This window comes from Sorangium sp. So ce1335 (genome assembly GCF_051521615.1).
Lineage (GTDB): Bacteria > Myxococcota_A > Polyangia > Polyangiales > Polyangiaceae > Sorangium.
In genome coordinates this window covers 2360243-2590928 of record NZ_CP150363.1, presented here as the reverse complement: position 1 = coordinate 2590928, position 230686 = coordinate 2360243, and the positions used below count along the sequence as shown (strand labels likewise).

Below are 230686 nucleotides of genomic sequence, written 5' to 3'. Positions count from 1 at the left end.
GAGCGCACCGCGCTCAGCGGCTGACGGCCATGCGATCGCGCACGTCCCGCAGCGCGTGCAGTGATAACCGGATTCGACCCTCGCCCGAATTGTTCAGTCCGCCAACATGGGCGTGACGTCTCGCGTCGATGTATAGGCGAGTATGCCTATACCTCGGTCCAGCTGGCTCGGGTACGAAGCCGTGGCAGTCGCTCGCATTGGGCGATTCGCGTGAATTGGGCGATTCTCCCCCTGAAACCTCGGCACAAAGCGGATACTGGAGCAAATAAAATGCGGTCAATACGTCGCTGCGTCTCTACGAATTTGATCGTCCTCGGTCTCCTGAGCATCGGCATTTGGGCCTGTGGTGAGGCGAATGACGATGGTACGTCCTCGACCAGCGGAGGCCCCCCCGACGGGACCACCAGCGGCGCGGGTGCCGGGACCACGGTCGGCACGGGCCCCGGCGGTACCGGCGGCATGGGCCCTGGCGGTACCGGAGGATCAGCAGCCGAGAGCACCTCGGCGAGCGTCGGCGCGAGCACCGCGCAGTCCAGCAGCTCGGCCAGCGGCGGAGAGTCGGCCAGCACGGGCGGGAGCCCGGGCGAGTGCGTCACGGGCCAGACCAGGGGGAATCAGGTCGCGGTCATCGGCGAATCGTTCATCGCCGCGACCCACGGCATCACGCAGCAGATCGAGAAGCTGGCCAAGGAAAACGGCTCCCTCGCCCAGAACGAGCGCTATATCGACAACTCGGTCAGCGGCACGACGCTGGCCGGCGATCAAATTCCCAGCCAGTACCGCAAAGCCGCGGAGAACGGCATGATCAAGTACGTGCTGATGGATGGCGGCGGAAACGACTGCTTGTTGAGAGGGGACGGCGACGGAGCCCTCGCCGCGGCGGAGTCCTTGTTCGAGACCATGGCCGAGGACAACGTCGAAAAGGTGGTCTACTTCTTCTATCCAGATCCCATCGGGAACCAGTTCTCGTCGCTCAAATCCTGCCTCGACACGCTCCGACCGAAGATGAAGGAGCTGTGCGACGGGCTCACGTCGCCGAAGTGTTACTGGCTGGACCTTCGTCCGGTCTGGAACGGACACAACGAATATACGCAAGACGGAATCCACCCCACCTCTGCTGGCAGCATCGCCACCGGGGATGCAGTCTGGGAAGTGATGAAGGAGAACTGCGTCGCGCAGTGACGGGAGCGCGACGCGCACGCTGACGGACAGCGGTGGTCATGAATCCCTGCCTGGACCCCGCGCCTGTCTCCTTCATCTGCGCGGCGCGCAGCTCGCATCCAGCGCGCTGATCCGCGCGATCGCCTCGGCCAGCGCGCCGTCGTCCGCGCCCTCCGCCTCGCCCGCGAGCGCCGCCTCGGCGGCGGCGAGCGCCGCGTCGCGCAGGCGGTAGAGCTCCGGCTCGGGGATGCGCTCGCGCGCGGCGAGCACCCCCGGCGGGACGCCGCGCAGCATCTCCAGGATCAGCCCGAGGCGACGGCGCGCCTCGGGCGGCGCCGGCGCGCCGAGGCCGAGCCGCCGCCGCGTGGCCTCCGGCGCGGCGGCGAGGCGGCGCGAGGCTGCCTCGGCGACCTTTGCGGCCAGCGCGCGGTACGCGGGCGGCGACGGGAGCCCCGCCTCCGTCCAGACGAGCAGCCTCACGAACTCGCGCGCCCCGCCCTCGAACGCCCGCCGGCCGTGGAGCATGCGCCGGTTGTCGACGACGAGGATGTCCGCTGGGCCGAGCGAGAGCTCGATCACCTCGCGCCGCGACGCCTCGACGAAGCGCGCGAGGCGCGCGGCGATCGCGTCCCCCGGCGGCACGACCGGCGCGTGCGTCAGCGCGAGCGCGCCGTCGCGGAGCGACACGGTGGGCCCGAAGACGTCGCCGAAGACGAACGGGATGCGCCGGTACACCGTGAAGAGCGCGCGGAAGAGCTCCGGATCGGCGCGCTCGATCGTCGCGAGCAGCGCCCAGCCGTCGAGCAGCAGGCACTCTCCGCCGCGCTCCGCCGGCCGGACGCAGGCCATGATCTGCACGGCCGGCGACGCGCCCGCGAAGCGCTGGCTGTCCGTGTGGAGCGGCGCCGCCACCGAGCTCGCGGCGAACGACCTGCCCCCCGGCACCGCCTTGATCGGCTGCCGCTCGACCAGGCGCGGCCTCCCCCCGAGGAGCCGCTCGGCGAAGCTCCACGGCGCCCGCGCCGCCTCCTCGGGCGCCAGCGTGGCGTCCCCGCGGACGACCGCGAAGCCGCGCGCCGCGAGCTCATCGCGGAGCCTCACCGGCCCCTGCTCGGCCCCCGGCCAGATCCATCGGTCGCTCATCGACGTGCTCTGCCCGAGCTCTCGAGACGATCACGTCTCATCGTCACCCGACCGACTCGGGGCGCAAATCCTCTCATCCCCTCGATTCTCTCTTCCCTCTGTGCCCTCTGTGTCTCTGTGGTTCAAATTCTCTTCTTCCACTCTTCCTCTCTTCCCAGCCCCGCTCACCCATCGAGGAACCGCGCCTCCCGGAAGCCGGCGCGGAGCAGGTCGCGCGGGATGGGCACGATCCGGAGCAGCGGCGCGCCCTCGGGCACCTCGATCTCCGCGCCGATCCGGCGCACATGGAACACCGCCGGGGTCGCGAAGAAGACGTCTGTCGCCACCACCCCGCGCATCACGTCGTAGCCCTCGCCGTGGATGCCGTCGAGCAGGCTCGACCAGCCCGGCGGGGTCGTCGTGAAGGCCCACGGCTTCACGAAGAAGTGCGGCTCGCCGGGCGGGTGCGGCGTGAAGTACTTGGTCAGGTACCAGAGCGCCCCGCGGTTCGCGGCGAGGAAGTCCTCGCCGAACACGCGGGCGAAGGTGCGCTCCACGGCGGCCGCCCCCTCGGCGAGGCGCGGCGCCTCCGGCGCGACGGCGAGCGTGTGCCCGTCGAACGTCGCGCGGAACGGCACGGCGTTCCTCACCACGAGCGACGCGAGCCGCCGGGTTCCCCCGCGCCAGGGGACCGGATCCGGCCCCGCCGCGGTCGTGACCTCGGTGACCTCGGCGATCTCGGGCGCCCCCGGCCCGGCCACGACGAGCCGCGCGCGCGCCGGCCCCGCGTTGCCCGCCGCCACGCTCCCCTCCCCCGCCCTCGCCTTGCCCCCCACGAGGCGCCGGTACTTGCGCGTCACCTCGCCCTTCTTCACCGCGAAGTACCGCGCGTCGTAGAACGCCGCGTGCGCGCGCCCCACCTCGGGCGCGTCCGCGAGCGCGCACGCCTCGATCCGCACGTCGGGGCGCACCGGCGCGACGCAGCCGATCTCGCCCTCGAGCCGCAGCACCCGCGGCGCCTCGTCGCGGACGCGCAGCTCGACGACCAGCGGCACGAAGGCGCCGTCGTCGGCGACGTGCGCCTCGCTCACCTCGATCAGCACGTTCCGGCGGTTGGCCGCGCCCGCGACCCGCAACCAGACGCCCGGATCCGGCCGCACGAGGAGCCCGGTCCACAGCCGCAGGCGCGGCGGGCCGAGCCCCGTCCGGCACGTCCACGCGAGCCCGCCGCGCAGCGCCCGGTGCCACGCCCCCTCCGGCGCCAGGAACCCCTGCGAGACGAGCCGGGGCAGCGCGGCCCGGTGCGCGCGCAGCAGCGCCTCGCCGTGCTCCCCCGCCGGCTCGGCGCGGAGCGACCCGAGCCGCCGCTGCACCTCGATCGGCCGCGTCAGCGTGATCTGGAGCCCGAACGCGTTGCCCTCGAGGAGCGGCACGCACGCCCTGGCCACCCGCACGGGCACCGCGCCGTCGAGATCGCCGGTGCGCCGCGTGAGCCGGCAGAGGCCGAGGGCGTCGAGCACCTCGAAGCAGGCGTCACCCGCCGCAGCCACCACCACCGCCGCAGCCGCCGCCGCCGCCGCAGCCGCCGCCACCGCCGCAGCTCGACGCGCTGCAGCTCGACCCGCCCGACGAGCCGCCGCCCGTCGAGACGACGACGGGCGGGGTGATCGCGTACACCATCGGCCCGAAGTGCGGCGACATCGCGAGCATCGCCGTCCCGCTCGCGGCCACCGTCAGCCCGATGTCCACCGCCTCCCGGCGGCGGCCGCTGGCGACGTCGGAGCGCAGCGAGACGGTCGAGTCCTCGATCCACGCGAGGTAGGCCGCCCTCTGGCTGCTGTACTTGCTCGCGGTCATCGACACGATCCACGTGGCGAACACGAGCGCGATCATCTCGATCACGAGGAACGTGTGGGGCCGGTTGAGCTCCTCCGCGCGCAGGACGCGGATCAACCCGATCCCGAAGAGCCCGGCGCCGACAGCCCAGACGACGGCCGAGAGCGTCCTCAGGGTCCCCGGCGGGCGGAGCATCCCGGCGGCCGCGAGCTCGCCGCGGAGCTCCTGCTCGAACCGCTGCGCGATCTGGTCGGCGGAGGCGCGCACCTGCTCCACCGAGAGCGTCGCGCCCGCGCCGCCCCTCGAGGAGAGCGCGCTGTGGAACGCCGCGAGCACCCGGTCGCGCGGCGGCGCGCCGCCCGCGATCTGGAACGCGTCCGGCGCGCCCGTCGCGCCGCCCGCGGGCACGAGCCACCCCGCGGCCATCGCGACGGCGATCAGCGTCGCGGCGACGCCCTTCTTCTCGTCCCGGAGGTACGCGATCGCCCAGTACTCGTCCGGCTGCGGGATCCACCCCGCCGAGAGCCGCTGCCGCTGCGGCGGCTGCGCGTGGAACCGGTAGGGCGTGCCCGCCGCCACGGCGGCGGCGGCCGGCGCGCCGCCGGGCTGCGCCGCTCGGTCGAGCGAGGCGCCGATCGCGATGCGCAGCAGCACGGCGACGGCGAGGCCGAAGGACGAGATCGCGGCGTAGAAGAGCAGGAACGCCGGCCCCGACTGCATGTTGAACGGGAAGAAGTCGAAGATCTCGTGGATCACCGCGCCGCCTCCTCGCGCTCCAGCCGATCGACGTCCTCGACGGCGCGGGCGAGCAGCGCGACGAGCGCCTCGTAGGCCGCGACAGGCGCCTCGTGGACCCGCTGCAGCGGGGCCACGTCGACGCCGAGGTGCTCGCCCGCCCCCGCGAGCACGGCCGCGAGATCGTCGTCCCCGTCGTCTCCGTTGATGCCGCGCAGCCCGAGGAGCGCGTGCAGCGGGCCGCGGATCTGCTTCACCTTGCGGAGGACCGCGCCCCGCAGCGCCTCGTCCGAGCCCATCCCGTCGACCACCGCGCGCCGGAGCCGGATCTGCGCCTCGCGGAGCTCCTGCTCGACGCGCAGGCGGCGGTTCCTGCCGTCGATCACGAGCGCCGAGAACGGGTCGCGCCCGGCGAGGAGCGCGTGGCACCGGCGGATGTCGTCGTAGAGCAGCGGGAACACGTCCGCGGCCTGCGGGATCTCGGCGGCCGTGAGGATCATCGCCTCGATCCGGGCCGCGTAGCGCGCGAGCCGGAGCGCGTTGGCGATCGCGTCGAGGCGCTCGCGGGTGGCCTCCCGGAGCACCACCATCAGATCGACGTCGCTCTGCCCCTCGCGGTAGCCGCCGCGCGCCGCGCTCCCGTAGACGAGCAGGCACACGAGCTCGTCGCCGAGCGCCCGCTCGAGGCTCTCCTTGAGCTCGACGAGCCGCGCCTGCACGGGCGCCGGCAGCCTGGAGACGGCGCTCCCCCTGGCGATCGTTCCTTCGTTCATGCGTCACCCTCGCGGCTCGACGAGCCGGACCTCGGCGCTCGAGCCAATCCCCTTGATCGCCCAGACTACCCGACCTCCGGGGAGCCTCTCTCGGCGAATGAACGGCGAGAGCCTGGGCCGCACGCTCCCGTCGCCCGCGGGCCCGACGAAGCGGGCGCGGAGGAGCAGGCGATCCACGGCCGCCTCGGGCGCGAGCCGCGCGTCGGCCTCCGCCGCCTGGGCGATGCGGAGCGCGTCGGCCACCGCGGCGAGGCGCGGCGCCCGCGGCGACGCCTCGACGCACAGGGCCGCGATGCGCGCGGCCGCCTCCCGGTGCGCCGAGAGCCGCGGGAGCAGCGGGAGCGCGTCGTCCACGCGCTTGCGCTGGAGGATCGCGCGCGACCGGGCGATCTCCGCGGCGTCGAACGGCCGCGCGCCGTCCGGCGACGGTGGTTCGTTCGGCGCCGTGAGCAGCTCGGCGACGCGCGCCTGGACCGCAGCGAGCGCCGGGGCGTCGACCGGCAGCTCCGCAGCAGCGCTGGAAATTTGAAGCGACACAACACCCCCGGCGGGCGGCGCGGGGCGCGGCGGCGCGGACCGGGCGAGGTCGCGGGCTGTCGCGATCTCGGCCGCGAGCGCGGCGAAGGGCGGGAAATCGCCGTCGCGCTCGAGGAGGATCGGGACGGGCCCTGTGCGCTCGAGGACGGCGGCGAGCAGGGCGAAGACCGGCTCGGGGACGGGGTGGGCGTGCGTGTCGAAGTAGAAGCCGTGCTCGCGGGCGCCGCCGGCGATGTGGATCATCGCGACGCGATCGAGCGGGTACGATCGGACGATCGCGGCGGGATCGGCGCCGGCGTTGACGGCGTTCGCGTAGACGTTGCCGACGTCGAGGAGCAGGTCGCAGCCGGTGCGGGCGGCGACCTCGGCGTAGAAGCCCCCCTCGTCGAGGTCGTCGTCGGGGAAGCACAGCGTGCGCGCGGCGTTCTCCAGCAGCAGGGGGATGTCCGGGAGCGCCCGCCGGGCGGCGGCGACGTTCCGCGCGACGACGCGGGCCGCGTCGACGGTGTACGGCAGGGCGGTGAGGTGGCCGATCTCGCGGTCGCCGCCGCGCACGAAGGCGACGTGCTCGCTCACGACGGGGGCGGCGAGCTCGCGGCAGAGCGCGCCGAGGCGGCGGGCGCGATCGGGGTCGATGCCCGAGGCGCTGCCGAGCGAGAGCTTCACCCCGTGGGGCACCACCGGCCAGATGCGCGCGATCGCCGCGGCCTCGCGCCGCGCGGCCGGGCTCGCGAAGCACGCCTCGGCGACGACCTCGACGAAGTCGACGGTGCCTGGCGCGGACAGCAGATCGGCGGCGAGCTCGGGGCGGAACCCTACGCCAACACCGACGATGCGATCCGTCCACCTGTCTCGCGCGGCGCGGCTCAGAGGAACTGGCTGCTCCACTTGCGGAACGTCATGATGCTCTTCTCGCCGGCGCACAGCACGGGCTGAGGGCGGTAGATCTTGTGCTCCCAGATCGGGATATCCTCCTCGATCTGCCGGCAGACCTCCGCGGCCAGGGCCTGGGCCAGGCGCTCGGCGCCGTCGTTGCGCAGCCAGAAGGCGACGCGCACGTCGACGAGCTCGTCGTCCACCGGGGTGACCGTGTTCACGAAGAGGAGCTCGACGATGCCGGTGAAGCGGATCGTCCCGTACCCCATGCCGTGGCCTTCCCAGGTGATCGTGCCGTCCACCACCCGCCCCCCCGGGCCCTTCTGCTTCACCGCCGAGCGGGATCGGAGGATATGCCCCTCGATCTCGACCTCCGTGCGCGGCGGCTCCGGCATGCTGTGCACGGTGACGAAGTGGGCCGGATCCACGATGTTCTCGAGCGTCTCCTGGACGTGCGTCCGGATCGTCCAGCGCTTGCTCATGCCCCGCGACCACTCCGCCGAGCGCGCCTCGGCGAGCGGCGGGATCTCGAACGCGGGGGGCTCTCCGCCGGTCGCGTGGTGGACGAGGATCACGCCGTCGAGCTCCCGCGTCTCCCAGGCGCGGATTCGCGCCTTCGGAGGGATCGTGTCCGCGTACGGGATATGCACGCACGCGCCTTCGCCGGAGATCACCCACCCGTGGAACGGGCACCGGATGCCGCCCCGCTCGACGCGGCCTCCGATCCCGAGGTGGGCGCCCAGGTGAGGGCAGTGGGCGTCGAGGACGCGGGCCTCGCCGTCCTCGGTCCGGAACAGCACGAGATCCCGCCCGAAGCAGCGGAGCGGGACCGGGCCGCCCGTGGACAGCTCCTCCGAGGAGGCGACCTGGAACCAGCCTCTGGGGAACGGCGGGAGAGGGATTCGAGCGCTCACGTGGGTCTCCTCGGCTCAGCGCCTGTCGGGGTCGCCCGGGCGCGGGCAGCGCCGGGGAAGGGGCTCCGTCGTGCCGGCTGTCGCGGCACGAGGTCACCACCTTATCAGCCTGCTGGCGGACGTGGTCGCGCCGAGACACGGCGCCAGACGACCGAGCGTGCTCCCGCCCGCCAACGCCGCGCGCGGCGCCCGCCCCCAGCGGGCGGCCGTGCTCCGGCGGCCGCCGGGGCGGCTCGCCGCTCGGCTCCCGCGCCTGGACGGTCCCCTGTCGGCGCGGCTCAGCCGAGATGGCGTGCCTCAGCGGAGGAAGCCGAGGACATCGTCGTTGAACTTCTCGGGGTTCTCCAGCCACATGAAGTGGCTGCCCCCCTCGTCCGCGCTGAAGACGATGAGCTCCGCGCCGGGGATCTGGTCGGCGACCCACTCCTGGGAGATGGGGCTGAAGATGCTCGCCTCGCCCCCGACGACGAGCGTCGGCACGTCGATCCGCGGGATCACGTCCCTCCAGTCCTGCGAGGCCTGGTTCACGAGCAGCGTGGCGGCGTGCTCGCGCGGGAGCTTCAGGTTCTGCTCGATGACGGCGGCGAGCTTGTCCGCCGGGTAGCCGGGGCTGAACAGGCTCGCCACGAGGCCCTGGGTCGTGAGGAGCCCGTCGGGCCCGCGCAGCCCGGCGGCCGTGTCGTGGAGCGATTGCGGGGTGAATATCGCCCCCGCCTCGAGCCTCTCCTCGTCGGACCAGTCGGGCCACGCCGTCATCGCGGGCCCCACGTCGACGAGGACCAGGCGGTCGATGTAGCGTCCCCCGTAGTTGTCCCAGTAGCTGTAGAGCACGCCGCAGCCCATCGAGTGCCCGAGGGCGGTGACGTGCCTGAGCCTCATCCCCCGGAGGAACTCGTAGAGATCCCTGCTGAAGCGCGCGACGCGGTAGCCGTGGTCGACCTTCTCCGAGTCGCCGTGCCCGCGCCAGTCGAGCACGAAGACGTGGTAGTGCCGCGCGAACTCGAGGATCTGCGCCCGGTACATCGCCGCCGACTGAGACCAGCCCGGCAGGAGCAGCAGCGGCCTGCCCCTCCCCGCCTCCAGGTAGTTGAGCGCGACCCCATCCGTCGTCCTGAAGGTCCCTGAGCGGATGCGCGGCGCGGCGGACGCCTCTCCACCGAGCAAGTGCGTGGCGGCCAGCCCCGCGCCGAGGCCCACTGCCTGCTTCAACACCTGGCGACGGGTACGCTTCGAGCCGGACGTATTTGCACCTTGCTTCTTGTCGGTCATGACTCTCGATCTCCACTGCAGGCCGCGCGAGCGCGAGGCACCCCCTCGGGCGCAGCGCGTCCATTGCTGAAAAGGAAGCGCCTCGGCGCAACCGCACAAGTCGTCGGGATCGACGACCATTGCCGGCTCGCCACCGCGCACAATGCGCCTGAGCTGGCCACCGCGGCAAGAGAGTAAATGCCCATTACAAAAGAAACGTGAGCAGATCTCCGACACCAGCGCTCATTGCCATCGCGCCCTGTCCACATCTCGCCGCCTCGCCGTCTCGCCGCCTCGCCGTATTGCGTCGACACATCGCTCCATCACGCCGTCATCGCGTCACCTGCAGCGCTCGACATCTCGGCGCCTTGACATCCCGGCTTCACGCCCCACGCCGGCATTCGCACGTGATGGCACGCGCGCAGCGAGCCTGGGCGGCAGGCTCGTCTGGGCGGCAGCCTGGCCCCCGGGCCGGGCGGGCGTCGGGTGATTACGCGACAGAAGCCGTCCTGACCGCGGGCAGGTTCATGGAAAACAGAACGGTCCTGGCCGCGGACCGGTTCATGGCAAAGTACGACGACGCTGTGATGAGCCAGCTGCCGGGCGGCGTGCACGCGCCGCCAGCGTTGCGCGCAGGCCAGCGCCGCGCGCGGTCACGCCGTGTCAGGCCATGAAACGGACGCAGTAGATGGGCGGGAGATGGGCGGAGATCGCCTGCCACGAGTCGCCTTGATCCTCGGTGATCCAGAGCGATCCCGTCGTGGACCCGAAGGCGAGCCGATCGCCTGTGTCGTCGATGTCGAGGGCGTGGCGGAGCGTCAGGTCGTAGGCGTGACGCTGCGGGAGCCCGTTGCGGAGCACCTCCCATGTCGCGCCGCCGTCGCGGGTGCGGGACACGACGACCTTGCCGTCGACGGGGACGCGCGTCTCGTCCTTCTGCGCGGGGACGAGCCACGCGGTGTCGGGGTCGCGCGGGTGGACGGCGACGGCGAAGCCGAACTTCGAGGGGGCGGCGGTCGGGACGTCGCGCCACAGGGCGCCGCCGTTCGTGGAGCGGAACACGCCGTTGTGGTGCTGGCACCAGAGGTGGTCCGGCTGCGCGGGACAGGCGACGACCCGGTGCGGATCCTGGATCACGGGGTCTTCCCGGCGCTCGGGGGGCATGTACTCGGCGTACATGCCGGTGCTGCGCACGGTCCACGAGGCGCCGTCGTCCTCGGTCAGCCAGACGCCGCCGGAGGACACGGCGACCGCCACGCGGCCGGCGCGCCGCGGGTCGACGCATATCGAGTGGATCCCCGGCAGATCGGCGCCGCCCCCGAACCACTCCTTGCGCTGCGGGTGGTCCCAGAGCGAGCGCACGAGCGTCCACGAGGCGCCGCTGTCGTCGGAGCGGAACAGCCCTCCCGGGATGGTGCCGCAGAAGAGCGTGCGGGGCTGGCTCGGGTGGGCCGCCTCGAGCGCCCAGATCTGCTGGAGGCGCCAGGGCCACGGCTGCCCGTCCGGCAGCGCGTCGGCCGTGCCCTCGGGGTGCTGCGGGTAGGCCGGCGTCTCGAGCTCTTCCCAGGTCTCGCCGCGGTCGCGCGAGCGCCGCAGCTTCGCGCCGAAGTGCCCGAGCCCGAGCGCGGCGTAGACCGCGCCGTCGCGCGCGTCGGGCAGCACCATCGGCACCGCATCGCCGAGGAACGACACCTGGGCGATCTCCCAGCCAGCGCTGCCCCGGTCGATCCGGAACAGGCCTTTGCGGGTCGCGACGAGCAATGTGTTCATGGGTTGTCCTATCCTCCCGAGAGCGCCTGCATGACGTAAAGGCTCGTTCCCTCGCCCACCGGCTCGCTGAGGCCGGCGCGGTCCCTGAGCTGGTGGCCATCGACGAAGATCACGACGTGCTTGCGGAGCGCGCCCTGCTCGTCGAGCACATACCCCCGCACGCGCGGGTGGCGCTCGAAATAGCGCTCCAGCGCCTCGCGCACCGTGCCCCCCGCGACCTCGAGCGCGGGGCACTCCACGTGCCTTGCCAGGTTCTGTGTGAAGGTGATCTGCGCCATGTCGCGTGCTCGCGCGGCGGCTCCCGCGCCGCGCCCCCTGCTCCGGCCGCATGGTCGATCTGGACGGGGGGCGACGCAAGTCCGATGGCGCGGCTCGCCCGCCCGTAGGGCTGCCGATCGCCTCCGGCACCCGCAGCTTGACGGCGGGGCGTCAGGCAAGTCATCTAGCTTCCCGCGACGTGCTCGAAGGCAGGCCGAATGCCCCGTGATCTATCGCCCAGACTCGCAGCGATCGTGGAAGCGCTACCGTTGAGGCCAGGGCTTCGTGTCCTGGAAATCGGCTGCGGCCCTGGCGTCGCGGCGCGCGCCGTCGCCAGGCGAATCGGCGAGGGGCATGTCCTGGCGATCGACCGCTCGGCCAGGGCGGTCGCGCAGGCCATGGCGGGATCAGGAGCCGAGCTGGCCGCTGGCCGTTTGAGCTTTCGTCATGTAGCGATCGAGGACTTCGAGCTGGCGGAGGGGGAAAGGCCGTACGACATCGCCTTTGCCATCCGGGTCGGCGCGCTCGACGGCCGTCACCCGGAGGCCGGGCGCGTCGCCATGCAACGTATTCGGAGGGCCCTGGTCAAGGGGGGCCGCCTTTATATCGATGGAGGCGATCCGCTTCTTGAGATCTCTCAGTTCACGTCGACGTAGAAATCGAGGCTCTGCAGGTTCGTGATCGGCCCCTCCCAGATCTCGAACCCGACGGCGACCGCGTTCACCTGGTCGCCGGGCACGCTGAGGCCGCGCGTCTCCGCGTCGCGCACGAAGTCCATCACGTCGAACTCGATCTCGTAGCTGTCGTTCCCCTCGGCGCGCACCCAGTTCACGATCGGCAGGCCGTTCACCATGCCGTTCCAGATGTTCCACGTGCCGGGGACGTTCGCGACCGTCACGCCCTGGTGCGCGGGGTTCGGCTGCCCGGCGGGCTGATAGCTCGGCGGATCGCGCAGCCACACCATGAGGTAGCCCTGGAGCCGCGTGCCGTTGCCCATCCAGATGTCGTACGCGGCGTTGTACTCGCCCTCGTTGCCGTTCTTGGCCCAGCGCCAGCCGGTGCGCAGGCTGGTGATGGATCGGCTGGGCGCCGGCAAGCCGCAGTCCGGCACCTCCATCACCGAGTAGCGGCCGCAGAAGACGGTCGGGTACGAGGCGGGCTGCCCCATCGACCCGGCCGAGCCGCTCATGCTCTCGACCGTGAACGACGTGCCTTCCCACGAGACGGTGTGGCTGCCGAAGCCGGGGCCCCAGCCGTTGGTGATGAGCACGTACGGCGTGCCGTCGCGCGAGACGAGGCCCGTCTCGTACCGCTCGCTCGACGTGCCGGAGCCCTCCATGGCGCCGGAGCCGAGCCCGGACCCCGGGTTCGTCGTGCCGCCGGTGCCGCTGCTGCTGCTGCTCGCGCTGCCGCTGCCTCCCGCCCCGCCGCCGCCCGTTCCTGCCGCGGAGCTGGCGCTGGTGCTCGCGCCGCTGGTGCTGTCGCTGGTCCCGCCGGAGCCGCTGGTGCTCGAGCTGCTGCTGCCCGCGTCGCCGCCCGCCGAGCCGCTCGTGCTCGACGGCCCGCCCGAGCTCGTTGCACCGCCGGTGCCCCCGTCGTCAGAAGATCCAGAGCAACCGGCGGCAAGCGCCGCCGTCAGCGTGAGCAGTGCAAGAGATCCGCCCAAGGAATGCGCTTTCATGGCGCGCACCATATCACCTGGACGCCGGCGCACGGCGGTGCGCGGCGCCGCCGCGCGCAAGAAAGCGGCGCACGATATGAACAATTGCAGCAACAGCGATGGCGTCACCGCCCGTCTCCAGCCTGGCGGACCGTCCGGCGGCGCGAAGCAGTTCGTGCGCTCGAGGTGCGTGGAGCTAAATTCCCGATCCTGATTCGGGAACGCCAGCAATTCCAAGCGCTTGAACGGAAAGCTTGCAGGTCGGCCTCTCCGTGCCCTCGTGGCCGCTGTGAACGAACCCACCACGAGGAGGAGAGGCCGATGGGGAGAATGTTCTTCGGCTTCGTTGCCGTCACAAGCGGGTGCTTCAGCAGCGCGCCCGAAAAGCGCGGGATGGGGCTTACCGAATCCGCTGCCTGGTTCTGCTGAGATTGGACGCCGGAGCGACGCCGGCACGCATCGCAGAGGAGCTCCAGGTCGCTCGCTCGACGATCAGTCGGATCCGCTCGCGCTTCCTCGCCGAAGGGCTTGCGGGCCTACGCGACCATCGCGCGCACAACGGTCAGCGCAAGGTTTCTGCAGCGCACCGGCGGCGGCTTGAGCAATTGCTCGACGCGAGCCCGCAGGACTTCGGCTGGGCACGGCCGACGTGGACGCGCGAGCTGCTGGCGCTCCAGCTCGAACGCGACACCGGGCTGCGCCTGAGCGTCGGCCACATCGGTCGGCTGCTGCGAGCGATGGGGGCGCGCCGCAAGCGCCCTCGTCCCATCGTCCGCTGCCCGTGGCCGAAGGCGCGCGAGCGCCGCAGGATCGGAGCCATCCGCAAGCTGATCTGCAGCCTGCCCCGCGACGAGATCGCGTTCTACGTCGACGAGATGGATGTCGATCTCAACCCGCGGCTCGGGCTCGACTGGATGCGGCGCGGTCGGCAGAAGCGTGTGCTCACGCCCGGCAACAACCAGAAGCGCTACGTCGCTGGCGCGCTGACGATCGGCTCGGGCAAGCTGACGTGGGCGTTCGGCGCTCGCAAGAGCAGCGACTTGTTCATCGCGGCGCTGGCCACGCTGCTGCGCCGCTACCGGCGCTACCGGCGGCTGCACGTCATCGTCGACAACTTCGGCATCCACACGAGCAAGAAGACCCGAGCATTCGTCGAGGCCGCGGGAGGCAAGCTCGTGCTGCACTTCCTGCCGCCGTATGCGCCCCAGTACAACCGCATCGAACGTGTCTGGAAGCAGGTCCACGACAACGTCACCCGCAACCATCGGTGCGCGAGCATCGACCAACTCGTCGAGGAGGTGGATGATTGCCTGGAGGCCCTCTCCCCGTACCCGGGGTCGTCCGCGAGCCTGCGGCCTGTGGTCAGCTCGCCCGTTGCCGATTCGGGATCGGCTATTTAGAGCAACAAACGGGTTGAACCCGCCTGAAACGAGCAGAGCTTCGAACCGCCAAGGCGCCAAGGACGCCAAGGTATTGTCTCCTTCTTGGCGTCCTCGACGCCTTGGCGGTTCAGTTCTCGCTCGATCAAGGGGATCCTTGTTCTAGCACTCCGGCAGGTTGACCCCGACCTCCAGCGGCACCTCGACGACGTTCACCGCCAGCCCCCCGCGCGCCGTCTCCTTGTACTTCGACTCCATGTCCGCGCCCGTGTCGCGCATCGTCTTGATCACCTTGTCGAGGCTCACGAAGTGCGCGCCGTCGCCGTGCAGCGCCATGCGCGCCGCGCTGATCGCCTTGATCGCGGCCATCGCGTTGCGCTCGATGCACGGCACCTGGACGAGCCCGCCCACCGGGTCGCACGTGAGCCCGAGGTTGTGCTCCATCGCGATCTCCGCCGCGTTCTCCACCTGCGCCGGCGTGCCGCCCAGCCCCTCGGCGAGCGCCCCCGCGGCCATCGAGCACGCAGAGCCCACCTCGCCCTGACACCCCACCTCCGCGCCGCTGATCGACGCGTTCTCCTTGTAAAGAATGCCTATCGCGCCCGCCGTCAGCAGGAACCGGATCACCCCCTCGTCCGTCGACGTCGGCACGAAGCGACGGTAATAGTGCAGGACCGCCGGGATGATCCCCGCCGCGCCGTTGGTCGGCGCCGTCACGACGCGGCCCCCGGCGGCGTTCTCCTCGCTCACGGCGAGCGCGTAGAGGCTCACCCAGTCCATCGCCGTCAGCGGGTCGCGCAGGCCCGCCTCCGGGCTCTCGATGAGCTTTCGGTAGAGGGCCGGGGCGCGTCGCGTCACCTTGAGGCCGCCGGGCAACACGCCCTCTGTCCGGAAGCCGCGCCGCACGCACGCCTGCATCACCTCCCAGATCCGCAGGAGCCCCGCCCGGATCTCCGCCTCGGGGCGGAAGACCTTCTCGTTCTCGAGCATGACCTGGCTTATCGACAGGCCGCTCGCCGCGCAGACGGCGAGCAGCTCCGCCGCGCTGTGGAACGGATACGGCAGCGGCGTCCTGTCCTCCTCGATCGGACTCTCGCCCTTCGCCGCCGCCTCGTTCACGACGAAGCCGCCGCCCACCGAGTAATACACGCGCGCCCGCAGCGGCGCGCCTCCGTTGTCGAGCGCCGTGAAGCGCATGCCGTTCGGATGGAACGGGAGACTCCGGTGCAGGAACGCCAGGTGCCCTTTCACCTCGAACGCGATCTCGTGCCGGGAGAGCAGGGAAAGCCGGCCGCTCCGCCGCACGCCCGCGACGATCTCGCCCGCGCGCTCGACGTCCACGCCGTCCGGCGTCTCGCCCATGAGCCCGAGGATCACGGCCTTGTCGCTGCCGTGGCCGCGGCCCGTCGCGCCGAGCGAGCCGAACAGCTCCACGTTGACCGCCGCCGTGCGGCCGAGCAGCCCCGACGCGTCGAGATCCACAGCGAACATGCGCGCCGCGCGCATCGGACCGACGGTGTGCGAGCTGCTCGGCCCGATGCCGATCCTGAAGAGATCGAAAATGGTAACAGCCATGTACCCCGGAGCGCCGTGATCCTCGCCGGAGGGCCTCTCGACGCCCGCGGACACTACGGGATCCCGCACGCGCCCGCCACCGCCGCACGCGCCGCTGTGGCCGCGGCCGTCCGGTGGTATGCTCGCCGTGTCTTCCCTCACTTCCCTCACCCTCCCCGAGACGAGGCCCCCATGCGCCATCTCCCGGCCCTGCTCCTCGCCGCCTCCCTGCTCTCCCCCGCCGCCGCGCGGGGAGAAGGCCCTGCCGCGCCCGCGCCCGCGCAGGGCGCCCAGGCCAGGCCTGCGCTGGAGGTGACCATCGATCGCTCGAAGGTCGACATCAAGGGCCGCCAGATCGAGGTCAAGCTGTCGCGCGCCGCCAGCAAGGTGCGCATCAAGGTCCTCGGCCAGTCGGGCGCCGTCCTCGCCGAGGAGGAGAAGCCGTTCGGCGGGGCCGCCGCCGGCACGCCGCTCGTCGTGACCTGGTCGCCCGCGAGCGACGAGACCGTCGCGCGCATCGAGGTGTACGGCCACGACACCGAGGGCTACTGGGCAGGGATCGCGATCCTCCCGTGGAACGTGAGCATCCCCCACGAGGAGGTGCAGTTCGAGACGAACTCCGATGTCATCCGCGCGCCCGAGGTGCCCAAGCTGGAGGCGAGCCTGAAGCGCATCTCCGAGGTGGCCGAGAGGGCCCGCGAGCTCGGCAAGATCACCCTCTTCATCGTCGGCCACACGGACACCGTGGGCAGCGCGGAGCACAACCTCGCGCTCTCGCGGCGGCGCGCCCGCTCCATCGCCGCGTGGTTCAAGGGCCGCGGCCTGAAGCTGCCCGTCGCGTACGAGGGGCTCGGCGAGTCGTCGCCGATCGTGAAGACCGCCGACCAGGTCGACGAGCCGCGCAACCGCCGCGTCGACTACATCCTGTCGATCGAGCCGCCGAAGCTGCCGTCGGGCGAGGCGTCCTGGAAATCGCTCTGACCCCCGCGCCCACCGCATTCACGACCGCGAGAAATACCATGAAGATCACCGTCCTCGCCATCGGCAGCCGGGGAGACGTCCAGCCCGCGATCGCGCTCGGCAAGGGGCTCGCGGCGCGCGGCCACGCGGTCCGCGTCCTCGCCGGCAGGAATTTCCAGCGCTGGATCGAGCAGCACGGGCTCACGGCGATCGCGGCGAGCGTCGACTCTGTCGACATCATGGAGAGCGACCTCGGCAAGGAGTGGGTGTCGCGCGGCACGAACCCCATGGCCCAGTCGCGCGTCCTGCAGCGGCTCATCGACCGCTTCGGCGAGGCGATGATCGGCGACGCCCTGCGCGCGTGCGAGGGCGCCGAGCTGATCCTGAGCAGCTTCACCTCGGACACGTACGCGGCCTCCATCGCCGAGGCGTCCGGCGCCGTGCAGGTCAGCATGCCGCTCCAGCCCTCGATCGTGGCGACGCGGCACGGGCCCACGGCGCTCGCGGCGCCCGTCCCGCGCCGCGACAGCCTGCTCAACCTCCTCGCCGGCAAGCTCGTCGTCGAGCCGACCGTGTGGCGCTGGTACGGCGGCGTGACGAACCGCCTGCGGCGGCAGCTCGGCCTGCGGCCGCAGGACCGGCGGGCGTACCTGGAGACGCTGCGCCGCACGCTCGTCGTCCACGGCTACAGCGCCCACGTCGTCCCGCACCCGCCGGACTGGCCGCCGTGCTTCCACACGACGGGCTACTGGTTCCTCGACGAGGGCGAGGGGTACCGGCCGCCCGAGGCCCTCGAGCGGTTCCTCGCGGCGGGCGAGCCGCCGATCGCGCTCGGCTTCGGCAGCATGACGTCCCACGATCCCGGCGCCACGACCCGCATCCTCGTCGACGCTGTCGTGCGGAGCGGCCGGCGCGCTGTCCTGCTCTCGGGCTGGGCCGGGCTCGGCGACATGGCGCTGCCCGACGCGATCCTCCGCATCGACGCAGCGCCGCACGACTGGCTCTATCCGCGGGTCGCCGCGGCGGTGATCCACGGGGGCGCCGGCACCGTGGCGGCGTGCCTGCGCGCGGGCAAGCCCGCGGTCGTCGTCCCGCACCTCGCCGACCAGCTCTTCTGGGGGCGCCGCGTCGAGGAGCTCGGCGTCGGCCCGCGCGCCGTCCCGCGGCCGCGCCTCACCGCCGAGTCGCTCGCGGCCGCGATCCACGCCGCCGCGACCGACGCGGGCGTGCAGCAGCGCGCCGCGGAGCTCGGCCGCAAGATCCGCGGCGAGGACGGCGTGGCGACGGCGATAGGCCACATCGAGCGGCGCCTCGCGGCGCGCGCGTAGCGCTCGGAACGCCGTCGCGCGGCGGCCGCAGCGCACGACCCGTCCTGCGCCGCTTCATCGCGTTGACGCGGCGGCTTGCCAGCGGGGCCCGGCGGCGCGAGGGGAGGATGACGATGATGGCGCAGGAGACAGCGTTCGCGCTGTGGCTGATCCCCGGCGGGGCGCCGCGCGCGCGGCTGCAGGGGCTCATCGAGGCGCTCGCCCGCGAGACCGGCGGGCCGGCGTTCGCGCCGCACCTCACCTTGCTCGGCGGGCTGCGCGGGGACGGCGGCGATCTCGCCGCAGGGCTCCGCCGGCTCGGCGGCGCGCGCGCCCCCGTCACGCTCGAGGCGCGGGGCCCGGCCACGGGCAGCGCCTACCACCAGTGCGTGTTCCTCGACGTCGCGCCCGCCGAGCCGCTCCTCGCGCTGCGCCGCGCCGCCGCGGCCGCGCTCGGCGCGCCCGAGACGCCCTTTCGCCCGCACGTGAGCCTCGTGTACGGCGACCTGCCGGCCGAGCGCCGGGAGGCGCTCGCCGCCGACCCGCGCGTGCTGGCGCTCGCCCGCGAGGCGTGGTCCGCAGAACGGCTGGAGCTGTGGGCCGTGGAGGGCGAGACGGACCGCTGGCGCTGCGTCGACGGCATCGCGCTGGAGGACCCGTGAGCCCTCACCACACCGGCGCCAGCTGCGTCAACGGCGCGCTGGAGGACCCGTTGAGCCTCCGCCACACCGGCGCCAGGCGCGCCCCCCCTTGTGTCCAGCGACACAGTTCGATCCTGGTAGAAAAATCCTCGGCTACTTTTTCGTCCCGATCGCAGGGAGCGCTCTCCGAAGTAGGTGCGCCCCGGGATCTCGGCTAGCCTAGGGGCCATGGCGGCGGCTCCCGTTGCGGTGGGCGATGTGCTGGCGGGCAAGTACCGCGTGGAGCAGATCGTGGGCGCAGGTGCGATGGGCACGATCGTCGCCGCGTGGCACCTGGAGCTCGATCAGCGCGTCGCGATGAAGTTCCTGCACTCGCGGGGCGACGGCAGCGTGGAGGGCGACCCTGCGGAGCGGTTCCGGCGCGAGGCGCGGGCGCTGGCCCGGATCAAGAGCGAGCACGTGGCGCGCGTGCTCGACGTCGGCTCGCTGCAGGCCGGGATGCCCTACATGGTGATGGAGTTCCTGGACGGGAACAACCTCGCGGACGAGATCCGCGCGCGGGGCCCGATGCCCGTGGTGGAGTCCGTCGGGTACATGCTCCAGGCGATCGAGGCGATGGCCGAGGCGCACGCCGCCGGCATCGTCCACCGCGATCTCAAGCCGGCCAACCTGTTCCTGGCGCGGCGGCCCGACGGCGGGCGGATCATCAAGGTCCTCGATTTCGGCATCTCCAAATCGCTGCTCGGCATCTCGCGAGACGAGCTGTCCCTGACGAAGACAGCGGCCCTCCTCGGATCGCCGCTCTACATGTCTCCCGAGCAGGTGCGCTCGGCGAGGGACGTCGACGCCCGCACCGACATCTGGGCTCTCGGCGTCATCCTCTACGAGATGCTGACCGGGCGGACTCCGTACAACGGCGACTCCGTTCCTCAGCTCTTCTCCTCGCTGCTCTTCGAATCGCCCTTCACGGTCGCCCAGCTCCGCCCCGACGTCCCGCCCGACCTCGACGCGGTGGTGATGCACTGCCTCGCCAAGGAGCGCGAGCAGCGGTGGAAGAACGTCGGCGATCTGGCGTCCGCGCTGTTCGCGTTCGGGCCCCCCGCGGCCTATGTGCACGCCGAGCGGGCGCGCCGCGTGCTCGGGCTCCCGGACGCCTCCGGCGCGCCGCCGATCAGCCGGCCCAGCCTGCCGCCCGGGGGCGTCCATCCCACCGGGGCGCGCCTCTCCGCGCCGTACCTCCAGGCCCCCGGGGCCACCGCGCCGCCCGGAGCAAGCGTGTCGATGCCGCCCGGCGGGACGAACGGAGGCGCCCTGGCCGCCGGAGCGCGCCCGTCCGCGCCGCACGGCGGGCCCTACCCCGCGGCGGCCGCGGAGACGGGCCCCACGGTCAACTCGTGGAGCAACACGGGCCAGCCGCCGCGCGCCGGGCGCAAGGGCGCGATCGTCGGCGTGGCCGTCGTCGCCGGCGCCACCGTGGCCGCGCTCTCGCTCGGCGCCGTGCTCTTCCTGCGCTCCGGGCCCGAGGGCGGCGGCGAGCAGCCCACGACGTCCGCGGCGGCGGCGGCGCCCCCCGCGGCCGCGGAGCAGGACGCGAAGCCCGGAGCAGCGCCCGTCGCCCCGACGCCCGCGTCAGCCGCCTCGCCCGCGGCCCCGAGCGAGGCTGCGTCGCCCGCGGCCCCGAGTGAGGCCGCCTCGCCCGCGGCCCCGAGCGAGGCTGCGTCGCCCGCGGCCCCGAGCGCGAGCGCGCCGCCGCCGGCCGCGTCGGCGAGCCCGGCGGCGCAGCCCGCCACGCGCCCGCAGCCCGCCGCGCGCCCGCAGCCCGCCGCGCCCCCGCAGCCCGCCACGCCCCCGCGCCAGGAGCCGCGCCGGGACAACGAGATCAGCGACTTCGGCGGGCGGCGCTGAGCGAGGCGCGCGCCACGCCGCTCACTCGGGCCCTGTCGTGGCCTGCTTGGAGGAGAAGACGAGACGAATGAAACGTCATCAGGCATGCATCGCACGCCGCGTCGGCCTGGGGCTGTGCGCGGCGTTGATCTCCGGGGCGCTCCCCGCGTGGGCGCAGCCGAGCGCCGCCGACAAGGCCACGGCGGAGGCGCTCTTCGACGCGGCGCTCGATCTGATGAGGCAGGGCCGCAACGAGGAGGCGTGCCCGCGGCTCGAGCAGAGCCACCGCATCGATCCGGGCATAGGCACGCTCCTCTACCTGGCGGAGTGTTACGAGAAGACCGGCCGCACGGCGAGCGCGTGGGCGACGTTCCGGCAGGCCATGTCGGAGTCGCGGGCCGCAGGGCAGACCGAGCGCGCCCGCAAGGCGCAGGCGAGGGCCGACCGGCTCGAGCCGGGCCTGTCGAAGCTGACCATCGAGGTCGCGCCGGAGGCGGTGGCCGTCGAGGGGTTCTCGGTGAGCGTCGCCGGCAAGCCCCTCGATCGCCCGCTGTTCGGCATCGCCATCCCGAGGGACCCGGGCGAGATCGCGATCGAGGCGAGCGCCCCGGGCCACGAGACCTGGAAGAAGACCGTGAAGCTCGGGGCCGCGGGCACCGCGGCGAACGTGAAGGTGCCGCCGCTCAAGCCGCTCGAAGCGGCGTCGATCGCGCCGGCCGCCGACCCGCCGCCCACCACCACCGCCGCCGAGGAGCGCCCCGCGCCCGCGCGCGGCGCCGTGGCGCCGGCGGCCTCAGGGGGGGGCGACACCACACGGCTGATCGGCCTCGTCGTCGGCGGCGCCGGCGTCGTCGGGCTCGGCGTCGGGACGTTCTTCGGCGTGAGGGCCATCTCGAAGAACAGCGAGGCGGAGGGCTACTGCCAGGGCGGCGCCACGTGCGAGGACCCGCTCGGCGTCACGCTGACCGACGAGGCCAGCGGCGCCGCCACCGCCTCGAACATCGCGTTCGGGCTCGGGGCGGCCGCCGTGATCGGCGGCGCCGTCCTGTACTTCGTCGTCGCGCCGAGGCAGGAATCGAGCGTCCAGGTGGGGGCGATGCTGGACGGGCAGAGCGTCGGGCTGCGCGTGGGAGGTACGTTCCAATGAGGCGCATGACAGGGCTCCTGCCGCTGTTCCTCCTCGCCCCGCTGGCCGCCGCGCCGTGGATCGGGCGGGCATCGAGGACCGCACCTACGTCGATCCGGGGCAGCAGGAGCCGGACCCGGACCCGGAGCTTCCCGAGGTGAGCGAGCAGTGCGCGGCGTACTGCACCGCCGTGATGGAGAACTGCACCGGCGAGCACCAGGCCTACACCACGGAGGCGACGTGCCACGGCGTGTGCGCGCTGCTGGAGCCGGGCGATCCGCTGGAGCCGGTGGACAACACGGTGGCCTGCCGCGCCCACCAGGCGGAGCTCGCCGGGCGCACGGGCGAGGTCGCCGTGCACTGTCCGCCGGCGGGCCCTGGCGGCGCCGGCGTCTGCGGCAGCGACTGCGAGGCTTACTGCGCGCTGCGGGCCGGCGCGTGCTCGGCCGAGCTCGACACGCAGGAGGAGTGCGTCGCCATGTGCGCGGGGCTCACGGACGCCGGGAAATTCGACGTCATCGAGAACCACGAGGGCGACACGCTGCAGTGCCGCCTCGTGCACGTGAGCTCGGCGACCGTGGACCCGGACGAGCACTGCCGTCACTCGAGCCTGATGCCGGTGGAGCCGTGCGTGGAGCCGGAAGGGACGGCGCCGGACTGCGAGAGCTTCTGCCAGGCCGTGATGACGTCGTGCGCGGGCGAGCTCGCTGTCTACGAGTCCGAGGAGCAGTGCCTCGCCGTCTGCGCCGCGCTCCCGCCCGGGGCCGTGGAGGACCGGAGCGAGAACACCGTGGGTTGCCGCAAGTACCACGCGTACAGCGCGATGCTGGCGCCGAGCACCCACTGCCCGCACGCGGGGCCGGGCGGCGACGGCCATTGCGGGTCCGCCGACGAGCCGGAGACGGGCCTGACGGGCAACTGCGAGTCGTACTGCATGCTGCTCAGCGCGGCGTGCGAGGGGTTCCTCGGCGAGTCGTTCCCGGACCCGGCCTCGTGCGAGTCCGAGTGCACCTTGCTGCCGGGCGCGGCCCGCGACTCCGGCTACTCCGTCGCGAGCGCCGAGGAGGGGGGCGACACGCTCGCCTGCCGGCTGCTCCACGTCGGCCGCGCGCTCGAGCTCGGCGACCCGGACGCGTGCCTCGCGGCGATCGGCGAGAGCCCCTGCCAGTGACGATCGGTTCGTCCGCCTCCTGCCACCTGACCTGAGCTCGCAGCGCCGAGCTACCGCGCCCGCCCGGCGCAGCGCGCGACCACGAGAGCGCTGGCGGAAAGACACGCCGTTGGACGATGAGCAGGGATGCTCCATGAAGGACGCTGGAGGCAGCAAGGCTGACGCCCGAGCATCGGGCGGCCACGTCGTCGAGCTCTCCCGTCGGGCGTAAGGCGCGGCAGGCGCAGGGCGGGCTCGACCATCGGGGTCGCCGCATGGATCCTGAGATGCGGGCCGTCCGCCCGACGCTGCCGTGCGATGTGGCAGTGACGGGAACGGCTGCGATGGTTCGGGAGACGCTCATTCCAGGAACGGTGTTCCAGAGCCGCTACGAGATCGTCTCGTTGCTTCGGGAGGGCAGCATCGCCGACATCTACGAAGGGCGGCAGCTCGCGAGCGGGCAGCTGATCGTCCTCAAGGTGGTGCGCCTCGCCCCCGACGGAGGCCCGGAAGACCTGGTGCGGCGCCGCGGCATGGTTTTCTTGAGAGCGATGCGCGTCTGCGCGCATCTCCAGCATCCGAGCATCGTCCGGCTCATCGAGTTCGGGCGTGCGGATGACGAGCGCGTGTATGCTGTCTTCGATCTGGTGCCCGGGAGGAGCTTGGCCGAGCTGCTGGCCGAGCAGGGCGCGCTCGATCCACAGGAAGCGCGGCGCCTGATGCTGCAGGTCCTGGATGCGCTGGGCTGCGCGCACCGGCATGGCGTCGTCCATGGGGACCTCAGGCCGACCCACGTGATGGTGGCGCCCGCGGGGCCGCGGCGGAACGCGCTGGTGCTCGACTTCGGCTTTGGCGCGTTCGCCGCGAGCGCGCGCGCGGACCAGAACAGCGCGCTCGCGCGCGGCAGCGAGGTGCGCCCGGGCCCTCGAGCTTACGCAGCGCCGGAGCAGCTCCGGGGCTTCCCACCGACGGCGCCCTCGGACCTGTACGCCTGGGGCCGCATGTTTCTCGAGTGCCTCACGGGCAGGCGCGCGGGCTGCAGCACCCCGCTGGAGGCAGGGGGAGCTCAGCGGGAGAATCGCGGGTCGGCCCGGATCCCTGCCGCGCTGCTCGAGCATCCGCTCGGCGACATCTTGCGGCGCGCGACCAGCGAGGATGTCGCGGCACGGGCCGTCACGGCGGACGACCTCTTGCGCGAGCTCAACACCTGCCAGGTGGACGGGCTCCGCCGGGAGGACCTCATCAAGCCAGACGCGCCGAGCGAAACAGGCAAAACAGAGGAGAGCGGAGGTGATCGCCAGGACGCGCGGGAAGAGCGGAACCGGGACGCGGCGCCCCGGAGCTCGCGACAGCCCGAAACCATGGGCTTGTCCGGATCTTCTGCCGCTCCTATCGACGAGCTCGCGCGCACGCTCACGCTTGCCCCCGTCCCTCTCACCCAGGCCGCGGGCGAGCCGGCGCCCGGCGAACGAGGACATGGGCCCATGCCAGCGCCGCTGGCGGCGGCGGCGACGTCGGCGGAGCGCATGCTCGACGCCATCCCTCCGGGTGCCGGCAGCACGATCAAGCATTACGAGATCATCCGCAAGCTGGGCCAGGGCGGTATGGGGATCGTGTACCTGGCCCGCGACCCGCGGCTTGGCCGCCTGGTCGCGCTCAAGCTCCTCCTCAGATACAGCGGGCGCGGGATCGAGCGGTTTCTCGCCGAGGCGCGGGCCACGGCGCGCTGCCGGCACGAGAACATCGTGGTCATCTACGACGTGGACGAGATTCGCGGATACCCGTACCTCGTACTCGAGTACATCAAGGGTTCCACGCTGCGTAAATGGATGATTCAGCGCGAGCGCCAGAGCATGACCGAGTCGCCCGGCCCCCGCACGCCGCCGGGCCCGCCGGTGTCCGGCGTCGTGATCGAGCTCATGATTCCCGTCGTTCGCGCGCTGGCCTGCGCGCATGAGCTCGGAATCGTGCACCGCGATCTCAAGCCGGAGAACATCATGCTCGATGACGCCGGAGGCACCAAGGTGCTGGATTTCGGCATCGCCAAGCAGATGGAGGCCAGAAGGGTCGCGACGACCGCCGGCGCGCGGGCGGCCCTCGCCAGAGGCGCTGGCCAGCGTCGGAAAAGTGCGCTCCTCGGCACGCCCCGGTACATGTCGCCCGAGCAGCTGCTGGGCGGGGGCGTCGATCATCGCGCCGACCTCTGGGCCGTTGGCGTCATGCTGTACGAGCTACTCACAGGCAAGCACCCGCTGCACCCGTTCCGGCTCGCACGGCTCCCGGACATCGCTGACTTCGATGTTCCCATGCCCAGCCTGAGCGAGCGCCGCCCGGAGCTGGGCGCGCTTGGCGCGCTCGTAGACCGTTGCTTGAAGAAGAGCAAAGACGAGCGCATCGGCTCGGCCAGGGAGCTGCTCGCCGAGCTCGAGGCGCTCCTGCCCAGCCGAAAGCCGCTCGAGCTCGGCGACGACGAGAGCCCGTTCGCCGGCCTGTCCGCCTTCCAGGAGGCGGACGCCGCGCGCTTCTTCGGCCGCGATCGCGACGTCGCCGCCATCACGGCGCGGCTGCGCAACCAGCCGCTCCTGGCCATCGTCGGCCCCTCCGGGGCGGGCAAGTCGTCGTTCGTGCGGGCAGGCGTGATTCCGGCCTTGAGGCGCGCTGAGGACCGCTGGGAAGCGTTCATCCTGCGCCCGGGGCGCCGTCCGCTCTCCGCGCTCGCCGATGTGCTCGAGCAGGTCAGCGAGCCGGCGTCCATGACGGCTGTCGCGACGGCGAGCCCGCCCGAGCTCTCCGGTCACGACCGGCTCGTGGCCGCATTGCGCACTCAACCGGGCTGCCTGGGCGCGGCGCTGCGCGCGCGCTGTCGCCATGAGGGAACGCGGCATCGCGTCCTGCTCTTCATCGATCAGCTCGAGGAGCTTTATACGCTCGGCGCCGCGCCCAAGGAGCGAGCGGCGTTCCTCGCCTGTCTGGAAGGCGCGGCCGACGACGCCTCGTCGCCCCTGCGCGTCCTGCTCGCCATCCGCTCGGACTTCCTCGATCGCATGACCGAGGACCGCAGATTCATCAACGACGTGCCCCGCGGGCTTTGGCTCCTCCCGCCGATGGGGCGCGAAGGCCAGCGCGAGGCCTTGATGCGGCCGCTCGAGGCGGCCGGACATCGCTTCGAGACTGGAGAGATGGTCGAGGACATGCTCCGCATCCTGGAGAGCACGCGCAGCCCCTTGCCGCTCTTGCAATTCACGGCGACGAAGCTGTGGGAGGCGCGGGATCGCGAGCGCCGACTCCTGACACGACAGAGTTATGAACAGCTCGGCGGCGTGGCCGGTGCCCTGTCCGCCCATGCGGACGCGGTGATCTCGGCGCTGCCGACGCGGGAGCAGCGGCTGGCGCGCGCGGTGTTCTTGCGCCTGGTCACGCCCGAGCGTACGCGCGCGGTGGTAAGCCTGGACGAGCTCTGCGAGCTCGCACAGGACGGCGATGACCGCGCCGACGACGGGATCGCGCGCGTGGTCCAGCACCTGGCGAGCGCGCGGCTCGTGCTCATCGAGCCCGGTGATGAGCGCGAGGGCACGACCGTGGAGCTGGTCCACGAATCCTTGATCGACCGGTGGGCCAAGCTCAGGCAGTGGCTGGACGAGGGCCAGCAGGACGCACAGTTCCTGTCCCGACTGCACGCCGCGGCCCACCAGTGGGAGGCAAGCGGTCAGGCCGATGGGTTGCTCTGGCGCGATCGCACCGCGGAGGACGCCCGGGCCTGGCACGAGCGCCGCCGCGCTGTGCAGGGCGCCGAGTGGCGCATCGGGCTCGGCAAGCGCGAAGAGCGCTATCTGCTCGCCGTCGTGACGTTCGCCGAGCGCGCGCGCCGCCTTCGCAGGCGGCTAGTCACGGGCGCGATCGCGGCGCTCACGGCGATCGCCGTCATGGTGTCGTACCTGGCAGTTCGCGCCGACCAGCAGGCCACGCGCGCCGAGCAGCAGGCGACGCGCGCGGACCAGGAGGCGGCTCGCGCGCAGACCGGTGCCTCGAAAGCGCGCAACGCCACCCGTATGGCCACGGCGCGCGAGCATCAAGCCGATCCTACTACAGCGCTCGCGATCTTGCGCGAAGTCGAGCCGCCCGGCACGCCGCGAGGGTGGGCCAGCCTCGCCCGCTCGGCCTTGTACGGCGGTGTCGCTCGCGCGATGTTCAGCCATCCGGACTCCGTCTTGGATGCGAGTTATAGCCCTGATGGCAAGCGCATTGTCACTGCGTCCAAAGACAATACTGCACGGGTGTGGAATGCCGACGGCACAGGTGAGCCACTGGTTCTTCGGGGCCACAAGGAGATGGTCTACTCGGCGGCGTTCAGTCCCGACGGCAAGCGCATCCTCACCACATCGTTTGACAATACTGCACGGGTGTGGAATGCCGACGGCACAGGCGAGCCACTCGTACTTCGAGGCCACGGGGATAGATTCTTGTCGGCGGCGTTCAGCCCTGACGGCAAGCGCATCGTCACCACATCGTTTGACAATACTGCACAGGTGTGGAATGCCGACGGCGCAGGCGAGCCACTCGCACTTCGAGGCCATGAGGATAGATTCTTGTCGGCGGCGTTCAGCCCCGACGGCAAGCGCATCGTCACTGTGTCATGGGACAAGCCCGCGCGGGTATGGAATGCCGACGGCACCGGCAAGTCACTGGTACTTCGTGACCATGAGGGGGTTTTATCGGCGGCGTTCAGCCCTGACGGCAAGCGCATCCTCACCACATCGGGTGGCAATACTGCGCGGGTATGGCATGCCGACGGCAAGGGCAAGCCACTGATACTTCGAGGTCACGAGAAGTGGGTCCGTTCAGCGGCGTTCGGCCCTGACGGCAAGCGGATCGTCACCGCGTCCGATGACAACACAGTGCGGGTGTGGAACGCCGATGGCAAGGGCAAGCCACTGATACTTCGAGGTCACGAAAAATCGGTCCATTCAGCGACGTTCGGCCCTGACGGCAAACGGATCGTCACCGCGTCCGATGACAACACAGCGCGGGTATGGAATGCCAGCGGCAACGGCGAGCCACTGGTCCTTCGGGGTCACGAAGGTGCGGTCCGGTCGGCGGTGTTCAGCCCTGACGGCAAGCGCATTCTCATCGCGTCCGGTGACAAGGCGGCGCGGGTGTGGGATGCCGACGTCGACGGCGAGCCAGCGGCACTTCGGGGTCACACGGATGTAGTCTGGTCGGCGGCGTTCAGCCCTGACGGCGCGCGCATCGTCACCGCGTCCGCTGACAACACAGCGCGGGTCTGGAATGTCGACGGCAACGGCGAGCCGCTGGTACTTCGAGGGCACGAGGGTGCGGTCCGGTCGGCGGCGTTCAGCCCTGATGGCAAACGGATCGTCACTGCGTCCCATGACAATACAGCGCGGGTGTGGAATGCCGACGGCAACGGCGAGCCGCTGGTACTTCGGGGTCACACAAATTCGGTCTTGTCGGCGGCGTTCAGCCCTGATGGCAAGCGCGTTGTCACCGCGTCCGATGACAAGACGGTGCGGATATGGAAGATCTACGGCAATGGCGAGCCCCTCATCCTTCGGAGTCCTACTGACGCGTTCTTGTCGGAGGCGACGTTCAGCCCCGACGGTAAGCGCATCGCCATCCACTCCATCATCGAGTCCATGATTGCGGGCGACCTCGCCGTACAGGTGAGAAACGCGGATGCTACGGGAGAGCCCATGGTGCTTCGGGGTGAGAAGCATGCGTTCAGCCCCGACGGCAAGCGCATCGCCACCGTGTCCATTGACTGTACGGTGCGGATATGGGAGGCCGACGGCATGGGCGAGCCCATGGTCCTGCCCGGCTGCAGCTCCGCCATTGCGTTCAGCCCCGATGGCAGGCGCATCGCCACCGCGTCCGCTGACAGTACGGTGAGGGTGTGGGATACCGACAGCACGGGTGAACCCCGCGTCCTGCCCGGCTCCGATTCCTTGGTCATCGCCATGGCGTTCAGCCATGATGGCAAGCGCATCGCTACAGTGTCCGACGATAGCACGGTGCGGGTATGCAATGTTGACGGCACGGGCGAGCCCCTGGTCCTGCCCGGCTCCGAATCCACGGTCCTCGCCGTAGCCTTCAGCCCCGATGGCGAGCGCATCGCCACCGCGTCCGGCGGAACGGTCATCGAGTCCGGAAAGGTGGTGAGTGTGTGGACCGACCTCGAGCCGCTCCACGGCGTTGACGACCCGAGGCTGTGGACCGCGACCACCTACTGCATGCCAATCGATCGAAGGATAGAGATCCTTGGCGTGGATGAGTCCACGGCGCGAACCGACCGAGAAGCCTGCCTGCGCCACGTGGAAGGCGCACGCGCGAGCGCCCCGGGACAGCGGCCGGAATCGAATGGCTACCCGAGCGACTCCGCCGACCAATAGCTCAGACCCGCCACTTGACGCCAATCGCGTCCCTGGCGCTTCGGTCCGCGACACGTAACGTGGCGGTTCACCCCCGTACCGGGCACGGCAGGCCGGTGCACCGTCAGTTCATCAGAGCTCTCGCGTCGGCGCGTAGCACGACGCCATCGCGACAGCCAATAACGTGCACACGTCGTTCGCGTCCCGGTCACAGTCCGATGCATTTGTTCCCGCTCTGAAGGAGGACGGGCTGGAACGCGGCAATCGAGCCTTGTCACGTACGACACCGCTCGCCCCCCCGCCCGCCGCGCTCACGGCGGCGCGACGAACGACGCCGGCCCCGCAACGGCGGGCGACGGGTCCTTCTGGTAGCGCTCGACCAGCAGCGCGCGGCGCTCCGCCGTCCACCCGTTCTTCGGCGACGCCGCCTGCACGAGCGCCTCCAGCGCGAGCCGGCGCAGCCGCGGGTCGCGCTTCTCCCGCAGCTGCTCCTCGAGGAGCGACGGGTGCACGCAGGCCCGCACCGCGGACATCGCCGCGACCATCGCGTCGTGGTGCAGGAGGTCCCGGTCGCCGAGCTCGGCGAACGCCTGCGCGAGCTCGCGCCACGGGAGGAGGCGCTCCGCAAGCCCGAGGTACTGCGGCACGACGAGCGCGTCCGCCTTCAGCGCGGCGAGGAGCCCCTCGCCCACGGCCAGGTGGTGCCGCGCGGCGTAGGCGCCGAGCCGCGCGTGGAGCACGGGCAGGAACGCCACGAGGTGGCGGCGCTTCGGCGAGAGCTCCCCGAGGCGCCGGACGACGGCCGCGACCTCCCCCGGCTGCATCCTGGCGAGCACGGCCGCCAGCGCCTCGGCCGCCTCCTCCGGCGCTGGCGCGTCCATGTGCCCGAGCAGCCGCTGGAAGAGCGCGCGCTGCTCGTCGCGCAGCGGCAGGTGCGCGGCGCGCCGGAGCAGGTCCAGCCGCGCTTCCGGCTCCGGCCGCCCGAGGATGGCGGCGAGCAGGCCCACGACGCGCTGCTCGGCCTCGGTCGACAGCCTGCCGAGCGGGATGTCCGCGAGCTTCGAGGCGACGATCCAGTCGCGATCCTGCACGGCGCGGCCGAAGACGTCCCATGTCTCGGGCCGGTCGAGGTGGTCCCAGAGCGCCCGGAGCAGCGCGATCCGCACGTCGCGGTGGGTCTTCGGGGCGTCCAGCCGCAAGAGGTCCCGGTACGCCTCGTCGCCGCCAAGCTCGCCGAGCAGGCGCACGACCTCCTTGGCGACGGTCACCTTCGTGGTCGGCACCGCCCGGAGCTCCGCGAGCACCCGCTCCCGGGTCATCTCGGCGAACGCCTTCCGGAGCGCGTAGATCGCCCAGCGCGCGCGATCGTCGCCCAGGCACTCGATGAGGACCGGCACGCCCTGGCCGGCGTCGAGCCACGGCAGGCCCCGGACGGCCATCTCGCGCAGCGGCGGCCGCGGATCCGCGGCGAACGGGGTGATCGCCGACGCGTCGGCGTACGCGAGCCGGACCAGCGTGGCGATGGCGAACCGCAGCGTCGGGACGTCGCACGTCTCGTCCCCGAGCAGCGCGCGCAGGGCGGCCGCGTACCGCTCCTGCTGCCGCGCCGTCCAGCGGCCGTGGCCCGCGCCGAAGTCGATCACCCAGCGCGTCCGGCCCGTCGCGAACCTGCCGGTCATGGGCCGGCCCTCGAGCAGCGGCTCGAGCAGATCCTGGCGCTTGAGGCTCACGTGTCGGGCGACGGCGCCGAGGAGGACGAAGCTCGTGTCCTCGCGCAGGAGCGCGGGCACGAGCCGGGCGAACCGCGGCCGATCGTGGACGCGCAGCAGGCCCAGCGCCGCGGCCGCGACGCCGGCGAACGGGAGCTCGCGGGAGAGCCGCTCCAGCGCCTCCAGCAGCGCCGGCACCACCTTGAGGCGGACACCGAGGCTCTGCGCGAGCAGGAGCACCGCCCCGGCCCGCTCCTTCGTGGACCATGCGTCCGCGAGCTGCGCGAGCGCCGGGGTGAGCCGCTCGGCCTCGGCCCTCGTCAGCCCGTCCCCGAGCCCCGCGGTCGAGACCGAGCCGCGCACGGCGAGGATCTTCGCGAGCCAGCGGGCGCCCCACGCGCCGTCGACGCGGAACAGCCGGACCACGAGGCGCTCCATGGCCGAGGCCGTGGCCTGGGAGAGATCCGCGGCGTCGAGCGCGTCCTGCGCGACGGCGCTCACCGCCTCCAGGTGCTCCGGCCCGAACCGGGCGACCGGCAGCGCGGCGAGCGCCGCGAGCATCGCGCGCCGCACCGGATCCTGCTCGAACTTGCGGGCGCGCACGTGCGCGAGGGCGTCCGCGAGCGCCCCCCTGTCGTGCGTGACGGTCGCGAGGAGCAGCCCCTGCGCCTTCGCCCGCTCGTCGCCCTCCGGGTGCCCGAGGAGCGGCGCGAGCACGTCCCTGGCCTCGGCGAACGAGAGGAGGCGCGCGTAGCTCATCCGCCGATCGGGCTTGGAGACGAGCGAGGGGCAGCTGAACAGGTGCCGTCGCGCCTCGCGCTCGCGCAGGTCGCGGGGCAGGACCTCGAGCACATCGGGCGCGATCGTGCCGTCGGGGGCCTGGGCAGCGCAGGACCAGCGCTCGAAGGCCTGCGCCCGGATCGCCTGCTCCTCGGCCGAGTCGGCGCTCACGTAGCGGAACAGGAACGCGCCGAAGCCCCCGCGCCCGCCGAGGAGGAAGGCCCGCAGGACGGCCTTCTGGTCGTCGGAGCCGAGGCGCAGGAACCACCGCGGGCCCCGCTTGCCGTCGCCCAGCGCGCCCCAGGCGTGGCGGATGAGGAACTCGAGGCGCTCGGCGCCGAGGGCGGGCGCGCCCTTGTCGAAGCGCACGACAGCGAAGGCGCCGGGCGGCCGCGCGGGGCGGCCGCTCTCGTGGCGGGCCTTGAGGAGGTCGAACGTGGCGGCCGGGCGCGCCACGGCCAGCACGCGGAGGGAGCCCTGAACGAACGAGGGCTCCTCGCCGAGCTCGAAGAGGGCGCGGAGCAGCCGCAGCGCGGCGTCGGGGGCGCGCCGGGCGAGCGGGACGAGGAGCGGCGCGAGGCGGTAGCGGTGGCGGGCGTCGAGCGAGCGGGAGCGCGCTATCGCCTCCCCGAACCAGCGCGCCGCGACCTCGGGGTGCTTGTCGCCGAGCCGCGCGAGGCAGAGCGGGCCGCCTGCCTCGTCGATGTCGCGCCGGTGCGCCGACAGGAGCGGCTCGGAGCCGAACGGGAGCAGGTCCACGAACCTCGGGTCGCGCCCCTGCTTCATGCGCGCGCCGAGGAAGGCGTCCACGACGCCCTGCCGCCTCCGGTCGGCGAGGTCGCCCACCGCGCGCCGGAGGGAGCGCCGCTCGACGATGGCCCCGAGCGCCTCCTGCGCCTGCGCGTCGTCGCAGAAGCGGGCGACCATGCCGCACGCCCGCCGCCGCACGACGCGGGAGGGGTCCGAGAGGGCCTCCACGACGCGCGCGCCGTCTCCCGAGCCGTACACGCTCACGAGCGCGAGGAGGCGCTCGTACGGCTGCGCGCTGCCCGAGAGCGCGCCGAGGAGGGCCGCGGCGTCGGCGTCGCCGCCCGCGGCGGCGCGGCCCAGCTCCACGGCGCGGCGGACGCGGTCGTGGTGCGTCAGCGGCTCGATCGGGTCGAGGAAGGAAGCGGTGTCCATGGGGGGACGATCATAACGCCCCGGGGCGCGGGGCTCACAAGGCGCGAGCACCGCGCCAGCGGCGCGCGAGCCGCCCGCGCCGCCCGCGCCGCCCGCGCAGGATGGCTGGCCCAACCTGGGTCGGGCCCCGCTGCGCGCGCCCCTTCCGGCAGGGTGGCTTGAGCCAGCCGCCGCGGGGCTCTATCGTGGTTCCAGGCGATGCTGCTGGGACACGTGGCGCTGAGGAACCTCTGCCGGGCGCGGGATCTGCTCTCCGAGGTGCGCGAGTCGCGCCTGTCGATCGAGGACGTCGCGCGGCAGGTGGCGATCTCGCCCTATCACTTCATCCGGCAGTTCGAGGCGGTGTTCGGCGTGACCCCGCACCAGTACCGCATCCGGCGGCGCCTCGATCTGGCCAAGCAGCTCCTGGCGGCCGGGAACCACTCGGTGACCGACGTGTGCATGGAGGTCGGGTTCTCGAGCCTCGGCAGCTTCAGCGCGCAGTTCGCGCAGCGGATCGGCGTGCCGCCGTCGGCGTACCAGCGGCGCGTCCGCGCGCTGGTCCAGGTGCCGGGGAGGCTCCCGTGGGAGCTCGTCCCAGGGTGTCTCACCCTGATGGGGCGGTTGCCGCCGGGTGCGTTTCGCAGTTTTCGAGAAGCCTGACCGGGGCGTTCCTGGCAGAGTCGGCCTCGAACCATCCACCCGCGAGGCGATTGTCGATGAGGATCAAGCTCAACAGCATCATTGTCGAGGACCAGGAGCGAGCGCTCAAGTTCTACACGGAGGTGCTCGGCTTCAAGAAGAAGCACGACTTCCCTGTCGGGGAGTATCGATGGATCACCGTGGTCTCGCCGGAGGGCCCCGACGACATCGAGCTTGTTCTGGAGCCGAACGCCAACCCGGCGGCGAAGACGTACCAGCAGGCGCTGTTCGCGCAGGGGATCCCGCTCACCGCGTTCGAGGTGACGGACCTCAAGGCCGAGTTCGCGCGCCTCAAGGAGAAGCAGGTCGCGTTCACGCAGGAGCCGACGCCGATGGGCCCGGTGATGATCGCGGTGCTCTCGGACACCTGCGGGAACCTGATCCAGCTCTATCAGCCGATCTGATACAGACTCTGCCCTCTCTGGGTCTCACGGCTCACGTCTCTCGTCCACGTCGTCGAAGAGGCCAGACCGAGGGCGGGAGCTCCTTCAGATCGTCACCACCTCGAGCTGCTCCACGCCGATCCGGATCATCCCCGTCCCCGGCCGCCTCGCGATCACCCCCGCGGCGCCGAGGATCCCCAGCGCCGCGAGCTGCTTGCGCGCCCGGAAGATATCGACGTTGAGCTTCGGAGGATCGGTCGCCAGCATCCTGCAGAGCGCATCGCTCTCGATCCAGCCCTGCTCGGCCGCGGACGCGCCCCGGTCGGCGAGCCGCCGCCTCGCCAGCGTCAGCAAGAGGTAATGATACGTGCGCGGCGGCACCTTCGTGAGCTTGCCGCGGTGGACGACCGCCACCTCGACGTGCTCCTCGTCGCGCGTCACGCCGAAGCGCATCGCGATCGTCTCCAGCAGAGGACCGGCGCCCTCCGCGTCCACCGTCGCGGCCGCGGAGCTCGGCAGATCCAGCACCCAGCCCTCGCCGTCGACGACGACGACCTCCCGATCGAGCACGGGCCGCGCGCCCTCCTCGGTCTCGAGCTGCCAGCCGCCGCACTCGACGACGCTCGCCCGCGGGTGCTCCTCGTCGGGCAGGACCAGCAGCCCGCCCGAGGCGACGCGCACCCGGCCATCCCTGGCGCTGCGCGCGCTCGCCGCCGGCGGGGAGCCGTCGACGAGCGTGAAGGCGTGCTCCGGGCCGCCGACCGTGAACCCGTCCCCCTCGCCGAGGCGGACGCGCTCGCCCGGAGCGAGCCGCCGATCGCCGATGAACGTGCCGTTCTTGCTGCCGAGGTCGCGGAGCTCCCAGGCGCGGTCGACCCAGCGCAGGCCCGCGTGCTCGCCCGAGATCCGCGGATCGTCGAGGCGCAGGTCGCACCCGGCGTGCCGGCCGACCAGGCACCGGGAGCCCAGCGTGATCGTGCCGTCGGATCCGGCCCGCTTCAGTGCCCCCATGGCGCCTGCGTAATTTACCATCGGCCTCCGCCGCGCCACAACGACGCGAGGACGATGCGAGGACGACGTTGACCCCATCGAACGAGCCCACGGGCAAGGCCCCGAGCGACGAGCGCGAGCAACGCGAGGACGAGCTGCGCGAAGGGCGCGAGGGCGAGCTGCGCGGGGGGCGCGAGGACGAGGAGCGCCCGTCGCTCGCCGACGCGACGCGCACGTGCGCCAAGCTGCCCGCGACGGAGCTCATCGATCGCGCCCGCGCGCGCCAGGCGGGCCGCGCGGACGCGCGGGGCGGCGATGCCACGCCGCCGCGCGCCGCGGCGGGCCCGGCCGCCGCGCAGGAGCCGCCGCTTCCGGCGCGCTACCGCGACCTCGGGCTGATCGCGGGCGGCTCGTTCGGCGAGGTGCGGCGCGTGCACGACACGGTGCTCGATCGCGTCCTCGCGATGAAGGTCCTCCGGGCGCGCTTCACGCGGACGCCGGAGGGCCGGGCCCGCTTCCTGGCCGAGGCGAAGCTCACCGCCGACCTCCAGCACCCGGGCATCGTCGCGGTGCACGATCTGGGCGAGTTCGAGGACGGGCGGCTCTGGTTCACGATGCGCGAGGTGCGCGGCCGCACGCTCGGCGAGGTGCTCGGCGAGCTACACGCGTCCGCGGGGCCCGACGGCTTCCGGGAGACCCCCTCGGGCTGGACCTTCCGCCGCCTCATCGACGCCTTCGCGCGCCTCGGCCAGGCGGTCGCCTACGCGCACAGCCGCGGCGTCGTGCACCGCGACCTCAAGCCCGAGAACGTGATGGTCGGCGAGTTCGGCGAGGTGCTTGTGATGGACTGGGGCCTCGGACGCCGCGCCGGCGGCGCGCCCTCCAGCCGCGGCGCGCCCTCCAGCCGCAGCGCGCCCTCCGCCGGCGGCGCGCCCTCCAGCCGCGGCGCGCCCTCCAGCCGCGGCGCGCCCTCCGCCGGCGGCGCGCCCTCCGCCGGCGGCGCGCCCTCCGCCGGCGGCGCGCCCTCCAGCCGCGGCGCGCCCTCGCCTTCCAGCGGCGGCGCCCTCGAGGGCGCGTCCCCCCAGCTCACGCAGCACGGCGACGTGCTCGGCACGCCCTCGTTCATGCCGCCCGAGCAGGCCCGCGGGGAGCGCGACCTGCACGGCCCCGAGAGCGACGTCTACGCGCTCGGCGCGATCCTCTACGTGCTGCTCTCGGGCCGCGCGCCTTACGACGGCGACAGCGCCCTCGCCGTGCTGCGGCAGGTCCTCGCCGGGCCGCCGCCGCCCGTCCTCGAGGTCGCGCGCCTCCCCGTCCCCGCCGAGCTCGCCGCGATCTGCGAGCGCGCGATGCGCCGCGCGATCGCCGAGCGGTACCCGGACGCGGGCGCGCTCACCCGCGACGTCGTGACATGGCTCGACGGCGCCCGACGCCGCGAGCAGGCGCTCGCCGTGCTCGACCGGGCGCGCGCGATCGGCCCCGAGATCGAGGGGCTCCGCGCCGCCGCCGGGCGCATGCGCGCCGAGGCGCAGGCGCTCCTCTCCGGCGTCCGCCCCTTCGACCCCGAGGAGCGCAAGCAGCCGGCCTGGGAGCGCGAGGACGCGGCGGCGCACCTCGAGGTGGGCGCGGCGCTCCGCGAGGCCGAGTGGCTGGAGGCGGTCCACGGCGCCCTCACCGTGGATCCCGAGCTCTCCGAGGCCCACGCAGCGCTCGCCGACCACTACCGCGAGCGCCTCGTCGCCGCCGAGCTCGCGCACCGCGACGCCGACGCGGCGCGCTTCGAGGCGCAGCTCCGCGCCCACGACCGGGGCCGGTACGCGGCGCTGCTCCGCGGCGAGGGCGCGCTCACGCTCGTCACCGATCCGCCCGGCGCCGAGGTGCGGGTCGAGCGCTTCGCCGTGAAGAGCCGCCGCCTCGTGCCCGAGGACCAGGGCCCGCTCGGCGTGACGCCGATCCGCGCCGCGCCCCTCGCCCGGGGGCGCTACCGGCTGCGCATCCGGGCCCCGGGCCGGGCCGAGGTGCTCTACCCGCTGCTCATCGAGCGCGGCGCGCACTGGGACGGCTGCGCGCCGGGCGAGCGCGACCCGACCCCGATCGCGCTGCCGGCCGCGGGCGAGCTCGACCCCGGCGACGTCTACGTGCCCGCGGGCCTCGCCTGGATCGGCGGCGACCCGGGCGCGGCCGACGGCCTGCCGGCGCGGCGGGTCTGGGTCGATGCGTTCGTGATCCGCCGGTTTCCGGTGACGAACACCGAGTACCTCGTCTTCCTGAACGAGCTCGTCGCCGCGGGCCGGGAGGCCGAGGCGATGGCGGCCTGCCCGGGGGCCCAGCTCGGGATGGCGGACCGGGCCGGCGATCGGCGCGCGTTCACCCGGACCGACGGCGGGCGCTTCGCGCTGGCGGTGGACGACTGGGGGTGCCCCTTCGAGCCGGACCAGCCGGTGGTGCTCGTCGACTGGGCCGCGGCCATGGCGTACGCGCGCTGGTACGCCGCGCGCCGGGGCCAGCCGTGGCGGCTGCCCGACGAGGTCGAGCGCGAGAAGGCGGCGCGCGGCGCGGACGGCCGGTTCTTCCCCTGGGGCGACCACGCCGACGCGACCTTCGCCTGCGCGCTCGAGAGCCACGCGGGGCAGCCGGCGCGCTTGCCCGTGGACAGCTACCCCGCCGACGAGAGCCCGTACGGGGTCCGCGGCCTGGCCGGCAACTCGCGGGACTGGTGCATCAACGTCTGGCGGAGCGAGGGCCCCGCCGTCGTCGACGGCCGCCTGCGCATCGAGCCGGCGGCCGCGGACGACCCCGAGTACCGGGCCGTCCGCGGCGGCGCCTGGAGCAGCCCGCTCGAGCTGAGCCGGTCGGCGGCGCGCTTCGGCAACCGGCCCGGCGTCCCGCGGCTCACCATGGGGATCCGGCTGGTGCGGTCGTTCGGGGGCGGATAGCGCCCTCACCCCCAGGATTTCTCGGCCTTGTAGGTGAGGCCCGCCGGCGGTTCCGTGTTGTTCGGCGCCGTGTAGTCGATGCTGCTCGCCGCGATGCCGCCGAACAGGTTCGAGCCGGTGGTGTTGTACCAGCCGAGGGATCCGTTCCACTTGCCCGTCGAGGCGTTGTACTCGAGGCCCCAGTTGAGCCCGAACGTGGGAGCGCCGCCGGTGCCAGCGTAGATGAAATACGTGGAGCCGTTCTTCGGCGGGCGATTCCCGGTCCAGGTCACGCTCTGTGCCCAGCGAAGGTTGTAGGTCCCTGCCGGCAGCGTTCCTCCGTCCACCGCCGTGATCTCGATGCTGTCCGCGTTGCTGGGGAGGCTGTTCGATATCCAGTAGTATTCCGTCTGTGCCTTGTAGCTGCCGGGCGGATAGTCCCCTGTCACGAGCACCTGGGCGAGGAGCGTGGGCACCTGGTTGCTGATCGCGGTCAGCGTGTAGATACGGTAGTTGTTCATGCCGCCGTCGAGCTGCCCGAGCTGGCGTCCGGCGTCCGGCGTGTGGCTTGTCTTCTCCGGCCGGCTCCCCGTCTGGAGCACGGCGAGGCGCCGGACGCCCGGCTCCCCGTAAATGTGCGGCGTGCCCTCGAACTCGAGCGCGCCGAGCAGGCGCCGCGTCCGTTCCACGAGGTCGCCGTAGCTCAGCGTGAGGTACACGCCGCCGTCGCCGTCTTCCTTCGCGGTCCACTGCTCGATGACCGTGGCGACGGCCCAGGTGAACGCGCCCTGGGGGCGGCCGTCGATCGTTGCCTGCTGGGTGACCTCGCCGGGCTTGCAGGCCGCGAGCACGCGCGCGCCGATGCGCAGGTCGTCGTCGCGGAGCCTTCCTGGCAGCGCCGCCTCGACGAGCGAGCGCGGGCGGCGGCCGCGGGCGTCCGGGGCCGCGCCGCTCCCGTGGCAGCAGTCGAGCACCACGGTGAGGTTCTCGGCGTCGTTCAGCAGCGCGCGGAGCTCGGTGAAGGCGATGGCGTGCTCGAAGCCCGCGCCGCGCACGTCGCTCGGGCAGAGGAGCAGCCCTTTTTCCGGGGTGTGCGCGCCGTGACCCGAGTAGGTGAGGAGCCCTGCGCGGCCGCCCGCGACCTTGTCGGCGAGCCAGCCGAGGGCGTCGCGCACGCCCTTCTCCGTCGCCTCGCCGAGGTTCGCCTCGGTCGCGCCGGGCAGGTGGGCGAGATCGGCGCGCGGGCTCGTGACGACCCGCAGGTTCTCGGGCCGCATGCCCATCCGGATGCACGCCTGCCAGAAGGTGGCGACGTCGTTGACGCTGCCCTCGAGATCGCTGGTCCCCGCGGCTTTGCCTGTCGATCGATCGAAGGCGCGGTAGTCGTTGACGCCGATGAAGAGAGCGTAGCCTTTGTTATGGAACATGATCTCCTCCGTCGCGCTCGGCCGGAGACGCCGGCCGGCCAGGACCTGGGGCAGGCCATCCCACGGCGCGCGGCCGGGGGCCATTTCTCCGGATAACACGGGAGACGAGGGCGCCGCGCGCCCCCGCCGCTCGCCGCGCGCAGGGCGCCGCGTCGGCTCACGATCGCCCGAAGCGCCGCCGGTACTCCTCCGGCGTGACCTGGAGCGTGCGCTGGAAGGCGCGCCGCATCCGCTCGTCCGTGCCGAAGCCGCAGTCGCGCGCGAGCTGCTTCATCGACGCGCGTCCGCCCTCCAGGCAGGAGCGCGCCTGCTCCAGCCGCGCCGCCTCGACGAACTTCGCCGGCGTCGTCTGGAGCGTCCGCGTGAACGTCCGCGCGAAGTTGCGGGGGCTCATCCCGGCCTTCTCGGCCAGCACCTCGACGCGCAGGTCGGCGTCGAGGTGCCGCAGGGCCCACTCGACCACGCGCCGCAGCGGCCCCGTGGCCGCCGTCTGCGCGAGCAGCGGGCGGCTGAACTGCGACTGTCCGCCCGGGCGCTTGAGGAACACCACCATGCCCCGCGCCACCTCGAGCGCCGCGTCGTACCCGAGATCGTCCTCCACGAGCGACAGCGCGAGATCGATGCTCGCGGTCGTGCCGGCCGACGTGTACATCTTCCCGGACCGCACGAAGATCGCGTCGGCGTCGACCTCGACGGCGGGGAACTGGCACGCGAGCTCGGCCGCCGCGCGCCAGTGGGTGGCTGCCCGGTGCCCCGCGAGCAGCCCCGCGGCGGCGAGGATGAAGGCGCCGGTGCAGACGGCGCCCATGCGCCGCACCTCGGGCGTCGCCGCGCGAAGCCAGCCGAGCAGCCGGTCGTCGCGCATCGCTTCACGGGTGTCGCCCCCCGCGACGAGCACCGTATCGGCGCCGGGGGCCACGTCCTCGAGCGCCTTGTGGGCGACGATCTGCGCCCCGGAGAGCGTCCGGATCACGCCGCCCGACGGCGAGGCGATCTCGACGGCGTACGCCGGGGGAGCGCCGGGGCGCGTCGGGACGGCGACGCCCGAGGCGAAGGCGAAGACGTCGACCGGCCCCACCACGTCGATGGCGCTCGCGCCGTCGTAGGCCACGACGACGATCCTTCGCGTCGGCGCGTGGCCGCTCGACGAGCCTCGCGGAGCGCTCTTCGAGGGGCGGGGCCGCTTCACGCGACGACGCTACCCGCTCCGCGCCTGACCGCAATGACAAAGCGCCCGCATTTCCTGCCAGCCTTCCCGCCGCGGCAGGGGCAGGAAATGCAGGTGCTTTGTCCCTCTCCCCTCCCGCGCGGGGCGCATGGTCACGAGCGCCGCTCGCGCGGCGCGCGCCACGTCGCGTCCTCGCGTGAGACGAGAAAGGACTCCACGATGAGCGTTCACGATGATCCCATGGTCACATCGCCCCTGAGCCCCCCCACGCAGCGCAAGCTCCAGGTGGCGCTCTTCGTCTGCCCCGGCTTCTTCTTGCCCGACAACATCGGCCTGCAGACGGTGTTCGGGTTCCTGCCCAACGTGGACCTGCACCTCGTGTGGAAGAACAGGGACGAGATCGCGGGCTTCCCGCGCTTCACGACGCGGGCCACCACCTCCTTCAGCGACTGTCCGAAGACGCTCGACATCCTCCACGTGCCGGCGATCCCGCCCGACATGATGGAGGACGAAGAGTCGCTCGCGTTCCTCGCGGACGTCGGCGGCCGCGCGGCGTGGCTGTCCGGCGTCTGCGGGGGCGCGCTGATGCTGGGCGCCGCGGGCCTGCTCAAGGGCTACCGGGCCACGACGAACTTTCACATGCACGACCAGCTGGCCTATTACGGCGCGATCCCCACCAGGGGGAACATCGTCGAGGACCGGAATCGGCTCACCTCGGGGCCTGTCTCCGGTGGCTTCGACATGGCGCTGCGCTTGGCCGGGCGCCTGTGCGGCGACGAGGTCGCGAGGGAGTGCGAGCTGGACATGGAGTACGCGCCGGAGCCGCCCTACGGCACGGGCAGCCCCGAGCTCGCCGGGCCCGAGATGACGGCGAGGTCGCTCCAGAGGATGGCGCCGATGATCGAGGCGACGCGCCAGGTGGGCATCCGCGCGTCCCGGCGGCTGGGCATCGGCTGAGCGCGGCAGAACCGCCCCGGGACACCGAGCTCGGGTCGTGAGGTACTGTGGCCGAACGTGCGGTACTTCGGGAACCGCCAAGGCGCCAAGGACGCCAAGAAATCTCAATTATTTTGCGTTCTTGGCGTCCTTGGCGGTCCGATCCTCTGCGGCGCTGTCCGCGCTGGAGTACCGCACCACCGTTCTCGCTCGTGGAAGGCCGGTTCGACCGCCTCCGGGGCATCGATCTCGGTCATGGAGGGGCGGTTCGACCGCCTCCGGGGCATCGATCTCGGTCATGGAGGGGCGGTTCGACCGCCTCCGGGGCATCGATCTCGGTCATGGAGGGGCGGTTCGACCGCCTCCGGGGCATCGATCTCGATCATGGCAGGGCGGTTCAACCGCCCCGGGACAGCGATCTCGGTCTTCGCAGGGCGGTTCGACTGCCCCGGGACATCGATCTCGATCATGGAAGGGCGGTTCAACCGCCCCAGGACAGCGATCTCGCTCGTCGTCCGGAGGAGCACAGGAGACGAGTACATCGACGGGCGCAGGATGCGCCGGGGCAGCCGACGTCGCAGGATCGCTTCTCGATGTCACGCTAGAAAGACAAACGGATTGAGAAGACGGAGAAGATACGAGAATTTAACGCAAAGGCGCAAAGACGCAAAGACGCAAGGAGGAAATCGCTTTTTTGCGCCTTTGCGCCTTTGCGCCTTGGCGTTGATCTCCGGGCTGCCTCATCGTCGGTGTTCCAGGTGTGCCTCGCGGTCGCGCCCCGAGCCCCCCTCAGGGCGCCTCGCAGGACACGCGGTGGATCGGCGCCTGCTCCCCTTCGCCGACCGTCACGTAGTCCCATCCTCCGGGCAGCCACGCGATCGCCTCCGCCTGCTCCTCGTCGGGCGACGGCAGCGAGCACGGCGCCTCCGCGAGCGCCTGCGCCACGGTCTGATCCGGCGCCATCGGGTAGTAGAACACCCGCGTCGAGGTCCGCAGCAGCACGCCCGTGCCGTCCGGGTGGACATCGCCGGCGGTGATGCGCTCGCTCCCGCTGGGCGGCTCGATCGAGCCCGCCGCGACGAGCGTCGCCGTCTCCCCCGGGGCGGGCAGCGCCGGCAGCTCGAAGATGCGCGAGCTGTTCTTGTTGACCTTCGTCACGATCGTGATCGCCCCGGTGACGGGGTGAATGAGCAGCGTCTCCGCGTCGTGGCTCCCGTCGGGGTACGTGAGCACGAACACCTCGGCCGTCGTCGAGCCCGGCGCGCCGAGCGTCTCCGGCTCCCGCACGCCGTAGATCGCATAGCGGTCGCGCTCGCCGTCGTTGTCGCCGATGTCCGCGATGAACAGGCAGCTCCCCCCGCCCGTGCGGCACGGGCCGCGCGCGATGTCCTCCCAGTCGACGGCGCCGGCGCCGGTGATCTCCACCTCGCTCTGCAGCGCGCCGCTCTGCCCGATCGCGAAGAACCGGGCGCCGTCGCCGCGGTCGTTGTGAACGTACAGCGCGTCCGGGTGCAGCGCGCCGGCGACGACGCCGGAGCACTCGTCCATCGGGCCCCCCGCGAGGGCGCCGATCCGCGTCGGCGCGGCGCAACGAGGGCAGCCCGAGGCGCGCACCGGCGGCGGCTCGGCGTCCTGCTGGCAGCCCGCAACGAGCAGCGAGAGCGCGAGCGCTGGTGGCGCCGCGCGCCGCGCCAGCGCGCTCGCAGAAGGACCGCCCCGCGGGCGGAGCGCCCGGGAGAGACGCGGCGGCGGCCTGAGATCGCGAAGGGGTCGATTCGTGGACATAGGACATGGATGCCACGAGCGCCGCTGCTCCGGGAGGGGTCCGCGCCCCGCAAGCCGCAGATCCTCGCCGCACGGCGTGGCCCGCCGCGCCCTCAGGGATGACGCTGCGCGACACGAGGCTCGCTCCACCCACGAGGAGCCCCGCCAGGGAGCCTGACGCGCGTGTGCCCCGGGCCGGCGAGCCGACGCCCACCGCCCTGAGTCTCCGGCTCATCGGTCGGATCGAGCGCACAGGATCTCCCCTGCGCGATCTCGCTCGCCGCTGCATTCTTCGCGTCCCTGGCGCCTCGACGTCTCGCTTCCCCGGTGAGGACGCCCCTGGAGATCGGCTATCGGGAAAGCGTTTGCTCGGGCTATCCACTCGTGTTTAATGGCCCGATGAAGCGCGCCCTCCGGATCGCCGCCGTGGCCGTGGCCCTGCTCGTCGTCCTCTATTGTGCCGGCCTCTATCTCTCCATCCGCTTCGGCCCCCAGCCCACGGTCGATCCGGCGCTCGTGGCTCGCTCGGTGCACCAGGAGCCGGCGCTCCTCGGCGAGGCGAAGGCGCTCCCGGTCGCGCGCACGTTCCCGCAGTCGCTCCATTTCCAGCAGAATGGGACGCTCTGCGGGCCGGCGAGCTTCGTGAACGTGCTCGCCTCGATGGGCTCCCCGGTGGCCGACGAGTCGGCGGCGCTCGAGGGCTCCGGCCTCTGCCTCACCGGCATCTGCATCGGCGGCCTCACCCTCGACGAGGTCGCCCAGGTGGGGCGCGCCCGCGGCCGCACCGTGACCGTGCTGCGCGACCTCACCCCCGAGCAGTTCCACGAGCACCTGCGCCGCTCGAACGATCCGGCGCGCCGTTACATCGTGAACTTCGCCCGCCAGCCCATCTTCACGATCGGCGGCGGGCACCACTCGCCCCTCGGCGGCTACCTGGAGGACAAGGACCTCGTCTACGTTCTCGACGTCTACGAGAGCTTCAAGCCCTGGCTGGTCGAGCGCGACAAGCTCTTCGCCGCCATCGACACCGTGGACCCCTCGAGCGGCAAGAAGCGCGGGCTGCTGCTCATCGAGTGACGGAACGCGCGAAGCACGGCGAGTGACGGAACGCGCGAAGCACGGCTCAGGCGGCCGGCTGCAGCGGCTCGTCGCCGGACGGCTGCAGCGGCTCGTCGCCGGACGGCTCGTCCTCGAGGCGGGCCAGCGCTGGAACGCGGCTGGCCATCAACGACAGGAAGAACATCGCCGCGCCCGCGAGCGCGACGATCAGCGCGATGCCGCGACCGCGCCCCGTCCCGACGACCTGGCCCAGGAGCGGGGCCAGCGCGCCGTCCGCGCGCATCAGCGGCTCGAAGACGTGCTCGGCGAGCGGCCCGGCGATCGCGGCGGCCACCGGCAAGGTCGAGATGGCGACCATCTGCCGCACGGCGAACACACGCCCCTGGAGCGCGGCGGGGACCTGGGTCTGCCATAGCGCCTGGCTCGATCCGCCGTAGAACGGCTGACACAGGTAAAACACGAACGCGCCGGCGGCGATGACCGGCAGCGCGCGGGACGTCGAGGCGACGGCGATGGCGGCGCCCCCCAGCGCGATGAACCCGAGGATCCCGTGGACCCGGCGCCGCGGCCCGCCCCAGGCGACCATCACGACGCTGCCGACGAGCAGGCCGAGGCCGCCGACCGTCACGACGACGGAGAGGGCGCGCACCGACGCGAGCTCCATGAGCATGGGCGCCGCGAGCGCGTTGACCATGCCGACAAGGAGGTTGATCGCCGCGAAATAACCGAGCAGCCAGCACAGACCGCGGCGCGTGCGGAGGTACGTCCAGCCGCGCGTGAGCCGGGCCCACGCGGACCCTTCGTCCCCGCGCGCGGCCGCGGGCAGCGCCGGGATGGGCACCGGCAAGAGCAGCAGGAGCCCGGCGACGAAGGTCGCGCAATCGATGAGGAGCACCCCGCCGAGCCCGGCGCGCTCCAGCAGCAGCGCCGACGCCATCGGCGCCGCGAGCTGCGCCACGCCGTTGCCCATCTGCGCGGCGCCCCCCGCGCGGCCGAGGTGCTCCCGGGGGACCATCTGGGTCGTCACCGCGGAGAAAGCCAGCCAGTCGAACGTCGAGAGGCACGAGCTCACGATCGCGAGCACGTACACGTGATGCACCTGCAGCGCCCCCGCGCGCTGCAGCAGCACGAGCGTCGCGGAGGTGGCGACCTCGCCGATCGCACAGCCAACGAGGACGCGGCGGCGATCCATGCCGTCCACGAGCGACCCCGCGAACGGCGCGAGCAGCACCGAGGGGACCCGCGAGAACATCATGAGCAGCGCGTACTGCGTGGCGGAGGCGCTCTGCTGGTAGACCCACACGCCGAGCGCGAAGGAGGTGAGCGCCGAGCCGAGCACCGAGAGCAAACGGCCGGCATAGAGGATCCAGAACGCTTTCAACCAGCAAACCTCCGCGCGACGGCGGAGGCGCCGCGCTGCTCCGCCGAGGACCGCGCGCTCACGAGCGTCTCGAGGCGCATCGCCGGAACATGAGGGAGGCCGGGGGCCGGCCCCTCCACGAACAGCGAACTACCTCACGTACCACCACCGCGGTGCCCGTCGCAACGCACCGGCAGCCGAGCCGCAACGCACCGGCAGCCGAGCCACCACGCTTCCATGCCGCGCGCCATCGTGGTAGGTTCGACTACCTATGTCCTCGTTCGTCCTTTTTCGGGGCGGGCGCGGTCATGGCCACATCGTGAAGGAGCCGCCTCGTGAAGCTCAGCGTCCTTGATCATTCGCTTCTCGTCAGTGGCGGCACGGCCGCCGATGCATTCCGGAACACGGTCGAGCTCGCGCGCGCCGCCGAATCGCTCGGGTATCACCGATTCTGGCTGGCCGAGCACCACGGCTCCGGACACTTCGCCGGGGTGGCTCCCGAGGTGATGATCGCCCGCGTGGCCTCGATGACGTCGCGCATCCGCGTCGGCTCCGGCGGGGTGCTGCTCACCCATTACAGCCCGTTCAAGGTGGCCGAGGTATTCCGGCTGCTCGCGGCGATGTTCCCCGGGCGTGTCGATCTCGGCATCGGGCGCTCCTCGGGGAGCTCGGACGCGATGTCGCGGGCCCTCGCGTACGGCGCGCCGGGCAAGGGCGACGTCTTCCCGCAGAAGCTCGCGGATCTCATCGCCTTCATGACCGGCGCGCCGCCGGCCTCCGAGGAGCTGCGCGACGTCCAGCAGGTGAGGCCGGCGATCGACGAGGTCCCCGAGATATGGTCGCTGGGGACCGGCGAGCAGAGCGCCGCCCTGGCTGCCCGCCACGGGCTCGCGTTCTGCTTTGCCCATTTCTTCAACCCGTTCAGCGGCGGGGTCTTCGCGCGCGGCTATCGGACGCAGTTCCAGCCCTCGGGCGCGCTGTCGGCGCCCCGCAGCGCGCTCGGCGTCTACGTGATCTGCGCGGACACGGCGGGCGAGGCGCGCCGGCTCGCCCGGACGAACGACCTCTTGGCGGTGCGGACCCGCCGGGTGATCGACGGCCCCGTGCCGTCCGTCGAGGAGGCCGAGGCCTACCCGTACAACCCCGAGGACCTGCAGACGATCGAGCTCGATCGGAAGCGCCTCGTCGTCGGGGAGCCGGCAGAGGTCAAGGAGCAGCTGCTCCGCATGGCCGCCGACTACCAGGCGGATGAGCTGATGATCACGACCGTCTGCCACGATCACCGCGTTCGCCTTCGCTCCTACGAGCTGCTCGCGGATGCCTTCGCGTCGCACGGCGCCGCGTGAGCGCCACAGAGGAAACCCACATGATGGATCACCAGGTGAATTCTCCCCGGGGCGGTGTCTCCGCGGAGGTGAGGCAGCTTCATCGGGAGCTGTCGCCGGCGAGCGCCGCGTGGCTCGACTTCGCCGACCGTGAGCCGGACGCCCGAAAGCGCCAGGGATTCGCGCCGTTCGAGCGCTCGCCGCTCATCCATTACCCGCTGCACGCATGGCCGACGCTGGTGGACGGGCGCCGGGTGGAGCGGATGGCGGAGGCGGCGCGCAGCATGGCCCGCGCCGTCAGGTCGCTGCCGCGGCGCGTGCTCGGGGGCGACCCCGCGCGGGTGGCCGCGTTCTACGATATCGACGTGGAGCGCGCCGCGGGGGCCATCGAGGCGATGTCGCTCTCCGGCGACGCGCGCGGCGCCATCTCGCGGGGCGATTTCATCGACACCGACGCTGGCCTGAAGTGCCTCGAGCTCAACGTCGTCGCCGCCGTCGGCGGCTGGGAGACGATGCTGCAGGCGATGGTGGTGCTCGGGGAGCCGGTGGTGCAGCGGTTCGTCGCGCAGTGTGGCGTGCGGGTGAAGCCCGCGAACAGCCTGCTGGCCTTCTTCCGCAACGTGGTCGACCAGGCCCGCGGCGTCGTGCCGTGGGAGGGCGAGTGCAACATCGGCATCCTGCTCTCCGACAGCGATCTACCGCCGCCGAGCGCGATGGAGATGGCGAGCGCGTTTTTGAACGGCCAGTACGCCGAATTCCTCGGCGCGCACGGGGCGCGCGGCGAGATCTTGCTCGCGTCCTATGGCCAGCTCGAGGAGGCCGAGGGGCGGCTCTCCCTCCGCGGCAAGCGGCTGCACGCCCTCCTCGAGTTCAACGCGCGCGATCGCCTCAAGATCGGCGGCCCGGCGTTCGTCGCGCGCACGTGGGCGGCGCTGCGCTCGCGCTCCGTTGCCCTGTTCAACGGCCCCGCGGCCGACATCCTCGACGACAAGCGCAACCTCGCGCTCCTCTCGGAGCACCAGGACGGCGACCTGCTCGCGCCCGAGGATCGGGACGCCGCCCGCAGGTTCGTCCCCTGGACGCGCGTCGTGGCGCCCGTGGAGGTCACCCGCGGGCAAGAGCGCGTCTATCTCCCGGAGCTGCTCGCAGGGCGGCGCGAGGATCTCGTGCTCAAGCTGGGGCGCGATTTCGGGGGAGACAGCGTCGTGATCGGGCGGAGCGCCACCACGGCGGCGTGGGACAAGGCGGTCACCCAGGCCCTGGAGCAGCCGCGCGCGTGGGTGGTGCAGGAGCACGTCGTGTCGCGGCCCTACCATTACCTGCGGAGCGACGGCGTCGTGGCCCCCCATACCGTCATCTGGGGGCTCTTCGTCATGGGAGATCTCTTCGCGGGGAGCATGGTCCGCGTCGGCCCTGACGCCGACAGCTCGGGCGTCGTCAACGTGCAGCAGGGCGCCGCCGCGGTGGGGGTCGTCATCGAGGTGGAGTGACGGCGCAGGGGAGCGCAGGAGCAGGCGCGATCGACAGCGCCGATCCGCCTGCTCGCGGGGGCCTCAGGCTTCTTCGTTCCGGTACTTCCTGCCGGCGGTGATGTGCTCGTAGCGCCGCAGCTTCGCGCGCACGGTGCCGGCGGCGATGTCGCGCACGAGACCCGGGCCGTGCTCGGCGAGCAGCTGCCAGCTCAACCACCACAGGTTCGTCGCGATCGACGGGGCGAGCGTCTCGACGCGGTGCCACCACCCGTAGGGAAGGTAAAGGACCTCCCCCTGCTCGAGGATGATGTCGTGATCGGGCTTGACGCCGCCGGGGAGCCGCTCCGGATCGCCGCCCCAGGGGGCGAGGTCGTTCTCGCTGATGACCGACCAGGGGAACTCGTAGCGGCCGGGGTGGAGCTCTGGCGTCCGGTCAGGCGCATAGAGCTGCCAGCGCTTACAGCCCACGAGCATCGCGTGCAGGTTGTGCGCGCGGTCGTAGTGGAGCTGGGTGAACGCGCCGCGCGGCCCCATGAAGATGAGGCGCTCCGTTAGGCGCTCGCTCACCTCGACGCGGGGGAAGTGCGCGTCGGCGAGCAGCCCCGGGAGGCGCTCGAACAGATCCCTGCCGATGAGATAGCCGCCGGCGAGCCGCCCGTCGTCCGCGACGAGCGCGTCGACGTAGTCGCGCACGCGCATCATCTCGACCTTGCCGACGCGCTCCACCGAGCCGTCGGCGGCGCGGTGGTACCTCAGCCACTCCACGGGGGCGGTGACGTCGCCGTGCGTCGCGCGGAACCAGTCGAAACACCACTTGGAGCGCGCGGGCCAGGCATCGAGGGCGCCCGTGAGCACGACAGGCTCTCCCCTCCGCTCTAGATCCCGGTAAAACTCCACGTCCGGCCGCGCGGCCCTCCGCGCGATGGTACAGCTCCCCGGCGAATTCGCTTGCATCTCTGTCCCTCTCCTTCCTGTCCCGTGTCGGCCGACAACCTGTGTCAGCCGTCGACCCGCGTCGGCCGCCAGCTGCCCCGGCCGTCGACCCGTATCGGCCGCCACCTGAGATGGCCGTCGACCCGTGATGGCCGTCGACCCGTGTCGGCCGTGAACCTGTGACGGCCCTCAACCTGTGAGGGTCCTCAACCTGTGTCGGCCGTCAACTCCAGAGCATGAAGCGCCGGCTGGTCGCGAGGTTTGCCTGGAACAGTGCGCTGGAGCCGCGAGGCCTCGACAACGAGGTCCCGAGCCGCGAGCGCCGGATCGCGGAGCAACATCCGTGGCGGCGCGCCGGGCGGCGCGCCGCATCACGAACGGGGCGAGTGACTCCCGGTCACATCGACACGAGGAGCTGGGGCGGATGGCGGCGAGGCGAGGCGAGATACCGCGACAGCCCGGGGCGCTGCTTCATCCGCTGCAGGAAGCCGGAGAGCCCGGGGTACGTCGCGATGGACTCGGAGAGCCCGTTGTCGCTGAGCATCTCGAGCAGGCTGAAGACGGTGGTGTCCGCCACGGTGACCGAGCTGCCCACGAAGAACCCGGAGGGGTTGTTCTTGACGATCCGGTCGAATTGCTCGAGCCACCGCGGCAGCTCCTCCCCGATGACCACGGGTAGGAGCTCGGCGAGCTTCGCGGGCTCGGCGTTCATGATGGCGCGGGCGCGGTCGACCACCTCTTCCACGGCGTCGACGATCTCGTCACATGCCGCGGCCTCGAGCGCGTCTCGGCCGTAGAGGCCCGTCTTGCGCGCGATGTGCCGCAGGATCGCGCCGCTCTGGACCACGTGCGCCCCACCAGGCTCCTCCCAGAGCGGGAGCTTTCCGAACGCCAGCTTGCCCGAGGCCTTGAGGTCCAGGAACGGCGGTGGCTTGTCCGTCGGGTGCCACGGGCCGACGTCGACCTCCTCGTAGTCGATACCCGCCTCGGCGAGGAGGAGCCTTATTTTCTCTGCACGACCACGACCGCTGAAATAGGTGAGGCGCGGAATCGATTCCATGAAGATGCTCGACGTGGAGTAAAGGAAGTAGCCCCGCCTGACGCGGCCAGGTGCCCGTGACCGAGCCCCGAGCCCACGTGATGACGTGCTTCCATGGGTTCGCGGGGAGCACACAGCGCATGCGTGTTCCCACCATGCACGGTGGTTACCTCGAACACGCGACCGAGTAAATGGAAATCGGACGATTGTGTATGCTCGGATCCATCGTGCTTCCACCTTTTCGTCCGCCTTCTTCCACCTTCTCGTCCACCTTTTTTACGGCAGGATTGCGGCAAGATTGCCGTAAGAGCACGCGCATGCAGGTATCCGGCCTTGACGCGTCTTGACGCGTCTTGACGCGTCTTGACGCGGCGCTCTGCCGCGCCGAGGCCCGCCGGAGGCGCTCGGCCTGACGCGGGGTAGCGCCTGCGGTCGAGCCAAGCTTGCTCGGAGACCCACATCGACGCTTGTGCGTCGGGGCGGGGCCGTGCCCCGTTGACGCGTGGAGCCGGAATGATAGCGGTACCCCCGGTGAGCACCGATGATCGAGCCCCTGCATTGATTCCGCCACCGGACACCCTGGTCTCCTCGGAGCCTCCTTTCCCCGCAGCGCGCAGCGCGCCGGCGCCTGCCCTCGACCACCTCGTCCCGCTGCCCGGCGGCGCATTCGGGGTCTGGCCGTGGGCCTGTCTGCGCGGGGCCGGGTTCGCGGCGGATGCGGTCCTGCCGCTCGCGGCGCCCGCGGCGGCGGCGCTCCTGGACGCCTCGCCGCCGGAGAAGGGGGAAGACCCGGCGCTGCGCGCCTGCTTCGACGGCGAGCTCCTGAAGATCCGGGGCTACCTGCGCGCCGTCGCGCAGGACGAGCGCTTCCGGGAGGCGGTGCTCTGGCAGAACCGCGGCGCGTTCAAGACGGGCGTCGAGGGCCTGGCGTCAAGGCCGCTCGAGGCGACTGCGAACAAGAAGGTGAGGCAGCGGGAGCGGCTGGTGACGCTGTACCTCCAGCGCTACTGCACGAAGAACGACACGATCGGCTTCTTCGGGCCCGTGGGCTGGGCGCGCATCGGGACGGGGACCGAGGCGCTGACGCTCGATCCGGGCGATGCGCTCATCGAGGAGCGCCGCGTACACTTCGAGACCTGGTGCATCGACGCGCTCGCGGAGACGCTCTGCGCCGATCCGGCGCTCCGGCGCTGGGCGCCGCCCCGGCTGCTGCCTTACCTGCGGCTCGACGGCGGCGCGCTCCACGCGCCGGGGATGCCGCCCTCGCCCCTGCCTCCGGCGCACGCCGCGCTCCTCTGCGCCTGCGACGGCGTGACCCCGGCGATGACGATCGCGACGCGCCTCTCCACGGGGCCGTCGCGCGCGTTCGCCAGCGAGGAGGAGGCGCTCGCCGCGCTGGAAGCGGCGCGCGCGATGGGCGCGGTCACCTGGGGCTGGGAGGTGGCGCTCGGGACGTGGCCGGAGCGCGAGCTGGCGCGCGCCTTCGAGCGGATCGGGGACCCCGCGCTGCGCGAGCGCGCCGAGGGCGCGCTGTCGCGCCTCGTCGAGGCGCGGGCCGAGGTGAGCCGCGCGGCGGGGGACGCGAGGGCCCTCGATCTCGCCCTCGGGCGCCTCGACGAGACGTTTCACGGGATGACGGGCGCGTCGCCGACCCGCGCCGCCGGGCGCGCCTATGCGGGCCGGACGCTCGTCTACGAGGACTGTCGGCGGTCCGCCCAGGTGACCCTCGGCGCGCCCCTGCTCGACCGGCTGGGGCCGCCGCTGTCGCTGGTCCTCTCGAGCGCGCGCTGGTTCGCCGCGGAGATCGTCCGCGGCTACCGCGAGGCGCTGGTGCGGCTGTTCGAGAGCGTCCGCCGTCCGGGTGAGGACGCGGTGGAGCTGTCGACCCTCCAGCGCGCGTTCCTCGACAGCGGTCCGGAGCTCGTCGCGAAGGGCGGGGAGGGACCGCTCGTCGTGCAGCGGGCGCGGCGTGAGCTCGATCGGCGCTGGGCCGAGATCTTCGACCTGCCGGCGGGCGCGGCGCGCGTCGAGCGCACGGTCGAGGCGCTGCGGCCGCGGGTGCGCGAGGCGTTCGGCGAGCCCGTGCCCGGCGCGTGGGCGGCGCGGTACCTCGCGCCGGACGTGATGATCGCGGGCGCTGGTGTCGACGCCATCCGGCGCGGCGAGGTGACGTTCATCCTCGGCGAGATCCACCTCTCCAACACGCTCTCCTCGCTGTTCGTGGACGCGCACCCGGCGCCGGAGCAGCTGATGGCCATGGTGGACCGAGAGCGGACGGGGAAGGTCGTCGTGCCCGTCTTCACGAAGGACAGCTGGCCCCAGCGCACGCGCCCCTGCCTGTTCCCGTCCGACGCCTACCATTACGCCTTCTCGTCCGAGCCCGCGCCGGCGCCCGCGGAGCGCACGGTGCGGGTGGCGGACTGCGTCGTGGTGCGCGCGGGCGACGGCCTCGAGGTGCGCCACCGGGCAGGCTCACCGCGGTTCGAGCTCATGGAGTTCATGGGCGTGCTCACGACCTCGATCGCCGCGAGCGCGTTCGATCTGGCCCCCGCGATGGATCACGGCCCCCGGATCACGGTGGGCGACGTGGTCGTCGCCAGGGAGAGCTGGCGTGTCGCGCCCGACGAGATCCCCTTCGTGGACATCGACGATCCGCTCGCGCGCTGGGTCGAGGCGCGGCGCTTCCAGCGGCGCCTTGGCTTGCCGCGGTTCGCCTTCCTCCGGACGCCCGCCGAGCGCAAGCCCTGCTATGTGGACTTCGACAGCCCGGTCCTCGTCGAGCTCATGGCCAAGCTGGTGAGGCAGAGCCTCGAGGCGGGGGCGTCAGGGCCGATCCGGCTCAGCGAGATGCTGCCGTCGTTCGACGCGCTGTGGCTCGCCGATCGGGAGGCCAAGGCGTACACGAGCGAGCTGCGCTGCGTCGTCTACGACCCCACGGGGCTCGCCGGCGACGGCGCGCCGCGAGGGGTAGCGCCGTAGGCGACCCGGGGTCGAATCGGAACAGGAAGGCGCGCGCCGTCAGGCGAGCGCCCGGACCTCGCGAAGCACCGCCTCGACGTCCGCTTCGGAGTTGATGATGCTCGGCGCGACGCGGACATACGAGGTCGCGTACGGCGACGTCGTGGCGATGACCTTCCGCTCGATGAGCTTCCACATGAGGGCCTCCGGGGTCATCCCCGCGACCTCGAAGCAGATGATCCCGGCGGAGATCGCGTCCTCGAGCGGCGTGTGCAGCGTGACGTGCTTCATCGCCCGGAGGCCCTCCTTGCACTGGCGGTTCAGGGCGTGGATACGGGCCGCGACCTTGGCCTTGCCGATGCTCTTGTGGAACGCGAACGCCGCGGGCAGCGCCCAGCGGTGCTCGAAGGAGTGGAATCCTCCGGGCGTCATCATGCTCGCGGTGGTGGGCGGGGCCGGCTGTCCCTGGATCCATGCCTTGTGCCCCTCCTGGCCGAAATGCGGGATGGTCGGGCGGAGCATCGGCCAGAGCTCGGCCTTGCCCCAGAGCACGCCCGTGCCCCGGGGCCCGAAGATCCATTTGTGACAGCCGGCAGCGAAGAAGTCGCAGCCGAGGTCGGCCATGGTGACGTCTTCGACCCCGAAGCCGTGCACGCCGTCGACGCAGAAGACGATGCGATCCTGCGGCGCCCGTCCCTGGTTCGCCCTGGCGATGACCTCGGCCATGGCGCGCACCGGCGTCTTCACCCCCGAGCTCGAGTGGACCCACGTGATCGCCACGACCCGAGTGGCCGGGGTGAGCGCCTTCGCGATCGCCTCCGTCATGCCCTCCGCCGTCGCGGCGCTGCTCTTCTCGTAGAGCGCGATCCTCCGCACCGTGGCGCCCGTCCGCTCCGCGGCGAACCGGAGCGACTCGTGGGTTACGTAATGATCATGCGTCGTCGTGAGGACCTCGTCGCCGGCCTTGAGCGGCAGGCCGAGGTACAGCGTGGCGAGCCCCATCGTCGTGCTGTCGGTGAGCGCGATCTCGTCGGCCCTGGCGCCCATGTAGGCCGCGGCCGCCTCCCGCACGGGCGTCGAATCCTCGTGCGTGTGGAGCGCGAGGGGCGGATTGTCGTCGAGCTGTTTCCGCAGCGCCTCGATCGCCTCCCGGACCGGCCGCGGATGGGAGGCGAGCAGGAAGCTCGACATGTGGTTCCACGCGGGCGACAGGTCGAACTCGCTCCGGATGCGCTGCCATTCGTCGACCGGCGGCTGCGGCCCTCTGCCCGCTGCTGTCGCGGCCGTCGCGGCCGTCCCGGCCTCCCGCGTCGCGCAGCCCACAGCGCCGATCGCCAGCAGGCCTTCGAGCACGCTTCGTCTGGGTATCCTCGTCGTCAACTGTTTCCTCCTTCATGCCTGGCGCAGCTCCCCGGATCCACAGGGCTGCACCGAGCCGTCGGCGTGGCAGCCTGTCTCTCTCGTGGAGCGCAGCTCGTGTGTGGGACAGGGTGCTGGCGACGAAGGCTCCGCCTCCTCGCGAGGAGCCCCCATGTCCACGGCGGGGTCTCTGGCGCGCGGGACTACGGCGCTGCGTTCGCCGCGCCCGGGGTCGGCGCGGTGACGGCGCCCTCGCCGGTCAGGTCGGGCAGCCTGCCCCACGTCTGCCCATCCGCCGCCGCCTCGATCGGATACGCGAGCTCGGCGAGCACCTGGTTGTCCGGGGAGACGAGGAAGACGGTCTCGCCCCTGGAGGCGCTCACCTTCCAGGTCGCGTAAAAGCAGGTGCTCGGGCCGTCGGCAAGGCACGTCGTGTGGGGCCCCGGGCCGGCCTCGACCGCCTGGTCGCCGAGGACGAGGAGGTACTCCCCCGGGGCGAGCTGCGTGCCCTCGGGGAACCGGAGCGCGTCGGCCGTGTTGCACTGGCCGATGTCGTCGGCGTCGCAGAGGCCGAACCCGCCGAGGTCGGCCGCCGCCTCGCCCGGGTTGCCCAGCTCGATCCAGTCGCCGCCCCTGGCCGAGATCTCGTTCACGACGACGGTCGTCGTCACGTTCCCGCCGGCGCCCGTTCCCCCCTGCCCGCCGCCGCCGGTGCCGCTCGCGCCCTGGGACGACGCGCTTGTCGCGCCCGTGCCGGGCGCGCCGCTGGTCCCCGGGTCGTCGCCCGAACCACAGCCCGCTGCCGAGAGCGCAGCAGCACAGAGCACGGCCAATCGAAGATGTGTCCTCACGGTGTTCTCCTTGGCCGGCAGCACACGGCCTTCGCGCCCGCGCGTCAATGGGCACGTGGGGGCCCTTCACGCCCGCTCCCCGAGGCCGTCGGCCCGGACGAGCCGACTACGGCTGTGCGCCCGCTCCTCGTGCCCGGGCGACGGCGGCGCCGAGCAGCGCGCCGAGGACCGCCCCGAGCAGCAGGCCCAGCCGGCCTGTCGCCTCGTAGCCCCGAAGACCCCAGAACTCGACACCGCTCGCGAAGTTGCCTCCGAAGAGCGCTCCGAGGAACAGCCCCAGGGGAGCTCCCACCACGGCCCCGACCGCGGCGCCGATCGCCACCAGAACCATGCGCGTCATGGCGAGGAGCCTAACCGCATTTCCGCAGCGACCCCAGACAGGAGCAACTTTCAGGATCGCTCCGCCGGCGTCGTCTGCGTCGTCTGCGTCATCGGCACAGATCGCGCCGCCTCGCCGCCGCGAGCCCGTCCTCCGGCGGCGAGGTGCTCAGTCCCAGCGCGCCGAGAGGACAGCCCTCATCCGGTCGATCCGCAGCGCCCGCTCGAGCGCGCGCCCCTCGAAGGCGCTGAGCAGGGCGGGAAGCGCCTGACGCGCCAGCGCCAGCAGCGCGCGGCGGCGGACCTCGGGGTCGAGCCTGCCCTCGGCGACGATCTGGCTGAAGGCGAGGGCGAGGATCGCCTCGTCCCGGGTGAGGAGGCCGTACTCGTCCTCCTCGCCGAGCGCCTGGACCTCGGCCGCGTCCACGGCGTCCCAGTGCGCGCTCTCCACCTCCCAGCGGGCGAGGAGCTCGTCGAGGAGCTCGAGGGGGCTGCCCTTCGGGTGCTCGTCGCGGAAGTCGCGGAAGGCGGTGAGGGTCTCGTGCGCCGTCTCGTTGCCGAACGGGGCGGTCTCGTCGGTGAGCGACCAGAAGAACGCGTCGGTGAGGGCAGCGGCCGCCCGGGGGTGGCTGTCGTCGGGCGAGAGGTCGGGGAGCTCGGGCGCTTCGGTCATGGGGGAGGCCTTCCGTCGGGTGGGGCGCTGGCGCGCAGCGCCGCTACCTTACCGCGCGTCTTCCGCGCGCGCCGCGCCAGACGGCGGCGCGCCCCTCCCGCGTCACTTCCAGGATGCTCTCGACGGTGTCCACGGTCAGCACGATGGCCGGAGGGGCGCTCGCACGAGCGTCACGCGATCCAGCCCTCGTAGCGTCGCATCCACAGCTCGAGCGAGAGCGGCGCGAAGATCCCCCGGTGCCAGATGGCTCCCCCGGGGGGCTGGCGCCGGTAGCGGTCGTACATCGCGAGCAGCGCGTCGCTCCGGACAATGCCAGCGCGGCACATCAGGCTGCCTCGGGAGAACGCGTCTTCAACGGCTTCCCGCAGCTCGCCCTTCAGCCATTCGCCTTCCGGGTTGGAGAAGCACTTCTTGTCCTTGCGCCAGCACACTTCGGGCGGCAGATAGCGCGCCATCGACCTGCGGAACGCGTACTTGGTCCAGCCGCGACGTAGCTTGTAGGAGTCGGGCGCGCGCAGCAGCAGATCCACCAGCCGAAAATCGAGGAAGGGGAGACGAATCTCCCGCCCCCACGACATCGACATTCGATCTTCGTAGTGACACAGCGACGGCACCGAGTAGTGCCGGATGTCGTCCCACTGGCGGTCCGCCAGCGTGCCGTCACCGAGGCCGAGCGGTCGCGCCTCCCAGCCGCGCAGCCAGGGGCCCTCGATCGCGAGCGGCGTGCCCTCGGCGCTGCCGCCCCCTCGGCGCCGCAGGAAAGGCAGGTATCTCCTGGCGTGGCCCAGGTCGAAGTCGGTGACGACCGTCCGGTTCGCGATGAAGCCCGCCAGCACGCGGGCGGCCTCCAGGAACCGGCCGTGCCGCGCCAGGGACTGGAGATAGAAGCCCAGGTACTTGCGGTATCCGAGCAGGCTCTCGTCGGCGCCTTGCCCGCTCAGGACGACCGTGATCCCGAGCTCCTTCGCCCGCTTCATGAGGCGCCGGTGCGCCAGCGCTGACAGGCTGGCGATCGGCGCATCGTTGAACCAGTTCGCCTCGGAGATCTCGGCGACCAGCGCCTCCGGCGCCGAGGGCAGGACGATCTTGTGCGCGTCCCGCCGTAAATGACGTTCCATGACAGCAATGTACGAGGACTCATCGAATCGCGCGTCGCTGCTCACGGCGGACAGCAAGAGCGGAGCGTCGTCACGACCGACGAGCGCCTGGGCCACGGCGGCGATGGCCGAGGAATCAACGCCACCGGACAGCAGCACCCCGACCGGGACGTCGCTGCGCAGGCGCAGGCGCACGGCGTCGACGAACGTGCCCCGCAGCTCCTCGATGAAATCGGCCATCCGCATGCGCGACGGATCGCCCGGGTGGGCCAGCGGCTGGAACGGCGACGCCTTCAGCTCGAGGCGCGGCGCGTCGAGCTCGATCTGCACCCAGGTGCCTGCCTCGACGCGCCGGATGCCCTCGAACAGAGTCCTCGTCGTGGCGTCGCTCAACCCCTGGAACAGGAGCTGCCCCACCACATCCCGATCGAGCGGGAACTTTCGGCCCATGAGGGTGAGGATTGCCTTGATCTCCGAGGCAAACGCGATGCGCCCGGGCTCGGCGCAGTAGTAAAGGGGCTTTTCCGAGCCCGCGTCGCAGGCCAGCACGAGACGTCGCCGCGCGAGATCGAGCCACGCAAACGCGCCCATCCAGTTGAGCCGGCTCAGCGCGCGCTCCGGCCCCCAGCGGTGCAAAGCGGCCAGCAGCACCTCCGTGTCGGTGCGGGACGAGAACGTTTCACCGGCTGCAGCGAGCTCCTCGCGAAGCTCGATGTAGTTGTAGACCTCCCCGTTGTAAACGAGGCTGCCCTCGGCGCCTCTATACCCCATGGGCTGAAGTCCGGCGTCGCTGAGGTCGAGGATGGAGAGCCTCTGATGCGCGAGCGCAACCGTGCGTTCACCGATGGTGAAAAATTTGAACCCACGCCCGTCCGGCCCACGATGCCCCTGGACGGCGGCGGCCGCTTCGAGCGCGCGGGGATCGACGTGCAGGGAGGCGTCCTGCACCAAACCTAGAATTCCGCACATTTAGCTTCGTCCCGCGGACCGTGGATGAAAGCGAACGAGCGCCGGATCCGGCGCCTGGAGAAACGGCCGCGCCCGCCACCTTTCGTTGCGCGGGGTCGCGCGGGTATTCATCGGCGCGTAGGCAAAATCAAGGCGGAGCGCAGCGCGATGAAGTGTAATACGGCAAACAGAAACAGTCGGACCGCGAGCGTCGAGATGGCTCGGTACGGGTCCGTCGGGTGAGGCGCGGGCGCGCAGCGCCGCTACCTTGCCGCGCGTCTTCCGCGCGCGCCGCGCCAGGCCGCGGCGCGCACCTCCCCCGTCACTTCCACTTCCACTTGCCCCTCCCCTTGCCCTTGCCCTTGCCCTTGTGGATGACGATGACGCGGCGGCCGTCGTCGTCATCGTCGTCGTGCACAACGACGGTCGGCTTGACGTTGACCTTCACGGCCCACGCGGCGGCCACGAGGATGCCGATCGCGGGCGCGCTCGGGCCGACGACGATCACCGAGCCCGGGCGGTAGCCGCAGAGGACAACGTCGGTGTGCCCGCCGTGCTTGAGCACCACCGTGATCTTGGTCGGGTTGACCTTCACCTTCAGCTTGCCCGTGAAGTAGAGCCGGTCGGGCCCGGGCGCGAGCACGATGACGTCCGGCCCCGACGGCGTGTGGACGGCGATCTTGATCTCGCGATCGCCGATCGGGACCGGCTTGAGGTTGACATCCAGCACATACGCGCGCATCTCGCCCGAGTCCTTGTCGGCGACGATCTCCACGATGTCGTCCCCGACCTGCTGGAGCACGCCGCCGTTCGGGCCCTTCATCCCATCGAGCTTGTGCGCCTGGTTCTCCTTGGCGCTCTCCTGGAGCTCCCGTGTCCCGCCGCGCGGCACGTGGAGCACCCCCTTGAACGGCTCGCCCTTGATCTTGAACTCGTAGTTCACCTCGGTCAGGTCGTCCTCGAGCGGCGGGATCTTGGCGACGAGGACTCCCCCCGACTTCGGCTGCGGCACGAGCTCCACGGGCACGGGGGCGCCGTCCTTGCCGGGCACCTTCACCGTGACGTTGCCCGAGATGCCCTCCTCGATCGGCTTGCCGTCGCGATCCTTCACGAGCGCCGTCACCCGTCCGTCCTGGGCGACGGTCATGACGACCGACCCGGGCTCGTGCTGCTCCGTCAGCGCCCAGTTGTCGTCGATGCTCTCCGCCGTGATCTCCGGCGACTTGCTGCAGGCAGGCGAGACGAGCGCCGTGGAGGCGAGCGCGAGCGCGAAGAGCACGGATCGGAGACAACCCTGGATTCGCATACATCCCTCGTTGGCAAAGCCTTGAAGCGTTATCGCGAGCGTTCGAGTGAAGGCATCGACGCGCGGCGCCCGGCGAGCCGGCCGCCCATGCTACCAGACAGAGCGGCCGCGCGCGGGAGGCGCCGCGTCGGCGTGAGCATGATCCGGTGTGTCCACGGTCCGCATCCTGTGCGCCTCACACCTGCTTGCGGGTCACGGACCAGATGAAGCCGTCGTACCAGAAGTGCAGAAGCGCCACGGTCTGGGTGATCGACCAGAGCACCCTGTCGTCCGCCGGCGCGAGCTCCGCCCAGATCCCGTAGGCCAGGACGCCGCCGAGGAACGCGGCCGCAGCGATCGCCTTGCCGGCCCGGAACGCGTCGAGGCGCAGCCGGCGGCGGAGGCGGCCGCCCTCCGACCACCAGACGAGCGCGAGGTACTGCACGGCGTGGAACAGGTTCATGATGAAGAACGCCTGTCCCCAGGGGTTGAACCCCCATGTATAGATGGAGCAGAGCCCCGTGCTCACGAGCAGCCACACCTTGGGGAACGACACCCGGTAGCCCCGCCGGTGCATCGCGCGGTACGCGAGCGCGTAACAGAGAAGGAACAAGGTGCCTGCGGCCATGACGGCCCACGTGATGGCGCGGTGGTTCGACGCCATCAGCGCCGGGACGGCGGTGAAGAAGGCGGCGTTCACGTCCTCGAAGACGTCGAAGCTCTGGAAGTGGAGGAGCATCGTCGCGCCGGCGAGGATCGGGCCGGCGTAGAGGAGCAGGTTGAGCCAGAGATCCAGCCGGCGGCCGAGCGCCGGCGCGTTCCCCGCGCGCGCGTCGTAGATGCGCCCCAGGCCGAACGTCTGGAGCGCCGAGTGGTAGACGTCCCAGAACACGACGAGGACCGACACGCATGCGACGGCCCACATGGACACCATCATCGCGGCGAACAGCGCGACCGGCGCCACGAGGAAGCGGAGCCGGTACCGCCGGAAGATGTCCGCGTTGCCGTGGCTCCGGAGGAGCACGGCGGCGAGGTGGCCGTGGATGAGCGTGCCGATGAAGAGCCCCGCCCACGTGACCTTCTCCCCATGGAGCCTGAACCTCGAGTCGGTGAGCGGCGTCCCGGCGATCAGGGCGCCGACGGCGAGCGCGACGATCGGCGGGAGCAGGAAGAAGGCCCAGTCGTACCAGGGGCTGACGATGTACGCCGCCCTGCCCACCGCGGCGAGGCGCGCAGCAGGCGCAGGCTCGGCCCGCGCGAGCGCAGGAGGGGCGGGCTCGGCCCGCGCGAGCGCAGCAGGCGCAGGCTCGGCCCGCGCGCTCATGCGTGACGCTCGATGTCCGCGGGCCGCGGCTCCGGTGCTGCCTGCGAGAAGCCAATCGTCCACCCCTGCACGCCGAGATGGTCGACGAGCGAGAGCAGGAAGAGATTCACGCCGAGCATCTCCATCGACTCCTCCACGAAATCGATGAGCCCGTAGACGAGGTTGTTGCTCCCGGCCTGCTCGGTCCAGTACCCGAGCGGCAGCTCGAGGACGAGGGCGCCGGTGACATAGATGCCGCCCGAGAGGACGAAGCGATTCCGCGTGTCCCGCGGCAAGTGCGCGAGGAACCTGAGGTACGCGAGCGCGAACACCGCCACGACGACGGCCGCCGGGATCACCCAGCTGAAATACAGGACCCCGCCCAGCTCGATCCAGGAGCTCGCCGCCTCGTGGATCTCGACGACCTCATCGAGCGAGATGTAGAGGAACGCCGCGCAGAGCCCCCACCAGTGCCTCACGAACCCACCCGCGCGGCGGGCGCCGGCGGCGATGACCGCCAGGGTGAGCGAGCACGCGAAGAGCAGAGACGATGTGTACCACGTGGGCACATTCTGCTCGTAGCTGAGCGAGAGAAGCGGGACGACGCCGCTGCGGTTCTTCAGGTGCAAGATGGGCTGCAGCACCTCGACGGCGAGCCCGGCGCCCGCGACCGCCGCCAGCGCGGCGAACAGCGCGGTCCGCAGCCGGGCCCTCGCGACGGTGATCTGCATCGAGCATGAACAGATACGCGAGGACGTCTCGGGCCGTCAATGCGCCAAGCCCCCGCGGCCGCGCGGCGCGAGCGCGCCCTGGCGGGCGGCCTCAGGAGATCTCGCGGTGCAGCGTGCGAAGCCGCCCGGCGGCGGCGCGCGGCGAGGACGGACAGGCACCGTGCTCGGACCTGCTGTCGCGCGCCCGCGGCCGCCGCCGGGACGCGGGCGTTCAAGGAGCCTTGTAGAAAGCGACCTGGCCCTCGTAGCGGTAATCGCCGGCGCTGGACCAGAACACGCCCTCCCCCTCCGGGGCGAGGACGCGCCACGCGACGGGCTGGCCGAGCGCGAGAACGACAGTCCTGTTGCCCTCGAGATCGTGCGCGTTGACCGCGCGGTTCCCGCTCATGTCCGTCGAGAACAGCGTCGAGCCCCGGATGGCCAGCCCCGACATCGAGACGCCCTGATACACCAGGGTCTTCTGCCCTCCGGCGATGGGCGCCTTGAACACGCCGCCGTCGCCGACGTTGGCCCAGTAGACGAACTCCGCGTCCACGGCGATCCCGGCGGGCTCGGCCTCGTTCTCGGCGATGACGGTCACCTCTCCGCTCGCCTTCGCCACCTTGTAGACCTTGTTCGTCGCGGCGCCGCCGGTCCAGTAGATGTGCTCCTCGTCCTGCGCGATGTGCTCGGCGATCCCGGCGTCGGACGCGAGGACGACCGGCTCGCCGCCGTCGAGCGGCATCTTGTAGAGCGCCTCTCCCCAGCCGTCGCCGAAGTAGAGGGCCGATCCGTCGCCGATGAGGCTCACGGCATAGCCGACCTCGACGAGCGTCTCCACCTCGAGGCTCTCCTTGTGGACGCGCCGGATCGCCGAAGGGATGACCGGATCGTCGTCGCCGCCGCTCGCCCAGTACACGTGGGAATCGTTGACCCACAGCGCCTTTGGATCGGGATCGGCCGGGATCATCGCCTCCAGCTCGGTGGCGCCCGGCTTCGCGCGGTAGACGTAACCGTCGTTCCTGTCCCCGGTCTCGGCCTCCTCGGGGCCGCCGCTCGCGAAGTAGAGGAAGGACGCGTCGGCGGCCAGCGCGCTCGGGTAGCGGTGTTTGCTCGCCATGAAGGTCGGCAGGACCATCCCGGGATAGAAGCTGGAGAGGCGGTCGGCCTCCGTGACGACGCTCTCCCTGGAGACGTCGTGTCGCGCGAGCGGCTCGAAATCGTCCGAGCCCTCCTTCTTGGTGAAGCCATAGGCACCAAGGACGGTGTTGTCGCCGAGCTCCACCTTGAGCTGGAGGGTGATCGGCAGCGTGAGCGTGATCGGCCTGGCGAACGTCAGGCCCTCCGGGCCGAGGACGTACATGGGCCCGACCGCGCCCTCGGGGGCCTCGTCGACGCGCTCGATGGTGATCTCCGTCTCCGCGCTCACCGCGCCCGCCGGCACCTCGATCGTGAAGCCGTCCTCCGCGGTGAACGTCCCGCCCTGCGCGTCGACGGAGAACTGGCCGGACCCCGACGTCGCGTCGGTCCCCGGCGCGGCGCCGTCGCCCGTGGCGCCGTCGCCCGTACCGCCGCCGCCAGGTTCGCCATCGCCCTTGTCCGTCCCTCCGCACGCCGCGCTGCCCAGCGCGGCCGTCGCGCACGCCAACACCAAGAAAAAGATTCTCCTCATCGTCTTGCTCCTCCGCGGGCGGTCGTCGCCGCCGTGTCAGGGAAGGCCATGGTTCTGCCGAGCTCACGAGAGGCGCGGCCGCGGCATCACCATTGTTCCAGACAACAGCGTAGCGCTCGAAATGCGTGTGGCGAGCTGAGCAAGAGCACGTGAGGACATACCGTCTTTGCCCTACAGGGTTGTCCCAGGTGTGCAGTCACGCCGCGAGTCGACGGCGACGCATGAATCGTCACGGCGGGGCGACGGCGCCGCGCGGGCGCTCAGGGCGGTCCTGTCAGGAACATACGGTGTTGCGCCCTAGGGAGACGGGATATGGCAGGAGCGCTCGTGTTGCCGGTGGCCGCCGACAGCGTGGCTCGCCCAGCGCGCCGTCGTCGTGCCGCGCGACGGCGCTGCCGCGCGACGGCGCTGCCGCGCGACGGCGCTGCCGCGCGACGGCGCTCTGCCGCACGGCGCGCCGGCGGAGGGGCACCGGCGCGCAGCCCGACGACCGCGCGCGCGCCGGCGGGACGACCGCGGCGGGCGCCGTCAGCGGCCGGAGAGCGGCGGCAGCCCGGCCTGCGCCGAGAGGCGGGCCATCGCGAGCTTCGCGGCGACGAGCGCCTCCTCCGGCGTGCGGCCCGTGGCCGAGAGGTGGCCCATCTTGCGGCCGGGGCGGGCGACGCGCTTGCCGTAGAGGTGGAGCCGCACGCCCGGGATCTCCAGCGCGGCCTCGAACGCCGGCGTCGCGCCGTTCTGCCACGCGTCGCCGAGCAGGTTGACGATCGCGGCGGGGCGGACGATCTCCACCGAGCCGAGCGGCAGGTCGCACACGGCGCGCACCGCCTGCTCGAACTGGCTCGTCGCGCAGGCGACCTCGGACGCGTGGTAGCTGTTGTGGGGCCGCGGGGCGAGCTCGTTGATGAGCAGGCGCCCGTCCTTGAGCAGGAACAGCTCGACGACGAGCAGGCCCTCGACGCGCAGGCCGACCGCGAGGTCGAGCGCGATCTGCACCGCCTGCCCCGTGACGGCGGCCGAGAGCGGGCCCGGGAGCAGCGACCAGTCGAGGATCTGGTTCTGGTGGTGGTTCAGGGCCGGCGGGTAGACCGCCAGCTTGCCGCTCGGGCTCCGCGCGACGAGCACCGACAGCTCGGCCTCGAGATCGAGCGCCTGCTCGACGACGCAGCGCTGGCCGCCCAGCGACGCGAAGAGCGCGGCGGCCTCCCGCTCGAGCTCCCCGGCGTCGCCCCCGCTCTTCCCCGGGTCGCCCGCGCCGCCCGCGCCAGCGGACAGCCGGAGCTGCCCCCGGCCGTCGTACCCGCCGAGGCACGACTTCACGAAGCACGCCCCGCCCATGGCGCGCGTCGCCTCGAGGAGCTCGCCGCTCGTCGCGACCTCGCGGAACGGGCCCACCGGGAAGCCGTTGCGCGACAGCCAGCCCTTCTGCACGCCGCGGTCCTGCACCATGGCGAGCACGTCGGCCGACGGGCGCACCGGCGCGAAGCGCGCCGCGGCCGCGAGGCCGTCCGTCGCGATCTTCTCGATCTCGAGGGTCACCACGTCGCACTGCGACGCGAGCTCGGCCGCCTGCGATACGTCGTCGAACGACGCGACGATGCAGCGATCGAGCACCGAGCGGGCGGGGCAGTCCGGATCGGGGTCGAGGGCGTGGACCTTGTACCCGAGGGTGCGGGCGGCGAGCGCCGTCATGCGGCCGAGCTGGCCGCCGCCGAGGATTCCGAGCGTGGAGCCGGGGGCGATGATGGGCATGGCGGGAGGACCTAGACGAGGATGGCGTCGCGGAGCACCGCCGCTTCCTGCGCGCTGCGGAAGGCGGTGAGGCGCTCGCGGAGCTCGGGGTGCTTGCCGGACAGGATCGCCGCCGCGAACAGGGCGGCGTTCGCCGCGCCGGGCTTGCCGATCGCCATCGTGGCGACGGGGACGCCCTTCGGCATCTGGACGATCGACAGCAGCGCGTCCATCCCGTTCAGCGCCGTGGCGGGGATGGGCACGCCGATGACCGGCAGCACCGTCTTCGCGGCGACCATGCCGGGCAGGTGGGCGGCGCCGCCCGCGGCGGCGATGATCACCTCGATCCCTCGATCGGCCGCCGTGGTGGCGTACTCGAACATCCTGTCCGGCGTGCGGTGCGCCGAGACGACGCGCACCTCGTGCGGGATGCCGAGCTGGGTGAGCAGCTCGCTCGTCACCGCGAGGTGCTCGTAATCGCTCTTGCCGCCCATGATCACGCCGACCCAGGGCCTCTCGGTCGCGCTCGCTCCCATCTCCGTGGAGGACCGGCCCTCGCCGGCCCCTCCCTGCGCCATCGTGCTCATCGTTCTACCAGCTACCTACTTGCTACAAGCCACCGCGGTTCACCGCGTCGTCGGGTCGTCGATCCACCAGGCCATCGGGCGCGCCGCGCCCGGATCAGCGCGTGAGCTGCTCCAGCAGGTTCAGGCTCTCGCGCTCCTCCTCGCCGACCTCGCCGTCGGACGAGATCATCTCGCGCGCGGCGGCCAGGAAGAGCTGCCGGTGCGCGCGGGGGATCTTCATCGGGTCCAGGTCGTCGGCCGTGGGCGGCACCTCGAGCCAGCCGCGCACCTCCTTCGCCTCCTCCTCGTCGAGCTGGAGGCGCAGGATCATCTTGCGCACGAACTCGCGCTCCTGCTCGCGCACCTGGAGGTCGGCCCAGGCGAACGAACAGATGAACCGCATGAGCTGAAGGCGTTCTTGGCGAGAGAGCTTGTCGAGCATGGGCGGGGACTCTAGCCCGGATCTGCCGGCGTTTTGTGTGGAAATTTGTGAGGGAGTCGGTGCGACGGCGGCATCAGGAGATTCCCGGCGCGCGCTCCCCCCCGCCGCTGCGCGCCTTCTCCTTCGGTGATTCCGTGATCCCGTGATCCCGCGCTTCCGGTGTCGCGCGCCGAGCGCCTTCCATGATTCGCGGCCCCGTGGCTCCGGCGGCCCGCCGGCTGCGCCCTCCCGTCGCGGCTCAGCGGTACGGGCCGGCGACGCGCGGGCCGCGCAGGAGCGCCGCCAGGTGGAGCTGCGCGCCGAGCAGATCGCGCAGCGTCGCGGGGTCCTCGAGCGGCGCGGGCACCGTGACGACGATCGCGTGCGGGGCGATCCGGAGCGCGCGCGCGCGGGCCCGCAGGCGCTTTATCGCCGCGCGCACCCCGGGCGACGCGGCGCGCAGGAGCTCGGGGTCGTCGTGATCGAAGGCGGCGTCGAGCGGCGGGTCGAGCACCAGCGTGACCTCGGAGCACTCGGGGTGCGGGCCGCGCTCGAAGCAGGTGTCGATGTGGAACGTGGCGCCGTCGAGCTGCGCGTCGCGGATGCGCATGCGGCCGACCTCGAAGCGGCCGTGGAGCTCGGCCGCGAACCGCTCCCAGGCCGGGCGCATCCCCGCCATCGGCGTGGGCGGCGGGATGCGGGCCGACGCGGCGGTGATCTCGGCCGCCAGCGCGGCGAGGTGCTCGAGGAACGCGCCGAGCCACGGCTGGTCGTGGCCCGGCGTGCGCGACCGGACCGACGCGCGCTCGTCGTCGAGCCGCACGTCGTCGAACGCGAGGAGCGCCCGGCGCAGCGGGCCCGCGATGACGGCGCGGACCTGGCCGGGGTCGCGCCCGCGCACGCGGTAGCGGCGGCCGAAGCCCTCCTCGTCCTCGGACGAGAGCGCGAGAAGGAAGCGCTTCATGCCGACGTCGAGGTCGAGCCCCCACGACGGCCAGCGCAGCTCGCCCACGAGCGCGCCGCTCGACGAGGAGCCCGCGTCGATCCACACGGACGCCGCGCAGCCGGCGATCGCGCCCGACAGGCGCAGCTCCAGCGGGTCGAGCGACAGGCCGTGGCGCGCGCCGACGGCGCCCCAGACGGCGCGCCACCTGCCCGAGCCGATCTGCCGGCGGATCGCGCCGAGGCCGGGCGGCCGATCGAAGACGCCGAGGACGAGCGGCGTCGTGTGGACGACGCCGCCGCCGCGCGCGAGCTCGACGCGCACCTCGAGCCCCCAGACGAGCGCGACCCAGCCGGCGTCGAACGAGGGCGCGACCGAGCGGGGGATCCGGAACCGGAACGGCAGCTCGCGCCCCTCGTCGCGGCTGTCCGCGCGGCGGAAGGCGGTGAAGCGGTGCGCCTCGGTGGCGCGGTTCGTCGCGGCGGGGTCGGCGCTGAGCAGGCGCTCGACGCCGACGAGCGAGATCTCCATCCCGCGCACGCCGCGGCCCTGCACGTTGCCGAGCGCCACCGCCCCGGAGATCTCGTCGCCCGGCGCGAACACCTGATCGTCGAGCGAGACCTCGACGAAGGGGCTGTCGCCGCGCGCCGTCGTCCCCGCGACGGGCGCCCGCTCGGGGCGCGGGACGGGGCGCGGCGTGACGAGCACCTCGTACGACTCCTGGACGTCGAGCCACCACGGGATCGCGATGGTGAGCGTGATGCCGTAGCGGATCTCGGCGCGCGTGCCGAGGTACGAGCAGGGCGCGTCGGCGGGGAGCGGGAAGCTCGCGCGGTAGCGCTGCTCGCCCTCGGGGAGCGTCGTCGCCCCCGAGACGCGGGCGGCGAGCGAGAGGAAGTGGGGGGGCACGAGGACGCGCTCCTCGACGCGGGCGACCTGGCTTCCCTCCAGGTGGAGCGCGATCGAGTCGACCGGCGTCCTGCCGCGGCTGCGGAGCACGAGCTCCACGAGGATGACGTCGCCCGGGTGGACGGTCCTGGACATCCGGAGCTCGACGTCGGGTCGGCTGCGCATGGCGAACGGCTCAGCGCGGCGGGCGCGGGCTCACTTCACGAGCGGCGCCGGGACGGCGAGGCGGATCGGCCCGGGGGGCGCGCCGCGCTCGAAGAGCTCGCCGCGGCGGTCGGCGACGCCGAGGCGCATGAGGCCGTCGGCGCGCACGAGCGCGAACGGGGCGCGCGGGACGGGCGCGTCGCGGGCCGGGCCGTCGCGGCCCGCGTCGAAGGGGACGACGAAGACGACGACGTCCTCCGCGCCGGGCGGCGGCGCGCGGGGCGGGAGCGCCGCGTGCGCGCAGCGGGAGGCGACCGTCGCGTTGCGGTCCTCGCCGGCGCAGCGGGCGAGCGCGCGCCGGTCGTCGTCGGCGCCGCCCCGCCCGAGGTGGTCGGCGGCGGCGAGGCGGACCGCCTCGGCGGGGTCGCGCGCGAGCAGGTCGCGGGCCGCGGCGCCGTCGCAGCGCGCCCGGGCGACGGTGAGGCCCGCGAGCGCGTTGGCGCGCACGTAGGGGCGCGCGTCGGAGAGCGCCCCGCAGAGCGCCGCGGCGGCGCGGGCGGGCTGGCCGGCGCGGGCGGCGACGCGGCCGATCGCGCCGGCCGCGTTGCCCGCGACGGCGGCGTCGGGGTCCTTGAGCAGGGGCGCGAGCAGCGGCAGCGCGTCCCTGTCGCCCACCGCGCCCAGCGACCAGATCGCGTTGGCGCGGACGCCCGGGTCCGGGTCGCCCGCGAGCTTGCGGAGCGCGGCGGCGGCCTCGGGGTGGCCCGCGAGCGCCTCGGCGATCTTGCGGCGGTCGTCGATGGGCGCGGCCGCGGCCATCCGGGCGAGCGCGGCGCCCGCGGCCTGCCCCGGCATGCGGCCGAGCCCCTCGAGCAGCGCGTCGCGCGCGGCGTCCGGCGCGCTGGCGACCGCCGCGGCGACGTCCTGGGCGAGGTCGCGCCCATCGATGACCGCCGCCTGGCGCGCGCCCTTCGCGTCCTTCGGCGCTGGCCCGCCCGCGCGGGAGAGCGCGCCCGAGAGGGCGATGCCGAGCGCGCCCCTGTCCTGCTCGGCGGCGACGGTGAGGCGCTGGAGGAGCGCGCGCGCGCTCCCCGGGCCGGCGACGCGGGAGAGCGAGATCGCCGCCCGGAGGCGCACGTCGGCCGACTCGTCGTCGAGCGCCTCGAGCAGCGCGGCGTCGACCGAGGCGCCGAGCTTGCCGGCGGCGCGCGCGGCCCCGAGCGCCTCGATGACGGCGAGGCGGAGCGGCGCGGAGCGCGCCTTCGCGAGCGGCAGCAGCACCCCCTGCGCGCGCGGCGAGCCGGTGCGCCCGAGGAGCTGGACGAGGGCGAGCTTCTCGTCGTGCGGGGTGGCCGGGTCGACGAGCAGGGCGCGCGCGGGGTCGACGGCGCGCCCGTCGGGCCGCGCCGGATCGAGCAGGGCGGTCGCGGCGCGGATCGCCTCGCGGCGGACCGAGGGGTCGGCGTCGCCGAGCAGCTCGAGCACGCTGGGCAGCGCCGCGGGGTCGCCGAGCGCCCCGAGGGCGCGGAGCCCGTGCCGGAGCGGGACGACGCCGCGCTGCATGCCGCGGACGACCGCGGGGAGCCCCTCGGTGGCCCTGAGCTCGCCGAGCGCGAGCGCCGCGCCCGCCGCCGTGTTGGCCGACGGCGCGGCCGCGAGGGCGGCGATGAGCGCCGGGACCGTCGCGTTCTTCTGGGGCGCGGCGCCGCCCGATGCCGCGGCGCCCGGCGTCGCCGGCAGCTTGCCGGCGCTGACGAGGGCGTCGCGCACGGCGGACCGCGGCGCCGCGGGGTCGTCCTTCGCGAGCGCCGCGAGCAGCACCCGCACCGCGGCGTCGGAGCCGATGCGGCCGAGCGCCCGGAGCGCCGCCTCGCGCACGTCGTTGCTCGAGGTGCCGCTGTCCGCCGGGCGCGACCCGGGGAACGCGCCGAGGGCCCCCGGCGACGCCGCCACGAGGTCGGCGATCGCGGACGTCGCGTCGTCCGAGCGCAGCCGGCCGAGCGCCGTCACCGCCTCGACGCGCACGTCCTGGGACGCGTCCTGCAGCGCCAGGATGAGCGCGCTGACGGCCCGCGCGTCGCCGAGCTCTCCGAGCGCCCGCGCCGTGGCCCTGCGGACCTCGGGGATCGAGTCCTGCACCTTGCCGATGAGCGGCACGACCGCGCGCGCGTCGCCGATGCGGCCGAGCGCGCGCGCGACCTCCGCGCGCACCTCGGGCGCCGTGTCGTCGAGGTGGCCGAGCAGCGGCGAGACGGCGTCCGGGAGCCCCGCTGCGCCCATCGCGGCCGCGGCGGCGAGGCGCACGTGCGGGTCGGGGTCGCCGAGCACGCGCCCGAGCGCCACGACGGAGCGGTCGGTCGGCGCGGCGCGGATCACGTCGCAGGCGGCGAGCCGCAGGCGCGCGTCGCCCTCGCCGAGCCACTCGATCACGAGGTCTCCCGCGCGCGGCATCCGGAAGCGCACGGCCGCCCCGGCGAGGTGGAGCCGCACCTCGACGTCCGGGTCGCTCATGCCCTTCTGGATGAGCTGGATGGCCGTCTCCGGGGCGAGCTCGCCGACGCGGGTCGCGGCGAGCCGGCGCTCGGACACGTCGCCGGACGCGAGCGCGCGCGCGATCTGCTCCGGCACGTTGGGCCAGAGGAACGCGGCCGCGTCGCCGGGCGGCGCGAGGGCGGCGGCCGACGCGGCGACGACGGCGAGGACCAGCGGGAGGCGGCGCAGCGGCGAGACGGAACGGCGCACGCCACGAGCGTAGTACAGCGGGCGCGGCCGCGTCATGACCGTTCCAGGCGGCTCGAGCGCCATGGCCAGGGCGCCGGGCGGACGGGAGCGCAGCGGAGGGCGCTCCGGGGGCCCTCTCACGAGGCGCGGCGCTGCTCCCGGCGCTCCCGCGGCCGTCCTCGTCGTGCAACAGTCGAGCGAGGTGCCCGACATGATGCCTTTTTCCGTTCTCGACCTATCTCCCATTGTCCAGGGCGGAGACGCCGCCCAGGCGCTGCGCAACACGCTCGACCTTGCCCGGCACGCCGAGCGGCTCGGCTACCGCCGCTACTGGCTGGCCGAGCACCACAACATGGGCGGCGTGGCCAGCGCCGCGACCTCGGTCGTGATCGCGCACGTGGCCGGCGGGACCTCGACGATCCGCGTTGGCGCGGGCGGGATCATGCTGCCGAACCACGCGCCGCTCGTGATCGCCGAGCAGTTCGGCACGCTGGCGTCGCTCTTTCCGGGGCGCATCGATCTGGGGCTCGGGCGCGCGCCCGGCACCGATCCGGTCACCGCCCGCGCGCTGCGGCGCAACCTGTCCGGCGACGCGGACAGCTTCCCCCAGGACGTGCTCGAGGTGATGGGCTACTTCCGCCCAGCGGAGCCCGACCAGCTCGTGCGCGCCGTGCCCGGGGCCGGCCTGAGCGTGCCGATCTGGATCCTCGGCTCCAGCCTCTTCGGCGCGCAGCTCGCCGCGGCGCTGGGCCTCCCCTACGCGTTCGCGTCGCACTTCGCGCCGGGCCAGATGATGCAGGCGATCGCGCTGTACCGCAGGGAGTTCCGCCCCTCGGCCGAGCTCGCGCAGCCCCACGTCATGCTCGGGCTCAACGTGTTCGCGGCCGACACGGACGACGAGGCCCGCCTGCTGTGGACCTCGCTCCTGCAGGCCTTCGTCAACCTGCGCCGCGGCCGTCCGGGGCCCTTGCCGCCGCCCGTCGAGGGCTTCGAGCGCGAGCTGGGCCCGCTGGAGCGCGCCGGCATCGAGCAGGCGCTCTCCTGCTCGGTCGTGGGCTCGCCGGAGACGGTGCGGCGCGGCCTCGGGGCCTTCATCGCCCGCACCCGCCCCGACGAGCTCATGGTGACCTCGCAGATCTTCGACCACGCCGCGCGCGTGCGCTCGTTCGAGCTCACCGCGCAGGCGCGCGACGAGCTCGCGCGCGGCGGCTGAGGCGCCGCCCCGAAGATCAGCAATTTCGGTCAGGCAGGGCCGTCGGCCCCTCGCTACCCTGCCTCTCGCCGAGGAGGACACAGCGTTGCCCGAAGCCGCCGAGAGCGCCTACATCGCCAGGTTCCGCAGGGTGCTCGAGCACATCGACGCGCACCTGGACGAGGACTTGACGCTCGATCGGCTGAGCGGCGTCGCTGCGTTCTCGAAGTACCATTTTCAACGGCAGTTCTCCGAGCTGTTCGGGATGGGCGTCCACGAGTACGTGAAGCTCCTCCGCCTGCGACGCGCGTCGTACCGGCTCGCCCTGCCGGAGCGGGAGCAGGCCCGGATCATCGACATCGCGCTGGCGAGCGGGTACGAGAGCCACGAGGCCTTCTCTCGCGCCTTCAAGAAGGCGTTCGACCAGACGCCCTCCGAGTTCCGGGACCAGCCGCGGTGGGATCCCTGGCACGCGACCCACGAGCGCCTGAGAGGGACAAGGGTCCTCCCCCTGCAGGCCGCTCATCGTCCGGAGGACGTGAGCGTCGTGCGGTTCGACGAGGCGCGCGTCGCCGCCTTCGAGCACCGGGGCGACCCGAAGCGGATCCTCGAGTCGGTGCGCAAGCTCATCGCCTGGCGCAAGGAGAACAGGCTGCCGCCGCGGCTCAGCGCGACCTTCAACATCCTGTACGACGACCCGGCCGGGACCCCGGCGGAGGCCTATCGCATGGACCTCTGCGCGGGCACCCATCGCCCCGTGTCGGAGAACCCGTTCGGCGTCGTCGAGAAGACGATCCCCGGCGGCCGCTGCGCCGTCCTGCGGCACACCGGCTGCGACGACACGCTCTACGAGGCGGTGAAGTACCTCTACGCGACCTGGCTGCCCGCGAGCGGGGAGGAGCCGCGGGATTTCCCGCTCTTTCTGCGGCGGCTGCGCTTCTTCCCGGACGTGCCCGATCACGAGGCGGTCACGGACGTCTTCCTCCCGCTCCAGTGAACAGACAACCATTTCACGGGGTCTTCCCGACCCGCTCCGGAGAAGCGAGCATGAATCGGTTCGTGGGCTGCCGCCGCCTTGTCGTTCGAGATGCGATGAAGGACCTCTCCTTCCCGGTCCTGCTGCTGTACCCGACGCACGTCCCCGCCGGGGTCGTCTCGATGGGTCCCTACACGCTCGACGTCTCCCTGGACGCCCCCCTTCCCGGCGGCCCTTCGCCCCTCGTCGTCGTCTCGCACGGCCGCAGCGGGACGCCCCTCGCGTACCGGACGCTCGCGTCCCACCTCGCGCAGAGCGGGTATCTCGTCGCGATGCCGGAGCACCCCGGGGACAACCGCCACGATCAATCGCTCTCCGATGCGATCGAGAACCTCGAGAACCGACCCCGGCACATCCGGCTGACGCTGGACACGCTCTGCTCCGACGCGGAGATCGGCCCTCGTCTGCAGCGCGACAGCGTCGCGCTCATCGGACACTCCATGGGTGGCTATGCCGCGCTCGCGGTCGCGGGCGCGCAGCCCTGGGCGGGGCTGGGGCGGAGGCTTCAGGTCACCACGAGAGACCCGCGCGTCAAGGCGCTCGTCCTGATGAGCCCCGCGACGAGCTGGTTCGTCCCCAATGACGCCTTGCAGGACGTCACGGTGCCCATCTTCCTCCTCGTGGCGGAGCACGACCGCATCACGCCGCGGTGGCAAGGGCAGCTCGTCCTCGACCTCGTCCCCGACCGGGCACAGGTCACCTACGAGGTCGTCGAGAACGCGGGCCACTTCTCCTTCTTGAGCCCGTTCCCTCCCTCCATGAATACCCCGGGCTTCCTGCCCGCGAGCGATCCCCCCGGGTTCGATCGCGAGGCGTTTCACCGCCGGCTCCAGCGCGACGTGCTCGGCTTCCTCGACGCGTCGCTGCGGGGCCTCACGCCGGATCGAGCCGGTAGAGCCGCCCCGTGTTGAACATCACCACGTAGATCTCGCCGGCGGCGTCCTCTCCGAACGAGGACGGGAGGCCGTTCGGGCTCAGGGCCGAGGTGAGCTCGACGCGGTCGGTCGCGGCCTTGCCGTCCCACACGAAGGAGAAGAACCGGCCCGTCACGTAATCGGCATAGAGATAGCGGCCGCGCAGGCACGGGATCTTCGCGCCGCGGTAGACGTAGCCGCCGACGATCGAGCCCGCCTCGCTCCGCGGGTGCTCGACCGCGGGCGCGACCCCGCGCGGCGTGCACGTGGACCCCGGAGGATAGCAGTGCGCGCCCTCCATCGCGTCCCAGCCGTAATCGTTCCTCCCCTGGCCGGGGCGCTCCACGAGGATCTCCTCCCAGCTCTTCTGGCCGACATCCCCGATGTACAGATCCCCTGTGAGCCGGTCGAAGCTGAAGCGCCACGGATTGCGGAGCCCGTAATCCCAGATCATCGGATCGCCGCCCGTCATGTTGCCCGCCGGCGCCCTGGACGGCTCATCGACGTTGATGCGGAGGATCTTGCCGAGCTTCGAGGTGAGGTCCGGCGCGGGGCTCGGCGATCGCGCGGAGTCGCCGATCGCTGCGTACAGGAAGCCGTCCTTGCCGAAGGCCAGCATGCCGCCCACGTGGTTCCAGGCGCCGTGCTTCACGTCGACCAGGGTGCGGACCGGCTCGGGATGGGCGGCGTCGCCGCCCTGCGCCCCGCGCTTCCACTCGTCGATCACGACGTTGCCGCGCGGGCCCGACGAGTAGTGGAGCCAGAAGCGCCCGTTCTTCGCGTGGTCCGGGTGGAACGCGAGCCCGAGCAGGCCGCCCTCCGCGTTCGGCGCCGGGAAGTGCACGCGCGATCGCAGGTCGAGGAAGGGCGCCGGCTGGACGGCGCCGTCCTTGAGGAGCCGGATCGTCCCCGCCTTCTCGAGCACGACGAGGCGCGCCGGATCGCCGGGCGGCGCGGCAACGTACGTCGGCTGATCGAGCCCGCTCGCGACGAGGGTGAGCTTCAGCGGCGGAACGCCGCCGCACTTCGCCGGGCGGGCGAGCTCCGCGCCGGACGCGCCCTGCGCCGCGGACGCAGCGTCCGGCGCGGCGGCGCCCTGCGCCGCGGCGCCTTCCGGCGCGGCAGCCTGCGCCGCGGGCGTCGATCCGGCCGGCGCGGCGCCCGCCGTGGCCGGCGGCGCCGCGCTCCCCGGCGCGACCTGGCCTGCGGCGCCCTCGCGCGATGCGTCGGGCGGCCCCGCGACCTGCACGCGCCGCTCGCAGGCGGCTACACTGCCCGCGAGCAGGAGGCAGCAGGCGGCCCGATGGAACGCGCACGCTCTCGTCACGCAGGCAGCGCGCCCGACGGCGCGCCGCGGGATCCGTCTCTCGATCAAGCGGACACCTCCCTCTCTTCCTCCATCATGAGCCGCCCGCTCTGGCAAGCCGCCATCGCGTCGCTGCTCCTCGCGAACGGCGCCTGCAGCCCGAAGGAGACGCCCCGGAGCGAGCCCCTCCCCGCGCCCGATCGGCTCGATACGGCTGTGGCGGTGGCCGCGCGCGGCGACGGCGCGGAGGCGCGCGGCGACGGCGCGGAGGCGCGCGGCGACGGCGCGAGCGGCCGCCCCGGCGCCGGCCAGGGCGCGCCGGTGCAGGCGCCGCCGCCCTGCAAGGACGGCGACACCGATCCTCACGATCTCCGCTGCACCGGCCTGTACAGCGACCCCGGCGCGCGCACGATCGCGGCGGGCGTGCGCGAGTTCAAGCCCGCCTTCGAGCTGTGGAGCGACGGCGCCGAGAAGACGCGCTGGATCTACCTCCCTCCGGGCTCGACGATCGATGTCTCCCGGATGAACGACTGGACCTTCCCCGTCGGCACCCGGCTGTGGAAGGAGTTCCGGTTGCCCGTCGCCGGCGCGATGCGCCGGATCGAGACGCGGCTGCTCTGGAAGACCGCGGAGGATCGCTGGACGCGCGCCACCTACGTCTGGTCCGAGGACGGCGCGAGCGCGCTGCAGGTGAAGGCCGGCGTCCCCGAGGTGCCGGGCACCGGCGGCTACGCGGTACCGGCGCAGGTCGACTGCATCCGCTGCCATGCGGGCAAGACGGACAACCCGCTCGGCTTCGAGGCCATCCAGCTCGCCGCGCCCGAGGCGAGCGGCCTGACGTACGCCGAGCTCGCCGAGCGCGGCCTGCTCACGACCTCGGGCGGCGCGCTCCCCGGCGCGGACGCGCTCCAGGTGCCCGGCAGCGCGACGGAGCGGCGCGCCCTCGGCCTGCTCCACGCCAACTGCGGAGTCTCGTGCCACCACCCGCTCGGCGGCGCGACGCACTTCGAGATGCGCCTCGACATCGACGCTGCCGGCCGCGTCGGCGCCGTCCGCGACACGCGCGTCTACAAGACGGCGATCAACAAGCCATCGAAGGTCCGCCCGCCCGGGGCGCCGCCCGAGGCGCGCTACTACCGGCTCCGGCCCCTCGATCCGGATCGAAGCACCCTGCTGCGCGCGATGTCGCGGCGCGACGCCCCCGGCGCGCCCCCCGAGCAGATGCCGCCGATCGGGACCCGTCGCGTCGACGAGGCCGGCGTGGCCGCGGTCCGCGCCTGGATCGAGGCGATGACCCCCGCCGCCGGCTACCCGCCGGCCGCGCCCTGACAGGCGGCCTGACGGTCTGGTTGCGGCGAGACGCCGGCGCCGGGTGGCTGCCCGCCCCCGCGGGCCCTATCCTCGCCCCATGTCGACCGCCGCTCCGAAGAAGGCGCCCGCAACGATCGCCGATCTGCTCGCCATCCCGGAGCCGGAGCGCTTTCATGAGATCATCGGCGGCGATCTCGTGCGGAAGGCGATGCCGAGCCCGCGTCACGGCAGCTCGCAGGCGCGCCTCACCATCCGGCTCGGCGGCCCGTACGATCGCCGCCCCGGCGGACGGTGGCCCGGCGGGTGGCGCTTCCTCACGGAGACCGAGGTGCAGTTCGAGGACAGCGAGGTCTACCGCCCGGACGTCGCCGGCTGGCGCAGGGAGCGGCTGCCCGAGCTGCCCAGGGAGAGCCCCATCCTCGTGCGCCCCGACTGGGTCTGCGAGATCCTCTCGCCGTCCAACGAGCGCAACGACGTCGTGAAGAAGATGCGCACCTACAAGCGCTCGGCCGTACCGCATTACTGGCTCATCGATCCGATCGCCGAGACGCTCATCGTCTATCGCTGGACGGAGGACGGCTATCTCCTTGTCCTCGACGCTCAGGGGGAGGAGCGCGTCCATGCCGAGCCGTTCGAGGCCGTCGGGTTCTCGGTGAGCGGCCTGCTCGACGGCGACGACGACGACTGACGCGAACGGGCGAGCGTCCCACCCGCGCTCTGCGAGCGCCCCACCTACCGCTCGGCGGAGGCCCTGCCGCGCGCTGCGGCCCTCGCCCGAGCGCCGCCGTCCCAGGCGCCGGGCTGACGGGCGCGCCGGAAGCGCGCGAAGGGAACGCGCAGGAAACGCGCCCGCGCGCTCGCCGCGCCGTGGTGATCGCGCTCGCCTGGCCTCATGCTCCCGGCGGTCGCAGCGCCGCGCCACCGCGGCCGACGTCGCGCTCGCCGGCCGCACGGCGCCGGGCGGACGCGCCGCCTCGACCGACGAGCGACAGCGACCGGGGGGGAGCACGTCACGTGAAGCAGCCGAAAGAGATCAAGAAGGCGGAGGGCAAGCTCGGGGTCCTGCTGCCGGGGCTGGGCGCCGTCTCCACGACGACCATCGCGGGCACCCTGCTCGCGCGTCGCGGCCTCGCGGCGCCGATCGGGTCGCTCACGCAGCTCGGCACGATCCGGCTCGGCCGGCGCACCGACAACCGCGCGCCCAGGATCAAGGACTTCTTGCCGCTCGCGACGCTCGATCAGCTCGTGTTCGGCGGGTGGGACATCTTCCCCGACAACGCGTACGAGTCGGCGCGCCACGCGGACGTGCTCGAGCGCCGCCATCTCGACGCCGTCCGCGACGAGCTCGAGCGGATCCGGCCGATGCCCGCGGTGTTCTACCCGCAGTACGTCCGGCGGCTCCACGGCACCCACGTGAAGAAGGGCGCGAGCAAGGCCGAGATGGTCGAGCAGGTCCGGGAGGATCTCCGCGCCTTCCTGCGCGACACGGGCGCCGCGCGCGCCGTCGCGATCTGGTGCGGCTCGACCGAGGTGCACATCGCGCCCGCCGAGATCCACCAGTCGGTCGCGCGCTTCGAGGCGGGCCTCGCCGAGGATCACCCGGCGATCTCGAGCTCCCAGATCTACGCCTGGGCGTGCCTGAAGGAGCGCATCCCGTTCGCGAACGGCGCCCCGAACCTCACGGTCGATTTCCCGGCCGCCTGGGAGCTCGCGAGGAAGCAGGAGGTGCCGATCGCTGGCAAGGACTTCAAGACCGGCCAGACGCTGATGAAGACGGTGATCGCCCCAGGGCTCAAGGCGAGGATGCTCGGCGTCGCCGGGTGGTTCTCGACGAACATCCTTGGCAACCGCGACGGCGAGGTGCTCGACGACCCGGAGTCGTTCCGGTCCAAGGAGGTCTCGAAGCTCGGGGTGCTCGAGCGCATCCTCCAGCCGGACGCGCACGGCGAGCTCTATGGGAAGCTCTTTCACAAGGTGCGGATCGAGTACTACCCCCCTCGGGGCGACGCCAAGGAGGGGTGGGACAACATCGATCTCGTCGGCTGGCTCGGCTACCCGATGCAGATGAAGATCAACTTCCTGTGCCGCGACTCGATCCTCGCCGCGCCCATCGTGCTCGATCTCGCGCTCCTGCTGGATCTCGCGCAGCGCGCCGGGCTGCGCGGCACGCAGGAGTGGCTGAGCTTCTACTGGAAGAGCCCGATGACGGCCCCGGAGCTGTACCCGGAGCACGACCTCTTCATCCAGTCGATGAAGCTCAAGAACACGATGCGCTGGCTCATGGGGGAGGATCTCATCACCCACCTGGGCAACGAGTATTACGACTGATCGCGGGGCGCGCAGGGCGCCTCACTGCCAGCGCAGGTGAACGTCGATGACCGCGCCGGTCCGCGTCGCCGCGCCGTCCGAGAACGTGAACGCGGCGCGCTCGACCTCGCAGTTGCCGCGCCCGTCGCAGCGCCGCTCGCGCCCGTACGAGAGCTCGATGGCGACGAGCCCGCGCGACGCGACCGGCTCGAGCTCGCCGGCGCTCGAGGCGCGGTTCGCGTCGCGATCGCTCCAGAGCACGAGCCGCGACCACGCCTCGTCGCGCGCCGTGATCCGGCCGTCGCCGTCGGTGTCGAGCTCGCGCAGCGCGGTGAACCCGTTGTCCGCGCGGGCGCCGCTCGCGAGCACCGTCGCCGAGCCGAACAGCTCCTCGCCGCCGCCGATCACGCCGTCGCCGTCCCGATCGAGCGCGAGCCACGGCGTCGTCGCGGTGGGCCAGTCGGTGGCGATCGTGGCCCCGAGCCCGGTCAGATCGAAGGCGCCCGTCATCGCGGTCAGGTACTCGACGGGCCGCTCATCGAACGAGAGGACGAGCGGCGTGCTGCTGCTGCTCGTCTGGCACCCGGTCCAGGTCGGCACCCCCTGGACGTCCTCGCACAGCTCGAAGCCGCCCGCCTCGTGCATCGTGCAACCCCGGCTCTCGCCGAGCTTGCACTCCGCCTCGGCCTCGTCGCCTCCGCCCGCGCCCTCCTCGGAGCTCCCCTCCTCACCTTCCAGCGCGCTGCCTTCCGTCCCCTCGCCGTCCTCGGACGTCACCTCTCCGACGCACCCGGCGCCGAAGGACACCGCCGCGAGGAGGAGTGAGAAGGAGAGCGCCCCCACAGAAATCGACCGGATCGTCAAGGAATTCGTGTTCATGGCACATCGCTATAGCAAGCCGTGCGCCAGCCGCTCGACATCCGCCAACCCACCGGAAAGACTACAGAACAATCGACAACGACCCGCCCCCACATCCAGCGCTCGCGCCATCTTGTGCCTACTGCGCCGAGGACCCTGGGCCAGATTGGCCCATAGGCGTCAGGTTGTGCCGCCGGCCGCGGAGCAGCCTGGATCCGCGACACGCCGACCATCGCGCGGTGACTCGACGTCATGGGAACAAGGATGATGGCGCTGAGCGCCGGCCGTCTCGCGCCGAGCTCGCCGTCGCGGCCTGAGCGTCATCAAGCGTTCTTCGTTCAAACGTTCGTCAGCAGCGGAGTCGCCCCGAGCACCGCGCTCTCCTACCCTCGCGGCGGCGCGTAGAAATCCACGATCCGTATCGGCTCGGTCAGCCGCACCCGCACCCGCGAGCGCTCCCCGCGGACGTCGCCGCCGATCTGGAAGCTCGTCGCCGGGTCCATCTCGATCGTGACCTCGTCCACGAAGTAGTCGAACACCGTCTCCAGGTCGTCGTACTGCCCGTTCCAGATGCTCGAGAAATTCCGCACGAACGCGAACGGTGAGATCATCGACACGCGGAGCTGCATCCGGTCCTGGCGGTCGTCCGCGTACGGGAACATCCGGAAGCCGAAGCCGTAATAAGGGATCGTCGACAGCGCCGCGATCTTCGCCGGCCCCTCGTAGATGACGCCGCCCTTCTTGATCGGCGCCCCGAGGATGGCCCCCTTCTCGCCGACGCGGATCGCGTCGTTGCCCTCGTTGATGATGCGGCAGTGCGGCGTGCGCCGCACGAGGTAGCTCGGGATGGTCCGCGTCGTCGCGGCGACGGCGTACGCCACAGGCCCCGGCGCGAGCCGCTTCAGCGGGCCGCGCGCGAGCGCCGACTTCACCGCGTTGTAGTCGCGCAGCATCACCGCGTCGATCCCGAAGCCGCAGAACGGAGACAGGATGTCCTCGGCCTCCACGAGCCGCAGGTTCCGACTGCCGGCCTCGGCGCGCAGCCGCTGGAGGTCCACCGCGAGCCCGGGCTTCGCGCCCGCGCCCGCCGACGCGCCGAGCACCCACGCCAGCGAGTTGCCCGTCCCGAGGCGCAGCAGCCCGAACCGCGGCAGCGGCAGCCCGCGGCGCTTCGCCTCGTTCACCACCGCCGTCACCACGACCGTGAACGTCCCGTCGCCGCCGCCCGTGAGGATGGTGCCGTAGCCTCGGTCGACGAGGATGCGCGCGATGCCCTCGCTCTCCTCCACGCGCCGCGAGACGAACAGGTCGCCCGTGTCGAGGATCTGATCGAGCGTCTCGATCACCTCTGCGGTCACGCTCTTGGCGTTGCCGTTCACCACCACGGCAATCCGGTTGCTCGCCGGGCCGCGCGGGGTCTCGCCCGCACGACGCGGCGCATCAGCAGCCGTGGCCTGGGGTACGTCATCGGGGCCGCGCTCGGCGGGCGGAGAGGTCATGGACCGCGATCTACCACGACCGCCCCCCGCGCTTGGAGGCCGCGAGGAATCACGGAGGGCACAGAGGGCGCGGCGGCCGAGAGGCGACGGCGGCGCGGTGCGGCGCGGGCACGAACGACGGGGACGACTGCCCGCTCCGACGCGTCCGCGCGCTCACCGCGGGCCCGACGTCAGGCCCGCGCGCTACCCTGCGGGCCCGACGTCGGGCCCGCGCGCGGCCCGCTGGAGCGCGGCGTCAGGCCCCGTCGAGACCTTGCTGTGGGCAAACATGCCCCGTGCACCGCTCGTCCGGTGACCCGCTTTCCGAGAGACCCATAGCGTGCGACGCTCACTGGTTTTGGCTCTCGGGCCGATCTTGGGTCATGCTGCCCATCAGGAAAGCGCGGAGCCTCCCCGAAACTTAGTGGACGGGGAGGTCGATTTTTTGGTAAGGCGACGACCTGTCGAGCCAATTGGGCTTGACAGCCGTGCGGGTCTTTCCCCCGCGCGGGCGGCGCGCGCTTGTGGCGAAGGGCCGCGACGATCTCGTACCCAGCGGGGGACGCAGCGACATGCCGAAGATCACAAAGCAGGGCAGCTCCGAGAAGGCGACGGGCACGAAGAAGAAGTCCTCTTCGAGCGCCAAGGGGGGCGCAGAAGCTCAGCTTGCGAAACCCGTGAATCCGGTAATCAAGGAAGACTCGAAATCTTCGTCAAGCGCGTCCAAGCGTAAGCTCGGCCTCCGCGGCGCCGCGCCGTGGGCCGCGCGGCACGCCGCGAAGCACGCCGCCGAGGCCCGGGCTCGGGCCGCCGAGCCGGCGCCCCCCGGCAGCGCCCGCGCGACGATCCGGGTGCCGAGCGGCGCGGAGGAGATCAAGGCGAAGATCGCCGAGCTCCACAACCAGACCCAGAAGATCCGCACGCTGCGCAAGCGGCTCGACAAGGGGTTCTTCGATATCGGGGTGGTGCTCTCCGAGATCCAGCAGCAGGAGCTCTATCAGGCGAAGGGGTACGGCTCGTTCGAGGCGTTCCTCGAGCGCGAGATCGACCTCGGCAAGCAGACGTCGCTGCGCCTCATCAAGGTCGCCCACGTGTTCCAGCGCGAGGTGGCCCTCGACTACGGCATGGACCGCCTCTTCGTCGCGCTCGCCGCCCTCGAGGGCGACGCGGTGCCGAAGCCCGCGCCCTCCGCCATCCCCTCCGCCCCCGGCTCCAAGCCCCCGCTCCCCCTCAAGCCCCCGATGCGCATCGTCGGCTGAGCGGCGCTCACCCGCTGCGGATACGGGCCCACCTCGACATCCTCGGTGCTCGGCGCACTGGAGTGCGCCTGCGCGCCGAGGACGCCGATCTGGGCCCGTCTCCTGTGCGGGTGAACGCCGCTCGGTACAACGCGTCAGGGCCGCCGACGCGACCCATCAGCTGCCTGCGCTGCGCGGCGGCGACGAGGAGTTGGTCGGGCGGGAGACGGGCTCGGGGATGAAGCGGGGGAGCTTCACGCGGACCGTCGTGCCCCTGGATGCGTGCGTGTCGACGTCGACCCGCCCGGCGTGCTGATCCACGATCTTCCGGACAATCGCGAGGCCGAGGCCGGTGCCCGCGGCCTTCGTCGTGAAGAACGGATCGAAGATCTCCGCCAGGATCGTCGGCGGGATCCCGGGCCCCGTGTCGCTGATCGAGAGCCATACCTCGCTCGCATCCCCCGACGCGCACGCGCGAAGGACCCCGCCCTCGGGCATCACGTCCAGGGCGTTGACGACGAGGTTCAGGACCACCTGCTTCAGCTTCTCCACGTCGCCGAGGGCGAAGCAGTCGTCCCCGAGGTCGCGGACGACGGCGACGCCGTGGCTCGCGAGCGCCTCCTCCTCGAGGTCGAGCACGTCGCGAACGACGCGGGCCAGGTCGACGGGCTCGCGGTGGGGGGCGCGCGGCCGGGCGAGCTCTAGGAACTCGCCGAGGAGGCGGCCCAGGCGGGCGATCTCGGCCTCGACGATGCCCACCCGCCGCTTCATCGGCTCGCGGATCGCCTCGTCGGAGAGGCGGTCGATGCCGCGGCTCAGCAGGTGGAGCTCCAGGACCGCGGCGTTCAGGGGGTTCCTTATCTCGTGCGCGAGGCCGAGGGCGAGCGGGGCCATGGCGTTCAGGGCCTCGGCGTCGGCGGCGCGCCGCTCGAGGGCGCGGCGCTCGGTCACGTCGATGCCGATGCCGTACACGAGGTCGGTCTTGCCGCCGCGGCCGCCGCTGCGGACGCCGGAGAGGTGCCAGCGGACCCGGCGGATCGCGCCCACGGCGTCGCGGACGCCGACCTCGACCTCGGCGGCGGCGTCGCCCTCGACGACGCCGAGGAACGACTGGTTGAACCGGCGCTGCTCGGACTCGTCGACGAGCGCCTCGCAGAACGGCATGCCGAGCGCGGCGTCGCCGCCAACGCCGGTCAGCGCGGAGAGGCGCGGGTTGAAGAGCGCGACGCGGCCCTGGGCGTCCAGGCCGAGGATGAGCACGTCGGCCGCGTCGACGATCGCCCTGTAGCGCCGCTCCAGCTCCTCCCGCTCCCGCTTCAGCGAGATCTTCTCGATCGCCTGGGCCACCGTGGAGATGAGCTCCTCGGGGCGGAACGACTTGAGGATGAAGGCGAAGGCGCCGGCGCGGAGCGCGGCCATCGCGATGTCGACCGTGGCGAAGCCGGTCACGAGGACGATCTCGCCGTGCGGGGCGGCGGCGCGGAGGGGGGCGATCAGCTCGAGGCCGCTCGCGTCCGGCAGCTTGACGTCGACGACGGCGACGTCGAAGCCGTCGCGGCGGGCGGCCGCGAGCCCCTGCTTGCCCGTGGGCGCGAGGGCGACCTCCACGTCGAGCTCGCGCGCGCCCTCGAGGACGTCGCGCAGATTTCCGGCGAGGCTCGTGTTGTCGTCCACGATCAGGATTCGAGCGCGCACCTGGGATCTCCTGGTCCAGCGGTCCGGCGGGCGACCCGGAGCGAGGGGCGACCTTCCGCTGTGGGGTCTTTTCTGAATTTTATGCTATGAGCCGCCGTCATGCGGTTCGTCGATCGGTGCCGTCTGAAGGTCATCGCCGGGGATGGCGGCAACGGAGCGATCGCGTTCCGCCGCGAGAAGTACATCCCCTTCGGCGGCCCCGCGGGCGGCGACGGCGGCCGCGGCGGGGACGTCGTCTTCGTGGGCGACGAAGGCCTGTCCACGCTACTCGACTTCACGTACGCGCGCACGATCGAGGCGGATCGCGGCGAGCACGGGATGGGGAGCGACTGCCACGGGCGCGCCGGGGCCGACCGGGTCGAGAAGCTCCCCGTGGGGACGCAGATCTTCGATGCCGAGAGCGGCGAGCTGATCGCCGACCTGACCGAGCACGGCCAGCGGGTCGTCGTCGCCCGCGGCGGCAAGGGGGGCCGGGGCAACCTGCACTTCAAGTCGCCGCACGACCGGGCGCCGCGGCGCGCGGAGCCGGGGGAGCCGGGGGAGGCGCGCGAGCTCCGCCTCGAGCTGAAGGTGCTCGCGGACGTCGGCCTGCTCGGCTTCCCCAACGCCGGCAAGAGCACGTTCGTCGCGGCGGTCTCGGCGGCCCGGCCGAAGATCGGCGACTACCCGTTCACGACGCTGACCCCGACGCTCGGCATGGTCGAGATCGGCGGCGGCGTGCGGTCCGGCGGGTCGAGCTTCGTCATCGCGGACATCCCGGGGCTGATCCCGGGGGCGAGCGAGGGGGTGGGGCTCGGCATCCAGTTCCTCAGGCACGTGGAGCGGACGCGGGCGCTCCTCCACCTGGTGACGATCGATCCCGGCGAGGACCGCGAGCCGCTCGCCGACTACCGGGCGCTCCGCAAGGAGCTCAAGAAGTTCAGCCCGGAGCTCGCGGAGCGCCCCGAGATCGTGGCGCTGACGAAGGCCGACCTGCCCGAGGTGCGCGAGGCGTACCCGAAGCTGAAGGCGCGGTTCGCGAAGGCGAAGGTGAAGCTCCACCTCGTCAGCGCCGCGACGGGCGAAGGGGTGCCCGAGCTGATCAACGAGCTCGCGGCGATCGTGCGCAAGCGCGAGGACTGAGCGCCTGGAGGCCTCGCCGGGGCGCCAACGTCCCTGGGAGGCCTCGCCGCGGGCCTACCGCGCTGACCTCGCCCATCCATTCCATACGACATCGGCCAGATGTCCATACGACGTCGGCCCGGCCCCCACCCCGCGCGGAGCACCCCCTCGCCGCGGGTCTACCGCGTTGACCTCGCCCATCCAGTCCATACGACATCGGCTCATTCTCACCTCGCGTGGAGGCGATACACACCGTGCTGTCTCCTACGCTGACCGCCCACATCTCCTTTTTCTTGCCGAGCGAGCGCGCGCGCTGCCTGGACAATCGAGGGAAGTTCGCGTCCACTTTTCCTTTCGGACTCTCGCGTCCTGTCAGGAGAGGAAGCCCCGATGCGCTGGTCGATCTTCAGCAAACCCTCTGCTCTCGCGTGGTGGTTTTCGCTCTCGGCGGTGCTCGGCGCGAGCGGCGCGGCGCACGCCGATGTCGTTCAACCGAACGGCACCGTCATCCCCGTGGTTGAGGGGCGATTGAGCACCCTGCTCAACGGGTCGGCGAACAACGACGACATCGACGAGGGGATCGACGTCGTCGCCGACGCCGCGGTGGAGCCCCAGGTGTTCTCACCGCTCTGCGAGTTCAGCGGCAAGTACATCGCCAAGGGCGGCGGCGCCAACTTCGCCGTCGGCTGGTACAACGTCGACGACGCCCGCAGCAGCGACGACCCGCCGCTGTACGTGTCTGTCGACACCGGCGCCAACCTCAACACGCCGGCGCCGGAGAGCGACATCCAGATCCTCTTTCCGTTCTCGACCTCTCTGCCGCCCGCAGCGAGTCGCGAGCTGACGGCCGTATCGATCCGGGAGAGCCCCGCGTACGCCGGCGGCCTGATCGGCTTCGTGCTGATCCCCAACCCGAACGGCACCGGCAACGGGAATGCCACGCAGTACCACTACACCGAGCACAGGTTCAACGTGATGTGCACGGCGTGCGCGAACCCGGGTCCCTGGTACTCGGATCTCATCTACAGGTCGAACGAGCTGCTCAACACGTTCTATCTCGGCTTCGAGGATCTCGATTTCCTGAACGCGGCGGGCGCCGCGGGGGTCAACGGCAACGATCTCGATTACGAGGACTTCCTGTTCCGCTTCTCGGGTATCACCTGCCCGGAGGCCGGCCAGCCGTGCGAGGTCGACGAGAACGTGGGCGCGTGCCGCCTCGGGATCTCCGACTGCGACGCGCAGGGCGAGGTGATCTGCACGCCGTTCGTGATGCCCGGCAGCCAGGCCGAGCAGTGCGACGGGCTCGACAACGACTGCGATGACGTGATCGACGAGGAGGCGCCCTGTCCGGAGAACCAGGTGTGCAGCCGCGGTCGCTGCGTGGACCACTGCGGCTCTGCGGAGTTCCCCTGCGAGGAAGGGCTCGTGTGCCACCAGGGCCTGTGCGTCGAGGAGGCGTGCGTGGACGTTGTGTGCGAGGCAGGCCAGGTGTGCCATCAGGGCGAGTGCCGAGGAGCGTGCGACGGCGTCGTGTGCCCGCACGACCAGGTCTGCCGCGGCGGGCGCTGCCTCGACCCGTGCGAGGGGGTCCAGTGCAACGAAGGCCAGGTGTGCGAGGGGGGCGTCTGCGTGCTCCAGTGCAACTGCCGCGGGTGCCCGACGAACGAGCGCTGCGACATGGAGAGCGGCCGGTGCGTCGAGGCCGCGTGCGCCGATGTCGCGTGCGACGCCGGCACCTACTGCCGCGACGGGAGCTGCGTCGACGTCTGCGATGGCGTCGTGTGCCCCACGGGCGAGCGGTGCGAGGCCGGCATGTGCGTCGCGGAGCCGCCGCCGCCCACCGCCACCACGTCGGTCGGCGCGGGGCTCGACCCCGTGACGTCGTCCGGCGCGGGCAACGCCACGTCGGGCGCGGGCGGGGGCTCCGCGTCAGGCGCGGGCGGGGCGCCGGCCACGGGGTCCGGGGCGGGCGGCGGTGACGGCAGCGGCGCGTCGTCGGGCTGCGGCTGCCGCCTCGGCGCCGACACGCCCTCCGCGGGCGGCCTGACCGCGCTGCTCCTCGCGGCCAGCCTCGGGCTGCGGCGCGGGGTGCGCCGCCGGCCGGCGCGCGGGCAGCGCCGCGCGTCCGGCGGCGACGAGGTGGGCTGAGCCAGCCGCAGGGGCGCGCGGGCGAGCGCGCCGCCCGCGCGCGCTCCTCGAACAACGATCACGTTGATCGAGCAAGAAATGAACCGCCAAGACGCCGAGGACGCCAAGAAGAAGACAGAAGTCTTGGCGTCCTTGGCGTCTTGGCGGTTCGAAATTCTGCTCGTTTCAGGCGGGTTCAACCCGTTTGTTGCTCTACGGGCGCTCGACGAGGAAGCTCGAGGTCTTGTCGCCGACGTCGTGGCTTGTCGAGGGGGGCTCGCTCACGGATCGCCGGAGGTCGCGCCGTAGAGCTCGACGTCGTCGATCTCGATGGTGCCCGAGTCGACCTTGCCCTGGCCGAGGAAGCCGTTCGGGCGGATGCCGTTGGCCTGCGGGCCGAAGGAGAGGCCGATGATCGACCGGAGCACGTCGTTCACGTCGTCGCCGGGATCGCGCCCCTGGTCGATGGCCCAGTCGGGCAGCGCCATGTCGGCGAACTTCAGCTCGATGAGCTGCGGCTCGGCGCTGAGCCGCACGTCCCACCCGTGACGGACGCCGGAGATCCCCTCGCTCTGCGCGGGGCTCTCGACGTCGAAGCGCAGCCAGCGCGCCCCCTCGGCGCGCGCCCAGAAGCGGACGCCCTCGAACGACGTGACGTCGGTGGGGCCCTCGGCGAGGGGCACCCCGAAGTACACGTACTGCCCCCAGGCGTACCCCTCGTCGCGGAAGTCGAACTGGAGGAGCAGGCTCTGCGCGCCGTTCAGCGGATCGTCCTTCGCCAGGGACTGCACGGCGCCGGACGCGTTGTTGGTGGCGAGCAGCGTCCCGACGTACAGCCCGAGCGTGTCCGCGACCTCGAAGTCGTTGATCCCGGTCGCGGTGAACGAGAACGGCACGAGCGGCGTGTCGCCGGCCAGGCGCGCGAGGCGCTCTCGCAGGATCGGGATCTCGTTCCTGAGCCGCTCGACCGCCGGCTCCCAGCCCGCGAGGCCGGGCCCGAGCGGGTCCTCCTCGACGGCGTCGCGGATCAGCGCAGCGTACCTGTCGACCTGCTCCTCGAGCCGCCCCTCGCCGAACGGCCCCGCGAGCAGCTCCTGGAGCGCGGCCTTGTAACCCGCCGGGTCCTGGAGCAGGGCGCTGAACAGCGGGTCGCAGCCCGGCACGCGCACCTTCTCGAGGCCCATGAGCACCAGGACATCCGTGGGGCACGTCGCCGGCGCCTCGGTCCAGCGCGGCACCTGGCCAAAGTAGGTGCTCGGGCTGAGGGTCTGGTCCATGTCCCACGGGATCAGGTGGAATTTGCCCGAGGAGGGGTCGTCGTAGATGAAGAAGTTGTGGTTGCCGGCGCCGCCCCCGTCGCCGACATAGAAGGTCGTGACGCCATCCCAGTTCACGATCGCCTCGTCGACGGCCATGTAGCGCTGCAGTTGCTCGACGTCCGCCCACCGCGACAGCGCGGCGAGGCGCTCCGCGCCCTCGGTGGACGCGAGGTCGGTCGCGAACGCGACGAAGCGCTCGTGCGTGGCCTCGTCCTCGTTCGTCTCGACGCGCTCCGCGTAGTAGCTGGCCTCGTCCGAGGCCGGCCACGCTTCCTTGTAGAGATCGCCGTCCGGCCCCTCGGGGAAGTTGCTCTCCACGAAGGAGCCGTCCACCTCCTCGACCATGGAGAAGAGCCCTTGCGACTCGCCGTTCACGTGCAGCGTGGCCCACGCGCTCCTCGGGGCCGCCACGCCCATCTCCCGGTACAGGCCATAGGCGATCCGCTCGTGGAGCCTCGTGGGGTCCCAGACCATCGAGTGGAAGTTCAGGCGCTTCTGCTCGTAGAAGCGCTGTCCGTCGACGTACTCGTCGAACTTCACCTTCATGCTGAGCTTCGGGCAGGTGAGGTTTCCCTGCGCGTCGAAGCACATCGCCAGCGTGCCGTAACCGCCCTTGAAGCGCAGGCCCACGACGCCAAGGCTCTTGCCCTTGTAGCAGGCCTCGGCCTCCACGTACTCCTCGTCGCGGGCGTTCGCCTTGAGCTCCGCCCACCGCTCTTCCGGAAGGTGGAAGTCGAAGCGCGGGACCTCGTCCGCCGCGAACAGCTCGTCCGCGTCGCGGCCGGCCAGCGCGGGGTCGGCCGGCTCGCACGGCGGCGTCGCGACCTGCCCGCCGGCCCCGCCGTCGCCCGCGCCCCCTTCCCCTCCGGCGCCGGCGCCGCCGGCGCTCTCTCCGCCAGCGCCCCCGGCGCTCTCTCCGCCAGCGCCGGCTTCGCCCGAGCCTCCCGTCCCGGCGCCGCCGCCGGCGCCGTCGTCATCCCCGCAGCCCGCGCCCACCACGGCGGCCGCCAGCACAAGCCATGTCCAAGTACCAAGCTTCATGCAACGCTCCTTCACGCGCCGCGACGGTAGTCGCGCACCTCGCGCGCGTCGACGTCCGATGCGCGTGCCGGCGTCCCCTTCCCCCTCTGCGTCGCTTTCGTGCGCCGCCCGTGACACCCGCTCCGCGCTGGCGGGGACGACGCATGAGCGGTCGCTCTCGGCCCCTCCGCGGGCCCGCGCCGGGTGTGTCCAGAGCGCCTCGTGACGCCGTACATCGCGCTTCACGCCGGTCAGCGCCGCGCGATCCTGTTGACAATTAGGCACGGAATGGCGTGCCGCCCTCGGGCATTTCGCGTTCGATGACGCACAGCGAGGGGCGCCTCCGAGGGAGGCTGAAGCATGTCGGTGTTGGGATCGCGGCGACAGCCGCGCTCATCGTGATCTTCCGGGCCGGGGCGTCGGCATGGGGCGAGTCCCGACTCCGGGATTACCGCGACGCCACCGAGGCCGAATGGAACGCGGAGCGCGCGGCGATCCGCGAGCGCTCGCGGCCAGCAGGCGAGGACGGCGCGCTGCAGGGCTGCGGGTCGAGCTACGCGAGCCTGCCGGTGATCCAGCTCGACGCTCACCCCCTGATGAGGGAGCGAGCGCTCGAGGCTGGCCCCGGCGCGCCGCTCCCCCCGGCGCTCCTCGCCGAGATCGAGCGGCACCGTCCGGCGATGGACGACTTCCGGCACGCGGCGAGGTGCTCTCATTACGAGCCGGCGGAGGACAGCGCGTGGGTCGACTACGGCCCGGAGGGGCGGTTCATCTCCCTGAGCCAGCTGGTCTTGATCGAGGGTCACGGGCTCGTGGCCAAGGGGGATGTGCGCGGCGCCCTCGACCGCTACCTCGCCGTGGCCAAGGTCGGCGCGGACATGTCCGCGGGGTCGACGATCGCTGGCCTGATCGGCACGGGCTACGCGGCGCGGGCCTACCGCGCCGTCGCAGCGCTCGTCGCCGGCGCACCCCGGCTCCACGCGGCGGAGCTCGCCGATCTGGACGAGGCGCTCGCGGAGCGAGGGCGCCACCTGCCGCTGCTCGCCGACGCGCTCCGGAAAGAGCGCCTGCGCCTCCGGGAGTCGGCGATGCGCCTGATCGACACGGGCGACGTCCCCGATCGGCTGCCATCCCACGTGCGGTCCATCGGCGCGATCGCGCTCACCACGGTGCTCCCGGAGAGCGCCCTGCTCGGTCATGCCCTCCCGCGGACGGACGCGTGGCTGCGCGGCGCGGAGCAGATCGCGCGCGACGCGCAGCGCGATGCCTCCCGGTCCGCGCGGTTTCACGAGCTCGCGATCGACCCCCTCGTCGCCGACGCTTCGGAGCTCGGCGCCATGGCGGACGCCGAGCAGCTCCAGCGCTTCGCGGGGCGCGATTGCGCCGCGCGCGCGTCGTACCTCCTGGCGCGCGCCGCCGTCGAAGCAGAGCGGTCGTATGCGGACGGCGTCTATCCGGAGGCGCTCCGGTCGCTCGCGCAGGATCCTTGCGGGACAGGTCCCCTCGTGTACCGCAGGAGCCCGAGCGGCGACGGCTACACGCTGTCCAGCGTCGGCGACGACGGCACGGCGGACCGACCGCGCGCCGCAGGCGGGACGGGCGCAAGCGACGGCATCGTGATCACCCGACGGGGCGCCAGCGTCCTGTAGCGCGCGATCGTGGCGGCGCCCGGTCGCCGCGGCGGCGTCTCCTGCGGAGGTGGGGCCGACGCTCCCTCCCTTGATCGAGCGCGGAGCGCGCGCGGGTGGTAGCCTCTCGGCGTGACCCAGCGCCCGTATCCGGAGCCCAAGCCAGCCCGCCTCCTGTCCGTCGCGGAATGGGCAGCGCTGCCGGAGGACGAGGCCGGTGAGCTCATCGATGGCCGGCTTGTCGAGGAGGAGATGCCCGATTGCGTTCATGAGCTGGCCGTCGCCTGGCTCGTTCACACCCTCCGGGCATGGCTGGCTCCGCGCCGCGGCTTCGTCTTCGGCTCCGAGGTGAAGTACGCGCTCAAGCCGCGGCGCGGCCGAAAATCCGACGTATCGGTGTTCCTTCCGACGTCCCGGAAGCCCCCGGCCCGCGGCCCCGTCGCGATCCCGCCGGACATCATGGTCGAGATCGTCTCGCCCTCGCCGCGGGACGGACGTCGCGACCGCATCGAGAAGCTGGAGGAGTACGCGGCGTTCGGGGTGCGCTGGTACTGGCTGCTCGATCCGCAGCTCCGCACCCTGGAGATCTTCGAGCTCACGCGCGACGGGCTCTACATGCGTCGCCTCGGCGTGACCGGGGGCGTGCTCCAGGAGGTGCCGGGCTGCGACGGGCTGGCGCTCGATCTGGACGGGCTCTTCCGGGAGATCGATCAGCTCGACGAGGCCGAGCCAGAGGAGGCGCCGGCGCAGGGCAGCGCCGAGCGCGCGGAATAGCAGCGCGCGGGCGACGTGGGCGCAGCGCTGCCCGCGCCGGGCGCAGCGCCGCCCGCGCCGGGCGCAGCGCCGCCCGCGCCGGGCGCAGCGCCGCCCGCGCCGGGCGCAGCGCCGCCGACGCCCGCCGATCAGCCGCGCTCGCGCGGGGCGCGCGCCGCGGCGGCGAGGGACGGCGTCTCGGCCTCCACGGCGAGGCACGCCTCGAACCCCTCGCGGTAGCTCGGATAGAGCAGCGTCATGCCGAGGGCGCGCTTGATCTTCGCGTTGTCCACGGCGCGGTCGTGGCGGAGCGTCTCGTGCAGGTCCTCGCGCGGCGCGCCCGGCGGCAGCTCCAGGCCGAGCCGCGCGCACAGCCAGCGGACGACCTCGATCTGCGGCACGGGCGCGTCGTCCGCGACGAGGAACGCCTCCCCGGGGGCGGCGCGCTCCAGGGCGGCGAGCGCGAGGCGCGCGAGGTCCTCGACGTGGACGCGCGAGACGACGTTCCTGCCCTGCTGGTCGCCCTCGCCCGTCATGCGGAAGTCGCCGCGCAAGAGCCGCTGGTGCAGGCCGCGGCCGGGGCCGTAGATGCCCGCCGCGCGCAGCACCACGGCGCCGCGCTCGCGGTACACGGCCTCCGCCGCGAGGCGCGCCGCGGCGCGCGGGCCGTCGGCTGACGTGGGCGTCGCCTCGTCGATGCGCCCCGTCGCGCCGCCGTAGACGGCGGTCGACGAGACGTACGCGATCGCGCGCGCCCGGCCGAGCGACGGCGCGATCGCGGCGTCCGTCGCGCCGTCGGGCGGGAAGGCGACGAGCACGTCCGCGCCGTCCGGCACGAGCCCGTCGACGGCCTCGGCCGTGAGCGCCGGCAGGACGCGCACGTCGATGCCCGCCTGCGCGAGCTCGGCCGCGCGCTCGGAGGAGCGGGTCGTCGCGACGACGCGGCCGCCGGACGCCCTCCGGAGGCCGGCGACCACCGCGCCGGTGAAGCCGCAGCCGAGGACGACGAGCGGGGGAGGAAGGTCGTTCATGGTCTCTGCGCCCTTCTACCAGCAAGCGCCGCAAGAGAGGGCGACCCCCGCGCATGGAAGCTCGGTGCCCGCGTGCCAGGTGGTGGTCTCAAGCCTTGAAAGCGGCGGCTCGAGACCCGAGCGGGCGCTTTCAAGGCTTGAAGCGGGGTTCCGGGGAGCCCAGCGAGCGCTCTCAAGGTTTGAAGGCGGCTGCTCGCGCGCCGAGTCGGCTCTTTCAAGCGTTGAGATCACCGACTCGGCCTCCGAGTCGCCGTTGCAACGCTTGCATCAAGCGTTGCAACGGCCCGATCGCAGGAATCAAGCGTTGAGGCTCAAGCCCACGGTCCCCGCGCTCGTCCCTGGCGCCGTGCCCCTCGCAGGCCCTCGGGGCGGGGGCTCTGCGCGCGGCGCGGGGAGGCGGGCCGGTGTCCGCGCCCCGCCAGCGTGCCCTCTGCGGCGGGCGACGCGGCAGTGCTCGTCGCCGCCCCGGTCGGTCGCCCACGCTAGGATCGGCCTGCGACCGTGGGGCATCAACACCACTTCCTGTCCAGGCTCGATCGCGTCTCGCTCCCTCACGTCGAGCTCGCGCTCACGCTCTACCGCGATCACGGCCTCGTCCAGTACCTCCTCGGCTGCGTCAGGCTCCCCGACGGCGCAGAGCGGGTCGCGATCTCGCTCGACGATCCGGCGCGCGGGCCGTTCCTCGTCGTCACGCGCGAGGGTCGCTTCGTGACCTGCCTCGGCGCCGGGATGCGCGCGGGCGACCTCCCGGTCATCCCCCGCGGGCAGCTCGACGGGCTCACCGCGAAGGCCGCGGATCTGCGCGCGCGCATGGCCGCGGCGAGCGCGCTCGCCGGGCCGAAGGGGCACACGGCGCAGCTCGTCGACCGCATCTTCCACGCCGGCCCGGACCTGTCGCGCGAGGAGTTCGTGGCCATCTCGGCCTTCCGGCCGCTCTTCGGCCTCGAGTTCCTGCGCGCCTACTTCGGCGCGGTGACCGAGCTCGACGATCTGCGCGGCGCGCTCCTCCGCGTCGAGCACCCGAAGCGCGTGCTGACACCCGTGCTCCGGCGGTACTGGGACCTGTTCTGGGCCATCGGGCACCTCGCGGTCCTCGCGTTCACGGACGGTCGCGCGCTCATCGAGTCGCTCCCGGAGCAGCTCGATCTCTCGAGCTCCTGCCTCGCGTGGGGCGCCTCGCGCCAGGGGAGCGTCGCCCTCGCCCTGCGCGGCTTCTGGGGCGTCGCGAAGGTCGGCAAGGCGCAGCTCCGCGCCTGCAAGACGGCGTTCGACGAGGCCGCGTCGCAGCTCCGGCTCGTGACCAGCGTCGGGAGCCTGATCGCGCTCGGCGCGGGTCATGCCAGGCTCCGCGCCGAGGTGCGGAAGGTGCTGTCGGCGCCGCGGGATCTCTCCGGGGTCCATTTCCCGGAGGCGCTCCTCACCCTCTTCCAGAGCACCGCCGAGACGGCGCTCGACGAGGCCGAGTCGGCGGCCACCATGCAGCGGAGCCTCGGGGCGCGGATGGCCGTCTCGCTCACCCGCGGGCTCGCCGCGGGCGACCCGCTGCGCTTCGAGCGCGAGGAAGACGTGCCCGAGGCGCTCGCCATGGCCCTTCCGGTGAACACGCGGCGGTCGTTCGTCGACGATGCGGAGATCATGGCCCTGATGATGCTCTTCATCCCCTGGACGGCGCGCGCCGAGCCGGAGCAGCTCTTCCTTCCGCGCGAGTACGTCCGCCTCGTCCATGCCCGCTGGTCGCCGGAGGACACGCTGCGGCTGCTCGCGCCGCTCCGCGAGCACTACCACCCGAAGATCCAGGCGCCCCGCCGGGAAGGACCGTCCCGCAAGGGCCCTTGCCCGTGCGGGAGCGGCGAGAAGTACAAGCGGTGCTGCGGGAAGGCCGCGTGAGCGGCCGGGCCACCGGGCGGCGCCTCTGGTAGCCTCGTCCACGCGGAGCGGGCGGCCGAGACGCAGCGTGCTCGCCGCCACCGCGACGCGCTCAGCGCATGGCGGTCAACGTCTTCATCTCCTACGCCCCCGCGGACCGGTCGCACCTCGAGGCGCTCGAGGCGCACCTCGCCGCCCTCAAACGGCAGGGCCTCGTGAGCACGTGGCACCGCGGCCGGATCGGCGCCGGGGCGGTGCGCGACGAGTCGGTCGCGGCGGAGCTCGCCGCCGCCGAGGTGGTCGTGCTGCTGGTGAGCGAGGCGTTCCTCGCCTCGGACAGCTGCTACGAGCGGGAGCTCGGCGCCGCGCTGGAGCGGCATCGCCGGGGGGCGGCGCGCGTGGTGCCCATCCTTGTGCGCGCGTGCGACTGGGAGGGGACCGCGCTCGCGGCGCTGCAGGCGCTGCCGCGGGACGGCGGGGCGGTGACGAGCTGGGCCAATCCGGATGAAGCGTGGAGGGACGTGGTCCGGGGCATCCGCGCGGCCGTGGAGGAGGCCGCGGTGAGCGCGCGGCCGGAGGCGGGGCCCGCCAGGGCAGCGCCGACGAGCGCGCTCGCCGCGACCCTGAGGGACGCCGACGAGGCGATCCGCGCGATCGACAAGCAGATCGCGGCGGCGCAGAAGCGGCGGGTGCGGCTCATGGCGGCCGGCGCGAGCACCGCGGAGGTGGACCAGGAGATCGTCGATCTCCGGCGCAAGCGCCGGGAGGGCGGCCAGCTCCACGTGGGCGAGGAGCTCAGCGACGGCCGGTACCTGCTGCTCGAGCGGATCGGCCGCGGCGGGTTCGCGACCGTGTGGCGCGCGCTCGACGCGGGGCGGGGCGACCAGCCGGTGGCGATCAAGGTGCTTCACCCGAACCTCGCGGGCGACGAGGGGCGGCGGGAGCGGTTCTTCCGGGGGGCGCGCGCGATGGCGGAGCTCGACCACCCCGGCGTTGTGCGCATCCTGGAGCCGAAGGGCGAGGACGGCGGCTGGCACTACTTCGTGATGGAGCTCGTCCACGGCGAGGACGTGTACAGCGCGGTGATCGGGAAGCGGCTGCCGGCAGAGCGGGTGATCCCGATGCTGCTGCTCGCCGGAGAGGCGATCTCGTTCGCCCACGCGCGGGGGCTCGTGCACCGGGACGTGAAGCCGGCGAACATCCTGCTCGATGGAGAGGGGCTGCCGCGGATCACGGACTTCGATCTGGTCTGGGCGCGCGACACGACGGGCGGCACGAGGAGCGGCGCGCTGGGGACGTTCCTGTATGCGGCGCCGGAGCTGATGCACCGCCCGCAGGACGCGGACGTTCGCGCGGACGTGTACGGGCTCGGCATGACGGCGGTGTTCTGCCTGCACGGCGGGGAGCTGCCGCCGATCATGATGCGGTATCCGGGGCGGGTGCTCGAGCGGCTGCCGTGCAGCGACGCGGTGCGGAAGGTGCTGGAGAAGGCGATCGAGTTCGAGGCGTCCGAGCGGTTCCCGGATGTGGCGGCGTTCTGCGAGGCGCTCAGGGGCGCGGCGGGAAACGGGGGCGGGGCGACGCTGGAGGCGACGAGAAGCACCGAAGCACGCGATGTGGGGGTGCCACGGGAGACGCCAGAGGGCGCCCGGCAGGCGGGCGGCGCGCTCTCGCGGGCGGTGTGGCGAGCGCTGGAGGACGGCGGTCCGATTCACCGCGCCGTCAACCGAGCCATCCTGGAGCCGCGAGCGGGCCGCGTTCAAGGCCCGGTGGTGCTCAGCAATTGCGCTCTGGCGGAGCGGGCCGCAGAGACGGCCAAGGAGCAGGTGCTCCTCCTCGGAAGCTGGAGTCTGCTGTGGCCGACGCACCCCGTCCCCGGGGCCGACGAGAGGCCGTTCGAGGAACGCGGGACCTTCCGCTGCGGCATCATCGAGAAGCAAGGCAGGGTCCGGCTACAGCAGGTGACGTACCAGAGCGACTTCTTCGAGTCGCTCTTGCCGTGGGTGGACATCCCTGCCGGCGTGTTTCTCATGGGCAGTCCGGACGACGATACCGAGGCCAGCAAGAACGAGAAGCCTCAGCGCCACATAGAGGTTCCGGCATTTTCACTGTGCGCGACACCCATCACAGCAGGGCAGTACGCGGCCGTGATCGGCATCCCCGCCGCGCAGGGAATAGCGAATCGGCCTACCATCAACATCCGATGGGAAGACGCTATCGAGTTTTGCAATACGCTCTCCCAGCTGGCAGGAAGGCAGCCATGCTATATGCTGTCGCCGGACAGCGTGGTGTCGCTGGAAGACGCGAATGGCTTCCGCTTGCCGGAGGAGGCAGAATGGGAATACGCGTGCCGAGCCGGGACGACGACCCGGTATTTCTTCGGCAATAGCGAGCGTCGCTTGAAGGAATTCGCGTGGTACCGTGAAGGTGGGGGAGCGCCGGTCGCCCCGGTTGGCCGGAAGAAGCCTAACGCGTGGAACCTGTACGACATGCACGGAAACGTATGGGAGTGGACCTGGGACGAGTACCGGGCGTTTGACAGAGAAGCACCGATCGACGGGCATCAAGAGGCAGCGGTTCGTCGTCTCAGCGAAGGCGCGCGGGTGGTGCGTGGCGGCTCGATCTCGGACGGGCCCAAGCAGCTGCGGTCTGCGAGCCGGCGCGGGTGCATTGCGAGACGCCCGTACGATATCGTCGGCTTCCGCTGCGCTGGCCCAGCCCGCCGCCGGGATTAGCCTCCGGCCTCGGCCGCCCTCACCCGGTCGCCTTGCGCGTGTACCGGTGCTTCACCCCCAGCGGGAAGTACTCCGGATCCCCCGCCGCCCTCAGCGTCACCCGCGGCGCGCGCTTCCCCGCAGGCACGTAGCTCCTGAACTCGCTGTTCAGCCGGACCAGGTGCTCCTCGATCGACCGCGCCGCCGCCTCGCGCCGCGCCTCGGTCTCCGCCTCCCCGGGCGCGAGCTCGACGACCACCGACAGAACCGCATCCCTGTCCTCGCCCTCGCGGACCTCCAGCACGAACTTCCCGGTCACCCACTCCTTCACGCCGGGCTGCTCGATGCCCACGACGACGTTCTCCGGATAGATGTTGGCGCCGAAATACGACACCGTGAAATCCGAGCGCCCGAACACGTACACGAACGGCAGCTCGCGGGCGCCGCGCTCCCCGTCGAGCTCCCGCCGCGGATCGAAGCCGAAGCGGGCCAGCGCCGCCATCATGTCCGCGTGCGCGTAGACACCCCCGCTGTCGAGGATCGCGTAGCGGATGAGCGGGACGCCATTATCGCCCGAGAAAAGAAGCATCCCGTCGCGCTGCTCGAAGAACCGCACCGCCGGGTCGTACTGCACGAGCGTCGGCAGCCGGTCCTGCCCGAAGAGGGCGCGCGCGGCGTCCGGGTTGCCCGCGAGGAACCGTCGGATCGCGATGCTGAGCGGCGTCTCGTTGCCCAGCACGCCGGCGTCCGCCGTTCCGTACAGAGACGCCGAGTCGTGGCAGGGCGACGTCGACCCGACGCGCTCGCCGACAAGGCTCCGCCACTCCTCGCTGAACACCTCGCCGGCCATCACCAGCTTGATCCGCAGCGGCGCCCAGTCGATCCCCCGCGCCCGGCCAGTGTCGATAACGTCCTTCAGGAAGGGCGGATAGCCGAGCAGGACGACCTGATCGAACGCCGGCCCGAGATCGAGGACGACCCGGTAGATCTCCTCCTTGTTGTTGCCCGGCGTGACGACCGTGATCGGATAGCCCTTCGCCGCGAGGTGACGGCAGCACGCGGCCGTGTACATCCCGCCGACCCACGAGCCGAGCGCGAAGCACACGACCGCGAGCGTGCGGCGCGCGTCGGCCCGGAAGCTGTCGTGAAACACCTGCTCGAAGCGCCGCGCGACAGGGAGCTCGTCCGCGATCGAGCGAGGCCAGAACGTCGGCTTGCCCGTCGAACCCGAGGAGACCGCGACCATGTCGCACGCCTCGACGCGCCCGCCGCGGCACAGGTCCGCGATCGGGTGCCGGAGGATGTAGTTCTGCTTCGTGATCACCGGCAGCGCCGCGAAGTCCGCGGGGGTCCGGACGGCCGCCGGATCGACGCCGTGCTCGTCGAGGAAGCGCCGGTACGCGGGGACCGCGGCGGCGACGTCGTGGAACAGCGCGAGCGCGCCGGCCGCCGGGTCGACCTCGCGGTGACGCGACAGCGCCGCGTCGAGCGGCGTGCTCAGAAAGGCGTCGAGGGCCGCCTGGACCCGCCTGGGCTCTACATCCTGCATCGCGAGCACTCCCCTCCTCCGGATGGTTCACGCCAGCGCGCGAAGGCGGCGCGCGACCTCCCGGCCCGCCCGCCTCCCCGCGGGCCCAGCTTACCTCACGCCGGGCCGGTGTTCGCCGCGCCCGCCTCGCCGCGGAGCTCCGCCGCGAGCGAGAGCTCCTCGGCGCGCCGCTCGTAACCCGGCGGCGCCTCGGACGGCGGGTTCGCGAGCAGCGACGTGATCACCGTCTCCAGCCAGCGCCGGAGCGGCGTGTGCTGGAAGCCGAGCTCCGCCTTCGCCCTCGCGGGATCCAGCATCGACATCCAGCGATCGCTGAACGGCGACATCGCCACAGGGTCGAGGCCGCGCGCACGGAGCGCGGCCGAGTCGACCGGCTGAAGGCGCGCCGGCGCGCCGAGCTGCTCGGCGACGAGCGCGAGCAGCTCCGAGAGCGTCGGCGCCTCGTCCATGCAGAGGTTGTACGCCTGGCCGAACGTCGACGGCGCCATCAGCAGCTTCACGATCGCCCTCACCACGTCGCCGCCGTACACGTGCCGCACGGGGTGCTCGCCGCCGTCCGGGACGAGCAGCGGGCCGCCGTCGAGCACGCGCGCGATGTACCGCTCCAGGCGGCGGTGCGGGTCGCGCTCCCCGTTCACCATCGGGATGCGCAGCACGGTCGCCGGGAAGCCGTCCTCCCGCCACGCGGCCGCGAGCACCTCCTCGCAGCCGCGCTTGTTCATGCCGTAGGACCACGCCGCGCGATCCTCCTCGCCCGCGGGCTCCGGGAGCAGCGGTCCGTCGTAGTCGCGCTCGCGCGCGGGGCGCGGGCAGCCCTCGCGCACGAGGTACACAGAGCCGGTGCTGATCATGACGTAGTGGCCGACGCGCCCGCCGCCGAGCGCCTGGGCCGCCGCGCGGCCGTCCGCGGCCGTGTACGCGGTGAAGTCCACGGCGGCGTCGAACTCGAGGCCCCCGAGCGCCCGCTCGAGGCCGCCGGCCGCGCGGTCGCACCGCACGCGCGCGACGCGATCGCCGAACAGGTCGGGCGTGACGCCGCGGTTCAGGAGGGTGACCTGGTGGCCCGCCGCGAGCAGGCGATAGACCAGGAAATGACCCATGAAGCGAGTGCCGCCGAGCACGAGGACGCGCATGCGCGGCAACCTATCACCGCCGCGCGCAATGCGGGCAGCGCGGAGGCGGGCGCGGATCGCGCCGCGCGCGGCGCCGGGCGGCCTCGCGCGCGGCGCGGACCGGGACCAGGTCGCGCCCCGGTCGTGCTAGATAGCGGGCCGTGCCGTTCTCCCACATCCTCGGCCAGGACACCGCGGTCGGCACGCTCGTGCGCGCGCTCCAGACGGGGCGCGTCCACCACGCCTACCGCTTCGAGGGCCCGCCCGGCGTCGGCAAGGAGCTCGCGGCCGTCGCCCTCTCGCAGGCGCTCGTGTGCACAGCGGGCGACCCGCTCGGCTGCGGCCGCTGCGACGCCTGCCGGCGCGCGGCCGGGCGCTCCCCGGGGCGCCCCGCGTCGCCGCTCCACCCCGACGTCCAGATCGTCGCGAAGAACTTCTACCCCGCCGCCGTCATCGGCCGGAGCCGCGACGAGCTGACCGAGATCTCGGTCGATCAGGTCCGCGCCATCGTGCTCGCCCACGCCTCCTACCCGCCCCACGAGGGGCGCGCGCGGGTGTTCATCGTCCGCGACGCCGAGGACCTCAGCGTCGGCGCCGCGAACGCGTTCCTCAAGACGCTCGAGGAGCCGCGGCCCGGCACCCACTTCATCCTGCTCACCGCGCGGGGTGATCGCCTGCTCAACACCATCCGCTCGCGCACCCTCCCCGTGCGCTTCGCCCCGCTCTCCGAGCCGATCGTGCGCGGCATCCTCCGCGATCACGGCGTGCCGGAAGCGCGGCACGACCTCGCGGTGGAGCTCGCCGCGGGCAGCGCCTCGCTGGCGCTCGAGCTCGCGGACGAGGAGCAGACCGCCGCGCGCGACGCCTTCGTGAAGAGCGTCCTCGCCGCCGCGGCCGCCCGGGACCTCGGGCCCGCCGTCGCGTTCGCGGAGTCGGTGGACCGCGACAAGGGCGCCCTCAAGGACGACCTGCGCGCGCTCAACGCCGCGCTCGCGCGCGAGGCGCGCGCCGCGGTCGCGGACGATCCGCGCCGCGCCGGCCTCTCGGCCAGGCGCTACGCGGCGGTCTCCCGCGCCGTGGCGCAGCTCGAGCGCAACGCCTCGCCGAGCCTGGCGATGGCGTCGCTGGTCGCGGAGCTGCGCAGCGTCATCGGCTGACGGACGCCGCGCCGTCAGCCCTCGCCGCCGCCGCCGAGCCGCTCGTAGCCGTCGTCCTCGATGCGCCGCCCCGCCCAGGCGTGGATGCGCCCCTCGCTCGCGAGCACCACGGCCGCGTCGTGCCCGCCGCCCTCGTACAGCGCGAAGATCCCTGCGTCGCCCACGCGCGGCGCGCCCCGCCCCAGCCGCGCGAGCGCCGCCGGCAGCCGCGCCCGCCGCCGCAGGGTCATGCCGGCGATCTCGAGCGTGGCCGGCGGCTCGTCCGGCGAGTCGACCGCCGCGGGCGCGAGCCACAGGATCTCGCGCCGCGGCGCGGGGAAGGCCACGACCGCCCGCTGCGTCGCCCCCTCGGGCGCGAGGAACACGACGGCGACGAGCTCGCCCCGCTCGCGCGCTACGATCGCGCCCGAGAGCCAGCGCTCCTCGGTCCCGGCCAGCACCACGTCGCCGAGCGCGAGCGGCAGCTCGTCCCAGAGCGCGTCCTCCGGCGACCGCGCGCGCGCCCCCGGCTCCTGCTCGCCGCCCGCCCCTGCCTGCGCCTCGCGCTCGCGGCGCGCCGCCATGTAGCCCACGGTCGCGGCCACCGCCGCGGCGGCCGCCGCGATCAGCGTCAGGCTCATCGCGCGCCGCCTCCGCTCACCGCCGCCGGGCCGGCGCCCTCCGCGAGGGCCTCCTTGAGCGCCCGCGCCCGCGCGCTCACCTCGTCGAGGGCGCGCGACGCTGGCGCGCCCTGCTCGGGCAGCAGCGCGGCGATGATGGCCGCGGCGGAGCAGAGCGGGGCCACCTCGCGCGCCCTCTCCAGCGAGATGCCGCCGATCGCCACGAGCGGCAGCCCGGGCCGCATCCGCTCGACCGTGTCGCGCAGCGACGCGAGCCCGTCGAGGCCGACGACGGCGTCCGGCCGCTCCTTGCTGGAGGTCGCGAAGATCGGCCCGACCGCGACGTAATCGAGGTGATGATCGAGGAGATCGAGGTCCTCGCGCGGCTCCCGCAGCGCGGCCTCGACCTGCGCGGGCGTGTGGGTCGAGAGCCCGACGCGCAGCGGCGCGCCGGCGCGCAGCGCCAGCCTGCGCACCGCGGGCACCGGGAGATCGTCCTGGCCGACGTGCACGCCGTCGCAGCGCGCGAGCACCGCGAGATCGGCCCGGTCGTTCGCGAACAGCGGCACGCCCGCGCGCGCCGCGAGCGGCTGGATCGCGCGCAGGAGCGAGAGCGTGCGCGCCGCCCCGCCGCGCTTGTCGCGGAGCTGGATGGCCGCCGGCCGCGCGTCGAGGACGGCCTCGGCGAACGCCGCCGGATCGAGCCCGCGGCGCGAGAGCGAGTCGGTGTCGACGATGGCGTACAGGCCGCGCATGACAACGCTTCGGGCGATGGGAGAGCGCCTTGTCGCCCCCGAGGGGGGCCAGGCTCGCTGGCTACGCTAAGGTTGACGCCCCCAGAAAGAAAGCGGAAGCGTTCGCTCCCGAACGGATCCTCCATGCGCACACGTCTCGTCCGGATCGCCTGTCTGTTCACGTCGGCCGCGTCGATCGCAGCGGCCGCGCTGGGGCTCGCGTCGCGCCCTGCGCTCGCGCAAGAGAGGTCGGGCGCCGCGCAGCAGGCAGCGGGGAAGCCGAGCTCCGCCGCGGCGGCAGGGGCGCCGAAGGCCGGCGCTGCTTCGCCGGCCGACAGGCCGAAGGCCGGCGCGGCCTCCACGCCTGGCAGCGCCGGCGTCGCTGCGAAAAAGCCGAGCGCGCCCAGGGCGGGCGCGAAGAAGGCGCCAGAGCCGCCGCCCGCGCCGGCGCGCGTGTGGCTCATCGCGCCGACGCCGCTCGGGCCGTGGACGTTGCGGATCGACAACGAAGGGGAGCGCCCGATGCGCATCCCGGCGGACGTCCGTCTGCTCCGCCTGGAGATCGACACGCCGAACAAGCGCACGAAGAAGACGGTGCGCTGCGCGGCCCCGACGGGGCTCAAGCCGAGCGGCTTCCCGGAGCGGCGCGCGCTCCTGCTGGCGCCTGGCCAGTCGTACATGGAGCATTTCGACCCGCGCCTGCTCTGCTTCGGCAAGGACGAAGCCGCGCTCGCGGGCGGTTCGGTGGTGAGGACCTGGTACGGCTGGGGCCCGCCCCCCAGGTGGTCGCGGAAGGCGCCCTCGCCGCCGTTCGCCGCGGAGTCGACGGATGATCCGGCGGCGTTCGCTCCGGCGCAGGGGGTCGCCGCGCCCACGATCGTGCTGAGCTACGACCTGCCCTCGAAGAACGAGGCCGAAGGCGAGCCGGACGGCGCCGAGGCGCCTTCGCCCCCGGGCGACAAGCAGGCGCAGCCGTCGACGACAGCGGCCCAGCCCTCGGGAGACAAGGCGGCTCAGCCCTCGGGAGACAAGGCGGCTCTCTCCTCCGCGGACAGGCCCGCTGGCGCGGTCGCCGCGCAGCCTGCACCGTCCAGCAGCGACCGTGGCGCCGGCTCGTCGGGCGAGCCGATCGTGGACGCCAACGCGCCTCGGCTGGAGCTCACGAGCGCCCCCTGGTCCGACGCGGCGAGCCCTCGTTCGATCGTCGTCCGGGTGAGCGCGAGAAACGCCGGCAGGCGCCCCATGACCGTCGCCATCCGGCCGCGGATGTTCGAGTTCCACGTCGCCGGTCCGAACGGCACGGCCGTGTGCGAGGCGTCCCCGCCGACCGGCGCGATCCCGCGCGACATGTACAGGACGTTGAAGCCTGGCGCGTCGGTGGATGTCTCGATCCTCCTCCGGGAGGTCTGCCCTGCGGACACGTTCGCCCGTGAGGGCCTGTACGAGGTGACGGCCACGCTGCACGCGAACGAGCCGGGCACCGGCCTCGGCATCGACGCCTACACCGCATCGGTCGCCGCAAAGGCCCCGACGCTCCTCCGCGTGAAGAGCGCGCCGGAGCCGTTCTACGCCGCCGCCCCGCGCGCCGTACCGACGCCGAAGCCCGAGCCCGCGGAGCAAGACGCAGACGCCGACTGACCGGCGTCGCCGCGGAGCAGCTCGTCGTCATCACCACGGCAGGCCCCCACGGGGCCGTGCGGCCCCGAACGCCCTCCCCCCGCCCCCCGGCCGCTACACCGGGATGATCCCCCGCTTCTTCTCCGGCCGCTCCACGCGCTTCTTCCGGGCGAGCTCGAGCCCCCACGCGATCACCCTGCGCGTGTCCCGCGGATCGATCACGTCGTCGATGAGGCCCCACCCCGCGACCTTCATCACGTCGATGTTCTTCTGGATCATGTCGACGATCCCCTGCTTCACCTCCGCCGGCGGCGGCGCGTCCCCGAACATCTTCTTCGCGGCGATCCCGAGCATCCCCTCGGGCCCCATCACGCTGATCTCGGCGGTCGGCCACCCGACGATGAGGTCCGGCTCGTACGCGCGCCCGCACATCACGTAGTACCCGGCGCCGTACGCCTTCCGCACGACCACCGTGATCTTGGGCACCGTGGCCGCGGCCATCACGTGCAGCATCTTCGCCCCGTGGCGGATGATGCCCTCGTGCTCGACCTTCGAGCCGATCATGAACCCCGGCACGTCCTGCAGGAACACGAGCGGGATGTTGAACGCGTCGCAGATCTGCATGAAGCGCGCGGCCTTGTCGGACGCGTCCACGTCGAGGATGCCGCCCATGTGGCTCGGCTGGTTCGCCACGATGCCGACCGGCTGGCCGCCGATCCGCGCCAGGCTGGTGATGATCGAGCGCGCCCACCGCGGCTTCAGGTCGAGCCGCTCGCCGTGATCGACGATGGCGTCGATCAGCTTCAGCATGTCGTAGGAGCGCCGCGGGTTGTCGGGCAGGAGATCGAGCAGCGACTCCTCCCGCCGCTCGATCGGATCGGTCACCGGCAGGCGCGGCGGCTCCTCGTCGCAGCTCGACGGGAAGAACGAGAGGTACCGCTTCACCGCCGCGATGCACTCCGCGTCGCTCGCGTACTCCGCGTCGCCCACGCCGCTCTTCGTCGTGTGCACCTTGCTGCCGCCGAGCTCCTGCTCCGAGATGTCCTCGCCCGTCATCGCGCGCACGAGCGGCGGGCCGCCGAGCGCCAGCGACCCGACGTCCTTGACCATCGGCACGAAGTCCGCGAGCCCCGGGATGTACGCGGTGCCCGCGGCGCCCGGCCCCACCATGGCCGCGACCTGCGGCACGACGCCGCTCATGTGCACCTGCTCGCGGAACAGGTGCCCCGAGCCGGCGAACAGCGAGATGCTGTCCGGGTGCATCGAGCCGGGGTCGATGCGCGCCCCGCCCGAGTCGATGAACCACACCATCGGCCAGCGGCCGCGGAGCGCCATCTGCCGCAGCCGGGTCACCTTCTCCTCGCCCGTGTGCCCGATGCTGCCGCCCTTGACGGTGAAGTCGTACGCCGCCGCGCACACCATCCGCCCGTCGACCTTGCCGAACGCGCACACCACCGCGTCGGCCGGCGGCCTGTCGCCCCCGTCCGGCCCGGCCGCGAGCCCCATCTGCGTGCCGTGCATCCCGACCTCGAAATGCACGCCGTCGTCGAAGAACGCCGCGAGCCGCTCCCGCGCCGTCATCTTCCCGCGGGCGTGCTGCTTCGCCACCCGCTCCTCTCCGCCCATCCGCCGCGCCTGCTCCCGGCGGGCCTCGAGGTCCTTCACGAGCTCTCGCATGTTCACGGGCCACCTCATCCTGCGCGCCTCGCCGCCGCCGCGCGCCTCGCGTCCGCGGCGCGCGGCGGCGAGCAGGGCGCCTTCAACCGAAAGCCAGCGAGCGTCGCGGCCAGCGGCGCCCTCCCGTCCCCCGCAAAGCGCTCGCGCGCCCCGGGCGCCTACTTGCCCGACCAGCGGGGCTGCCGCTTCTCCAGGAAGGCCATCAGCCCCTCGCGCGCGTCGTCCGTCGCGAGGCACCCCGCGAGCCGCTCGCGCAGCAGCGGCAGCGCCGACTCCAGATCGAGATCGTCCTGCGCCGCGAACGCCTCCAGGCCGAGCCGCACCGCGATCGGGCTCTTCCCCGCGATGGTGGACGTCACCTCCTCGACCGCCGCGTCGAGCGCGTCCGGCTCCACCGCCTTGTTGAGGAGGCCGCACCGCGCGGCCTCGTCGGCGTCGAGGCGCTGCCCGAGCAGCATCATCTCCAGCAGCTTGCGGCGGCTCACGTGCCGCTGCAGCACCGCCATGATCATCATCGGGAACAGGCCCACGTTGATCTCGGGCGTCCCGAGCTTCGCGCCGCGCGCCCCGATGGCGAAGTGCGACGCCGCCACGAGCCCGAGCCCGCCGCCCAGCGCGTGCCCGTTCACCCGCGCCACGACCGGCTTTCTCGAGTTCGCGAGGGCGAGCAGCAGATCCGCGTAGTCGCCCTTCGGCTCGACCTCCGGCGCCCCCTCCGCGCCGGCCATCTGCGTGAAGTCGCCGCCCGCGCAGAACGCGTCGCCCGCGCCGGTCAGCACGACGCACCGCACCGCCTCGTCCGCGATGCCGGCCTCGAGCGCGTGCAGGAGCTCGTTCACCATCACCGGCCCGATCGCGTTCTTGCGCCACGGGTTGTTCAGCGTGAGCCGCAGGACGCCGCGCGCGGACGCCGCCTGGACGACCGTGTACGCGCGCGCCGTCACGACGCCGCCCCCTCCGCCGCGCCGGGCGCGCCGTCCCCTCGCAGCCCCAGGATCTGCCGCGCTTCGTCGACGGTCGCCGGCCTGCGCCCCACGTCGCGCACCATGCGCACGGCGACCTCGCACAGCTCGCCGTTGCTGCGCGCCATCTCGCCGCTCGGCAGGTAGAAGTGGTCCTCGAGCCCGCACCTCACGTTGCCGCCGAGCACGAGCGCCGCCGCGAGCATCCTCCACTGCCCGTGGCTGATCCCGATCACCTCCCACTCCGAGCCGGCCGGCATGATCCTGGTCTGGAGCTGGAGCGACTCCACGTGCGCCGGGATGCCGCCCAGCACGTTGACGATGAACGAGAACTGCAGCGGCGGCCTGAGCAGGCCCATGTCGATGAGCGGCCAGACGCCCTGCGTGTGCCCTGTGTCGAAGCACTCGAGCTCCGGCTTCACCCCGGCCTCGTTCATGGCGGACAGGAGCTTGCCGATCTTCGCGTACGTGTTGGGAAACACCATGTCGAAGTCGAAGCTCTTCCGGGCGCGCGAGTACTTCGAGTAGTTCATCGTGCCCATGTTGAGGGCGGCGATCTCCGGGCGGCTCTCGCGGATGTACGCGCACTGCTCGCTGACGTCCTCGAGGATGGTGCCCGTCGAGAAGTTCAGGATCACGGGGCAGCGCCGCCGCACCTCTTCCTTGATCCTCGCGAACACGGCCGGCGAGAACGTCGGCGACCCGTCGTCGTTTCGCGCGTGGATGTGCACCGCCGCCGCCCCTGCCTCGTAGGCTCGCCTCGCCTCCTCGGCGATCTCGACCGGCGTGTACGGGATCGCCGGGCACTGCTTGCGGCTGGCGAGCACGCCGGAGAGCGCGCAGGTCACCACGCAGACATCGGGATCTCGCTCGTTCGGGTTTCTCGGCTCCCCCGTGAACGTCGGCTTCTCTCTCATGGTGCTTCCCTCCCTCGTCACGTCCCGTCGCCGTCGCTCTTCCTCTGTCCGCCCTGCCCCACCCGCGCGACCACCTGTTTCTGCAGCTTGGTGAGGATCCGGAGCAGGTCGCGCAGGTCGGTCGGGCTCAGGCTGAGCAGCGCGCTCCGGAAGATCTCCATCGGCTCGACCTGGATCTCGCGGGCGAGCCGCGCCCCTTTCTCGCTGAGCCGGATGTGCACGACCCTCCTGTCGGCCTTCGAGCGCTCGCGCCGGACGAGCCCTTCCCGCTCCATCCTGTCGACGATCCCGGTGACCGTGCTGTTCTGCGCGCGGATCCGCTCAGAGAGCGTGGAGAGCGAGAGGTCCTGAAACGACTCGAGCAGCTTGAGGATGGTGAGCTGAGGCCCGGTGAGCCCGAACCCGCTCGCCATCCCTTTCGTGAGCCGCCGCGACTCCGTGTAGAGATAGATGATCATCTCCACGATGGCGTCGATCTCCGGCCTCTCCGGCGTCGGCAGGGTCGCTGTCACGATGCTTCGTGTACGAAATATTCGCTCCCCAAGGACGCGTCAAGCTCTGCCGTATTAGTACAGCAGGAACGAATCCATCCATCGAGCGAACGCCTTCGCCGGTTCCCCGCCCCGGGCGCAGTTGGGTCGTGCGGTACTGTGGCCGCACGTGCGGGACTTTGGGAACCGCCAAGGCGCCAAGGACGCCAAGAAATTTCAATGATCTCGCGTTCTTGGCGTCTTGGCGGTTCGACCCTCTGCTGCCTGTCTGCGGTGAGTACCGCACCACCCGCAGTTGCCCCATCGTAGGCCCGGACTCAGCGCAGGCGCTCTCCGGGGGCCGCGCCGCCCGGCTCGCCCTCTCTACCGCCGCCGTCCCCGCCGCCGCTTCCCCCGCCTCCCGTCCGCCCGGATCTCCCGGATGCACCACCGCAGCGCCTCCTGGAGGTCCCGGTGCACCTGCACCGACGAGAGATCGATCCCGAGCGACGACGCCGTCTGCGCCACCTGCGGCTGCACGCCGGCCACGACCCCCTGCGCCCCGAGCAGCTCGATCGTCTGCAGCATGCTGATGAGGTGCTGCGCCGTCGTGGAGTCGACCTCCTCGACCCCTGTCACCTCGACGATGGCATACCGCGACTTCGTCTCGACGATCGTGTGCAGCAGCTTCTCCGTGATCTCGGTGGCCCGGTGCCGATCGATGCTGCCCACGAGCGGCAGCACGAGCACGCTGTTCCACACCTGGATGATCGGCGTCGACAGCGTCTCGATCGCGGACTCCTGCCGTTCGATCACGGCGCGCAGCGACTCCTGCTGCTCGACCACCGCGCGCAGCGACTCCTCCGCGCGCATCCGCTCCAGCGTGATCGCGAACATCTCGCCGACGACCTGGAGCAGCGCCCGCACCCCCTTGTCCCACGCCCGGCTCGACCGCACCGCGTCGATCCCCACGACGCCCACGAGCCGGCCCGCGTACGCCGCCGGCATCCGCACGAGCGAGGCGATCCCGAGCTCGGTCCACGCCCGCCGCTCGCTCGCCGCCTCGTCCGGCAGAGCGGCCACGCGCGGCACGTCGCACACCTCGAGGCGGAACAGCCGCTCGACGAGCCACGGATACTCGTCCCTCGAGACGACGGCCCGCTCCGCGAGCAGCGACGGCACCCCGTCAGCGCACCACTCGTGCGTGTTCAGGAACCGCCGCCCGTCCTCCGACAGCAGGAACAGGCTCGTCCTGTCGGCGCGCAGCGCCCTGCCGAGCTCCGCGAGCGCCGCGTGGAAGCCGCGGTCGATGTCCGCGAGCTTCACGTTGATGAAATGGGCCGAGATCGACGCGACGAGCATCTTCGTCTCGATCCGCTGCATCAGCGCCCGCTCCACGCGCTTCTGCTTCCCCACGTTGCGCGCCCAGGCGTAGATGAGCCCCTCGCCCGGGATCGACAGCAGCGACCACGACAGCCAGACGTAAAGGCCGCTCCGGCTCCGGCACCGGTTCTCCAGCCCGAGCGTCACGGGCCCCTGCCGGAGCCGCGCCAGCTGCTCCTGGGTCGCGGCGAGGTCGTCCTGGTGCACCAGATCGAGGAGGTTCGTCCCGACCAGCTCCTCCGTCCCCAGCCCGAGCGTGCTCTCCCAGGCGCCGCTCACGCGGAGGAACGATCCGTCGATCCGCAAAAGGCAGAGCGGATCCGGACAGACAGCGAAGAACCTCTCCACGTCCGCTTCGTTCGCAGGTGCGTTCATCGCCGGTCGCCTCGCGCAGCCCCCACCCCGCCGTCACGGCGTCACGGCTCTTTGACATCCTCGAACGTCGTCCGCGCGGCCACGTGCTCCTCGTTCAGGTTGAGCAGGATCGGCAGCGTCTCGTGCTGCCAGTCGTCGTCGAGGATCCGACGCACGGTCACCCGCCCGGGCACCAGGTTGTACACGGCGTCCACGATGTCCATGATGACGTAGAAGCCGTTCGAGTTGCAGAACCGCATCTTCACGAAGTCCATCACCGTGGACGTGATCGGATGCTGCGGGAGGACCCGCGCCAGCTCGTCGAGGTAGCTGGAGAGGTACCGGTACGGGTTGTCGATCCGGATAGCGCCCTCGAAGGTCAGGACGAGGCGGTTGTCGTCATCGAGCCGGGCGACCGACTGAAAGACGCTCAGCCCGCCATCCGTGATTTCTCCATAGCTGAGAGCCTTCATACGCGACCTTTCGTGGAAAACATACGCAGCCTTTTCAAGGGAAAGTAGCCTGGACGACGAGGATTCCATCGACGTACTGCGTCGAGAGATGGAATTTGTTCTCAGCAGTCAGCCGAATGAGGCCGAGGCCGCCCCTGCGCCGGTCGTTGCGCCGCTCGCGCACCGTCCTGGCGAAGAGCTCCCTCGGGTCCTCCGCGGCGAAGATCTCGTCGAATACCGCCTTGACGGTTCGGTACTCCTCCGGCGTGACGCGGTTGGATACCTTGATGAGCAGCCGGTCCGGGTCGATGCTCAGGTCGAGTCGCACCTCGCTCTCGCGCTCGGTCCCGTGCTGGATCACGTTGGTGACCAGCTCTGTGACCACCACGTTGACCTTCTGGCATATCCTCCTGGGGTAGAACCTCACCAGCAGCGCGTCCAAAAAGTTCGCAAGCAGGCCGGCCACGTCGCCCGTGATGTGATCGATCGGAGATATGAATATCGATGCACCGACCGACGTCTGCGAATGATTCTTCTCGGGCTTCATCAGGCGCACCTTCGCAGGATGATCAGTGTGATGTCGTCGGCGTCCGCCACCCGGAACCGCGTGTAGTCCTCGATGCACCGGTCGAGGATCACCTGCACCGGCTCCTCGCTGTGCTTGACGACAATTTCGTTGAGACGTTGCACGGAATATATCTCCCCGCTCGCGTCCTGCGCCTCGAACATCCCGTCTGTGTACAAGGCGAGGACGTCATCCTCCTCGAACGGCAGCTCGAACTCGTGAAACGGCTTGATGCGCAGACCGATGAAGTTGCTCACCCGATTGCACGAGCGAGGCGTCCCTCGACGGACCAGGAGTCCGTAGCCTCCGCCCGACACGTAGCGGAGGAATCGATCCGTAAACATGACGAAGTTCACCGTCGCGTACCGGCGGACCTCCCGGAGGAACGAGTAGGCGCTCCGGTTCACCCAGTCCACGATCGCCCCCGGGCTGTCGAGCCGTTTGGTGGCGTGAGCGAACTGGGCTTTCAGAAACGCCATGATGAGCGCCGACGATACTCCGTGCCCTGAGATATCGTAAACACCGATCGCGTGGCGCTCGCCGGGAAGATAAAAGAAGTCGTAGTAGTCCCCTCCCACCTGCGCGAGCTGCTTGTGGAAGATGGCCATGTCGAACGCCGACGCGATGGCCCCGCTCGCCTCCGGCAGCAGCGCGCGCTGTACCTGCCGCGCCACCGCCAGGTCGTCGTCGATGGCCCGGTTGTATCCCTCAAGCTCGTTCTCAATGCTGGTCGCGTGCTCCAGGATCGCCTCGTGCACCAGGGAGAGATCGTCGAAATCCAGCTTCAGCTTGTCGACGTACTCCAGGAGTGCGCTGCAGCGCTCCATGAAGTCATTGAAGTTCCCCTCGTCGCGTAGCAGCGTGTTCCACGCTTGCCGCTCCTTCACGATTGCCCTGATGGCATCCAGATTACTCTGCTTCTGTATGAAGCCTCTGGAGTGCATCGAGCTGAGATCCTTGGGTGCAGTCATGGATCGACCTGGACGCGATTCGGGTTGGACGGAAGATCCCATCCGATCTCAATCACAGAGTATCATCTCGAAGTTCTGGTTGAACTTCTTCAGGTTGGGCAGCGACTTCCCTTGCCACGGGATGGACTTCGACCCGCGGACGATGAGCTGGAGCTCGCCCTTCTTCCGGGTGGCGATCGCGAACTTGTAGAGGACGTTGATCCCCGAGCTGTTCAGGAAGTTCAGCGCCCTGACGTCGAGCGTGATGGTGGGCGGATTCGTGGCCAGGACCTTGTCGAGCAGCTCCTCGATCGGGGCGTACTCCGTTGTGCCGCCAAGACGAAGGATGCCCTCCAGGTACACCACCACCTCAGAGGGATCGTACCAAACCCGGTAGTTGCCACCTTTGATTTCCATTCTCGACCTTTCATTCAAAATAGGAATCCTGGCCATCGTCTTGATGCTGAAGCTGTTCACCGAGATCGGGTCCAGCTTCCACCCAAGACTGACACCGTAATCATTCATGATGATGAGATAGCCGAGCCCCGACCCGGCGTTCTCGGCGTCCTCGGCGTTCGCCTCGGCCTGCCGGCGCAGGAGCTCCCCGGGGTCCTCCTGCGTGAGCTCGAGGAGCTTCTCGCGCAGCGCGGGCACGGCGGCGTTCGTGATCTGGTTGCTGACGAGGCACACCAGGTCCTCACGACCGATGCCGACCGTCACGGTGATGTCACCGTGCTGGTTGAACTTGACGGCGTTCTCGACGAGCTCGTTCAGAACGTAACCGATGGCGCCTGAGACTTCGTCTCGGCTGATGAGCCTGTCCTCGCCGTCTATCTCCGGGAAGAGCTCGCCGAAGTACTCGGCCATGAAATTCGCCGTCAGGTTGCAGAGGCTCCATCTCACCGCGAACGAGTCGGGATACAACGTCAGCGACATGTGCTCGCTGAACGAATCGTCTAAAGAGTAGACGCCGATGATTTCGCTCATGGTAATGCCCAGTCTCCCCCTTGCTCATACCCTCTTAATGACAAGAACAGTGATGTCATCATGGATTTTGTTGTAGCCTACGTGCGCCAAGACGTCCTCGATGATAGCGTCCTTGATCTCCTTCGAGGTCCTTTCGTGGTTCCGCGAGATCACCTGGCACAGCCGGTCGATGCCGTATTGCACCTCTGAGACATCCTCCGCCTCCGTGATGCCGTCGCTGAAGAGCGTCGCGACGTCCCCTGGATCCAGGTTCACCTCGATGCTCGAAATGAAGTCGCTGATGTCCAGATCGATGCCAATCGGCAGCCCGAGCCCCATGGTCTCGACGCGATCGAGGGTGCCGTCCTTCCGGACGATGATGAGATCCTCGTGCTGGCCGGTGAGCTGCAGCTGACCGTCGCTGTAGTCAAGGAGGGTCAGCGAGAGGTTCTTGTCCGATCGGATGCGCTGGATGTTCTGGTAGATGACCTTGTTGACGATGCTCAGGAACTTCTTCGGGTCCCGCTCGTTCGCGGCGACCAGGGTGCGCACGGCGGTCTGGACCATCAGCATGAGGACGCCGCTCTCGAGCCCGTGTCCCGTGACGTCGCCGATGCCGATCTTGACCATGCCCTCGTTCCGCAGCACGTCGTAGTAATCCCCGCCGACCTCGTCGGCCGGGGCCATGTAGCCGGCGATGTCGAGGCCCGGGATCTCCTGGAGCTCGATGGGCGCGGGGAGCACCATCAGCTGGAGCTGGCGCGCGACGTTGAGCTCCGCGCCGAGGCGGATGTTCTCCTGCGCGAGCTTCGCGTTCAGCTCGCTGATCTCCTGGTTCGCCTTCTCGAGGGCGCGCGTCCGCTCGCCGACGAGCTCCTCGAGGTTGTTCGTGTAGGCCTCGATCTCGCTCGCCATGTCGTTGAACGCGACGCCGAGCTGCCCGATCTCGTCCGCGGACTTCACCTCGATGCGGACGCCGTAGTCGCCCTCGCGCATCCGCGCCGCGCCGGCCGAGAGCGCGACGAGCGCGCCCGTCATCTTGCGCGAGACCAGGTAGACGCCGAGCATCAGCACGAGGAACGACGCGATGGTGACGAGGATCTGCGTCGTGACGATGCTGGTCCGGCTCTCCTCGATGGCGCGCTGGGACGCGAGGAGCGACGCGTACAGCTCCTTCTTCGGCACGACGAACCCGAGCGTCCAGTGCTGCGACTCGATCCGCGCGCCGGGGCCAGCCCAGCTATTGACCGGGGCGAGCCGCTGGAGAGCGATGATGTACGCCTCGCCGGCGATCATCCGCTCATGGTAATCCACCTGGTCATCGCTCGGCAGCGAGATCGTGGCCACCGCCGGGTCGCTGCTGTCCTTGAGGCGGCGCTGGAGCACGCCGACCCCCTCGTTCTGCCCCGCGCCGCCCTCGGCCCGGAGGCGCAGCGTCGTGGCGCCGAGGTTGTTCACGGCGAGCACGTTGCCGTCCGCTTGCGTCAGGAAGGCGAAGCCGGCGTTCGCCAGCCGGACGTCCTTGATCGACTCGACGAGCTGCGCGAGCGTGAGGTCCAGCCCGAGCGCCCCCGCGAACCTGTCCCGCTCCTTGCTCCAGATCGGGTGGAACGCGGTCATGATCATGCCGCCGCCGCCCGCGTCGTCGTACGGCGCCGTGACCGTCGTCTGGACGGGGCGGTTCTGCAGCCCGCCGGGCTCCTTCAGCCACTCGCTCCAGCTCTCGACGAGGCCGGGATAGAAGAAGTCGTACCACCTCTTCTCGTTGTGCCCCGGATAGAGCTTGTCGAACGTACCCCCCATGTCGAGGTACGGCGCCACCCGCACGAACGGCTGCTCCGCGCTGTCCGCGTAGTAGATCTGGAGCTTGTCGGCGCCGTACTTCTGGAACGACGGGAGGATGAGGTCGAGCACCGCGGTCCTGTCCACCGCCCGCTGCACCTCGGGGAAGATCTGCCCGTCCTTGCCCTGATAGCCCCAGACGCCGACCACGGTCGGCTCGTCAGGGCCGTTCTGCCACCAGTTGCTCTTCGAATTGTAGACGAGCTTGTCGCGGAAGAAGTCCAGGCTCGCGACCTTCGTGTGCAGATCGTCGAGCTCCTCGCCGTGGTCCACCATCGTCTGCATGATGGCGGCGAGCATCCTGAGGTCGGCGTAGGCGTGGCCCAGCCGCAGGTTGAGCTGTTGTGCCGTGTCGCCGAGGTGATTCGTCAGGTACTCGCGGTTCGCCGCGTTCAGCCCGCCCTCGATCTCGCGGGCGGACTTCTGGCTGAGCTCATGTAGGCCTTGCCGAGCGACAAGGACGTTCAGCAGGGCACCGAGCAGCACGCTGAACCCGGTGACCAGCATGAACTTCGTGTTGAATTTCTTGAGCCCAGCGAAGAAGCCGCGCCTCGGCGGCGCCTTCGTCGTCTCATCAGCAGGCGAGGTCACGTATGAGAATCTCCCACCGAAGCGACTGAGGTTGCCACGTCACGCACTACATCATCTTCACTGGCTTGCGACCGGACCCCGCGTAGATGGGCCACGACGCCAGTCCTTTCGGGTTGGTGATGGTCGCCATGTGGACCTTGAGCCCGGCCGTGATCTCCTGGTGGAACTCCGGGGGAGTGCCCGCCGTGGCCGCCATCTGGCTCGTCCCGTTGATCCAGCTCTCGACGACCCGGGCGAAGTCGTAGCAGTCCGTGTTCATGTTCGTGATGTCGATGAGGTTGATCTTGATGTCTTCGAGCCCGGCGTCCGTCAGCACCTGCCGCGTCTTCATGCCGATATCGAGATCCATGCCGACCATCTTGCCGAGCTCGAGGATGCGCTGGTAGGTCGCGCGGATGAGCTCGTAGTCGGGCCAGCCGTAGTTGCACGACATCATCTCGTTCGTGATGTAGATGCGCCCGCCCGGCTTGCAGATGCGATAGAGCTCCTGCATGATCATCTCGGGCTGGTGGAAGACCTGGAGCGCGAGGCGGCAGGCGACGAAATCGAACGAGTTGTCCGGCAGGAGGAGGGTCGCGGCGTCCCCGTACTGGTACTCCACGTCCTCCATCCCGAGCCGCTTCGCCATCTCCTGAGCGTAGCGGAGCGACGGGCGCGAGTGATCGACGCCGACGATGTACTCCGGCTTGAAGTCCTTCTGGAGCATCACCGCGAAGTAGCCGAGCCCGCAGGCGATGTCCGCGATCCTCATCCCCGGCATCAGGCCGTGGTGCGGGAGGATCTTCCGCTCATGCTCCCAGATGATCCGCTCCTGCAGCCGGAGCACGTCGATGAACTCGGCGTCCTCCAGCATCCGCTGTATCGGATAGAACGCCATGTCGTAGATCTCGACGGAGACGTTGGGGTAGATCTCCGCGATCACCTGGAACTTGCGGATGGCCCAGGGGATGACGCTCGATATGATGAGCTTTATCTTGAGGTTGGGCCGCGCCTCGACCGCCCAGCGCACGAACCTGTTGATCTCCAGGAACGCGACGTTGTTCATGTACTTGAGGCGCTTGAAATCGAGGCACAGCTCGCCGCACGCGCTCTTCGCTGCCGTCTCCAGCGTGCCGCGGATGGCTCTCATCTGATCGGCGCCAAATGGCCGCAGCATGCCGGACAGCGCGACCTCCTGATCCGTCTGGTCGACGCGCATGCTGAAGGTGACCTGCGAGCGCCACGAGGGGAGGCCGCTCGAGGACGAAGGCGGCACGGCGGATTCGCGACCGATCGAAGCAGTCATAACTCGTCTACCTCAGTGAACGGGAACTGAATGGCCAGCAGGAGCCAGCCCCCGCCCGTGGGTTCTGTGATGCTGAGTTTGGAGCCGTACACGACCGCGAGCTCCAGTAATCCGAGCGCCTGCGCGTCCTCTTCCGGGACGTCGTTCTCGAGGATCTCTCGATACCACGACATCGGGTCGGGCTGATTGACCAGCTGGACGGCATGGTTGTAGAACTTGGCGCTCTGTTCGTTGACCGGCACCTCGGCCTCGACAGAGATATGATTCTGGCTCTTCCGGAACCGTATCTTTATTTCACCGCTGGGCCCGTGATTCCGATAGACGGCTTCGAGCAGTTCGTTGAAGAAGGTCGAGAGTAGGGTGGCATGTCGCTCGGGATCGTCCTCGTTGGCACTTGCATATCGCGCGAGGAAGTTAGCCAGCTGATGACAGTGGTTCCACCGTTTGCTGAAGCCACCGACCGAGAAGTTCGCGGAAATGACCATGCCGTCCGCCGGTAACGCGGGCGGCGGTCGCAAGGTCGGAGCTACGTCGGCCTGCTTGGAAACGGACATCAAAGCCTCGGGGGTTGGTTGACAAGTGAGGCGGGAACGAGATTACCCGGGTTCGGGGTGCCCCGTCGAGTGCATCGCGCGGCTTCCAGCAGGCGCCATCGGGAGTTCAGAGGGCAGAAACGTCAGCGGCCGCCCGGCGCGTTGCACCGGCCATGCCACGACACTGCAACATTTCAGTAATATAGATCACAATTTTCCACGACCACTGCGCTGACAATCATGTAGATCGATGTAGGAGGAACCCTGCGAAGTCACTGTACCGATCGACCGTTTCGCGCTGATCCTAGCGAATAACCCTCCCTCCCGTCGCGGAGGCACGTCAGGACGCGGCCGTGGGAGCCGGTCGGTTTGTCCACAGGGGCAGCGGGACGGCGGCGCGGGCCCGTAACCCACGCTACACGTTCACCGCGGCTCGCCTGTGGGCGCAGAGTGATTGGCCAGCTGAGCGGTTGGGCCGGCACAAGAGAGGTAATCGAAAGCGCGTCGCTGCTGTCAACCCCTTCCTGCGCGGGGCGCGGAGACGCGATCAGGCATCGTGTGGTCCCGAAAACCGCCACGGAGTTCGAGGAGTTCCGTGCGCGCACGCACGACGCGCCGCCCGGGGGCGGCTCGCCGGACACGAGTGCGCCTCCCGCGGAGCTTGACAATCCGCCGCGTGGACCTCTCCTGTTCACTCCGGCGCTGTCGGGGAGCCCCGACGCGCGGCCCGGGCACGGCCCCCTGCGCGGCGCGGGGGGCGCGCAGCGCCGCGGGGCGAGCGCCGCCGCCCTCCTCGGGTCACCTCGGCGCGGCGCCGCGCCGCTCGATCGCGTCGAGCTCCTCCATCACGGCCTTCACGCGCGGATCGGTGGGATCGGCGGCGCGCGCCTTCTCGTACGCTGCGCGCGCCTCCTTGAGCTGGCCCGACTGCGCCAGCGCGTTGCCGAGGTTGATCCAGGCGCTGCCGAGCCTGTCGTCGAGCTTGAGCGCCTCGCGGTAGAGCGCTGTCGCCTTCTGCAGGTCGCCGCGGAGGTGGTGCGCATAACCCAGGTTCGACCGGTACGTCGCGCGGCCCGGGTCGCGGGCCACGGCGGCCTCGAGGTACGGGATGGCGCGCGCAGGATCGTTCGCGGCGAGGAGGGCCGTCCCGAGATCGTTTTGCAGGCGCGCGTCCGCCGGCGACAGCCTCGCGGCGCGCTCGTAAGCGCGGATCGCGTCGGCCGTCTTGCCGGCGGCGAGGAGCGCTGTCCCGAGGTTCGCCTGCCGCTCGGCGTCGCCGGGCGCGAGCTCGGCGGAGCGCGCGAGCTCGCGGACGGCGTCCTGCAGGTTTCCGAGCGCGAGGTGCGCGACGCCCAGCGCGGAACGCGCCTCGGCGTCGCCGGGCGCGAGCTCTGCGGCCCGCGCGAGCTCGCCGAGCGCCGCCTCGGCGCGGCCGAGGACGAGGTACGCGCGGCCGAGCTCGAGGTGCGCCGGCGCGTAGCCCGGATCGAGCTTCACCGCGCGCTTCAGCTCCGGAATCGCCGCGAGCAGCGTCCTGTCGCCTGGCGCGCCGCTGTACTCCGTGGACACGCCCGCCCTCGCGATCGCCGCGCGCTGCGCGCCGACGATCGCCGCGGCGTCTCTCCTGTCGAGCTGCGCGGCCGCGCGATAGGCCCTCTCCGCGGCGGCGAAGTCGCCTGTCGCGAACGCGGCGTCGCCCTCCTCGAGCTTCCTGTCCGCCGCCGTGCCCGTGCCGCGCGCGACGCGCGGGGGCGGGCTCGCCGCGGCGGGCTCGCTCGTGGAGGGCGCGTCGAGCGGGACGCCCGAGCCCGCGACCGCGCCGTCCGCGAGCGAGCCCGCCGCGGCGGCGCTCCCCGCCGGCGCCGCGGCGGCGCTCCCCGCCGGCGGCGCGGCCTGCGCTGCCGTCGCCGGCGCCACCGCAGGCGACGCGGCAAGCGGAGCAGGCGCGGGCGCCTGCGGGGGCGGCGGCGCGACGGCGCAGCCGGCGAGCGCGAGCAGCGCCGCGAGCCGGCCGAGCGATCCGTTGGAGCTCACAGCTTGTACGGCGTCATCGCGTGCTCCTTGCCATCGTACCGGAGCAGCACAGGCTTGTTATCCATCCTCGTCGCGACGCCGACCGGCCGCTTCCAGCACCGGACGAGCGCGACGAGCGTCTCGCGCGCATAGTCGGCGCGCAGGTCGAAGCCGCCGTGCACGTGCTCGAGCAGCAGCTCCCCGCGGTTGCCGTAGTTGGCGTCGACCACGCGGATGTAGGGATCGCCGAAGTTCGTGAGCTGGAAGAGGAGCTTCTCCTTCACCTCCTTGAACTCGCGGCTCTCGATCTCGAACCTGTCGTTACGCCCGGAGAAGCCGAACGTGTACATCTTCTGATCGATCACGAACTCCGGCGTCAGGAACTCGTCGATGAAGGTCACGTCGTTGTAGAGCGCGCGCACCTGGAAGATCTTCTCGCGGCCGAGGCCGAGCCGCATGTCCCAGGTGCGCTTCGCGTCGAGGTCGGTGCACTCCTCCCACTCGCGGCCGAAGCGGCCCTTGTTCCACCGGTCCTCGATGTACCGGTAGAGCTCCACGCCGACCTTGTACGGGTTGAAGCGCCCCGGCGCCGTCGCCATGACGCCGGCGTTGTTCTCGGCGTAGTCGATGATCTCCGAGGCATCGAGGACCTTCTCGGTCATCATCTTCGAGTGCCAGTACGAGGCCCACCCCTCGTTCATGATCTTCGTCTGCCGCTGGGGCACGAAGTAGTAGGTCTCCTCGCGGATGATCTCGAGCACGTCGCGTTCCCACCGGTCGAGCGGCGCGTGGTCGAGCAGGAACTTGAGGACGTCCCGCTCGGGGCGCTCCGGGACCTTGCGCTCGGGCTTCTTCTGCTCCTGTCGCTTCTTCCGCTGCGCCTCGAGGATCTCCTCCGGGTTGATGAAGGAGTCCATGTACTCCTTCGCCCGGAGCTTGTACGTGTCCATCGGCTCTTCCGTCGGATCCTCTTCCTCCTTGGGCGCCGGGCGGCCGGTGAAGGGGGCCCACGGATCGATGAGGTTCTCGAGCGAGAGGCAGTGGTCGATGAACGCCTCGACCTTGTTGATGCCGTGGCGCTCGATGTGGCGCGCCACGCGCGCGCCGTGGTTCGCCATCTTGTCGATCCACTTGCGGTCGGGATCGTAGTTCTCGCTCCTCCGCACGGGGTCGACGATCGGCCCGCGGTGGTCGAGGTCGGTGGACCGGAAGCAGAAGTTGTTCTTGAAGAAGTCGACGTGGGCGTACACGTGCGCCATCACGAGCTTCTGATCGGTGAGCGAGTTGCCCTCGAGCAGGTAGGCGTACGAGGGGTTGTTGTTGATGACCATCTCGTAGATCTTGGAGAGGCCATACTCGTAGCTCTTCGAGAGCTGCTCGTACTCCATGCCGAACCGCCAGTGCGGATAGCGGCTCGGGAAGCCGCCGTACGCGGCGATCTCGTTCATCTGGTCGTACGTCAGCATCTCGAAGATGACCGGGAAGAAGTCGAGCCCGTAGTCCCGGGCGATCTTCTCGATGCGCTCCTTCTCGGTGCGCAGGTAGCGGGGCAGCGCGGTGTTCAGCGCGAACTTGCTCATACCGCTCTACTTCCCCTTCCCCAGGAAATCCTTGATGCTGCCCACGATCGCGTCCTTGTCCCTGATCTCGCTCACCACGACCCGGTCGTCCTGCGAGAAGTGCTCTTTCAGGTCCTTGATGAACTGGCCCGACCCGTACGGGCTCTCGACCTGCCCATAGGCGAACATGTTGACCCGCGGCAGGATCTGGGTCTTCAGCACGTCCACGCACGAGAGCGTGTCGTCCATCGACCAGTTGTCGCCGTCGGAGAAATGGAACGGGTAGATGTTCCACTCGTCCGGCGGGTAGTCGTTGTCGATGATCTGCGAGCAGAGCTTGTAGGCGCTCGAGATCATCGTGCCGCCGGACTCGCGCGTGTGGAAGAACGTCTCCCGGTCGACCTCGCGGGCGATCGCGTCGTGGATGATGAAGCGCGACTCGAGGCCCTTGTACTGGCGGGTCAGCCACGCGTCGATCCAGAACGACTCGATGCGCACGATCTCCTTCTGCTCGTCGCCCATCGATCCGGAGACGTCCATCATGTAGATGATGACGGCGTTCGCGACGGGCTCGGTGATCGTCTTCCACGAGCGGTAGCGCTTGTCGTCCGGGATGGGGACGACGACGGGCGCCGTCGGGCGGAACGTCCCGCTCGAGATCATCCGCTTCAGCGCCTCGCGGTACGTCCGCTTGAAGTGGCGAAGCGACTCGGGGCCGACGCGGCGGATGCCCGAGTAGCGATCGTGGGCGTTCGAGATCTTGCTCTTGCCCTTGTCCTGGATGTCGGGCAGCTCGAGCTCCTCGCCGAGGATGCTGGCGAGCTCCTCGAGCGTGACGTCGACCTCGAGGAGGTGATCGCCCTCGCCGCTGCCCGCCTGCCCTTGCCCGGGCTGCTTCTCGTCCGAGCCCCCCACGGGATCGCCGGGGTTGCCGTCGCCCTGCCCAACGCCCCCGCGCTGCTTGTCGCCGAAGCGGAAGCGCGGGATGTCGATCTGGGGGATCGGGATCGAGACGAGGTCCTTTCCCTTTCGCCCGATGAGCTCGCCTTGCGAGATGTACTTGCGGAGGTTCTCGCGGATGCGGCCGCGAACGATCTGACGGAAGCGCCCGTGATCCTGGTCGATCTTCAACGACACGCTGCGAGTGTAGCATCGGAAGCGGTCTCCGGTCCGCACGTTCGGCGGTTCACCGACGTCCCCGCGCCGTCGGCCGTCCCACCGCCACGCCCGCCCGTCGCGCGCTGCGCCCGTGGTAGCCTCCCGGACGTGCTTCCCCGAGCGGTCGATCTCCTACCGGTGGGCCCGGCGACGCCGCTGTCCGTCAGCCCGGCGACGCCGCGCCTCGGCGGCGGCGCGCGCGAGCAGCTCGGCGGGCCGCCGGAGCGCGCGTGCGAAGGGGTCGCCCAGGACGCGCCGGCGCGCCCGCAAGGCGGGCGCGGGCGCGGCGGCCGCGCGCAGGACGGGACATCGCGCGCCGCCCCGGGCGACCGCTGCGCCGCGACGTGGGGCGGGCGGTCGGGCGGCGCGAACGGCCCGCACGGGGACGCGCGCGGCTCGGCCGGCGACGGCGCCTGCTCCTGACGGACCATGCGGGACGCGATCGTGCGAGCGCCGATCAGGAAGGCCTCCGCGCTGGCGCAGGGCTCCGCGCTCGCCGCGCTCGTCGCGCTCGCGCCGCCGCCCGCCGTGGCCGCGCCGCCGCCCGCGACGACCGCGCCGCCGCCCGCGACGACCGCGCCGCCGCCCGCCGCGGCCGCGCCGCCGCCCGCGACGACCGCGACGCCGCCGCCGCGGGCGAGGACCGACGGGGCGCCGCGCGATCTCGCGGTGGTGGGCCTGCTCGTCGATCTCGAGAAGATGGTCGAGGTGCAGCAGTCGCTCGGCTGGACGATCGACCGCTACGAGCTCGACGAGATCATGTCGCCCGCGCTGATGAGCGTGTGCTCGGCGACCCCCGAGACGCGCGTCGCCGCGCTCGCCGCGCTCGACCGGCGGATCCGCGAGCTCGGCGGGCCGGTCGAGGAGGCGTTCCGGCGCCGCGGGGGCGACCTCGACGAGGTCGCGGATCTCCTGTTCGCGACCCGGGTGCGCGCGCTCCTCCACGAGGCGATGCGCCGCGCAGGCCACGGCGACGACACGCGCCTCACGAGCGACGCGCGCGGCACGCGCGCGCCGCGGGAGACGTCGACCGAGTGCCCGTTCTGGCTCCGCCCCTCGCCGGCGTTCCGCGGGCGCGAGACGGACGCCTACCGGACAACGCTCAACCTGGAGGGAGGCGGGCTCGGGGCCCTCGAGGCCGCGCAAGGCAGGGTCCTCCTCGGCGCGGGCGGCTCGGCGCGGCTGCTGCTCGGCCGAGGCATCAACGAGCGCTGGACGTTCCTGGCCGGCGGCGAGTTCGGCGGCACGGCGCAGTTCGAGCAGACCGAGACGAAGACCCGCTTTCCGATCCGCTTCACCGCCGCGCTGCCGATGGTGCTGCGGTATCACGCCCGCACCTGGCACTACGAGGGCGAGCTCGCGTCGATCGCGTACTTCACCCAGGACGACCTCCGGGTGAGCCCGGGGCTTCGCGTGGGCACGCTGATCGGCGTCTCTGCCCTGCGGGTGCGGGGCATCATGCCGTGGGCCGGCGTCGGGGTCGCGGTCGAGCACGTACTCGAGACCCACCAGCGCCCCGCGCAGTGGAACATCAAGGCCGGCGCTCGCGTCGGCTTCGACCTGGGGTTCTGAGCACGCCGGGGCGGGTTTTCAGCGGCGATGTGCGGCGAGCCGGACGCGCAATAGGCGCTTCCGCCCGGGTGGGCTACAGCGACTCCTGATTTCGATTCCGGTACTTCCCGCCGACTTTCCGACCGGGAAAGAGGGAACGCTGTGGCACCATGAGTCCACGAGCGAGCTCATGTCGAGAGAGCTCGGGGGAGGGCTCCATGCCGAGAGGCGAGACAGCGAAGGATACGTCCAAGCAGAGGAAGCGGGTCGGGAGCGGCGAGCGGGACCAGGCTTCGACCGCGACGTCCCAGGGCGAGGCCGGTCGGACGGCGACGGGCCGGCGGACCAGGGCCTCGACCGCGGGCGGGAGGAAGACCGCGGGCCCGACGCGGCGAGGGACGCAGGCCAAGAAGGGGGCGCCGCGCAAGGCCGGCGCGGGCGCCGCTGCGCGGCCGGGCACGCCCCGCCGCGCGGCGGGGACGGCGAAGAAGGTGGGCGGCACGGCGAGGAAGGCGGCCGCCGGGCAGGTGAGCCGGAAGCGGAGCACCGCCGCGAAGAAGGCGGCCGCGACGAGGAAGCGGAGCGCCGCCGGCGGGCCGGCGGGCGCGCGCGGCGCGGCGGGGCCGGCGGCCGGCGCCGGGCGACAGACGGCGGCGCGCAAGGCGGCGGGCTCGAAGCGGGCGGCGACGCCGCGCGCGGGCGCGACGAAGCCGCGGACCTCCGTCGGGCGCGCCGGGCGAGGCGGGGCTCCGCGGACGAGGGCAACGCAGCCGGGCGCGCCGCGGGCGGGTCAGAAGCGCGCGACCGCCGGAAGGCGATCGGCGGCCCGCTGAGCCGCAGCGTCGGGCGCGCCGCGCGCCGCGGAGCGCCCACCGCATCCTTCTTTCCCATCTCCCACCCCAGGACGATCGGGCCGCCGTTCGCCGGCGGGCGCCGCCGCGACCGGGCGCGCGTCGGCGCTGCGGCCAGGCTCGCGTCTGCGCTGCAGCCGGGCTCGCGTCGGCGCTGCGGGCGGGCCCGCGTCGGCGGTGGCTGCGCCCTGGCCCAGTCGTCGAGGGGCGCCCTCGCGCCCCGGGCTCGATCAGCGCGACGACGGCGAGGGCGAGGACAGAGGCTCGCCGACCATGAGGACCACCCACGTCGCGGTCAGGAAGTGGTACGACGTCCCCCCGAGGCCCGCCATCGTCGACCGCGCGCGCCTCGCGCAGAGCGGGCAGCCCGCGTCGCCGCGCCGGCCGATCAGGTACCGGCGCGACGACGGCGGCAGTGACGCAGGACAGACCTGAACTTCATCGCCCTCCATCACTCCGCACTTCCCCCCCATCCTGCTCTGCAGCGGAAGCGCCTCCGTGCGCCCGATGCCCTGCGACGCCCCGCGCGGCCGGCGCGCACGATCCTCCTCGCGGGGCCAGCCCTCGAGGACCCGACATGCGGCCGCTGGCGTAGGGAGATGCTGGACCATCGTTGGCATGCTCCTTCGGACGAGCCGAGAGCAGACGACCCAGGGATGTGGCGCCGCACTGCGGCCGACGTTCATCCTAGCAGGATCCCGCGGCCACGCATGGATGACATTCCGTATCTGCGTGGTGCTTCCCACCGCGACAGCCTCCTGTCTTTGCTGTCGTGTCCCTGTGCACCTTGTGCATTTCCTCGGCTCGATCGATATCGCTTCGAGGTGCGAGGAAGCAGAGCGGCATTGCGCTGACAGCGTGAATCTACAGCAGAGCGCCCGCCATGGCGAGCGCCGGCGACGCGCACGCCTCAGGCGCGTCCTGCGGTCAGCGCGCCGAGTCTGGCGGGATTTGCCGGAGGGATAATAAGGCACATCCTGACAACGCCCGGCGATCGCCGCGCCGGCGGGGCGGTCTCGCCCTCGCCTTGCGAGCGAAGCCATCTCCACGACGGCTCGGGGGAGAGATGACGATGATCAGGAGAGCACGGATGCTCGCCTCGGGGCCTGGCCCATGACGTCGGCGGTGGGGCACCGGCGCCAGACGTCAGCGGACGCGCGCGCGGGGTCGACGGCGCGCGGCGCGCCTCACTGCGGGACAGGCTCCGGGATCGGCGGCGGCTCGTCGTCGGGCACGATGCAGGCCGACAGGTCAAACAGCATGAAGAGGAGCGCCTTCTCCTGAGGGGTCAGCTCGTCCGTGGAGCAGCCCTCCGGGAAGGGCGGGCCCGTGAGGTCGCCCGCGGACACGTGGATGTCGGTGAACACGAGGCGGCCGCACTGCTGGTCTTCCGGGACGCCGATGGGCGTGTTGAACGTGAAGTACTGGATCCCGGCCGGCTCCGGCTGATCGTAATAGATCCACCGGGTCGAGATCTCGTCGTTCACGTCGTTCACCGTGTGCTGCGCGCCGTTGATCACGATCTGGCCGGGCACGTCCGACGCGCCCACGTTCACGAGCCAGTCCGCGAGGGCCTCGCCCTTCGGGCGCGTGGTGTCCACCAGCGCGGTGAGCGGGCTCTCCGGGTCGGCGTTGATGTTGTCCCAGACCGCGGTTTCCGGGAACGGCGCCGGCCCGCGCTTCAGCCAGACGTTGTGCCAGTGGGACGCGAACACGCGCCCGCCGAGCGACGTGTAATCGAAGAGGGCCTGGCGCGCCGTCTCGGGCTTGTCGGCGATGTGGGGATCGGCCTCGCAGGCGAGGATCACCATGTCGTACTGGCGCAGGCTGTCCACGCTCCCCCAGAGCTCGGTGGCCGGCGTGAACTCGACGCCTTCATTCAGGCCGTCCGCGTACTGCGTGGTGACGGGGTGCCCGGCGTCGCCGCGGCCGGCAAACAGGTTGATCCGGCCGGTCCCTGTCGCCGGCGTGAACTCGCTCTCCGAGATCCCGAGCTTGTGCAGCAAACACTCGAGCGGATCGGCGCCGCCCGTGGTCAGGGCGATCTTCGGGATGTGCCCCTCTTCCTGGTTGCGCGGCAGCCGGATCGTCCCGGCGTCCGTCGGGGTGTCCTGACACCTCTCGACCACCGGGAGGACGATCTCGCGCCGCCACTTGCCCACCTGAACGACGATCGGGATGTTCTCGCCGACCGGCACGTCCTCCAGGACGAAGCTTCCCTTTGTATCGGTGAGCGCCGTCGCGATGGGAGAGCCCGAGAGCGTGGCGCTGCACTGGTCACAGGTCGCGCCGTCCGGGATCGGCTCGACCGGGGCATTGGGGACGTAGACGATCACGTTGTAGAGGGGCAGCTTGCCCGAGGGGTCGTAGACGGTGCCGCTCACCGTGGTCTTCGCCCCGCCCTCGCACTCGACCTGCTGGCATTCGAGGCCCTCGCACGCGCCCTCGCCGCCCGCGCCGCCACTCCCGACGTTCGCGAGGACGCCACCACCGAGACCGAAGTCGCTGCCGCCAGTCCCACCTCCAGTGCCAGGCCCCGCGCCGCCGGATGCCGTGGTCGCCGTGCCCCCCGTGTCGCCGCAGGAGCATCCAGCCATGACGCCCGGCGCCACGGCGATCGCAGCCATCAAGACTCCCGCCTTGCCCGACCAAGTCAACATTTCGAGCCTCCCGGGCGCTGCGAGCAAAGGTGCCCTGCTGCCGCCCAGTGTCATCGTAGGCCACAGCGTGGACATCGGGAAGGACGTCCGGCAAGGACCAGGAACGCAGCGAGGGTGGATCGGGGTAAGCCCTTATACCCAAAGCTGCCGCCACCGCGCACGGCGCGCGCACCGCTGCGTCGGACGACGGGGACAGCAGAGCTTCGCGCCCGCGAAACGCGCCTGCGACACCGTGTGAGAGGCGATGACAGCGGGATCGACGTGAGGGCGCTTCGTGCCAGGGGCGCCGCTGGAGGGGCGCGCCGAGCACACGCGGGTCGCGAGCGAGGGAGGGAAAGGCGGGGACCGCGGCTGCCCCGGGCCGCCGGAACGAGCGGCCGGGCGACTGGCTACTGCGGATCCACGCGCGTCAGACCGAACCAGAGCACGTGGTGCCAGCGGTCTTGCCATTTCAGCAACATCGGACCGAGCGCCACCCCGGGCGCCACGGTGCGCAGCTCGTCCTTGAGCGCGCTCACAGGCCAGGGATTGCCGAACGCCCTCTCTCCATAGGTCAGCGCGAGCGTCGGCGCCCCGTCGAGCTCCGAGGGCAGGAGCTGCGCCTTGAAGCGCCACACCTTGCTCCCGAAGACGAGGTTCGTGCCGGAGTTGCCCCCGTGGTCGAACTCGTTCCCCTTCCAGGGCATCCAGCGCGACGCGAGCGCCTTCATCAGCGGGCGCGTCGCCAGGTGAACCCCGGCCGTCGGCTGCAGGGCGAGCAAGCGCCCTCGCGGCGCGTCGCCGAGCTCGGCGGGGTCCGCCGGCTTCCCCGCCCCGTAGATCTGCCGGAGCGCGTCCGGGTGCGCGCCGAGCAGGCTGTCGAGGGAGGTTACCTGGGTGAGGCCGCGGCGCGCGCCGGCCGCCTCTGCGTGCTGCTCGCTCTGGGTGGTCATCGTCTCGCGCCTGGCATTCCACCGCGCCCCGCGAGGGTCAACGGCAACGTTCAGCGCGCCTCGCCGGGCGCGCCCGGCTCGTGCGCCGCCGCGCTGGCGACGATGGCATCGTACGCCGCGCGGACGCGCCCGGTGATCGCGCCGTAGCGCGCGAGCAGCTCCCTCGCCGCCTCGGCCGCGGTGCGGCCCCGGATGCCCGTCCGCCGCGCGAGCAACGGCACCCCGGGCGCGTTCTCCTCGAGGAGCTGCGAGGCGTCGGCGTGCACGATGCGGATCCGCTGCTCCAGCTTGCGCAGGAAGGCATGGCCGTCCCGGAAGACCTCGGCGTGCTTGGGCGACAGGTACCCGGCCGAGGCGAGCGCCTCGATGGCCGTGAGCGTCTCGGAGGTCCTCACGCGCGGGTCGGCGCCGTGACGGATCTGCAGGAGCTGCACCGCGAACTCGATGTCGACGAGGCCGCCCCGCCCGAGCTTGAAGTCGCGCCGGCCGCGGCGCTCGTGCGAGAGCTCGTGCTCCATGCGGAGCCGCAGCCGGTGGATCTCCTCGGCGATGCGATCGAAGTCGTCCGCCTGGAGGTACGCTGCCTCGTGCGCGATCGCGATCGCCTCCGCCCCGAGCTCGGGATCGCCCGCCGCCGCGCGCGCCCGGATCAGCGCGAGCCGCTCCCAGACCGCCGCGCGCATGTGCCGCGCCCCGGGCGACGAGTCGGACTCCGCGGGCGCCGCGCCCGCGCGGCGGATGCCGTGGTAGCGCGCGAACGAGTCGATCGACGTGACGAGCAGCCCCTGGCTCCCCGACGGGCGCAGGCGCGTGTCGAGCTCGTAGCCCGGGCCCGCCGCGTGCGACATGGAGATGAGCCGGATGATCTGCCGGGCGCGCCGCGCGTAGTACGTGCCGGGATCCGAGCCGGGCCCGCACTCGCCGGACGGCGCGCGCGCCGGGTCGAACAGGAAGAAGACGTCGAGATCGGACCCGTAGCCGATCTCGCGGCCGCCGAGCTTGCCCATCGCGATGACGGCGAGCCCCCGCACAGGCTCTCCCGGCGGCGTCCCGAGCGCGAAGCGCGTCGCGGCCTCGAGCGACGCGTCGGCCAGATCCGAGAGCGCGAGCGTCGCCTCGCGCGTGCCGACCTCGCCGCTGAGGTCGGCGAGGCCGACCTCGATCGTGACGCGCGCCTTCGCGCGCCGGAGCGCGGCGATGAGCGCCTCCTCCGGATCCTCGTCCGGCGCGGCCTCGCTGAGGCTCTCCTCGATCGTGTGCCTGATGACATCGCGGCCGGGCGCGCCGCGCGCGAACAGCACGACGTCGACGAGCTCGGGGTACCTGACCATGGCGTCCCCGATGAACGCGCTCGATCCGAGCGCCTCGACGAGCCGGCGGAGCGCGCGCGGATCTTCGCCGAGCATGCGCGCGTACACGGACAGGTGCCGGATGCGCGAGAAGCACAGCCGGAGGAACCGCGCGGCCTGCTCCGGATCGGCGGCGTCGACGACGGCGGCGAGCAGCGTCTCCGCGAGCGACGAGGACGCCTCGCGGCTGCGCGCGCCGAGCAGGCCGTCCGGGTGCCGCGAGAGCTCGAAGAGGTCGTCGGCGACGTCGCGGAAGCGCGCGGCCAGCGAGGCGCGCGCCCCCGGCTCGATCGGCGCCGCCCCGGGCTGCGCGGCGAGCTCCGCGGCGGCGCTGGCGTCCGCCGCGGCGGCCGCGTCCGCCGCGGCGCCGCCCTCGGCGGGCTCCGGCTCGCCCGCAGGACCGCCGAGGACGAGCACCGCGTGCTTCGCGAGCGCGTCGGCGAAGGCCTCGCGATCGCCGCGATCGAGCGCGGCCATCGCCTCGATCCACCGCGACGGCCGCGTGCTCCCCTTCGGCAGGAGCGACAGGAGTCGCGCCTTGATCTGGCTCCGGCGCTGCTCGGTGTCGGCGAGGAACGCCGCGGCGTCCTTGAAGCGCAGCGTCCGGGCGAGGCGCCCGAGCTCGGCCTCGCTGTCGGGGAGCAGGTGCGTCTGCACGCCGGTCGCGGACTGGACCGCGTGCTCCGCGCGCCGGAGCGCGAGGTAGCCCTCGACGAGCTCCCGCCCCTCGCGGTCGGTCACGTACCCGAGCGTGCGCAGGCGCCGCAGGCCGTCGAGCATGCCTTGCGCGCGCGCCCGCGGCTCGCGCCCTCCCCAGATGAGCTGCAGCGCCTGCACGAAGAACTCCGCCTCGCGGATGCCGCCGGGGCCGAGCTTGAGATCGCGCGAGGCGTCGTGCGAGAGCTCCGCGCGGGCGCGCTCGACGAGCTCGATCATGTCGACCGCGAGCTGCGGGTCGACCCGGCGCCGCCAGACGAACGGGGCAAGCACCCCGAGCGCCTCGGCGCCGAAGTCGAGATCGCCGGCGATCTCGCGGGCGCGGAGCAGCGCGGCGCGCTCCCAGAGGCGGCCGAACGACTCGTAGTAGCGCTCGGCGGCGGCGAGCGAGTTGACGAGCGGGCCGCTGCGCCCCTCGGGGCGCAGCCGGAGGTCGACGCGCCAGACGAAGCCGTCCTCGGTGACCTCCTCGAGCGTCGACGTGAGGCGGCGCGCGACGCGCGCCCAGAAGTCGTGCAGGGTGACCGAGACGGCGCGATCGCCGGAGGGGCCGACCTGCCCCTCGTCGGTGTCGTAGAGGTAGATGAGGTCGACGTCGGAGCCCGCGTTGAGCTCGTCGCCGCCGAGCTTGCCCATCCCGAGGACGACGAACTTCGACCGCGCGCCGGTCGCGGTGCGCGGCTCCCCGAAGCGCGCGGTCACGGCCGAGACGGCCTCCGCGAGCGCGATCTCGATCGTGGCCTCGGCGAGCGCGGTGAGCTCGCGCGCGGTGACGTCGATGTCCGCGCCGCCCGCCGAGGGCGGGAGCAGCTCGCGCAGCGCGATGCGGATCCGCTCGTCGCGCGCCACGCGCCGCAGCTCCCGGCGGACGCGGTCGGCGTCCGAGACGTCGCCGACGCGGGCCCGGATCTGCGCGAGGTACGTGGCGCGGTCGCGGGCGGTCTGGTGGCCCTCGGCCGCGAGCCGCTCCGCGATGTCCGGATTTGCCTCGATGATCGCGCCGATCGCGGGGTAGGCGGCCGTGAGGAGCGCCGCGATCGCGAAGGCCATCGTCCCGGGGCGCAGGCGAGGCGCGAGCCGCGCCGCGCGGTCCTTCACGCGTTGCTCATCGATGGTGTTCGCGATCTCCAGGAGCCTCGAGACCTGTTGCATGGCCCGAGGCTAGCAAGACGTTGGGGCGCGAACGTGGGTTCCGCAGCGCCCGACCGCCAGTTTATCGCGCCCTGGCCCCACCTCGCGCCTTGGCGGAGCCGCTCCCAGATCCTATGCTCGCCGGGTGCGATTGCTCTGCGTTTCGGATATCCACGGCCACGCCGACGCGCTCGCGGCGGTCCTGGCCACCGCCGAGCGCCGAGGCTACACCCAGCTCCTGGTCGCCGGAGATCTCTGCTTTCCCGGCCCGAAGCCGCTCGAGACCTGGCGCCGGCTCACCCAGGCCAAGGCGGTGTGTGTACAGGGCGTATCCGATCGCGCCCTGGCGACGCTGGACATCCACAACGTCAGGCCGCGGAGCGAGCACGAGCGCGCGCGGCTCGATCGCCTGGCCCAGACGCGCACCGAGCTCGGCGAGCTGATCCTCGCCCGGCTGGCGCGGCTCTCCCCGACGTACCGCCTGCCGCTCGAGGACGGCGGCGAGCTCGTCCTGGTGCACGGCTCCCCTGCGGACCCGCTGGAGCCGATCTCGCACGACATGACGGACGAGGAGGTGCTCTCCCTCCTCGGCGACGACCCGGCGGACGTCGTGATCTGCGGCGGATCCCATGTCCCGTTCGACCGCATGGTGGGCGGCGTCCGCATCATCAACGTCGGTTCGGTGGGCGAGGCGCCGTGCTCGATGCGGAGCGATGTGCGAGGTGATGCCGATCGCGTGCGCGTCGGCGCGCGCCCTTCCGGCGAGCTTGTGCGCAGCGGGGCCGTCTCCACCTACGGCACGGGCCACGCCGACGCGACGTTCGTCGAGATCCGAGCGGGCGAGCTCTGGGTAGAGCAGGTCGTGGTGCCGCTGGGCCGAGCGGCGTGATGGCGCGCGGCCAGGCGTCGGGGCGCGGCGAGGCGTCGGGGCGCCGCTAGCCCCACGGGCGGAGGACGACGGCGGGAGCCACGCGCGCAGCGCTCGGCGCGCGTGATCACGCAGACGCACGTCGCGCATCCTACCCGACACGGAACCTCGCGTGCGCCATGCCCTCGCGCTTGAACCTGTTTCAAGGATTGAGGATCATCCTCAGGGAGCATGGGCAGCTACAACCCCGACGATGACTTCGAGGCCACGCGGGTGGCCAACGTTGGGGAACTCCAGAAGGAGCTCCCGGCGCGCTCGGCGAAGGATCGCGCTTACCTCATCGTGCTCGCCGGGTCGAACGTCGGCGAGATGTACCGGGTCGAGGGCTCCGAGATCGTGATCGGCCGGGCGTCCGGGGCGACCATCCGGCTGAACGACGACGGCATCTCGAGGCGCCACGCGCGTCTCCTCCAGATGGACAGCCAGGTGCTGATCGAGGATCTCAACAGCTCCAACGGGACGCTCGTGAACGGCGAGCAGGTGACGCGCGCCGCCCTGCACGACGGCGACAAGATCCGCCTGGGCTCGACGACCGTCCTCAAGTTCACCTACCACGACTACCTGGACGAGTCCTTCCAGCAGCAGATGTACGATGCGGCGCTTCGCGACGCCCTCACGAAGGCCTTCAACAAGAAGTACTTCCTGGACCGGCTCGAGACCGAGGTCTCCTATGCGCGTCGGCACAGCGCGCACCTGTCGCTGCTCATGTTCGACGTCGATCATTTCAAGAGGATCAACGACACGTTCGGGCACCTCGCCGGCGACTACGTCCTCGCGAGGATCGCGAAGATCGCGAGCAACACGGTCAGGACGGAGGACGTGTTCGCGCGTTACGGCGGTGAGGAGTTCGGCATCCTGTGCCGCGGCGTGGCGCTCGAGAACGCGGGCATCCTCGGTGAGCGGCTGCGACTCCTCGTCGAGGGATCGGTCTTCGAGCACGAGGGCGTCCGCGTGCCGACGACGATCAGCGTCGGCGTCGCGGCGCACCCCGACATCCCGGTGCAGAGCGGCCAGCAACTCATCGCGGCAGCGGACGAGGCGCTGTACGAGGCGAAGCGCACCGGCCGCAACCGCGTGCTCCTGAAGTTTGGCCAGAAGTCGTGAGGCCGGGAATCGCGCGGGAATAAAGCGGGGATAACGCGAGAATCACGCGGGAATCGCGCACGAATCACGCTGGGACCGCGCGCACCTACCGGTGCGCGCGACGCGGTCGCGCGCTCGCGACGCGCTCAACGATCGTACCCGGAGCAGGCCGCGCAGGCCCTGCTCGGCCGACCGGTGCGCGCGCGCCCGGCGCCGCGCGCGCCCTCAGTCGATCTTCAGGAGCTCCTTGACCTTGGCGATGACCTGCGGCGCCTGGATGGGCTTCGTGATGTACGCGTTCGCGCCGAGCTGCAGCGCGCGCTGGCGATCCTCCTGCGACCCCTCGGTGGTGATGATGATGATCGGGGTGTCCTTGTGGACCGGATCCGTGCGCACGCGCTTGACGAGCTTGAGCCCGTCCATGATCGGCATGTTGATGTCGGTGATGATGACGTCGTACTTGGTCGAGGCGAGCTTGCGGAGACCGTCGACGCCGTCGTCCGCCTCGGTGACGCGGAGGTTCTTCACGCGCGCCAGCGCGAAGACCAAGAGCTGCCGCATCATGGGCGAGTCTTCAACGATCAGACACGAGTACTCGGCCATGATCAGTCCTCCAGGTCCAGGAATGCCTGGACGCCGGGCACCTTCCGGCCGGCGTCGGTGAAGAGCCGCGCGTTGATGAGGGCGGGGGCGGCCTGGGCCCCGAGGAGCTTGAAGAGCTCGGTGTCCACGTTCACGAACTCCGTCTTTTGCGGGAGCGTGCTGAAGATCGCGATGACACCCACGGTGCGCCCGTTGAAGTCGAGCGGGATCACTGCAGCGGGATCCTCGATGCTCCCCTTGGAGACGTCCTTGTTCTCGTCGAAGAAGATTTCCCCCTTCGAGAATGCCTGGCCGACCGCGCCTTCGGTCACCGGCATGCGCGCGATCTCCTCCACGGCGACGCCTTCGCTCGCGATCGAGACGAGCTCCTTACCATCAGGAGACGCAAGGTACACGGAGAAGGCGCCCGCCCCGAGGAACTGCGCGAGCAGCTCCTTCAGGTTGCGGAGGACGTGGCGCACGTTGCGCGCCGCGTGGAGCTGCGACAGCGCGACGTACAGGTTCGCGAGGTTCGCGAGCTCCCCCTCCGCCTCCGAGTAGCGGCTGTTGAAGCGGTCGGACGCCGCCACCATCCGCACCGACTGCGTCACGAGATCGCGCTTCTCCTGCTCGAGCTCCTCGATCTTGCGGAGCAGGTCGCGGATGGCCGAGTCGCTCGCGAGGTGCGCGCGCAGCTTGCCGTTCTCCGACTCGAGCTCGGTGATCTTGTCGCGAAGGCGCTCGTTCTCACGGAGGAGCTCCTCGGTCAGCTGCGCCCCCTTGCGGAAGAACTGCTGAATGAAGGCATCGCGCTCCTTCTTCAGGTCCTCGGGGGGACGATCGCTCTGACGCCCTTTTTTCTCCGTCATTTTATCCCGGGGTTCTCCAGAGCTTCGGACCGTATCATGCGGGGCTGACCGGACGGAAGCGTCGAGCGCGGCCCGCAGCCGCGCCCGGACTTCCCGCCGGAAGGGCGGACCGCCCGGCGCCCCGCGGTCGTCACAGACGTCGGGCCGGACCCGCTGGCCCTACCTCGGGCACGGGCGCCACGCCTCCCCGGCCCACCTACCCCCCTCTCCACGGCTTACGCCTTTTCCATCTGCTTCAGCAGCTTGGCCCACCGGCGCAGGTCCCGGCCGAGCAGCACCGGCGTCTTCCGGAGCGACGCGACGTCGCGCGCCCCGACGAGCAGCATGACCGCCCGGAGCTCCGCCTCGATGGTCTCGAGGTACCGCACCGCGGCGTCCCGCCCCCCCGAGATGAAGGCCTGCAGCACCGGGCGCGCGATCCCGGCCGCGTGCGCGCCGAGCGCGAGCGCCCGGGCGATGTCAAGGCCGCTCGTGATGCCCCCTGTCGCGATGACGGTCTTGAAGCGCGGACGGATCGACCGCGCGATGAGCACCGAGGCGGCGGTCGGGACGCCCCACTCGCGGAGCGCCTCGCCGAGGGAGCGGGCCGCGCCGTCGGCCCGCGCCGTCTCGACCGCGACCCAGGACGTGCCGCCGGCGCCGGAGACATCGAGGTTGCGGACGCCCGCCCGCACGAGCCTGTAGGCCGTCCCCGGCCCGATACCGCAGCCGGTCTCCTTCGCGACGACGGGCACGCTGAGGCCGCTCGCAAGCCGGCTGATCGCCTCCAGCGCGCCGGAGAAGTCGCGATCACCGCCCGGCTGGACCAGCTCCATCGCGGGGTTCAGGTGGACGCACAGCGCGTCTGCGCCGACCTGGGCGACGAGCTCGGCGACCGCCTCGGTGGACAGCGACCGCGCCTGCACGGCGCCGATGTTCCCGAGGAGCAGGGCGGTCGGCGCGTGCTCGCGGACCTCGTACGTGGCGGAGGCGTCGCCGTTCAGCATGGCCCGCTGGCTCCCCAGCCCGAAGCCGTACCCGCGCTCCTCGGCGATCCGCGAGAGCTCCCGGTTGATCGCCTGCGCGCGCTCCGTGCCGCCGGTCATGGCCGCGATCAGGAGGGGCGCGCGGAGCCGCTTGCCGAGCAGCAGCACCGAGGTGTCGATCGCGTCGAGGGACAGCTCCGGCAGCGCGTCATGGATCAGCTCGACCTGCTCCAGAAGCGTGGTCTTGGCCCGGAATCCGACGTCACCGGTCGCGCACAGCTCGATGTGGTCGGCTTTCCTCTCGGAAATGTCCTTCGCCTCTTCCGTCATGGGGGCACAACTTTACGCGGCCGCCGACCGCCGTCGAAAAGGAAGTGCCATGGACAAAAAATCGCAACGAAAGCTCTCGGCCAGGAGCGGTCCTGGGGCTGAACCAGGGGCAGCAGCTGATAAGGAGGAGCCGACGTGCGCTGGCCTCGGCGCCCCGGCCGCCCTCCCCTCTTCTGAAGCCCCTGAAGCTCCCGCGCGACCGGCGCGCGGCCATGGCATAAAGTAGCGTCATGGACCTCCCGGACGAATCCCAGATCCGCTGGATCCTTCGGACGACCGCCGCCCTCCTCCAGCACGGCGCAGAGCCCGTCCGCGGGCTGGTGCAGCCGACGGCCGAGTTCTTCCCCGACCCGTACGACGGCTCGCCCAAGACGGTGGCCGCCCTGATGGTGCGGGTCCAGGAGCACGCCGGGCTCCAGGATCTCCCGGTGGAGCTCGCGGTGGTCACCCCGGAGGGTCAGGCCAGCACCGTGAGCTGCTCGAGCGGCGCGTGCGGCGGGATGGCGCTCGACACCAAGCTCGAGCGGGTCGCCCGGCGCGACGACGGCGGGTACCGGGTCGCCGTCTCCGCGGGAGAGCTCCGCAACCCCACGGTGCTCACGACGGGGTTCGTGCGCGCCGTGTCGTTCATGTTCCTGAGCGAGGCGGGCGCCTTCGACGCGCTCGCGCCGACGGACCGGGAGCCCGCCGTGGATCTGGCCGCCGTGCTGCTCGGCTTCGGGGTCCTCGCGACGAACGGCTCGTACCTTTACGCGAAGGGGTGCGGCGGCGTGCAGGTACACTCGGCGACGAAGATGCCGGTCGACGAGCTCGCGCTCGCGCTCGCCGTCTACTGCCGGCTGCACCAGGTGCCCGACCGGACCGCCGCGCGGCACCTCGACGTGACGCCGCGCGCCCACTTCGACGAGTCGGCCGTCTGGGCGAGCTCCAACATCGCGCTCGTCCGCATGCTGCGGGCCGCGCCGGACCGGATCGCCGCGGACGACTACGCGATCGGCGAGGCGAGGAGCTGGCTGGCCCGCGCGCTCGGCCTCGGCAAGCGCCGGCCCGCGCCGACGGCGGACGACGAGCTGCGCGACCTCGAGCGAGCGCTCGCGGCCGGCGCGGCGAAGCCGCGATCCCTGGACGAGGGCAAGGCGAAGAAGCTTGCCGAGATCCGCGCTCTCGTGGACGAGAGCCTGGAGCGCTGAGAGGGCTGAGAGATCCGAATGAGCGTACGACTGTGGGACAAAGGGGGCGCGACCGACGCCCAGATGCTCCGTTACACCTCGCGAGACGACTGGCAGCTCGACCAGCGCCTGCTCGCCTACGACCTGCGGGCCACGATCGCGCACGTCCGCGGGCTCGCGCGCATCGGCGTGCTCAGCGAGGCAGAGCGCGACGCGCTCGTCCGCGAGCTCGAGGTGCTCGCGGCGCAGAACGAGGCCGGCGAGCTGCGGCTCACCGAGGACGACGAGGACGGCCACAGCGCGATCGAGGCCGCGCTGGTCGCCCGCATCGGCGACGCGGGCAAGAAGGTGCACACGGGCCGGAGCCGCAACGACCAGGTGCTCGTGGCGATGCGCCTCTACGAGCGCGACGCGCTGGACGAGCTCACCGAGCACGCGACGGCCGGCGCCCGTGCGCTGCTCGATCTCGCGCGGCGCGAGGCGGACACGCCGATGCCCGGCTACACGCACCTGCAGCGGGCGGTGCCGTCCTCGGTCGGCTACTGGGCCGCGTCGTTCGTCGAGGGGCTCACCGACGCGGTCGACGTGGTGCGGGCGACGCGAGCGCTCGTCGACCGGTGCCCGCTCGGCGGCGCCGCGGGGTTCGGCGTGAACCTGCCGCTCGATCGCGTCGGCGTCGCGCGCGAGCTCGGGTTCGCCGGCGTGGCCTTGAACCCGCTGGCCTCCCAGACGTCGCGCGGCCTCATCGAGGCGCAGATCCTCGCGGCCGCGTGGCAGGTGGTCGCGGTGACCCGCCGGCTCGCGTGGGATCTCAGCCTGTTCGCGATGAGCGAGCTCGCGTTTATCCGGCTGCCCGAGGCGTTCACGACGGGCTCCTCGATCATGCCGCAGAAGCGCAACCCCGACGTTGTCGAGCTCATGCGCGCGGCCTGCTCCGTCGTCCAGGGGGCGCTCGCCGAGGTGCAGTCGATCGTGGCGCTCCCGTCCGGGTACCACCGCGATCTGCAGCTCACGAAGGGCCCCACGATGCGCGGCCTCGACGAGGCGCTCGCGACGTCGCGCCTGCTGCCGCGGCTCGTCGAGGGGCTCGCCTTCGACCGCGAGCGCATGGCCCGGGCGATCACGCCGGAGTGCTTCGCGACCGATCGGGCCGTCGAGCTCGCCGTGCAGGGCGTCCCGTTCCGCGAGGCGTACCGCAAGGTCGCGGCCGAGATCGCGGCGCTCCCCGCCGGCGACGCCGCGGCGAGCCTCCGCGCCCGGGTGTCGCTCGGCGCGCCGGGCAACCTCGCGCTGGACGATCTGGCCCGCAGGTTGGAGCGGCCGGCGCGCTAGTCACGGCGTCGTCCTCCGGGGGGGCGCGGGAGGTCTCGCCGAGCTGCCCGGCCCGAGGAGCCCCTGCTCGGGCCTCCCCCCTTCGCGGAGGCAGGGACGAGCGGGGGCCCGGGGACGCTACCGCTGCCGGTGAAGCTCTCGGACCGCGCCGGCCTCGGCCACCAGCACGAGGGTCGCCATGTCGAGGAACAGGCCGGTGTCCACGACGCCGGGGATCTTGCGGATGCGCGCGTCGAGCGCCGCCGGCGCGTCGGTCGGGCCGAACGCGGTCTCGAGGATCCAGTTGTGGTTGTCGGTCTGGAAGGGGTACCCGTCCGCGTTCTTGCGGAGCGCGGGCTTGCCGCCGAGCGCGGTCAGGTGCCGCGCGGCCGACGAGATCGCGAAGGGCACCACCTCGATCGGGATGGGCACGCGCGAGCCGAGCTTCTCGACGAGCTTCTCGGGCGTCACGAGGATGATGAAGTGCGCGGCCTCGTAGGCCACCACGCGCTCGCGGAGGAGCGCGCCGCCGAGGCCCTTGATGAGGCCGAGATCGGGCGCCACCTCGTCGGCGCCGTCGATGGCGACGTCGAGGCGCTCGACCTCCTCGAACGGCACGAGCGGGATGTTCTCGCGGCGTGCGAGCTCGGCAGAGCGCTCCGACGTGGGGACGCCCCGGATCTGCAGCCCACCGCGGACGCGCTCGCCGAGGCGCCGGATGAAGGCCTCGGCCGTGCGCCCGGTGCCGAGCCCGAGCAACATCCCGCTCTCGATGCGCGCGAGCGCGGCGACGGCGACACGATCGAGGTCAGCGGGGTCCAGCGCCGCGGTGATCATGCGCAGCTCATCGGTCATCGCGGCCGCCAGCGCAACGGGATTTTTCGATCTCGTCGAGCGGGCCGGGGCAAAGCGGCCGCAGCCGGCACCCCTTGCACTCGGCGCCTGTCCAGATGGCGTCGAAGGTCGCCTGCATCTCGTCCAGCAGCAGGTCGTCGTCGGTGAGCACGCCCGCCTCGAAGTTGCGCCGCCCGTCGCCCTTGGCCCCGAGCCCGGCGCCGGTGAGGTTCGCGGAGCCGAGGTACAGGAGCGCGCCGTCGACCGCGATCATCTTCAGGTGGACCCGCGGGCAGCGCCGCATCTCGATCGGCGGCCGGGCGCGGCGGCGGAGCTCGGCGCGGAAGGCGCGCGACGGCACGCCGGCGTGCAGCAGGCGCAGCTCGACGCCGCGGGCGGCGAGCGCGTCGAGCAGATCGAGGAACGACATGTACCGCCCGCGCGCCCGCGCCCTCGATCCGACCGGCGCCTCGACGCGCAGCTCCTTCACGTTGGCGGTCGCGATCCACACCGACACGCGCGCGCTGGCGACGGCGCCCATCACGAGCGTGTCGTAGTGCGCCCGGTCGCGCAGGAGCGTCAGGTCGACCCGCCGCGCGAGCTGGGGGCGCGGCTTCGGATCGCCGGCGGTGCGCGCGCGCGGGCGCGGCGGCCGCGGCCGCGCGCTCACACGGCGTGACCGGCGCCGGCGGGCGCCTGCTCTGGATCGAGGTGGGCGCCGAGCAGGGCGCGGACGTCCTCCGGCATCGGGACCGACGCGATCTGCACGAGGTCGGTGGTCACCACGGTGTGGCGGAGCTCGGCCGAGAGCACGCCGTCATGGGCGCGGATCATGCGGTACCTGAGCGTGGCGCTCCGCCGGCCGATGTGGACGACCGACGTCTCGATGCGGAGCGCCTCGCCGTAACGCACAGGCGCCGCATAGTCGGCCTCGACCCGCACCGCGGGCAGCCCGATGCGGCGCGCGAGGATGAGGCCGGCGTAGCCCCCGTCGAGCGGCGCGAAGAACCGCTCCATCGCCTCGTGCGCGTAGTTGAGGAAGCGCGCGAAGAAGACGATGCCCGCGGCGTCGACGTCCTCGAATCTGATCGGGCGCTCGAGGGAGACCATCGCGGCTAGGCGAGATCCTCGGCGAGCTTGTCCAGGGTCGCCCTCCCGAACGGCACCTTCACCGTGTAGCGCGGGTGCGCCACGACGAGCGACACCGCCGCCTTGCGAGCCTTGATCGCGGCCTGCGCCTCGGCCGGGAGATCCACCTTGAGGTAGTGCACCGCCGTCGTGCGGTCCTCCATCGATCCGTCGCGCTTGCCGACCGCGCGCGCCGCCACGCCGTCGACCTCGATCGACACGGTGTCCTCGAGGCCGACGAGATCGACGAGCATCTTGTCGCGCAGCGCCCGGTCGGGGATCTCGACGAAGAGCGTCAGGCTGAGCTGCCCCGGCCCCGGGATGAGATCGTTGTACGTCTCGATCTCGTGGAGGATGCCGCTCTCGCTCGTGATCCGCTCGGTGCGCAGCATCTCCTGGATCTGGAACAGCACCGAGTCGCGGTTCTCGAACACCGCTGTCAGGTGGTCTCCGATCCGCACGCGGCGGGGCCGCTTCTCCTCGATGATGCGGCTGCGGAACCGCTCGCGAATCGTCTCGTATTCGCCGATCCCGAGCACCTCGTTGCGATCGATGGGACGCATGACGGCTCTTCTCCTTACAGCGACGTTCACGACTTCGGCGCGATATACGAGGTCGGTCCGATCCCGTACGCGTGGGCGAGCGCCTCGACCGGGTGCAGCACCTTCGCGCCGTTCTCCTTGACCATCCTGAGGCCGGCGAGGGTGCAGTCGCTGACGATGACGTCCGCGTCCGCGACGCCGCGCACGAGCTTCGACGCGTACTTGCGGCCCGTCTCGTAGTGGGCCGCCTTCATCCCCCACGTGCCGTCCACGGCCGAGCACTGCTCGACGACGCGCACGTCGGTGTCGGGGACGACGCCGAGCACCCGGGCCCCGGGGAAGCCGATCTTCTGCGCGCGCAGGTGGCACGCCGCGTGGTACGCGACCGTGCCGAGGCCGTTCTTGAACTCACGGTTCAGCTTCTTCTCGCGCCCGAGCTGGACGAGGAACTCCATCATGTCGAGCGTCGCGGCCGCGACCTCGCGCGCCTCGGCCGTCTGCAGGTACTCGGGCCACTCCTTCTTCATCGTGTAGCCGCAGGTCGGGCCGATCACGATGATCTTCCGCCCCATGCGCACGTGCGGGTGCAGGAGCGCGACGTTCTGCTTCACCTTCGCCATGAAGGCGTCGAGATCGCCGCCGTCGAGGTTCGGCATCCCGCAGCACGTCAGCGCGCCGTCGGGCGCGTCCTCCGGCTCGTTCTCGGAGGGGCAGCCGGGCACGTGCACCGCGTAGCCGTTGTGCTCGAGGACGCGGACCGCCGCCTCGGGCACGCCGGGCGTGTTGTACTCGCCGTAGCAGGTCGCGAAGAGCACAACGGAGCCTTGCTTGCCGGCGTCGGGCACGGCGCCGTGCTCGGCGAACCACGACGAGAACGGCTTGCGCGCCATCTCCGGCAGCGGGAACTCCGACGAGATCCCGGTCACCTTCTCCTGCACCTTGCGCAGCAGGCGGCTCGCCTGCACGAGGTTCGCGAGCGGCGCGACGGCGCCCGAACCCAGCTCGCCGATGAGCTGCGGCTCGCCGAGGATCCTGTCCACGAGCGGGATGCCCTCACGCTGGGCGCGCACCGCGCGCTCGCGCGCGAGCACGCGCGGGTAATCCAGGAGCTCGTACGCGTGCTCGTCGGCGGTGTACGGGCACTTGATGTAACAGAGCTTGCACTGCCAGCACTCGTCGCCGACCGCCTTGAAATCGTCGTAGGTGAGGGCCTCGGCCCCCTCGGCCACGCCGGCCTCGATGTCCCTGTCGACGCGGGCGAAGAGCTCGGGGAACGAGCCGCAATACCCGACGCACATGCGGCACTCGTGGCAGATCTGGAACGTTCGCCGCAGCTCGGCCTCGAGATCGCGGGGATCGAGATATCGCTCGTCGTTCGGCGACGTCGCCGGTGGACGGTCTGGTGCACGCCGGATGACGCTCACAGGTCGGTTCCTCTCAACATCACGTGGTTTTTTGGCGAACGGACGGGTCACCGCGCCGCCCGGCAACGGACGGCGGAACAGACGCAATCGGACGGCAGATCAGACGGCAGATCAGACGGCAGATCAGGCAGCGCTGGGGCGTGCGCCCCGGATCGAGCCGCCGGCGGCTCGGCGCGATCCGGGACGCTCGCGCGCTCTCCTCGGGCAACCTCAGAAGTCGAGCGACTGCAGCGCCTTCTGGAAGCGGCCCGCGTGCGACTTCTCGGCCTTGGCGAGCGTCTCGAACCACTCGGCGATGTCCTCGAAGCCCTCCTCGCGGGCCTCCTTGGCGAACCCCGGGTACATCGTCTCGTACTCGTGGGTCTCGCCGGCGACGGCCGCCTTCAGGTTCTTCTCCGTGCTGCCGATCGGCAGGCCGGTCGCCGGGTCGCCCGCCTGCTTCAGGTAGTCGAGGTGGCCGTGCGCGTGGCCCGTCTCGCCGTCGGCCGTGTCCTTGAAGAGGCCCGCGACGTCGGGGCGGCCTTCCACGTCGGCGACCTTTGCGAAGTAGAGGTAGCGGCGGTTCGCCTGGGACTCCCCGGCGAACGCGTCCTTCAGGTTCTGGTGCGTCTTCGTGCCCGTGAGCTGCTTGTTTGCCATGGTGTTCGCTCTCCTTGGTTGAACGGCTGGGACGATGGATTCCTGGTGCCGGCGCAGGTCGGCGAGGCGGCGCGGCGGCCCCGCTACACGCGCTCGGGGCGCCGCGCCCCTCGAGCCCCTGCACGGCGCAGTCGACTGTTCGCCGCGGGACGCCCGGCGTCTCGCGCCTGCGCTCTCGCGACGACGTCTCCCTGGCTGCCCTGCGCGCAGGTAGCGCAGATTCCCCGGTAGATCCGCTCGACGGCGCGGACCTCGAAGCCCGGCGCGGCCGCGAGCTGCGCCGGGACGATCTCTTCCGATCGCGCGGTCGGCGCCTCGCGCGGCTCGCGCGGCTCGCACGGCACGTCGCGGACCAGCCCGCAGCGATCGCAGACGGCGTGGTGGTGCGGCGCCATGTTCGGATCGAACCGCGACGCGCCGGGCGACAGCGACAGCGCGACGCAGAGCCCCGCGGACGCCAGCGCGTCCAGCGTATTGTAGACGGTCGCGAAGCTCATCGTCGGCAGCGCCGGTCGGAGCCGCTCGAACAGCTCCTGCGCCGTCGGATGCGTCGGATCCGCCGCGAGCTCCCGCACGATCGCCAGGCGCTGCGGCGTCAGCTTGAGGCCCGAGGACCTCACGCAGGCCAGCATGGACGCGACCCTCGCATCCTCCGCGATCGCCACACCGCCGAGGCCGGCCGCACGCCCCCGGGAGGGCCGGAGCGACGAACCCTTCGCGGCAGGTGTTCGCGAGGCAGCCACGGCGAGATAGATAGTTAGAAAGTTTCTCAGTTGCAAGTCCTAACAATCAGTCCCACGACCCCGCCCACGGTCCGGACGGGCGGGCAAACCAGGCCGATCCGGCGGGCGCGCCGCGCCGCGACGCGCTGCTCCGTCCCACGGGGATGCCTCTTGCGAGGCTGGGGGTGCTCTGCCATAGTGCGCGCCCCGCGCTGCCGGCCCCCTGCCGGCTTGCATTTCCGCCCGCCAACTGGGCAAGTTTTTTCCCCAGCAAGAGGACGCTTCGAGACATGCCGACCGACGCCATTCAGTGCAAACCGCTCGAGGTCGCCGTGGGCGACAAGGGCATCGAGCGCGCCATCAAACACCTCAAGAGGAAGATGGCTGCCGAGGGGATCCTCCGCGAGCTGAAGCGGCGTCGGCACTACATGAAGCCGTCCGTGAAGCGGCGGAAGAAGGCCTCGGAGGCCGCGCGCCGCCGCCGGAAGCGGTCCAAGATGGACATGGTCGCCTAGGGCGACCGTCCCGCTCCCGCGCGCAACAGAGCGCAACGGCCAGGACGCAGAAGACGCGCGAGGACGCTGGATCAAGCGTCCGCGGCGTGCTCTGCGTCCTGTCATTTTGTTCAACCCGGTCGAGCTGCTCTGGCCGCAGCGGTGTGACGCGCCCTCCGGTCGCACGCCCGATCGACGCGGGCGCGGGGCTGTCGACGCGCCCCGCCGCGCCCAGCCCTGAGGTTCCCCGATGCGCGCCGTCGTCGTCACGACGTCCTATCCGCTCAGCGACGAGGATCCGTCCGGCCACTTCGTGCGGTCGTCAGCGCAGGCGCTCGCGCGCAGCGGCGCCGAGGTTCACGTGATCGCCGCCGGAGGCTCGGTCCTCGACGCGCCGTCGCGCGACGGCGAGCTCGTCGTCCATCGGGCGGGCGGCGGCGCGCTGTTCGCGTGGCCGGGCGCCGTGGCGCGCGCGCGCGCGTCGCCGCTCCGGCTGCTCTCCGCGGGACCGTTCGCGGTCTCGGTGCTCGCGCGGCTCCGCGCGCTCGGGCCGGTCGATCACGCGGTGGCGCACTGGATCGTCCCCTGCGCGTGGCCGCTGCTGTTCGCCTCGCGCCGCGCGCGGCTCGAGGTGCGCGCGCACGGCGCCGACGTGCGGCTGCTGCTCCGCGCGCCGCGCGCAGCGCGCGCGTCGGTCATGGGCGCGCTCCTCCGGCGCGACGCGCGCTTCGTCTTCGCAGCGGGCGCGCTCCGCGACGCGCTCGCGGCCGCGCTCGCGCCGGCGCAGGCCCGCGCGCTCCTCGGCGCCTCGCGCGTCGAGCCGCCCGCGTTCGACCTGCCGCCCGTCGGCGAGCGCGCGGACGTGCTCCGGCGCGAGCTCCTGGAGCGCCCGGGCGAGCGCATCGCCGTCGTGGCGTGCCGGCTGATCCCGACGAAGCGGGTCGAGCTCGCGATCGAGGCGGCGCGCGCGGTGGGCCCCGGAGTGCGCCTCGTCGTGGTCGGCGATGGCCCGGAGCGCGACGCGCTGGAGCGCCTCGCGCGCCGCGGCGGCCACGACGCCGGGAGCGCCGGCGCCGTGAGCCCCGCGGGCGGCGCGGCGGTGCGCTTCACCGGCACGCTGCCGCGGCGCGAGGCGCTCGCGTGGATCGGCGCGGCGGACGTGCTGCTGCACCCCTCGTCGCACGAGGCCGCCCCCACGGTGATCCGCGAGGCGCGCGCGCTCGGGGTGCCGGTCATCGCGTGCGACGCGGGCGACGTGGGCGCGTGGGCGAGGGCCGACGACGGGATCGTCGTCGCCGAGGGTACCGCGGAGAGCCTCGCGGCCGCGCTCCGCGCCATCCCCCCGCGCCGCTCGGATCGCGCGCCCGTGCCCTGAGGGCGGCCTCCTTCCGGCGCGATCCGCGGTGCGCCGCGCGTCCCCGGAGCAGCGCCGGATGCCCCGTCCGGAGCGGGTCTTCGATGCACGACGCGAAACCCTTGCAATTGGCAGGGCTTCGACTACGGTGCGCCTCGCTCCGCACCGAAACGAGGCGGCGGAGTGGCTCGGGGCGTAGCGCAGCCTGGTTAGCGCACTTGACTGGGGGTCAAGGGGTCGGTGGTTCGAATCCACTCGCCCCGACTGGTCCGGCGGAGAGGTTCTCCGGCGGACCTTTCGGCTTTGTAGGGCCTCGTTCTCGTCGACCGTGGTCGCGCCGCGCAACGGCGCGGCGGCCCCGTCGTGGCATCACGGTGTCGCCCGCGCCGCGCGGCGCCCGGCTTCACGGTGTCATCCGACGAGCGAGGGCGGTGAGACCGGCGTGATGGGCCGATCCGGCTCGCCCGCGAGCTCGTCCTCGATGGCGATCATCGCCGCCAGCACCACGTGCTCGCTGTAAGGGAAGCCGACCACCTGCACCCCGACGGGCAGGCCTTCGCTCTTCGCATCGACCTCGGCGGCCCGCTTCTCCAGCCGGTCGCGCGGCCGCTCGCGGCGCGCCTCCTCGGGCCGCACGCGGGTCACCGGGACGACGCCGGCCGGGAATTGCGTGAGGTTCCAGAGCATCGCGGGGCTGCCCGCGAGGACGAAGTCGCGCGACCCGGTGTGCGGCAGCGCGGGCGTCGCGTACGGCGGGCAGAGCAGCACGTCGAGCGCCTCGGCGCGCATCGCCGACGCGATCGCGGCGCGCGCCTCGCGCAGGGCGTGCGTGGCGCGCCAGAACTGGGCGACGGACTTCGGCCCGGTGACCTCGAGAAGGCGCTCTAGCCGCCGCTCGCCCGCGAGCCCGGCGACCCGCGCGGCGGCGCGCCGCGCGAACGGCGGGAGCGTCGCCATCGTGCGGAGCGAGCGGAGCGAGACGTCGATCTCCGCCCTCTCGCCGCCCTGCGCGAGCGCCAGCGCAGTCGCGCCGCCGTCCGCCGAGAGCGCCGCGAAGTACCCGTAGACGGCGTCGACGATGCCGGGCGGCGTGAACGGCACGACCGTCGCGCCCCGCGCGCGCAGCGCGGACGCCGCCTTCAGGACGGCGCGGGCGACGGCGGCCGAGGAGGGGATGAGGCCGTCGTCGCAGTAGAAGCCGACGCGCAGCCGGGCCACCTCGACGCTCGCCGGCTCGACGATCGGGAAGGGCGGCACGCGCACGTCGAGCGCGGCCATGGCCGCGGGATCGAGCTCGGACACGACGAGCGCGAGGTCGCGGGCGGTCCGGGCCATCGGCCCGACCTGCGCGCGGATCGCCTCCTGCCCGAGCAGCGCCGAGTTGCTCCCCTGGTTGCTCCAGCGATCGAGCGTGGGCTTCAGGCCGGCGATCCCGCAGCAGTGCGCCGGGACGCGGATGCTGCCGCCGATGTCCGTGCCGATGCCGAGCGGCGACATCCCCGCGGCGATGGCGGCGGCCTCGCCGCCGGACGATCCGCCGGAGCTATGGTCGAGGCTCCACGGGTTCGCCGTCTGGCCGAAGAGCGGGTTGCGCGACTCGTTGTACAAGAGGAGCTGCGACACGTTCGTGCGCCCGAGGATCACGGCCCCGGCGCGGCGCAGCAGCGCGGTGACGGCTGCGTCGCCCGCCGCCCGATGGCCCCTGCGGGACGCGACGCCCAGCGTGGAGGCCATGCCGGCCATGTCGAGCGACTCCTTCACGGTGACCGGGAGCCCGTGGAGCGGGCCGCGGACGTCCCCGCGGCGGCGCTCATCGTCGAGGCTGCGCGCCGCCGCGAGCGCCTCGTCGTGGAGCACCTGGGTGAAGGCGTTGAGCCGCGGGTCGAGCGCGTCGATGCGCGCGAGGTGCGCCCGCGTCAGCTCCTCGGCGCTGATCTCGCGCGCGGCCAGGAGCGCGGAGAGCGCGGTCGCGGAAAGACGGGTCGGATCGGTCGAGGCGCTCACGGTGCTCGACGAGTATCACAGGTCCACGCGCCCGAAGGGTTGCTAGGCTCCGGGGCCGCGCTCCTCCGCGGGAGCGCACCGAAGCCATGCAGCCGCTGCCGATCGACCCCATCCTCCCCGATCTCTGCGCCACCTTGCGCGCGCACCCGAGCGTGGTGCTCGAGGCGCCGCCCGGGGCGGGCAAGACGACGCGCGTGCCGCGCGCGCTGCTCGACGCGGGCTTCGCCGAGCGCGGCGAGATCCTCGTGCTCGAGCCGCGGCGTCTCGCGGCCCGCCTGTCCGCGCGTCGCGTGGCGGAAGAGCTCGGCGAGCGCGTCGGCGAGACCGTGGGTTACACGATGCGCTTCGAGGAGGCCGCCGGCCCGGCCACGCGGATCCGGTTCGTGACCGAGGGCGTGCTGACGCGGCGGCTCCTCGTCGATCGCGAGCTCCGGGGCGTCAGCGCCGTGGTGCTCGACGAGTTCCACGAGCGGCACCTCACCGGCGACGTCGCCCTCGCGCTGCTCCGCCGCCTGCAGCGCGGCGCGCGCCCCGACCTCCGCCTCGTCGTGATGTCCGCCACCCTCGACGCCGGGCCGATCGCGGCGTTCCTCGGGGGGCCGGTCGCGCAGCCCGCCCAGGCCGCCGAGGCCGGCGGCGACAACGGCGCCGCGGCGGCCGAGGGCGCACCGGCGCCGATCGTGCGCGCCGAGGGGCGGATGTTCGACGTGGCGATCGAGTACCTGCCGACCGCCCGGGTGAGCGCGTCGACCCACCCCGCGGGCGACCGCCGCGCGCCGGCGCACTGGGGCGACAGGGCGCTCGAGAGCCTCGTCGCCTCGTCGGTGCGGCAGCTCATCGAGGAGGGGCTCGACGGCGATGTGCTCGTGTTCCTGCCGGGCTCCGCGGAGATCCGGCGGTCGATGGAGGCGTGCGCGGCGCTCGCGAAGAGCGCGGACCTGCTGCTCCTGCCGCTCCACGGCTCGCTGTCGCCGGCGGAGCAGGATCGCGCGGTGCGCCCCGCGGATCGTCGCAAGATCATCCTCTCGACGAACGTCGCAGAGACGTCCGTCACCATCGACGGCGTCGTGGCGGTCGTCGACAGCGGCCTGGCGCGCGTGGCCGCGCACGCGCCCTGGTCTGGCTTGCCGACGCTCCGCGTCGCGCCGATCGCCCGCGCCGCGGCGGCGCAGCGCGCGGGGCGCGCCGGGCGCACGCGACCCGGCCGCTGCCTCCGGCTCTACACGCGCGGAGACCTGGCCGCGCGGCCGGAGCACGAGGCCCCCGAGATCCGCCGGCTCGATCTCGCGGAGACGGTGCTCGAGCTCTGCGCCGCAGGCGTCACGGATCTCGAGGGCTTCGGGTGGCTGGAGGCGCCGCCTGCGGCTTCGCTCGCCGCGGCCGAGGCGCTGCTCGTGCGGCTCGGCGCGCTCGACGAGCGGCGGCGCGTGACGCCGACCGGCCGGCGGATGCTGCGCTTCCCGGCGCACCCGCGGCAGGCGCGGATGATCGTCGAGGCCGAGCGGCGCGGCATCGCCAACGACGGGTGCACCCTCGCGGCGCTCGTCGCGGAGCGCGACCTCGGCGCGCCCGCGGGCCCGCGCGACGGGAGCGGGCGGCGGAGCGACGCGCGGCACAGCTCCGACCTGCTCGCCGCGCTGCAGACCTTCGACGAGGCGGACCGCGCGCGGTTCGCGGCGGACCGGCTGCGGTGGCTCGGCATCGACCCGGCGCGAGCGCTCGCGGTGGAGCGGACGCGGAAGCAGCTCTCGCGGCTCGCCGACCACCGGAGCGCGGCGCCGCCGGAGACCGCGGAGGCGCGCGAGGCCGCGCAGCGCATCGCGATCCTCGCCGGCTACCCCGACCGGGTGGGGCGCCTCCGCCGCCCGGCGAACGCCTCGGGGCGGAGCGGGCGCGAGGTCGTGCTCGCCGCCGGCGGGACGGCCGCGCTCTCCGAGGCGAGCGTGATCGAGGACGTCGACCTCGTCGTCGCTGTCGACATCGAGGAGCGCAGCGAGGGGCGCTCGGCGCGCACCATCGTCCGGGCGGCGAGCGCGATCGAGGCCGACTGGCTGCTCGACCTGTTCACGGACGCGATCCGCGACACGACGGAGGCGACGTGGAACGCCGCCGCGGAGCGCGTCGAGGTCGTGCGCCGGCTCTCGTACGACGCCCTCGTGCTCGACGAGTCGCGGCCGGCCGCGGCCGCTGGCGGTCCGCTGGCCGAGGCGGCGGCGCGGGAGCTCGCCGCGCAGGCGAGGGCGAAGGGGTGGCGGGCGTTCGTGAAGGGCGACGCGCTCGACGCCTGGCTCCTGCGGGTCGCGTTCGTGCGCGCGCACTGCCCGGACGCCGGGCTGCCCGACGTGGGCGAGGACGCGGTGCTCGCCGCGCTCGACGCGCTCTGCGACGGGCGCAGGAGCTTCGCCGAGCTGCGCGACGCGGATCTCCCGGGCGCCGCGCGGGCGTCGCTGAGCCCCGCGCAGGCGCGCGCGCTCGCCGAGCTCGCCCCCGAGTCGATCGTGCTGCCCGGCGGCCGGCGGGCGCGCCTCGAGTACACGGCGGGCGCGCCCCCGTCGCTCGCGTCGCGGCTGCAGGACTTCTTCGGCATGGCGGAGGGGCCGCGCGTCGCCGGCGGGCGCGTGCCCGTGGTGCTGCACCTGTGCGCGCCGAACCAGCGCCCCGTGCAGGTCACGACCGACCTGTCCGGGTTCTGGGCGCGCCATTACCCGGCCATCGCCAAGGAGCTCCGCCGCCGCTACCCGAAGCACGCGTGGCCGGACGACCCCGCCCACGCCGCGCCGCCCACGCGCGGGGCGCCGCGCAAGGCCTGACGTCAGCGCACGAGCGCCGCGCCCCGCAGCGCCTCGGCCGCGGTGCGCAGGAGCATGCGCACGATCCCCTCCCCGAGCGGCAGCGTGAACGCGACGTCGCTCTCGCGCTGCGCGACCTGCATCGGAGGGACGGAGCCGTACCCGAAGCCCCACGACGAGAGCAGGGTCGCGACCCGGGCGATCTGCTCGAGGTTCCGGAGCGCGACGGCGCCGTTCGCCGCGCTCTGCGGGTCCGTGTACGTGAAGGCGCCGGCGAAGTTGACGCCGGGCGGCTGGAAGTTGCCGATGACGCGCACGTACTGGAGGCCCGACAGGAACGGGAGCTGCCCCGCCGCGGACGCGACCGCGGGCTGGCTCGTGAAATCGCCGGCCACGGCGAACGACGCGTTCTTCGTGTTCAGGAGCTCGACCATCCACGAGGGCACGGACCGCTGCAGCTTGCTGGAGCGGAGACGGTCGAGCGCCCGCCGCATGCCGGTCTCGTTGCCCGTGAGGATCGTGTGCGGCGTGAGCACGACGAAGCCGACGTTGCCGGCCGTGAAGAGGTCGTTGTCCGCGTAGCGCGTCTTCACGAGCGGCGCGCCGATGACGGTGACGGTCCGGGCGTCGGCGGCGCGGCGGATCGCGTCGACGTCGAAGTTGCCCTGCATGACGGCGCAGAAGTCCGCGCCCTGCATCGCGTACAGGCCGCCGTAGACCTTCACGACGTCGCGCGAGGGGACGAAGTTCGACTCCGGTCCGAGCGGGAGCAGGCTCGCGACGATCTGGTTGACCTCGCCCCCGAGGCCGGAGGTGAACAGCGCCGCCGCGTCGAGGTAGCCGAGCATCACCGCGCCGCTCGGCAAGACGGCCAGCGGGTCCCGATCGATCGCTGTCGCGTCGATCTTCTCGCCGCCGACCAGGGCGAGGCTGTCGTCCGCGCCGCCGCAGCCGGCGAGCGTCGACGCAGCGGCGAGCGCCGCGATCGCGAGCGCGCCCGCCGCGCGGCGCAGGGCGGCGGCGCCCCGGAATTGCAGCAGCATCCGCATCCTCTCGCTCGCCATCAGGTTCGCTCGTGCGGCGGGTCGGGGCGCTCCAGCGGGAAGGAGCCGATGATCTTCAGCATCTTGGTCTCGCGCTTCACGCCCTCGAGCGCCGCGACGAGCGCGCGATCCGTCGTGTGGCCGCTGACCTCGACGTAGAAGACGTAGTCCCAGCCCTCGCCCGGGACGGGGCGGGAGTGGACGCGCCGGAGGTTGCAGCTCCGCTCCTTGAAGTGCTGGAGGATGTCGTGGAGAGCGCCGGGCCGATCGTGGACGCTGAAGAGGACCGCCGTGGCGTCGTGGCCCGAGCGCGGCGCGGGGAGCCGCGAGAGCACCGCGTAGCGGATCCGGAGCTCCCCCTCGTCGCCGACGTTCTCGCGGGCGACGCGGAGCTCCTGCCCGCCGGTGAAGCCGCGGGGGACGATGGCGGCGCTGCCCTCGTTCTCGGCCGCGAGGTCCCAGGCGACCTGCGGGCACCGCACGTCGAGCACCAGCGCGCGCGGGTGCTGGAGCTCGAGGTAGTTCACGCAGGCCACGTGGTCCTGCGGCGAGCAGTAGACCCGCTCGACGTCGGCGAGGCTGCCGCTCCGGTTCACGAGGTCGAGCGCCTGCGCGAGCTGGCGCTCGCCGACCACCTTGAGGTCGGCGCCGCCGATCGCCTGGATCGTCGGGAAGATCGGGCCTTCCTTGAACGACTCGTACGGGAGCACGGCGAAGTCCGCGCGCGAGCGCGCGACCTCCTCGATGGCCGCCGCGGGGCTGTCCGCGCGGACGAGCTCGGCGCCGACGCCGAAGTGATCGTGCGCCGCGGTCCAGCCGTAATCGCCCTCGGCGCCCAGGTACGCGACCCGCGGCGCCAGCTCGTAGGCGCGCGAGGCCGCGTCGATCGCGACGAAGATCGGCCGGACGGCGCGCTGCGGGAACGGCGGCGTCACGGCGCGCTCGAGCGCCTGCATGTGGGCGGCGTCTGCCGTGGGGGCGAACCGGGCCGTGCCCGTCCTCAGCTTGGCCAGCTCGTGCGCGATGCGCGACCGGCGCTCGATGCTTCGCAGGATTTCTTGATCCAGCTCCGTGAGCTGCCGACGGAGCTCCTCAAGTCGCTTTCTCTCATCCATCCCGGCCACCCTAGCACCGCCCCCGGCGCAGGTGGACACGCAGCACTCCCGGCGCGAGAGCAGGCCGCTCCCTGCACGGCCCCTCGCCGCGCAGGGCTGGCACCACCGACAGCGCCGATCGCCGAGGCAGCGTCAGGCGGCGGCGGAGGCGGACGACGAGCTGGAATCGCTCTTCGTGCTGCTCGTCGATTCGGAGCTGCTCGAGCCCGAGTCGGAGCTCGTCCCCGACGACCCGGAGGAGCTGCCCGACCCGCCGTCCGACTTCGCGGGCGGCTTGTTCGATCCGGAGGCGTAGAGATCGGAGTACCAGCCGCCCCCCTTGAGGATGAAGCCCGTTCCGCGCGAGATCTGCCGCCGGGCCGTCGCGTTGTGGCACGACGGGCACTCCGACAGCGGTGCCTCCTTGATGGACTGCTCGGCCTCCCATTCATGCGCGCAGGATGTGCAGGCGTACTCGTAAGTGGGCATGGCGTTTCTACTCCTGGGAACAACGCGAGGGATATGGCCACGTTAGCCACCTGTCAAGGCGGCTGCCAAAGGGGCGCATTGCGCTTCGGACATCACGCGATCACATCGTCACGCGCCGCCGCGCCGCCGAGCCGCCGAGCCGCCGCGCCGCCGAACCGCTGCGCCGCTGCGCCGCTGCGCCGCCGCGCCGCCGCGCGACGCAAGACCTGGTCCTCGATGGGCGCGCGAGGACCGGTTTCCGGTCTTGCCGCGCGACGCCAGCGCACGTAGACCCGGGGATTACCAGATGTGACGGTACGTGGCGTGCTGTGACGATACGTTTAAGCTCGCCTGGCCGGTCCCGGGGACGTCATGCGCATTCGGAAGCTCGAGATCAGCGGGTTCAAGTCGTTCGTCGACCGGACGGTTGTCCATTTCGACACGGATGTGGTGGGCATCGTCGGTCCGAACGGCTGCGGCAAGTCGAACATCGTCGACGCCATCCGGTGGGCCATCGGCGAGCAGAGCGCGAAGCACCTCCGCGGCAAGTCGATGTCGGACGTCATCTTCAACGGCTCCGAGACCCGACCGCAGCACGGGATGGCCGAGGTGACGCTCACCTTCGACAACAGCGAGCCCACGGCGGCCTCGCAGCTCCCGCTCGAGTACCGTGACTACGCGGAGATCGCGGTGACGCGGCGGCTGTTCCGCGACGGGACGAGCGAGTACCTCATCAACAAGACCCAGGTCCGGCTCAAGGACGTGACCGACCTGTTCCTCGGCACCGGCGTCGGCACGAAGGCCTACTCGATCGTCGAGCAGGGCAAGATCGGGCTCATCGTCTCCGCGCGCCCGGAGGACCGGCGCATGCTCATCGAGGAGGCGGCCGGCATCACGAAGTACAAGGCCAGGAAGAAGCAGGCCGAGCAGAAGATGGACCAGACGCGGCAGAACCTGCTCCGCGTCGGGGACATCGTCTCGGAGATCCAGCGGAACCTCGCGTCGCTGAAGCGCCAGGCGGCCAAGGCCGAGCGGTACGTGAACTACCGCAAGGAGCTCGAGGACCTCGTCCTCCACGAGGCGTCGCACAAGCTCCTCGAGATCACGGTGCTCACGCAGCGCGAGTCGTTCGGCCGGGCCGAGCACGCCGAGCGGGCCCAGGCGGCGAAGGCGGCGCTCGCCGCGCGCGAGGCCGAGATCGAGGTGACCCGCCTCGAGGCCCTCGCCTGCGAGGAGCGCGCCGAGCGGGCGCAGAACGAGGCGTTCGCGGCCGACAACCAGGTGCGCACCCACGAGGCGGAGATCGCGCGGGCGCGCGACCGGCTGCGGCACCTCGAGGAGCGGCTCGTCACCGCGGCCAAGGAGCAGGGCGAGCTCGAGAAGACGGTCGAGGAGCTCACGAACGAGAAGGCGCAGCTCGAGGCGCAGCTCGCCGGCGTCGAGGAAGAGGAGGCGCGGGAGAGCGAGCTCGCGCTCGAGCAGCACGAGCGGCTGGAGGAGCTGCGGCACGGCGAGCGCACCGCCGAGCACGAGGTCGCCGCGCTGAGGCGGCGGGCCGCCGAGGCCACCGCGGCGGTCGCGGCCGCCGAGGCGTCGCTCGCCGGGTTCGACCGGCGCATGGCCGAGATGAGCCAGCGGCGGGCGAAGCTGGAGGACGAGCTCGGGCGGCTCATGTACGAGTCCGAGGAGCTCGAGCGGCGGCGCTCGTCGCTGACGCGGAACGTGGCGGAGCTCGCGGAGGGGAAGCGGATCTCCGCGGAGGAGCGCACGCGGCTCGACGCGGAGATGAAGGCGCTGCGCGAGCAGGCGGTCGCGAGCGACCGCGCCGTGGATCACGCGAAGAACGAGCTCGGGCAGCGGCGCAACCGGCTCCGCGCGCTCGAGGAGCTGCACGCCCGGCTCGAGGGCGTGGGCGCCGGGGTGAAGAACCTCCTCAAGACGAAGGACCCGGCGCTGCTCGGGCTCGTGGCCGACCGGATCGAGGCGCCGGCCGAGCTGACCGCGGCGTTCGCGGGGCTGCTCGGGGACCGGCTGCAGTGCGCCGTCGTGAGCGACGTCGAGCGCGGGATCGCGCTGCTCGCGGACCTGTCGAAGAACAACCGCGGGCGCGCGAGCGTGATCGCGGCGCGGCCGGCGTTCGTGGCCGGCGCGACGCGGCGGCCGCCGCGCGGCGAGGGCGTGATCGGGCCCCTCGTCGACCGGCTCGTGTTCGCGCCCGAGGACGAGGCGCTCGCGCGGGCGCTCGTGGGCGACGCGGTGGTCGTCGAGTCCGCCGCGGCGGCGGCGCGGCTCGCGGCGGAGGGCGCGGGGTGCACGCTCGTCGCGCTCGACGGCACGGTCGTCCGCGAGGACGGCGTGGTGAGCGGCGGCTCGGGCGACGCTGTCGCGGCGGGCATGATCGAGCAGAAGCGCGAGATGCGCGCGCTGCACGAGTTCGTCGCGGCCAAGTCGGAGGAGGTGACGGCGCTGCTCGACGCGCAGCAGAAGCTCCGCCTGCGGATCACCGAGGTGGGGACGGCGCTGGAGCGGGCGCGCAGCGAGGCGCACGAGGGGGAGCTCGCGCTCGTGACGGCCGAGAAGGACCTGCGCCGCGCGGAGGAGCAGCTCGCCGCGGCGCAGAAGCGCGAGGGCGTCGTGCGCTCCGAGCTCGAGGACCTCGCCGACAACCTCGACGCCGGCGGGAGCGAGCAGCAGGCGGCGCGGGACAAGCTCGCGGCCGGGCGCGCGGCGCGCGAGGCGGCGGCCGCCGGCCTCGAGCACGCCGAGCAGGTCGCGGCGGAGTGGCGCGAGCGGGTGCTCGGGCAGCAGTCGGTCGTGACCGAGCGCAAGGTGAAGCTCGCGCGCGTGCGCGAGCGCGCGGCGGCGGCGCGGGGCACGGTCGAGCGGCTCACGCGGTCGTGCACCGAGCTCAGCGGCCGGATCGCCCGGCTCGACCAGGAGCGGACCGAGAGCGCGATCGGCGCCGGGAAGGCCGCGGCCACGATCGTGATCGCGCGTGAGGCGCTCGTGGAGGCCGTCGCGAAGGCGCACGCGGCGCAGGCCACGCTGACCGAGGCGCGGCGCGCGCTCGACGAGGCGCGGCACGCGCACGCAGAGCGCGAGGCCGACCTGCGCGGGCTGCGCCAGGAGCTCGCCGAGGTGACCGAGCAGCTCCGCAAGCACGAGCTCGCGCTGGAGCGGCTGCGGGTCGAGCACAACCACCTCATCGAGGGGGTGCGCGAGCGATTCCGCGGGCTGGAGCTCGCCCGCGTCGTCGGCGACTACCACAAGCGGCCGCCGGTCGACGCCTCGCACCGAGCGCGCATCCAGGAGCTGACGGAGCTGCTCGACCGCATGGGCCCGGTCAACCTGGACGCCGTGCGCGAGCACGCCGAGGCCGAGGAGCGGTACACGTACTACTCGGGCCAGAAGGCCGACCTGGAGAAGGCGCTCGACGACCTCGAGAAGGCGATCGCCCAGATGAACCGCGAGTCGAAGCGGCTCTTCAAGACGACGTACGACGGCATCAACGCGCGCTTCAAAGCGCTGTTCCCGAAGATGTTCCGCGGCGGGCAGGCGGAGCTCCGGCTGACCAACCCCGACGACATGCTGGAGACGGGCATCGAGATCCTGGCGCAGCCGCCCGGCAAGAAGCTCGGGAACATCGAGCTCATGAGCGGCGGCGAGAAGGCGCTCACCGCCGTGTCGCTCATCTTCGCCATCTTCCAGTTCAAGCCGTCGCCGTTCTGCATCCTCGACGAGGTCGACGCGCCGCTCGATGAGGCGAACGTGGCCCGCTACAACGAGGCGATCCGGAGCATGACGAGCCACTCGCAGTTCATCCTGATCACGCACATCAAGCGCACGATGCAGTCGGTCGACGTGCTCTACGGCGTGACGATGCAGGAGCCCGGCGTCTCGAAGCTCGTCAGCGTGCGGATCAACGAGACGGCGAAGCGCGAGGCGGCGCCGGCGGCGGCGGTGGCGTGAGCGCCGGCCCGGGCGCGGAGCGCGCGGGGCGGCGGCTGTCGCGCGGCGCCTCGGGGCTGCGGCACCTCCGCTGGGCGCGCGAGGTGCTGGCCACGCTCGAGGCGCACGTCGACAACAACCCGTCGCTCGCCGACGCCGATCGCGAGGCGCTCCGGGGCGAGGCGCGCGCGCTCGCAGCCGGGGTGCAGGCGCTCAGCGGCGCAGTGAAGCCGTACCGGGATTTCCTCGAGCGGACGCGGGTGCGCTACCGCGGGCGGGTGCGCGTCGCGGAGCACCTGGTGCGGGAATCGGACGTGGACGACGTGGACGACGTGGACGACGCCGGCGGCGCGGCCGGGACGGCGCGCGCTCGCCTCGAGGAGGCGCTGACGGAGCTCGCCGAGATGGAGGAGACGCAGCGCCGGCCGCTCAAGGCGGCCCTGTCAGCGGAGATCGACCGGCTCCGGGAAGCGATGGCGCGGATGGATGCGCGCCTCGAGGAGCGGCTCTCCGCGGCGTTCGTCGAGAGCCTGTACCCGCCGCTCACGGACGGCGCGTCGAGGGTCGCCGACGACGGTGATCCGGACGACGACGCCGCGGCGAGCCCTCGCTAGCCGCGCGGCGGGCGAGCGGCTCGGAAGGGCCGGCGACGCGGGGGGCGCGGGGAAGGCGCGCGGGGACGGATCACCTGCCTGCACGCCGGGGTGGAGATGCGGTAAAGGGGCTGCGAACCCACGTTGAGAGGACGTCGATGGGCTGCGCGGAATCGGCCGCTATCCTGCTCGTCCGCGGGGGCGCCGCGGCGAGCGAGCGATTCGAGGCGCTGATCCGACGCCATGTGCCGGACGTGGGCGTCACCTCCGATCCCGAGCGCGCGCTCGAGCAGTGCCTGCGCGAGCCGCCGCCGGTGCTCGCCGTCGACTGGAGCGACCCGGCCGGCGCCGCGGCGCTCTGCGGCCGCTTGCGGGCGCAGCCTGGCGGCGAGGTCGTGATCGTCCTCGCCCTCACCGAGCGCGACGCGGATGTCGATGGAATCCTCGCAGCGGGCGCGAGCGACGTCCTGCTCGTGCGCGGCGAGGGCGACGGCGCGGGCGCCCGGGCGCGGCTCCGCGTCGCCCGCGAGCGCGCCGCGCGCGAGGCCGCCGCGCGCCACGCGCTCGCGCAGACGCAGGCCCGCCTCGTCCTCGCCGGCCGCATGGCGAGCGTCGGCACGCTCGCCGCCGGCGTGGCCCACGAGATCAACAACCCCCTCGCCTTCGTCATCACGAACGTCGACGCGGCCATCCGGCGGATCGCCTCGCTCGATCGACGGAGCACCGCCTCGCGCAGCGGCCCCTGGGGTCGCTCTCACGGCGACGGCCGCGGGCCTTCGAGCGAGCTCTCCGAGGTGCTGAGCCTCCTGGAAGACGCGCGCGAGGGCGCGGAGCGGGTGCGGCTCATCGTGCGCGACCTCCACACCTTCTCGCGCGCCGAGGAGGACCGCCGCGGGCCGGTCGACGTCCGGCGGGTGCTCGACTCCTGCGTCCACATGGCGATGACCGAGATCCGGCACCGCGCCCGCGTCGTCCGGAGCTTCGGGGAGGTGCCGCCCGTCGAGGCGAACGAGCCGCGGCTCGCGCAGGTCTTCCTGAACCTCCTCGTGAACGCCGCGCAGGCCATCCCCGAGGGGCTCGCCGAGCAGAACGAGATCGAGCTCTCGACGCGCTGCGACGCCGCCGGGCGGGTCGTCGTGGAGGTGCGCGACACGGGCACGGGGATCGCGCCCGAGGCGCTCGGGCGGATCCTCGACCCGTTCTACACGAGCAAGGGAGAGGGCCTCGGGCTGGGGCTCGCGATCTGCCACTCCATCGTCACGGCGCTCGGGGGCCGGATCGAGGTGGAGAGCCGCCCCGGCGAGGGGAGCACGTTCCGCGTCGTCCTCCCCGCCGCCGGGCCCGATGAGGCGGGCGCCCCGGCGGTGCCCTGCGCCGGCGCGCCGCGATGGGCGCGCGAGGGCGGCAGGCCCACCGCGGCCGAACCGCAGGCTGCGCCGCGGCAGCGGGTCCTCATCATCGACGACGAGCCGCTGCTCACGCGCGCCATCGCGGGGACGCTCGAGCCACGGCACGAGACGACCGCGACGGCGAGCGCCCGCGACGCGCTCGCCCGGATCCGCGCCGGCGAGCGCTACGACGCCATCCTCTGCGACCTGATGATGCCCGACATGACAGGGATGGATTTTTACACATCGCTCGCGGAGCTCGCGCCCGAGCAGCAGCGCAGGGTCGTGTTCCTGACCGGCGGCGCCTTCACGGAGCGCAGCAAGGCGTTCCTGCAGCAGGTCGACGCGCGGCTGCTCCTGAAGCCGTTCGACGCGGCGACGTTGCTCTCGATGGTCGACGAGGTCGTCGCCTCGCGCTGACGCTCGCTCGCGCTGACGCTCGCTCGCGCTGACGCTCGCTCGCGCTGACGCTCGCTCGCGCTGACGCGCGCCGGCACCTCGACCGCCGAAGGTCGCCGCGCACCGAGCCTCCGTGGGCGCGCGGCCTCAGTGGTAGTCGCGCGACTTGAGCGACACCTCCTGCCCGCTGGGCAGCTCCAGCCGCTCGAGCTCGCGCGCGACCACGTGGATCACCTCGCCCTGGCGCTCGACCCGCCCGGCGACGAGCAGGAGCGCGGCGTGCCGCGCCACCTGGTAGTGATCCGCGAAGACCTGCTTCTGGACGATGACGTTGACCACGCCGGTCTCGTCCTCGAGCGTCACGAACGTCACGCCGCTCGCCGTCGCGGGGCGCTGGCGCCCGACGACCATCCCGGCGACGCGCACGCTCTCGCCGTTGCGCGCCGCCTTGATCTCCTCGGCGGTCCGTACGCGCCCGCCCCCGCGGCGCCGCTTGAGCGCCGGCCGCAGGTGCCGCATCGGGTGGTCGTGCAGCGACAGGCCCACGCGCCCGTAGTCGAGCGCGAGCTGCTCCAGCGGCCGGAGCGGCGGGAGCCCCACGTCCCTGTCCTTCTCGATCGGCACGCCATCGAACAGCCCGTCCACGCGGGGCGCGCGCGCCCGCCAGAGCGCCTCCCTGCGCGCGGGCACCAGCGCGGCGAGGGCGCCCGCCTCGGCGAGCGCCTCCACCTCGTTCTTCTTCAGCTCCGCGCGCCGAACGAGATCCGGGAGGCTCTTGAACGGCGCGTCCTCGCGCGCCGCCACGATCGACGCCACGGCCGCCTCGCCGAGCCCCTTCACGAGGCGCATGCCGAGCCGCAGCGCAGGGACCGCCGAGGGCCCAGCGCCCGGCTCGAGGGTCGCGTCCCACGCGCTCTGCACCACGCACACCGGACGCACCTCCACGCCGTGCCGCTGCGCGTCCTGCACCAGCGCCGACGGGCTGTAGAACCCCATCGGCTGCGCGTTGAGCAGCGCGCAGGTGAACGCCGCCGGGTGGTGGACCTTGAGCCAGGCCGACGCGTACACGAGCAGCGCGAAGCTCGCCGCGTGCGACTCCGGGAAGCCGTACTCGCCGAAGCCCTGGATCTGCTGGTAGAGCATCTCCCCGAACCTCGCCGAGATCCCGCGCTCGGCGAAGCCCTGGATGAGCCGCCCGCGGTGCCGCTCCAGGCGCCCGTGCTTCTTCCACGCCGCCATGTCGCGGCGGAGCTGATCGGCCTCGCCCGGCGTGTAGCCCGCGCCGACCATCGCGATCTGCATCACCTGTTCCTGGAAGAGCGGCACGCCGAGCGTGCGCTCCAGGATGGGATCCAGGCACGGGTGCGGCGACACCGGCGGCTCCTGCCCCGTGCGCCGGCGCAGGTAGGGGTGCACCATCCCGCCCTGGATGGGCCCGGGGCGCACGATCGCCACCTCGATCACCAGGTCGTAGAACTTGCTCGGCTTCAGCCGCGGGAGCATCGCCATCTGCGCGCGGCTCTCGATCTGGAACACCCCGACCGTGTCGGCCCGGCCGATGGCCTCGTAGACAGCCGGGTCCTCCGGCGGGATCTGCGCGAGCGCCGCGATGGGATCGAACGCGGCGCCCCGGCCCGCGTGGCCCCAGCCCGCCACGGAGGCGTGAGCCCGCTCTTCGTCGGCCGAGGAGGCCGCGGGGGCACCGTCGCGAGCCGCGTCGACCGAGGCCCCCTCGGAGGCACCGTCCAGCGCCGCGTCGGCCGGCGCTCCCTCGGGCGCGCCGGCCCGCGCCGCGCGCCCCGCGCCGATCACCGCCCCTCCGAGCGCCGCGTACCGCTCCGAATGGATCAACGCGAGCGCCTTGCGGATCGCCGTCAGCATGCCGAGCGCCAGGACGTCGATCTTGAAGAAGCCGAGATCGTCGAGGTCGTCCTTGTCCCACGGGATCACCGTGCGGGCCTCCATCCGCGCGGGCTCGACCGGGGCCACCTTGTGCAGCGGCTCCGACGACAGGACGAACCCGCCGACGTGGATCGAGAGGTGGCGCGGGAAGCCCTCCAGCGCGCTCGCCATCAGGACCGCCTGCCGGACGCGCACGTCGTCCGGATCGAGGCCGGCCTCGCTGACCCGCTGCTCGGTGATGTCCGCCTCGTGGTGGAGCACGAGGCCGCTCAGCCTGTCGACCTGGTCCGGCGAGAAGCCGAACGCCTTGCCCACCTCGCGCAGCGCGCTCTTCCCGCGGTAGGCGATCACCTCCGAGACCATCGCCGCCCGGTCGCGGCCGTACATCTCGTAGATCGCCTGGATCACCTCCTCCCGGCGCTCGTGCTCGAAATCGACGTCGATGTCCGGCGGCTCGTTGCGCTCCTCCGACAGGAAGCGCTCGAAGAGCAGGTTGGACCGGGCCGGGTCGACCGCGGTCACGCCGAGCGCGAAGCACACAGCGCTGTTCGCCGCGCTGCCGCGGCCCTGGCAGAGGATCTGCCGCGCGCGGGCGATCTTCACGACCTGCTGCACGCTGAGGAAGTAGGGGGCCACGCCGAGCTTGGCGATCAGGGCGAGCTCCTTCTCGATCTGCGCGCGCACCTGCGACGGCGTCCCCGCGGGGTAGCGGTCGCGGCAGCCCTCCTCGGTCAGGCGGCGCAGCGCCTGGTCCGACGTCTCGCCCGGCATGCAGAGCGCGTCGCTCGGGAAGCTGTAGCGGAGCTCGGACAGCGAGAAGCGGCAGCGGGACGCGACCTCCACCGTGCGCGCGATCCAGGCCGGATGGTCGCGGAACAGCGCCGCCATCTGCGCGCCGGACCGCACGTACGCCTCCGCGTTCGGCGCGATCCGCGTGCCGGCCTGATCGAGCGTGGTCTTGGTCCGGATGCACGTGAGCACGTCGGCGAGCGGCTTGCGCGACGGGTGGTGGTAGAGCGGGCGCGCCGTCGCCACCGCGCAGGCGCCGTAGCGCCGCTCCGCGACGAGGGCCGCCGCGACCCGCTCGCCGTCGCGGCGGTCGAGGTGCTTCCAGGTCGCGACGAGCGCGCGCTCGCCGAACGCGTCGCGCAGCGCGCCGAGGAGCGGGCCGGCGACGGCCGCGGGCACGAGCGGATCGAGCGGCATGATCGCCGTGAGGCCCCGCGGCGCCGCCGCGATCGCCTCCGCCGAGATGCTCGCCGACCCCTTCTCGCAATCGGCGTGCGCGATCGTGAGCAGGCGGCAGAGGTTCGCGTACCCCTCGCTGTCCTCGACGAGGAGGACCACCGACGGCTGCGCCTCCGGCGCGCGCTGCGCGCCGCGCTCGGCCGCCGGCCGAGGCGCGCCGATCGTCAGCTCGGCCCCGACGATCACCCGCTGGTCGATCTTCTTCGCCGCCGTGTGCGCGCGGACGCTGCCGTAGATGCCGTCGCGATCGCAGAGCGCGAGCCCCTCGAGGCCGAGCTCCTTGGCGCGGTGCACGAGCTCCTCGGGGTGCGAGGCGCCCTCGAGGAAGGAGAAGCAGGAGCGGCCGCAGAGCTCCACGAACGGCACCGAGGCGCCGGGGCTCACGCGCACCACCCCTGCAGGAAGGCCTCGCCCGTCGCGCGGTCGACGTAGATCCACGCCTCGCCGCAGGAGCTCGCGCTCGCGCCGTCACGGGGGCGCAGCTCTCCGAGCCGCCCCGCGGCGGCCCTGCCGGAGGGCGAGCCCGAGACCAGCCAGGCGCGCGCGTAGTCGCGCGAGGCCGGCGTGGGCGTCCACCACTCCACCGCGTCGATCCGCATCACGAACGAGAGCCGCTCGATCGCGTAGAGGTGCCGATCCACGGCCACGATCGCCCCGCGCCCGACGCGGCCGAGCGGGATCGGCTGCGCGAGCAGCCGCGCGGGCTCCGGCGAAGGCGCCTCGGCCCCCGCCGCGCCCCCGGCCTCCGCGCCCCCGCCCTGCTCCGCCGCCGCCCGCTCGGCCGCCGCGCGCGCGCGGGCCGCCGCCGACGAGCGAGCCATCGCCGCCTCGTCCTCGACCGGCACGAGCCGCGAGCGCGCCTCGGGGCGGTGCGCGTCGGCGATCTCCAGGACGCCCACCCGCTCCTGGCCGATCTCCGCCGAGAGCTCGGCCAGGAGCGCGGGCAAGCTGTCCGGGTCGACCGAGCGGTCGCGCGACAGATCGAGCTGCACCTGACGCGCGCGCGTGATCCGCGAGGCGATGAGGTGGACGCCCACCGCGGGCGCCGCGAGCTCGATGCGCTCGAGCTTCGCCTTGATCGGCCGGAGCAGATCGCCCGCGTCCGAGAGCGCGACCGGCATGTCGACGTGGAAGCGCATCGAGGGCCCGCGCTCGTCGTCCTCGAGCAGCGCGGCGGCGCCGTCGTCCTCGCGCTCGCCGAGCCGGAGCCGCGCGATCGAGCGGTCGTAGGCGATCGCCACGTTGAGCCGCCCGCACGCCTCGCCGCGCGCGGCGAGCCGCGACGCGATGCGCGACGTCATGCCGCGCAGCACGAACAGGAGCGACTCGGCGCTCTCGACCGGCTCGTCGAAGAGCACCTCCTCCTCGATCAGCCGGGGCACCTCGAACGGCAGGAGCGGCACGGGATCGCGGCCGGCGAGGAGCTCCATCACCTCGGGCGTCCGCGGGCCGAGCCGCGACGCCACCTGCGCGCGCGGCAGGCGCGCGAGGTCCTCGACGCGGAGCACGCCGAGCCGGACGAGGAAGCTCGCCACCTCGCGCTCGACCGGGAGCGCCTGCACCGGCAGCGGCCCGATCGCCTGCGCCCCCTTGCCGGGCGGCGCGATCAGGGCGTCGATCCCTCGCCCCCCGCCGTCCAGCGCCTGCGCGCCGAACCGCGCCAGCGCCTGCGCGAGCCGCGGCCCGTCGGCGATCGCGAGCCGCGCGCGGTGGCCGAGCGCCGCCACGCGCTCGCCGAGCTCGTCGAGGAGCGCCTCCTCGCCGCCGACGAGGTGCGACGCCCCGGTGATGTCGAGCCACACCGTGTCGTACGGGCCGTCGCCCCAGGGGCTCCGCGCCGCGCTCGCCGCGCGCTCTCCGGCGCGGCCCGCCCGCGACGCCCCCGCGCGGGGCGCGCCGGCGCGCGGCGCTCCCTGCTCGCCGAGCTGGATCGCCGCCGTCGCCCCGAGCCCGAGCGCCACCTCGGCCACCCGGCCGAGCGCCGCGTCGATCTCGGCGAACGTCACCCGGTGGATCGCCAGGTGCGCGACGAGCGCCGCCGCCTCGACGACCTTCTGCCCGGGTCTCACCCCGTACCGCCGCGCCTCGTCGTCGACCACGTCGATCACCGCGACCGGCGCCGGCGGCTCGCGATCGGACCGCGCGGCGACCGCCGCCCGGCGCTCCTCGTCGCCCCCGATGATCACCGCGAGCGGCGCCTTCCCGCTCGGCGAGACCGGTCCGCGCTGCTTCACCAGCTCGCACGCGAGCTGCGGGAGCACGATCGCCACAATACGCCTCACCGCCATCGCTCCTCCTCCTCCCTCACGCCCGCGACAGCGCGGGCCGGGGCTCGCCGCCCGTCGCCCGCTCGGCCTTCGCCCTCGATCGTTCCCCCAGCACCACCGGCGTCGGCGAGGTCACGCGCCCGCGGCGGTCCTTGGCGACGCGGACCATCAGCCGGTCCTCGGCGACCTGCTCGAGCTCCAGCCGCATCGCCACCGGCAAAGGCATCGGCCGCGCCGCCTGGCGGTCGGTGAGGAGCAGGATCGTCCCGTCGCTCCCCTCGGTCGCGAGGGCGAGCTTGCGCACCACGTTGACCCAGCGCGCGAGGTCCTCCTCGCGGCGCCCCGCCGCGGGCGCGCCCCGCTCCCCCTTCGCCGTGCCCTGGCCGAAGGCCCCGGGGACCCCGGCGACGTCGATCACGAGCACCGCGAACGCTCGGCTCATCGCCATCCGGACCGCGACCTTCGCGAGCATCTCCACGGGGGGCCGCGCCACGAGCAGCCGGCTCAGGTCGACCCCCGCCCGCGCGACCGCCGGCGCGAACAGCGACCCGCTCGGGTCGATCCACGCGCACCACGCCCCCGCCGTCGCGCTCGTCCCGCGCAGCCGCGCCTCCGCCTGCGCCGACGCGCACGCGGAGAGGGCCACCGAGGTGGAGCGCCCCAGCCCGCGGGGGGCGGCGAGCTCGACGACACCCCCGCGCGGGAGCCCCCCTTCCGGGAGCGCGTCGTTGATTTCCTGTAAGGTGAGCGGGAGCGTCTTGGCGCGCGCTTCGAACTCGGGGAGGGTATGGCGCAGGAGGTCCCGGGCGAGAGGAGCGGCAAGAGCGACGGGCGACATACTGAACACGATAACAGTACCCCCGCGAAGCTGCCAACTTTGCCGGACGAACAACGTCCTACCTGCGCGCGACGCGTTCTCCTTTCGCCTTTCTGGGGCGGCAGTACGGTCTTGCCGGCGATCTGTGTTCGGCAGGGATGGCAGGACGACGGGGTTGAGAGGAATGCCCGCCGTCTGTCTTAAATAAGTCCGCCCGGCGGTGTGTCGACCCGGGGCCGGACGCCCCCGATGTAGCGGGAGCTCGGACGGATGAGCCGCCCGGCGCGCCGCTGCTCGTCGATGTGCGCGCACCAACCGGCGACCCTGCCCACCGCGAAGGTCGCCGAGAACAGCGAGCGCGGCAGGCCGAGCGCGTCGAGCAGCACCGCCGTGTAGAACTCGACGTTCGCGCGCAGCGGCCGGTCCGGGTGCCGCGCGCGGAGCGCCGCCTCCGCCGCCCGCTCGACCGCGCGCGCCAGCGCGAGCCGGGCGCCCCGCGCGCCGCCGGCCGTGCGCGCGAGCCGCTCGATCGCCCGCTCGAGCACCGCCGCCCGCGGATCCCGCACCCGGTAGATCCGGTGCCCCATGCCCATGATGCGCCGGCCCGCCGCGAGCTCCGCCTGGACCCACCGCTCGGCGCTGCCGGCGGGCGGCTCGCCGCCCCCGCCCGCCGCCGCGCCGCCCGCCGCCGCGCCGCCCGCCGCCGCGCCGATCGCGTCGAGCATGTCGAGGACCGGCCCCGGCGCGCCGCCGTGCAGCGGCCCCTTCAGCGCGCCGATCGCCGCGACGACGGCGGAGATCGCGTCCGACCCCGTCGAGGTGACGACGCGCGCGGCGAAGGTGGACGCGTTCATGCCGTGGTCCGAGACGGTCACGAGGTACGTGTCGAGCTCGCGCGCCTCGGCCTCGCTCGCCGCCGCGCCCCGCGCCATCCGCAGGTAGTCGGCCGAGAGCCTGAGCGCCGGATCGGGCGCGACCGGCGCCTCGCCCGCCGCGCGCCGCGCCCACGCCGCCGCGAACGTCGCGATCGCCCCGGCGATCGCCGCCGGCGGCGCCTCGCTCCCGAGGTGCGCGACCGCGGCGCGGAGCGCGTCCATGCCGTCGCGCGCCGTGAGCGCGTCCCCGATCCGGCCGAGGAGCGCGAACGCCCGCGCCCTGCCCTCCGCGATCGCAGCCCGGATCGCCTCCCGCTCCGCCGCCCCGGGCAACGCGCCGCCCCAGAGCAGCCCGCACACGTCCTCGAAGGTCGCCCCGCCGTCGCCGGCGAGCTCCTCGACGTCGTGGCCGGCGAGGGTGAGCCTCCCCCGCTCCCCGTCCACCTCCGAGAGCCGCGTCTCCGCCACCACGACACCCTCCAGGCCGCTCGCGAGCGGCGCCGCCATGTCCTTCATCCCGATCACCTCCGCTGAGGACATGTTGTGCATCGCGAATGGTTGATCAACCTTGATTGTACAATCAACCATGCACGATATCGAAGCGGATACGGGGCGCCCCCGGCGGCGAGGGCAACGCGGGCGACGCAGGCGTGCAGCGCGCCCCTCCCTGGCTCGGGCCGCGGAGAGCGGAGGTCCGCCGCGGACGGCGGCCGCGGGGCGCGTCACGCGAAAAATCCCGGGATCGATCGAGGAGCGCGGTGCTAGGAGGGACAGAGGTCGCCCCGCGATCCCCGACCCGCGCCTCCTGGATGGGTGGACAGGATGGACCTCATGTTGATGGGCTCTCATGGTTGATCGACCTGACACGGAGCAACGGGCCTCCGCGTACGTGACCGGCGCCGAGGCCGCGGAGCTGCTCGGCGTGAAGCGGGAGACGCTCTACGCGTACGCGAGCCGGGGCGTGCTCCGGGGCGTGCCCGGCGAGCGCGGGCGCGCGCGGCTCTACCTCAGGGCGGACATCGAGCGGCTCAAGGCGCGGCACGACGCGCGCGCCGGCCACGGCCCGGTCGCCGCCGAGGCGCTCCGGTGGGGCGAGCCGGTGCTCGAGTCGGCGCTCACCGCGATCGGGCCGCGCGGCCCCGTCTACCGGGGCAAGGAGGCGGTCGCGCTGGCGCTCGAGGACGCGCCGTTCGAGGCGGTGGCCGAGCTCCTGTGGACGGGCGAGCTGCCCGCGGAGGGCGCGCCGGCCGCGCGGCCGGTCCGGCTGGGCGTCCGCCCGGCGAAGCTCGCGGCGCTCCTGCCGGACGGCGCGCCGCCGTTCACCGCGCTGGCGCTCGCGGTGCCCGCGATCGGCGCGCACGACGCGACCCGCCACGTGGGCGCGCCCTCGGGCGACGGGCGCATCCCCACGAGCGACGCGGAGCGGGCCCGGGCGCGCGCGCTCGTGCGATCGCTCGCGGCGCTCGTCGGCCTCGGGCGGGACGCGAGCAAGGCGACCGCCGCCCTCGAGGCCGAGGGGACGGCGCGGCGTCTGCTCATCGCCCTCGGCGCGAACCCGTCGAAGAAGGCCGAGCGAGCCGTGAACCGGGCGCTGCTCGTGTCGGCCGATCACGAGCTGAACGCATCGACGTTCGCGGTCCGGGTGGCGGCGTCCACCGGCGCCGACCTCTACGCCTGCGTCAGCGCCGGGCTCGCGGCGCTCTCAGGCCCGCGGCACGGCGGCTCCGCCGACCGGGTGGAGGCGCTCGTCGCCGAGGCGGGCCGGCCCGAGCGCGCCGCCGCCGCGGTCCACGAGCGGCTGCGGCGCGGCGAGCCCATCGCCGGCTTCGGGCACCGGCTCTACCCGGACGGCGACCCCCGCGCGCAGGTGCTGCTCGAGACGGCCCGCGCGCTCGCGCCGCAGACCGCGGCGCTGCGCACCGTGCTCGCGCTGGTCGACGCGCTGCGCGACGCCGGCCACGATCCGCCGTCGCTCGACGTGGGCCTCGTCGCGATCGCGGCCGCGCTCGGCTTGCCGGCCGGCTCGGCGGCGGCGCTCTTCGCCGTGGGTCGCGCCGCGGGCTGGATCGCCCACGCCTTCGAGCAGCGCGAGGCGGGCTACATGCTGCGCCCGCGCGCCCGGTACACCGGCCCTTGATCGCCGCGCGGCCGCGCCCTGCCTAGAAATTGACCTGCATGCCGAGCTCGACAACGCGGTTCGGCGGCAGCCCGAAGTAGGCCGTCGCGGGCCGCGCGTTGCGCGAGATGAACGCGAACAGCGCCTTGCGCCACCGCGACATCTTGGAGCTGCCCGTCGTCAGCAGCGTCTCCCTGCCGAGGTAGTAGCTCGTCCTCCCGAGGTCGATGGTGAGCCCGTGCCGCTTGCACCCCTCCAGCACCGACGGGGCGTTCGGCGTCTGCATGAAGCCGTAGCACGCCGTCACCTGGTAGATGCCCTCGCCCCGCGGGATCACCGTCGCGCGCCGCTCGGCCGGCACCTCCGGCACGTTCAAGACCTGGATCGAGAGGAGCACCACCTGCTCGTGCAGCACCTGGTTGTGCTTCACGTGGTGCAGCAGGATCGGCGGCGTGCCCTCCGGGTTCGACGCCATGAAGACCGCCGTCCCACGCACCCGGTGCGGCTTCATGCGCTTCACGTCCTCGAGGAACATGTCGAGCGGCAGGATCGCCGACTTGATCGCGGCCGCGAGGTGCATGCGCCCCGTCTTCCAGGTCGTCATCACCGTGAAGGTCGCCGCGCCCATCACGATGGGCACCCAGCCGCCGTGGAAGAACTTGGCGCTGTTCGCCGCGAAGAACGCGAGATCGATCACCAGGAAGAGCCCGGCCAGGGGGAGCGACTTCCAGACGGGCCAGCCCCACGTCTTCCGGGTGACCACGTAGTAGACGACCGTCGTGATCCCCATCGTCCCCGTGACGGCGATGCCGTAGGCCGCCGCGAGCGCGCTCGAGTTCTTGAAGGCGACCACGAGCACGAGGCACGAGACCAGGAGCCCGCTGTTCACCTCGGGGATGTAGATCTGCCCCGCCTCGTCCTTCGAGGTGTGGACCACCGTGACGCGCGGGAAATAGCCGAGCTGCACCGCCTGCTGCGTCAGCGAGAAGGCCCCGGAGATGAGCGCCTGCGAGGCGACGACGGTCGCCGCGGTCGCGATCGCCACCGTGGGGTAGAGCGCCCACGACGGGACCAGCGCGTAGAACGGGCTCGCCGCCGCCGTCGGGTCCTCGAGGAGCTTCGCGCCCTGGCCGAAGTAGTTGATGAGCAGACCCGGCCAGACGATCGTGTACCAGGTGTACTTGATCGGCTCGCGGCCGAAATGGCCCATGTCCGCGTAGAGCGCCTCGCCGCCGGTGATGCAGAGGACGACCGCGCCGAGGATCAGGAAGCCGTGCAGCTTGTTCTCGAGGAAGAAGCTCACCGCGTACTCCGGCGAGGCGGCCCGGAGCACGCCCGGGTTGTGGAGGATCTCCTTCGCCCCGAGCAGCGTGAGCGCGAGGAACCACACGAGCGTCACCGGCCCGAAGATCGTCCCGATCCCGGCAGTGCCGCGCTTCTGGACGAGGAACACGGCGAGCAACAAGGCGCACGTGATCGGCACGACCGCGGGCTTCAGGGTCGACGTCGCGACCTCGAGGCCCTCCACCGCCGAGAGCACCGAGATCGCTGGCGTGATCACGCCGTCGCCGTAGAGGAGCGAGGCGCCGAACAGGACGAGGAGCACGAGGAGGCCGCGGCCGTCGCCCCTTCGCTCGCTGTTCGGCACGAGCGCGAGGAGCGCGAGGATGCCGCCCGCCCCCTCGTTGTCGGCGCGCGTGATGAACGTCACGTACTTGACGGTCACCACCAGCATCAGCGCCCAGAACATCAGCGAGAGCACCCCGAGCACGTTGGCCGGCGTCGGCGCCACGTGGTGCGGGCTGGCGGGGCTGAAGCACTCCTTCATCGCGTAGAGGGGGCTCGTCCCGATGTCGCCGTAGACGACGCCGAGCGCCGCGAGCATCAGGGGCCACATCTTCTTCGAGCCGGGGGCGTGCGCGGTCGACGGGGGCGGCGCGCGCTGCTCTGCGCCCGGGACCGGCTGTGGGCTTGTGCTCATCGGGGGCGAATCCTACTCCATCGCGAGCGATGGCCGCGAGGAGGCGGGGCGCGCCGGGCGGGGACCGCTCAGCCGAGCGCGCGCGCCGCCGCGGTGAGATCCTCGATGAAGCGGGAGAGCTCGGCTTGCCTGGCGGCCTCGTCCGGCATGCGGAGGATCGACGCCGGGTGCACGGTCGCGAGCGTGCGCGGCGCGAGCGGCGAGGCGACGACGCGGCCGCGATCGCGCGTGACCCGGAACGAGCTCCCGAGCAGCGCCTGCGCCGCCGTCGCGCCGAGGCACACGACGATCTGGGGCTTCACCACCGCGATCTCCGCGGCGAGCCACGGGAGGCAGGCGCGGATCTCGCGGCCGTCGGGCTTCTTGTGGATGCGCCGCGTGCCGCGCGGCTCCCACTTGAAGTGCTTGACGACGTTGGTCACGTACGCCCGGCTCCGCTCGATCCCCGCCGCCGCGAGCGCGCGATCGAGGAGCTGCCCCGCCGGGCCGACGAACGGCTTGCCGGACAGGTCCTCCTTGTCGCCCGGCTGCTCGCCGACGAGGAGCACGTCGGAACGCGCCGCGCCCTCGCCGAACACCGTCTGCGTGCCCCGCTCCCACAGCGGGCACGCTCGGCAGCCCGCGGCGGCCTCGCGCAGGCTCGGCAGGGAGGGACGGCTGGGGACGAGCGCCGCCGCCGTGGGCTCTCCGGCCGCGGCGTCACGCCCTGCTGCATTTCGCCGCACCACGGTCACCCTGGTTTCCTCGGCCGAAGTTCCATCGACCGAACCAGGAGCATCGCTCGTGCCAGCAGCCGCGAGGCGTCGGACGCGGCGCGTCGCGAAGCGTGCGGCCGAGCCAGCTTGACGGCCCCTGGCGGTCTTCCCATAGTGGCTCCGTCCCCGGAGTTGACCGACCAGTCAGAATGCCCCGCCTCGCCGATCGCCGCGCCAGGATCGAGTTGCTCCGCGCCGCCGAGGCAGCGTTCACGGAGCGCGGCCTCGCCGCGGCGCGGGTCGAGGACATCACCGAGCGGGCCGGCGTCTCGAAGGGCGCCTTCTACCTGCACTTCCAGAGCAAGGACGACTGCTTCAAGCAGATCGTCGAGACCTTCATCGCGCGCCTCGCGGGGTGCGTCGAGCCGCCGCCCATCGTCTTCGAGAGCGAGAGGGCGTCGATCAACGAGTACCTGAAGCGGATCCTCGCGCACGACGTCGAGGTGCTCGAGTTCTGCTGGCAGAACCGGGCGCTGCTCAGGATGATGCTCGCGGGCGGCGGCGGGGCCCCCTACGCCTACCTTATCGACGAGTTCGCCCAGCGCGTCGCGCGCCAGGTCGAGAGTCGCGTCCGGTACGCGATGGACATCGGCCTCTACCGGCGCGATCTCGATCCCGGCGTCATCGCCGCGCTCATCTCCGGCGCCTTCGATCGCCTGGTGCGCAAGCTCATCGATGCGCCGTCCAGACCAGACATCGCTGGCTGGTGCGCGCAGGTGCTCCAGCTCTTCACGCACGGCCTGCTCGCCCCGGAGGTGCGCGCCGTCGCTGACCCGTCGGTCACGGAAGCGCCGCCGCGGAGCGCGCAGCAGACCGCCGGCGCCGCTCCGGCCGCCGGCGCGACCGGCGAGCGCGCGGGCGGCGAGCGCAGGCGCTCCAGGGCCAAGGCGACCTGACGCGCGCCGCCCGCCATCGCGGCCGACGCGATGGTGGGCCGAGAGCCGAGCCGCCATCGGCAGACAGCGCCGGGGTGCCAGGAGCTTCCTGAAAGAGCATGGAAGCTCCTGGCGCAGATCGAGCGCTTTTGTACAGGAAATCCCTGATGCGCTATTCCTCATCACCCCAGCGGTCGGTCGGGCGCCAGCTGAGCTAGAGGTGACCATTACCGGACTTCAGCTTCGGGACAGTCAGGGGGGTGGGTCCGGTGGCCGAGGGAGCCGCTCGGGCGATCTCCGGAGGAGCGCAGCCATGGGGAGCGGTCCTGCTCGTTCAGCCGCGCCATGTCGACCGCCGCGCGCTCCGGCCGATGGCCGGCGCTCGCGGAGCGGCGCTCCTTCGAGCAACGGGCGCTGTCGAGGGGGGCTGTATGAGCACACGGGTGGGTTGCGAGAAACGAGTGTTCCAGGAGCTGCTCCGGCAGACGTGCCGCTCGATCCAGTGGCGGGCTGACGCCGCGCGATCGATCGCGGACAGGATCGAGGGCGCCGTCGCCGAGCACGCGCTCCACGTCTGCACGCCGGACGTCGATCTGCGCGTACGGCTGACCAGGGACTTCGCGCTGGCCGTCGCGATCCGCGTCCTCTCGTTCGGGGACGACGCCGAGGAGTCCCTCTGCAAAGCCCTCTGTCAGGACGGCTCGCTGATGGCGGAGCTCGTGAAGGCGGAGTGGCAGCTCGTGCGCGACGCCTGCAGGGCGGCCGAGCGGACCGCCGGGAGCCTGGTGCTGCTGACGGCGGTGCCAGAGGCGTGAGCCCCGGCGCAGGTCTCGGCAGGAGCGCGGCACACGCTCGCCGCCGCGAGCGGCGAGGACGAGGTGGGCGGGTGAGCCGCCTCCTCCGCCCGACGCAGCGGCGAGCGTACCTTGAAGTTGCTCTCCAGAAACGCTGAACACCGCATGATGCGACCGGGCCCACGAGGCGAAGCAGATGGCGCCCCAGATCAGCTACAGCATCTACGTTCGCTTCCGGGGCAGGCGGCTTGCGCTCATGAAGCACATCCGCTCGCTCGAGACGGCGCGCTCTGCGCTGCAAGCCCTGCGGGCAGAGCGGTTCCACGACGCCGATCAGGTGTTCCTCGTCAACGACGCGACGAAGCAGATCGTCGACGAGACAGGATGGGACGCGGCGTGGGAGCCCGATGCGAGCCGGCAGATCAGCGTCAGCATCCGGGTTCAGGTAGACGCCCCGCGCACGGATCAGACGCGCGGCGCGGGGGACGAGGTGGCCCGCGCGCTGCGGGGGGGCAAGGCGCCCGCGCTGCTCGAGGCGCACGAGACCACCTCGGCGAACGCCGAGCACGAGGCGAACGCCGACGACGGGGCGCGGCGCGATCGAACAGAGAGCAGGTGGTCCAGGATCGAGAGCCTGGAGCCCCCGCGCACGCGCCTGCGCCGCGCCATGGCGGCGGCCCGGGTCGCGCGAGCGCGCCACGACGCCGCGCTGGAAGCGCTGACCAGGCTCCAGCCCGGCGGGAGTATGGATGAGATGACGCGGATCAGGATCAGCGACGCCGCCCGCGCGGTGTCGGACCAGTCGACGCGCATCCTGGAGCAGCTCGAGCAGCTCCTCGCGCAGCTCGACGGGACGAGTTGACGAGATCGACCATGCGCCGCTCCGCTCATCGCCCCCTGCGCTGTCCTGACCTCATGAAAGGTGATTGAGATGCTCGGACACGGTGTTCAGCGCGCACGAGCACTGCCGATGACCGCCCCGTTGACCGATCGCACACCGCAACCATAGCTTCGTCGTCATCAGGTCCCCGCGGCTGCGAGGCGCCTGAGGAGGCGCTCAGCCGTCCAAGTCACAATGCCCGAACAGAAGAAGTCACGCCGGACGCAACTCAGGGCCACGGCCCAGGGCGACGCCGCGCCTCCGCCCGGCAGGGTGGCTGCGCCGAGGCGCTCGCTCGAGCCGCTCCGACGCGCTGGCGCTTCCTCCACGGCGGGCGAGGCGCACCCCGAGGGCGATCTGCGCAGCCTCGTCGTCGGCGTCGTCGCAGCGGCCGGCGGGCGCGGCGCGATCGCCGAGCTCCTCCGGCGCCTCCCGAGCCGGGATACGTGCCTCTCGCTCGTGCTGATCTACGCCGCGGATCCCGGCGAGACCCCGCTGCTCGAGCTCGCCGTGCAGAGCAGCCCTCTGCCCGTGACCGAGCTTCGATCGGGGATGAGGCTCATGCCAGGTCACGTCCACGTCCTCCCGCCGGACGCGCGAGCGACGCTGGCCGGCGTGACCGTCGAGCTCGCGCCGCGGGGCGAGGGCGGGCCGAGCCCCGCGGATGTCTTCCTGCGCTCGCTCGCGAGCGAGCTCGGATCGAGCGCGGTCGCGGTCGCGCTCTCCGGCGCAGGGAGCGACGGTGCCCTCGGCATGAAGAGCGTGAAGGCCGAGGGCGGGGTCACGTTCGCGGAGGACCCGCGCAGGGCCGACCGGCCGGCGCTCCCACGCAACGCCGTCGCCGCCGGAGGAGTCGACTTCGTCTCGGGCGTCGAGGAGATCGCGGCGGAGCTCGTGAGGATGGGCCGTCCCGGACCCGGGCTCGCTCCGTGGCTCACGCAGGGCCCGTCCCTCGGCGTCGACCCTGTCCTCGGCAAGCTGTTCCGGCTGCTCCACGCCACGGTGGGCGTTGATTTCAGCCACTACAAGAAGAGCACGCTGAAGCGCCGCATCCAGCGCCGGATGACGCTGCACGGGATCGGGAGCCTGCAGGAGTACCTGGACCACCTGCAAGCGCAACCGCGCGAGATCGAGGCGCTCTACCAGGATCTGCTGATCAAGGTCACGACGTTCTTCCGCGATCCCGGCGCGTTCGCCGCGCTGAAGACCCACGTGCTGCCGGTGCTCATGCACAACAGGCCGCAGGACTCCCCTGTTCGCGTCTGGGTGCCGGGCTGCTCGACGGGCGAGGAGGTCTACTCCCTCGCGATCTCGCTGCTCGAGTTCCTCGAGGCCGACGCGAGCGACCACGCCGTCCAGATCTTCGGCACCGACCTGAGCGAGGCCGCCATCCAGCAAGCGCGGGCCGGCATCTATGTCGAGGGTCTGTCGATCGACGTCTCGCCCAGCCGGCTGCGCCGCTTCTTCGTCCGCGTGCAAGGCGGCTTCCAGGTCAACAAGTCGGTCCGCGATCTCTGCGTCTTCTCGCGCCACGACGCCACGGCCGACACGCCCCTCTCGAAGCTCGATCTCATCAGCTGCCGCAACCTGATGATCTACCTGGAGCCGAGCTTGCAGCGCCGGCTGCTGCACACCTTCCACCACGCGCTCAAGCCCACGGGCTTTCTGCTCCTCGGCTCGTCCGAGAGCATCAGCACGGTGCCCGATCTGTTCGGGGTCGTGGACAGGACCCACAGGATCTTCTGCAAGCGCGCCGCGCCCGAGTCGACCTACTCCCTCGTCCCGGCCGCCCTCCCGGGCGCGCCCGCGCCCGCCGCGGAGAAGGCGCGGTACCCCGAGGCGGTCGGCATGGACGCGGTGCGCAAGGAGGCCGACGCCATCGTCGTGACGCACTACGCGCCTGCCGGCGTCGTGGTCGACGAGGACATGCAGATCCTCCAGTTCCGGGGCAAGACAGGGCCCTACCTCGAGCCGGCGCCGGGCGACGCCAGCCTGCACCTCTTCAAGATGGCCCGAGAGGGCCTCCTGCTCGGCCTGCGGGCCGCCATCGAGGCGTCGATGAGCTCGTGGACGATGGCCCGGAAGGAGCAGATCAAGGTCAGGCAGGGAGAGAGGGTCCGGTACGTCGACATCGAGGTGTGGCCGCTCAAGGTCCGGCTCCCGCAGGGGCGCTGCTTCCTCGTCATCTTCTCGGAGTCGGGCGCGGCCAGGCTCGACGCGGGCGGCGACACGCCCCAGGGGGACCCGCAGAAGGATCTGGAGCTCGTCCAGCTCCGGAGGGAGCTCGGCACCACCAGGGAGTACCTCCAGGCGATCATCGACGAGCTCGAGGCGACGAACGAGGAGCTCCTCTGCGCGAACGAGGAGCTCTTCGCGAGCAACGACGAGCTGCACAGGATGAACGACGCGCTCGAGTCCTCCCGGGAAGAGCTCCGGTCGGCGAACCAGGAGCTCTCGACCATCAACGACGAGCTCCACGGCAGCAACGTCGCGCTCGGGCGCGCGAACGACGAGCTGGAGGACCTCCTCTCCAGCGTCAACGTCCCGATGGTGATGCTCGATCCGGACCTCCGGATCCGCCGCGTCACGGGCGCCGCGGACAGGCTGCTCGGCGTCGCCGCGGGCGACGTGGGCAGATCCATCCTCGACGTCAAGCCGAGGGGCTGGGCCGAGGTCGCGCCGCTCGTCGCCGAGGCGCTCGAGACGCGGAGCACCGTCGAGCGCCAGGTCGAGGATCGCGACGGCCGCTCCTACGTCATCCGGGTGCGCCCCTCCCGGAGCGCCAGGAGCGAGGTCGGCGGCGCGGTGATCTGCTGGCTGGAGGGCGACGCGCCGAGGCGCGCCGGGCGCGATCTCGCGGGCCCGCGCGACCGCATCTCCGCCGTCTTCGAGGTCCTGCGCCACCCGTTCCTCCTGCTCGACGGCGAGCTCCGGATCCGGGCGGCCACCCGGCGCTACTGCGAGCTGTTCATGGTCTCGCTCGGCGACATCGAGGGGCGGCCTCTCTCGGCCATCGACGCGGGCTGGTACACCCCGCAGCTCGACCAGCGGCTCCGGGACGTGCTCCACCGAAGCGCCGCGCTGGTCGACCTCCGCTTCGAGGCCGTGCACGCGCGCGCCGGGCGCAGGACGCTGTCGATCTCTGCCTTCCGGCTCCAGGCCGACGAGGGCGAGCTCCCGGCCCTGCTGCTCGTCGTCGAGGACAGGACGGGCGCCGAGAAGGACGAGGGCGCTGCTTCCGGGCTACGGCCAGCGCGCCGCGCGGGCCTCGACTGACGCGCTCATCGCTGCTGCCGCGTCCGCCAGTCGCCGGAGGCGATGCGACGACGTCCGCGCACCGTCGCCGCGGGCATCAGGTACGCCTCGCAGCGCGCGCCCCCATCGAGCTCGATCGACTCGCGCCGGAAGAGGTCGGGGCACCCCTCGTAGAGGTCGAGCGCGGCGAGCGTCTCCCGATCCGGCTCGTAGAGCTCGCCGAGGATCGCGATCGAGCCCCCGCGCACGAGCGCCGGATAGGCGTCGAGATCGGCGAGCTCGAACGACGGGGCCGTGCGGGCGGGCCCGAGATACCGCGCGCGCCCGAGCAGTTCGTGCGAGCGCTCGCCGCGCATCAACGTGCCATACACGAACAGCGGCAATGCCCCGTCACCGGCAGTGCTGTTCGACCGCGGCGAGCAGCTGTTCGAGGTTGATCGGCTTCTTGAGGAACTGCGCCGCGCCGAGCGAGGACACGAACTCGTCTCGCCCGGTCGCCGAGATGATCACCACCGGGATCGAGGCGAGCTCCGGGTCCTTCTTCTGCTCTGCCCTGAACTGCCAACCATCCATGATGGGCATCATGAGATCGAGCAGGATGAGGTCGGGCCTCGGGTCCGTCCGGAGCGCGCCGAGCGCCTCACCGCCGTGGGCCGCCGATGCGACGGCGTAGCCCTCCTCCTGCAGGAGCTCGGCGAGGGTCTCTCGAATATCCGGATCATCATCGACAACGAGGATCCTCTTCAAGGGAGCGGCAGGCACGGTGCATCAACCACTATGCGAAAGGCTGACGTCGCGGCGAAACAGGGAAAGCCCTGAATCCCTGCTCGGGAGCCGCTTGATTGGGCTCGTTCTGCGAGGAAGGAGGCACATGGAGGTCTCTCTGCGGCGATCGGCGCCGCGACGTGGTCCCTGAGCGGCGCCCGTTCGCGCGTCGCCGCTGGCATGCTCGCCAGTGCGCCGGGAGCGTGCGGCGGCGGAGGCGTTCGAGCCGGACGGCGCTCGCGGGAGAAGTTCGGGCGTACGCATCGCGGTGTTCGGTCGTCGGCGGCGAGCCCGATGGTACAGCAGGGGAGCGCTCCGGCGAAGCCGCTCTCGTCTGGATCTGCGGTCAGCCAGGGTTGCGGCCAGCCGGGGTGAGCGCGGAGCGGCCGCGCCCACAACCTCACGCCCTGTGATCGTACCACCGTCGCGGAGGAGCGCAGCAGCGCAGCGCGCCGGAAGGTCGGCCGGCGCGGGTCGAGCGGGCAACGTCAACCGCCCTCGCCCGGGGCGGCGAGCACCACCCGCGAGAGGGCGCTCAGCAGCGCATCGATGTCGACCGGCTTCGGGATGAGCGCGGCCGCATTGAGCCGCTCGGCCATCGACTGTATCTCGTGCGGCAGGCGGGCCGAGAAGATCAAGAGCGGAGAGCGCGCACCGAGCCCCGCGAGCTCGGCGACGAACCGATCCGTTGTCATGCCCGGCATCGTCAGGTCGAGCAGGACCGCCTGAAAATGCCGCTCCGCGAGCGCGTCCAGCGCCCCGCGCGCGGTCGCGGTGAGCTCGACCTCGTACCCCTCCAGCGTCAGGAGCTCCTCCAGCATCGTTGCCGTGTCGACGTCGTCCTCTGCAACCAGGATCACGTGCTTGCCAGCCATGGCTCCCCTCGCATCTCCTCGGCAGGGCCGTTCGCCGGACGGCGCGTCGCTCTCCCCACGCCGGGACAACCCACGCCGATACGGCGCGAGCCCACCGGTCAGCCGCCAGCGCAGCGCGGGCGACCTCGCTCATGCACCCGGTGTGACGGCCCACCCGGGCGACCCGATCCGCGCGCTGGAGCGCTCGCCGCGGCGCGCCACGCCGACGATGTCCGGCAAAGGGCGCAGCGAGGCAGACCGCCGCTCCCGCCGGTCCGGTACGTTCCTTTGCCCCCTCTCCCGCCCCGGGCAGTATGAAACCCCGATCGCGCTCCGGATGCAAGGCGGGCGGAAGGGATGCGGAAGGGAGCGGACGGGAAGCGCGAGCAAATAGAGAGCGCGAACGGACTCCCCGACAGGGGAGACACCCTGGTAGACTCCCATGGATGCCTGGCGAACGCCGCGTCGCGCTACTCGCGATGGAGCCAACCATGCCGGACGGAGGGGGAGCGCCGTTCAGTCATGGAATCCGTCGTGTCGAAGCCTCTTTGCTCGCCGATCCGGAGCTCGCCGGCGTACCGATCCACGTGATCGAAGCGCAGACGAGGGATCTCGACGCGTGGGTCGCCGAGGTCGAGACCGTGGACGCCGACGTTGTCGGCCTCGCCGCGCACGTCTGGTCCTTTCCCACGTTCATCGAGGTCGCGCGCCACCTGCAGCGCAACCGGCCAGGGCGCACGATCGTCCTCTGCGGTCCGCTCGCGCGCCCCGCGATGTTCGCGCTCGCGCCCTGGCGCGACGCCGCCGCGTGCATCGACGCCCTCGTGCACGGCAACGAGCTCACGTTCCGGAACATCGTCCGCCTGGGCGAGCGCTCTCCCGAGGCGCTGCGCGCGGTGCCTGGGCTCCACGTCCCCACGGCCGACGGCTGGACGTCGACGGGCGAAGCGCCCCACGTGACGCCCGACGAGCTCCCGTCGCCGATCCGCCTGAAGCTGCTGCCGACCGATCGCATCGTCCCGCTCGAGATCAGCCGCGGCGGCGTCATGAGCTGCCCGACCTGCGGCGTCTCGACGGGCGACGCCGCCGCCGCGGTCTTCTCGGAGGCCTACCTCGTCGAGGAGCTCAGCGCGCTGCTCGCCGCCGGCGCGCCGGGCGTCCAGATCGTGGACGCCCCGCTCAACCTGAACGCGGAGGCGTTCAGGAACCTCGTGGCCGCGGAGAAGCGGGTCGGCTTCTTCAAGCAGGCGGCGCTGATGGCGTCGATCGATCCGGAGCACGTGCACGACGAGCACCTCGAGTTCCTCCGCGGCGTCGCGCGCGTGTCCCTCGGCGCGCGGCTGCCGCCGCTCACCAAGGACACCGGTGACGGCACGCAGCGGCCCTTCCGGGAGTCGAAGTTCGCGAAGGTGATCGAGGAGCTCTCGACCTTCACGGACATCGAGGTGGACATCCTCCTCGGCCTCCCGGGCGACGGTCCCGTCACGTTCCGGCGCACGCTCGAGCGCGCGCGCGAGCTCCCGTGCAAGGTGCGCATCCTCCACAGCCTCGTCCTCCCGGACGACCTCATGACCCGCGCGCCCGCGTCGTTCGAGCTCCGCTTCGACCCGTTCACGCTGATGATGCGCTCCTGCCTCGGCTGGTCCGAGGACGCGCTGTCCCGCGAGCGCAGCCGCCTCATCGAGATGGCGTACCGCGAGGGCGGGGAGATCACGCCGGACATGTGGTCGTTCCCCGGGCCGCGCGAGATGCGGCGGCCCGCGATGCCGCTCGGGAGCGGCGTGGTCCCGCCGGGCGGGGAGATCCGGGTGGAGGGCGCGACCACGCTCGCGCCGGCGGGGCAGGACCTCCAGCGCGTGCTTGAGCTCGGGATCAAGGAGGCGACCTCCGGCGGGTGGACCTTCGTCGAGGCGTCGGCGCGCCCGGGCGAGATCGTCGTCATCATGAAGACGCGCGACGGCGCGCTGGTCGTCGAGATGCGCCCCGCCTCGCCCACGGAGAACGCCTACAAGGTCGTGGACGGCGTGGCGTTCGGGTACCGCTCGCCGCGCGGCGTGAAGATGAGCGACGGCGCGCTCCGCCTGCTCGACCGCGTCCTCCAGCGCCTCCACGCGCCCGCGCGCACGGCGCTCGGCCTGTCGACCCAGGACGGCGGCCCCGGCTCGGCCCGGGTGCGGCGCTTCCGCGCGACCCCCTCATGACGCCGCGCCGGCCCGGGGCCTCCCCGGGCTACTGAGCGCCGTCGCGGTCGGAGCTCCGCCACGCAGCCGCCCGCGCGGCCTCGGCCCGCGGCGGCATCGACTCCAGGCGGCGGGGCGCGCCGAGGAGCTCTCGCCGGAGCGCCTCGAGCCGCTCCGGCGACACGTCCTGGTGGTCCACGATGTACGGGTGGACCTGGCGGCTCTTGCCGCGGATGCTCAGGGCGCCGGTCGGCTGCGCCGGGATGCGGTCGTCGAGCATCGCGTACGTCGCCTGGCAGACGATGATCTTGGAGCCGAGCTCCTTGTTGAACTGCTCGAGGCGCGAGGCCGTGTTCACCGTATCCCCGATGCAGGTGTACTCCATCCGCTGGAGCGACCCGATGTTGCCGGAGATGACGGTGCCGGTCGCGATCCCGACGCCCATCTTGATCTCGCCGCCGCCGAGGAGCTTCCGCCGGTTGATGCGCTCGAGGGCCTGCACCATCTCGATCGCCGCGACCACGGCGCGCTTCGGCGCGTCCTCGACCGAGAGCGGCGCGCCGAACACCGCCATCAGGCCGTCGCCGATGTACTTGTCGAGCGTGCCCCCGTAGCGGAACACGATGTCGACCATCTCCGTGAAGTACTCGTTCAGGAACGAGACGACGACCTCCGGCTCGACCGACTCGGTGAGCGGCGTGAAGTTGCGGATGTCGGTGAACATCACCGAGACGTGCCGGCGCGTGCCGCCCAGCTTGAGCCGCCCCGGATCGGAGAGGACAAAGTCGACGAGGTCCTTCGAGAGGTACCTGCCGAGCTCCTGCTTCTCGCGCTCGAGCCGGACGCGGGCCATGGACTCCACCTCGGCGCGGAGGAGCAGGTTGCGCGATATGCGGGCGATGATGCCGGCGACGACGCCCGGGAGCGCGATGAAGAGGACCTGCTGGCCCTGGTCCGCGATGTTGATCGCGTTCTGGCCGTAGACGGACACCGCGCTGATCGGGATCGCGCCGGTCCAGACCGTCACCGCGAGCACGACCGAGTTGAAGAGCGCCGACAGCCCGGCCGAGTACAGGCACGCCGCGAGGCTGTAGCGGAAGCCCGACATCAGGTTCCACAGCACGTAGACGGTCGCCAGGTAGCTCGAGAAGTACTCGATCATCCCGGAGTGGTTCCTCGCCGTCGCCAGCGCCGTGAGCGTCAGGAGCGCGAGATCGACGAAGATGCTCACGTACTTGAGCCAGCCCACGTAGACGTCGGGGCGCAGGCGGAAGAACGCGTAGAGCAGGAGCGAGTAGACGAGGTAGCCGCCGATCTGGATCGCGAAGATCTGGTTGGCCGCCGGCGTGTTGACCGTCCACACGTGCGTGAACGTGTAGAGGCTGAGCAGCCCGAACACGAACCGGATGTGGTTCACGATCTGCTCGCCGCGCATCTCCTGCGCCTGGATGATCCGCACGATCTCCGGCGATTTCTCGATGCTCATGCCCGCCGCTCCCCTCCGCGCAGCCGAGACCGCGCCGCGGCGAGCCCGCGCGCGCAGAGCGCGGTCGTCAGCGCCCTGCCCTGGTGGTGTCCCTCGCGGCCGTGCTTCATCGGCGTCCGGTAGAGCGGCTCGGCCGGCCAGGAGCCGTCCACGAGCTGCCGCTCGCCGAGGTAGCGCAGCCCCCGCTCGATCAGCAGCGGGTCCGGCGACCCGGACATCGCGGCGCCCTCGAGGCACGCGGCCGTCCAGAGCGGCGTCCCGAAGCCGCCGTCGAGCCGCTGCGCGCCCAGCATCCGCGCCAGGGTCGCGGCCTCGACCTCGGCGACATCGGTCGCGTGCGGCGCGTCCCCTGCCCTCTCCCGGTGCTGCCGGTAGAGGCGCGCGAAGCGGAGGAACGCGAGATCGGTGTACGGGCCGTCGTAGAAGCAGGCGCCGCGGATGCCGTCCGGCGAGGCCGCGTCGAGCACGCGCCGCGCGTTCGCGTCGATGACCCGCGCGAACCGCGCCGCGTCGAACGAGAGCAGCCCCGCGAGCAGGTTCAGCCGCACCGCCGAGCAGTCATCGCCGGCCCACGCCGCGCCCGGCGTCGTCGGCCCCGCGGGCCCTCGGTAGAACCAGGTCGGGACGACGCCGTCGTCGCCCACGTTGGCCAGCATGACCTCGATCCACGTCTCGGCCCGCTCCCGCGCGGCGCCCGTCGCGGCCGCGAGCTGGAGCATGATCGCGAGGTCGTCCGCGTCCGGCGGGAGCTCGCGGAAATCGCCGAAGTAGCGGAGCTCCCCGGCCGGGATCTCGTCGAGCAGCGCCGCGGCATCGGCGCGGGCGTCGCGCCCCACCTCTTCGATCTCGATCAGCGCCATGAGGATCGTCGCCCGCACGAACCAGTGCCCCACGGGCTGCTCGCGCGATCCGAGCACGCCGAAGCGCTGCACCTCCCAGGACTCCGACCACGGCGCCGCCTCCACGAGGGACGCGACCGCCGCCCGCAGATCCGCGCCCGCGTCGTCCCGCGACGCGGGGCCGCCCAGCGCGCGGGGCGGCCCGAGCGCCGCGCCGGCGCCGAGCACGTCGCGGAAGGACATCAGCCCCTCGAAGAAGCGGAGGCGCTCTCCGAGCATGTCGACGAACGCGCGCTGCGCGTCGGCCAGGCCCCGCTCGCTCGGGCGCGCGCTGGGAGCGCTGGCGGCGATCTCGCGCGCCGACGTGAGCGCGCCCCGCGCGCGCGCGGCGAGCGCGGCCCGGTAGGGGCGCCCCGCGAGCAGATCGTGGATCTCGCGGCGGCGCACCGGCGACGCGCGCTCGCCCGCGAGGGCGCGGAGCAGCGGAGGGGCGAGGTCCGCGTCGCGGAGCCAGCGCGCGAGGAGCGGCGTGAGCGTCGGCGCCGCGAGGTCCGGCGCGGCCGGATCGAGCCAGAGGCGCACGAGCCCATCGATCAGCCAGAGCGGCTCCGTCACCGCCTCTCCGAAGCGGCGGGCGGGCGCGGGATCGTCGCCCGAAAGGAGCGCGGGCGCCGTCCACAGGGCGACCGTCTCTCGCGCGCCGCCAGCGGCGCTGCGCGCGACCGCGGCGCCAGAAGCGGCGCTCGCGACCACCGGGTTGTCCGGCCACGAGGCCTCCGCGAGCTCGGCCAGGCCGAGGAGCCAGCCGTGCACGCGCGCCTCATCCACGTGCTGCGCCAGCAGGCGCCCGGCGAGCGCGCCCCGCGCGAGCGCGTCGGGCGCGCCCTCGATGCCGCCGGCAGCCACCAGGGCCACGGCGACCGCCGCGTCACCGGCCGCCGCGGGCGAGGACGCGCGCCCGCAGACCCGCAGCGCCCAGCCGGCCCAGGGGATGCTGCGCCCCGGCGGCGCGCCAACGCCGCGCTCGATCGCGAGCGCCCCCCACGCCGCGTCACCGCGACCGAGGGCTCCCGCTCGCAGCAACACGGACAAGGAGCGCTCGCACACCGCCTTGTCGTCCGGGTCGAGCCATGGCCAGGCGCCGATCGCGCCTGCGTCTGCGCACAGCGTCACATACCGACTCCCCCCTCACGCGCCGCGGCCGCGATGGCCGCATCGACCGCTTCGGGCGTCGAGGTCGAGGCGTCCCGGATGCGCTGGAGCGTCTCCGACCCGACCTCGTACCCCTCCGCCGCGATGGTGCGCTCGGGGTCGGCGAGGAGCTGCTGACGGAAGCTCGAATCCACAACGGCACGACCGATGAGCTCTGCCTCTGTTTTCTTCGACGTCATGACTCCTCGCTTTCTCGCTCGGGAGGCTAGGAGACCTCCAAACCGCTCGCAAGTGGAAGCGCGCGCATCCGCGCGCGTTCGCTGGGTCACTGCGACGGCGCGCGGCGCGTGGGCTCACGTCGGTTCGCGTCGTCTTGCGTGGGTTGACGCCCGGTCCACGCGCGGTCCACGCCCGGTCCACGCGCGGTCCACGCCCGGTCCACGCCCGATTGCACCCGGTTCAGCGCGGCGCGCCGACGCTCTCCGCGGGCTTGCCGGCGAGCGCGCTGAAGAACGCGAGAAATACCCGCCGCTGGATCTCGCTCATGTACCGCGCGCGCTCCTCGCAGAAGCGCGCGGCCGCAGGGAGCCCGAGCGCCACGGCGGCAGCCTCGGCGCGAGCGAGCTCACAACGCGCCCCCTCCACGATGGCGTCGAAGCCGCCGCGCACGAACAGCGCGGCGCGCAGCGCGGTCGCATCGCCCCCGTCCCGCTCGCGCCGGCGCTCGTCGTCGGGCTGCGCAGCCCCGCTCGACCGGGACGCCCCGGCGCCGCTCGCTTCGACGTGCGCGCCGAGCCGCACGAGCACGTACGTCGTGTTTCCGAGCGCGCGATCCTTCTCCGCGTGCAGCAGGTCCGCGAAGAGCTGGTGCGCCGCGGCGAGGGCGGCGACGAACGCCTCGAGGGCGGCGAGGTGCTCGGGCCGCGACAGCGCGAACAGCGCCGCGGCCGCCGGGAGCACCAGCGGGCGCGTGCGGGCGAGCACGCGGCGAAACATCGCGGCGTCGCGCGGGCCGCCGCCCCGGTGCAGCCGCCGCTCGAGCTGCATCGCCTCGCCGTACCCGAGCCACACCTCCTCGAACAGATCCCAGAAGGCGCTTTCGCCGGCGAGCGAGCGGGCGAGCAGCGCCTGGTGCCGGGCGAACAGCGCCCCGGACAGGAGCACCGCCGCGCCCGGCTCACCGAGCCCTTCATCCAGCAGGTCGTCCTCGATCCGGACGTGCAGGTATCCGACCGCCGCGGCCTCGGCGAGATCGACCGCGAGCGGCGGAATCCCCGGCGATCCGGCGCACGGCGCGGGCCCCTGCGCGCCGAACCGCGTCGCGACCCACAGCGGCAGCTCGAGCACCGGCAGCGCCATCGGGTGCGAGAAATAGCCCTCGCCCGGCTCGCCCTCGAAGAGCCTGAGGCGCGCGGCGAGCTCGTCGAACAGCGCGCCGAGCTCGCCGCCGAGCCGGCCTCGGAGCGCCGCGAGCCGCCGCAGCACCTCGACCTCGAGCGCCGCCGCGACGCCGTCCTTCGCGCCCCGCGCGCCCTCCCCCGTTCCCGCTGCGCCGTCGTCGTCGCCCATCCCACCTCCACCGGTCGTCGCGCGCGGCGCCGCCTCGCGCGACGCTATCACGAGCAGACTCGTCCGCGGCGCGGGCGCCGCCGACTTTGCCCGGAGCGAAGGCCGTGCGACACTCGGCGACTTCACGAGACGGGACACAATGATCGATTCCGAGCGTTTCTCCGAACGTTACTCCGAACGTTACGGAAACATCACGACCGACGCTCGCGCGGACGTCCTCGATTTCCGGGACACCCTCTATCGCCCCACGATGGTGGAAGTGCCTCCGGTCATGCCGCCCGAGCGCTTCATGGACTACGGCGTGCCGGTGCTCGATCAGGGCAGGAACAACGGGTGCACCGGCTTCACGGTCGCCGCCATGGCCCACTACCTGCTGCGCAGGCGCAAGGTCTCTCCGGACTACGGGCTCGTGAGCCAGAACATGGTGTACACGATGGCGCGCCGCTACGACGAGTACCCGGGCGAGGACGACGCGCGGGGCTCCAGCTTGAGGGGCGCCATGAAGGGCTGGCACAAACACGGTATCTGCGCCTACGAGCACTGGCCGTGGGACCCGAACGACCTCCACGGCACGCTCACGCCCGAGCGCGCGGCCGACGCGATGCTCCGCCCGCTCGGCCTCTATCAACGCGTGAACCACAAGGATCTCTCGGCGATGCACAACGCCCTCGCCGAGGTCGGGATCATCGCCGCGTCGGCGCTCATCCCGTTCAGCGGCTGGTACTACGGGACCCAGAAGAGCGGCGTCATCCCGCCGGTCGACAAGACGAACCCGTTCATCGCCCCCTGGGGCGGCCACGCGTTCGCGATCATCGGGTATGACGCGGAGGGCTTCTGGCTCCAGAACTCGTGGGGCACCGGCTGGGGCAAGGGCGGCTTCGGGCGGCTCTGTTACGACGACTGGCTCCAGTACGGCTTCGACGCGTGGGTCGGGCGGCTCGGCGTCCCCATCCGCCTGAACCAGCCGCGGTCGCTGCGCCCGCTCACGTCCGCGAGCCGCACGTTCGCCAGCCTGCGGCCGCACCTCATCAGCGTCGACATGCACGGGCAGCTCCAGCAGCGCGGCGCCTACGGCACGACCTCGGAGGACGTCCGCATCATCATGGAAGAAGACTTCCTGAGCGCGACCGAGAGCTGGCGGCGCCGCCGCCTCCTGCTCATCGCGGGCGGCGGGCTGCGTCGGCAGATCGACGCGATCAACCGCATGTCGCGCCTCCGGCCGAAGCTGCTCGGGCACGAGATCTACCCGATCGAGCTGCTCTGGGAGACCGACCATTACCCGCGCCTGCTCGAGATCCTCCACCGCGCCACGGAGGGCCGCCGCCACGACGGCTACGATCCCCGGGCGTTCGGCTTCATGATCGACCGGCGCGACGACGCCCTGGAGCCGCTCGTCCGCCGCATGGGCGGCAAGGCCGAGTGGGACCGCATGAAGCTCGCCGCGGGCGACGCGACGATGGACGCCGACCACGGCGGCCTCCGCGAGATGATCGGCCGTCTCGCGTCGCTGATGGACAGAGATCCGAAGATCGAGCTCCACCTCGTCGCCCACTCCAGCGGCACGTTCCTGCTCGCGCCGCTCGTGCAGCTCGTCACCTCGGAGAAGGGCAAGCGGATCGAGGGGGGGCCGATGCGCGGCCAGCTCGGGCTCGGGCTCCCCATCGAGTCGCTCTCCCTGCTCGCGCCGGCGAGCGCCATCGACGCGTTCCGCGACACGTACATGCCGTCCATCAAGGGCGGCATGGTCCGGCGCTTCGCCCTGTTCACGCTCACGGACGAGGCGGAGCTCCAGGACCACTGCGAGGTGTACGGCCGGTCGCTCCTCTACCTGGTCTCCAACGCGCTCGAGCGGCGCCCGCGGGTGCCCGGCACGAGCGGCGTCTCGCTGCTCGGCATGGAGGCCGGGCTCCTCGATCCGGAGAACGCCGACGTCCTCGCGCTCCTCACCGAGGACAGGGAGGACCGGCCCATGGTGTTTCCGAGGGCAGAGTGGATCAAGGGGCCCAACACGAGGCCTCCGCCCCACGGCTCCGAGGCGCGGCGGCACGAGGATTTCGAGAACGACGCGACCACGTGGAAGTCCGTGATCGCCCGCATCCTCAACCAGCCCTTCGCGGATCACCTGCCGCCGATGTCCGCGCGGGATCCGTGGTGAGCGCGCTCCCCTCACCCCTCCGGGCGGCGCCGCTCCCCTGAGCTCACCTCGCGCAGGACCGGGGCGCCGAGCCGCTCCGGCACGGCCGGCGACGCGGTCGCTCCGCTGAGGAGGCTCGCGAACGAGATCCGGAGCTCGTCGCCGAAGTCGATCCGGAAGAGGCCCATCTCGGGCCGGCTGCGGATGTCGCGGATCACGTCGCTCGGATCGCAGACCTGGCGCATGCCGATGAGCAGGGCGTACATGCGGATGAGGAGCGGGCCGCCCTGCCCGGGCGCGAGCGACGGCAGGCACAGCTCGAGCAGCGCCCCGGTGCGCTCGACGTGCGCGAGCAGCGAGAGCTTGAACCGCAGGGCGGCCTCGTAGCTGACGTTCTGCTCGAGGACGCTGTGCAGGATCGAGAGCAAGCGCGTCATCGCGCCGCGCGCGACGAGGCTGGTCGACAGGATCGAGGCGATGCTGGCGGCCGCGTCCTCTCCGGACGCCGCGGAGGCGCCGCGGCGCGCTCGCGACGCCCGAGGGCGCGCCGCGCCCTCATCGACCTCACAGCCGCCGAAATGCGCGAGATGGATATTCACATCGTCAAACCATTTCGCGAGCTCTTGATCGACGACCGCGAGAAACAGCTCTTCTTTGGTGGTGAAATACAGGTAGAGCGTGCCTTTGGCGAGCCTGGTGCGCTCGGCGACCTGCGCCATGGTGACCTCGGGATACGGGGTCTCCTGAAACAGCTGCCAGGCAGCGTCGATGATGAACCTTCGACGCTCCTCCTTCTGCTCCTCCTTCCGCGCTCTTCGCGTTGAGCTCATGACAGACTGGTTTACGACGTCTCCAGAAGATCCGCAATCCACACAATGAGGGCACCACACCGCGTGTATACAAATTGACCAGTGCGCTCTCGAGCGCGTGCATCGCCCGCGCCTGTCGGCGGCGCGCGTCGACGGTGCGTTGGGCGCGCGTTGACCGTGGTCTTCTCGTGCGATCGCTCATCCGATCACCCGTTATCGTAGAAGTAACCGCCCTCATCACATTTCACCGGGCACCATCACACCGATGCCGTGCACCCCGGCTGTCGCAGGCGCATGAGATGGCGACACGACAGTAAAATACCGCTGTTACTATCTGGCGCTGACCTGCCGCCGTGGAGAGCCGCGCGTCACGCGACATTCCGCCTTCGTCGGGCAGCGCCGGGCCCCGCGCTGCCTGCGTCGCGCTGTCTCAGCCCGCGTCCGCCATCGCCAGGGCCCGGTGGATCACACGGAGCACGGCGTCGGTCAGGCCGTAGGCCGGCAGCTCGGGGACGGGCACGAGGGCCACCTCGGCAGCGTCGTCGCCGGCGGCGAGGGCGCCTCCGGTCGACTCGCACAGGTAATCGAGGATCACGTAATGATACGGACTCGCCACGATCTCCACGACCTCTACGAGCGGGCCGACGCGGACATCGAGGCCCGTCTCCTCGCGGATCTCGCGTGCGACGGCGTCGGCGAGCCGCTCACCGGGCTCGACGCGGCCGCCGGGGAGCGACCACGTGCCCGCGAGCGGGGGGCGAGCGCGCCGGACGAGGAGCACGCGCGGCGCGCCGGCCGCGTCCGGGCCGCGCTCGATCACGACGGCGCCGACCGCCACGCGCGGGGGCTCCAGCGGACGGCTCGGCGCGTCGCTCACGGAGCGGCCGCGTCCGTGCGGCCGGGCTTGCAGCGGGCGTCGCCGGGCGTCGCGATCACGAGGTCGTACTCGCCGAGCGCGACGTCGCGGGGGATGACGACGGCGTCGTCGTAGCGGCCCCGATCGTCCGTCGAGAGCGAGCCGACCGTCACGCCCTGCGGCGCGGATCGTCCCGTCAGGATGACGTCGACGCGGACGTGCGCGCAGGGCGCGCCGTTGCTGCTGATCTCGCCCTGGAGGTGGAGCGGGAAGCCGCGGCGGATGTCCCTGTCCAGCGCGGTCACGACCACCTCGGTGCGCTCGGCCGGGCGCTCGTTCGGATCGTTCGCGGGCGTGGGTGGCGGCGGCGGCGCCGAGGGCGGCGCGGCGGGGCTGCTCCCGCTGCCGGCCGGGCCTGCCGGCCCCTGCTGCGCCTGCTCGGCGCGCGTCCTGTCCGCGAGATCCTGGCCCGAGTCGCGCTGCTCCGGCCAGCTGTAGGGATCCGGCGGCGGCACGTAGGGCGGGCGGCTCGGATCGATCTCCTGGTCCATGTTGAGCGCGGCTCCCCCCAGATCGATGCGATGCCAGAGCGAGCCGTCGAAGACCTCGACCCAGGCGTGCGCCTCGTTGACGACCATCCGCGACGGGATCCCGATGTGCAGGGCCGTGACGAGGAACGCGAAGGCGCGGTGGCGACAGACGCCTTTGCGCGAGAGCGCGAGGTCGAGGTAGATGTCGCCGTGCCCCTTGGGCGGATCGTCCGAAGGGGCGAACGACCGGAAGTACTCGACCATCCTCTGCACGACGTCGCGCGGCCGCATCGCGGTCGAGATGCCGATCGCCTGGGCGACCTGGCGGAACGCCGCCTCGTGCGACGCCTCCTGCGGCGCGCGGTAGCGCTCGAGCTTGCCCCAGTCGACGTCGGCGAACTCGCTGCCGAAGGTCGCGCGGGCGATCGCGAGCTGCACGATGAGCCGGACGCGCGCGCTCTTCGTGCCGCGCACGAACCAGTTGTCGGCGCCGTCGCGCAGCACGACGACCGGTGTATCGGGGTTCACGTGCATGCGCACGAGCCGCGTGTCCGGACCGACCGTCGGGATGCGGACCGGCTCGTTCGGCACGAGGTCGACCGCGATGTCCCCGTAGAACGACTCGTCCCCAGCCGCGACCGTCGCGTCCGCCTTGATCGTCTTCAGATCCCGATCGCGGACGACGAGCGAGTAGTCCGCCCTCACCGCGTCGTACGCTTGCAGCCGCTTGAACGGCGCGGTCGCGGGGGAGAACGGATCGTCGTAGCGCTCGACGTTCGGCCGGCGGGTGTCTCGATCCGGCTCGTAGGACGCTTCCGGGCCCGCGTCGGACCCGACGTTGCTGTAGACCTGCTGCTGGGTCGACGGCGGGCGCTGGGGATCCGGCGCGGTGGCCAGGCCGCTCGGCGTCTGGATCGCCGCCGGGAGCCCTCCGTCCAGCGTCGTCGTGGCCAGCGAGACGTCCTCCGCGGGATCCGGCGCGATGAACTCGTGCAGGAGCGACCCCTGCGCGTCGGCCAGCGGCGACACGGCGCACGCGAGCGCGAACACGAGCGCGCTGCGCGCCCAGCCGCCGCGCCGTCGCCGGGACGCGGAGACGTCGGGCGGTGGAGCGGGGCGAGGGCGCGCGGCTGGAGGGGACATCAAGGTCCGCTATGAAACCAGAAACCCCGGCGATGTTCCACGCCGGCCGGCCGATCGACGTGGCTCGCGGTCACCCGCCCTCGTCCACCGTCCCCCTTCCCCTCCTCGACGACCGTCCCCGGTCGCCGATCAGCGCCGGTACTGCGGGGCGTCCGCGTGGTGGCGCCGCGGCTGCGGGGCCGAGCGGAGCCGGTCGATCGCCTCGGTGGATTCGCCGCGCGCGGTCAGCTCGGCGGCGAGCACGTCGAGGGCGGGCTGAAAGATGTCCGTCCGCGCGAAGCGGCCGGCGCGACCGCCGGCCAGCCTCGGCAGGACGGCCACGATGCGCCGCATGCCGTCGGCGTAGCGGCGGGAGATGGCCAGCCGGTCGATGAGCGGCTCGAGGAAGTCGGCCACGGCCGCGGCGCGATCGCGGACGCCGTCGCAGGCCTCCTTCATCGGCTCGAGGAGCAGGAGCGTCCAGAGAACGGTGTCGTCGAGCGGCCGATCCGCGGCGGTGCGCCGGTCGACGTAGTCGAGCACGCGCCAGAGGCGCTGGCCCGGGCCGTCGTCGCCGCGATCGTCGTAGAGCAGCGCCGAGACCTCCGGCAGGAGGACGTCGAGCACGCCCGTCTCCCACGCGAGGTAGATGGTGCGGCGCGCCTGGCCGCCCCGCATGAGGCGCAGGATCTCCTCGGACAGGCGCGGGCGCGCCGCGAGGGCGAGCGCGTCGCGGCAGTAGACGACCGCGTCGTAGACGTCGGGGGTGATCGCGAAGCCGAGCCTGCCGGCGAACTTGAGCGCGCGCAGGATGCGGATCGGATCCTCGCGGAAGCGCGTCTCCGGCTCGCCGATCGTGTGGACCACCTGGCGGCGCACGTCGTCCATGCCGCCGACCCAGTCGAGGATCTGCCGCGCCTCCACGTCGTAGAAGAGCGCGTTGATCCGGAAGTCGCGGCGGAGGGCGTCCTCGTGCGCGACGCCGAACGCGTTGTCGCTGCGGATGAGCAGCTCGCTCCCGTCGTCGGCGTCCTCCTTCGGGTTGCGCCGGAAGGTCGCCACCTCGATGACCTTCCCGCCCTGGAAGAGGACGTGCACCAGGCGAAACCGCCGGCCGATGATGCGCGAGTTGCGGAAGAGCTCGCGGACCTCCTCCGGCCGGGCGCTGGTGGCGACGTCGAAGTCCTTCGGCCGCCGGTCGAGCAGCAGGTCCCGCACGCAGCCGCCGACCAGGTAAGCCTGGTGGCCGTGGCGAACGAGGCGTCGCACGACTTTCTGGACGTCCGGATCGATCCGCGCCTCGTCAAAGACCACCTGGTAGCGGCGCGGGGTGGGGATGTCCTCGTCGACGAGCTCGATCCGGAACGGATCCTCGTCGGGGACGCCAGAGTCCGTCGGCATGGGCTCGCCCTCGGGCGGAGCGCGGAGCCCGGGGGCGCTGCGGCTCTCGTAAATCGGGAGTTCGGCGTCCTGGAACGCCGCTGTGCCATTGTCAGGAGATGGGGTCGCGCGACCCATAATCAGCAACCGAGAAAGCGCCAGGCAGCGCCTGGAGGGAGTGGAGGACGACTGGCGCGCGATGCTGGGATCCCAGTTTCCCCTGGAGAACCGACCCGCGCTGATGAGGCCCGCGCCCGCGGACCCCCGAACCGTGCCGGCTCGCTCGCCGCGGCCTGGAGCGGCCTGACGAGCGGATCCGGCTGTCGCCCGGAACAAGAGATGCTAACGGCCGTCTAGCAGGGCTTCGCCGTGAGAGCAAAGCCGAGGCGCAGGGGGGTCGACGGAAGCCTCCCGGGCGAGCGGACGTCACGGCTTTGTGCCCCAGTGCCCGATCCCGGAGATCGGCGGCGCGGCGGCGTCCGGCTGGGCGGCGGACGGACCCCCGGCGCTCGCCTCCGGCGTCGCGAGCAGCGCCTGCCGCAGCTCCGCCATCGACGGGAACCGGCCGCGGGGATCCTTCACGAGCGCCTTGCGCACGACCGCGTCGAGCTCGCGCGACATGAGCAGCCCCGGGTGCAGCCGGTGCAGCGGCGGCGGCGGCTCGCGCCCGTGCTTCGCCGCGATGGCCGGGTACGGGCCCTGAAATGGAACGCGGCCGGCGAGCATCTCGTAGAGCACGATGCCCAGGGAGTAGACGTCGGCCGTGGGCGCCGCGGGAGCGCCGTGCGCCTGCTCGGGCGCCATGTACTCGGGCGTCCCGACGACGCGGGGGACGAGCGCGCCCTCGGCGCCCTGCTCCTGGATGAACGAGAACCCGAAGTCGAGCAGCTTGACGATCTCGCGCCCGTCGGCGGCGTGCACGAGGAACACATTCTCCGGCTTCACGTCGCGGTGGATCACGCCGGCGCGGTGCGCGGCCTCGAGGCCCGCGGCGAGGTCGGCGGCGATCCGGACCGCGCGCGCGGGGGCGAGCGAGCGGGCGAAGGTCAGCGTGTCGGCGAGGTCGAGGCCGACGAGCAGCTCCATCGCGAAGCACGGCGTGTCGCCGGCGCGCTCCAGCGCCTCGACGCAGAGGACGTTCGGGTGGCGGACGCGCGACGCCGCGGCGGCCTCCCGCTCGAACCGCGCGACGAGCAGCGGGTCGTCGCGGAGCTCTGCTCGAAGCACCTTGACCGCGACGCGCGCGGGCGCGGCGTCGTGCGGCCTCCCGACGCGATCCGCGAGGTAGACGTGCCCGACCCCGCCGCTGCCGAGGAGCTGCACGACGCGGTACCTGTTGCAGAGGAGCTTGCCCACGAGCGCTTCGGCGGCGACGCGAGCAGGAGGCATGGATCGATCGTAGCGCAGTCGCGCCTGCAGAAGGGCAAAGGCGCGCAGCGGCGCCGGAGAAGAGCGCTCCGGCCGCCTGGTAACGCCGGCGACCTACCGAAACGTTCGCGGCCGCACCATCGGGCGGACGCGGCGCGGGCGGCCCGGCCCGAGCGCAAGAACGCGCGGATCGCTTGAGCGGCGACGAGGAGGCGGCCACGCTTAGCGGCGCATGACCGACGATCGTCGATTCTCCTCCCCGGGCGCGCTTGACCTGGACGTCGAGCTCGCCCCAGCCGCGACGAGCTCCGCGGTGCCTGCCGCCAGGCCCACGTCGCGTCCGGCTCCGCTCCGCTGGAAGAAGAACCTCGCGCTCTTCTGCCTGACGGTCGTCTCGGTGTTCGCCGCCGGCACCCTCTGGGCTCCGATCACGCCGCAGGACGACAGCGTGCTCTCGCTGGTGAAGGCGCTGCCGCAGACGTGGCCGTTCGCCGTGCCGTTCCTGGCGATCCTGCTGGCGCACGAGTTCGGGCACTACTTCGCGGCGCGCGCGCACGGGGTCGAGGCGTCGCTCCCCTACTTCATCCCGCTCCCGATCGTGAGCCCGCTCGGCACGATGGGCGCGGTGATCTCGATGAAGGGCACGATCAAGTCGCGCAACGCGCTGCTCGACATCGGCGCGTCCGGACCGCTGGCCGGCCTCGCTGTCGCGATCCCGGTCCTCTTCGTCGGCCTGATGCACTCGGAGGTGAACGCGACGTCGGGCCCCGCGCTCCAGGAGGGGCGGAGCCTGCTCTACCTCCTGGTAAGGCGGCTCGCGGTCGGCCCGATCCAGGAGGGGCATGACGTCTTCCTCGGCCCCACGGCGATGGCGGGGTGGGCCGGGCTGCTGATCACGGCGCTCAACCTGTTCCCGGTCGGCCAGCTCGACGGGGGGCACGTCGCGTACGCGCTGTTCGGCAAGCGGCAGGATCGCTACAGCCGCGCCGTCCACTACCTGATGCTCGTGCTCTTCCTCGGCAACGTCGCGTACTTCACGCAGCACTTCATCGCCGAGGGGCTCACCGAGGCGCTCCGCGCCGCGGTCGCGAACGGGATGCCGTGGCTCACGTGGTTCGGCGTGGTCTACGTGATGCTGCGCGTGGGCGGCCGGGAGCACCCGCCGACGGAGCCCGGCGAGCTGTCGCCGGCGCGCAAGGCGATCGCGGTGGTGACGCTGATCTTCTTCGTGCTGCTGCTGATGCCGACCCCGTTCGGGACCTACTGAAGAAGGCGGCGGTCGCTCACGGCGTCGCGGCGGCGAACTTCGCCCGGAGCGCGTCGCAGACGACCGCCGGCGCGTAGTGGCTGACGTCGCCCCCGTGGCTCGCGATCTCGCGCACGAGCGACGCCGAGACGAAGCCGTAGTGGGTGCGCGTCGGCAGGAAGACCGTGTCCACGCCGGGGAGCATGTCCGCGTTCGCGTGGGCGATCTGCAGCTCGTACTCGAAGTCGGTCGCCGCGCGCAGCCCGCGGACGATCACGCGCGCGCCGACCCGCTGGCAGTACTGGATGAGCAGCCCCTCGAACGAGTCGATCCGCGCGTTCGTCACCTCGCTCGTCGTCTGCCGCAGGAGCTCCAGCCGCTCCGAGTAGGTGAAGAGCGGCCGCTTCGTCGGGTGCCGGCCGACGGCGATGATCACCTGATCGAACAGCTTCGACGCCCGCTGGATCAGGTCGAGGTGACCGAACGTGATCGGATCGAAGCTCCCCGCGTAGACCGCCAGCAATTCCTTGGGCATGGCGCTCACCGGTCCGGCGTGCGCCTGGGAGTGCCGGCCGGCGGGGCCGACCCGGGCGCGGGCGCCGCGGCCGGCGAGGCCGCCGCCGGCGCCTGGGGCGCGGGCGCTGCCGGCGCAGGCGCCTGGGGCGCCGGCGACCCGACGTTGCCCGCGGGCGCCTGCCCGTCGCCGGGGGGCGCGGGCGCCGGCTCGGTGCCCCGGAGCACCTTGTTCAGGGCGACGTCGTCCTCGATCCACATGAGCCGGCCGCCGTCGCCGAAGGTGATGCGGAAGTAGGCGAGCAGCCCCGCGCCGATCACCCCGTCGAGATCGAGCTGGAGCTGCTTCTCGACCGCCTGGAGCGGCGCCCCGTACACGCCCGGCACCTTCGGGATCTCCAGCGCGCCGAGCCGCAGCATCGGCACGACGCCCTGCTTCAGCTTCTGCTCCGGATCCTGCTCGACCCGCTTCAGCCCGTCGGCCTCGAAGCCCGCCTTCTTCCAGCCTTCCTTGTCGAGCGCGATCGGGAACGTCATCGACGTGTCGATGAGCATCGGCCCCTGCACGGTCTTGTCGGGGCTCACGCTGCTCCGCAGCACCATGCCGCCGCCCTTGATGAAGGCGAGGTCGACGCGCGTCGCGTCGGGCGGCGCCGGCGGGGAGAAGCTGCGCACGACGAACTGCCGGCCGCTGTAGTCGATCGTCGCGTTGAGGTGGCGGAGCAGGTTCACCCCGAGCAGCGCCTTGATGGGCGCGCCCATCTGCTTCGAGATGCCCGAGAGATCCTGCGTGAGCGCGGGCACGTCGTTGACCTCGAGCTTCTTGCCGAAGCGGAGGGAGACCCAGCTCGGCTCCTTGCGCGTGCTGCTGTCGAGGACGACCTCGCCGGTGCCGGTCGACACCATCGCGAGCGCCGACTCGCCGTCGATCTCGAGCGGGACGACGAAGAACGGGGCGGCCGGGCTGACGTGGGGCATCTCGATCGCCGCGAGGAGCGCCCCCGAGATCGTGAACGGCGCCCTCCCCGCCCCGCGCCGCGCCAGCTTGGCGATCGACTTCGCCCACTCGTCGACCACATCGGGATCGTCGAGCATCGCCTCGAGCTCGTCGGCGGCGGCGTCGAGGTCGCCCTTGTACCAGAGCGCGCGCCCGCGGATCCCGGCCGCCTCGGAGCCGGCGACCCCCTTGAGGAGGCGCAGCGCCTCGGCGTAGTCGAGCCGCGCCAGCGCGATGCGCCCCGCGAGCAGCCGGGCCTCCGTGTCGGTCGGGACGATCGTCAGCGCCTTCGCGACAGCGTCGCGCGCGTTGTCGACGTCGGCGGACTGGAACTCCTGCCGGGCGCGGGCGAGCCACTTCTCCGCCGCCGGCGGGCGGGCGGTCTCCGGGCCGATCATGGTCGAGCACGCGGCGAGGAGCGTCGCGGCAAGCAGGCCGCCGAGGCGAACAGCAACAGGGGAGCGTCTCGTCGGCGCGGTACGGTTCGAGTGGATTCGCACGTGGATCTCAGGCCCTTCGCGCCGTGCCGTCCGGGGCGAGCTCTCCCGGCGAGATCGGCTCGATCGCCAGGATGCGATCGGCCCGTAGCTCACGACGGCTGCGCGACGGGAGCAGATAGCCGAGAACCCGGGGTGGGTCGAGGTCCGTTCGCACCCCCGTTATCCTTACCACGAGCTCCTCGGGCCCCCGGCGCGCCGGGCGGTACCGCATCCGCACGGTGGCGGCATGCTCGGCCGCGCGCACCGCCGCTGCGACGAGCGCCGGCCGGGCGTGGCGCTCGCCGATCCGGACGTGCCACAGGTCGCGCGGCGTGCGGGGGGCGAGGACCTCCACGATCTTGCGGAACACGGCGCGCAGCGCGTGGACGTCGTCCTCGGCGCGGTGGGCGCGCTCGCGGTGGACGCCGAGCTCCCGGCACAGGGAGGCGAGGCTGTGGCTCGGGAGGGCGAAGGCCCGGCGCGAGAGGACGAGCGTGTCGAGGTAGTACGGGATGCGCCTCGCCCGGCCCGCCCGGGCGAGCTCGGCCTCGAGGAACGCGACGTCCCACGCGGCCGCGTGGGCGACGATCACGGCGCCCGCCAGCACCTGCTCGATGCGATCGCAGAGCTCGGGGAACGTGCGCGCGCCCGCGAGCTCCCGCGGATCGATGCCGTGCACGTGGGCGTTGCCGAACACGTCCGGCTCGGGCCGCACGAGCGACGTGATCGCGTCCTCGCACGTGTCCCCCCGCATCCGCTCGGCGCAGACCTCGATGACGCGATCGCTCTCGGGGCGCAGCCCGGTCATCTCCAGGTCCAGGAACACGAGCGGCGCGCGCTCGATCGGATCATCCCAGGGCGAGCCGACGGCCGGCTCTTCGCCGGTCGTCCGCTCGGGCTCCGCTCCATCGCGTTGCTCTGTCATCCGATCTGGTTCCCCACCGCGACGGCGCCACCCGCGGTGGCGACCGTCCCTCGACATGGACGCGTCTTAGCGAAACCCGCGCCCGACTGAAAGCGCTCCGCCGCGCGGCGTCGGCGGCGCCCCCGGTCGGCGGCGTGGGGCCGGCCGCACCGCGCTGCCGCGCGACGCGGAAGCCGCCCCGGGCCGCGCGAACCGGGCCGCGCGAAGCGGAGCCAGCTCTGCGGCGCGCCCCTACAGGGAGAGCGGGCGCGTCCCGCGCGCCGCGCGCGGCCGCGGCAGACAGCACAGCAGGATTTCTGCCGCGCGGCGCCGGATGTTCGCGGGGACTTTCGTTGCTACACTCCCGGGCGTGCCGAACGGGGTAGCCACAGTCCCGGGGGGCCCTCCTGACGAGGAGCCCATTCTCGGCGACGAGTTCTCAGGGTTCCGCCGCGACCGCAGGGCCGAGCCGCTCGATCTGCCGGTCCTCGTGGTGAACCGCTTCTTCCAGCCTGTTCAGATCACGACGGCGCGCCGCGCTTTCCTGCTGCTCTTCGGCGGCGCGGCCCTCGCCATCGACGAAGCAGGCGACCTCCACGATTTCTCGGCCTGGCGGAGCTTGCCGGTGCGGGACAAGGACGATCATCTCCCTGTCGTCGGCGGCTCGCTCCGCGTGCCGCGCGTCCTCCACCTCCGCCGCTACGACCGCATGCGGCGGCCGACGATCCGGCTCACGCGCAAGAACGTGATGCTCCGCGACGCGCACCAGTGCCAGTACTGCGCGCGCCGCCCGCCCGTCCGCGACCTCAACATCGACCACGTGCTCCCCCGATCGCGCGGCGGGGAGGATTCCTGGGAGAACCTCGTGACCGCCTGCCGCACGTGCAACCTCCGCAAGGGCTGGCGCACGCCCGACGAGGCCAGCATGCGGCTCATCCGCCAGCCGGTGCCGCCGCGGTGGTCGGCGACCATGCAGATCCTGCTCGGGCTGCCGCACTCGTTCGACGAGTGGAGCCCCTTCCTCAAGGCCGGCTGACGCCCCGCGCGGGGCCCCCGCCCGTTCCCGTCCCGGCTCTGCCGGAGGCCTTGGCCGTCGAGCCCGCGGCCAAGGCGCCGCGGCCCGCGGCCAAGGCGCCGCGGTGACGCGCCCCTGCTCGTCGCAGTACGCGACGGCTCTCCACCCCTCTTCGGTGCAGAGGAAGAAGTCCACGCAGCCGGTCCGGCACGCGGCCTCCGCGCACGTCTCGGCGGCCTCGGCCGGGCAGTCCGGCTCCTGCAGGGCGGGCGCGCAGCCCGACGCCTCGCCGCTGCGATCGAGCATCACGCGCTCGCAGGCGTCGCCCGGACCACCGCCAGCGCCCGCGTCCGGCGCGGGCTCGCCGGGTCGATCGCAGCGCGCGACCATCGTCCACGCTCCCTCGCGGCAGTCGTGGAGCGCACGGCACGCGTCGTCGTCGCACGTCCCCCCCCGGCCGAGCGGGCACCCTCCCTCGGGGATCTCCCCGCAAAGCTGCGGCTCGCTGACGGGATCGCAGCCCGCCGGCGCGAGGGCGGCGAGGGCGGCGCAGGCCACGAGAACCGGCGGGATCTTCACGAGATCCGTGAGGAGAGCGCGGATCGTCGGCGCGAGGGGAGAAAAACGCAAGGCGCCTCGCCTCCGCTCGGCAGGACCGTTTAGTATGCGCGCCATGCGTCCCTGCGCCACTGCCAGCGCCGTGTTCACCGGAGTCCTCCTCGCCGCGACCCTGTTCGCGGCCTGCTCGAGCGGCACCGCGCCGCCTTCGCCGCCGGAGAGCGCACCGCTCGGCGCGTCTTCCCCGCCCGCGTCACAGCCGGCCGCCGCCGCGGATCAGGGCGCCGCTGCGCCGGGCGCCGCCGACCCCGGCGCCGCCGCTCCGGGCGCCGCCGAGCCGGCCCAGGCGAACAAGCCCGCGGGCCGCGGGAAGGCCCCCGAGACGGTCGAGGACTGCAAGGCGATCGCCTCCGAGATCACGAACGAGCCGCCGGACGGCGGGGTCGTGATGAACAACGCGATGACCTCCGCCGACGCGGGCTCGAGCGATCGCCTGCAGCCGCTCGTCGACGCGATCAAGGCGCGGCGCGACGGCTTCCGCTGCTGCTTCGATCTTTACGCGCGCAAGCACCCGGGCGCGCAGGGCCGGATCACGTGGCAGCTCAAGCTGAAGCCCGACGGGACCCTCGAGGAGGCCACCATCGTGCGCGACAAGAGCGACGTGACCGCGCCGCAGATCGAGTCGTGCATGGCGGAGCTCGCGAAGTCGATCACGTGGGCGCGCTCGCCGAGCGGCAAGGAGACGGTGCTGACCTACCCCTTCGACTTCAAGCGACGCAACTACTAGCGGCGCATCGCCGGCGAGGAGCACGTCAGTGTCGAGCGACGCTTCGGGGATCCTGCGCGGCTCGGGCTACCCGGGCCGCAACGCCTACGCCGAGCTGCTCCGCGACACGCGCGGCCTGCGCCGGGAGCAGCAGCAAGCCCGCGAGGCGTGGTTCGCCCGGCTCGCGGCCGACAAGAAGGACGAGACGCTCTTCGAGCTAGAGATCCTCCTGAAGGGCGTCGCCTGCTTCGCGAACCCGCGGAACCACCCGGGCGCCGGGCGGCGCCAGACGATCGTCAGCCACGACTTCCACGAGCACCTCCAGCACGCCCGCGACGGCATGGCGCGCGTCGTCCAGCTCACGCGCGCGATGCTCGGCGATCGCGACCGCGCCTTCGTCTTCCAGCGTTACCTGGAGACGGTGCTGCCGGAGGACACCGCGCGCACGCGCCTGCTCCACGCGACGATGGCGCAGGAGTCGCCGGAGTCGAGCCTCTTCGTGCTGCGGCACGGGTTCACGAACCTCATCGAGGTCGCCGGCGGGCTGCTCCGGCTGCCGCGGGTGAGCTTCAGGCTCTTCTACGCGCACCTCGCGACCGCCATGCGCGAGATCGCCCAGAGCACGTTCTTCAACCCGCTCCACGCGCTCGAGTTTCGCCCGGAGTTCGATCGCATCGCGTCGACGCAGGTGCTCGAGCTGATCCACCGCGTGCCCGGCGAGCAGGCGCACCGCCTCGTGGCGCTCACGTTCCTCGCGCTGTTCCGCATGCTGCGCTACCTCCGGCTGCTCGACGCCATCGCGCTCGATCACTCGGATCACCGCGTCGCCGGGCGCAGCTACCTGGTGCTCGCCGTCCTGCGCAGCGACGCGCGCGCGCTCTCGAACTACCTCCGCCGCCGCGCGGGCGCGCTGCTCGCCGACAGCTTCGAGCGCGATCTGCTGCGCGTGCCCGCGAGCGAGATCGTCGCGCGCCACGACGAGCTCGCGGCCGAGGGCCACCGCCTCCTCTCCACGAAGGCCGCGCTGACCGGCCTCGCCGCCAACCTGCGGCTCGAGATGCGCCGCGCCTTCGAGCACGACCTGCCGCCCGCCGACGCGCTGGTGAGCGAGTCCGAGTTCCGCATGCGCCTGCGCGCCGTCTCGCACGGCCTCCGACCCGCCCTGCAGAACGCCATCCTGTTCCTCGGCCGGTCGCTCGGCGCGAAGCTCGAAGAAGGGCGCGTCTTCGACGACCAGGCGGCGCGCCGGGCGACGAGCGATCGGCTCCGGCGCGACGTGTGGATGTTCGCCCAGATCGCGCGCGCGTTCGCGAGCAAGGCGCGCATCACCGGCCCCGCGCCCGATCGGTGGACGGGCATCGCGAGCTTCGCGTTCGTCCGCGAGTTCCTCTCGTATTTCCGGGCGATGGGCTACCCGCTGCTCCGGGTGGGCGACTACCCCCGCGTCGACGCGTTCGTCTCGGCGATGACGGCGCTCGAGGACAGCGACCTGCTCGACCCCCAGCGGCTCGACGCCGCCATCCGCGAATGCGAGGCGTTCTTCGAGTTCCTGATGAAGCTGTTCGAGCAGATCTCGAAGCGCGAGGACCTCGTCGGCGTCCCGTTCGACCGCAAGGGCGCCGTGCGCGCCCTCCGGCTCTACCTCGGCGAGCGCGCCTGAGCGCCCCCCGCGGCGGCGCGCGGCTCCACGACCGACGGCCTCAGGGCGCGGACGCGGCTCCCGGCGCGCGCCATCCGGCGGCGCGGAGCAGGTGAGCGTGCGTCGCGCGGCGGTCCAGCGTCGCGCCGATCCCTCGCGGCGCGCTGCGCGCCAGCGCCGGTCCCCGCTGTCGTCACGCGGCGGCGCCCTCGCGGGGACGTCATCAACCCGCGCGCGCTCCAGCCTGGACCAGCGCGCCGGCTCCGCGGCGTGCTCACCCTCGAGCGTCCCCTGAAATCGTCCTGTGGAACAGGTTTTTTCGTCGCGGCCGGCGGGCCCGCTCGCTGCGCCTCACCTGGTGGACAGCGCGAGGCGCGCCTTGTGCGCCTGGGTCGCCTTATTCCGACTCGTCGGACGGGCCGGTGCTCGCGGGCGCGGGCGCCGGCGTGCTCTTGCGCGCGCCGCGGGTGCTCGCGCCCTTGGCCGGCGCGCGCTTGGCAGCAGCGCGCCCGCCGCGGGGCGCAGCCGCCTTCTTCGGCGCAGCCGCGCGCTTGCCGGCGGCCTTCGTCGCCTTCCGCTTCGGGGCCGCCTTCTTGGCGGCCGGCTTCTTGGCGGCGGCGCGCTTCGGGGTCTTCTTGGCGGCGGCACGCTTCGGGGCGGCCTTCTTCGCTGCCTTCCGCGCCGGCTTCTTCGCGACCTTCCCGGCCTTCGCGGCGGCCGGCTTCTTGGCCGACTTGGTCACCTTCTTCGCAGGCTTCTTCGCGCTCTTCTTAGCAGCCATTGGAAATCCTCCTGCCTTCGCCCCGGCCCGGCGGACCTCGCTCGACGTCCGCGCCGCTACATTCTGAGCACCGAGGCAACAGATGTTGCACGACGTATATTGCCACGCATGGTGATGGTCAAGGAAAATCTTGCAGGCCCTAAACTGATGTATCCCATGTGTTCCAGGCAAACTGGTCCGCAAGCGTTGCGAGGGTAAACGCCGGATCAGGCCGTGGTTGAGGACAACCAGACCGCATCCCGACGTCGATCCAACGTCAAAGGCCTCCGATTTTCATTGACAGTCACCCGGATGTCTGTCTTGGCCCTCCGCCCTTCTCTCCGGCGATCGCGCGCCTGCACGGCGCGGCAAACGGCGCCGTACAGCTCATGGTCGCACGGAGCACCCGCGTTGCGCAGGCTCTAGAGAGCCTTGTGCGGCGCCAATCGCCTCGCTACGGTCGCGCCGCCTGCGCGGCGGTCGCCTCTCATGGGCGGGGCGCCGCGCCGCTCTAGGAGGAAAGGTATGTTGGTTCGTCGCTCGACGTCGTGGTTGTTGCTGGGCGCAACGCTCCTTGCCGGCTCGGGGGCGTCCGGGTGCGGCTACTCGGAGGAGGAGATGCAGGCGAAGGTCCGCGAGATCGAGGGCCTGAAGACCCAGCTCAGCGCCGAGCAGGCGCAGAACAAGAAGGCCAGGGGCGAGCTCGATGAGGCGTCGGCCCGGATCGAGCAGCTCAAGTCCCAGCTCAAGGCCGCGGGCGTGGACATCTCCAACCTGAACGCGAACCTCGAGCAGCAGGCCCGCGCGCTCGAGGACTTCCGCCGCCGCGCCCAGCAGCTCGAGGACATCAAGAAGCGCTTCGAGGTCCTCCGGGAGAAGCTCCAGGCCCTCACGAAGCTCGGGCTCAACGTGACCGTCCGGAACAACCGGATGGTCATCCAGCTCCCCGGCGACGTCCTCTTCGACTCGGGCCGGGAGACGCTGAAGAAGGAGGGCCAGGAGATCCTGCTCAGGGTGGCCGAGGTCATCCGCAACGACGCCGGGCTGTCGGCGCGCTCGTTCCAGGTCGCCGGGCACACGGACAACGCGCCGCTCGCCGGCGGTCGCTTCAAGGACAACTGGGGCCTCAGCGTGATGCGCGCGCGCGAGGTGCTCGCGTTCCTGCTCCAGCCCCAGGACAAGGGCGGCGGCGGCCTCAAGCCCGAGAAGTGGAGCGCCTCCGGCTACGGCGACACCGACCCGGTGAAGCCCAACGACACCCCGGAGAACAAGCAGGCCAACCGGCGCTGCGAGCTCGTCGTGCTGCCGAACGTCGAGGAGATGCTCGACCTGAAGACGCTCACCCAGTGAGACCAGGAGCATGAGCGTCGCGGCCATCGACATCGGGACGAACTCGGTCCTCCTGCTCATCGCCGAGCGCCGCGGGGGCGAGCTCGTCGCGCGCGTCGAGCGCGCGACGATCACCCGGCTCGGCCAGGGGGTCGACGCGACCCGCGCGCTCGCCCCGGAAGCCGTGGAGCGGACGCTCGCCTGCCTCGCCCGCTACGGCGAGGAGATCATGTCCCTCGGCGTCGAGCGCGTGGACGCCGTCGGGACGAGCGCCATGCGCGACGCCGCCGGCGGCGAGGCGTTCATCGCCCGCGCCCGCGACCTCCTCGGCGTGGCGCCGCGCGTGATCTCCGGGCCGGAGGAGGCGGAGCTCACGTACGCCGGGGCGCTGACGGGGCTCCAGCTGCCGGCCCGAGGTCCCAGGATCGTGTTCGATGTGGGCGGCGGCAGCACGGAGATCATCGTCGGCGCCGCCGGCGGCGCGGTGGATCGGGCGGTGAGCCTCGATGTCGGCAGCGTCCGGCTGACCGAGCGTCACATCCGCTCGGATCCGCCGGTAGAGGCGGAGATCGAGGCCGTCCGCGCGGACGCCCGGGCCGCCCTGGCGACGGTCCCGGCCGGACCGCTGTCGGGCGCGCCAACGCTCGTCGGCGTCGCGGGCACGGTGACGACCCTCGCCGCGCTCGCGCGCGACGTCGTCCCGTACGACGGCGCCCGCGTGCACGGCGCGCGGGTCTCCGGGGCCGAGGTGGTGGCCATCACGGCCCGGCTCGCCTCCCTGCCGCTCGCCGCGCGCAAGCAGCTCCCCGCGCTGGATCCGGCGCGCGCCGACGTCATCGTCGCGGGCAGCATGCTGATCGAGGAGATCCTCGCGTGGGCCTCGAGGGCCGCCGGCGCGCCCGTCGACCTCATCGCCTCGGATCGCGGGGTCCGCTGGGGGCTGGCCGAGCGGCTCTGCGCTGCCTGAGCTCCCCGGCTCGCTTGAATGCGGGACGGACGCTGCGCGTCCCATCCGCTGTGTCCGTCACATTTTCACCTCATCCCACCCAGCTCAGGTCCGCCACCTCTCCCGGAGAGGCCCGCTCTGCCCTACACTAGGGCGGCGACGCAGCGCGCATTCACGCGGATGCGTCCACCGGCACACACTGTGACCCCGCTCGATCATGAGAAAAAAACCAGAATGATCACGCGACCATGGGTCAACCACGGGGATTTTCGTTGACCGTTCTGCGCTGGCTCACTAGAGTGCGCGCGCCTGGCGCAAACTGGCCCTTGTTCGAGAGGGCCGTTCCCCCAACTTCAATCCCTTCCGCCCGAAACCGTCCGCTTTCACCGCCGCTGCTCGAGATTTCACTGTGCACGCCTGAGCACCGACCCCTGGAGGGTCATGGCGGTGGTGCTCGCGCCTGTGCTCGCACGGTGATCTCGGGACGCGGTCCACGGTTTTTTTCTCGGAATGCGCGACGGTGTGTGTCGGTTCTGCGGGTCCAGGTTCAACCGCATGTACAACGGAGCTTCCCGGAGAGGATTTCGGGAAGCTGACGAAAAAACAAAGAGACGGCGGGGTGGAAGGCAAAGGAGACGATATGCAGGCTCGTTCGGAGATCCAGTTCAAGGTGGGCGACAAAGCCGTCTACCCGGCCCAGGGCGTGGCCGAGGTGGTCAACATCGAGGAGAAGGACATCGCTGGAAATCGTCAGCGATTCTATGTTCTCCGCATCTTGGACACGGATCGCAAGATCATGGTTCCAGTCAGCAACGCGAGCGCGGTCGGCCTTCGCCAGGTCATCTCTGAACAGGAAATCCGGGAAATTTTCGACATCCTCCGCGAGCGCACCATCGCGTTCGACAACCAGACGTGGAACCGTCGCTACCGCGGGTTCATGGACAAGATCAAGACGGGTTCGATTTACGACGTCGCGGAGGTGCTCCGCGACCTGTACCGCCTGAAGACGGACAAGCAACTCTCGTTCGGTGAGCGCCGCATGCTCGACACCGCCCGGACGCTGATCGTCAAGGAGATCGCGATCGCCCGTGGCCAGACGGAAGAGCAGGTGAAGACCGAGATCGAGGCGATCTTTCTCGCCAACTGAGGCGAACCCTCATGGTTAGCGGCCCAGCGGCCGCTGCCGATGGAGGCCGGCACTGCCGGCCTCCGGGCTTTTGTGGGCCTTGTTTCCAGTACCAGGCGGCCCGCCGCGTCGACCGCGCGGCCGGCGCCGCCTGCCGGGGGCGGGCTGCCGGCGGCCGTCAGAGATCGCTGCCTGGCCGCTTCTGCACGGGAGGGAGCGGAGGCAGCGCCAGATCGACCCGCCAACCGGCGTCCTCGTAGACGCAGGGCACCTGGGCACGCTCTCCCGGGAGCAGGCCGGCGATCTCGACGAGCGCGTGCGCGCCGGCGATCTGGGCGACGTACCGCTGCGGCTCGAAGCGCAGGAGGAAGCGGGACGGGGTGATCATCGCCTCGGGGGCGATCGCCTTGCCGGTCGCCGCGCTGTAGCGCTGCGCGCGCGCCGCGAGGTTGTCCCGCGCGCGCCGCGACAGGAGATCGAACGCCGCCCTCGCGTCGGCCGGATCGCCGTGGAGCTGGCGCAGGCGCGCGACAAGCTCCCGGACGGCGCCGTCGGGCGTGCCGTTCGGGGGACGCCTGCTGCACCCGGCGAGCGCCGCGACCGAGAACAAGGCCGCCGCGACGGCGCAGCGCAGGCGCGCGGCCGCCCGTCCGCCGTGTCGCGCGCGCTGCCGGTGCGTCGTCATGGCGCCGGTTTCTAGAACGACGCCCCGCGGGAGTCCACAGCCCGCGGCCGCCGGCGCCCGCCGCACCTCCCGGAGGAGCGCGCCTTCACCCCGGCGCCGCGCCCGCGAGCGCGCCCGCCTGGCGGAGCGCCTCGTAGAGGACGATGGACACGGCGTTCGCCAGGTTGAGGGAGCGCACGGGGCCCAGCGTGGGGATGCCGAAGACGTCGTCCGGCATGCGGGCGAGGAGATCGGGGTCGAGGCCCACGCTCTCCTTGCCGAAGACGAGGGCGTCGCCCGGCCGGAAGTCCGCGTCGAGGTAGCTCCGCGACGCCAGCGCGCTGAACAGGCGCAGCCGCGCGCTGGGGTGCCGGTGGCGGAAGTGGGCGAGGTCGAGGTGCTGCTCGAGCGTCACCAGGTGCCAGTAGTCGACCCCCGCGCGGCGGACGCTCCGCTCGTCGATGCGGAACCCCAGCCTGCCGAGCAGGTGCAAGGGGCTCTGCGTCGCAGCCGCGAGCCGCGCGATGTTGCCTGTATTCTGCGGGATCTCGGGCTCCACCAGCACGATCCGGAACGGCGGATCGAGCGGCGCCGCGCGGAGCCGGGGGCGACCATCCTTGAGCACGCCCTCTCTTTCGGCGACGCGCCCGCGCGGCGCAACCCCCTTCCGCGACGCCCCCGCGGCGCGAGCACCCGAGCGGGGGATCGCGCGCGCGCGGCCCGGCTGACCAGCGCGCGGCGCGGCCCCTCGGGCAGCCGGCCCACGCGGAACGAGCAAAACGTGGTCGGAGTCGGCGGAGGTGCCTCTGTTCGCTTGACGGCTGTACGAGCGGACACGTAGCCTCCCGCCTCGGAGACACGGAATGCGCGCATCGTGCTGGATCGCCTCGGCAATTGCCCTCGTAGGGGTGGCGTCGTCCTCGCTGGCGTCTGCAGACACCATGGATCCGGCGCTCGCGCGGCTGGTCCGAGAGCCGGTCCCGGGCGTCGGCGACGCGGTGCCCTGCCGCATCACGGGGCCGGACAACGGCCTCTACTACAACCCCGCGTCGCGCTATCAGCGCTGCCTGACCGACGACGCGGCGTTCGCGAAGCTCATCGCGCAGTACGGCTTCGCGATCGCGCCGTCGGCGATGCACTCGGCGCGGACCACCGGCTACGGCGGGTTCGAGATCGGCGTCGAGGCCGCCTACACGAAGATCGACAGCGACGCCGAGTTCTGGCGTCGCGGCACGCAGGGACCGCAGGATCCGACGACCGGGCACTTCTCCATCGAGAACCGGAGCCCGGACTCCTTCCTGCAGCACTATTCGCTCAAGGTCCGCAAGGGCTTTCCGTTCGGGTTCGAGCTCACCGGCGCCGTCGGGTTCCTCGCCAACACGAGCATCTTCAGCGGGGGCGCCGACGTGCGCTGGGCGCTGTTCGAGGGCTTCCGCCGAGGGATCCCCGCGATCTTCCCGGAGCTCGCCATCGGCGGCAGCGTCCGGACGATCACCGGGACCGAGGAGTTCCAGCTCACGGTCGCCGGCTTCGACGCGCAGATCTCGAAGCCGCTGCCGATCGCCGGCACGGTGGTCCTCACCCCGTACGCCGGCTACCAGTGGCTCTACATCTTCGGCGACTCGGGGCTCATCGATCTCACCCCGAACACCGACGCCGTGAACTACTGCAACTTCCGCGGGCTGAACTCGCCGGCGAACCCCGTGCAAGGGCAGAACGGCGAGACGCTCCCCCACGACGGCCAGCCCGTGTGCAACGGCGGCTCCCAGGCCGACTTCAACAACACCGTCGTGTTCGACGCCGTGCGCATGGCGCGCCACCGGCTCCATTTCGGAGCGCAGCTGCGGTTCCAGATGGTCAAGTTCGGCGCGCACTTCATCACCGACGTCGTGAACCCCGAGGGCGCGAACCCGGGTTCGGACCAGGAGATCAACGGCGAGAACAAGTTCGCCGGGCTCGGGTCGCAGTGGACCCTCGCGCTCGATCTCGGCGCGGTGTTCTGAGGCGCGAGGCCCCCAGCGGCGCCGCGCGCCTCGGAGCGCGGCCCTGCAGCGCCGCGCTCCGAGGCGCGCGGCGCTGCAGGGCCGCGCGCGATCCGGCTCGCTCTCAGCGCTTCGGGCCCAGGTCGGGCAGCGCGTAGCCGAGCTCGGCGAGGATGGCGCGGAAGGCGCGGTCCTCGTTCCGCGCCACGGTGAGGTGCTCCATGAACTTCTTGAAGTTGCCCTGAGCGGCCGCGTCGGCGGCGCGCTCGCTGTTCTCGAGCACGAGCAGGAGGTGCGGGTGCGCCCTGGAGACGGAGGCAGGGCACTCCATCTTGCTCGCCACCTTGGCGCGCGCCTCGGCGAGCGCGTGCACGACCATGATGAGCTCCTTGTCGTGGGTCCGCGGCAGGAGCATGTCGCCCTCCCGGCGCGCCTCCTCGAGGAGCAGGCTCGCCCTGTCCAGGTAGCTGCCGGCCCAGGCGGGCAACGCGACGAAGAGCGAGCAGAGCGCGACGGCGAAGGCGATCAACAGGTGACGGATCATCGACTGGGTCCTCGGTCGTTCACGGGTGGCTCGGGGGACGCCCCGCCGGCCGGCGGGGCGCATCTGCCTTCGGGCGAGCCTTCCAGCGGATCGGCGGCCGCCCGTTCATCGGGTGCGGCCCTGGGCTCCGGCGCGGCGCACGCCACGAGCGCGGCGCGCGCGGCCGCCTGCTCTGCGAGCTTCTTCGATCGGCCCCGGCCGGTGCCGATGACCTTGCCCTCGACCTCGACGGCGACGAGGAACGCGCGGTCGTGGTCCGGCCCCTCCGTGCCCATCAGCCGGTAGCGCGGCGACGCCGCGCCGCGCGCCTGCACCCGCTCCTGCAGCTCGCTCTTCGCGTCGCGCCCGAGCATGCCGCCGCTCCCGAGCTGGGAGAGCGGGGTCGCGACGATCTTCCGGCTCAGCGCGCGCGCGCTCTCGAAGCCGCGATCCAGGTACAGCGCCGCGACGAGCGCCTCGGTGGCGTCGGCGAGCACGTTCGTCTGGTCGCGCTCGCCGGCCACCTCGGCGCCGCGGCCGACCCGGAGCGCCGCGCCGAGCTCGACCCCGCGCGCCCACGACGCGAGCGCGTCCGTGTTGACGAGCGCCGAGCGCATCATCGAGAGCTCCCCTTCCCTCGCCCCCGGGAAGCGCTCCATGAGCAGCTCGGTCACGCACAGCCCGAGCACGGCGTCGCCGAGGAACTCGAGGCGCTGGTTGTCCACGCGCCGGCCGCCCCGCTGCTCGTTCGAGAAGCTCGGGTGCGTCAGCGCCTCCTCGAGGTGCGGCAGGTCCCCCTCCACCCCGAGATCCAGGCGCCGCAGCAGCTCGCTCGGGGGCATCCCCAGCACCTTGCCCACGCGGCGGCTCAGCCCGTGTGGAGGCGGTCGGTCAGCCCGGCCAGCTCGAGGTCGAGCGCCGTCAGACCGCCGGCGTCGTGCGTGGACCACGCCACGCGCACCTTGCCCCACGACAGCAGGATGTCCGGGTGGTGATCGCGGCGCTCGGCAAGGAGGGCGACCCGCATCGCGAAGCCGACGCCCGTCCCGTAGTCTGGAAACGAGTAGCTCCGCTCGATCCGCTCGCCCGCTCGCACCCAGCCCGGGTGAGCAGCGACGAAACCGGCGATCTCATCGTCCGGGAGCCGATCACGCTTGCCCATGGGGAGCAACTATGAGCCAAGCCCCGCCCCGGTGGAACCCCGAGTTGCGGTCCCGGGCGCGCTCCGCTCGCCACGCGCCGCTCGCCGCGCGCCCGGCCGGCGCTCGCCGCTCGCCGCGCGTACGGCCGTCGCGCGCGCCGCTCCCCGCGCGTACGGCCGCCGTGCGCGCCGCGCCCCGCGCGTACGGCCGCCGTGCGCTATCCTGCCGCCGCGATGACCGGGCTCACCGCCTGCCCTTTTTGCCGGGAGATGTTCGAGGCGAAGGAGGCCCTCACGTGCCCCGCCTGCGGCCTCCGGCTGGAGGAGCTCTCGAAGCTCCCCCCCTCGTACGACGCGCTCCACGACGAGCCCGACGAGCCGATCCCGCCGCACATGGAGCCGCTCCCGTGGACCTACGCCGGCCGCGGCCGGGGGGTCCTGCTCGCGCTCGCGGTCCTCGGCCTCGGGGCGTTCTTCGCGCCCTGGGTCCACGAGACCGCGCCCGAGATCCGCGATCTCAGCGGGTTCGGGCTCGCGCGCAGGCTCGGGTGGATGTGGGCCCCGGCGGTCGCGTTCTTCGTGATGATCCCGCTCGTGCTGACGCGGCGATCGATCCACAAGATGCGCGGCGCCCGCGTGGCCGTCGCGTTCCTCGCGGCGGTCGCCCTCACCACGGTCGCGATGCGCCTGCTGTTCACGCCGGCCAGCACGCTGCTCCGTCCGGTCCGGTTCACGTGGGGCTACGGGCTCTACGCGACCGGGGCGCTCGCGCTCGTCGCGCTGATCACCGCGGCGTTCTTCGGGGGAAGGGTCGACGACCTCCCCACGGGACAGCGGCGACGGGGCGATGAGGTGCTGCACTGATCGCGCCGCGCGCGCCGACCCACGGCCGCCCTCCGGCGTCGTGCAACGGTCGGATCCAGGGATGACATCGATGCCATACCTCCGCGTGCGAAGCGCCGCACGCCGCGCGCGGGATCCCGCGCGACGCGAGCGAACCACGACGCGACGCAACGACGCGGCTCCATGACGTGATGAGCGACGGGCCATGCACCACGGCCCATGGGCCGACGAACCATGAACGGCGAACCGTGGCCGACGAACCATGAACGGCGCTGTGTGCGACGGACGATGTACGCGCGCAGCGGCAACTCGGGTCGACAGGCCCGCTGGTGCGGCGTAACCTTGGTAGGAGTGGCCTTCATCCGCTGCTCGGAGGTGCGCGATGGCCAAGCGATCTGCCAGCGTACGCCGTGAGTCGCTGCGGGACGACGAGGCGTTCGATGTGCCCGCGGCGGTCCTCTGCGCGTGCTGTGGCCAGCCGGATTGCGCCGGCTGCACCGCGGCGAGCGACGAGGGCTCGGGGGTCGTCGCGATCATCCCCTGGGAGCGCCCGTTCGGCGGGGTCTGGTCGCGGCTCTGGTCCACCTCGAAGGCCACCACGCTCGGAGCCGAGACCTTCTTTGCGGCGCTGCCCGACGGCGCGTTCGCGCCGGCCATGCGGTTCGCCCTGCTGGCGGAGACGCTCGCGATCCTCTCGATGGTCGTCGCCCTGCTGCCCCTCGTGGCGCTCGCGCTGCCGGGCCTGACGCTGGAGCTCGCCCGGAACCCGGCCGCGCGCGCGAGCGCTCTCCAGTGGCTCGCCATCGGCATCCCAGGGCTCACCGTGTGGATGGTGCTCGCGCACGCCGTCCACGGCGCGGCCCTCGAGCTCGGCGCGCGCCGCCAGGGCGCGCGGCCAGAGCGCCGGCGCGCGCTCCGCTTCGGGCTGTACGCGTGCGGCTGGGACCTCATGGCCGGCCCGCTCGGCGCGCTCGTCATGCTCATCACCGGCGGCATCAAGGGCGCCGAGCAGATCCTGTCGGCGTCGCTCCGCGTCCCGGGCAAGGCCTCCACGGCGCTCCTCCTGGGCGTCTATGCGCTCCCGCCCGACGCGGCAGAGCGCGCTCGCCGCGCCGGGAGCATCGCCGCGCTCGTCGTCACCATCGCCTCCGGCTTCGCCGCCATCGCGCTCGTCGTCGCCCTGAGCTGACGCCGCCACGGCTGCGCGCAGGCGGCCGGTGGCTCACGAACGCCGGCGGCGTCGGCCGATCTCGACGGCGCCGACGGCCGGCCTCGGACGGCGCCGCGGCGGGGCTCAGCGCAGGTCGTGGCGCGGCGCGGGCGAAGGCGGGGGCGCGCCCGGGCGGCGGCTGCTCGCCAGGGTGCCCGGGCGACGCAGGGGCTGCAGGTCGCCGGTCGAGGTGATGTCGACGAGGTCGACGAGCTCGGGCGCGTGGCCCGATACGTCCTGCGCACGCAGGCGCTCGAGGAGCTGCTTCACCTGCGCCTCGGCCTTGCCGTGCGCGAGGATCTGACGGATCGACGGCGCTTCCTGCTCCAGCGAGCGGCTCACGGGCCTGCGGCTCTGCCGTCGCCACAGCACGGCGAAGCGATCGCCCTCCGGCACCGGCTCGGGCACGAGCTCCCCGTCCTTCACCCGGGCGGCGGCCTCCAGGAGCTCCGGGGCGAGCTTCAGCCCCGGCTCGGAGGTGCTGCCGTCGGGCGCCACGAAGCCGAGGTCGCCGCCCCGCAGGTGGGTCGCCTTGTCGAGCGACTTCTCCCGCGCGATGTCCTTGAAGCGCTGGGGCGACGGGTCCTTCTTGAGCTCGGCCAGGATCGCCTCCGCCTCCTCGCGCGTCGCGACGAGCACGCGCCAGAGCGCCACCATCGGCGGCGCGCTGAACCTGTCCCGGTTCGCCTCGTAGTAGGCGCGGACCTCCTCGTCCGTCACCGGGGAGCTCGCCGCCGCCTCCGCCTGGATCCGCTGGAGCAGCGCGGCGCGAAGGACGCCGCGGATGCGGTCCTGCACGTCGGCCCGCTCGGTGAGCTTCTGCGCGGCTGCCCCCTGGGCGAGGAGCAGCTCGCGCACGAGGACCTGGCTCACGAAGTTCTTCCGGATCTCGTCCGGGGTCCGGCCGAAGCTCTGGAGCTGAAACGGCGGGATCTGCGCGATCCTGCGCTCGACCTCCGCCGCGGTGATGACCTTGTCGCCGACGCGCGCCACCACCGCGTCCCCCGCGGCCGCCGGCTGGGCCTCAGCGCGGAGCGACAGGCCGGTCGACGCCGCACACGCGACCGCGGTCGCGGCCGCGGCGAGGAGGAGCTTCACCGTTCTCGCGCGCATCGGAGCGGGTTATCCCCGCGCCGGCGGGCAAGGTCAAGCTACGCCGCGGCGCGCCGTCTCGCCGGGAGCGCCGCGCTTGTCCGCTCGCTCGCCGCCCCGCAGCACCCCCGCCTCCCGCAGGGCGTGCGCGTCGAGCCCGACGAACCGGTACACGTCCGCGGAGAAGCCGTAGGCGCGGTGGAGGTGCTTCAGCCCCTCCACGAGCTCAGCGGTCACCTCGACCGGGGGCGGAGGCGGGTACGCCTTGCGGATCGAGGCGAGCGGCTCGCCCAGCTCGAGGAGCTCCTCGACGCGCGACAGCACGTCGATCGGCTTGAGCGCCCGCTTGCCGCGCCGCGAGACGCCCTCGGCCAGCTCCGCGAGCAGGCGTCGGCGCCGGCGCTCGGTGCGGCCGTCCCCGGCGCGGCCGCCCCCGCCGAGGAGAAGCTCGTTGAACCGGCGCGCGGCCCGGCGCTTCTCGACGGCGTCCGGACTTCCCCGGCGGTTCTGCGCATCGCCACCCCGCTTGGCGGGACGCGGCGCCTTGGTGGACCCGGCCCTGGAGGCCGGCGAGCTCTTCGTCTTCACGATCCTCGGCAAAAGCACAGCGGCGCTCGAGGAGCCGGTATTCCCCGGCACATCTTCCGGCTGTCTCCGCAGTATAGACAGCTCCTCCTCGCGCTTCGAAGAAAGCGGCGACCGCGCGTCGCGCTCTCGCCGCGCGCCGGGGTCTCAGCGTCCGCCCTCGCACCACGCAAGGGCCGTCCCCACGGCCGCGATCAGCCAGGCCGGCCACGTCGCGCGAACGAAGCCGCCCACGTCGGAGAGGGCGCCGCGCCGCGCGCGCCGGGCGGCCTCGGCGTGGCCTATCCGGCGCAGGTTCTCGCGCTCGATCTGCTCGCGCTCCTCGTCGTCGAGCGGATCGCTGCCGGCGAGGTGGTGGAGGTGGTGGATCACCTCGTGATCGATGGTCTCGGCGATCTCCGCGTCGACGTCGAACCCGGGGTCCTCGCGCGCTTCCGTTCGAAACGTCCGGTAGAAGATCCGGATCTCCGGAGGACGGGCGATCCCGAGCTCGTCCGCGGCTGTCCCGGGCGTGTAGCAGCCGAGCAGCGGCTCGCCTCCGTCGTCGCAGGCCGGCACGCCCGCGTCGATGAAGAGATCGATGTTCCGCACGCCGCGGGCCTCGTAGATGCGCTCGGCGGCCGCGCGGACGCGCGCTTCGAAGGCGTCGAGATCGGGGAAGGCGCTCCCCTCGCCCGTCGTGGCGCTCGGCTCCCCGGCGACGTCCGACGCTGTTCCGGACGCGCGGAGCGGCGCGCGCGGGAGCTCCCGCTCGAGGGGCACGTCGAGATCGTTGCGGGCGCCGCAGCCCTCGCAGCGGTGGACCGCGAAGAGCCGCGCTGGGTAGCGCGCCTCGTGGTAGAGGTCGACGATCGCCGCCCACGCGTCGTCCGGCGCCCCGGCGAGCGCGTCGGCGATGACCGAGGCGCGGCGCTCGCGGCCGAGCGCCGCGATGCCCATGGCGGCGACGAGCGACGGTGTGACGCGGAGCGCGCCCTCGCCGGACAGGCGGAGCAGCGGCATCGCCTCCTCGACGGTCCGCTCGACGAGCCGGACGCCGCGGCAGACGGCGCGCCCAACGCGCAGCGCCGGGATCGGGTGCGACGCGCCGAAATCGAACGGGCGGTCGAGCTCGGGGTCGTCGAGCTCGCCGTCGGTGAACGGGCCGATCTCCAGCAGGCCCGACGGGGCGACCTCGAACGGGGCGCCGCAGTTCTCGCACGTGTACCCGCCCGGCTCCTCCGGGACGACGTCGGCGAACGCGAGGAGCGCGCGCAGGACGTGGGCGTCGGGGAGCGGGAGGCCGAGCGGATCCAGCGGCGCGCCGCGCGCGTCGGCCAGCACCGACGGGCCCGCGAGGACCTGGAGGTCACGCGCGCACCTGCCGACCGAGGCGGGCTCGCCGCCGCTGCGCCCTCCGGGAGCGCCGAGGACGGCCTGCGCGCTGGCGCGCGCGGCAGCGTCCGACAGGCGCACGACGCTGCCGGAGGGGAGATGGACCTGCGCGGGGAGCAGGCGCTCGGCGGGCTTCGGCATCGCCCGGGGCCTATAAGGGAGCGCGCCCGCGCCTTCCAGCGCGGCGCGGCCTCGGCCGGCCTGTCGCCTCGCCGGGGCGAGGGCTCGTCAGGGATCCTCGGAGGCCGGCGAGCCGCTGGCGGTGCCGTCGTCGGCCGGCGCTGGCGAGCCCCACGGAGCGCGATCCCGGTCAGCGCCGGAGGGCTCGCCCGCCGCGCGACCGACCTCGAGCCCGGCGGCGCTGGCGAGCTCGGCCGCCACCGCGGCGGAGAGCGAGCCTCCGCCGAGCGGAGCCATCCGCGGCGCGACGGTCGACGTGGGCGACGGCTCCGAGGACATGCGCTCGCGGCGACGACCGCGGCTCATCACGGGCGCGCGCTCGCCGTCGCCGGCCGGATCCGGCGCGGCGGCGCCCTCGCGGTGCAGGGTCGCGCGGAGCTGCATGCGCCCGAGCGACAGGCTCGCGGCGCTCGCGGGCGGCACGCTCGACGAGGGCTCCGCGCCGAGCGGCACGCCCTTGCCGAAATCGAGGTACCGCGTGATGGCCAGGGCGTAGATGAGCTTGCGCACGATCGGCTCCGGCGCGACCCCGGACCGGAGGAGCGCCGTGAGCGTGGGCGTGGAGCTCTGGAGCACGTCGATCACCGCGAGCTCGCTCTCGGCGAGGCCGAAGCGGCCCGGCTCGAGGGCGGGGTGCAGCCGGAGGGGCACCGCCTCGATCCGCTCGAGCGTCCGCTGGAGCCGCGTCGAGCGCTCGCCGTGCTCGCGCAGCCCCGCCCAGAGGAGCGCGAGCGGATCGACCTTCGCGGGATCGCCGCCCCAGTCGGCCAGCACGTCGAGGCCGTCGTAGTAGCGGTACGTCGTCTCCGGCGGCAGGTCGAACAGGCGCACCATCCGCCGCACGAACTGGACCTGCGCGAGCCAGTCGATCGTCGGGGCGTCGAGGCACCCCGAGAGCAGCAGCACATCCCCGAGGAGGCCCCGCGTCGCGAGCGCATCCGCCAGGATCTCGGCGGTGATCACCCCCTCCTCGAGCAGGATCTCTCCGAGCCGCGCGTAGCCGTCGCTCGGGCGGACCTTGACCGGCGCCCCCCGGACGATCCGCACCGTGTGCTCGGCGCCGGTGGGCTCCAGCAGGATGAACGCGCCGGTCAGCCGGTGCTCGACGGCGTAGACGAAGAGGTGAGCGAACGGCGTTCGCTCCAGGTCTCCTTCCGCCGTCGCGGGGCCGTCGGCAGACATCCTACGCCAAGCTATCATAGCGCCCGCGGACCGGAGCCCCTTTCTCCGCGCACGGAGGCGCCGCGGCAGCGGCGCGCCGGCGTCGCGTCGTCGCGTCATCGCCATCGTTTCGTGCCCCTGCCGACGCGCGCCCGACGCCTTCGCGCCCACGCCGCCGCAGGTCGGGCGCGCGCGCCGGCGCCCGGGCGCGGCGCGCTCGCCCGACCTGCGGCCATCCGCCGCGGCGGTTCCGCGCTAGGGTGGCAGGTATGCCGCGCGGACATGTGCTGGTGCTCGATGACGAGCGGGCGATCTTGACGACCCTGCAGAAGGCCCTGTCGCTCGAGGGCTACACGGTCGACGTCGCCGGGGGCGTCGGGGTGGCCGAGGAGAAGCTCGCGAAGCGGAGCTACGACATCGCGCTCTTCGACGTCTCGTTGCCGGACGGCGACGGCGTCGAGCTCCTCCGGCGGATACGCGCCGCCGGGTCGGAGCTGCCGGTCGTCATGATGAGCGGCCACGCGACGATCGACGCCGCCGTCCGCGCGACGCGGCTCGGCGCGATCGACTTCCTGGAGAAGCCGCTCTCGACCGATCGGCTGCTGCTCGTGCTCGACAACACGCTGCGCCTCGTCCGGGCCGAGGCCGAGGCGAAGGCGCTGCGGACGCAGACGGGCCAGGTCGGCGAGCTCATCGGGGAGAGCCGGGCGATGCTCGAGCTGCGCGAGCAGATCGCGCGCGCGGCGAAGGCGACCGCGACGGTGTTCGTGACGGGCGAGCGCGGCACCGGCAAGGAGCTCGTCGCGCGCGCGATCCACGGCGCGTCGAGGCGGGCGCGCGGGCCTCTGGAGAAGATGAACTGCGCCGCGGTCCCGAGCGAGCTCATCGAGAGCGAGATGTTCGGCCACGAGGCGGGCGCGTTCACGGGCGCGACGAAGCAGCGGCGCGGGAAGTTCGAGCGCGCGAGCGGCGGCACGCTGTTCCTCGACGAGGTCGGGGACATGCCGCTCGCGATGCAGGCGAAGCTGCTCCGGGTGCTGCAGGAGCGGGAGATCGAGCGCGTGGGCGGGCACGAGACGATCAAGGTCGACGTGCGCGTCGTGGCGGCGACGAACCGTGACATCGAGGCGGCGTGCCGCGAGGGCCAGTTCCGGCCGGACCTCTACGACCGGCTCAACGTGCTGCCGCTGTCGCTGCCGCCGCTCCGGGCGCGGCGCGAGGACATCCCGCTCCTGGCGCGGCACTTCCTGGCGCTCGCGACGCAGGCGAACGACAGGCCCGGGATGGCGTTCACGAGCGGCGGGATGGGGATGCTCGTCGCGTACAGCTTTCCGGGCAACGTGCGGGAGCTGCGCAACATCATCGAGCGGCTGGTGATCCTGACGCCGGACGACACGATCGACGAGGGCGACGTGAAGGTGTGCCTCGGGGGGCAGCAGGCCCCGATGAAGGGGGGGCTCTTCCGGCCGGGGGTGCCGTTCCGGGTGCTCGCCGAGGAGGCGGAGCGGACCATCCTGGAGGAGGCGCTGGGCCATCACGGCGGGCAGATGGCGGCGACGGCGCGGGGGCTCGGGCTCGAGCGGAGCCACCTCTACAAGAAGTGCAAGGCGCTCGGGCTGCGCGGGGACAAGGGCGAGGCGGACGAGGAGTAGCCGGAGACGGGGCCCTGCCGGGGGCCGCGCCGAGGGGAGGGTCTGCGCGGCGGCCGCGGGTGGGCGCTCGGCCATCCGCCAAGACGGGGACGTGGCGCTTGCGCATGGAACACCACCCGGCATGTCTCCCTTCGGGCCTTGCCACCTGGGACGTTTCGTCGCGCGCCACACAAGGCGCGCCTGAGACGTGGAGCCCGCTGGGACCGGATGGCACCTCGGTCGGTGCTGGTCGCGCCCACCCGCGGCCGCCGCGCAGACCCTCCCCTCGGCGCTCCGGGTGTCGAACGACACGCGTACTGGCAGCGCGACCCATGGCAGGTACTGGCAACTGCTTCCGGTCCCTCGAGGGCTCCCGGCTGCCTCCTTCGGACCGTCTCCGGTTCGCCCAGGGCTCCCGGCTGCCTCCCACGGACCGTTTCCGGTCCCTCGAGGGCTCCCGGCTGCCTCCCACGGACCGTTTCCGGTCCCTCGAGGGCTCCCGGGCTGCCTCCCACGGACCGTTTCCGGTCCCTCGAGGGCTCCCGGGCTGCCTCCCACGGACCGTTTTCGGTCCCTCGAGGGCTCCCGGGCTGCCTCCCACGGACCGTTTCCGGTCCCTCGAGGGCTCCCGGCTGCCTCCCACGGACCGTTTCCGGTCCCTCGAGGGCTCCCGGGCTGCCTCCCACGGACCGTTTCCGGTCCCTCGAGGGCTCCCGGGCTGCCTCCCACGGACCGTTTCCGGTCCCTCGAGGGCTCCCGGGCTGCCTCCCACGGACCGTTTCCGGTCCCTCGAGGGCTCCCGGCTGCCTCTCCCGGACCATTTCCGGTCTGCCGGCGCGGTGGAGGCCGCGAACTTCAAGCCCATCGCGCGGCGAGTTGATCTGACACCACGTGAGCGCCGGAGGGGGTCTCTGCGCGGCGGGGCGCGGGTGGGCGCGACCAGCACCGACCGAGGTGCCATAAGCTTTCAGCGGGCTCTACGTCTCAGGCGCGCCTTGTGTGGCGCGCGACGAAACGTCCCAGGTGGCAAGGCCCGAAGGGAGACATGCCGGGTGGTGTTCCATGCGCAAGCACCACGCTCCCGTCTTGGCGGATGGCCGAGCGCCCACCCGCGCCCCGCCGCGCAGAGACCCCCTCCGGCGCGTGCTCCCTGGATCACCGCCCTGGCGCCCCCGTCGCCCTCGGCTCAGTCCGGCATCGCCTGCGGCGCGGGCGGCGCCGCCCCCCGCATCGCCTTCTGGTACTCCAGCGCCTGCTTCGCGTAGTCGTCCCGCTTCATCTTCGCGTACGCCTTCGCGAGCTCCCCGTAGATCTCGGCCGCATCCGCGGGCCTCGGCCGCGCGATCAGCGCGCTGTTCAGCTCGTAGATCGCCGACACGTGCCGCCCCGTGCGCGCCAGCGCCCGCGCGTACAGCCGGTGGATCTCCGGGTTCGCCACGTCGACGTAGATCGCGCTCTCGCCCACCTTGCGCGCCTCCTCCCACGCCCCGCGCTCCACCAGCAGCCGGAGCAGCCGCCGCCACACGCGCCGATCGTGCTGGTCGAGCAGCGCCAGCCGGCGCAGCGCCGAGAGCTCCCCCGCCGCGTCCTTCTGCCGGCGCGCCAGATCGTAGAGCCCCTGCAGCGGCTCGGCCTGCGTCGGATCCAGGCGAGACGCCGCCTCGAGGTTCGCCTTCATCCGCGCCGCGTCCTTCTTCAGCTCGGCGAGATCGGCGAGCTTCATCCGCACGACGTAGCCGTCGTGGCCGTCGGCGATCATCTTGCTCAGCAGCCTCGCCGCCTCGTCGGGCTTCTTCTCGGCGAACGCCGCCCGCACCTTGAGGTACGTCGCGTCGGGCTGCTTCGGATCGACCCGGAGCGCCTCGGCGAGCACCGCCTCGCCCTCCTGGCGCTGCCCGTCCTCGAACAGCGCGAGCGCGAGCTCGACGAGCCGCTTCGCGTCCTTCGGGGCGCGCGCCGCCGCCTTGCGCGCCTCGTCGAGCGGCGGCGCGTGCAGGTCGGGGACGTACTGCTTCTCGTAGCGCTCGAGGCGGGGCTTCAGCCACGCGCGGAAGCGCCGATCCAGCTCCTCGGTGCCGACGCCGAGCGACTCCCTCACGACCTCCGGCGTCCGCTTGCCAGCGGCCCACCGGGGCAGCATCGACACGACCTTCGGGAAGCCGAACTCCTCGACCATGAAGACGACGATCTGGCTCGCCGCGAAGTAGGCCATCGTCACGTCCTCGATGCTGTCGACGTGCGTGAAGGCCCGGTTGAACCCGTCGACCCCCGGGATCCTCCCGCCCTTCAGGGCGGCGAACAGCGCCGGATCCTCCTCGCGGTGCCACTCCGGCCGCCGCACGATCGTCTCGTACTCGCTGAGCCCCTCGGTGAACCAGCGCGGGACGTGGTTCTTCGAGAGCTGGATCGCGAAGACGTGCCCGAGCTCGTGCCACAGCACGTTCCCCCAGTTGAACTCCGCCGCCGCCGGGCTGAGCGCCGCCAGCGTCTGGCCGAAGCAGACGCCCTGGATGCCCACGTTGGGCAGGCCGCTCGTCCTGACGCTGAAGTTCTCCGTGGACGCGTAGAGCTCGATCGAGACCGGCACCTTCGGCGTGAAGCCGTAGCGCTTCACCATCGAGCCCCACGCCTCCTCGAGCATGCGCGGCACGTACCGCTCGAGGATCGGCCGCTCCTGCTTGTGGTAGCGGACGCGGAACGTCTGCCCCTCCACGGTGACGTACTGGGTGGCGATGTCCTTCTCGTACAGGTTCAGCGTGTTGAACACCCGCACGTTGAAGCGGTCCTTGTCCCACGCCCTCTGGAGCGCAGCGAGGCCTGCCTTCTCGTCGCCAGAGCGGATCAGGTTCAGCCCGAGCGTGGCGTACGCCTTCGCGTCGTTCGCATCGACCTTCGTCGCCTCCTCCATCATCCTGACGATGTCGTCGTAGCGGTGCTCCCACTCCGCGAACTCGCCGACGATCTGGAAGAACCGCGAGAACTCCGGGTTCAGGCCGAGCACCTTCGCCTTGAGCGCCTCGAAGCCCGCCGCGTCGTCGGCGAGGAAGCGGGCCGCCGCCTTGATCGAGAGCAGCTCCAGATCGCTCGGGTTGACCTTGAGCCCGCGGTCCGCCGCGGCGTCCGCGGCGTCGATGTCCATGTCGCGGAGCGCGAGCCCGGCGCGCACGAAGTAGGCCTCGGCGAGGTTCGGGTTCACGGCGAGCGCCTCGGCGATCTCGCTGTCGGCGCCGCCGAAATCCATCGCGCTGTCGAGCTTGACGCGCGCCATCGCGACGCGGACCAGCGGGTCCTTCGGGGCGAGCTTGAGCGCCTCCTTCACGACCTGCCCGGCGTGGCCGGGGTCGTACTTGTCGAGGAACAGATCGGCCCGCCAGAGCAGCGTCTCCACCCGCTGCTTGCCGCCGACCTTCTCCGCCGCGTTGTACGCGTCGTTCGCGTCGCGCGCGCTCCGGAGCAGGTGCGCCGCGCGCCCGACGAGGGACAGGCCCTCCGCGTCGCTCGCGGTGATCTTGTCGTCGTTGTAGTCGTCGATGATCGTCATGAGCGGCGCGCGCGCCTCGCCCCGCTTGCCCGACCGGATCAGGAGCTCGCCGAGCACGAGCCGCGCGCGGCGGGCCTCGTCCTCCCGCTCGACCTCGCGCGCCGCCGCGATCGCCTCGGCCATCTTCCCGCGGCGCGCGAGCGCCTCGGCCCGGAGCGGCGCGGCGGCGATCCTCGCCTCCTTGCCGAGCGCGGCGGCCGCCCTCGCCGTCTTCGCGGCGTCGTCGTAGCGGCCCGTGAGCAGCTCGATCCGCGCCTTCACGAGCAGCGCCGGGGCGCGCTCCGCCCCGCCAAGGAGCGCGGCGAGCGCCTTCTCGGCGCCGGCGTGGTCGCCTTGCGCGAGGAGCGCCTCCGCGCGCGCGACCGACGCGGGCGGCTCGGCGGAAGCGGGGACCTGGGCCGCGCAGGCGGCGGCGACCAGGAGAGCGGCGAGAGAGCGGCGGATCGAGTGGCTTCGCATGACACCCCGTGCGCGACCGCGCGCAACCGTGCGTGGAGCGCGTGGCTTCGCGTGACCGTAGCTGAGCGTAACTTCCCGTGATCGTTGCGTAACTGTGCTGCTGAAGGACGGCGCCCGGCCGGACCGGACAGGGCGATCCTAGCCGAGAGAGGGAGGGCCGAGCATGCGCGAGCGCCCGAGGATGCGCCAGAGCTCGCGCCCGCGCGATCATGGTATGCGAGGGGTCATGGCAAGCGGGCTCGCAGGAAAGGTCGTGCTGATCACGGGCGCGTCGTCGGGCATCGGCGAGGCGCTCGCCCGGGAGGTCGCCCGGCGCGGCGGCCGGAGCGCCCTCGCGGCGCGGCGGACCGAGCGGCTCGAGGCGCTCGCGGCGGAGCTCCGCGCGTCCGGCGGCGAGGCGCTCGCGCTCCAGTGCGACGTCACGCGCGACGGCGACGTGGAGCGCGCGGTCGAGCAGGCGCGCGAGGCGTTCGGGCGCCTCGACATCGCCATCGCGAACGCGGGGTTCGGCGTCGCGGGGCGCGTCGAGGATCTCTCGATCGACGACTTCCGCCGGCAGCTCGAGACGAACGTCTTCGGCGCGCTGCGCACCGTGAAGGCCGCGCTGCCCGAGCTCAAGCGATCGCGCGGCGGCGTCGCGCTCATCGGCAGCGCCAGCGGCTACGTCGCGGTCCCCGGCATGGGCGCCTACAGCATGAGCAAGTTCGCGGTGCGCGCCCTCGCCGAGACGCTGCGCGGCGAGCTCCACGCCGACGGCGTCGCGGTCACGCACGTCGCCCCGGGGTTCGTCGCGAGCGAGATCCGCCGCATCGACAACCTGGGCAAGCTGACCGACAGGGCGCGCGATCCGGTGCCGCCCTGGCTCGTCATGCCGACGCCGCAGGCGGCGCGGCAGATCATGGACGCCATCGCGGCGCGCCGCGCCGAGGCGATCATCACCGGGCACGCGAAGCTCGGGGTGTCGCTCGCGCGGCACGCGCCCGGCCTCCTCAACGCGGCCGTCGCGCGGCTCGCGCGCCGGAGCAAGGGCGCGCGGAGCTGAGCCGGCCCGCCTACGGCGCGGACGCCTCGAGCTCGCGCCGGACGAGCGCCTCCAGGGCGTCGATGAAGCGGGGCCGCGTGTTGACGGCCGGCGCCCGCTCCAGCCGGGCGAGGCCTGCGTCGCGGGCGAGGACGTGCGCCTCCACGTCGAGATCGTACAGGGTCTCGACGTGGTCCGCGACGAAGCCGATCGGCGCGATCAGCGCCTCGCGCGCGCCGCCCGCGGCGAGCCGCTCGAACGTCGACCGGAGATCCGGGCCGAGCCACACGTCGCCGGTCATGCCCTGGCTCTGGAAGGCGACGAGCACGGGGTTCCCGCGCGGCGCGACGCGGCGCTCGACCTCGGCCGCCATCGCGCGGAACTGGCGCTCGTACGGATCGCCCGCGTCGATGATCCGCTGCGGCAGGCTGTGGGCCGAGAGGATGACCGCCACCTGCGCCCGGCGCTCCTCGGGGAAGCGCGCGAGCGCCTCGTCGATCACCTCGACGAAGGCGTCGATCAGCGCGGGCTCCAGCCCCCACGCCGGCACGCACCGGACCTCCATGCCGCCCAGCCCGGCGGCCGCGTCGCGCACGACGGCGTTGTAGACGTCGACGGACTGCGGCGCGAGCGGCAGCGAGACGACGCGCCGCACGCCGCGCGCGTGCAGCGCGCCGAGCACCTCCGCCGGGTACGGGTGCCAGAGCCGCCCCGCGATCGCGACCGGCAGACCGAGCCGCTCGGCGAGCGCGTCCGCCTGGGCCTGCGTGATGCGCAGGAGGGGCGAGCCGCCGATCGCCTCGAAGCGGCGCCGCACCTCCTCGACGAGCTCCGGCGGGGCAGGCCTGCCGCGGCGGATGTTGGAGAGGAACGCGGGGAGATCGTCGAGCCGCTCGACGGTCCCGTGGCAGCTCAGGAGGACGGCCGTGGTCACGGCGCCACTCTACATCGCCTCTGCGCGCGCCGCGCCGCCATCGCCGGCGCGCGGCGCGGCCGCCCGCCGGAAGAGGCTCACTTCGCGTCCCAGACGACCACCACGCGGTCGTGGCCGATGAGGCCGCCCTTCTTGCGGGCCAGGTGCTGAGCCATCACCCGATCGCCCGCGGCGTAGACGCGCACCTCGAGGAACGCCAGACCCTCGTCGGTCTCGATGCCGTCCACGATCTCCGCGGCGTCGAGCTGACGCGCCCACCCCGACACCGGATCGTGGAAGAGCTCGTTCTTGAGCCGCTCCAGGATGGCCTGCCTCCCGCTCGTGACGCTGGGGTGGGCCGGAGGATCGCGGTTGCTCACCTCCTCGATCACGGCGTCCTCGGCGTAAATCCGGGAGAGGGCCTCGATGTCCTGGCCCCGCAGGGCGCGCTCGATCTCCGCGAGAAGTCCATCGCGCACCCGCTGGGCAAAAGGTCGCGTCCGCGCCGAGCTTTCCATACACGCTTGCATGGGACGCGGCGGCGCGGGCGTCGAGCCCGGGTAGGCCGGCGCGCGGCAAAGCGGCGCGCGGCGCGCGCTGCGTGAGGATGAGCCCGGCGGGCCGCCGTCCTCTCCCACGGGCCCACGGGCCGTTCCCCCGAGCTCGTGCGCCGGGTGGCGAGTTGCAGCGCCCGGACGGACGTGATGAAACTGATGGGTTATGACGCAGCGCCGCACGGTCGTTCTCGCCGATCTCCACCTCGTGCGCCAGACGCCGCGCGACGTGACCGCCGACCTCGCGCGGTTCGTGGCGTCCCACGCCGGAGCGCGCATCGTCGTGGCGGGCGACCTGTTCGACCTCTCGTCCGAGTCGCCGGAGTTGCCCCGGCCGCTCGCGCTGCGCGAGGCGCTCCTCGCTCACCCGACCGCGCGCGCGGCGCTCGCCGAGCACCTCGACCGGGACGGAGAGCTGTGGCTCGCGGGGGGCAACCACGACGCCGAGGTCGGCGCGCTCGACTTTCCCCAGGCGCTGACGGAGGCGCTCGGCGTGAGCGGCGAGGCCCGATCTCGCATGCGGACGACGCCCTGGTTCTTCCGCGATGGGTCGATCCACATCGAGCACGGGCACCTGTACGATCCGGACAACGCGCCGGCGCACCCGCTCGTCGTCGGCGAGCGCAGCCTCGGCGTGCACTTCGTCGAGGAGTTCATCGCGCCGACCGGCGCGCACCGCTACCTGCAGGCGAACGACCAGACGCCGCTCCGCCTGTTCCTCTCCGCGTTCACCTGGTACGGCCCCCGCGCGCCCTACGTCATCTACCGCTATTTCCACGCGGCGATCGGCGCGATGCTGAAGAGCGGGCCGCTCTACCGCGCGCGGGGCGAGGCGACGGTGGGCGCCGCGGTCGTCGAGCGCTTCGCGCACGAGCTCGGGGTGCCCCGCGCGATGGCCGACGATCTCCTCGGCCTCGCGGCCACGCCGACGCTCGAGAGCGCGGCGAGCACGTTCACGCGGCTGTATTTCGATCGCGTGATCGCGACGCTGTCGATGGGCGCGGGGATCGCGGCGCTCGGCCTCGGCGCGCGGGAGAGCGGCGCCGCGGCGCTCGGCCTCGGCGCGCTGCTGATGGGCGTGAGCTGGGCGAACGGGCACAACCGCTACGCCGGCACGGTCGCGGAGCGGCTGGCCGAGAGCGCTGGCCACGTGGCGAAGACGACCGGCGCGAAGCTCGTCGTCTTCGGCCACACGCACCGCGAGGCGCTCGGCGACGGCTACGCCAACACCGGCAGCTTCTCGTTCCCGCGCAACGCGCCCGGCAGGCCGTACGTGGAGATCGAGGGATCTCCGGAGGCGCCGCGCGCGGTGACCCGCTTCTGGAAGGCCGTGGCGTGACGTGACGCGCGGAGCTAGCTCCCGCTCGCGTGCGCGGTGAGCGCGCCCTCCACGAGATCGAGCGCGATCGGGATGTCCTCCTCCAGGATCTCGGGGGCGTCGCCGAGCATCGCGGCGAGCAGGCGCTCTCTCGGCTCCGGTCGCAGGAAGAGGGGCCCGCCCCCGCACGCGCGGCACACGAGGCCGCCGCGCGCCGGGTCGACGTAGGCCGACTGCGTCGCGTCGCAGGCGCGCCCGCACCGGACGCACTGGGCGAGCTCGAGGCCCCAGCCGAAGGCGACGAGCAGTCGCAGGCCGGTCTCCGCGAGGAGCGCCTGCGGGGACGCCGCGGAGACGCCGTCGAGGCGGTCGAGGAGCCCGTTCAGCTCGCGCCACGCCGCCTGCTCGGCCGTGTGCGCCGGCGCGATCTCGCGCACCCAGCGCAGCGCGCGCCCGGCCACCTCGAGGCGCGCGAGATCCCCCGCGAGCCGCAGGCGCGGGCGCTCGATCGCGGCCTCGGTGAGCTGGGCGAGCTCGGCGCCGGGCCGGATCTCCAGGGTGACGCGGAGCAGGTGCATCGGCTCGAGCGCAGGGAAGCGCCTGGCCGAGCGGCGCGCGCCGCGCGCGGTGGCGGAGAGGAGCCCGCCGTGCTCGGTGAAGAGCCCGACGAGGAGGTCGGCCTCACCGAAAGGGACACGCCGGACAAGGAGCGCCTCGGTGCGGAGCCGCTCCGTCCGCGGGCGAACGGATCGGGGCATGGCGGGGTTCGAGGGTTACAGCACGCCGCCGCGCCGAGCGCTCGGCGAAAATTTGGCCCTCAGGTCGAGAGGGAGGTACGAGCCCTCGCGCCGGTGCCCTCCGACAGCTCCGGCGGCATGTCGTGGCCGCGGGGCCGGAGCACGATGCTCAGCGCCAGCGTGAAGAGGATGAGCAGCAACACGAACGCGATCGCGACCCCGAACCGCCTGCTCTGCTGCGTCGTGCGCGCGGGCGCTGCGATGGGCAGCGGCGTCACGAGCGCGATCCGGCGGCTGGCCGTGTACCGGGCCAGCACCTCCTCCATCGGCAGCGAGACGGCGCGAGCATACGCCTTCAGGAACCCGCGGACGAACACCTCGCCCGGCAGGTCATCGAAATGATCGGCCTCGATCCGTTCGATGGAGATCACGGGGATGCGCGTGGCGCGGGCGACCTCCTCCACGCTCATGGCTCGGGCCTCACGCGTGCGTCTCAGGTAGCGTCCGATCGACTCCATCCCATTCCACCCATCGTCATTCGGTCGTCACTCTACTCACCCCGACAACCATTGCTCAAGCCCTAGCGTGCCCCGATGTCCCTCTCGGGGAGAGAGGCGTTGCGGGCTCACTGCAACGTCTGTAACTGTGCAGCGCAGCGCTGCCCCACCGGCGTCGTCGCGGCGATCTCGCGGCACCGCTCGAGGTCGGCGCGCGCCTCGTCCACGAGCCCCCTCTTCTCGGCGACGCGGGCGCGCGCATCGAACGCGTCCTGGAGCCGCCTGCACTCCGGCTGGTCGGTCTCGACCGCCCTCGTGAACGCCTCGCGCGCCAGATCGAGCTCGCCCCGCTTCTCGTAGGCGAGGCCGAGGCGATACTGACCCACGCAGAAGAGCGGTTGCGCGGCGACGGCGCGGCGGAGCGCGTCGATCGCCTCGTCGTTGCTGCCCTTGAGCAGGTATGCCCAGCCCAGGTTGCCCCAGGACTTCTCCGGCGAGGCGTAGAGGATATCCTCGGAGAGCGGCTTGAGCACCGCAATCGCCTCGTCGTAGCGCCCCTGGTGAACGAGGATGACCCCGAGCGTGTTCTTCGCGTCCCGCATCTCGGGGTTCGCCTCGAGGGCCCGCCGCGCCATCTTCTCGGCGCTGTCGAAGCGGCAGTCGCTCGAGCGCGCGTCGGTCGCGCAGAAGCCGAGCAGGATCACCGCGCCGAGATAGGCGGCCTCCGCGTTGTCCTCGTCGAGCGAGAGCGCCTCCTCGACGTGGGCCAGCGCCTCGCGCAGCCGGCCGTGCTGGAGGGCGTCGCGCGCGAGATCGTACTCCGCGACCGATCGCGCCTCGCTCGCGTGCGCCGCGGGCTGCGCGCCGCCGCACGCCACCGGAGCGAACGGCAGCAGAGACAGGAGCGACAGGAGAGCAGCCGCGCCGCGGATGCACCCCGCGCGGGTCGCTGCTGTCATGTGTCGCTGCGATGTCATGTGCGATTGGATTCCGCTGCTGAGCAACGCCGCAGCGCGGCAGCATGTCAGGCGGGATGTCGCCTGCCCTGCGGGGACCCCTGAGTAAACCAGGCCGCTGGTCACGTCAACCCGCGAATCTGCCTTTGAAGACGCAGCGCGTCCTCGGGATCCCGATTCGACTTCCCGCAGGAGTCAGGTCGACATAGGATGGGGAAGAGGGCGACTCCTGCTCGTCACTGTTCGCCGCGGATCTCGTCCTTGAGTCCGAGCAGGCCGAACAGCCTCCGCAGCGCGTCGATGTCGGGGATCTCGAGGCGCTCGTCGGCGACGCGCAGGTACTGACCCTCGCGGAGCTGCTGCACGGCGCGCTTCACGGTGTCGACGTCGAGGCCGACGCGGGTCGAGAGCTCCATGGGCGAGATCGCGAACGAGGCGCCGTTCGAGGAGGAGCCGCTCGCGGCGCGCGACTGCTGCGCGAGCTTGAGCAGCGCGTTCACGACCTTCGACTGCGTGTCGGTGAGCATCATGATCTCGATCTGGTCCTCCGCGTCGCGGAGCCGACCCACGAGCTGCTTGATGATGCGCAGGGCGACGGCCGGGTTGCGCTCGACGAGGTTCTGCAGCGTGCCCTGATCGAGCGTGAGCGCGACGCCGCGCGACAGCGCGATCGCCGTCGACCAGCGCGCGGCGCCGCCGAGGAGCGCGGACTCGCCGAACAGATCGCCCGGCTTGAGGACCATCAGGCTGCGCTCGGCGCCGCGGACCTTCTTGATGAGGCGGATGCGCCCCTCCTCGAGGAGGTACGCCTCCGTGCCGGGCTCGCCCTCGCGGAAGATGACGTCGCCCGCCTCGAAGGGGCGGCCGAACCGGGCCCGGAGCCGCTCGGGATCCGGCGCCGACTCGACGGGCGCCGCGCGGTCCGCGAGGTCGTCGGGCTCGTCGGGCGCTCCCGCGCTGGACGGAGAGCGCGCGGGCTCCGCGGCCGCGGAGGGCAGCGGTGCGGGCTCCGCGTCGCTGGCGCTTCCGGCCTCGCGCTCCTCGTCGGGCGCGACGCCGTCCCCTTCAGGCGAGCTGGTCATCGGGGCGGAGTGTATCCCAGCTCGGCTGGCTTCGCGTCCGGCGCGCGCACGTAGAGCGGCTCGAGGAGCGCCGCGTCGTGCTCGGCGGCCCTGAGCCCGCGCTCGCCGCCAGCGGCGGCGGCCCTGAGCCGGGCGATCGCGAGGCGCGCTATCCACACCGCGTCGGGGAAATCCAGCGCGTCGCCGCGCACGGCGAGCGGCCGGAGCGCCTCGATCTCGTCGGCGACGGCGCCGACGACGACGATCCGCCGCCCGGCGGCGAGCGCGGCGACGGCGTCGAGCGCCGCGTCGCGGGGCACGTGGCGCGGCGGCATCTCGGGCGGCGCCGCGGGCCCGTCGAAGGCGGCGAGGAAGACCTCTCCCTTCTTGGCGTCGATCAGCGGGACCAGCAGCTCGCCGGCGCTCGCGGCGCCCGCGGCGAAGGCGGCGGCGGCCATCGCCTCGAGCGAGGTGACGCCGGCGGCCGGGATGTCGAGCGCGAGCGCGACGCCCTTGGCCG

At 72.4% G+C, this 230686-nt stretch carries 183 protein-coding genes and 1 tRNA gene (1 of these 184 only partly in view); 70 read left to right on the top strand and 114 right to left on the bottom strand.

Annotated elements, in window-relative coordinates; translation table 11 throughout:
* Positions 1-303 precede the first annotated feature (303 nt).
* Positions 304-1182: an SGNH/GDSL hydrolase family protein gene (locus tag WMF24_RS09670; protein WP_437736089.1), complete on the top strand. Its 879-nt coding sequence runs from the start codon at positions 304-306 to the stop codon at positions 1180-1182.
* A 72-nt stretch (positions 1183-1254) separates the two neighbouring features.
* Here the strand turns inward: WMF24_RS09670 and WMF24_RS09665 are convergent, their stop codons facing one another.
* The 9 genes from WMF24_RS09665 to WMF24_RS09625 all read right to left on the bottom strand — a co-directional run bounded on the left by WMF24_RS09665 (position 1255) and on the right by WMF24_RS09625 (position 11250).
* Positions 1255-2304 carry a TauD/TfdA family dioxygenase gene (locus WMF24_RS09665; protein WP_437736088.1) on the bottom strand — a complete coding sequence of 350 codons (1050 nt, stop codon included), beginning with the start codon at positions 2302-2304 and terminating at the stop codon, positions 1255-1257.
* Positions 2305-2468: 164 nt separating this feature from the next.
* The gene (locus WMF24_RS09660) at positions 2469-3875 is read right to left on the bottom strand and encodes a hypothetical protein (RefSeq protein ID WP_437736087.1); all 1407 of its coding nucleotides are present in this window, start codon (positions 3873-3875) and stop codon (positions 2469-2471) included.
* A complete protein-coding gene (locus tag WMF24_RS09655) occupies positions 3817-4875 on the bottom strand; it encodes a hypothetical protein (protein ID WP_437736086.1) in 1059 nt (352 codons plus the stop codon). Before WMF24_RS09655 ends, WMF24_RS09660 begins: the two co-directional genes overlap by 59 nt.
* The gene (locus tag WMF24_RS09650) at positions 4872-5627 is read right to left on the bottom strand and encodes a nucleotidyltransferase domain-containing protein (protein ID WP_437736085.1); all 756 of its coding nucleotides are present in this window, start codon (positions 5625-5627) and stop codon (positions 4872-4874) included. The genes WMF24_RS09655 and WMF24_RS09650 overlap by 4 nt, the downstream gene beginning before the upstream one ends.
* Before the next feature lie 3 nt (positions 5628-5630).
* Positions 5631-7052: a multinuclear nonheme iron-dependent oxidase gene (locus tag WMF24_RS09645; RefSeq protein ID WP_437736084.1), complete on the bottom strand. Its 1422-nt coding sequence runs from the start codon at positions 7050-7052 to the stop codon at positions 5631-5633.
* The gene (locus WMF24_RS09640; protein WP_437736083.1) at positions 7031-7954 is read right to left on the bottom strand and encodes a Rieske 2Fe-2S domain-containing protein; all 924 of its coding nucleotides are present in this window, start codon (positions 7952-7954) and stop codon (positions 7031-7033) included. The genes WMF24_RS09645 and WMF24_RS09640 overlap by 22 nt, the downstream gene beginning before the upstream one ends.
* Positions 7955-8251: 297 nt before the next feature.
* Complete coding sequence (locus WMF24_RS09635; RefSeq protein ID WP_437736082.1) at positions 8252-9166, bottom strand: alpha/beta fold hydrolase; 915 nt, start codon at positions 9164-9166, stop codon at positions 8252-8254.
* Between the two features lie 699 nt (positions 9167-9865).
* Complete coding sequence (locus tag WMF24_RS09630; protein WP_437736081.1) at positions 9866-10972, bottom strand: WD40/YVTN/BNR-like repeat-containing protein; 1107 nt, start codon at positions 10970-10972, stop codon at positions 9866-9868.
* Positions 10973-10980: 8 nt separating this feature from the next.
* Positions 10981-11250, bottom strand: coding sequence for a MoaD/ThiS family protein (locus WMF24_RS09625; protein ID WP_437736080.1), 270 nt, complete (start codon positions 11248-11250; stop codon positions 10981-10983).
* Between the two features lie 198 nt (positions 11251-11448).
* Between WMF24_RS09625 and WMF24_RS09620 the strand changes: the two genes are divergently transcribed.
* A complete protein-coding gene (locus WMF24_RS09620) occupies positions 11449-11886 on the top strand; it encodes an SAM-dependent methyltransferase (RefSeq protein ID WP_437736079.1) in 438 nt (145 codons plus the stop codon).
* On the opposite strand, the gene WMF24_RS09615 is transcribed toward WMF24_RS09620, so the two are convergent.
* Positions 11868-12569 (bottom strand): GH12 family glycosyl hydrolase domain-containing protein, encoded by a 702-nt coding sequence (locus WMF24_RS09615; protein ID WP_437736078.1) that lies wholly within the window; start codon positions 12567-12569, stop codon positions 11868-11870. The genes WMF24_RS09620 and WMF24_RS09615 overlap by 19 nt on opposite strands.
* Between WMF24_RS09615 and WMF24_RS09610 the strand changes: the two genes are divergently transcribed.
* Together WMF24_RS09610 and WMF24_RS09605 are read left to right on the top strand one after the other, a co-directional pair.
* The gene (locus WMF24_RS09610; RefSeq protein ID WP_437736077.1) at positions 12568-13104 is read left to right on the top strand and encodes a hypothetical protein; all 537 of its coding nucleotides are present in this window, start codon (positions 12568-12570) and stop codon (positions 13102-13104) included. The genes WMF24_RS09615 and WMF24_RS09610 overlap by 2 nt on opposite strands.
* Positions 13105-13252: 148 nt before the next feature.
* Positions 13253-14290 (top strand): IS630 family transposase, encoded by a 1038-nt coding sequence (locus tag WMF24_RS09605; RefSeq protein WP_437731810.1) that lies wholly within the window; start codon positions 13253-13255, stop codon positions 14288-14290.
* A 141-nt stretch (positions 14291-14431) separates the two neighbouring features.
* On the opposite strand, the gene WMF24_RS09600 is transcribed toward WMF24_RS09605, so the two are convergent.
* Complete coding sequence (locus WMF24_RS09600; RefSeq protein WP_437736076.1) at positions 14432-15844, bottom strand: L-serine ammonia-lyase; 1413 nt, start codon at positions 15842-15844, stop codon at positions 14432-14434.
* A 171-nt stretch (positions 15845-16015) separates the two neighbouring features.
* Between WMF24_RS09600 and WMF24_RS09595 the strand changes: the two genes are divergently transcribed.
* From WMF24_RS09595 to WMF24_RS09565, 7 genes are all read left to right on the top strand, one after another.
* Positions 16016-16804 (top strand): OmpA family protein, encoded by a 789-nt coding sequence (locus WMF24_RS09595; protein ID WP_437736075.1) that lies wholly within the window; start codon positions 16016-16018, stop codon positions 16802-16804.
* A gap of 38 nt (positions 16805-16842) precedes the next feature.
* Positions 16843-18111: a glycosyltransferase gene (locus WMF24_RS09590; RefSeq protein WP_437736074.1), complete on the top strand. Its 1269-nt coding sequence runs from the start codon at positions 16843-16845 to the stop codon at positions 18109-18111.
* A 113-nt stretch (positions 18112-18224) separates the two neighbouring features.
* The gene (locus WMF24_RS09585; protein WP_437736073.1) at positions 18225-18752 is read left to right on the top strand and encodes a 2'-5' RNA ligase family protein; all 528 of its coding nucleotides are present in this window, start codon (positions 18225-18227) and stop codon (positions 18750-18752) included.
* Positions 18753-18959: 207 nt separating this feature from the next.
* Entirely contained in the window at positions 18960-20636 is a 1677-nt protein-coding gene (locus tag WMF24_RS09580; RefSeq protein ID WP_437736072.1) for a protein kinase domain-containing protein, read from the top strand.
* Positions 20637-20703: 67 nt separating this feature from the next.
* Positions 20704-21762: a tetratricopeptide repeat protein gene (locus tag WMF24_RS09575; RefSeq protein WP_437736071.1), complete on the top strand. Its 1059-nt coding sequence runs from the start codon at positions 20704-20706 to the stop codon at positions 21760-21762.
* A gap of 55 nt (positions 21763-21817) precedes the next feature.
* Positions 21818-22912: a hypothetical protein gene (locus WMF24_RS09570; RefSeq protein ID WP_437736070.1), complete on the top strand. Its 1095-nt coding sequence runs from the start codon at positions 21818-21820 to the stop codon at positions 22910-22912.
* Positions 22913-23166: 254 nt separating this feature from the next.
* The gene (locus WMF24_RS09565; RefSeq protein ID WP_437736069.1) at positions 23167-29298 is read left to right on the top strand and encodes an nSTAND1 domain-containing NTPase; all 6132 of its coding nucleotides are present in this window, start codon (positions 23167-23169) and stop codon (positions 29296-29298) included.
* A gap of 290 nt (positions 29299-29588) precedes the next feature.
* Here the strand turns inward: WMF24_RS09565 and WMF24_RS09560 are convergent, their stop codons facing one another.
* Positions 29589-32948, bottom strand: a complete 3360-nt coding sequence (locus WMF24_RS09560) for a HEAT repeat domain-containing protein (protein ID WP_437736068.1) — start codon at positions 32946-32948, stop codon at positions 29589-29591.
* Positions 32949-33146: 198 nt separating this feature from the next.
* Here WMF24_RS09560 and WMF24_RS09555 point away from each other — a divergent pair, with 198 nt between their 5' ends.
* Complete coding sequence (locus WMF24_RS09555; RefSeq protein ID WP_437736067.1) at positions 33147-33590, top strand: helix-turn-helix transcriptional regulator; 444 nt, start codon at positions 33147-33149, stop codon at positions 33588-33590.
* Between the two features lie 56 nt (positions 33591-33646).
* A complete protein-coding gene (locus WMF24_RS09550; protein WP_437736066.1) occupies positions 33647-34033 on the top strand; it encodes a VOC family protein in 387 nt (128 codons plus the stop codon).
* Between the two features lie 84 nt (positions 34034-34117).
* Here WMF24_RS09550 and WMF24_RS09545 read toward each other — a convergent pair whose 3' ends face one another.
* Positions 34118-35023 (bottom strand): FHA domain-containing protein, encoded by a 906-nt coding sequence (locus WMF24_RS09545; protein ID WP_437736065.1) that lies wholly within the window; start codon positions 35021-35023, stop codon positions 34118-34120.
* 68 nt (positions 35024-35091) lie between these two features.
* On the opposite strand from WMF24_RS09545, the gene WMF24_RS09540 reads away from it, so the two are divergent.
* Positions 35092-37938, top strand: coding sequence for an SUMF1/EgtB/PvdO family nonheme iron enzyme (locus tag WMF24_RS09540; RefSeq protein ID WP_437736064.1), 2847 nt, complete (start codon positions 35092-35094; stop codon positions 37936-37938).
* A 5-nt stretch (positions 37939-37943) separates the two neighbouring features.
* Here WMF24_RS09540 and WMF24_RS09535 read toward each other — a convergent pair whose 3' ends face one another.
* Together WMF24_RS09535 and WMF24_RS09530 are read right to left on the bottom strand one after the other, a co-directional pair.
* A complete protein-coding gene (locus WMF24_RS09535) occupies positions 37944-39344 on the bottom strand; it encodes a caspase family protein (RefSeq protein WP_437736063.1) in 1401 nt (466 codons plus the stop codon).
* Between the two features lie 157 nt (positions 39345-39501).
* The gene (locus WMF24_RS09530; protein WP_437738784.1) at positions 39502-40464 is read right to left on the bottom strand and encodes a GlxA family transcriptional regulator; all 963 of its coding nucleotides are present in this window, start codon (positions 40462-40464) and stop codon (positions 39502-39504) included.
* Between the two features lie 267 nt (positions 40465-40731).
* On the opposite strand from WMF24_RS09530, the gene WMF24_RS09525 reads away from it, so the two are divergent.
* A complete protein-coding gene (locus WMF24_RS09525; RefSeq protein WP_437736062.1) occupies positions 40732-41469 on the top strand; it encodes a DJ-1/PfpI family protein in 738 nt (245 codons plus the stop codon).
* A gap of 768 nt (positions 41470-42237) precedes the next feature.
* On the opposite strand, the gene WMF24_RS09520 is transcribed toward WMF24_RS09525, so the two are convergent.
* Positions 42238-43233 (bottom strand): hypothetical protein, encoded by a 996-nt coding sequence (locus tag WMF24_RS09520; RefSeq protein WP_437736061.1) that lies wholly within the window; start codon positions 43231-43233, stop codon positions 42238-42240.
* A gap of 378 nt (positions 43234-43611) precedes the next feature.
* Here WMF24_RS09520 and WMF24_RS09515 point away from each other — a divergent pair, with 378 nt between their 5' ends.
* The gene (locus WMF24_RS09515) at positions 43612-44289 is read left to right on the top strand and encodes a phytochelatin synthase family protein (RefSeq protein ID WP_437736060.1); all 678 of its coding nucleotides are present in this window, start codon (positions 43612-43614) and stop codon (positions 44287-44289) included.
* A gap of 46 nt (positions 44290-44335) precedes the next feature.
* On the opposite strand, the gene WMF24_RS09510 is transcribed toward WMF24_RS09515, so the two are convergent.
* Positions 44336-45652, bottom strand: a complete 1317-nt coding sequence (locus WMF24_RS09510) for an MFS transporter (RefSeq protein ID WP_437736059.1) — start codon at positions 45650-45652, stop codon at positions 44336-44338.
* A 314-nt stretch (positions 45653-45966) separates the two neighbouring features.
* Here WMF24_RS09510 and WMF24_RS09505 point away from each other — a divergent pair, with 314 nt between their 5' ends.
* Both WMF24_RS09505 and WMF24_RS09500 read left to right on the top strand, forming a co-directional pair.
* Positions 45967-46977, top strand: a complete 1011-nt coding sequence (locus WMF24_RS09505) for an LLM class flavin-dependent oxidoreductase (protein ID WP_437736058.1) — start codon at positions 45967-45969, stop codon at positions 46975-46977.
* Between the two features lie 20 nt (positions 46978-46997).
* Positions 46998-48446: a hypothetical protein gene (locus WMF24_RS09500; protein ID WP_437736057.1), complete on the top strand. Its 1449-nt coding sequence runs from the start codon at positions 46998-47000 to the stop codon at positions 48444-48446.
* A gap of 63 nt (positions 48447-48509) precedes the next feature.
* Here the strand turns inward: WMF24_RS09500 and WMF24_RS09495 are convergent, their stop codons facing one another.
* Positions 48510-49382: a cupin-like domain-containing protein gene (locus WMF24_RS09495; protein ID WP_437736056.1), complete on the bottom strand. Its 873-nt coding sequence runs from the start codon at positions 49380-49382 to the stop codon at positions 48510-48512.
* A 376-nt stretch (positions 49383-49758) separates the two neighbouring features.
* Positions 49759-50421, bottom strand: a complete 663-nt coding sequence (locus WMF24_RS09490) for a glutathione S-transferase family protein (protein WP_437736055.1) — start codon at positions 50419-50421, stop codon at positions 49759-49761.
* Positions 50422-50958: 537 nt separating this feature from the next.
* Between WMF24_RS09490 and WMF24_RS09485 the strand changes: the two genes are divergently transcribed.
* The gene (locus WMF24_RS09485; protein ID WP_437736054.1) at positions 50959-53379 is read left to right on the top strand and encodes a lantibiotic dehydratase; all 2421 of its coding nucleotides are present in this window, start codon (positions 50959-50961) and stop codon (positions 53377-53379) included.
* A 39-nt stretch (positions 53380-53418) separates the two neighbouring features.
* Here WMF24_RS09485 and WMF24_RS09480 read toward each other — a convergent pair whose 3' ends face one another.
* The 14 genes from WMF24_RS09480 to WMF24_RS09415 form a co-directional block, all read right to left on the bottom strand.
* A complete protein-coding gene (locus WMF24_RS09480) occupies positions 53419-54711 on the bottom strand; it encodes an aminotransferase class V-fold PLP-dependent enzyme (RefSeq protein ID WP_437736053.1) in 1293 nt (430 codons plus the stop codon).
* A 209-nt stretch (positions 54712-54920) separates the two neighbouring features.
* Positions 54921-55568, bottom strand: coding sequence for a lamin tail domain-containing protein (locus tag WMF24_RS09475; protein ID WP_437736052.1), 648 nt, complete (start codon positions 55566-55568; stop codon positions 54921-54923).
* Between the two features lie 106 nt (positions 55569-55674).
* Positions 55675-55908 carry a hypothetical protein gene (locus WMF24_RS09470; RefSeq protein WP_437736051.1) on the bottom strand — a complete coding sequence of 78 codons (234 nt, stop codon included), beginning with the start codon at positions 55906-55908 and terminating at the stop codon, positions 55675-55677.
* Between the two features lie 147 nt (positions 55909-56055).
* Positions 56056-56559 carry a hypothetical protein gene (locus WMF24_RS09465; protein ID WP_437736050.1) on the bottom strand — a complete coding sequence of 168 codons (504 nt, stop codon included), beginning with the start codon at positions 56557-56559 and terminating at the stop codon, positions 56056-56058.
* A 170-nt stretch (positions 56560-56729) separates the two neighbouring features.
* Positions 56730-58625 carry an asparagine synthase (glutamine-hydrolyzing) gene (gene asnB / locus WMF24_RS09460; protein ID WP_437736049.1) on the bottom strand — a complete coding sequence of 632 codons (1896 nt, stop codon included), beginning with the start codon at positions 58623-58625 and terminating at the stop codon, positions 56730-56732.
* A 301-nt stretch (positions 58626-58926) separates the two neighbouring features.
* Positions 58927-59910 carry a hypothetical protein gene (locus tag WMF24_RS09455; RefSeq protein ID WP_437736048.1) on the bottom strand — a complete coding sequence of 328 codons (984 nt, stop codon included), beginning with the start codon at positions 59908-59910 and terminating at the stop codon, positions 58927-58929.
* A 175-nt stretch (positions 59911-60085) separates the two neighbouring features.
* The gene (locus WMF24_RS09450) at positions 60086-61213 is read right to left on the bottom strand and encodes a hypothetical protein (protein WP_437736047.1); all 1128 of its coding nucleotides are present in this window, start codon (positions 61211-61213) and stop codon (positions 60086-60088) included.
* Positions 61210-61923, bottom strand: coding sequence for a hypothetical protein (locus tag WMF24_RS09445; protein WP_437736046.1), 714 nt, complete (start codon positions 61921-61923; stop codon positions 61210-61212). The genes WMF24_RS09450 and WMF24_RS09445 overlap by 4 nt, the downstream gene beginning before the upstream one ends.
* 211 nt (positions 61924-62134) lie before the next feature.
* On the bottom strand, positions 62135-63574 hold the full coding sequence (locus WMF24_RS09440; RefSeq protein WP_437736045.1) for a DUF5050 domain-containing protein: 1440 nt from the start codon (positions 63572-63574) through the stop codon (positions 62135-62137).
* 528 nt (positions 63575-64102) lie between these two features.
* Positions 64103-65323, bottom strand: coding sequence for a 5-(carboxyamino)imidazole ribonucleotide synthase (locus WMF24_RS09435; protein WP_437736044.1), 1221 nt, complete (start codon positions 65321-65323; stop codon positions 64103-64105).
* A gap of 11 nt (positions 65324-65334) precedes the next feature.
* The gene (purE, locus tag WMF24_RS09430) at positions 65335-65838 is read right to left on the bottom strand and encodes a 5-(carboxyamino)imidazole ribonucleotide mutase (RefSeq protein WP_437738783.1); all 504 of its coding nucleotides are present in this window, start codon (positions 65836-65838) and stop codon (positions 65335-65337) included.
* A gap of 145 nt (positions 65839-65983) precedes the next feature.
* Positions 65984-66271, bottom strand: a complete 288-nt coding sequence (locus WMF24_RS09425) for a TerB family tellurite resistance protein (protein ID WP_437736043.1) — start codon at positions 66269-66271, stop codon at positions 65984-65986.
* A gap of 277 nt (positions 66272-66548) precedes the next feature.
* On the bottom strand, positions 66549-68306 hold the full coding sequence (locus tag WMF24_RS09420; RefSeq protein ID WP_437736042.1) for a hypothetical protein: 1758 nt from the start codon (positions 68304-68306) through the stop codon (positions 66549-66551).
* Between the two features lie 30 nt (positions 68307-68336).
* Positions 68337-71027 carry a HEAT repeat domain-containing protein gene (locus WMF24_RS09415; RefSeq protein WP_437736041.1) on the bottom strand — a complete coding sequence of 897 codons (2691 nt, stop codon included), beginning with the start codon at positions 71025-71027 and terminating at the stop codon, positions 68337-68339.
* 190 nt (positions 71028-71217) lie between these two features.
* Between WMF24_RS09415 and WMF24_RS09410 the strand changes: the two genes are divergently transcribed.
* From WMF24_RS09410 to WMF24_RS09400, 3 genes are all read left to right on the top strand, one after another.
* Positions 71218-72219: an LLM class flavin-dependent oxidoreductase gene (locus WMF24_RS09410; protein WP_437736040.1), complete on the top strand. Its 1002-nt coding sequence runs from the start codon at positions 71218-71220 to the stop codon at positions 72217-72219.
* Between the two features lie 85 nt (positions 72220-72304).
* Positions 72305-73195, top strand: a complete 891-nt coding sequence (locus WMF24_RS09405) for an AraC family transcriptional regulator (protein WP_437736039.1) — start codon at positions 72305-72307, stop codon at positions 73193-73195.
* A gap of 50 nt (positions 73196-73245) precedes the next feature.
* On the top strand, positions 73246-74145 hold the full coding sequence (locus tag WMF24_RS09400; RefSeq protein WP_437736038.1) for an alpha/beta hydrolase family protein: 900 nt from the start codon (positions 73246-73248) through the stop codon (positions 74143-74145).
* Here WMF24_RS09400 and WMF24_RS09395 read toward each other — a convergent pair.
* Positions 74108-75523: a PQQ-dependent sugar dehydrogenase gene (locus WMF24_RS09395; protein WP_437736037.1), complete on the bottom strand. Its 1416-nt coding sequence runs from the start codon at positions 75521-75523 to the stop codon at positions 74108-74110. The two genes, WMF24_RS09400 and WMF24_RS09395, sit on opposite strands and share 38 nt — an antisense overlap.
* 27 nt (positions 75524-75550) lie before the next feature.
* On the opposite strand from WMF24_RS09395, the gene WMF24_RS09390 reads away from it, so the two are divergent.
* From WMF24_RS09390 to WMF24_RS09380, 3 genes are all read left to right on the top strand, one after another.
* Positions 75551-76783 (top strand): hypothetical protein, encoded by a 1233-nt coding sequence (locus tag WMF24_RS09390; protein WP_437736036.1) that lies wholly within the window; start codon positions 75551-75553, stop codon positions 76781-76783.
* Positions 76784-76862: 79 nt separating this feature from the next.
* Positions 76863-77453, top strand: a complete 591-nt coding sequence (locus tag WMF24_RS09385) for a Uma2 family endonuclease (RefSeq protein ID WP_437736035.1) — start codon at positions 76863-76865, stop codon at positions 77451-77453.
* Between the two features lie 326 nt (positions 77454-77779).
* Entirely contained in the window at positions 77780-79093 is a 1314-nt protein-coding gene (locus WMF24_RS09380; protein ID WP_437736034.1) for an inositol-3-phosphate synthase, read from the top strand.
* 21 nt (positions 79094-79114) lie between these two features.
* Here the strand turns inward: WMF24_RS09380 and WMF24_RS09375 are convergent, their stop codons facing one another.
* Positions 79115-79951: a calcium-binding protein gene (locus WMF24_RS09375; RefSeq protein ID WP_437736033.1), complete on the bottom strand. Its 837-nt coding sequence runs from the start codon at positions 79949-79951 to the stop codon at positions 79115-79117.
* Between the two features lie 362 nt (positions 79952-80313).
* Entirely contained in the window at positions 80314-81429 is a 1116-nt protein-coding gene (locus tag WMF24_RS09370) for a diacylglycerol/lipid kinase family protein (protein ID WP_437736032.1), read from the bottom strand.
* 551 nt (positions 81430-81980) lie between these two features.
* Here WMF24_RS09370 and WMF24_RS09365 point away from each other — a divergent pair.
* Complete coding sequence (locus WMF24_RS09365; protein WP_437736031.1) at positions 81981-82667, top strand: hypothetical protein; 687 nt, start codon at positions 81981-81983, stop codon at positions 82665-82667.
* Between the two features lie 156 nt (positions 82668-82823).
* On the opposite strand, the gene WMF24_RS09360 is transcribed toward WMF24_RS09365, so the two are convergent.
* Positions 82824-84341, bottom strand: a complete 1518-nt coding sequence (locus WMF24_RS09360; protein WP_437736030.1) for an ATP-binding protein — start codon at positions 84339-84341, stop codon at positions 82824-82826.
* A gap of 99 nt (positions 84342-84440) precedes the next feature.
* On the opposite strand from WMF24_RS09360, the gene obgE reads away from it, so the two are divergent.
* The 3 genes from obgE (at position 84441) to WMF24_RS09345 (ending at position 87878) form a co-directional block, all read left to right on the top strand.
* Positions 84441-85463 carry a GTPase ObgE gene (obgE, locus tag WMF24_RS09355; RefSeq protein WP_437736029.1) on the top strand — a complete coding sequence of 341 codons (1023 nt, stop codon included), beginning with the start codon at positions 84441-84443 and terminating at the stop codon, positions 85461-85463.
* A 369-nt stretch (positions 85464-85832) separates the two neighbouring features.
* Positions 85833-87590: a hypothetical protein gene (locus tag WMF24_RS09350; protein WP_437736028.1), complete on the top strand. Its 1758-nt coding sequence runs from the start codon at positions 85833-85835 to the stop codon at positions 87588-87590.
* Positions 87591-87668: 78 nt separating this feature from the next.
* Positions 87669-87878 carry a hypothetical protein gene (locus WMF24_RS09345; protein ID WP_437736027.1) on the top strand — a complete coding sequence of 70 codons (210 nt, stop codon included), beginning with the start codon at positions 87669-87671 and terminating at the stop codon, positions 87876-87878.
* On the opposite strand, the gene WMF24_RS09340 is transcribed toward WMF24_RS09345, so the two are convergent.
* The gene (locus WMF24_RS09340; RefSeq protein WP_437736026.1) at positions 87851-89929 is read right to left on the bottom strand and encodes a CotH kinase family protein; all 2079 of its coding nucleotides are present in this window, start codon (positions 89927-89929) and stop codon (positions 87851-87853) included. The two genes, WMF24_RS09345 and WMF24_RS09340, sit on opposite strands and share 28 nt — an antisense overlap.
* Before the next feature lie 299 nt (positions 89930-90228).
* Between WMF24_RS09340 and WMF24_RS09335 the strand changes: the two genes are divergently transcribed.
* Positions 90229-91557 (top strand): hypothetical protein, encoded by a 1329-nt coding sequence (locus tag WMF24_RS09335; protein ID WP_437736025.1) that lies wholly within the window; start codon positions 90229-90231, stop codon positions 91555-91557.
* Between the two features lie 111 nt (positions 91558-91668).
* Positions 91669-92310, top strand: a complete 642-nt coding sequence (locus tag WMF24_RS09330; RefSeq protein WP_437736024.1) for a Uma2 family endonuclease — start codon at positions 91669-91671, stop codon at positions 92308-92310.
* 128 nt (positions 92311-92438) lie between these two features.
* Here the strand turns inward: WMF24_RS09330 and WMF24_RS09325 are convergent, their stop codons facing one another.
* A complete protein-coding gene (locus WMF24_RS09325) occupies positions 92439-93320 on the bottom strand; it encodes an NAD-dependent epimerase/dehydratase family protein (RefSeq protein ID WP_437736023.1) in 882 nt (293 codons plus the stop codon).
* 501 nt (positions 93321-93821) lie between these two features.
* On the opposite strand from WMF24_RS09325, the gene WMF24_RS09320 reads away from it, so the two are divergent.
* Positions 93822-95207: a YecA family protein gene (locus WMF24_RS09320; RefSeq protein WP_437736022.1), complete on the top strand. Its 1386-nt coding sequence runs from the start codon at positions 93822-93824 to the stop codon at positions 95205-95207.
* Between the two features lie 98 nt (positions 95208-95305).
* Positions 95306-97921, top strand: coding sequence for an SUMF1/EgtB/PvdO family nonheme iron enzyme (locus WMF24_RS09315; RefSeq protein WP_437736021.1), 2616 nt, complete (start codon positions 95306-95308; stop codon positions 97919-97921).
* Positions 97922-97940: 19 nt separating this feature from the next.
* On the opposite strand, the gene WMF24_RS09310 is transcribed toward WMF24_RS09315, so the two are convergent.
* Complete coding sequence (locus tag WMF24_RS09310) at positions 97941-99449, bottom strand: phenylacetate--CoA ligase family protein (protein WP_437736020.1); 1509 nt, start codon at positions 99447-99449, stop codon at positions 97941-97943.
* Positions 99450-99544: 95 nt separating this feature from the next.
* Positions 99545-100582 carry an NAD-dependent epimerase/dehydratase family protein gene (locus WMF24_RS09305; protein WP_437736019.1) on the bottom strand — a complete coding sequence of 346 codons (1038 nt, stop codon included), beginning with the start codon at positions 100580-100582 and terminating at the stop codon, positions 99545-99547.
* Between the two features lie 140 nt (positions 100583-100722).
* Here WMF24_RS09305 and WMF24_RS09300 point away from each other — a divergent pair, with 140 nt between their 5' ends.
* Positions 100723-101718: an ATP-binding protein gene (locus WMF24_RS09300; protein WP_437736018.1), complete on the top strand. Its 996-nt coding sequence runs from the start codon at positions 100723-100725 to the stop codon at positions 101716-101718.
* 14 nt (positions 101719-101732) lie between these two features.
* Here WMF24_RS09300 and WMF24_RS09295 read toward each other — a convergent pair whose 3' ends face one another.
* Both WMF24_RS09295 and WMF24_RS09290 read right to left on the bottom strand, forming a co-directional pair.
* Complete coding sequence (locus WMF24_RS09295; RefSeq protein ID WP_437736017.1) at positions 101733-102338, bottom strand: hypothetical protein; 606 nt, start codon at positions 102336-102338, stop codon at positions 101733-101735.
* Complete coding sequence (locus tag WMF24_RS09290; protein WP_437736016.1) at positions 102335-103072, bottom strand: thiamine phosphate synthase; 738 nt, start codon at positions 103070-103072, stop codon at positions 102335-102337. The genes WMF24_RS09295 and WMF24_RS09290 overlap by 4 nt, the downstream gene beginning before the upstream one ends.
* A 123-nt stretch (positions 103073-103195) precedes the next feature.
* Between WMF24_RS09290 and WMF24_RS09285 the strand changes: the two genes are divergently transcribed.
* Positions 103196-104689 carry a hypothetical protein gene (locus WMF24_RS09285; protein WP_437736015.1) on the top strand — a complete coding sequence of 498 codons (1494 nt, stop codon included), beginning with the start codon at positions 103196-103198 and terminating at the stop codon, positions 104687-104689.
* Positions 104690-104782: 93 nt separating this feature from the next.
* Here the strand turns inward: WMF24_RS09285 and WMF24_RS09280 are convergent, their stop codons facing one another.
* From WMF24_RS09280 to WMF24_RS09210, 15 genes are all read right to left on the bottom strand, one after another.
* Positions 104783-106345: an acyl-CoA carboxylase subunit beta gene (locus WMF24_RS09280; RefSeq protein ID WP_437738782.1), complete on the bottom strand. Its 1563-nt coding sequence runs from the start codon at positions 106343-106345 to the stop codon at positions 104783-104785.
* A gap of 158 nt (positions 106346-106503) precedes the next feature.
* The gene (locus WMF24_RS09275) at positions 106504-107289 is read right to left on the bottom strand and encodes an enoyl-CoA hydratase/isomerase family protein (protein WP_437736014.1); all 786 of its coding nucleotides are present in this window, start codon (positions 107287-107289) and stop codon (positions 106504-106506) included.
* The gene (locus tag WMF24_RS09270) at positions 107286-108224 is read right to left on the bottom strand and encodes a 3-keto-5-aminohexanoate cleavage protein (protein WP_437736013.1); all 939 of its coding nucleotides are present in this window, start codon (positions 108222-108224) and stop codon (positions 107286-107288) included. The genes WMF24_RS09275 and WMF24_RS09270 overlap by 4 nt, the downstream gene beginning before the upstream one ends.
* A 17-nt stretch (positions 108225-108241) precedes the next feature.
* Positions 108242-108736, bottom strand: coding sequence for a MarR family winged helix-turn-helix transcriptional regulator (locus tag WMF24_RS09265; RefSeq protein ID WP_437736012.1), 495 nt, complete (start codon positions 108734-108736; stop codon positions 108242-108244).
* Positions 108737-109078: 342 nt separating this feature from the next.
* Positions 109079-110452 (bottom strand): STAS domain-containing protein, encoded by a 1374-nt coding sequence (locus WMF24_RS09260; protein ID WP_437736011.1) that lies wholly within the window; start codon positions 110450-110452, stop codon positions 109079-109081.
* 41 nt (positions 110453-110493) lie between these two features.
* On the bottom strand, positions 110494-110904 hold the full coding sequence (locus WMF24_RS09255) for a hypothetical protein (protein ID WP_020734190.1): 411 nt from the start codon (positions 110902-110904) through the stop codon (positions 110494-110496).
* A 34-nt stretch (positions 110905-110938) separates the two neighbouring features.
* The gene (locus tag WMF24_RS09250; RefSeq protein ID WP_437736010.1) at positions 110939-111430 is read right to left on the bottom strand and encodes an ATP-binding protein; all 492 of its coding nucleotides are present in this window, start codon (positions 111428-111430) and stop codon (positions 110939-110941) included.
* Positions 111430-112419: a PP2C family protein-serine/threonine phosphatase gene (locus tag WMF24_RS09245; RefSeq protein ID WP_437736009.1), complete on the bottom strand. Its 990-nt coding sequence runs from the start codon at positions 112417-112419 to the stop codon at positions 111430-111432. Before WMF24_RS09245 ends, WMF24_RS09250 begins: the two co-directional genes overlap by 1 nt.
* A gap of 48 nt (positions 112420-112467) precedes the next feature.
* Positions 112468-113385 carry a slr1658 superfamily regulator gene (locus WMF24_RS09240; protein ID WP_436611841.1) on the bottom strand — a complete coding sequence of 306 codons (918 nt, stop codon included), beginning with the start codon at positions 113383-113385 and terminating at the stop codon, positions 112468-112470.
* A 24-nt stretch (positions 113386-113409) separates the two neighbouring features.
* Positions 113410-115797 (bottom strand): SpoIIE family protein phosphatase, encoded by a 2388-nt coding sequence (locus WMF24_RS09235; protein WP_437736008.1) that lies wholly within the window; start codon positions 115795-115797, stop codon positions 113410-113412.
* 46 nt (positions 115798-115843) lie between these two features.
* The gene (locus WMF24_RS09230) at positions 115844-117052 is read right to left on the bottom strand and encodes a methyltransferase domain-containing protein (protein WP_437736007.1); all 1209 of its coding nucleotides are present in this window, start codon (positions 117050-117052) and stop codon (positions 115844-115846) included.
* 26 nt (positions 117053-117078) lie between these two features.
* Complete coding sequence (locus WMF24_RS09225) at positions 117079-117636, bottom strand: hypothetical protein (RefSeq protein ID WP_437736006.1); 558 nt, start codon at positions 117634-117636, stop codon at positions 117079-117081.
* 777 nt (positions 117637-118413) lie between these two features.
* The gene (locus WMF24_RS09220) at positions 118414-119649 is read right to left on the bottom strand and encodes a tetratricopeptide repeat protein (protein WP_437736005.1); all 1236 of its coding nucleotides are present in this window, start codon (positions 119647-119649) and stop codon (positions 118414-118416) included.
* On the bottom strand, positions 119646-121208 hold the full coding sequence (locus tag WMF24_RS09215) for a SpoVR family protein (protein ID WP_437736004.1): 1563 nt from the start codon (positions 121206-121208) through the stop codon (positions 119646-119648). The genes WMF24_RS09220 and WMF24_RS09215 overlap by 4 nt, the downstream gene beginning before the upstream one ends.
* 6 nt (positions 121209-121214) lie before the next feature.
* Complete coding sequence (locus WMF24_RS09210) at positions 121215-122324, bottom strand: DUF444 family protein (protein WP_437736003.1); 1110 nt, start codon at positions 122322-122324, stop codon at positions 121215-121217.
* A 129-nt stretch (positions 122325-122453) separates the two neighbouring features.
* Between WMF24_RS09210 and WMF24_RS09205 the strand changes: the two genes are divergently transcribed.
* The 4 genes from WMF24_RS09205 to WMF24_RS09190 all read left to right on the top strand — a co-directional run bounded on the left by WMF24_RS09205 (position 122454) and on the right by WMF24_RS09190 (position 125182).
* The gene (locus WMF24_RS09205; protein WP_437736002.1) at positions 122454-122768 is read left to right on the top strand and encodes a hypothetical protein; all 315 of its coding nucleotides are present in this window, start codon (positions 122454-122456) and stop codon (positions 122766-122768) included.
* Positions 122769-122774: 6 nt separating this feature from the next.
* Positions 122775-123917 carry a hypothetical protein gene (locus WMF24_RS09200; protein ID WP_437736001.1) on the top strand — a complete coding sequence of 381 codons (1143 nt, stop codon included), beginning with the start codon at positions 122775-122777 and terminating at the stop codon, positions 123915-123917.
* A gap of 197 nt (positions 123918-124114) precedes the next feature.
* Entirely contained in the window at positions 124115-124729 is a 615-nt protein-coding gene (locus WMF24_RS09195; RefSeq protein ID WP_437736000.1) for a hypothetical protein, read from the top strand.
* A gap of 291 nt (positions 124730-125020) precedes the next feature.
* Positions 125021-125182, top strand: a complete 162-nt coding sequence (locus WMF24_RS09190) for a hypothetical protein (RefSeq protein ID WP_437735999.1) — start codon at positions 125021-125023, stop codon at positions 125180-125182.
* Positions 125183-125934: 752 nt separating this feature from the next.
* Here WMF24_RS09190 and WMF24_RS09185 read toward each other — a convergent pair.
* The 3 genes from WMF24_RS09185 to WMF24_RS09175 form a co-directional block, all read right to left on the bottom strand.
* The gene (locus WMF24_RS09185; RefSeq protein ID WP_437735998.1) at positions 125935-127374 is read right to left on the bottom strand and encodes a carboxypeptidase regulatory-like domain-containing protein; all 1440 of its coding nucleotides are present in this window, start codon (positions 127372-127374) and stop codon (positions 125935-125937) included.
* Positions 127375-127796: 422 nt separating this feature from the next.
* Entirely contained in the window at positions 127797-128339 is a 543-nt protein-coding gene (locus tag WMF24_RS09180) for a hypothetical protein (protein WP_437735997.1), read from the bottom strand.
* Positions 128340-128389: 50 nt separating this feature from the next.
* Entirely contained in the window at positions 128390-131557 is a 3168-nt protein-coding gene (locus WMF24_RS09175) for a bifunctional [glutamate--ammonia ligase]-adenylyl-L-tyrosine phosphorylase/[glutamate--ammonia-ligase] adenylyltransferase (protein ID WP_437735996.1), read from the bottom strand.
* A 124-nt stretch (positions 131558-131681) separates the two neighbouring features.
* On the opposite strand from WMF24_RS09175, the gene WMF24_RS09170 reads away from it, so the two are divergent.
* Entirely contained in the window at positions 131682-132425 is a 744-nt protein-coding gene (locus tag WMF24_RS09170) for a metallophosphoesterase family protein (protein ID WP_437735995.1), read from the top strand.
* Positions 132426-132635: 210 nt separating this feature from the next.
* Positions 132636-133568 carry a diguanylate cyclase gene (locus WMF24_RS09165; protein ID WP_437735994.1) on the top strand — a complete coding sequence of 311 codons (933 nt, stop codon included), beginning with the start codon at positions 132636-132638 and terminating at the stop codon, positions 133566-133568.
* A gap of 204 nt (positions 133569-133772) precedes the next feature.
* Here WMF24_RS09165 and WMF24_RS09160 read toward each other — a convergent pair whose 3' ends face one another.
* The 3 genes from WMF24_RS09160 to fni form a co-directional block, all read right to left on the bottom strand.
* The gene (locus WMF24_RS09160; protein ID WP_012234398.1) at positions 133773-134150 is read right to left on the bottom strand and encodes a response regulator; all 378 of its coding nucleotides are present in this window, start codon (positions 134148-134150) and stop codon (positions 133773-133775) included.
* A 2-nt stretch (positions 134151-134152) separates the two neighbouring features.
* Positions 134153-134998 carry a GAF domain-containing protein gene (locus tag WMF24_RS09155; RefSeq protein WP_437638040.1) on the bottom strand — a complete coding sequence of 282 codons (846 nt, stop codon included), beginning with the start codon at positions 134996-134998 and terminating at the stop codon, positions 134153-134155.
* Between the two features lie 215 nt (positions 134999-135213).
* Positions 135214-136293 carry a type 2 isopentenyl-diphosphate Delta-isomerase gene (gene fni / locus WMF24_RS09150; protein ID WP_437735993.1) on the bottom strand — a complete coding sequence of 360 codons (1080 nt, stop codon included), beginning with the start codon at positions 136291-136293 and terminating at the stop codon, positions 135214-135216.
* A gap of 230 nt (positions 136294-136523) precedes the next feature.
* Between fni and WMF24_RS09145 the strand changes: the two genes are divergently transcribed.
* The gene (locus tag WMF24_RS09145) at positions 136524-137483 is read left to right on the top strand and encodes a hypothetical protein (protein ID WP_437735992.1); all 960 of its coding nucleotides are present in this window, start codon (positions 136524-136526) and stop codon (positions 137481-137483) included.
* Positions 137484-137501: 18 nt separating this feature from the next.
* The gene (gene argH / locus WMF24_RS09140) at positions 137502-138794 is read left to right on the top strand and encodes an argininosuccinate lyase (RefSeq protein ID WP_437735991.1); all 1293 of its coding nucleotides are present in this window, start codon (positions 137502-137504) and stop codon (positions 138792-138794) included.
* 117 nt (positions 138795-138911) lie between these two features.
* Here argH and rpiA read toward each other — a convergent pair whose 3' ends face one another.
* From rpiA to WMF24_RS09105, 7 genes are all read right to left on the bottom strand, one after another.
* A complete protein-coding gene (gene rpiA / locus WMF24_RS09135; RefSeq protein ID WP_437735990.1) occupies positions 138912-139628 on the bottom strand; it encodes a ribose-5-phosphate isomerase RpiA in 717 nt (238 codons plus the stop codon).
* Positions 139618-140277 carry a phospholipase D family protein gene (locus tag WMF24_RS09130; RefSeq protein WP_437735989.1) on the bottom strand — a complete coding sequence of 220 codons (660 nt, stop codon included), beginning with the start codon at positions 140275-140277 and terminating at the stop codon, positions 139618-139620. The genes rpiA and WMF24_RS09130 overlap by 11 nt, the downstream gene beginning before the upstream one ends.
* Entirely contained in the window at positions 140274-140717 is a 444-nt protein-coding gene (locus tag WMF24_RS09125) for an acyl-CoA thioesterase (protein WP_437735988.1), read from the bottom strand. Before WMF24_RS09125 ends, WMF24_RS09130 begins: the two co-directional genes overlap by 4 nt.
* Before the next feature lie 5 nt (positions 140718-140722).
* Positions 140723-141298 carry a DUF3501 family protein gene (locus WMF24_RS09120; protein WP_437735987.1) on the bottom strand — a complete coding sequence of 192 codons (576 nt, stop codon included), beginning with the start codon at positions 141296-141298 and terminating at the stop codon, positions 140723-140725.
* A gap of 26 nt (positions 141299-141324) precedes the next feature.
* Positions 141325-142701, bottom strand: coding sequence for a hypothetical protein (locus WMF24_RS09115; RefSeq protein ID WP_437735986.1), 1377 nt, complete (start codon positions 142699-142701; stop codon positions 141325-141327).
* A 210-nt stretch (positions 142702-142911) separates the two neighbouring features.
* Entirely contained in the window at positions 142912-143340 is a 429-nt protein-coding gene (locus tag WMF24_RS09110; protein WP_437735985.1) for a rubrerythrin family protein, read from the bottom strand.
* An 83-nt stretch (positions 143341-143423) separates the two neighbouring features.
* Positions 143424-144119, bottom strand: a complete 696-nt coding sequence (locus WMF24_RS09105) for a Fur family transcriptional regulator (RefSeq protein WP_437735984.1) — start codon at positions 144117-144119, stop codon at positions 143424-143426.
* Positions 144120-144352: 233 nt separating this feature from the next.
* On the opposite strand from WMF24_RS09105, the gene rpsU reads away from it, so the two are divergent.
* The 3 genes from rpsU to WMF24_RS09090 all read left to right on the top strand — a co-directional run bounded on the left by rpsU (position 144353) and on the right by WMF24_RS09090 (position 146174).
* A complete protein-coding gene (rpsU, locus tag WMF24_RS09100; RefSeq protein WP_012234386.1) occupies positions 144353-144577 on the top strand; it encodes a 30S ribosomal protein S21 in 225 nt (74 codons plus the stop codon).
* A gap of 229 nt (positions 144578-144806) precedes the next feature.
* Positions 144807-145931, top strand: a complete 1125-nt coding sequence (locus WMF24_RS09095; RefSeq protein ID WP_437735983.1) for a glycosyltransferase — start codon at positions 144807-144809, stop codon at positions 145929-145931.
* 168 nt (positions 145932-146099) lie between these two features.
* A tRNA-Pro gene (locus WMF24_RS09090) sits at positions 146100-146174 on the top strand.
* Between the two features lie 147 nt (positions 146175-146321).
* Here WMF24_RS09090 and WMF24_RS09085 read toward each other — a convergent pair.
* Positions 146322-147914 (bottom strand): amidase family protein, encoded by a 1593-nt coding sequence (locus WMF24_RS09085; RefSeq protein ID WP_437735982.1) that lies wholly within the window; start codon positions 147912-147914, stop codon positions 146322-146324.
* Between the two features lie 86 nt (positions 147915-148000).
* Between WMF24_RS09085 and WMF24_RS09080 the strand changes: the two genes are divergently transcribed.
* Positions 148001-150724: an ATP-dependent RNA helicase gene (locus WMF24_RS09080; RefSeq protein ID WP_437735981.1), complete on the top strand. Its 2724-nt coding sequence runs from the start codon at positions 148001-148003 to the stop codon at positions 150722-150724.
* Between the two features lie 2 nt (positions 150725-150726).
* Here the strand turns inward: WMF24_RS09080 and WMF24_RS09075 are convergent, their stop codons facing one another.
* The 3 genes from WMF24_RS09075 to WMF24_RS09065 form a co-directional block, all read right to left on the bottom strand.
* Entirely contained in the window at positions 150727-151746 is a 1020-nt protein-coding gene (locus tag WMF24_RS09075) for a hypothetical protein (protein ID WP_437735980.1), read from the bottom strand.
* Positions 151747-151766: 20 nt separating this feature from the next.
* Complete coding sequence (locus WMF24_RS09070; RefSeq protein WP_437735979.1) at positions 151767-152861, bottom strand: bifunctional chorismate mutase/prephenate dehydratase; 1095 nt, start codon at positions 152859-152861, stop codon at positions 151767-151769.
* A gap of 132 nt (positions 152862-152993) precedes the next feature.
* Positions 152994-153329, bottom strand: a complete 336-nt coding sequence (locus WMF24_RS09065; protein WP_437735978.1) for an FmdB family zinc ribbon protein — start codon at positions 153327-153329, stop codon at positions 152994-152996.
* A gap of 351 nt (positions 153330-153680) precedes the next feature.
* On the opposite strand from WMF24_RS09065, the gene smc reads away from it, so the two are divergent.
* The 3 genes from smc (at position 153681) to WMF24_RS09050 (ending at position 159657) form a co-directional block, all read left to right on the top strand.
* A complete protein-coding gene (smc, locus tag WMF24_RS09060) occupies positions 153681-157277 on the top strand; it encodes a chromosome segregation protein SMC (RefSeq protein ID WP_437735977.1) in 3597 nt (1198 codons plus the stop codon).
* On the top strand, positions 157274-157870 hold the full coding sequence (locus WMF24_RS09055; RefSeq protein ID WP_437735976.1) for a hypothetical protein: 597 nt from the start codon (positions 157274-157276) through the stop codon (positions 157868-157870). Before smc ends, WMF24_RS09055 begins: the two co-directional genes overlap by 4 nt.
* A 137-nt stretch (positions 157871-158007) precedes the next feature.
* A complete protein-coding gene (locus WMF24_RS09050) occupies positions 158008-159657 on the top strand; it encodes a hybrid sensor histidine kinase/response regulator (protein ID WP_437735975.1) in 1650 nt (549 codons plus the stop codon).
* A gap of 126 nt (positions 159658-159783) precedes the next feature.
* Here the strand turns inward: WMF24_RS09050 and dnaE are convergent, their stop codons facing one another.
* The 4 genes from dnaE to WMF24_RS09030 form a co-directional block, all read right to left on the bottom strand.
* A complete protein-coding gene (gene dnaE, locus WMF24_RS09045) occupies positions 159784-163170 on the bottom strand; it encodes a DNA polymerase III subunit alpha (protein ID WP_437735974.1) in 3387 nt (1128 codons plus the stop codon).
* Positions 163167-165074: a DinB/UmuC family translesion DNA polymerase gene (locus WMF24_RS09040; protein WP_437735973.1), complete on the bottom strand. Its 1908-nt coding sequence runs from the start codon at positions 165072-165074 to the stop codon at positions 163167-163169. Before WMF24_RS09040 ends, dnaE begins: the two co-directional genes overlap by 4 nt.
* Before the next feature lie 16 nt (positions 165075-165090).
* Positions 165091-165891 (bottom strand): recombinase A, encoded by an 801-nt coding sequence (locus WMF24_RS09035; RefSeq protein WP_437735972.1) that lies wholly within the window; start codon positions 165889-165891, stop codon positions 165091-165093.
* Positions 165892-166070: 179 nt separating this feature from the next.
* Entirely contained in the window at positions 166071-167261 is a 1191-nt protein-coding gene (locus tag WMF24_RS09030) for a citrate/2-methylcitrate synthase (protein WP_437738781.1), read from the bottom strand.
* A gap of 331 nt (positions 167262-167592) precedes the next feature.
* On the opposite strand from WMF24_RS09030, the gene WMF24_RS09025 reads away from it, so the two are divergent.
* Entirely contained in the window at positions 167593-168882 is a 1290-nt protein-coding gene (locus WMF24_RS09025) for a citrate synthase family protein (protein WP_437735971.1), read from the top strand.
* A 22-nt stretch (positions 168883-168904) separates the two neighbouring features.
* On the opposite strand, the gene WMF24_RS09020 is transcribed toward WMF24_RS09025, so the two are convergent.
* Together WMF24_RS09020 and WMF24_RS09015 are read right to left on the bottom strand one after the other, a co-directional pair.
* On the bottom strand, positions 168905-170842 hold the full coding sequence (locus WMF24_RS09020) for a potassium transporter Kup (protein ID WP_437735970.1): 1938 nt from the start codon (positions 170840-170842) through the stop codon (positions 168905-168907).
* Positions 170843-170910: 68 nt separating this feature from the next.
* A complete protein-coding gene (locus WMF24_RS09015) occupies positions 170911-171570 on the bottom strand; it encodes a UdgX family uracil-DNA binding protein (protein WP_437735969.1) in 660 nt (219 codons plus the stop codon).
* A gap of 176 nt (positions 171571-171746) precedes the next feature.
* Between WMF24_RS09015 and WMF24_RS09010 the strand changes: the two genes are divergently transcribed.
* The 4 genes from WMF24_RS09010 (at position 171747) to WMF24_RS08995 (ending at position 177422) form a co-directional block, all read left to right on the top strand.
* Complete coding sequence (locus tag WMF24_RS09010) at positions 171747-172493, top strand: TetR/AcrR family transcriptional regulator (protein ID WP_437735968.1); 747 nt, start codon at positions 171747-171749, stop codon at positions 172491-172493.
* A gap of 422 nt (positions 172494-172915) precedes the next feature.
* Positions 172916-173287 (top strand): hypothetical protein, encoded by a 372-nt coding sequence (locus WMF24_RS09005; RefSeq protein ID WP_437735967.1) that lies wholly within the window; start codon positions 172916-172918, stop codon positions 173285-173287.
* A 175-nt stretch (positions 173288-173462) separates the two neighbouring features.
* Positions 173463-174128: a hypothetical protein gene (locus WMF24_RS09000; protein WP_437735966.1), complete on the top strand. Its 666-nt coding sequence runs from the start codon at positions 173463-173465 to the stop codon at positions 174126-174128.
* A gap of 213 nt (positions 174129-174341) precedes the next feature.
* Positions 174342-177422 (top strand): CheR family methyltransferase, encoded by a 3081-nt coding sequence (locus WMF24_RS08995; protein ID WP_437735965.1) that lies wholly within the window; start codon positions 174342-174344, stop codon positions 177420-177422.
* Between the two features lie 5 nt (positions 177423-177427).
* Here WMF24_RS08995 and WMF24_RS08990 read toward each other — a convergent pair whose 3' ends face one another.
* The 3 genes from WMF24_RS08990 to WMF24_RS08980 form a co-directional block, all read right to left on the bottom strand.
* Complete coding sequence (locus WMF24_RS08990; protein ID WP_437738780.1) at positions 177428-177772, bottom strand: gamma-glutamylcyclotransferase family protein; 345 nt, start codon at positions 177770-177772, stop codon at positions 177428-177430.
* 19 nt (positions 177773-177791) lie between these two features.
* Complete coding sequence (locus tag WMF24_RS08985; RefSeq protein WP_437735964.1) at positions 177792-178148, bottom strand: response regulator; 357 nt, start codon at positions 178146-178148, stop codon at positions 177792-177794.
* A gap of 506 nt (positions 178149-178654) precedes the next feature.
* Entirely contained in the window at positions 178655-179041 is a 387-nt protein-coding gene (locus WMF24_RS08980; protein WP_437735963.1) for a response regulator, read from the bottom strand.
* 527 nt (positions 179042-179568) lie between these two features.
* Between WMF24_RS08980 and WMF24_RS08975 the strand changes: the two genes are divergently transcribed.
* A complete protein-coding gene (locus WMF24_RS08975) occupies positions 179569-181221 on the top strand; it encodes a B12-binding domain-containing radical SAM protein (protein ID WP_437735962.1) in 1653 nt (550 codons plus the stop codon).
* 28 nt (positions 181222-181249) lie between these two features.
* Here WMF24_RS08975 and WMF24_RS08970 read toward each other — a convergent pair whose 3' ends face one another.
* The 4 genes from WMF24_RS08970 to WMF24_RS08955 form a co-directional block, all read right to left on the bottom strand.
* Entirely contained in the window at positions 181250-182686 is a 1437-nt protein-coding gene (locus WMF24_RS08970; protein ID WP_437735961.1) for an adenylate/guanylate cyclase domain-containing protein, read from the bottom strand.
* Positions 182683-184698 carry a hypothetical protein gene (locus WMF24_RS08965; RefSeq protein WP_437735960.1) on the bottom strand — a complete coding sequence of 672 codons (2016 nt, stop codon included), beginning with the start codon at positions 184696-184698 and terminating at the stop codon, positions 182683-182685. The genes WMF24_RS08970 and WMF24_RS08965 overlap by 4 nt, the downstream gene beginning before the upstream one ends.
* The gene (locus WMF24_RS08960; RefSeq protein WP_437735959.1) at positions 184695-184916 is read right to left on the bottom strand and encodes a Franean1_4349 family RiPP; all 222 of its coding nucleotides are present in this window, start codon (positions 184914-184916) and stop codon (positions 184695-184697) included. The genes WMF24_RS08965 and WMF24_RS08960 overlap by 4 nt, the downstream gene beginning before the upstream one ends.
* 220 nt (positions 184917-185136) lie before the next feature.
* Positions 185137-186246, bottom strand: a complete 1110-nt coding sequence (locus WMF24_RS08955) for a geranylgeranyl pyrophosphate synthase (RefSeq protein WP_437735958.1) — start codon at positions 186244-186246, stop codon at positions 185137-185139.
* Between the two features lie 139 nt (positions 186247-186385).
* On the opposite strand from WMF24_RS08955, the gene WMF24_RS08950 reads away from it, so the two are divergent.
* Positions 186386-188401, top strand: coding sequence for a C1 family peptidase (locus WMF24_RS08950; RefSeq protein WP_437735957.1), 2016 nt, complete (start codon positions 186386-186388; stop codon positions 188399-188401).
* Between the two features lie 11 nt (positions 188402-188412).
* Here the strand turns inward: WMF24_RS08950 and WMF24_RS08945 are convergent, their stop codons facing one another.
* From WMF24_RS08945 to WMF24_RS08925, 5 genes are all read right to left on the bottom strand, one after another.
* Positions 188413-189210, bottom strand: a complete 798-nt coding sequence (locus WMF24_RS08945; protein WP_437735956.1) for a TetR/AcrR family transcriptional regulator — start codon at positions 189208-189210, stop codon at positions 188413-188415.
* Between the two features lie 409 nt (positions 189211-189619).
* The gene (locus WMF24_RS08940; RefSeq protein ID WP_437735955.1) at positions 189620-190066 is read right to left on the bottom strand and encodes an NUDIX hydrolase; all 447 of its coding nucleotides are present in this window, start codon (positions 190064-190066) and stop codon (positions 189620-189622) included.
* The gene (locus tag WMF24_RS08935; protein ID WP_437735954.1) at positions 190063-191718 is read right to left on the bottom strand and encodes a transglutaminase-like domain-containing protein; all 1656 of its coding nucleotides are present in this window, start codon (positions 191716-191718) and stop codon (positions 190063-190065) included. Before WMF24_RS08935 ends, WMF24_RS08940 begins: the two co-directional genes overlap by 4 nt.
* Before the next feature lie 129 nt (positions 191719-191847).
* The gene (gene pcnB / locus WMF24_RS08930; RefSeq protein WP_437735953.1) at positions 191848-193098 is read right to left on the bottom strand and encodes a polynucleotide adenylyltransferase PcnB; all 1251 of its coding nucleotides are present in this window, start codon (positions 193096-193098) and stop codon (positions 191848-191850) included.
* Positions 193099-193503: 405 nt separating this feature from the next.
* Positions 193504-194466, bottom strand: a complete 963-nt coding sequence (locus WMF24_RS08925) for a serine/threonine-protein kinase (RefSeq protein ID WP_437735952.1) — start codon at positions 194464-194466, stop codon at positions 193504-193506.
* Positions 194467-194677: 211 nt separating this feature from the next.
* Between WMF24_RS08925 and WMF24_RS08920 the strand changes: the two genes are divergently transcribed.
* Positions 194678-195712: a site-2 protease family protein gene (locus tag WMF24_RS08920; RefSeq protein ID WP_437735951.1), complete on the top strand. Its 1035-nt coding sequence runs from the start codon at positions 194678-194680 to the stop codon at positions 195710-195712.
* Positions 195713-195728: 16 nt separating this feature from the next.
* Here WMF24_RS08920 and coaD read toward each other — a convergent pair whose 3' ends face one another.
* From coaD to WMF24_RS08905, 3 genes are all read right to left on the bottom strand, one after another.
* Complete coding sequence (gene coaD / locus WMF24_RS08915) at positions 195729-196226, bottom strand: pantetheine-phosphate adenylyltransferase (RefSeq protein WP_437735950.1); 498 nt, start codon at positions 196224-196226, stop codon at positions 195729-195731.
* A gap of 5 nt (positions 196227-196231) precedes the next feature.
* The gene (locus WMF24_RS08910; protein ID WP_437735949.1) at positions 196232-197599 is read right to left on the bottom strand and encodes a tetratricopeptide repeat protein; all 1368 of its coding nucleotides are present in this window, start codon (positions 197597-197599) and stop codon (positions 196232-196234) included.
* A 109-nt stretch (positions 197600-197708) separates the two neighbouring features.
* Positions 197709-198605: a 3'-5' exonuclease gene (locus WMF24_RS08905; RefSeq protein WP_437735948.1), complete on the bottom strand. Its 897-nt coding sequence runs from the start codon at positions 198603-198605 to the stop codon at positions 197709-197711.
* A 349-nt stretch (positions 198606-198954) separates the two neighbouring features.
* On the opposite strand from WMF24_RS08905, the gene WMF24_RS08900 reads away from it, so the two are divergent.
* The 3 genes from WMF24_RS08900 (at position 198955) to WMF24_RS08890 (ending at position 202583) form a co-directional block, all read left to right on the top strand.
* The gene (locus WMF24_RS08900; protein WP_437735947.1) at positions 198955-199620 is read left to right on the top strand and encodes an HNH endonuclease; all 666 of its coding nucleotides are present in this window, start codon (positions 198955-198957) and stop codon (positions 199618-199620) included.
* A gap of 652 nt (positions 199621-200272) precedes the next feature.
* Positions 200273-200944: an AgmX/PglI C-terminal domain-containing protein gene (locus WMF24_RS08895; RefSeq protein ID WP_437735946.1), complete on the top strand. Its 672-nt coding sequence runs from the start codon at positions 200273-200275 to the stop codon at positions 200942-200944.
* Between the two features lie 28 nt (positions 200945-200972).
* Positions 200973-202583 (top strand): hypothetical protein, encoded by a 1611-nt coding sequence (locus tag WMF24_RS08890; protein ID WP_437735945.1) that lies wholly within the window; start codon positions 200973-200975, stop codon positions 202581-202583.
* Between the two features lie 376 nt (positions 202584-202959).
* Here WMF24_RS08890 and WMF24_RS08885 read toward each other — a convergent pair whose 3' ends face one another.
* Positions 202960-203343: a histone H1 gene (locus WMF24_RS08885; protein WP_437735944.1), complete on the bottom strand. Its 384-nt coding sequence runs from the start codon at positions 203341-203343 to the stop codon at positions 202960-202962.
* Positions 203344-203847: 504 nt separating this feature from the next.
* Between WMF24_RS08885 and WMF24_RS08880 the strand changes: the two genes are divergently transcribed.
* The 3 genes from WMF24_RS08880 to WMF24_RS08870 all read left to right on the top strand — a co-directional run bounded on the left by WMF24_RS08880 (position 203848) and on the right by WMF24_RS08870 (position 206744).
* The gene (locus WMF24_RS08880) at positions 203848-204672 is read left to right on the top strand and encodes an OmpA family protein (RefSeq protein ID WP_437735943.1); all 825 of its coding nucleotides are present in this window, start codon (positions 203848-203850) and stop codon (positions 204670-204672) included.
* Positions 204673-204682: 10 nt separating this feature from the next.
* Complete coding sequence (locus tag WMF24_RS08875) at positions 204683-205618, top strand: Ppx/GppA phosphatase family protein (RefSeq protein ID WP_437735942.1); 936 nt, start codon at positions 204683-204685, stop codon at positions 205616-205618.
* Between the two features lie 619 nt (positions 205619-206237).
* On the top strand, positions 206238-206744 hold the full coding sequence (locus WMF24_RS08870; protein WP_012234339.1) for a CarD family transcriptional regulator: 507 nt from the start codon (positions 206238-206240) through the stop codon (positions 206742-206744).
* A 157-nt stretch (positions 206745-206901) separates the two neighbouring features.
* On the opposite strand, the gene WMF24_RS08865 is transcribed toward WMF24_RS08870, so the two are convergent.
* A complete protein-coding gene (locus WMF24_RS08865; protein WP_437735941.1) occupies positions 206902-207408 on the bottom strand; it encodes a hypothetical protein in 507 nt (168 codons plus the stop codon).
* An 85-nt stretch (positions 207409-207493) separates the two neighbouring features.
* Positions 207494-208012: a tRNA (cytidine(34)-2'-O)-methyltransferase gene (locus WMF24_RS08860; RefSeq protein ID WP_437735940.1), complete on the bottom strand. Its 519-nt coding sequence runs from the start codon at positions 208010-208012 to the stop codon at positions 207494-207496.
* 316 nt (positions 208013-208328) lie between these two features.
* Between WMF24_RS08860 and WMF24_RS08855 the strand changes: the two genes are divergently transcribed.
* Complete coding sequence (locus tag WMF24_RS08855) at positions 208329-209390, top strand: hypothetical protein (protein WP_437735939.1); 1062 nt, start codon at positions 208329-208331, stop codon at positions 209388-209390.
* Positions 209391-209493: 103 nt separating this feature from the next.
* Here the strand turns inward: WMF24_RS08855 and WMF24_RS08850 are convergent, their stop codons facing one another.
* Genes WMF24_RS08850 through WMF24_RS08840 form a run of 3 tightly spaced genes read right to left on the bottom strand, consistent with a single transcriptional unit; the run spans position 209494 to position 211054 of the window.
* A complete protein-coding gene (locus WMF24_RS08850; RefSeq protein ID WP_437735938.1) occupies positions 209494-209913 on the bottom strand; it encodes a hypothetical protein in 420 nt (139 codons plus the stop codon).
* Complete coding sequence (gene rnc, locus WMF24_RS08845; protein ID WP_437735937.1) at positions 209910-210734, bottom strand: ribonuclease III; 825 nt, start codon at positions 210732-210734, stop codon at positions 209910-209912. The genes WMF24_RS08850 and rnc overlap by 4 nt, the downstream gene beginning before the upstream one ends.
* Positions 210735-210760: 26 nt before the next feature.
* The gene (locus WMF24_RS08840; RefSeq protein WP_437735936.1) at positions 210761-211054 is read right to left on the bottom strand and encodes a 4a-hydroxytetrahydrobiopterin dehydratase; all 294 of its coding nucleotides are present in this window, start codon (positions 211052-211054) and stop codon (positions 210761-210763) included.
* A 213-nt stretch (positions 211055-211267) separates the two neighbouring features.
* Here WMF24_RS08840 and WMF24_RS08835 point away from each other — a divergent pair, with 213 nt between their 5' ends.
* The gene (locus WMF24_RS08835) at positions 211268-211897 is read left to right on the top strand and encodes a hypothetical protein (protein WP_437735935.1); all 630 of its coding nucleotides are present in this window, start codon (positions 211268-211270) and stop codon (positions 211895-211897) included.
* A 361-nt stretch (positions 211898-212258) separates the two neighbouring features.
* Complete coding sequence (locus WMF24_RS08830) at positions 212259-213065, top strand: hypothetical protein (protein WP_437735934.1); 807 nt, start codon at positions 212259-212261, stop codon at positions 213063-213065.
* A 105-nt stretch (positions 213066-213170) separates the two neighbouring features.
* Here WMF24_RS08830 and WMF24_RS08825 read toward each other — a convergent pair whose 3' ends face one another.
* The 4 genes from WMF24_RS08825 to WMF24_RS08810 all read right to left on the bottom strand — a co-directional run bounded on the left by WMF24_RS08825 (position 213171) and on the right by WMF24_RS08810 (position 217499).
* Complete coding sequence (locus tag WMF24_RS08825) at positions 213171-214199, bottom strand: peptidyl-prolyl cis-trans isomerase (RefSeq protein WP_437735933.1); 1029 nt, start codon at positions 214197-214199, stop codon at positions 213171-213173.
* A gap of 33 nt (positions 214200-214232) precedes the next feature.
* A complete protein-coding gene (locus tag WMF24_RS08820) occupies positions 214233-214766 on the bottom strand; it encodes a hypothetical protein (RefSeq protein ID WP_437735932.1) in 534 nt (177 codons plus the stop codon).
* A gap of 144 nt (positions 214767-214910) precedes the next feature.
* Complete coding sequence (locus WMF24_RS08815; RefSeq protein ID WP_437735931.1) at positions 214911-216278, bottom strand: metallopeptidase family protein; 1368 nt, start codon at positions 216276-216278, stop codon at positions 214911-214913.
* A gap of 87 nt (positions 216279-216365) precedes the next feature.
* The gene (locus WMF24_RS08810; RefSeq protein WP_437735930.1) at positions 216366-217499 is read right to left on the bottom strand and encodes a hypothetical protein; all 1134 of its coding nucleotides are present in this window, start codon (positions 217497-217499) and stop codon (positions 216366-216368) included.
* Between the two features lie 248 nt (positions 217500-217747).
* On the opposite strand from WMF24_RS08810, the gene WMF24_RS08805 reads away from it, so the two are divergent.
* The gene (locus tag WMF24_RS08805; protein WP_437735929.1) at positions 217748-219130 is read left to right on the top strand and encodes a sigma-54-dependent transcriptional regulator; all 1383 of its coding nucleotides are present in this window, start codon (positions 217748-217750) and stop codon (positions 219128-219130) included.
* A 1165-nt stretch (positions 219131-220295) separates the two neighbouring features.
* Here WMF24_RS08805 and WMF24_RS08800 read toward each other — a convergent pair.
* On the bottom strand, positions 220296-223109 hold the full coding sequence (locus WMF24_RS08800; RefSeq protein WP_437735928.1) for a tetratricopeptide repeat protein: 2814 nt from the start codon (positions 223107-223109) through the stop codon (positions 220296-220298).
* A 226-nt stretch (positions 223110-223335) separates the two neighbouring features.
* Between WMF24_RS08800 and WMF24_RS08795 the strand changes: the two genes are divergently transcribed.
* On the top strand, positions 223336-224151 hold the full coding sequence (locus tag WMF24_RS08795; RefSeq protein ID WP_437735927.1) for an SDR family oxidoreductase: 816 nt from the start codon (positions 223336-223338) through the stop codon (positions 224149-224151).
* 10 nt (positions 224152-224161) lie between these two features.
* Here the strand turns inward: WMF24_RS08795 and hemH are convergent, their stop codons facing one another.
* Positions 224162-225064 carry a ferrochelatase gene (hemH, locus tag WMF24_RS08790; RefSeq protein WP_437735926.1) on the bottom strand — a complete coding sequence of 301 codons (903 nt, stop codon included), beginning with the start codon at positions 225062-225064 and terminating at the stop codon, positions 224162-224164.
* 77 nt (positions 225065-225141) lie between these two features.
* A complete protein-coding gene (locus tag WMF24_RS08785) occupies positions 225142-225522 on the bottom strand; it encodes a hypothetical protein (RefSeq protein ID WP_437735925.1) in 381 nt (126 codons plus the stop codon).
* Positions 225523-225763: 241 nt separating this feature from the next.
* On the opposite strand from WMF24_RS08785, the gene WMF24_RS08780 reads away from it, so the two are divergent.
* Entirely contained in the window at positions 225764-226936 is a 1173-nt protein-coding gene (locus tag WMF24_RS08780) for a hypothetical protein (protein ID WP_437735924.1), read from the top strand.
* Positions 226937-226950: 14 nt separating this feature from the next.
* Here the strand turns inward: WMF24_RS08780 and recO are convergent, their stop codons facing one another.
* The 5 genes from recO to tsaB form a co-directional block, all read right to left on the bottom strand.
* On the bottom strand, positions 226951-227673 hold the full coding sequence (gene recO / locus WMF24_RS08775; protein WP_437735923.1) for a DNA repair protein RecO: 723 nt from the start codon (positions 227671-227673) through the stop codon (positions 226951-226953).
* Positions 227674-227732: 59 nt separating this feature from the next.
* A complete protein-coding gene (locus WMF24_RS08770; RefSeq protein WP_437735922.1) occupies positions 227733-228170 on the bottom strand; it encodes a helix-turn-helix domain-containing protein in 438 nt (145 codons plus the stop codon).
* A 107-nt stretch (positions 228171-228277) separates the two neighbouring features.
* Positions 228278-229108, bottom strand: a complete 831-nt coding sequence (locus WMF24_RS08765) for a tetratricopeptide repeat protein (protein ID WP_437735921.1) — start codon at positions 229106-229108, stop codon at positions 228278-228280.
* 233 nt (positions 229109-229341) lie between these two features.
* A complete protein-coding gene (locus WMF24_RS08760) occupies positions 229342-230187 on the bottom strand; it encodes a Crp/Fnr family transcriptional regulator (RefSeq protein ID WP_437735920.1) in 846 nt (281 codons plus the stop codon).
* Positions 230184-230686, bottom strand: the 3' portion of a protein-coding gene (tsaB, locus tag WMF24_RS08755; protein WP_437735919.1) for a tRNA (adenosine(37)-N6)-threonylcarbamoyltransferase complex dimerization subunit type 1 TsaB. 334 nt of this gene lie beyond the right edge of the window; the window shows 503 of its 837 coding nt (coding positions 335-837); its start codon lies off the right edge, out of view — the gene reads right to left on this strand; the stop codon is at positions 230184-230186. Before tsaB ends, WMF24_RS08760 begins: the two co-directional genes overlap by 4 nt.

Coding starts and splice junctions, on each gene's coding strand:
- WMF24_RS09095 (WP_437735983.1), top strand. CDS start 144,807: ATGCGCGCCGTCGTCGTCACGACGTCCTATCCGCTCAGCGACGAGGAT.
- WMF24_RS09625 (WP_437736080.1), bottom strand. CDS start 11,250: ATGGCGCAGATCACCTTCACACAGAACCTGGCAAGGCACGTGGAGTGC.
- WMF24_RS09285 (WP_437736015.1), top strand. CDS start 103,196: ATGCGCACACGTCTCGTCCGGATCGCCTGTCTGTTCACGTCGGCCGCG.
- WMF24_RS09290 (WP_437736016.1), bottom strand. CDS start 103,072: ATGCGCGGCCTGTACGCCATCGTCGACACCGACTCGCTCTCGCGCCGC.
- WMF24_RS09365 (WP_437736031.1), top strand. CDS start 81,981: ATGCCGAAGATCACAAAGCAGGGCAGCTCCGAGAAGGCGACGGGCACG.
- WMF24_RS09225 (WP_437736006.1), bottom strand. CDS start 117,636: ATGTCCGTTTCCAAGCAGGCCGACGTAGCTCCGACCTTGCGACCGCCG.
- WMF24_RS09215 (WP_437736004.1), bottom strand. CDS start 121,208: ATGAGCAAGTTCGCGCTGAACACCGCGCTGCCCCGCTACCTGCGCACC.
- WMF24_RS09450 (WP_437736047.1), bottom strand. CDS start 61,213: ATGAGCGCGCGGGCCGAGCCTGCGCCTGCTGCGCTCGCGCGGGCCGAG.
- WMF24_RS09555 (WP_437736067.1), top strand. CDS start 33,147: ATGCTGCTGGGACACGTGGCGCTGAGGAACCTCTGCCGGGCGCGGGAT.
- WMF24_RS08855 (WP_437735939.1), top strand. CDS start 208,329: ATGGATCCGGCGCTCGCGCGGCTGGTCCGAGAGCCGGTCCCGGGCGTC.
- WMF24_RS08770 (WP_437735922.1), bottom strand. CDS start 228,170: ATGGAGTCGATCGGACGCTACCTGAGACGCACGCGTGAGGCCCGAGCC.
- rpsU (WP_012234386.1), top strand. CDS start 144,353: ATGCCGACCGACGCCATTCAGTGCAAACCGCTCGAGGTCGCCGTGGGC.
- WMF24_RS08885 (WP_437735944.1), bottom strand. CDS start 203,343: ATGGCTGCTAAGAAGAGCGCGAAGAAGCCTGCGAAGAAGGTGACCAAG.
- WMF24_RS09255 (WP_020734190.1), bottom strand. CDS start 110,904: ATGAAGGCTCTCAGCTATGGAGAAATCACGGATGGCGGGCTGAGCGTC.
- smc (WP_437735977.1), top strand. CDS start 153,681: ATGCGCATTCGGAAGCTCGAGATCAGCGGGTTCAAGTCGTTCGTCGAC.
- WMF24_RS08830 (WP_437735934.1), top strand. CDS start 212,259: ATGGCCAAGCGATCTGCCAGCGTACGCCGTGAGTCGCTGCGGGACGAC.
- recO (WP_437735923.1), bottom strand. CDS start 227,673: ATGCCCCGATCCGTTCGCCCGCGGACGGAGCGGCTCCGCACCGAGGCG.
- WMF24_RS09315 (WP_437736021.1), top strand. CDS start 95,306: ATGGCGGTCAACGTCTTCATCTCCTACGCCCCCGCGGACCGGTCGCAC.
- purE (WP_437738783.1), bottom strand. CDS start 65,838: ATGGGAGCGAGCGCGACCGAGAGGCCCTGGGTCGGCGTGATCATGGGC.
- WMF24_RS09665 (WP_437736088.1), bottom strand. CDS start 2,304: ATGAGCGACCGATGGATCTGGCCGGGGGCCGAGCAGGGGCCGGTGAGG.
- WMF24_RS09025 (WP_437735971.1), top strand. CDS start 167,593: ATGGTTGATCGACCTGACACGGAGCAACGGGCCTCCGCGTACGTGACC.
- WMF24_RS09630 (WP_437736081.1), bottom strand. CDS start 10,972: ATGAACACATTGCTCGTCGCGACCCGCAAAGGCCTGTTCCGGATCGAC.
- WMF24_RS08765 (WP_437735921.1), bottom strand. CDS start 229,108: ATGACAGCAGCGACCCGCGCGGGGTGCATCCGCGGCGCGGCTGCTCTC.
- WMF24_RS08870 (WP_012234339.1), top strand. CDS start 206,238: ATGCAGGCTCGTTCGGAGATCCAGTTCAAGGTGGGCGACAAAGCCGTC.
- WMF24_RS08840 (WP_437735936.1), bottom strand. CDS start 211,054: ATGGGCAAGCGTGATCGGCTCCCGGACGATGAGATCGCCGGTTTCGTC.
- WMF24_RS08950 (WP_437735957.1), top strand. CDS start 186,386: ATGATCGATTCCGAGCGTTTCTCCGAACGTTACTCCGAACGTTACGGA.
- WMF24_RS09410 (WP_437736040.1), top strand. CDS start 71,218: ATGATGCCTTTTTCCGTTCTCGACCTATCTCCCATTGTCCAGGGCGGA.
- WMF24_RS09385 (WP_437736035.1), top strand. CDS start 76,863: ATGTCGACCGCCGCTCCGAAGAAGGCGCCCGCAACGATCGCCGATCTG.
- WMF24_RS09650 (WP_437736085.1), bottom strand. CDS start 5,627: ATGAACGAAGGAACGATCGCCAGGGGGAGCGCCGTCTCCAGGCTGCCG.
- WMF24_RS09440 (WP_437736045.1), bottom strand. CDS start 63,574: ATGAGGAGAATCTTTTTCTTGGTGTTGGCGTGCGCGACGGCCGCGCTG.
- WMF24_RS08905 (WP_437735948.1), bottom strand. CDS start 198,605: ATGACAGAGCAACGCGATGGAGCGGAGCCCGAGCGGACGACCGGCGAA.
- WMF24_RS09260 (WP_437736011.1), bottom strand. CDS start 110,452: ATGAACGCACCTGCGAACGAAGCGGACGTGGAGAGGTTCTTCGCTGTC.
- WMF24_RS09515 (WP_437736060.1), top strand. CDS start 43,612: ATGAAGCGCGCCCTCCGGATCGCCGCCGTGGCCGTGGCCCTGCTCGTC.
- WMF24_RS09325 (WP_437736023.1), bottom strand. CDS start 93,320: ATGAACGACCTTCCTCCCCCGCTCGTCGTCCTCGGCTGCGGCTTCACC.
- WMF24_RS08800 (WP_437735928.1), bottom strand. CDS start 223,109: ATGCGAAGCCACTCGATCCGCCGCTCTCTCGCCGCTCTCCTGGTCGCC.
- WMF24_RS09190 (WP_437735999.1), top strand. CDS start 125,021: ATGAGGACCACCCACGTCGCGGTCAGGAAGTGGTACGACGTCCCCCCG.
- WMF24_RS08825 (WP_437735933.1), bottom strand. CDS start 214,199: ATGCGCGCGAGAACGGTGAAGCTCCTCCTCGCCGCGGCCGCGACCGCG.
- WMF24_RS09370 (WP_437736032.1), bottom strand. CDS start 81,429: ATGACCTCTCCGCCCGCCGAGCGCGGCCCCGATGACGTACCCCAGGCC.
- WMF24_RS08815 (WP_437735931.1), bottom strand. CDS start 216,278: ATGCCGAAGCCCGCCGAGCGCCTGCTCCCCGCGCAGGTCCATCTCCCC.
- WMF24_RS09585 (WP_437736073.1), top strand. CDS start 18,225: ATGATGGCGCAGGAGACAGCGTTCGCGCTGTGGCTGATCCCCGGCGGG.
- WMF24_RS08895 (WP_437735946.1), top strand. CDS start 200,273: ATGCGTCCCTGCGCCACTGCCAGCGCCGTGTTCACCGGAGTCCTCCTC.
- WMF24_RS08795 (WP_437735927.1), top strand. CDS start 223,336: ATGGCAAGCGGGCTCGCAGGAAAGGTCGTGCTGATCACGGGCGCGTCG.
- fni (WP_437735993.1), bottom strand. CDS start 136,293: ATGACGGAAGAGGCGAAGGACATTTCCGAGAGGAAAGCCGACCACATC.
- WMF24_RS08945 (WP_437735956.1), bottom strand. CDS start 189,210: ATGAGCTCAACGCGAAGAGCGCGGAAGGAGGAGCAGAAGGAGGAGCGT.
- WMF24_RS09615 (WP_437736078.1), bottom strand. CDS start 12,569: ATGGAGGGCTCCGGCACGTCGAGCGAGCGGTACGAGACGGGCCTCGTC.
- WMF24_RS09080 (WP_437735981.1), top strand. CDS start 148,001: ATGCAGCCGCTGCCGATCGACCCCATCCTCCCCGATCTCTGCGCCACC.
- WMF24_RS09350 (WP_437736028.1), top strand. CDS start 85,833: ATGCGCTGGTCGATCTTCAGCAAACCCTCTGCTCTCGCGTGGTGGTTT.
- WMF24_RS09035 (WP_437735972.1), bottom strand. CDS start 165,891: ATGTCGCCCGTCGCTCTTGCCGCTCCTCTCGCCCGGGACCTCCTGCGC.
- WMF24_RS09590 (WP_437736074.1), top strand. CDS start 16,843: ATGAAGATCACCGTCCTCGCCATCGGCAGCCGGGGAGACGTCCAGCCC.
- WMF24_RS08960 (WP_437735959.1), bottom strand. CDS start 184,916: ATGACGTCGAAGAAAACAGAGGCAGAGCTCATCGGTCGTGCCGTTGTG.
- WMF24_RS09435 (WP_437736044.1), bottom strand. CDS start 65,323: ATGCCCATCATCGCCCCCGGCTCCACGCTCGGAATCCTCGGCGGCGGC.
- WMF24_RS09185 (WP_437735998.1), bottom strand. CDS start 127,374: ATGGCTGCGATCGCCGTGGCGCCGGGCGTCATGGCTGGATGCTCCTGC.
- WMF24_RS09280 (WP_437738782.1), bottom strand. CDS start 106,345: ATGCGAGAGCTCGTGAAGGACCTCGAGGCCCGCCGGGAGCAGGCGCGG.
- asnB (WP_437736049.1), bottom strand. CDS start 58,625: ATGTGCGGAATTCTAGGTTTGGTGCAGGACGCCTCCCTGCACGTCGAT.
- WMF24_RS08970 (WP_437735961.1), bottom strand. CDS start 182,686: ATGAGCATCGAGAAATCGCCGGAGATCGTGCGGATCATCCAGGCGCAG.
- WMF24_RS09575 (WP_437736071.1), top strand. CDS start 20,704: ATGAAACGTCATCAGGCATGCATCGCACGCCGCGTCGGCCTGGGGCTG.
- WMF24_RS09340 (WP_437736026.1), bottom strand. CDS start 89,929: ATGAAGCTTGGTACTTGGACATGGCTTGTGCTGGCGGCCGCCGTGGTG.
- WMF24_RS08865 (WP_437735941.1), bottom strand. CDS start 207,408: ATGACGACGCACCGGCAGCGCGCGCGACACGGCGGACGGGCGGCCGCG.
- WMF24_RS09245 (WP_437736009.1), bottom strand. CDS start 112,419: ATGACTGCACCCAAGGATCTCAGCTCGATGCACTCCAGAGGCTTCATA.
- coaD (WP_437735950.1), bottom strand. CDS start 196,226: ATGCCCAAGGAATTGCTGGCGGTCTACGCGGGGAGCTTCGATCCGATC.
- WMF24_RS09160 (WP_012234398.1), bottom strand. CDS start 134,150: ATGGCCGAGTACTCGTGTCTGATCGTTGAAGACTCGCCCATGATGCGG.
- WMF24_RS09165 (WP_437735994.1), top strand. CDS start 132,636: ATGGGCAGCTACAACCCCGACGATGACTTCGAGGCCACGCGGGTGGCC.
- WMF24_RS09455 (WP_437736048.1), bottom strand. CDS start 59,910: ATGCGAATCCAGGGTTGTCTCCGATCCGTGCTCTTCGCGCTCGCGCTC.
- WMF24_RS08760 (WP_437735920.1), bottom strand. CDS start 230,187: ATGACCAGCTCGCCTGAAGGGGACGGCGTCGCGCCCGACGAGGAGCGC.
- WMF24_RS09610 (WP_437736077.1), top strand. CDS start 12,568: ATGGCGCCGGAGCCGAGCCCGGACCCCGGGTTCGTCGTGCCGCCGGTG.
- WMF24_RS09565 (WP_437736069.1), top strand. CDS start 23,167: ATGGATCCTGAGATGCGGGCCGTCCGCCCGACGCTGCCGTGCGATGTG.
- WMF24_RS08880 (WP_437735943.1), top strand. CDS start 203,848: ATGTTGGTTCGTCGCTCGACGTCGTGGTTGTTGCTGGGCGCAACGCTC.
- WMF24_RS09195 (WP_437736000.1), top strand. CDS start 124,115: ATGCCGAGAGGCGAGACAGCGAAGGATACGTCCAAGCAGAGGAAGCGG.
- WMF24_RS09110 (WP_437735985.1), bottom strand. CDS start 143,340: ATGGCAAACAAGCAGCTCACGGGCACGAAGACGCACCAGAACCTGAAG.
- WMF24_RS09445 (WP_437736046.1), bottom strand. CDS start 61,923: ATGCAGATCACCGTCGCGAGGGCCCGGCTGCGGACCGCGCTGTTCGCC.
- WMF24_RS09295 (WP_437736017.1), bottom strand. CDS start 102,338: ATGAGCCTGACGCTGATCGCGGCGGCCGCCGCGGCGGTGGCCGCGACC.
- WMF24_RS09425 (WP_437736043.1), bottom strand. CDS start 66,271: ATGCGGTTCATCTGTTCGTTCGCCTGGGCCGACCTCCAGGTGCGCGAG.
- WMF24_RS08910 (WP_437735949.1), bottom strand. CDS start 197,599: ATGATCGGCCCGGAGACCGCCCGCCCGCCGGCGGCGGAGAAGTGGCTC.
- WMF24_RS09305 (WP_437736019.1), bottom strand. CDS start 100,582: ATGCGCGTCCTCGTGCTCGGCGGCACTCGCTTCATGGGTCATTTCCTG.
- WMF24_RS08925 (WP_437735952.1), bottom strand. CDS start 194,466: ATGCCTCCTGCTCGCGTCGCCGCCGAAGCGCTCGTGGGCAAGCTCCTC.
- WMF24_RS09620 (WP_437736079.1), top strand. CDS start 11,449: ATGCCCCGTGATCTATCGCCCAGACTCGCAGCGATCGTGGAAGCGCTA.
- WMF24_RS08935 (WP_437735954.1), bottom strand. CDS start 191,718: ATGTCCCCTCCAGCCGCGCGCCCTCGCCCCGCTCCACCGCCCGACGTC.
- WMF24_RS09525 (WP_437736062.1), top strand. CDS start 40,732: ATGAGCGTTCACGATGATCCCATGGTCACATCGCCCCTGAGCCCCCCC.
- WMF24_RS09335 (WP_437736025.1), top strand. CDS start 90,229: ATGACGCACAGCGAGGGGCGCCTCCGAGGGAGGCTGAAGCATGTCGGT.
- WMF24_RS09065 (WP_437735978.1), bottom strand. CDS start 153,329: ATGCCCACTTACGAGTACGCCTGCACATCCTGCGCGCATGAATGGGAG.
- WMF24_RS09250 (WP_437736010.1), bottom strand. CDS start 111,430: ATGAAGCCCGAGAAGAATCATTCGCAGACGTCGGTCGGTGCATCGATA.
- WMF24_RS09520 (WP_437736061.1), bottom strand. CDS start 43,233: ATGTCCACGAATCGACCCCTTCGCGATCTCAGGCCGCCGCCGCGTCTC.
- WMF24_RS09420 (WP_437736042.1), bottom strand. CDS start 68,306: ATGCGCAGCCGACCCGACGTCGAGCTCCGGATGTCCAGGACCGTCCAC.
- WMF24_RS09465 (WP_437736050.1), bottom strand. CDS start 56,559: ATGACCGAAGCGCCCGAGCTCCCCGACCTCTCGCCCGACGACAGCCAC.
- WMF24_RS09200 (WP_437736001.1), top strand. CDS start 122,775: ATGCGGGACGCGATCGTGCGAGCGCCGATCAGGAAGGCCTCCGCGCTG.
- WMF24_RS09390 (WP_437736036.1), top strand. CDS start 75,551: ATGAGCCGCCCGCTCTGGCAAGCCGCCATCGCGTCGCTGCTCCTCGCG.
- WMF24_RS08955 (WP_437735958.1), bottom strand. CDS start 186,246: ATGGGCGACGACGACGGCGCAGCGGGAACGGGGGAGGGCGCGCGGGGC.
- WMF24_RS09560 (WP_437736068.1), bottom strand. CDS start 32,948: ATGGACACCGCTTCCTTCCTCGACCCGATCGAGCCGCTGACGCACCAC.
- WMF24_RS09010 (WP_437735968.1), top strand. CDS start 171,747: ATGCCCCGCCTCGCCGATCGCCGCGCCAGGATCGAGTTGCTCCGCGCC.
- WMF24_RS09400 (WP_437736038.1), top strand. CDS start 73,246: ATGAATCGGTTCGTGGGCTGCCGCCGCCTTGTCGTTCGAGATGCGATG.
- WMF24_RS09075 (WP_437735980.1), bottom strand. CDS start 151,746: ATGCTGCTGCAATTCCGGGGCGCCGCCGCCCTGCGCCGCGCGGCGGGC.
- WMF24_RS09495 (WP_437736056.1), bottom strand. CDS start 49,382: ATGCAAGCGAATTCGCCGGGGAGCTGTACCATCGCGCGGAGGGCCGCG.
- WMF24_RS09550 (WP_437736066.1), top strand. CDS start 33,647: ATGAGGATCAAGCTCAACAGCATCATTGTCGAGGACCAGGAGCGAGCG.
- WMF24_RS09545 (WP_437736065.1), bottom strand. CDS start 35,023: ATGGGGGCACTGAAGCGGGCCGGATCCGACGGCACGATCACGCTGGGC.
- WMF24_RS09375 (WP_437736033.1), bottom strand. CDS start 79,951: ATGAACACGAATTCCTTGACGATCCGGTCGATTTCTGTGGGGGCGCTC.
- WMF24_RS09580 (WP_437736072.1), top strand. CDS start 18,960: ATGGCGGCGGCTCCCGTTGCGGTGGGCGATGTGCTGGCGGGCAAGTAC.
- WMF24_RS08920 (WP_437735951.1), top strand. CDS start 194,678: ATGACCGACGATCGTCGATTCTCCTCCCCGGGCGCGCTTGACCTGGAC.
- rnc (WP_437735937.1), bottom strand. CDS start 210,734: ATGCCCCCGAGCGAGCTGCTGCGGCGCCTGGATCTCGGGGTGGAGGGG.
- WMF24_RS08810 (WP_437735930.1), bottom strand. CDS start 217,499: ATGTCTGCCGACGGCCCCGCGACGGCGGAAGGAGACCTGGAGCGAACG.
- WMF24_RS09070 (WP_437735979.1), bottom strand. CDS start 152,861: ATGGATGAGAGAAAGCGACTTGAGGAGCTCCGTCGGCAGCTCACGGAG.
- WMF24_RS09180 (WP_437735997.1), bottom strand. CDS start 128,339: ATGACCACCCAGAGCGAGCAGCACGCAGAGGCGGCCGGCGCGCGCCGC.
- pcnB (WP_437735953.1), bottom strand. CDS start 193,098: ATGCCGACGGACTCTGGCGTCCCCGACGAGGATCCGTTCCGGATCGAG.
- WMF24_RS08850 (WP_437735938.1), bottom strand. CDS start 209,913: ATGATCCGTCACCTGTTGATCGCCTTCGCCGTCGCGCTCTGCTCGCTC.
- WMF24_RS09310 (WP_437736020.1), bottom strand. CDS start 99,449: ATGCAGGATGTAGAGCCCAGGCGGGTCCAGGCGGCCCTCGACGCCTTT.
- WMF24_RS09270 (WP_437736013.1), bottom strand. CDS start 108,224: ATGAGAGAGAAGCCGACGTTCACGGGGGAGCCGAGAAACCCGAACGAG.
- WMF24_RS09000 (WP_437735966.1), top strand. CDS start 173,463: ATGGCGCCCCAGATCAGCTACAGCATCTACGTTCGCTTCCGGGGCAGG.
- WMF24_RS08875 (WP_437735942.1), top strand. CDS start 204,683: ATGAGCGTCGCGGCCATCGACATCGGGACGAACTCGGTCCTCCTGCTC.
- WMF24_RS09470 (WP_437736051.1), bottom strand. CDS start 55,908: ATGACGCGCATGGTTCTGGTGGCGATCGGCGCCGCGGTCGGGGCCGTG.
- WMF24_RS08780 (WP_437735924.1), top strand. CDS start 225,764: ATGACGCAGCGCCGCACGGTCGTTCTCGCCGATCTCCACCTCGTGCGC.
- WMF24_RS09020 (WP_437735970.1), bottom strand. CDS start 170,842: ATGAGCACAAGCCCACAGCCGGTCCCGGGCGCAGAGCAGCGCGCGCCG.
- WMF24_RS08835 (WP_437735935.1), top strand. CDS start 211,268: ATGACCGGGCTCACCGCCTGCCCTTTTTGCCGGGAGATGTTCGAGGCG.
- WMF24_RS09030 (WP_437738781.1), bottom strand. CDS start 167,261: ATGAAGGACATGGCGGCGCCGCTCGCGAGCGGCCTGGAGGGTGTCGTG.
- WMF24_RS09500 (WP_437736057.1), top strand. CDS start 46,998: ATGATGGATCACCAGGTGAATTCTCCCCGGGGCGGTGTCTCCGCGGAG.
- WMF24_RS09155 (WP_437638040.1), bottom strand. CDS start 134,998: ATGACGGAGAAAAAAGGGCGTCAGAGCGATCGTCCCCCCGAGGACCTG.
- WMF24_RS09050 (WP_437735975.1), top strand. CDS start 158,008: ATGGGCTGCGCGGAATCGGCCGCTATCCTGCTCGTCCGCGGGGGCGCC.
- rpiA (WP_437735990.1), bottom strand. CDS start 139,628: ATGACCGATGAGCTGCGCATGATCACCGCGGCGCTGGACCCCGCTGAC.
- WMF24_RS09240 (WP_436611841.1), bottom strand. CDS start 113,385: ATGAGCGAAATCATCGGCGTCTACTCTTTAGACGATTCGTTCAGCGAG.
- WMF24_RS09595 (WP_437736075.1), top strand. CDS start 16,016: ATGCGCCATCTCCCGGCCCTGCTCCTCGCCGCCTCCCTGCTCTCCCCC.
- WMF24_RS09600 (WP_437736076.1), bottom strand. CDS start 15,844: ATGGCTGTTACCATTTTCGATCTCTTCAGGATCGGCATCGGGCCGAGC.
- WMF24_RS09040 (WP_437735973.1), bottom strand. CDS start 165,074: ATGGCGGTGAGGCGTATTGTGGCGATCGTGCTCCCGCAGCTCGCGTGC.
- WMF24_RS09145 (WP_437735992.1), top strand. CDS start 136,524: ATGGACCTCCCGGACGAATCCCAGATCCGCTGGATCCTTCGGACGACC.
- WMF24_RS08980 (WP_437735963.1), bottom strand. CDS start 179,041: ATGGCTGGCAAGCACGTGATCCTGGTTGCAGAGGACGACGTCGACACG.
- WMF24_RS09120 (WP_437735987.1), bottom strand. CDS start 141,298: ATGCGTCCCATCGATCGCAACGAGGTGCTCGGGATCGGCGAATACGAG.
- obgE (WP_437736029.1), top strand. CDS start 84,441: ATGCGGTTCGTCGATCGGTGCCGTCTGAAGGTCATCGCCGGGGATGGC.
- WMF24_RS09490 (WP_437736055.1), bottom strand. CDS start 50,421: ATGGAATCGATTCCGCGCCTCACCTATTTCAGCGGTCGTGGTCGTGCA.
- WMF24_RS09175 (WP_437735996.1), bottom strand. CDS start 131,557: ATGCAACAGGTCTCGAGGCTCCTGGAGATCGCGAACACCATCGATGAG.
- WMF24_RS09125 (WP_437735988.1), bottom strand. CDS start 140,717: ATGGTCTCCCTCGAGCGCCCGATCAGATTCGAGGACGTCGACGCCGCG.
- WMF24_RS09345 (WP_437736027.1), top strand. CDS start 87,669: ATGAACCGCCAAGACGCCGAGGACGCCAAGAAGAAGACAGAAGTCTTG.
- WMF24_RS09535 (WP_437736063.1), bottom strand. CDS start 39,344: ATGTTCCATAACAAAGGCTACGCTCTCTTCATCGGCGTCAACGACTAC.
- WMF24_RS08805 (WP_437735929.1), top strand. CDS start 217,748: ATGCCGCGCGGACATGTGCTGGTGCTCGATGACGAGCGGGCGATCTTG.
- WMF24_RS08995 (WP_437735965.1), top strand. CDS start 174,342: ATGCCCGAACAGAAGAAGTCACGCCGGACGCAACTCAGGGCCACGGCC.
- argH (WP_437735991.1), top strand. CDS start 137,502: ATGAGCGTACGACTGTGGGACAAAGGGGGCGCGACCGACGCCCAGATG.